The 227,391-nt window shown below is 63.0% G+C and carries 199 protein-coding genes and 1 tRNA gene (2 of these 200 only partly in view); 100 read left to right on the plus strand and 100 right to left on the minus strand.

Annotation, left to right across the window (positions count from 1 at the left end; translation table 11 throughout):
• The 6 genes from ACFELO_RS00285 to sdhC all read right to left on the minus strand — a co-directional run.
• Positions 1–90: the 5' portion of a lysostaphin resistance A-like protein gene (locus ACFELO_RS00285; protein ID WP_440958579.1), read on the minus strand. 747 nt of this gene lie to the left of the window's left edge; 90 of the gene's 837 nt are visible here — the first part of the coding sequence; the start codon lies at positions 88–90; the stop codon falls past the left edge of the window.
• Positions 90–566 carry a MarR family winged helix-turn-helix transcriptional regulator gene (locus tag ACFELO_RS00290; RefSeq protein ID WP_440958580.1) on the minus strand — a complete coding sequence of 159 codons (477 nt, stop codon included), beginning with the start codon at positions 564–566 and terminating at the stop codon, positions 90–92. Before ACFELO_RS00290 ends, ACFELO_RS00285 begins: the two co-directional genes overlap by 1 nt.
• Positions 567–706: 140 nt before the next feature.
• Positions 707–1,492, minus strand: coding sequence for a succinate dehydrogenase iron-sulfur subunit (locus tag ACFELO_RS00295; protein ID WP_440958581.1), 786 nt, complete (start codon positions 1,490–1,492; stop codon positions 707–709).
• Between the two features lie 45 nt (positions 1,493–1,537).
• Positions 1,538–3,325 (minus strand): succinate dehydrogenase flavoprotein subunit, encoded by a 1,788-nt coding sequence (gene sdhA, locus ACFELO_RS00300; protein WP_440958582.1) that lies wholly within the window; start codon positions 3,323–3,325, stop codon positions 1,538–1,540.
• A 14-nt stretch (positions 3,326–3,339) separates the two neighbouring features.
• Positions 3,340–3,717, minus strand: a complete 378-nt coding sequence (gene sdhD, locus ACFELO_RS00305) for a succinate dehydrogenase, hydrophobic membrane anchor protein (protein WP_440958583.1) — start codon at positions 3,715–3,717, stop codon at positions 3,340–3,342.
• Complete coding sequence (gene sdhC, locus ACFELO_RS00310) at positions 3,717–4,121, minus strand: succinate dehydrogenase, cytochrome b556 subunit (protein ID WP_440958584.1); 405 nt, start codon at positions 4,119–4,121, stop codon at positions 3,717–3,719. Before sdhC ends, sdhD begins: the two co-directional genes overlap by 1 nt.
• Positions 4,122–4,311: 190 nt before the next feature.
• On the opposite strand from sdhC, the gene ACFELO_RS00315 reads away from it, so the two are divergent.
• The 4 genes from ACFELO_RS00315 to ACFELO_RS00330 all read left to right on the plus strand — a co-directional run bounded on the left by ACFELO_RS00315 (position 4,312) and on the right by ACFELO_RS00330 (position 9,982).
• Positions 4,312–5,169 (plus strand): SDR family oxidoreductase, encoded by an 858-nt coding sequence (locus tag ACFELO_RS00315; RefSeq protein ID WP_440958585.1) that lies wholly within the window; start codon positions 4,312–4,314, stop codon positions 5,167–5,169.
• 74 nt (positions 5,170–5,243) lie between these two features.
• The gene (locus ACFELO_RS00320; RefSeq protein WP_440958586.1) at positions 5,244–6,908 is read left to right on the plus strand and encodes a M61 family metallopeptidase; all 1,665 of its coding nucleotides are present in this window, start codon (positions 5,244–5,246) and stop codon (positions 6,906–6,908) included.
• A 50-nt stretch (positions 6,909–6,958) separates the two neighbouring features.
• Positions 6,959–8,704, plus strand: a complete 1,746-nt coding sequence (locus tag ACFELO_RS00325; RefSeq protein ID WP_440958587.1) for a DUF885 domain-containing protein — start codon at positions 6,959–6,961, stop codon at positions 8,702–8,704.
• Between the two features lie 93 nt (positions 8,705–8,797).
• On the plus strand, positions 8,798–9,982 hold the full coding sequence (locus tag ACFELO_RS00330) for a hypothetical protein (RefSeq protein ID WP_440958588.1): 1,185 nt from the start codon (positions 8,798–8,800) through the stop codon (positions 9,980–9,982).
• A 9-nt stretch (positions 9,983–9,991) separates the two neighbouring features.
• Here ACFELO_RS00330 and ACFELO_RS00335 read toward each other — a convergent pair whose 3' ends face one another.
• From ACFELO_RS00335 to ACFELO_RS00350, 4 genes are all read right to left on the minus strand, one after another.
• Entirely contained in the window at positions 9,992–10,417 is a 426-nt protein-coding gene (locus tag ACFELO_RS00335; RefSeq protein ID WP_440958589.1) for a hypothetical protein, read from the minus strand.
• 146 nt (positions 10,418–10,563) lie between these two features.
• Positions 10,564–10,998: a hypothetical protein gene (locus tag ACFELO_RS00340; RefSeq protein WP_440958590.1), complete on the minus strand. Its 435-nt coding sequence runs from the start codon at positions 10,996–10,998 to the stop codon at positions 10,564–10,566.
• Between the two features lie 145 nt (positions 10,999–11,143).
• The gene (acnA, locus tag ACFELO_RS00345; protein WP_440958591.1) at positions 11,144–13,822 is read right to left on the minus strand and encodes an aconitate hydratase AcnA; all 2,679 of its coding nucleotides are present in this window, start codon (positions 13,820–13,822) and stop codon (positions 11,144–11,146) included.
• A 237-nt stretch (positions 13,823–14,059) separates the two neighbouring features.
• Complete coding sequence (locus ACFELO_RS00350) at positions 14,060–14,767, minus strand: hypothetical protein (RefSeq protein ID WP_440958592.1); 708 nt, start codon at positions 14,765–14,767, stop codon at positions 14,060–14,062.
• A gap of 181 nt (positions 14,768–14,948) precedes the next feature.
• On the opposite strand from ACFELO_RS00350, the gene ccmA reads away from it, so the two are divergent.
• The 5 genes from ccmA to ACFELO_RS00375 all read left to right on the plus strand — a co-directional run bounded on the left by ccmA (position 14,949) and on the right by ACFELO_RS00375 (position 17,816).
• Positions 14,949–15,578 carry a heme ABC exporter ATP-binding protein CcmA gene (ccmA, locus tag ACFELO_RS00355; RefSeq protein ID WP_440958593.1) on the plus strand — a complete coding sequence of 210 codons (630 nt, stop codon included), beginning with the start codon at positions 14,949–14,951 and terminating at the stop codon, positions 15,576–15,578.
• Complete coding sequence (locus tag ACFELO_RS00360) at positions 15,575–16,243, plus strand: heme exporter protein CcmB (protein ID WP_440958594.1); 669 nt, start codon at positions 15,575–15,577, stop codon at positions 16,241–16,243. Before ccmA ends, ACFELO_RS00360 begins: the two co-directional genes overlap by 4 nt.
• 66 nt (positions 16,244–16,309) lie before the next feature.
• A complete protein-coding gene (locus ACFELO_RS00365) occupies positions 16,310–17,053 on the plus strand; it encodes a heme ABC transporter permease (RefSeq protein WP_440958595.1) in 744 nt (247 codons plus the stop codon).
• Positions 17,050–17,262: a heme exporter protein CcmD gene (gene ccmD / locus ACFELO_RS00370; RefSeq protein WP_440958596.1), complete on the plus strand. Its 213-nt coding sequence runs from the start codon at positions 17,050–17,052 to the stop codon at positions 17,260–17,262. The genes ACFELO_RS00365 and ccmD overlap by 4 nt, the downstream gene beginning before the upstream one ends.
• An 8-nt stretch (positions 17,263–17,270) precedes the next feature.
• Positions 17,271–17,816: a DsbE family thiol:disulfide interchange protein gene (locus ACFELO_RS00375; RefSeq protein WP_440958597.1), complete on the plus strand. Its 546-nt coding sequence runs from the start codon at positions 17,271–17,273 to the stop codon at positions 17,814–17,816.
• A gap of 15 nt (positions 17,817–17,831) precedes the next feature.
• Here the strand turns inward: ACFELO_RS00375 and ACFELO_RS00380 are convergent, their stop codons facing one another.
• Complete coding sequence (locus tag ACFELO_RS00380; RefSeq protein WP_440958598.1) at positions 17,832–18,401, minus strand: MarR family winged helix-turn-helix transcriptional regulator; 570 nt, start codon at positions 18,399–18,401, stop codon at positions 17,832–17,834.
• Positions 18,402–18,520: 119 nt separating this feature from the next.
• Between ACFELO_RS00380 and ACFELO_RS00385 the strand changes: the two genes are divergently transcribed.
• Positions 18,521–19,057, plus strand: a complete 537-nt coding sequence (locus ACFELO_RS00385; protein WP_440958599.1) for an NUDIX domain-containing protein — start codon at positions 18,521–18,523, stop codon at positions 19,055–19,057.
• Between the two features lie 5 nt (positions 19,058–19,062).
• Here ACFELO_RS00385 and ACFELO_RS00390 read toward each other — a convergent pair whose 3' ends face one another.
• The 3 genes from ACFELO_RS00390 to ACFELO_RS00400 all read right to left on the minus strand — a co-directional run bounded on the left by ACFELO_RS00390 (position 19,063) and on the right by ACFELO_RS00400 (position 22,116).
• On the minus strand, positions 19,063–20,733 hold the full coding sequence (locus ACFELO_RS00390; protein ID WP_440958600.1) for an ATP-binding protein: 1,671 nt from the start codon (positions 20,731–20,733) through the stop codon (positions 19,063–19,065).
• Positions 20,734–20,883: 150 nt separating this feature from the next.
• On the minus strand, positions 20,884–21,225 hold the full coding sequence (arsC, locus tag ACFELO_RS00395; protein WP_440958601.1) for an arsenate reductase (glutaredoxin): 342 nt from the start codon (positions 21,223–21,225) through the stop codon (positions 20,884–20,886).
• 3 nt (positions 21,226–21,228) lie between these two features.
• Positions 21,229–22,116 carry an HpcH/HpaI aldolase/citrate lyase family protein gene (locus ACFELO_RS00400; RefSeq protein ID WP_440958602.1) on the minus strand — a complete coding sequence of 296 codons (888 nt, stop codon included), beginning with the start codon at positions 22,114–22,116 and terminating at the stop codon, positions 21,229–21,231.
• A gap of 24 nt (positions 22,117–22,140) precedes the next feature.
• Here ACFELO_RS00400 and ACFELO_RS00405 point away from each other — a divergent pair, with 24 nt between their 5' ends.
• Both ACFELO_RS00405 and ACFELO_RS00410 read left to right on the plus strand, forming a co-directional pair.
• The gene (locus ACFELO_RS00405; protein ID WP_440958603.1) at positions 22,141–23,715 is read left to right on the plus strand and encodes a PfkB family carbohydrate kinase; all 1,575 of its coding nucleotides are present in this window, start codon (positions 22,141–22,143) and stop codon (positions 23,713–23,715) included.
• 50 nt (positions 23,716–23,765) lie between these two features.
• Entirely contained in the window at positions 23,766–24,899 is a 1,134-nt protein-coding gene (locus ACFELO_RS00410) for a serine hydrolase domain-containing protein (protein WP_440958604.1), read from the plus strand.
• A 75-nt stretch (positions 24,900–24,974) separates the two neighbouring features.
• On the opposite strand, the gene ACFELO_RS00415 is transcribed toward ACFELO_RS00410, so the two are convergent.
• Positions 24,975–25,187, minus strand: coding sequence for a cold-shock protein (locus ACFELO_RS00415; RefSeq protein WP_009802223.1), 213 nt, complete (start codon positions 25,185–25,187; stop codon positions 24,975–24,977).
• Positions 25,188–25,509: 322 nt separating this feature from the next.
• Between ACFELO_RS00415 and ACFELO_RS00420 the strand changes: the two genes are divergently transcribed.
• Positions 25,510–25,731: a hypothetical protein gene (locus ACFELO_RS00420; protein WP_440958605.1), complete on the plus strand. Its 222-nt coding sequence runs from the start codon at positions 25,510–25,512 to the stop codon at positions 25,729–25,731.
• Here the strand turns inward: ACFELO_RS00420 and ACFELO_RS00425 are convergent.
• Complete coding sequence (locus ACFELO_RS00425) at positions 25,721–26,221, minus strand: TspO/MBR family protein (RefSeq protein WP_440958606.1); 501 nt, start codon at positions 26,219–26,221, stop codon at positions 25,721–25,723. The two genes, ACFELO_RS00420 and ACFELO_RS00425, sit on opposite strands and share 11 nt — an antisense overlap.
• Positions 26,222–26,431: 210 nt before the next feature.
• Here ACFELO_RS00425 and ACFELO_RS00430 point away from each other — a divergent pair, with 210 nt between their 5' ends.
• Both ACFELO_RS00430 and ACFELO_RS00435 read left to right on the plus strand, forming a co-directional pair.
• Positions 26,432–27,043, plus strand: coding sequence for a peroxiredoxin family protein (locus tag ACFELO_RS00430; protein WP_440958607.1), 612 nt, complete (start codon positions 26,432–26,434; stop codon positions 27,041–27,043).
• Positions 27,044–27,098: 55 nt separating this feature from the next.
• Positions 27,099–27,647, plus strand: a complete 549-nt coding sequence (locus tag ACFELO_RS00435; RefSeq protein ID WP_440958608.1) for a GNAT family N-acetyltransferase — start codon at positions 27,099–27,101, stop codon at positions 27,645–27,647.
• On the opposite strand, the gene ACFELO_RS00440 is transcribed toward ACFELO_RS00435, so the two are convergent.
• Positions 27,644–28,402, minus strand: coding sequence for a LytTR family DNA-binding domain-containing protein (locus ACFELO_RS00440; protein ID WP_440958609.1), 759 nt, complete (start codon positions 28,400–28,402; stop codon positions 27,644–27,646). The genes ACFELO_RS00435 and ACFELO_RS00440 overlap by 4 nt on opposite strands.
• A gap of 169 nt (positions 28,403–28,571) precedes the next feature.
• On the opposite strand from ACFELO_RS00440, the gene ACFELO_RS00445 reads away from it, so the two are divergent.
• The 13 genes from ACFELO_RS00445 to ACFELO_RS00505 all read left to right on the plus strand — a co-directional run bounded on the left by ACFELO_RS00445 (position 28,572) and on the right by ACFELO_RS00505 (position 42,902).
• Complete coding sequence (locus tag ACFELO_RS00445) at positions 28,572–29,054, plus strand: DUF2141 domain-containing protein (protein ID WP_440958610.1); 483 nt, start codon at positions 28,572–28,574, stop codon at positions 29,052–29,054.
• Complete coding sequence (locus ACFELO_RS00450; RefSeq protein WP_440958611.1) at positions 29,051–29,443, plus strand: DUF2306 domain-containing protein; 393 nt, start codon at positions 29,051–29,053, stop codon at positions 29,441–29,443. Before ACFELO_RS00445 ends, ACFELO_RS00450 begins: the two co-directional genes overlap by 4 nt.
• A gap of 95 nt (positions 29,444–29,538) precedes the next feature.
• Entirely contained in the window at positions 29,539–30,738 is a 1,200-nt protein-coding gene (locus ACFELO_RS00455) for an alkaline phosphatase D family protein (RefSeq protein WP_440958612.1), read from the plus strand.
• A gap of 105 nt (positions 30,739–30,843) precedes the next feature.
• On the plus strand, positions 30,844–31,386 hold the full coding sequence (locus ACFELO_RS00460) for a hypothetical protein (RefSeq protein ID WP_440958613.1): 543 nt from the start codon (positions 30,844–30,846) through the stop codon (positions 31,384–31,386).
• A gap of 77 nt (positions 31,387–31,463) precedes the next feature.
• Positions 31,464–32,708, plus strand: coding sequence for an MFS transporter (locus ACFELO_RS00465; protein WP_440958614.1), 1,245 nt, complete (start codon positions 31,464–31,466; stop codon positions 32,706–32,708).
• Entirely contained in the window at positions 32,705–33,040 is a 336-nt protein-coding gene (locus ACFELO_RS00470) for a hypothetical protein (protein WP_440958615.1), read from the plus strand. Before ACFELO_RS00465 ends, ACFELO_RS00470 begins: the two co-directional genes overlap by 4 nt.
• Positions 33,041–33,164: 124 nt before the next feature.
• Positions 33,165–34,361, plus strand: a complete 1,197-nt coding sequence (gene sucC / locus ACFELO_RS00475; protein ID WP_440958616.1) for an ADP-forming succinate--CoA ligase subunit beta — start codon at positions 33,165–33,167, stop codon at positions 34,359–34,361.
• Between the two features lie 3 nt (positions 34,362–34,364).
• On the plus strand, positions 34,365–35,273 hold the full coding sequence (gene sucD / locus ACFELO_RS00480; RefSeq protein ID WP_009802210.1) for a succinate--CoA ligase subunit alpha: 909 nt from the start codon (positions 34,365–34,367) through the stop codon (positions 35,271–35,273).
• Between the two features lie 279 nt (positions 35,274–35,552).
• Positions 35,553–38,543 carry a 2-oxoglutarate dehydrogenase E1 component gene (locus ACFELO_RS00485; RefSeq protein ID WP_440958617.1) on the plus strand — a complete coding sequence of 997 codons (2,991 nt, stop codon included), beginning with the start codon at positions 35,553–35,555 and terminating at the stop codon, positions 38,541–38,543.
• Between the two features lie 41 nt (positions 38,544–38,584).
• Positions 38,585–40,087, plus strand: coding sequence for a 2-oxoglutarate dehydrogenase complex dihydrolipoyllysine-residue succinyltransferase (gene odhB, locus ACFELO_RS00490; RefSeq protein ID WP_440958618.1), 1,503 nt, complete (start codon positions 38,585–38,587; stop codon positions 40,085–40,087).
• A 120-nt stretch (positions 40,088–40,207) separates the two neighbouring features.
• On the plus strand, positions 40,208–40,663 hold the full coding sequence (locus ACFELO_RS00495; protein WP_440958619.1) for a hypothetical protein: 456 nt from the start codon (positions 40,208–40,210) through the stop codon (positions 40,661–40,663).
• Positions 40,664–40,817: 154 nt separating this feature from the next.
• Positions 40,818–42,221: a dihydrolipoyl dehydrogenase gene (gene lpdA, locus ACFELO_RS00500; RefSeq protein WP_440958620.1), complete on the plus strand. Its 1,404-nt coding sequence runs from the start codon at positions 40,818–40,820 to the stop codon at positions 42,219–42,221.
• Positions 42,222–42,332: 111 nt separating this feature from the next.
• Positions 42,333–42,902 carry a GNAT family N-acetyltransferase gene (locus ACFELO_RS00505; protein WP_440958621.1) on the plus strand — a complete coding sequence of 190 codons (570 nt, stop codon included), beginning with the start codon at positions 42,333–42,335 and terminating at the stop codon, positions 42,900–42,902.
• On the opposite strand, the gene ACFELO_RS00510 is transcribed toward ACFELO_RS00505, so the two are convergent.
• Both ACFELO_RS00510 and ACFELO_RS00515 read right to left on the minus strand, forming a co-directional pair.
• Positions 42,899–43,840, minus strand: a complete 942-nt coding sequence (locus tag ACFELO_RS00510) for a tyrosine recombinase XerC (protein ID WP_440958622.1) — start codon at positions 43,838–43,840, stop codon at positions 42,899–42,901. The two genes, ACFELO_RS00505 and ACFELO_RS00510, sit on opposite strands and share 4 nt — an antisense overlap.
• A complete protein-coding gene (locus ACFELO_RS00515) occupies positions 43,825–44,490 on the minus strand; it encodes a DUF484 family protein (protein WP_440958623.1) in 666 nt (221 codons plus the stop codon). Before ACFELO_RS00515 ends, ACFELO_RS00510 begins: the two co-directional genes overlap by 16 nt.
• Positions 44,491–44,605: 115 nt before the next feature.
• Between ACFELO_RS00515 and ACFELO_RS00520 the strand changes: the two genes are divergently transcribed.
• Positions 44,606–46,798, plus strand: a complete 2,193-nt coding sequence (locus tag ACFELO_RS00520; RefSeq protein ID WP_440958624.1) for a primosomal protein N' — start codon at positions 44,606–44,608, stop codon at positions 46,796–46,798.
• Here the strand turns inward: ACFELO_RS00520 and ACFELO_RS00525 are convergent.
• The gene (locus ACFELO_RS00525) at positions 46,795–48,006 is read right to left on the minus strand and encodes an aspartyl protease family protein (protein ID WP_440958625.1); all 1,212 of its coding nucleotides are present in this window, start codon (positions 48,004–48,006) and stop codon (positions 46,795–46,797) included. The two genes, ACFELO_RS00520 and ACFELO_RS00525, sit on opposite strands and share 4 nt — an antisense overlap.
• A gap of 370 nt (positions 48,007–48,376) precedes the next feature.
• Here ACFELO_RS00525 and ACFELO_RS00530 point away from each other — a divergent pair, with 370 nt between their 5' ends.
• The 6 genes from ACFELO_RS00530 to ACFELO_RS00555 all read left to right on the plus strand — a co-directional run bounded on the left by ACFELO_RS00530 (position 48,377) and on the right by ACFELO_RS00555 (position 54,004).
• The gene (locus ACFELO_RS00530; protein WP_440958626.1) at positions 48,377–48,937 is read left to right on the plus strand and encodes a F0F1 ATP synthase subunit delta; all 561 of its coding nucleotides are present in this window, start codon (positions 48,377–48,379) and stop codon (positions 48,935–48,937) included.
• Between the two features lie 3 nt (positions 48,938–48,940).
• The gene (gene atpA, locus ACFELO_RS00535; protein ID WP_440958627.1) at positions 48,941–50,470 is read left to right on the plus strand and encodes a F0F1 ATP synthase subunit alpha; all 1,530 of its coding nucleotides are present in this window, start codon (positions 48,941–48,943) and stop codon (positions 50,468–50,470) included.
• 86 nt (positions 50,471–50,556) lie between these two features.
• Positions 50,557–51,441, plus strand: a complete 885-nt coding sequence (locus ACFELO_RS00540; protein WP_440958628.1) for a F0F1 ATP synthase subunit gamma — start codon at positions 50,557–50,559, stop codon at positions 51,439–51,441.
• Between the two features lie 69 nt (positions 51,442–51,510).
• Positions 51,511–52,950 (plus strand): F0F1 ATP synthase subunit beta, encoded by a 1,440-nt coding sequence (gene atpD / locus ACFELO_RS00545; RefSeq protein ID WP_440958629.1) that lies wholly within the window; start codon positions 51,511–51,513, stop codon positions 52,948–52,950.
• Between the two features lie 108 nt (positions 52,951–53,058).
• Positions 53,059–53,460, plus strand: coding sequence for a F0F1 ATP synthase subunit epsilon (locus ACFELO_RS00550; RefSeq protein ID WP_440958630.1), 402 nt, complete (start codon positions 53,059–53,061; stop codon positions 53,458–53,460).
• Positions 53,461–53,539: 79 nt separating this feature from the next.
• Complete coding sequence (locus tag ACFELO_RS00555; protein WP_440958631.1) at positions 53,540–54,004, plus strand: hypothetical protein; 465 nt, start codon at positions 53,540–53,542, stop codon at positions 54,002–54,004.
• On the opposite strand, the gene ACFELO_RS00560 is transcribed toward ACFELO_RS00555, so the two are convergent.
• From ACFELO_RS00560 to ACFELO_RS00625, 14 genes are all read right to left on the minus strand, one after another.
• Positions 54,001–54,483: an RNA pyrophosphohydrolase gene (locus ACFELO_RS00560; RefSeq protein ID WP_440958632.1), complete on the minus strand. Its 483-nt coding sequence runs from the start codon at positions 54,481–54,483 to the stop codon at positions 54,001–54,003. The two genes, ACFELO_RS00555 and ACFELO_RS00560, sit on opposite strands and share 4 nt — an antisense overlap.
• Positions 54,484–54,485: 2 nt before the next feature.
• Positions 54,486–55,712, minus strand: a complete 1,227-nt coding sequence (locus ACFELO_RS00565; RefSeq protein ID WP_440958633.1) for a divergent polysaccharide deacetylase family protein — start codon at positions 55,710–55,712, stop codon at positions 54,486–54,488.
• A 109-nt stretch (positions 55,713–55,821) separates the two neighbouring features.
• Positions 55,822–57,144 carry a S41 family peptidase gene (locus tag ACFELO_RS00570; protein WP_440958634.1) on the minus strand — a complete coding sequence of 441 codons (1,323 nt, stop codon included), beginning with the start codon at positions 57,142–57,144 and terminating at the stop codon, positions 55,822–55,824.
• A 33-nt stretch (positions 57,145–57,177) separates the two neighbouring features.
• On the minus strand, positions 57,178–58,434 hold the full coding sequence (locus ACFELO_RS00575) for a murein hydrolase activator EnvC family protein (RefSeq protein ID WP_440958635.1): 1,257 nt from the start codon (positions 58,432–58,434) through the stop codon (positions 57,178–57,180).
• Entirely contained in the window at positions 58,434–58,907 is a 474-nt protein-coding gene (gene rlmH / locus ACFELO_RS00580) for a 23S rRNA (pseudouridine(1915)-N(3))-methyltransferase RlmH (protein WP_440958636.1), read from the minus strand. Before rlmH ends, ACFELO_RS00575 begins: the two co-directional genes overlap by 1 nt.
• 36 nt (positions 58,908–58,943) lie before the next feature.
• Positions 58,944–59,333 carry a ribosome silencing factor gene (gene rsfS, locus ACFELO_RS00585; protein ID WP_440958637.1) on the minus strand — a complete coding sequence of 130 codons (390 nt, stop codon included), beginning with the start codon at positions 59,331–59,333 and terminating at the stop codon, positions 58,944–58,946.
• A 45-nt stretch (positions 59,334–59,378) separates the two neighbouring features.
• Positions 59,379–60,347 carry an L-histidine N(alpha)-methyltransferase gene (gene egtD / locus ACFELO_RS00590; RefSeq protein ID WP_440958638.1) on the minus strand — a complete coding sequence of 323 codons (969 nt, stop codon included), beginning with the start codon at positions 60,345–60,347 and terminating at the stop codon, positions 59,379–59,381.
• Positions 60,348–60,403: 56 nt separating this feature from the next.
• Positions 60,404–61,006, minus strand: a complete 603-nt coding sequence (locus tag ACFELO_RS00595) for a nicotinate-nucleotide adenylyltransferase (protein WP_440958639.1) — start codon at positions 61,004–61,006, stop codon at positions 60,404–60,406.
• Positions 61,003–62,127: a glutamate 5-kinase gene (gene proB / locus ACFELO_RS00600; protein ID WP_440958640.1), complete on the minus strand. Its 1,125-nt coding sequence runs from the start codon at positions 62,125–62,127 to the stop codon at positions 61,003–61,005. The genes ACFELO_RS00595 and proB overlap by 4 nt, the downstream gene beginning before the upstream one ends.
• A gap of 14 nt (positions 62,128–62,141) precedes the next feature.
• Positions 62,142–63,209: a GTPase ObgE gene (gene obgE / locus ACFELO_RS00605; RefSeq protein WP_440958641.1), complete on the minus strand. Its 1,068-nt coding sequence runs from the start codon at positions 63,207–63,209 to the stop codon at positions 62,142–62,144.
• Positions 63,210–63,241: 32 nt separating this feature from the next.
• Positions 63,242–63,829, minus strand: coding sequence for a GNAT family N-acetyltransferase (locus ACFELO_RS00610; RefSeq protein ID WP_440958642.1), 588 nt, complete (start codon positions 63,827–63,829; stop codon positions 63,242–63,244).
• 141 nt (positions 63,830–63,970) lie between these two features.
• Positions 63,971–64,240 (minus strand): 50S ribosomal protein L27, encoded by a 270-nt coding sequence (gene rpmA, locus ACFELO_RS00615; RefSeq protein WP_009802182.1) that lies wholly within the window; start codon positions 64,238–64,240, stop codon positions 63,971–63,973.
• 36 nt (positions 64,241–64,276) lie between these two features.
• A complete protein-coding gene (locus tag ACFELO_RS00620; protein ID WP_440958643.1) occupies positions 64,277–64,906 on the minus strand; it encodes a 50S ribosomal protein L21 in 630 nt (209 codons plus the stop codon).
• Positions 64,907–65,125: 219 nt separating this feature from the next.
• Positions 65,126–65,422, minus strand: a complete 297-nt coding sequence (locus ACFELO_RS00625) for a hypothetical protein (RefSeq protein WP_440958644.1) — start codon at positions 65,420–65,422, stop codon at positions 65,126–65,128.
• Positions 65,423–65,559: 137 nt separating this feature from the next.
• Here ACFELO_RS00625 and ACFELO_RS00630 point away from each other — a divergent pair.
• Both ACFELO_RS00630 and ACFELO_RS00635 read left to right on the plus strand, forming a co-directional pair.
• Positions 65,560–65,649, plus strand: a tRNA-Ser gene (locus ACFELO_RS00630).
• A 97-nt stretch (positions 65,650–65,746) separates the two neighbouring features.
• Positions 65,747–67,468, plus strand: coding sequence for a DUF6538 domain-containing protein (locus tag ACFELO_RS00635; protein WP_440958645.1), 1,722 nt, complete (start codon positions 65,747–65,749; stop codon positions 67,466–67,468).
• 42 nt (positions 67,469–67,510) lie between these two features.
• Here ACFELO_RS00635 and ACFELO_RS00640 read toward each other — a convergent pair whose 3' ends face one another.
• Complete coding sequence (locus tag ACFELO_RS00640) at positions 67,511–67,756, minus strand: helix-turn-helix domain-containing protein (RefSeq protein ID WP_440958646.1); 246 nt, start codon at positions 67,754–67,756, stop codon at positions 67,511–67,513.
• 80 nt (positions 67,757–67,836) lie between these two features.
• Here ACFELO_RS00640 and ACFELO_RS00645 point away from each other — a divergent pair, with 80 nt between their 5' ends.
• On the plus strand, positions 67,837–68,310 hold the full coding sequence (locus ACFELO_RS00645) for a hypothetical protein (protein WP_440958647.1): 474 nt from the start codon (positions 67,837–67,839) through the stop codon (positions 68,308–68,310).
• Positions 68,311–69,197: 887 nt separating this feature from the next.
• On the opposite strand, the gene ACFELO_RS00650 is transcribed toward ACFELO_RS00645, so the two are convergent.
• The gene (locus ACFELO_RS00650; protein ID WP_440958648.1) at positions 69,198–70,280 is read right to left on the minus strand and encodes a hypothetical protein; all 1,083 of its coding nucleotides are present in this window, start codon (positions 70,278–70,280) and stop codon (positions 69,198–69,200) included.
• 255 nt (positions 70,281–70,535) lie between these two features.
• Between ACFELO_RS00650 and ACFELO_RS00655 the strand changes: the two genes are divergently transcribed.
• The gene (locus ACFELO_RS00655) at positions 70,536–71,102 is read left to right on the plus strand and encodes a recombinase family protein (protein WP_440958649.1); all 567 of its coding nucleotides are present in this window, start codon (positions 70,536–70,538) and stop codon (positions 71,100–71,102) included.
• A 1,509-nt stretch (positions 71,103–72,611) separates the two neighbouring features.
• Here ACFELO_RS00655 and ACFELO_RS00660 read toward each other — a convergent pair.
• From ACFELO_RS00660 to ACFELO_RS00685, 6 genes are all read right to left on the minus strand, one after another.
• Positions 72,612–73,691 carry a hypothetical protein gene (locus tag ACFELO_RS00660; protein WP_440958650.1) on the minus strand — a complete coding sequence of 360 codons (1,080 nt, stop codon included), beginning with the start codon at positions 73,689–73,691 and terminating at the stop codon, positions 72,612–72,614.
• Positions 73,692–73,694: 3 nt separating this feature from the next.
• Positions 73,695–75,263, minus strand: coding sequence for a restriction system-associated AAA family ATPase (locus ACFELO_RS00665; RefSeq protein WP_440958651.1), 1,569 nt, complete (start codon positions 75,261–75,263; stop codon positions 73,695–73,697).
• A gap of 2 nt (positions 75,264–75,265) precedes the next feature.
• Positions 75,266–76,816 carry a restriction endonuclease subunit S gene (locus ACFELO_RS00670; protein WP_440958652.1) on the minus strand — a complete coding sequence of 517 codons (1,551 nt, stop codon included), beginning with the start codon at positions 76,814–76,816 and terminating at the stop codon, positions 75,266–75,268.
• Positions 76,813–78,408 carry an N-6 DNA methylase gene (locus ACFELO_RS00675; RefSeq protein ID WP_440958653.1) on the minus strand — a complete coding sequence of 532 codons (1,596 nt, stop codon included), beginning with the start codon at positions 78,406–78,408 and terminating at the stop codon, positions 76,813–76,815. Before ACFELO_RS00675 ends, ACFELO_RS00670 begins: the two co-directional genes overlap by 4 nt.
• Positions 78,409–78,441: 33 nt before the next feature.
• The gene (gene hsdR / locus ACFELO_RS00680; RefSeq protein WP_440958654.1) at positions 78,442–81,840 is read right to left on the minus strand and encodes a type I restriction-modification system endonuclease; all 3,399 of its coding nucleotides are present in this window, start codon (positions 81,838–81,840) and stop codon (positions 78,442–78,444) included.
• Positions 81,841–82,211: 371 nt separating this feature from the next.
• A complete protein-coding gene (locus ACFELO_RS00685; RefSeq protein WP_440958655.1) occupies positions 82,212–83,117 on the minus strand; it encodes a LysR substrate-binding domain-containing protein in 906 nt (301 codons plus the stop codon).
• A gap of 114 nt (positions 83,118–83,231) precedes the next feature.
• Here ACFELO_RS00685 and ACFELO_RS00690 point away from each other — a divergent pair, with 114 nt between their 5' ends.
• The 3 genes from ACFELO_RS00690 (at position 83,232) to ACFELO_RS00700 (ending at position 86,535) form a co-directional block, all read left to right on the plus strand.
• Positions 83,232–84,152: an alpha/beta hydrolase gene (locus ACFELO_RS00690; RefSeq protein ID WP_440958656.1), complete on the plus strand. Its 921-nt coding sequence runs from the start codon at positions 83,232–83,234 to the stop codon at positions 84,150–84,152.
• Between the two features lie 78 nt (positions 84,153–84,230).
• Entirely contained in the window at positions 84,231–85,163 is a 933-nt protein-coding gene (locus ACFELO_RS00695) for an alpha/beta hydrolase (protein ID WP_440958657.1), read from the plus strand.
• Between the two features lie 157 nt (positions 85,164–85,320).
• Positions 85,321–86,535 carry a glutathione S-transferase family protein gene (locus tag ACFELO_RS00700; protein WP_440958658.1) on the plus strand — a complete coding sequence of 405 codons (1,215 nt, stop codon included), beginning with the start codon at positions 85,321–85,323 and terminating at the stop codon, positions 86,533–86,535.
• Positions 86,536–86,549: 14 nt separating this feature from the next.
• Here ACFELO_RS00700 and ACFELO_RS00705 read toward each other — a convergent pair whose 3' ends face one another.
• Positions 86,550–87,482 carry a glutaminase gene (locus tag ACFELO_RS00705; protein WP_440958659.1) on the minus strand — a complete coding sequence of 311 codons (933 nt, stop codon included), beginning with the start codon at positions 87,480–87,482 and terminating at the stop codon, positions 86,550–86,552.
• Between the two features lie 203 nt (positions 87,483–87,685).
• Between ACFELO_RS00705 and ACFELO_RS00710 the strand changes: the two genes are divergently transcribed.
• On the plus strand, positions 87,686–89,011 hold the full coding sequence (locus tag ACFELO_RS00710) for a M20/M25/M40 family metallo-hydrolase (RefSeq protein WP_440959929.1): 1,326 nt from the start codon (positions 87,686–87,688) through the stop codon (positions 89,009–89,011).
• 229 nt (positions 89,012–89,240) lie between these two features.
• On the opposite strand, the gene ACFELO_RS00715 is transcribed toward ACFELO_RS00710, so the two are convergent.
• The gene (locus ACFELO_RS00715) at positions 89,241–89,420 is read right to left on the minus strand and encodes a hypothetical protein (protein WP_440958660.1); all 180 of its coding nucleotides are present in this window, start codon (positions 89,418–89,420) and stop codon (positions 89,241–89,243) included.
• A gap of 178 nt (positions 89,421–89,598) precedes the next feature.
• On the opposite strand from ACFELO_RS00715, the gene ACFELO_RS00720 reads away from it, so the two are divergent.
• Both ACFELO_RS00720 and ACFELO_RS00725 read left to right on the plus strand, forming a co-directional pair.
• Positions 89,599–91,194, plus strand: coding sequence for an ABC-F family ATP-binding cassette domain-containing protein (locus tag ACFELO_RS00720; protein ID WP_440958661.1), 1,596 nt, complete (start codon positions 89,599–89,601; stop codon positions 91,192–91,194).
• Positions 91,195–91,533: 339 nt separating this feature from the next.
• The gene (locus tag ACFELO_RS00725; RefSeq protein ID WP_440958662.1) at positions 91,534–93,849 is read left to right on the plus strand and encodes a TonB-dependent receptor; all 2,316 of its coding nucleotides are present in this window, start codon (positions 91,534–91,536) and stop codon (positions 93,847–93,849) included.
• Positions 93,850–93,942: 93 nt separating this feature from the next.
• Here the strand turns inward: ACFELO_RS00725 and ACFELO_RS00730 are convergent, their stop codons facing one another.
• From ACFELO_RS00730 to ACFELO_RS00770, 9 genes are all read right to left on the minus strand, one after another.
• On the minus strand, positions 93,943–94,683 hold the full coding sequence (locus ACFELO_RS00730) for an SDR family oxidoreductase (RefSeq protein WP_440958663.1): 741 nt from the start codon (positions 94,681–94,683) through the stop codon (positions 93,943–93,945).
• On the minus strand, positions 94,680–95,240 hold the full coding sequence (locus ACFELO_RS00735) for a nuclear transport factor 2 family protein (RefSeq protein ID WP_440958664.1): 561 nt from the start codon (positions 95,238–95,240) through the stop codon (positions 94,680–94,682). The genes ACFELO_RS00730 and ACFELO_RS00735 overlap by 4 nt, the downstream gene beginning before the upstream one ends.
• 2 nt (positions 95,241–95,242) lie before the next feature.
• Positions 95,243–95,689: a nuclear transport factor 2 family protein gene (locus ACFELO_RS00740; RefSeq protein WP_440958665.1), complete on the minus strand. Its 447-nt coding sequence runs from the start codon at positions 95,687–95,689 to the stop codon at positions 95,243–95,245.
• A 57-nt stretch (positions 95,690–95,746) separates the two neighbouring features.
• Positions 95,747–96,790 (minus strand): NAD(P)H-dependent amine dehydrogenase family protein, encoded by a 1,044-nt coding sequence (locus ACFELO_RS00745; protein WP_440958666.1) that lies wholly within the window; start codon positions 96,788–96,790, stop codon positions 95,747–95,749.
• Positions 96,787–97,707, minus strand: a complete 921-nt coding sequence (locus ACFELO_RS00750) for an SDR family NAD(P)-dependent oxidoreductase (protein WP_440958667.1) — start codon at positions 97,705–97,707, stop codon at positions 96,787–96,789. The genes ACFELO_RS00745 and ACFELO_RS00750 overlap by 4 nt, the downstream gene beginning before the upstream one ends.
• A gap of 68 nt (positions 97,708–97,775) precedes the next feature.
• Entirely contained in the window at positions 97,776–98,732 is a 957-nt protein-coding gene (locus ACFELO_RS00755) for a winged helix-turn-helix transcriptional regulator (RefSeq protein ID WP_440958668.1), read from the minus strand.
• 125 nt (positions 98,733–98,857) lie between these two features.
• Positions 98,858–100,204, minus strand: a complete 1,347-nt coding sequence (locus ACFELO_RS00760; RefSeq protein WP_440958669.1) for an MFS transporter — start codon at positions 100,202–100,204, stop codon at positions 98,858–98,860.
• Positions 100,201–100,686: an SgcJ/EcaC family oxidoreductase gene (locus ACFELO_RS00765; protein ID WP_440958670.1), complete on the minus strand. Its 486-nt coding sequence runs from the start codon at positions 100,684–100,686 to the stop codon at positions 100,201–100,203. The genes ACFELO_RS00760 and ACFELO_RS00765 overlap by 4 nt, the downstream gene beginning before the upstream one ends.
• 55 nt (positions 100,687–100,741) lie before the next feature.
• Positions 100,742–101,185, minus strand: coding sequence for a nuclear transport factor 2 family protein (locus tag ACFELO_RS00770; protein ID WP_440958671.1), 444 nt, complete (start codon positions 101,183–101,185; stop codon positions 100,742–100,744).
• Between the two features lie 116 nt (positions 101,186–101,301).
• Here ACFELO_RS00770 and ACFELO_RS00775 point away from each other — a divergent pair, with 116 nt between their 5' ends.
• From ACFELO_RS00775 to ACFELO_RS00790, 4 genes are read left to right on the plus strand one after another with little or no spacing between them, the layout of a single operon-like run.
• Positions 101,302–103,167, plus strand: coding sequence for an AMP-binding protein (locus ACFELO_RS00775; RefSeq protein WP_440958672.1), 1,866 nt, complete (start codon positions 101,302–101,304; stop codon positions 103,165–103,167).
• 11 nt (positions 103,168–103,178) lie between these two features.
• Entirely contained in the window at positions 103,179–103,994 is an 816-nt protein-coding gene (locus ACFELO_RS00780; protein ID WP_440958673.1) for a DUF1295 domain-containing protein, read from the plus strand.
• A 17-nt stretch (positions 103,995–104,011) separates the two neighbouring features.
• Entirely contained in the window at positions 104,012–105,499 is a 1,488-nt protein-coding gene (locus ACFELO_RS00785) for a carotenoid oxygenase family protein (RefSeq protein ID WP_440958674.1), read from the plus strand.
• Between the two features lie 14 nt (positions 105,500–105,513).
• Positions 105,514–106,044 (plus strand): nuclear transport factor 2 family protein, encoded by a 531-nt coding sequence (locus ACFELO_RS00790; protein WP_440958675.1) that lies wholly within the window; start codon positions 105,514–105,516, stop codon positions 106,042–106,044.
• Between the two features lie 32 nt (positions 106,045–106,076).
• On the opposite strand, the gene ACFELO_RS00795 is transcribed toward ACFELO_RS00790, so the two are convergent.
• From ACFELO_RS00795 to ACFELO_RS00825, 7 genes are all read right to left on the minus strand, one after another.
• The gene (locus tag ACFELO_RS00795) at positions 106,077–107,282 is read right to left on the minus strand and encodes an acetyl-CoA C-acyltransferase (RefSeq protein WP_440958676.1); all 1,206 of its coding nucleotides are present in this window, start codon (positions 107,280–107,282) and stop codon (positions 106,077–106,079) included.
• 6 nt (positions 107,283–107,288) lie between these two features.
• Positions 107,289–108,536 (minus strand): acetyl-CoA acetyltransferase, encoded by a 1,248-nt coding sequence (locus ACFELO_RS00800; protein ID WP_440958677.1) that lies wholly within the window; start codon positions 108,534–108,536, stop codon positions 107,289–107,291.
• Positions 108,533–110,242 (minus strand): class I adenylate-forming enzyme family protein, encoded by a 1,710-nt coding sequence (locus tag ACFELO_RS00805; protein ID WP_440958678.1) that lies wholly within the window; start codon positions 110,240–110,242, stop codon positions 108,533–108,535. Before ACFELO_RS00805 ends, ACFELO_RS00800 begins: the two co-directional genes overlap by 4 nt.
• Before the next feature lie 65 nt (positions 110,243–110,307).
• Complete coding sequence (locus ACFELO_RS00810; protein WP_440958679.1) at positions 110,308–111,294, minus strand: NAD(P)H-dependent flavin oxidoreductase; 987 nt, start codon at positions 111,292–111,294, stop codon at positions 110,308–110,310.
• 182 nt (positions 111,295–111,476) lie between these two features.
• On the minus strand, positions 111,477–112,679 hold the full coding sequence (locus tag ACFELO_RS00815) for a M14 family metallopeptidase (protein ID WP_440958680.1): 1,203 nt from the start codon (positions 112,677–112,679) through the stop codon (positions 111,477–111,479).
• Entirely contained in the window at positions 112,676–114,184 is a 1,509-nt protein-coding gene (locus ACFELO_RS00820; protein WP_440958681.1) for a lyase family protein, read from the minus strand. Before ACFELO_RS00820 ends, ACFELO_RS00815 begins: the two co-directional genes overlap by 4 nt.
• Entirely contained in the window at positions 114,181–115,485 is a 1,305-nt protein-coding gene (locus tag ACFELO_RS00825; RefSeq protein WP_440958682.1) for a TetR/AcrR family transcriptional regulator, read from the minus strand. Before ACFELO_RS00825 ends, ACFELO_RS00820 begins: the two co-directional genes overlap by 4 nt.
• A gap of 172 nt (positions 115,486–115,657) precedes the next feature.
• Here ACFELO_RS00825 and ACFELO_RS00830 point away from each other — a divergent pair, with 172 nt between their 5' ends.
• The 3 genes from ACFELO_RS00830 to ACFELO_RS00840 all read left to right on the plus strand — a co-directional run bounded on the left by ACFELO_RS00830 (position 115,658) and on the right by ACFELO_RS00840 (position 121,268).
• Positions 115,658–118,762: a TonB-dependent receptor domain-containing protein gene (locus ACFELO_RS00830; RefSeq protein WP_440958683.1), complete on the plus strand. Its 3,105-nt coding sequence runs from the start codon at positions 115,658–115,660 to the stop codon at positions 118,760–118,762.
• A gap of 48 nt (positions 118,763–118,810) precedes the next feature.
• Complete coding sequence (locus ACFELO_RS00835) at positions 118,811–119,662, plus strand: alpha/beta hydrolase (protein WP_440958684.1); 852 nt, start codon at positions 118,811–118,813, stop codon at positions 119,660–119,662.
• 145 nt (positions 119,663–119,807) lie between these two features.
• Positions 119,808–121,268 (plus strand): SLC13 family permease, encoded by a 1,461-nt coding sequence (locus ACFELO_RS00840; RefSeq protein ID WP_440958685.1) that lies wholly within the window; start codon positions 119,808–119,810, stop codon positions 121,266–121,268.
• Here the strand turns inward: ACFELO_RS00840 and ACFELO_RS00845 are convergent.
• The 11 genes from ACFELO_RS00845 to ACFELO_RS00895 all read right to left on the minus strand — a co-directional run bounded on the left by ACFELO_RS00845 (position 121,265) and on the right by ACFELO_RS00895 (position 136,881).
• Complete coding sequence (locus ACFELO_RS00845; RefSeq protein ID WP_440958686.1) at positions 121,265–124,258, minus strand: TAXI family TRAP transporter solute-binding subunit; 2,994 nt, start codon at positions 124,256–124,258, stop codon at positions 121,265–121,267. The two genes, ACFELO_RS00840 and ACFELO_RS00845, sit on opposite strands and share 4 nt — an antisense overlap.
• A 137-nt stretch (positions 124,259–124,395) precedes the next feature.
• Positions 124,396–125,691 (minus strand): MFS transporter, encoded by a 1,296-nt coding sequence (locus tag ACFELO_RS00850; protein WP_440958687.1) that lies wholly within the window; start codon positions 125,689–125,691, stop codon positions 124,396–124,398.
• 71 nt (positions 125,692–125,762) lie between these two features.
• A complete protein-coding gene (locus ACFELO_RS00855) occupies positions 125,763–126,065 on the minus strand; it encodes a hypothetical protein (protein WP_440958688.1) in 303 nt (100 codons plus the stop codon).
• 78 nt (positions 126,066–126,143) lie between these two features.
• Positions 126,144–126,572: an acyl-CoA thioesterase gene (locus ACFELO_RS00860; RefSeq protein ID WP_440958689.1), complete on the minus strand. Its 429-nt coding sequence runs from the start codon at positions 126,570–126,572 to the stop codon at positions 126,144–126,146.
• Positions 126,569–127,510 carry a 3-keto-5-aminohexanoate cleavage protein gene (locus tag ACFELO_RS00865; protein WP_440958690.1) on the minus strand — a complete coding sequence of 314 codons (942 nt, stop codon included), beginning with the start codon at positions 127,508–127,510 and terminating at the stop codon, positions 126,569–126,571. The genes ACFELO_RS00860 and ACFELO_RS00865 overlap by 4 nt, the downstream gene beginning before the upstream one ends.
• A gap of 4 nt (positions 127,511–127,514) precedes the next feature.
• Positions 127,515–129,098, minus strand: a complete 1,584-nt coding sequence (locus tag ACFELO_RS00870) for a BCCT family transporter (protein WP_440958691.1) — start codon at positions 129,096–129,098, stop codon at positions 127,515–127,517.
• On the minus strand, positions 129,065–130,600 hold the full coding sequence (locus ACFELO_RS00875) for a carboxylesterase/lipase family protein (RefSeq protein ID WP_440958692.1): 1,536 nt from the start codon (positions 130,598–130,600) through the stop codon (positions 129,065–129,067). Before ACFELO_RS00875 ends, ACFELO_RS00870 begins: the two co-directional genes overlap by 34 nt.
• A 4-nt stretch (positions 130,601–130,604) precedes the next feature.
• Entirely contained in the window at positions 130,605–131,603 is a 999-nt protein-coding gene (locus ACFELO_RS00880) for an NADPH:quinone reductase (RefSeq protein ID WP_440958693.1), read from the minus strand.
• A gap of 7 nt (positions 131,604–131,610) precedes the next feature.
• Positions 131,611–132,414 carry an SDR family oxidoreductase gene (locus tag ACFELO_RS00885; RefSeq protein ID WP_440958694.1) on the minus strand — a complete coding sequence of 268 codons (804 nt, stop codon included), beginning with the start codon at positions 132,412–132,414 and terminating at the stop codon, positions 131,611–131,613.
• A 27-nt stretch (positions 132,415–132,441) separates the two neighbouring features.
• On the minus strand, positions 132,442–134,745 hold the full coding sequence (locus tag ACFELO_RS00890; protein ID WP_440958695.1) for a TonB-dependent receptor: 2,304 nt from the start codon (positions 134,743–134,745) through the stop codon (positions 132,442–132,444).
• A gap of 117 nt (positions 134,746–134,862) precedes the next feature.
• Positions 134,863–136,881, minus strand: a complete 2,019-nt coding sequence (locus tag ACFELO_RS00895; RefSeq protein ID WP_440958696.1) for a tetratricopeptide repeat-containing sulfotransferase family protein — start codon at positions 136,879–136,881, stop codon at positions 134,863–134,865.
• An 83-nt stretch (positions 136,882–136,964) separates the two neighbouring features.
• On the opposite strand from ACFELO_RS00895, the gene ACFELO_RS00900 reads away from it, so the two are divergent.
• Positions 136,965–137,885, plus strand: a complete 921-nt coding sequence (locus ACFELO_RS00900) for a LysR substrate-binding domain-containing protein (RefSeq protein WP_440958697.1) — start codon at positions 136,965–136,967, stop codon at positions 137,883–137,885.
• Here the strand turns inward: ACFELO_RS00900 and ACFELO_RS00905 are convergent, their stop codons facing one another.
• Entirely contained in the window at positions 137,886–140,375 is a 2,490-nt protein-coding gene (locus ACFELO_RS00905; protein ID WP_440958698.1) for a zinc-dependent metalloprotease, read from the minus strand.
• A 180-nt stretch (positions 140,376–140,555) separates the two neighbouring features.
• On the opposite strand from ACFELO_RS00905, the gene ACFELO_RS00910 reads away from it, so the two are divergent.
• A complete protein-coding gene (locus ACFELO_RS00910; RefSeq protein WP_440958699.1) occupies positions 140,556–141,671 on the plus strand; it encodes a phosphatidylinositol-specific phospholipase C1-like protein in 1,116 nt (371 codons plus the stop codon).
• 92 nt (positions 141,672–141,763) lie between these two features.
• On the opposite strand, the gene ACFELO_RS00915 is transcribed toward ACFELO_RS00910, so the two are convergent.
• Both ACFELO_RS00915 and ACFELO_RS00920 read right to left on the minus strand, forming a co-directional pair.
• Positions 141,764–142,249 carry a YHS domain-containing (seleno)protein gene (locus ACFELO_RS00915; protein ID WP_440958700.1) on the minus strand — a complete coding sequence of 162 codons (486 nt, stop codon included), beginning with the start codon at positions 142,247–142,249 and terminating at the stop codon, positions 141,764–141,766.
• A gap of 155 nt (positions 142,250–142,404) precedes the next feature.
• The gene (locus ACFELO_RS00920) at positions 142,405–143,826 is read right to left on the minus strand and encodes an NAD(P)/FAD-dependent oxidoreductase (RefSeq protein WP_440958701.1); all 1,422 of its coding nucleotides are present in this window, start codon (positions 143,824–143,826) and stop codon (positions 142,405–142,407) included.
• A 111-nt stretch (positions 143,827–143,937) separates the two neighbouring features.
• Between ACFELO_RS00920 and ACFELO_RS00925 the strand changes: the two genes are divergently transcribed.
• Positions 143,938–144,519, plus strand: a complete 582-nt coding sequence (locus ACFELO_RS00925) for a TetR/AcrR family transcriptional regulator (protein ID WP_440958702.1) — start codon at positions 143,938–143,940, stop codon at positions 144,517–144,519.
• A 17-nt stretch (positions 144,520–144,536) separates the two neighbouring features.
• On the opposite strand, the gene ilvD is transcribed toward ACFELO_RS00925, so the two are convergent.
• From ilvD to ACFELO_RS00950, 5 genes are all read right to left on the minus strand, one after another.
• Positions 144,537–146,219, minus strand: a complete 1,683-nt coding sequence (gene ilvD / locus ACFELO_RS00930) for a dihydroxy-acid dehydratase (protein WP_440958703.1) — start codon at positions 146,217–146,219, stop codon at positions 144,537–144,539.
• 5 nt (positions 146,220–146,224) lie between these two features.
• The gene (gene thrC, locus ACFELO_RS00935; protein ID WP_440958704.1) at positions 146,225–147,526 is read right to left on the minus strand and encodes a threonine synthase; all 1,302 of its coding nucleotides are present in this window, start codon (positions 147,524–147,526) and stop codon (positions 146,225–146,227) included.
• Positions 147,517–148,470 carry a homoserine kinase gene (locus tag ACFELO_RS00940; protein WP_440958705.1) on the minus strand — a complete coding sequence of 318 codons (954 nt, stop codon included), beginning with the start codon at positions 148,468–148,470 and terminating at the stop codon, positions 147,517–147,519. The genes thrC and ACFELO_RS00940 overlap by 10 nt, the downstream gene beginning before the upstream one ends.
• 23 nt (positions 148,471–148,493) lie before the next feature.
• Positions 148,494–150,278, minus strand: a complete 1,785-nt coding sequence (locus tag ACFELO_RS00945) for a homoserine dehydrogenase (RefSeq protein ID WP_440958706.1) — start codon at positions 150,276–150,278, stop codon at positions 148,494–148,496.
• A 122-nt stretch (positions 150,279–150,400) separates the two neighbouring features.
• Positions 150,401–150,730 (minus strand): hypothetical protein, encoded by a 330-nt coding sequence (locus tag ACFELO_RS00950; RefSeq protein WP_440958707.1) that lies wholly within the window; start codon positions 150,728–150,730, stop codon positions 150,401–150,403.
• 148 nt (positions 150,731–150,878) lie between these two features.
• On the opposite strand from ACFELO_RS00950, the gene ACFELO_RS00955 reads away from it, so the two are divergent.
• From ACFELO_RS00955 to leuB, 9 genes are all read left to right on the plus strand, one after another.
• Positions 150,879–151,007, plus strand: coding sequence for a hypothetical protein (locus ACFELO_RS00955; protein ID WP_440958708.1), 129 nt, complete (start codon positions 150,879–150,881; stop codon positions 151,005–151,007).
• 120 nt (positions 151,008–151,127) lie between these two features.
• Entirely contained in the window at positions 151,128–152,141 is a 1,014-nt protein-coding gene (ilvC, locus tag ACFELO_RS00960) for a ketol-acid reductoisomerase (RefSeq protein WP_440958709.1), read from the plus strand.
• Between the two features lie 21 nt (positions 152,142–152,162).
• A complete protein-coding gene (gene ilvG, locus ACFELO_RS00965; RefSeq protein ID WP_440958710.1) occupies positions 152,163–153,857 on the plus strand; it encodes an acetolactate synthase 2 catalytic subunit in 1,695 nt (564 codons plus the stop codon).
• A 3-nt stretch (positions 153,858–153,860) separates the two neighbouring features.
• Entirely contained in the window at positions 153,861–154,127 is a 267-nt protein-coding gene (locus ACFELO_RS00970) for an ACT domain-containing protein (RefSeq protein WP_440958711.1), read from the plus strand.
• Entirely contained in the window at positions 154,124–155,710 is a 1,587-nt protein-coding gene (locus ACFELO_RS00975) for a 2-isopropylmalate synthase (RefSeq protein ID WP_440958712.1), read from the plus strand. The genes ACFELO_RS00970 and ACFELO_RS00975 overlap by 4 nt, the downstream gene beginning before the upstream one ends.
• A gap of 13 nt (positions 155,711–155,723) precedes the next feature.
• Complete coding sequence (locus ACFELO_RS00980) at positions 155,724–156,692, plus strand: branched-chain amino acid transaminase (protein ID WP_440958713.1); 969 nt, start codon at positions 155,724–155,726, stop codon at positions 156,690–156,692.
• Positions 156,670–158,109 carry a 3-isopropylmalate dehydratase large subunit gene (leuC, locus tag ACFELO_RS00985; protein ID WP_440958714.1) on the plus strand — a complete coding sequence of 480 codons (1,440 nt, stop codon included), beginning with the start codon at positions 156,670–156,672 and terminating at the stop codon, positions 158,107–158,109. The genes ACFELO_RS00980 and leuC overlap by 23 nt, the downstream gene beginning before the upstream one ends.
• Entirely contained in the window at positions 158,099–158,677 is a 579-nt protein-coding gene (gene leuD, locus ACFELO_RS00990) for a 3-isopropylmalate dehydratase small subunit (RefSeq protein WP_440958715.1), read from the plus strand. The genes leuC and leuD overlap by 11 nt, the downstream gene beginning before the upstream one ends.
• Positions 158,674–159,741 (plus strand): 3-isopropylmalate dehydrogenase, encoded by a 1,068-nt coding sequence (gene leuB / locus ACFELO_RS00995; RefSeq protein WP_440958716.1) that lies wholly within the window; start codon positions 158,674–158,676, stop codon positions 159,739–159,741. The genes leuD and leuB overlap by 4 nt, the downstream gene beginning before the upstream one ends.
• An 11-nt stretch (positions 159,742–159,752) precedes the next feature.
• Here the strand turns inward: leuB and ACFELO_RS01000 are convergent, their stop codons facing one another.
• Entirely contained in the window at positions 159,753–160,586 is an 834-nt protein-coding gene (locus tag ACFELO_RS01000; protein WP_440958717.1) for an SDR family NAD(P)-dependent oxidoreductase, read from the minus strand.
• Positions 160,587–160,777: 191 nt separating this feature from the next.
• Between ACFELO_RS01000 and ACFELO_RS01005 the strand changes: the two genes are divergently transcribed.
• The gene (locus ACFELO_RS01005; protein ID WP_440958718.1) at positions 160,778–161,575 is read left to right on the plus strand and encodes a DUF2189 domain-containing protein; all 798 of its coding nucleotides are present in this window, start codon (positions 160,778–160,780) and stop codon (positions 161,573–161,575) included.
• Between the two features lie 116 nt (positions 161,576–161,691).
• On the opposite strand, the gene ccoS is transcribed toward ACFELO_RS01005, so the two are convergent.
• From ccoS to ccoN, 8 genes are all read right to left on the minus strand, one after another.
• Positions 161,692–161,862 (minus strand): cbb3-type cytochrome oxidase assembly protein CcoS, encoded by a 171-nt coding sequence (ccoS, locus tag ACFELO_RS01010; RefSeq protein ID WP_273020226.1) that lies wholly within the window; start codon positions 161,860–161,862, stop codon positions 161,692–161,694.
• Complete coding sequence (locus tag ACFELO_RS01015) at positions 161,859–164,081, minus strand: heavy metal translocating P-type ATPase (RefSeq protein WP_440958719.1); 2,223 nt, start codon at positions 164,079–164,081, stop codon at positions 161,859–161,861. Before ACFELO_RS01015 ends, ccoS begins: the two co-directional genes overlap by 4 nt.
• The gene (locus tag ACFELO_RS01020) at positions 164,069–164,563 is read right to left on the minus strand and encodes a FixH family protein (protein ID WP_440958720.1); all 495 of its coding nucleotides are present in this window, start codon (positions 164,561–164,563) and stop codon (positions 164,069–164,071) included. Before ACFELO_RS01020 ends, ACFELO_RS01015 begins: the two co-directional genes overlap by 13 nt.
• Entirely contained in the window at positions 164,560–166,053 is a 1,494-nt protein-coding gene (ccoG, locus tag ACFELO_RS01025) for a cytochrome c oxidase accessory protein CcoG (protein ID WP_440958721.1), read from the minus strand. Before ccoG ends, ACFELO_RS01020 begins: the two co-directional genes overlap by 4 nt.
• Before the next feature lie 104 nt (positions 166,054–166,157).
• The gene (gene ccoP / locus ACFELO_RS01030) at positions 166,158–167,120 is read right to left on the minus strand and encodes a cytochrome-c oxidase, cbb3-type subunit III (protein ID WP_440958722.1); all 963 of its coding nucleotides are present in this window, start codon (positions 167,118–167,120) and stop codon (positions 166,158–166,160) included.
• The gene (locus ACFELO_RS01035) at positions 167,113–167,301 is read right to left on the minus strand and encodes a cbb3-type cytochrome c oxidase subunit 3 (protein ID WP_440958723.1); all 189 of its coding nucleotides are present in this window, start codon (positions 167,299–167,301) and stop codon (positions 167,113–167,115) included. The genes ccoP and ACFELO_RS01035 overlap by 8 nt, the downstream gene beginning before the upstream one ends.
• 6 nt (positions 167,302–167,307) lie before the next feature.
• The gene (gene ccoO / locus ACFELO_RS01040; protein WP_440958724.1) at positions 167,308–168,066 is read right to left on the minus strand and encodes a cytochrome-c oxidase, cbb3-type subunit II; all 759 of its coding nucleotides are present in this window, start codon (positions 168,064–168,066) and stop codon (positions 167,308–167,310) included.
• A 10-nt stretch (positions 168,067–168,076) separates the two neighbouring features.
• Positions 168,077–169,735, minus strand: a complete 1,659-nt coding sequence (gene ccoN, locus ACFELO_RS01045; RefSeq protein ID WP_440958725.1) for a cytochrome-c oxidase, cbb3-type subunit I — start codon at positions 169,733–169,735, stop codon at positions 168,077–168,079.
• 198 nt (positions 169,736–169,933) lie between these two features.
• Here ccoN and ACFELO_RS01050 point away from each other — a divergent pair, with 198 nt between their 5' ends.
• From ACFELO_RS01050 to leuS, 6 genes are all read left to right on the plus strand, one after another.
• Entirely contained in the window at positions 169,934–170,650 is a 717-nt protein-coding gene (locus ACFELO_RS01050; RefSeq protein WP_440958726.1) for a sulfite exporter TauE/SafE family protein, read from the plus strand.
• Positions 170,651–170,869: 219 nt separating this feature from the next.
• Positions 170,870–171,844 carry a homoserine dehydrogenase gene (locus ACFELO_RS01055; protein WP_440958727.1) on the plus strand — a complete coding sequence of 325 codons (975 nt, stop codon included), beginning with the start codon at positions 170,870–170,872 and terminating at the stop codon, positions 171,842–171,844.
• Positions 171,844–172,794 carry an alpha/beta fold hydrolase gene (locus ACFELO_RS01060; RefSeq protein WP_440958728.1) on the plus strand — a complete coding sequence of 317 codons (951 nt, stop codon included), beginning with the start codon at positions 171,844–171,846 and terminating at the stop codon, positions 172,792–172,794. The genes ACFELO_RS01055 and ACFELO_RS01060 overlap by 1 nt, the downstream gene beginning before the upstream one ends.
• The gene (locus ACFELO_RS01065) at positions 172,787–173,932 is read left to right on the plus strand and encodes a trans-sulfuration enzyme family protein (protein WP_440958729.1); all 1,146 of its coding nucleotides are present in this window, start codon (positions 172,787–172,789) and stop codon (positions 173,930–173,932) included. Before ACFELO_RS01060 ends, ACFELO_RS01065 begins: the two co-directional genes overlap by 8 nt.
• Before the next feature lie 156 nt (positions 173,933–174,088).
• Positions 174,089–177,256 (plus strand): isoleucine--tRNA ligase, encoded by a 3,168-nt coding sequence (gene ileS, locus ACFELO_RS01070; protein WP_440958730.1) that lies wholly within the window; start codon positions 174,089–174,091, stop codon positions 177,254–177,256.
• Positions 177,257–177,267: 11 nt separating this feature from the next.
• Positions 177,268–179,964: a leucine--tRNA ligase gene (gene leuS, locus ACFELO_RS01075; protein WP_440958731.1), complete on the plus strand. Its 2,697-nt coding sequence runs from the start codon at positions 177,268–177,270 to the stop codon at positions 179,962–179,964.
• 76 nt (positions 179,965–180,040) lie between these two features.
• Here the strand turns inward: leuS and ACFELO_RS01080 are convergent, their stop codons facing one another.
• A complete protein-coding gene (locus tag ACFELO_RS01080) occupies positions 180,041–181,078 on the minus strand; it encodes a DUF6607 family protein (protein ID WP_440958732.1) in 1,038 nt (345 codons plus the stop codon).
• Between the two features lie 171 nt (positions 181,079–181,249).
• Between ACFELO_RS01080 and ACFELO_RS01085 the strand changes: the two genes are divergently transcribed.
• The 3 genes from ACFELO_RS01085 to ACFELO_RS01095 all read left to right on the plus strand — a co-directional run bounded on the left by ACFELO_RS01085 (position 181,250) and on the right by ACFELO_RS01095 (position 186,767).
• Positions 181,250–183,358 (plus strand): TonB-dependent receptor domain-containing protein, encoded by a 2,109-nt coding sequence (locus ACFELO_RS01085; protein WP_440958733.1) that lies wholly within the window; start codon positions 181,250–181,252, stop codon positions 183,356–183,358.
• 128 nt (positions 183,359–183,486) lie between these two features.
• Complete coding sequence (locus ACFELO_RS01090) at positions 183,487–185,157, plus strand: carboxylesterase/lipase family protein (RefSeq protein ID WP_440958734.1); 1,671 nt, start codon at positions 183,487–183,489, stop codon at positions 185,155–185,157.
• 86 nt (positions 185,158–185,243) lie between these two features.
• Positions 185,244–186,767 carry a flavin-containing monooxygenase gene (locus tag ACFELO_RS01095; RefSeq protein WP_440958735.1) on the plus strand — a complete coding sequence of 508 codons (1,524 nt, stop codon included), beginning with the start codon at positions 185,244–185,246 and terminating at the stop codon, positions 186,765–186,767.
• A 3-nt stretch (positions 186,768–186,770) separates the two neighbouring features.
• Here the strand turns inward: ACFELO_RS01095 and ACFELO_RS01100 are convergent, their stop codons facing one another.
• A complete protein-coding gene (locus tag ACFELO_RS01100; RefSeq protein WP_440958736.1) occupies positions 186,771–188,123 on the minus strand; it encodes a DUF1254 domain-containing protein in 1,353 nt (450 codons plus the stop codon).
• 150 nt (positions 188,124–188,273) lie between these two features.
• On the opposite strand from ACFELO_RS01100, the gene ACFELO_RS01105 reads away from it, so the two are divergent.
• The gene (locus ACFELO_RS01105; protein ID WP_440958737.1) at positions 188,274–189,353 is read left to right on the plus strand and encodes a DUF2855 family protein; all 1,080 of its coding nucleotides are present in this window, start codon (positions 188,274–188,276) and stop codon (positions 189,351–189,353) included.
• 122 nt (positions 189,354–189,475) lie between these two features.
• Here ACFELO_RS01105 and ACFELO_RS01110 read toward each other — a convergent pair whose 3' ends face one another.
• Positions 189,476–191,287 (minus strand): ABC-F family ATP-binding cassette domain-containing protein, encoded by a 1,812-nt coding sequence (locus ACFELO_RS01110; RefSeq protein ID WP_440958738.1) that lies wholly within the window; start codon positions 191,285–191,287, stop codon positions 189,476–189,478.
• 220 nt (positions 191,288–191,507) lie between these two features.
• On the opposite strand from ACFELO_RS01110, the gene ACFELO_RS01115 reads away from it, so the two are divergent.
• Entirely contained in the window at positions 191,508–192,125 is a 618-nt protein-coding gene (locus ACFELO_RS01115; RefSeq protein WP_440958739.1) for a class I SAM-dependent DNA methyltransferase, read from the plus strand.
• Between the two features lie 3 nt (positions 192,126–192,128).
• Here the strand turns inward: ACFELO_RS01115 and ACFELO_RS01120 are convergent, their stop codons facing one another.
• Positions 192,129–192,584: an Lrp/AsnC family transcriptional regulator gene (locus tag ACFELO_RS01120; RefSeq protein WP_440958740.1), complete on the minus strand. Its 456-nt coding sequence runs from the start codon at positions 192,582–192,584 to the stop codon at positions 192,129–192,131.
• Positions 192,585–192,696: 112 nt separating this feature from the next.
• On the opposite strand from ACFELO_RS01120, the gene ACFELO_RS01125 reads away from it, so the two are divergent.
• A complete protein-coding gene (locus ACFELO_RS01125) occupies positions 192,697–193,896 on the plus strand; it encodes a methionine gamma-lyase (protein WP_440958741.1) in 1,200 nt (399 codons plus the stop codon).
• A 228-nt stretch (positions 193,897–194,124) separates the two neighbouring features.
• Here ACFELO_RS01125 and ACFELO_RS01130 read toward each other — a convergent pair whose 3' ends face one another.
• On the minus strand, positions 194,125–194,892 hold the full coding sequence (locus tag ACFELO_RS01130; RefSeq protein ID WP_440958742.1) for an enoyl-CoA hydratase/isomerase family protein: 768 nt from the start codon (positions 194,890–194,892) through the stop codon (positions 194,125–194,127).
• Positions 194,893–194,916: 24 nt separating this feature from the next.
• A complete protein-coding gene (locus ACFELO_RS01135; protein WP_440958743.1) occupies positions 194,917–196,128 on the minus strand; it encodes a hydroxymethylglutaryl-CoA reductase in 1,212 nt (403 codons plus the stop codon).
• Between the two features lie 96 nt (positions 196,129–196,224).
• On the opposite strand from ACFELO_RS01135, the gene ACFELO_RS01140 reads away from it, so the two are divergent.
• A complete protein-coding gene (locus ACFELO_RS01140) occupies positions 196,225–198,828 on the plus strand; it encodes a valine--tRNA ligase (RefSeq protein ID WP_440958744.1) in 2,604 nt (867 codons plus the stop codon).
• A 9-nt stretch (positions 198,829–198,837) separates the two neighbouring features.
• On the opposite strand, the gene ACFELO_RS01145 is transcribed toward ACFELO_RS01140, so the two are convergent.
• Positions 198,838–199,812 (minus strand): sensor histidine kinase, encoded by a 975-nt coding sequence (locus tag ACFELO_RS01145; protein ID WP_440958745.1) that lies wholly within the window; start codon positions 199,810–199,812, stop codon positions 198,838–198,840.
• A 117-nt stretch (positions 199,813–199,929) separates the two neighbouring features.
• Between ACFELO_RS01145 and ACFELO_RS01150 the strand changes: the two genes are divergently transcribed.
• The 4 genes from ACFELO_RS01150 (at position 199,930) to argE (ending at position 206,782) form a co-directional block, all read left to right on the plus strand.
• Positions 199,930–201,759 (plus strand): ABC transporter ATP-binding protein, encoded by a 1,830-nt coding sequence (locus tag ACFELO_RS01150; protein ID WP_440958746.1) that lies wholly within the window; start codon positions 199,930–199,932, stop codon positions 201,757–201,759.
• A gap of 105 nt (positions 201,760–201,864) precedes the next feature.
• Positions 201,865–204,810 carry a M16 family metallopeptidase gene (locus ACFELO_RS01155; protein ID WP_440958747.1) on the plus strand — a complete coding sequence of 982 codons (2,946 nt, stop codon included), beginning with the start codon at positions 201,865–201,867 and terminating at the stop codon, positions 204,808–204,810.
• Between the two features lie 126 nt (positions 204,811–204,936).
• Entirely contained in the window at positions 204,937–205,629 is a 693-nt protein-coding gene (locus ACFELO_RS01160) for an FKBP-type peptidyl-prolyl cis-trans isomerase (protein WP_440958748.1), read from the plus strand.
• Positions 205,630–205,633: 4 nt separating this feature from the next.
• On the plus strand, positions 205,634–206,782 hold the full coding sequence (argE, locus tag ACFELO_RS01165; RefSeq protein ID WP_440958749.1) for an acetylornithine deacetylase: 1,149 nt from the start codon (positions 205,634–205,636) through the stop codon (positions 206,780–206,782).
• A gap of 3 nt (positions 206,783–206,785) precedes the next feature.
• Here the strand turns inward: argE and ACFELO_RS01170 are convergent, their stop codons facing one another.
• Positions 206,786–207,535, minus strand: a complete 750-nt coding sequence (locus tag ACFELO_RS01170) for a phosphoadenylyl-sulfate reductase (protein WP_440958750.1) — start codon at positions 207,533–207,535, stop codon at positions 206,786–206,788.
• Between the two features lie 131 nt (positions 207,536–207,666).
• Positions 207,667–208,857 carry an NAD-dependent epimerase/dehydratase family protein gene (locus ACFELO_RS01175; protein WP_440958751.1) on the minus strand — a complete coding sequence of 397 codons (1,191 nt, stop codon included), beginning with the start codon at positions 208,855–208,857 and terminating at the stop codon, positions 207,667–207,669.
• Positions 208,858–209,061: 204 nt separating this feature from the next.
• Between ACFELO_RS01175 and gap the strand changes: the two genes are divergently transcribed.
• The 11 genes from gap (at position 209,062) to ACFELO_RS01230 (ending at position 218,592) form a co-directional block, all read left to right on the plus strand.
• On the plus strand, positions 209,062–210,072 hold the full coding sequence (gap, locus tag ACFELO_RS01180) for a type I glyceraldehyde-3-phosphate dehydrogenase (protein ID WP_440958752.1): 1,011 nt from the start codon (positions 209,062–209,064) through the stop codon (positions 210,070–210,072).
• A gap of 27 nt (positions 210,073–210,099) precedes the next feature.
• Positions 210,100–211,287, plus strand: coding sequence for a phosphoglycerate kinase (locus ACFELO_RS01185; protein WP_440958753.1), 1,188 nt, complete (start codon positions 210,100–210,102; stop codon positions 211,285–211,287).
• 86 nt (positions 211,288–211,373) lie between these two features.
• A complete protein-coding gene (locus tag ACFELO_RS01190; protein ID WP_440958754.1) occupies positions 211,374–212,393 on the plus strand; it encodes a class I fructose-bisphosphate aldolase in 1,020 nt (339 codons plus the stop codon).
• A gap of 9 nt (positions 212,394–212,402) precedes the next feature.
• Complete coding sequence (gene pnuC, locus ACFELO_RS01195; RefSeq protein WP_440958755.1) at positions 212,403–212,993, plus strand: nicotinamide riboside transporter PnuC; 591 nt, start codon at positions 212,403–212,405, stop codon at positions 212,991–212,993.
• Entirely contained in the window at positions 212,990–213,979 is a 990-nt protein-coding gene (locus tag ACFELO_RS01200) for an AAA family ATPase (RefSeq protein WP_440958756.1), read from the plus strand. The genes pnuC and ACFELO_RS01200 overlap by 4 nt, the downstream gene beginning before the upstream one ends.
• Positions 213,980–214,038: 59 nt before the next feature.
• Complete coding sequence (locus ACFELO_RS01205) at positions 214,039–214,788, plus strand: class I SAM-dependent methyltransferase (RefSeq protein ID WP_440958757.1); 750 nt, start codon at positions 214,039–214,041, stop codon at positions 214,786–214,788.
• Between the two features lie 57 nt (positions 214,789–214,845).
• A complete protein-coding gene (locus tag ACFELO_RS01210; RefSeq protein ID WP_440958758.1) occupies positions 214,846–215,271 on the plus strand; it encodes a CHAP domain-containing protein in 426 nt (141 codons plus the stop codon).
• Positions 215,272–215,340: 69 nt separating this feature from the next.
• Entirely contained in the window at positions 215,341–215,952 is a 612-nt protein-coding gene (gene thiE / locus ACFELO_RS01215; protein ID WP_440958759.1) for a thiamine phosphate synthase, read from the plus strand.
• Complete coding sequence (locus ACFELO_RS01220) at positions 215,922–217,094, plus strand: tetratricopeptide repeat protein (RefSeq protein WP_440958760.1); 1,173 nt, start codon at positions 215,922–215,924, stop codon at positions 217,092–217,094. Before thiE ends, ACFELO_RS01220 begins: the two co-directional genes overlap by 31 nt.
• A 130-nt stretch (positions 217,095–217,224) precedes the next feature.
• Positions 217,225–217,791, plus strand: a complete 567-nt coding sequence (efp, locus tag ACFELO_RS01225) for an elongation factor P (RefSeq protein WP_440958761.1) — start codon at positions 217,225–217,227, stop codon at positions 217,789–217,791.
• 24 nt (positions 217,792–217,815) lie between these two features.
• Positions 217,816–218,592 (plus strand): inositol monophosphatase family protein, encoded by a 777-nt coding sequence (locus ACFELO_RS01230; RefSeq protein WP_440959930.1) that lies wholly within the window; start codon positions 217,816–217,818, stop codon positions 218,590–218,592.
• Here ACFELO_RS01230 and ACFELO_RS01235 read toward each other — a convergent pair.
• The gene (locus ACFELO_RS01235) at positions 218,589–218,948 is read right to left on the minus strand and encodes a hypothetical protein (RefSeq protein WP_440958762.1); all 360 of its coding nucleotides are present in this window, start codon (positions 218,946–218,948) and stop codon (positions 218,589–218,591) included. The genes ACFELO_RS01230 and ACFELO_RS01235 overlap by 4 nt on opposite strands.
• A gap of 235 nt (positions 218,949–219,183) precedes the next feature.
• On the opposite strand from ACFELO_RS01235, the gene ACFELO_RS01240 reads away from it, so the two are divergent.
• The 4 genes from ACFELO_RS01240 to rpmE all read left to right on the plus strand — a co-directional run bounded on the left by ACFELO_RS01240 (position 219,184) and on the right by rpmE (position 222,807).
• Positions 219,184–220,257, plus strand: a complete 1,074-nt coding sequence (locus ACFELO_RS01240; RefSeq protein ID WP_440958763.1) for a serine hydrolase domain-containing protein — start codon at positions 219,184–219,186, stop codon at positions 220,255–220,257.
• 101 nt (positions 220,258–220,358) lie between these two features.
• A complete protein-coding gene (locus ACFELO_RS01245) occupies positions 220,359–221,372 on the plus strand; it encodes a hypothetical protein (RefSeq protein WP_440958764.1) in 1,014 nt (337 codons plus the stop codon).
• Between the two features lie 3 nt (positions 221,373–221,375).
• On the plus strand, positions 221,376–222,392 hold the full coding sequence (locus ACFELO_RS01250) for a peptidoglycan -binding protein (RefSeq protein ID WP_440958765.1): 1,017 nt from the start codon (positions 221,376–221,378) through the stop codon (positions 222,390–222,392).
• Positions 222,393–222,585: 193 nt separating this feature from the next.
• The gene (gene rpmE, locus ACFELO_RS01255; RefSeq protein ID WP_440958766.1) at positions 222,586–222,807 is read left to right on the plus strand and encodes a 50S ribosomal protein L31; all 222 of its coding nucleotides are present in this window, start codon (positions 222,586–222,588) and stop codon (positions 222,805–222,807) included.
• A gap of 190 nt (positions 222,808–222,997) precedes the next feature.
• Here rpmE and rcdA read toward each other — a convergent pair whose 3' ends face one another.
• Positions 222,998–223,510: a protease adaptor protein RcdA gene (gene rcdA, locus ACFELO_RS01260; RefSeq protein WP_440958767.1), complete on the minus strand. Its 513-nt coding sequence runs from the start codon at positions 223,508–223,510 to the stop codon at positions 222,998–223,000.
• Between the two features lie 80 nt (positions 223,511–223,590).
• Positions 223,591–223,791, minus strand: coding sequence for a DUF1192 domain-containing protein (locus ACFELO_RS01265; protein ID WP_440958768.1), 201 nt, complete (start codon positions 223,789–223,791; stop codon positions 223,591–223,593).
• Positions 223,792–223,859: 68 nt separating this feature from the next.
• Here ACFELO_RS01265 and ACFELO_RS01270 point away from each other — a divergent pair, with 68 nt between their 5' ends.
• The 3 genes from ACFELO_RS01270 to ACFELO_RS01280 all read left to right on the plus strand — a co-directional run.
• Positions 223,860–224,843 (plus strand): NAD(P)H-quinone oxidoreductase, encoded by a 984-nt coding sequence (locus ACFELO_RS01270; RefSeq protein ID WP_440958769.1) that lies wholly within the window; start codon positions 223,860–223,862, stop codon positions 224,841–224,843.
• 151 nt (positions 224,844–224,994) lie between these two features.
• On the plus strand, positions 224,995–225,654 hold the full coding sequence (locus ACFELO_RS01275; RefSeq protein ID WP_440958770.1) for a DUF1013 domain-containing protein: 660 nt from the start codon (positions 224,995–224,997) through the stop codon (positions 225,652–225,654).
• 148 nt (positions 225,655–225,802) lie between these two features.
• A protein-coding gene (locus tag ACFELO_RS01280; RefSeq protein WP_440958771.1) for a TonB-dependent receptor crosses the window boundary here: on the plus strand, positions 225,803–227,391 show its 5' portion. Its footprint extends 568 nt past the window's final position; the window shows 1,589 of its 2,157 coding nt (coding positions 1–1,589); the start codon lies at positions 225,803–225,805; its stop codon lies off the right edge, out of view.

Consider the following 227,391-nt stretch of genomic DNA (forward strand, 5'->3'; position numbering starts at 1 on the left):
CGCCAGTCGGACCAGAGCCATGCCCAGGCCGATCAGAAGGGCGCCCGCCAGTATGCGACCCGCCATCAGAAGAAGGGGTTTCCAGCGCATCAGACGGTCTCCGCCATACGCTGGCTCAGGGCGCGGCGTGTGAGGGCCGCCTGAGCCCGAGAAACCAGAGCATCAAGATCCACGCCCAGTTCTTCAAAGAGATCGAGATAGGCCTGATCGAGCTGGTCGAGGAAGGCCTGCAGGGCTTCAGCCTGAAGCGCGCCGGCCCGGGTCAGGCTGACCTGTTTGCGGCGGCCATCCTCGGGATCAGGTTTCAGCTCGACCAGACCCGCCTTCAGCAAGGGGGTCAGGCGCTGGGAGACCAGCTGGTGGGAGACGCCCATGGCCTCAGACAGGGCGGTGATGGGGGCCGGCCCGCCATGATGCAGCAGGTTGAGAACACCCGTTGTCTGCGTCTTGAGGTCGTGACCGGCCGCGCCGAGCGCTGCCTGCAGCTGATCAGAGAGCAAATCTTCAAGCCGGCTCAGGCGTAACAGGAATGCGGCGGGACGCTGGAACAGGGCGGCTTCGGTCATGGGACATCCATTTATGCAAGCAATTGCGCAATTAGTTGTATAAATGGCGTCGTCTGTCAATTCCCTCCGGGCGAGCCCGCATGAAAAACGCCCCGGCCTGATGACCGGGGCGTTTTGCGTTCGACGGTTGAGCGCGGGTGCTAGACCTGACGTTCGACCATCAGATCCTTGATCTTGCCGATGGCCTTGGCCGGGTTCAGACCCTTGGGGCAGACATTGGCGCAGTTCATGATGGTGTGGCAGCGATAGAGCTTGAAGGGATCTTCAAGGTCATCGAGGCGCTCGCCGGTGGCTTCATCGCGGCTGTCCGCGATCCAGCGATAGGCCTGCAGCAGCGCCGCCGGGCCAAGATACTTGTCCGAATTCCACCAATAGGACGGGCAGGAGGTCGAGCACGAGGCGCACAGGATGCACTCGTACAGGCCGTCCAGTTCCTCGCGGTCTTCCTGGCTCTGCTTCCACTCTTTCTCGGGCTCCGGCGTATCGGTTTGCAGATACGGTTTGATGGAGGCGAGCTGGGCGTAGAAGTTCGTCAGGTCCGGAATGAGGTCGCGGACCACCGGCTGGTGCGGCAGCGGGGCGATGGTGATTGTCCCGTTATGCTCATCAATGCCGTTGGTGCAGGCGATTGTGTTCCGCCCGCCGATATTCATCGAGCAGGACCCGCAAATGCCTTCGCGGCAGGAGCGGCGGAAAGCCAGCGTGGTGTCGATCTCGTTCTTGATGAAGAACAAGGCGTCCAGGATCATCGGGCCGCACTTGGAGGTGTCGACATAATAGGTGTCCCAGGACGGGTTCTCGCCGGATTCAGGATCGTAGCGATAGACCTTGAAGGTGCGCAGATTCTTCGCATCCGCGCCTTCGGGCTTAGGCCACACCTTGCCCTTTTTGACCTGGGAGTTTTTCGGCAGCGTCAGTTGGACCATGGGGTCGTCCCCGCTTTCTAATAGCCAGTGAGCGTGGGCGGGGTCTTAATAGACCCGCGCCTTGGGCTCGATATAGGCGATGTCATTGGACAGGGTGTATTCATGAACCGGGCGGTCATCGAGTTTGACCGAACCGTCTTCATTGATCCACGCTAGGGTGTGCTTCATCCAGTTCGCGTCATCGCGATCAGGATAATCCTCACGCGCGTGCGCGCCGCGGCTTTCCGGGCGGGCGGCGGCGGAGTTCACCGTCACGGCGGCCTGGGCGATGAGGTTTTCAAACTCCAGCGCTTCGACAAGGTCGGTGTTCCAGACCATGGAACGGTCGTTCACACGGATGTCGGAGGACTGCTTGTAGACCTCGGCGATGCGTTTGACGCCCTCGTCCAGAACGTCCTGGGTGCGGAACACCGCGCAGTTTTCCTGCATGGCCCGCTGCATGGACAGACGCAGGGTCGCGGTCTTGGTGCCGCCCTCGGCGTGACGCATCTTGTCAAAGCGCGACAGGGTGTCCGCGCCCGCCTTGTCAGACAGCTCGGGCTGATTGGCGCCCGCTTCCACGGTCTCGCCGCAACGCAGGCCGGCCGCGCGGCCGAACACCACGAGGTCGATCAGCGAGTTCGAGCCCAGACGGTTCGCGCCGTGCACGGACACGCAGGCCGCTTCGCCCACCGCCATCAGGCCAGGCACGACCTGATCAGGGTTGCCGCCGACCTTGGTCAGCACTTCGCCGTGATAGTTCGTCGGGATGCCGCCCATATTGTAGTGGACGGTCGGGATCACCGGGATCGGTTCCTTGGTCACATCCACGCCTGCGAAGATCTTCGCGCTTTCCGAAATGCCCGGCAGACGCTGGGCCAGAATGGCCGGATCAAGGTGATCCAGGTGCAGGTGGATGTGGTCGCCATGTTCGCCCACGCCGCGGCCTTCGCGGATCTCCATGGTCATGGAGCGCGACACCACGTCACGGGAGGCGAGGTCCTTGGCGTTCGGAGCATAGCGCTCCATGAAGCGCTCGCCCTTGGAGTTGGTCAGATACCCGCCCTCGCCGCGTGCGCCTTCGGTGATCAGGCAGCCCGCGCCGTAAATGCCGGTGGGGTGGAACTGAACAAATTCCATGTCCTGCAGCGGCAGACCCGCGCGTAGAACCATGGCGTTGCCGTCGCCCGTGCAGGTGTGCGCGGAGGTGGCGGAGAAATAGGCGCGGCCATAACCGCCGGTGGCCAGAATGGTCTTCTGGGCGCGGAAGCGGTGCAGGGTGCCGTCGTCGAGTTTCCAGGCGGTGACGCCGCGGCAGGCGCCGTCATCATCCATGATCAGGTCGAGCACGAAATACTCGATGAAGAACTCGGTCGCGTGGCGCAGGGACTGGCCATACAGCGTGTGCAGGATGGCGTGACCGGTGCGGTCGGCGGCGGCGCAGGTGCGCTGCACCGGGCCTTCGCCGAAATTGCGGGTCATGCCGCCAAAGGCGCGCTGATAGATCTTGCCATCCTCGGTGCGCGAGAAGGGCACGCCCCAGTGCTCAAGCTCGTACACGGCTTTCGGCGCGTGGCGGCACAGATATTCGATGGAATCCTGGTCGCCCAGCCAGTCCGACCCCTTGACGGTGTCGTACATGTGCCAGCGCCAGTCATCCTCACCCATATTGCCCAGCGAAGCGGAAATGCCGCCCTGGGCTGCAACGGTGTGCGAACGCGTGGGGAAAACCTTGGAGATACAGGCCGTCTTCAGGCCTTCCTGAGCGGCGCCAAGCGCGGCGCGCAGACCCGATCCACCTGCGCCGACAACGACGACGTCATAGGTATGATCGATCCATTCATATGCGGACATTGATCAGGTCCTTCCTAGCTTGCGATCGCCAGCACGGCGTACAGGGCGGCGATCCAGAGACCTGCGGTGATCAGCGTGTTCGCGCTCAGCAGCAGGGCCCGGCTTACCGGTTTGCGGATATAGTCCTCAATGACGACCTGAAGACCCAAACGCATGTGATAGAGCGTCGCGGTCAGGGTCAGCAGCGTCAGGATCGCGCCATAGGGCGAGGCCACGAATGCATAGGCGCTGGCGTAATCGGCGCCCGGCAGGCTGGCGATGGACCAGACGAATAGCGGCACCAGGATCACGAGCGCCAGGGCGGAGACGCGCTGGGCGATGAAATGGTTCACGCCGGTCTTGGCCGAGCCCAGGCCGCGGGCCTTGGCGAGGGGGGTGCGGAAATCAGCCATCAGATCAGTCCTCCGGACAGGAACCAGATCGCCACGGTGACAAGGATCGAGGCGACAATGATCGCCATGGAGGCGGTGTTGGCGAATTTGGGATCAAAGCCCTTGCCCGCATCCCACACCAGATGGCGCACGCCATTGATGAGGTGATAGATCAGGGCGAGGGTGAACAGGAACAGCACCAGCTTGACCAGCAGGCCGATCGGACCGGCCATCAGCGATTCAAAGACGCCATACGTGTCCGGGCCGGCGGCCAGAAGAACCAGCCAGAGGGTCAGGAAAATTGCGCCGATATAGCTGCCGACGCCGGTGGCGCGGTGAAAAATGGACGACGCCATGGTCGCGTGCCAGCGCCAGATTTCAAGGTGCGGAGAAATCGGTCGGGGATCGACAGATTGTTTGGCCATGGATGGGCCCCCACTAAATTAAATCATTAGCCCCGTCAGCTCGGAACTCGGGCGTGACAATAATCCGCACCGGGTTAACGTCAACGCACACCAAAGTGTGGATTGCTGCTGTGTTTGCAAACGGTTCTCAGTTGCGCGAATGGCCGCGCCACTGGACTTGCGCTGTCATGGCGGCGTCAGGGGAGAGACAATGTCTGAAATGAAGAACGCCATGATCACGGGCGCGTCGACCGGGATCGGCTACGCCAGCGCTAAGTATCTGTCTGAAAAGGGGTGGCGCGTCTTCGCAGGCGTTCGCAAGACTGAGGACGCCGATCGTCTGAGCGCCGAGCTGGGCGAGGCCGTGCGTCCGGTGATCTGCGATGTTACCGATGCAGGCATAATAAAATCAGCCGCTGAGCAGGTGCAAAATGAACTGCAAGGGCAGACCCTGCATGGCCTTGTGAACAATGCCGGCATCGCCGTTGCGGGTCCGCTCCTGCATTTGCCGCCTGAAGAGATGACCCGTCAGCTCGATGTGAACGTGACCGGCCAGCTGCGCGCAACTCAGGCGTTTGCGCCGTTGATGGGCGCGAAGAAGGACTTCACCGGAACGCCGGGCCGCATCGTCAACATCTCTTCTGTGGCGGGTTTTCACGCCATGCCGATCCTGACGCCCTATGCCTGCTCGAAATTTGCGCTGGAAGCCTTCACCGAGGGTCTGCGTCGCGAACTGATGCTCTATGGCATTGATGTGGTGGCGATCAATCCGGGCCCGATCAAGACGCCGATCTGGGACAAGGCGCAGGAGCTCGATCCTGAACAATACGGTCAGACCGATTTCATCAAGGCGATCCACCGGCTCCTGAAATTCACCCAGAAGAGCGCCGAGAACGGTTTGCCGCCCGAACGGGTCGCGCAAGCGGTATTCGCCGCCCTGACCGACAGCAAGCCCAGACTCAACACCATTGTCACGCCCACGCCCCTGCAGGGTCTGATGCTCAAGCTCATGCCGACGCGCATGGCGGACCGGATGATCACGAAACAATTGGGTCTGAGCCGGAGCTGATCCTGTCAAAACGGTAACTGGCGCCCGCACGTCAGCTCCTCATTATTTGAACGGACAGCAAGGGGGAGGGCTCAATGGCCTTGGGACTTATTGCGGCGGCGGCGTTACAGGCCGCCAGTCCGGAACTGAACTATACGCTGACCATTCAGGAGACGGCTCAGGGCCCGGATGTTCACATGCATGTGGACTTTCTGGGCGATGAGGATGGCGAAACGATTCTTGTTCTGCCCAGCTTCTGGGGCGGCGAGGATGAGCTGTGGACCGGCATCACCGGCCTGAGCGCCAGCGGGGAGGACGCAGTCCTGACGCCCGGCGACAGCCCGGAAAGCTGGACCCTCAACCACGCGCCGGGCGCTGCGATTTCGCTCGACTATCAGATCATTCAGGACCGTGACGGCGCGCCAAGCGCGGCGGCGGATGATTCCTACCGGCCTTTTGTACAGCCCGACTTCGTGCATCTGATCGGCAATACGATCTTCATCCTGCCCGATAACAGCCGGATGGATGAGCGTCTGTCTGTGACGCTGGAAGCCCCCGACGGCTGGGCGCTGGCGTCTGATCTGCAGCATGGCGCGCTGGATGTGGACGCGCTGATGGCGAGCGTCATCGTGGCGGGCGATTTCCGGGTGATGACGCAAGAGATCGGCGGCGCGCCGGTGCGGGTCGCGGTTCGCGGCGCGCTGGAGATTGATGACCAGACGCTGATGGACAATCTCGCCCATGTGATCGAGGCCAATCTTGAGTATTGGGGCGCGACGGGCGAACCGTATCTTGTGACCGTGCTGCCGCTTGAGGCCGAGCCGGACTGGATCAGCATTGGCGGCACCAATCTGGCCGACAGCTTCGCCATGTTCATCACCACCAATGCCCAGATCGACACCGTCAAACGCATTCTCGCCCATGAACACACCCATACCTGGAATGTGAAACGTCTGGGCGGACCGCTTGGGGGCGAGCAGGAAGAACCGGCAGGCTATTGGTTCTCTGAAGGCTTTACCGATTATCTGACCACTCGCGCCGGAGTGCGTGGCGGCAGCTTCACGGCGGAACAGGGCGTGGCGCAATGGAATGAGTTCTTGCGCGACTATGCCAGCTCGCCGGTCAATACCGCGTCCAATCAGGCCATTCTTGAAGGCTTCTGGTCAGACCCGAATATCCAGCGCCTGCCCTATCTGCGCGGACAGGTGTTCGCGGCCCTCGCGGATGCCCGCATCCTGTCCGAGACGCACGGCGCTCAGGATCTTGATGATGTCATTCACGCCATGCTCGAGCGCTCTGATGAAGGCCCGGCCCCGTCTCGCTTCATTCCGCTGGTCCGGGAGGTGACGGGTGTCGATCTGACCGCACTCTATGACCAATATATTCTGCAGGGCGAGATGATCTGGCTCCCCGAAGACGCGTTTGGCGCGTGCGGGCCGGTCCAGACGCTGGACGAGCCGGTTTTTGTCTATGGCTTCACCCTGGGCGAGAATGAAAACGGCGAACGGATCATCACTGAGGTCGAGCCGGGCTCGAACGCAGAAGCGGCGGGTTTCGAGCCGGGCATGTTCATGATCCAGCGCGTGGGCGGCGCCTATGGAGACGCCAGCGTTCAAAGCGTCATGCGCATCCGCACCGTTGAGGGCGAGGAGCGCGAGATCGCCTACTGGCCCACGAATGGCGAGGTGCTGCGGGTCCAGCAGATCGCCTATTCGGGCGAGGAAGCGGCGTGCCGCGCCGCGCTCGCAGGCTTGAACTGAACCGCGATGAGCGACAGTCTCTCCCCCACATAACGGGGAGAGACTTGCTCATGCGTATTGCCTTGGCGTCCATCACTGCATTGGCTCTGGCTGCGCCGGCCTTTGCCACGCCGGTCGAGGATTTCCGTGATCTGATCGCGGACTATGAGGCGTTCAGTGCAGAGCGCAATCTGGGCGCCCGGGCGCGCGCTGGCGATCTTGAGGCCGCCGCCTCCTGGCCGGATATGAGTGTCGGGGCGATCGAGAGCTGGGATGAGGGCATGGCCGGGTTTGACACCCGCATCGACGCCATCGATCCGAGCGCTCTGCCCGCCAGCGAGCAGGCCAATTACGCCGTCCTCGCCTATGAGCTCGATAGCGCGGTCGCCGTTCCGTCCATGACCACGGCGATGATCCCTTTCACCAATGATAGCGGGTTTCACACGACCGCCAGCTTTGCTGCTTTGACGACACGGGTTCGTACGGTTGAGGAAGCGGAAGCCTGGATCGCCAAACTCAATGCCCTGCCCGAGTATTTCGCCCAGCAGCAAGCCTGGCTGGAGCGCGGTATCGAGGCTGGTTTCACCCAGCCGCGCGCCATCCTCTCTGGCGTTGCTGACCAGATCGAGGCGCAGATCACCCCGGCGGATGAGAGCGAGCTTCTGACCCCGATCCGCAACCTGCCCGAGACGATCGCGGCGTCAGAGCGCGAGCGCCTGATGGCGCAAGCCGTGCAAGCGGTTGAGACCGAGGCGCTTCCGGCGTTGCGCGATCTGCACGCCTTCTTCACCGAGACCTATATGCCCGCTGCCCGCGAGACGCTGGGCGCGCGTGATCTGCCGGGTGGCGATGACTTCTACCGAGCGCTGGTGCGCCAGCACACCACGCTCGATATGACCCCTGAACAGGTCCATCAGCGCGGGCAGGCGGAAGTGGCCCGCATCCGTGCGGACATGGAAGCGGTTATCGCGGAAACCGGGTTTGAGGGCAGCTTTGAAGACTTCCTCGTCTTCCTGCGCACCGATCCGCAGTTTTATGCGTCCAGCGAGATGGAGCTGATGATGACAGCGTCCTATTTCGCCAAGCAGATCGACGACCAGATGCCGCATTTCTTCCATCACCTGCCGCGGCTGAGCTATGGCGTGCGGCCCGTGCCCGCCGCCATCGCGCCCAATTACACCACCGCGCGCTACTGGCCGGGCGATCCGGAACAGGGGATTGCGGGGGGCTATATGGTCAACACCTATCGGCTCGACCAGCGTCCGCTCTACGAGCTGCCTGCGCTGACCGCACACGAAGCCGTGCCGGGCCATCACCACCAGATCGCCATCGCGCAAGAGCTTGAAAACGTGCCGGACTTCCGCACCCAGGGCTATATCACCGCCTTTGGCGAGGGCTGGGCGCTCTATACCGAGTTTCTCGGTCAGGACATGGGCCTGTATGAGACGCCCTACCAGCAGTTCGGCCGCCTGACCTATGAGATGTGGCGCGCCTGCCGCCTCGTCGCGGATACCGGCCTTCACTGGTATGGCTGGAGCCGGGAAGAGGCCGAGGCCTGCTTCCTGGAAAACTCTGCGCTGAGCCCGCTCAACATCACCAATGAGGTCAGCCGCTATATCAGCTGGCCCGGTCAGGCGCTGGCCTACAAGACCGGCGAACTTCTGATCCGCGAACTGCGTTCTGACGCGGAAGACGCGCTGGGCGAAAGCTTCGACCTCGCCGCCTTCCACGACCATGTCCTTGATGAAGGCGCCGTGCCGCTCGGTTATCTTGAAACCAAGATGCGCGCCTGGATCGAGGCGCAGGCGGCCGAGTAGGGCTTTGTAAGGCTTGGGCGACACTGTCGCTCAAGCCTTCGCGTCGCGTCGCCCCGATACTCGCCTCATCCGGCATGGGCGAAGGCGGAAGCGATGCGGCGACCCTCAAAAGAACCTTCTGATCTGCCCCATCGCGTCCGGGACGGGATCATCACGATCCGCAATGAAGTCGAGTACACCGAGGCGATCGAGCTTGTGAATTCCGGGCTCGCCTTCGTGATTGATGTGATCGAGCCGTTCAAGCTGACCAAGGCGGCGAGCTGGTTCCTGCGCTCGGCCTGGCTGACCTCGTCCAATGGCAGCTATATCGAGGATCAGGGCCTGTCGAGCGTTCAGCTCAAAGGGTTGAGCACGACGCTCGCCCTGTCCTTGCGGGTGTTGGGTCGGGGTCTCAATCAGGTCTTCGAGGGCCGGCTGGTTGCGGAGCCGGGCGCGGAATTGCCCACAATCTTGCTGGTCCAGAAAGGCGGGCTGTCGGTGCCCGCGGGAACCGATTTCACGCTCAGCCAGGGGCTCGACGCCACGCCCAGGGGCGGGCTGTTGATCGGCGGCGTCCTGCGCGTTTCCCAGCCCGTCGGCGTGCGCGAGGCGCGGCTGATCCTGTGCCCGGATGGTTTCCATCCCTGCGCCATCCATCAGGCGGTGATCGCCGAGCAGGGATCGGTTGTGGCGCTGACGCCCGGCGCCCGCGCCTATGTGGAGAGCCTGACGCTGAAGGATGACAGCGTTCTGGAATGCCGCGAAGGGCGAGCCCGGCTTGAGAGCGACAGCGCCATTATTGTGGAATCCGGCCAACCTGACCTGCCCGCCCGCATGCGCGGGGTGGACGCCGCCGAGGTGCGGCTGAAGCCCGGCGGGATCTATGAATGCCGCGGACACGGGGGCTGGGCGGGGGAGCCTGCGCGGGTTGATACGCTCCACAATGAAGGCGGGGTGGTGGAGCTTGAAGGCGATGCGCGCCTGATCTGTGAACGGTACGAGCAGAGCGCAGGCGAGATCCGGTTCGAGCTGAGCGATCCGCACGCGCCGCCGCCGCGTTTGATGCTGGATGGCCATTGCGTGGTGACGGGCGGACGGCTGGTCGTGGCGGGGCCGGGCGTGCTGTCAGAACCGCCGCGCGAGCGGGTCTTCCTGCCCCTGGTGGAGGTGAGGCGCGATGCGCCCGTGCTGACGCGCCTGATGGAGCACGCCTGGATCACCGGCTTCCCCGAAGGCGTGCTGACCGGGTTCGAGCTGGTGGGAAATCGCACGCTGGGGCTGGTGATCGCACCGGGCTAACCCGCACGGTTACAGGGAAAATGTCTCAAGCGCGGCTTCATCGAAGGGCGCGCGCCCCAGCCAGTCCAGCGCCTCGTCCAGCGTGTCGAACATCCTTATGGACAGGCTCTGCTCGGAGTCCGGGAAGAAGAGCGGCCAGATTTCCACGATGGATTTAAGAGGGGCGGGCACGTCCACGAAGGCGGACCGCAGCTGATGGGTGACGCCGCGTTCCTGCAAGGTGCGTTGACGCTCGATGGCGTGGCCGACCACGACCGTATGATCGATCTCGATCCGGATCCGGGGATCAAATGTATGGATGAGGTCGTAATGAGCGGGAAAATCGGGTGCTCTGAACACCTCCAGATTTCGGCTCAGATCATCCTGTGTGAGCGCGGTCTCCCAGTACAGGATCACAAGGCGTTGGCCATGGTCGAGGCGAGTTGTGAAGGTCATGCGCTCTGGGTCATGAGGGGCAGTTCAGCCCGACTGTCAGGATGATGGGAGATACGCCTCGTTCGCGATCTTACAAGGACAGGGCGGAAGAAAAACCCCCGGTTCATGGGACCATCGATCACGCTGCCTTCTGTATCAAGGTCGATCTAAAGCGGCTGGATCGAAACGTCCTCAAGCGCATCAAGGTCGATCGGGTCGCGTCCCAACCAGGCCAGAGCCTCTTCCTGCGTGTCAAAGAACCGGATTTGCAGACCGTTCTCAGCTTCGGGAAAGAAGAGCGGCCAGTATTCCAGAAGGGATTTCAGCGAAGCCGGCACGGCGACGAAGGCTGAACGGATCTGCTGGTCTGGCGCGCGCTCGAGCAAGGTGCGCTGGCGCTCGATGGCGTGCGTGACCATGGCGTTGTGATCAAGCTGAAGGCGGATATCCGGGTCGAACAGGTTCAGCAGATCGTAATCCGCAGGGAAGTCGGGGTTCCTGAATAATTTCAATGCATGCGCCAGGTCTTTCTGCGACAGCGTATCCTGGCCGTAAAACACGGCGAGGCGCTGAGCGTGATCAAGGCGGGTTGTAAAGGTCATGCAGATTTCGTCGTTAAGGCAAGTTCGGCGACATTGTCGAGAATAAGGAAATTACTACGCGCGGCACGAAAAGAAAGAAAAGCACTAAAGAAAAACCCCGGCGGATCGCTCCGCCGGGGTTTCTATGTTTGCAGTGCTTGCGCGTTTACGCGGTGGCGCGCTGACGCAGAACGTAGTGCAGGATGCCGCCATTGTTGACGTAATCGAGCTCGTTCTCGGTATCGATCCGGGCCAGAAGCTCGGTCGTTTTGGTCGAACCATCCTCGAAGGTGATCTCGAGGGTCACCGTGCTGCGCGGCTTGACGCCTTCAATGCCCTTCAGCGAGACGGTTTCCTTGCCGGTCAGACCCAGCGAGGCCCAGCTTTCGCCGTTCTGGAACTGCAGCGGAACCACGCCCATGCCCACGAGGTTGGAGCGGTGGATACGCTCGAAGCTTTCGCAGATCACGGCTTTGACGCCCAGAAGACGGGTGCCCTTGGCCGCCCAGTCGCGCGACGAGCCGGTGCCGTATTCCTTGCCGCCGAAGACGACGAGCGGGGTGTCCGCATCGGCGTACTTCATGGCCGCGTCATAGATCGGCATTTCCTCGCCGGACGGCTGCAGCTTGGTGACGCCGCCTTCCACGCCCGGAACCATCTGGTTCTTGATGCGGATGTTGGCGAAGGTGCCGCGCATCATCACTTCATGATTGCCGCGACGTGCGCCGTAGGAGTTGAACTCGCGCGGCTCGACGCCTTTTTCCTGCAGGTACAGACCTGCCGGGCTGTCCGCCTTGATCGAACCGGCCGGGGAAATGTGGTCGGTGGTGATCGAGTCGCCGAACAGGCCCAGGATGCGAGCGCCGGAAATGTCTTTCGGTGGGGTCACATCGGTGGTCATGCCGGTGAAGAAGGGCGGGTTGGCCACATAGGTGGATTCCGGCCAGTCATAGGTCAGACCGCCAGAGGTCTCGATGCCTTGCCACATGGCGTCGCCCTTGAAGACGTCGGCATAGCGCTTGGCGAACATTTCCGGCGTCACAGCCGTGCGGACCGCTTCAGCGATCTCGGCGGAGGTCGGCCAGATGTCTTTCAGGTAGACCGGGTTGCCGTCGGCGTCTTCGCCAATCGGATCCTCGGCGACATTGATGTTCATGGTGCCGGCGATGGCGTAGGCGACCACGAGCGGCGGGCTGGCGAGATAGTTCGCGCGCACATCCGGGCTCACGCGGCCTTCGAAGTTGCGGTTGCCCGACAGCACGGAGGTGGCGACGAGGTCACCGTCCTTGATGGCTTTGGAGATCGGCGCCGGCAGCGGGCCGGAGTTGCCGATACAGGTGGTGCAGCCATAGCCGACAAGGTTGAAGCCGAGCGCGTCGAGATCGTCCTGCAGGCCGGCTTTTTCCAGATAGTCGGTCACGACCTGGGAGCCCGGCGCGAGGGAGGTTTTCACCCACGGCTTGACCTTCAGGCCTTTCTTGAGCGCGTTGCGCGCCACAAGACCGGCGCCCAGCATCACGGACGGGTTGGAGGTGTTGGTGCACGAGGTGATCGCGGCGATCACCACATCACCGTGGCCGATGGAGAAGTCTTCGCCATCCACGGTGACGCGCTTGCCGGCTTCGTCGGCTTTCTTGAACTCGTCCTTGAGGACGTTGGCGAAAGCGTCGGCGGCGGTGTTCAGCGCCACGCGGTCCTGCGGGCGTTTCGGGCCAGCCAGCGACGGCACGACGGTGGACAGGTCCAGTTCCAGCGTGTCGGTGTAGACCGGGTCGTCCTTGCGCTCGGGGCGGAACATGCCCTGGGCTTTGGAGTATTCCTCGACCAGCTTGACGCGGCCCTCTTCACGGCCGGTGGCGCGCAGATATTCCAGCGCTTCATTGTCGACCGGGAAGAAGCCACAGGTCGCGCCGTATTCGGGCGCCATGTTGGCGATGGTCGCGGCGTCTTCCAGCGACAGATTGTCGATGCCGGCGCCGAAGAATTCCACGAACTTGCCGACCACGCCTTTTTTGCGGAGCATTTCCACGACGGTCAGCACGAGGTCGGTGGCGGTCGCGCCTTCCGGCAGCTTACCGGTCAGCTTGAAGCCCACGACTTCGGGGATCAGCATGGAGACCGGCTGGCCCAGCATGGCGGCTTCGGCTTCGATGCCGCCCACGCCCCAGCCCAGAACGGCCAGGCCGTTGACCATGGTGGTGTGGGAGTCCGTGCCGACGAGGGTGTCCGGATAGGCGTAGGTGACGCCGTCTTCATCCTTGGTCCACACGGTCTGGGCCAGGTTCTCAAGGTTCACCTGGTGGCAGATGCCGGTGCCCGGCGGGACAACGCGGAAATTGTCAAACGCGCTCGAACCCCATTTGAGGAATTTGTAGCGCTCGCCATTGCGCTCGTATTCGCGCTCGACGTTTTTCTCGAAGCTGTCGCCCTTGCCGAAATAGTCCACCATCACCGAGTGGTCGATGACGAGGTCGACGGGGACCAGCGGGTTCACCGATTTGGGATCACCGCCCAGCGAGGTGGTGGCGTCGCGCATGGCGGCGAGGTCCACAACAGCCGGAACGCCGGTGAAGTCCTGCATCAGCACGCGGGCCGGACGATAGGCGATCTCGTGATCGGACTTGCCGGTCTTGGTCCATTCCGCGATGGCTTCGATGTCCGCCTTGGTGACGGTGCGGCCGTCTTCAAAGCGCAGCAGGTTCTCCAGAAGAACCTTCAGCGTGTAGGGCAGCTTGGAGACGCCATCGAGGCCGTTCTTTTCCGCCTCTTTCAGGTCGAAATAGGTGTAGGTCTTGCCCGCGACCGTCATTTCGCGACGGCACTTGAAGCTGTCCAATGAAGCCATGTTTGGTCCTCGTTGTCGGGCCGGGCCGCCGCATGAGAGAGGGTGCAGGCGGAACCGGGCGGAGTATCGTGCGCGATCACACGACGGAAAGGTTTCGCGCGGGTTTTAATACTGTCTGCGCTGCACCGCAATGCAGCCGAAGGCCGTAGGTGCGCCAAACGCATTTATCGCAACGCATTTGCAGGCGATGCGGCGGCGAGCGGCCCGGGCCGGATACAGTCTGAAGATGTGAGGCGCTCAGGCTTTCGAGGCTTGCTCGACCTCGACGATGACGCTGGCGAGATCGTCAATGATCTCCTCGAAATCGAGTAGCAGGGTAACGAAATTGACCTTGATGCCGTTCTGGTCGGTCATGAAGGAGCGCCGGAGCTTGTGGTTGAAGAACGTGCCGATATTGTTCTTCAGAATGGCGAAATCGCTATAGAAACACTCCACAATACGCAGATGCTTGGGGTCCAGATTCCGGTCGTGCAGCATGTGGCGTTTCTGCTCGTATGTCTCGAGCTCCATGGCGTTCTGACGGTCCATATAGGACAGGATCAGGTTCTCGAGCTGACGCAGGAATTCACGCTGGAAGATCGCGATCCGGTTGGCCGGGTTCTGCCCGTCGCGGCTCATTTCGATGATGGCCAGGATGCTGTCGCGGGTGAACAGGGAGAAGCGATGAAACTCGACGGTCGTCTTCTTGAGAATTTTGATCTTGTTTTCCATGTCGATCAGGATTTCTGACGAACAGGCCGCGACCTTTTTCTCGAACCCCTTGGACAGTTTCACATTGGTGCGATCGACCAGATTGCTGATGTCGGAGTAAATTTTCTCCACGATCTGAAATGCGGATGAAAAATCGGGGCCTACGAAATAATAGATGTGCCCGCCATGGCTGCTCTCGAAGCCGAAAGCGCCTGTGGTGCGCAGCGTAATGGAATAGATCTCGTTCGTGTTCATACCATCCCCCCGGATATGGTAATTCATGGCGCGGTCAGACCGCGTTAAGTATTCCTTAACGGTAGCAATCGGGTCTTGCGCGAACAAGAATGGATTTGAAAAGTCCTGAGACGCCGGGATGACTGGGGCTGCGACATCTCAGCCTTGGACCCTTGCCCGAACTGCGGCTAAGTCTCTGCTCATGAGTTCCACCGCCTTTTCTCCGTCTCCGATCAAGGTCTCCGGCCTGCGCCTTGAGCGCGGGGGCAAGACCTTGCTGAGCGGGTTTTCGCTGGATGTGAAACCGGGAGAGGCGCTGGTGCTGCTGGGGCCGAACGGCTCGGGCAAGACCACGCTGTTACGCGCGCTGGGCGGTCTGGTGCGGCCTGCAGCAGGCGAGATTTCGCTGGATCCGCAGGCGGTCGCCTTTCTGGGTCATGCCGACGCGCTCAAACCGTCTGAAACCGTCGAGCAATCGCTCCGCTTCTGGGCCGGGCTCTATGGCGGCGATCTCAAGACGCTCGATCCGGTGATGGTCGATCTGGCGCTGGCGCATCTGGCGCGGCGCTCTTGCGGCACGCTGTCAGCGGGGCAGAAACGGCGCACGGCGCTGGCCCGGATAGCGCTGTCGAACCGTTCGGTCTGGCTGCTCGATGAACCGGCTGCACCACTGGATGCACGGTCGCGGGAGCGTCTGGCCTTGCTCGTTAGCCAGCATTGCGCGGCAGGCGGCATTGTCATCGCCGCCACCCATGTGGATCTGGGGTGGGCGGGCGCGAGGGTCGAGGATTTGCGCCCCGCCCCCACCAAAACCGCGGCGGGTGTGGGATGAGCGCGATGGGAGCGATCTTCACCCGCGAGTTACGGCTGGCCTTTGCCGGCGGCGGCGGTCCGGCGGGACCGGCGGCGTTCAATCTGGCCGCGCTGGCGCTGGCGCCGCTCGCCATTGGTCCGGACGCGGACACCCTTCAGGCCGCCGGTCCGGGCGTGATCGCCTTCGCTGCGCTACTGGCGACGCTGCAGCCCGCCGAGCGCATCTTCAGCGAGGACGCCAGCGACGGCACGCTGGAGCTTTACGCATTGTCTCCGGTCGGGCTGGCGCTCTCGGTGTTCATGAAGACGCTGGCCTTCATTCTGGCGGTGTTCTGGACGACGCCCTTGCTCGCCTTCATTGGCGGGCTGGCCTATGGCATGGATGTCAGCTCGGCCTTTGTGCTCGCGCTGGGGCTGGCCTTCGCTGCGCCAGGACTGGCGTTTATCGCAGCCTTTGCGGGCGCGTTGGCGGCGGGGCTGAAACGGGCGGGGCTTCTGATCGCCCTGATCGCCGCGCCCTTGCAGGTGCCGCTTCTCGTGTTCGCCGCCGGCGCAGGCCGCGCCGCGATGGATGGAACAGGGCTCGAAGGCCCCAATCTGATGATGGCGCTGGCGGGTTCGCTGGCGGCGTTGGCCCTTGCGCCCTTCGGGGCGGCCGCAGCGCTCAAGGCGCGTCTGGAATAGAATTGATTGCGGCCCAGCGCCGCATCGGCTTGCCCGTTGGGGCCGGCCCGGCTAGGTGATCGGTTTATGTGGAGCTATTTCGCCAATCCTGAACGGTTCGACCGCCTTGCGCGCGCGCTGATCCCTTGGTGCTGGGGCGTCACGGCCGTGCTGTTCGCCATCGGTCTGCCCTGGGCGCTGTATTTCTCGCCCGGCGACTATCAGCAGTCGGACACCGTGCGGATCATGTATGTGCACGTGCCCGCGGCCTGGCTCGCCATGTTCGCCTATGCGGGCCTCGGCGGAGCCAGCTTTGTCTACTTCATCTGGCGGCATAACCTGGCTGACCTTGCCGCACGCGCCATCGCGCCTGCGGGTGCGGTCTTTGCGTTTGTGTGTCTGGCGACCGGCTCGCTCTGGGGTCGTCCCATGTGGGGCGCCTGGTGGGTCTGGGATGCGCGCCTGACCTCCATGCTGGTGCTGTTTCTCCTGTATCTTGGGTATATGGCCCTGCGCGGCGCCATCGAGGACGAGAAGCTCTCCGCACGCGCAGGCGCAATCCTCGCCATGGCGGGGCTGATCAACCTGCCGGTGATCAAGTTCTCGGTGGACTGGTGGAACACCCTGCATCAGGGCGCCAGCGTCTTCCGCTTTGACGGGCCGACGATTGATGCCTCCCAGCTCTGGCCGCTGGCGATCATGGCGCTCGGCTTCACCGTGCTCTATCTCGCCCTCGTGCTGACCCAGATGCGCGCCATGCTCATGGAGCGCCGGGCTGAAGCGCTGGAGCGCCGCCGGGAACGGCGTCTGGAACTGGAGGCCGAGTTGTGAGCGCGATCACCGATTTCTTCGCCATGGACGGCTATGCCGTCTATGTCTGGGTGTCCTACGGGCTCAGCTTTCTGGGCAGCGCCGGGCTTGTCCTGATGGCGGTCAGCCGTCGTCAAAAGGCCAGCGCCCGTCTGGCGCGCCTTGAAGCGCAGGAAGCGGCCCTGAAGCCGGGCGCCTCAGCCTCCGTCGCGGACGAGGATGCGGCATGAAAAACATCATGACCTGGTTTCCGGTGATGGCGGTGGGCCTGTTGCTCGCCATTTTCGCCATTGCCCTGTTGCGTCCGAGCGAAGGCGGGGGCGACCCGATCCTCGGCCAGCGTGTCAGCGATCTCGGCCTGCCGCTTGAGGCGGTCAGCTTCCGCGACGAGGGGTTTGATCCGGATACGGTTGAAGGCCCTTATCTTCTGAATGTCTGGGCGAGCTGGTGTCCGCCTTGCCGGATCGAACATCCCTATCTTGAGGCGATGTCGGACCAGGGCGTGCCGATCTATGGCATCGTCTACAAGGATGACGAGGCGGATACGGCGCAATTTCTCAACCAGCTGGGCGATCCGTTTACAGGGCTCGCCGCTGACCCGGAAGGTCGCGCCGGGTTCGAGCTTGGGGTCACCGGGCCGCCGGAAACCTTCATCGTGGATAGCGACGGCATCATCCGCGCGCGCTGGCGCGGGGCTGTGACCGATATTGTCTGGATACAGCGTCTGGCCGGGCCCTGGGCGGAAGCGGGCGGCCAGCCGATCGACTGGAGCGCTGTGCAATAAGCCCGAGCAGCCCGCCTATTCGGCGGCGGCTGCTGCGGCCTTTTTCTTCTTCTTCTTTTTCTTCTTGTCGCCGCCCTTGGCTTTCGCCTTGGCTTCCTTCTCGGCGATCTTGGCCTTCTTGGCTTCTTCCTTGGCCGCTTCCGCGCCGAGCTCGGAGGCGCGGGCGATACGGTTGAGGGCCTCGACGAAGCTGGCGCGCTTGTTCTTGGGCAGAGCCGTCAGGATGGCGTCGTCAGCCGCTTTCGCCCCGGCGATGACGGTGGCGTGCAGCTTGCGGCCTTCCTCGGTGAAGCGCACGGCGTTGGCGCGGGCGTCGCCCGGCGCTTTTTCCCGAACCAGCAACCCCTTGGCGGCCATGCGCGAGACCAGCTCTGCCAGCGTCGAACGGTCAATCCCCGTCGAGGCCACCAGCTGGGTCTGGGTCAGGCCTTCCTGATCATGGACCGCGCAGAGCACGGCGAACTGGCGTTGGGTGATCTGAACGCCGCCCGTCGCTTCGGAGAATTGTTCCGCAGCGAATTGCTGGGCGCGGTGCATCAGATGCCCCGGCGAAGCGTTGAGGTCGAAATCGAGTGCGTCAGCCATATTTCACCCTCCGGCGACGGAACAAAACAACCATAGCCGGGTTTGACGACGTTTCAATAACAAGGTCCTCCTGATACGGAACAGGATAAGCAAACGACTAATGCAGCAAGGGGTTCGCGATGACTGATACATATCCCGATTTTCATCACGTGACGCCTGAAGGGGAGGATCGGGAGCGTAGGGTCTGTCGAACCTGCGGCTTCATTGATTACGTCAATCCCAAGATCGTCGCCGGGGTGGTGGCGATATCCGATGATGGCCGCGTTCTGATGTGTCGCCGGGCGATCGAGCCGCGGTCAGGCTTCTGGACCTTGCCGGCAGGCTATATGGAGCAGGGGGAGAGTGTGGAGGAGGCCGCCTTGCGCGAGGCGCGCGAGGAAGCCTGCGCCACGCTGGAGCTTGAGGGCGTTCTGGCGATTTACTCCATCCCGCGCCTGTCCCAGGTGCAAATCTTCTTTCGCGCCCGGATGAGCGATCCGCATTTCGCCGCCGGACCGGAAAGCCGGGAGGTGGCGCTCTATGACTGGGACGCCTTGCCGCTGCCCGATCTCGCCTTTCCCAGCGTGAAATGGGCGCTTGATGATTATCGTGCCGGGCATGGTCGGGATCTCGGTCCGGCTATGCGCACGCAAGGGCCGGACTTCAAACCCCTCTAGCGCAATCAGGCCGAGGCTTTCAGGGTGAGCTGGTTGAGCCGGGCGCCGAGATGATCGAGATTGAGGGGCTTTGACAAGCAGTCCGCCGCTCCGCGATCACGCAGGCGCTGGGCGGTGCCGGAGGTCACATCGGCGGTGACGATGACCACGGGCATGTCCGGATAGACGCTGCGCAAATGCACCAGAAGGTCTTCGCCCGACAGGCCGGGCATGTGCAGGTCCAGCAGGACGGCGTCGGGATCGGTCCTGGTCTTGTCCATCAGGGCGAGGGCGTGCGCACTGCTTTCCGCCTGCAGGACGCTCCAGCCGGTGTTCTCCAGATAGACCGTCAGCAGATTGCGGTTTGTGGCGTTATCTTCCACGACGAGGGCCGTACGTGCAGGCCGCGCTTCAGACGCCGGCTGCCGGACCGGGGAGGGCAGGTCGGTTGGGATCGGGTCGCTTTGCGTCTTCGCCGCCAGTCGATAGGGCAGGCGGACCCAGAACCGGCTGCCTGCGCCGAGTTCACTTTCAACGCCGATTTCACCCCCTGCCAGATGGGCGATTTCCTGGGCGATGGTCAGGCCCAGGCCTGCCCCCTCATGATGACGGCCCACGCTGTCATCTATCTGGCTGAAGCGCTCGAAGATGGAGTCGACCTGATCGGGCGCGATGCCGGGTCCGGTGTCGGACACGCTCAGCTCCATCTGCGTGGAGTCCAGAAGGCGGCCGCTGATCGCGATGGCGCCGGCATCGGTGAACTTGACGGCATTGCCGGCGAAATTGGTCAGGATTTGCAGGATGCGGGTGGCGTCGCCCATCACCGGTTGCTCAAGCTCTGACCAGATATCGAGCTCGACCCGCAGTTTCTTGCTCGCAGCCATGCTGGCGATGGTGTCGGACGCCTTGCGCAGCAGATCGGCCGGTATGTAAGGCGCGTCATCGAGCTCAAGCTCGCCCGCCTCGATGCGGGAAATGTCCAGCACGTCGTCGATCAGCCCCCGCAGCGCGCTGCCCGAGGAGTTGAGCATGCGCACATAGTCGCGCTGACGGTTATCAAGTTCGGTCTGTCCCAGAAGCTGGGCCATGCCCATGACGCCATTGAGCGGGGTCCGGATCTCGTGGCTCATATTGGCGAGGAAGCGTGATTTGGCCACGTTCGCCCGCTCAGCCTGGCGATAGGCGTCCTTGATGCGGCGGCTGGCGGCGCCAAAGCGGCGTGCAGCGACAAAGAAGTGCAACAAGAAGAGTGCTGCGGCGATGAGCGCCAGCACGTATTCCACATTCATCTCGCCATCGCGGAACAGGGCGCTGGCCGGCAGCGCCAGCAGATAGGCCGCAGCAGGACCGCCGCCGCTCAGGGTGAGCGGCAAATCCTCGTTGGAATGCACTGCGATGTGAAACAGTGATCCGCACAGCAGCAGAAGGGCGATGGACTCTCCTGTCTCGCCCCAGGCGTTCCAGAGCCCGATGCTGAGTGAAGAATAGATCGTGGAGGCGACCATCATGGAGACGTTCGCCCGGAACTTTTCGGCGCGCGTCACCGGGGCGTTGCGCGTTTCATCCCGGAATCTGGACGCCAGCCAGTGATCCAGAACTTGAGAGCCCACCGCCAGAAGAGCGTAGGCGATGGCGAAGAGCCGTAGACCCGCCAGATACATGACAACCGCGCCGAAGAGCGCGGTGCCGATTCGCATAGGCAATTCGCGCGCCCTCTTTCTCGCGATGCTTTGATAAGCATCGAGCGTGATTAGGTTGTCCATGCAAAGGCCCCAGGATGACGCATTCTTCGAGCTTCATCCTAAAGTCTTGAAACTTGGTGACACTCCGCCAAAGGTCTTATGTAATTATAACGCATCCAGGATTTGCTCGACCGGACGGCCCAGGGCGGCGCGTGCGCCATGGATCAGGATCGGGCGCTCGATCAGCTTGGGATTGTCCGCCATGGCCTGGATCAGCGCGTCCTCATCCTCGACCGATTTGAGATCGAGCTCCTTGTAGAGATCTTCCTTGGTGCGCATCAGCTCGCGCGCGCTGGAGAGCCTCAGCTTGGAGATCACCGAACGGATTTCATCGGCGCTGGGCGGTTCCTTGAGATATTCGCGGATTGTCGGGCGCATGCCGTGCTGCTCCAGCAGGGCCAGCGCCTCGCGCGATTTCGAACAGCGCGGATTGTGCCAGTATTCCATTCTTCACTCCCGGGTTTGCGCGGCGGCAAGCACGGCTCGCGCGGCGCGTAGATGCATGTGTTCGACCATCCGGCCTTCGACCGGAACGGCGCCCTTGCCCGCATGGGCCGGGTCCGCAAAGGCGTCCACGACCTTTTGCGCCCAGTCGCATTCGCGGGCGCTGGGGGCGTAGGCGCGGTGTACAGGTTGGATCTGGGAGGGGTGGATCAAGGTCTTGCCGTCAAATCCCAGCGCACGGCCCTGGCGCGCTTCAGCCTCAAACCCCGGCTCGTCCTTGTAGGCATTGAAAACCGAATCCAGCACCAGAAGCTTCATGGCGCGCGCCGCCAGCACCAGCCGCGACAGATGCGGGGTAAGAACCTCGCGTCGCTGGTCGGTGTCGGGCAGGTGCAGGCCCACCGCAAGGTCATTGGCGCCCGCGACAAGCGCTTCCAGACGCGAGAACTGCGCCTGCCGGGCAATGGCGTCCACATTCAGAACGCCCAGCGGAGTTTCGATCATCGCCCAGACCGGGCCGTCATAACCGGCCTGATCCAGTCGCTGGCGAATGCTCGCCAGCTGATCGGGGGTCTCGACCTTGGCGATCAGGACCGCATCGGGGCGGGCGGCGCTCGCTACAGGCAGATCGGCCGCCAGATCCGGTGATCCGGGCTCGGCGATGCGCAACACCGTATAAAGACCCTGCGCCCGGAACCGGGGGATCGTCTCGCGCGCCTGGGCCCGGGCTTCGGATTTACGTTCGGGGGCGACGGCGTCTTCCAGATCCAGGATGATCGCGTCCGCGCCCAGTCCCGGCGCCTTGTCCAGCGCGCGGGGCTTGTCGCCCGGCACGAACAGGACCGATCGCATAAGTCTTGCGTTCAGAAGTGTGTGAGAGGAATCGTCCATCATGAGGCAAAGGCTTACATAAGGCGCATGGCTGACACCACTCCCCAAACGTCTGTTCTCGTCATCAGTTCACTGGTCGCTACGAGCGAAGTGGGCGGCGGCGTGACGGCGCAGGTGCTGAACGCCCGGTCGATCCGGCCCTTTTTCGTGCCTACCGTGATGCTGGGGCGGCACCCTGCACTGGGGGCGCCCGGGGGCGGACCCGTCTCCACCGAGCATCTGGCGTCGGCGCTTGAAGGGGTGAAAGCCAATGGCGCGCTGGGTCGTGTGGACGCGATTTTCACGGGCTATTTTCACAATCCCGACCAGATCCGGCAAGCCGCAGCCCTGATCGCTGAGGCGCGCGCCCGGCGTCCGGATCTTCTGGTGATGGTGGACCCGATCCTGGGAGACGGGCAGGCCGATGGCAGGGATGACGGGCTGTATATCAGCGCGGACGCGGCGCGGGCGATACGCGACGACTTGCTGCCTCTGGCCAGCGTCATCACGCCCAACCGGTTCGAGCTGGCCTGGCTGAGTGGGGGGGCGATCACCACGCCCGCTGACGCGGTGAGGGCCGCGCGGGGACTGGCGCCGGTGGTGCTGTGCACGTCCGCGCCCGCTGATCGCAATGAGGTCTCGGTCATCACCGTTACGGCGGAGGATGCGTTCAGCGCCCGGATGCCGCGGATTGATCCCGCGCCGTTCGGGACCGGGGACGTGTTCGCCGCCAGTGCTCTGGTCGAACGTCTGTCGGGCGCACGCTGGCGTGATGCGGCGGCGAGGGCCATGGCGCGCATTTCCCATGTTCTGGAAGAGACGCGCCTTGCGGGCGAGACCCGGGATTTGCGCCTGACGCGCGAGACGCTGCAGACGCCCTTGCGCGCGCCCGCCCTGCGACGGGTCGGCGCCCAACGCCCGGCCTGGGTGATGGGGCTGGATGGCTGCAAGGCGGGCTGGGCCGGGGTGATGGTGGACCTCAATGGCATCGAAGCGCCGCGCCGGGCCGTGTTTGAGAGCTTCAAAAGCGCGTTTGACTGGGGCGCTCAGGTCATCGCGGTGGATATGCCCATCGGCTTTCAGGACCAGCCGACCAGCCCGCCCGGGCGGGCGTGCGAGCGCGAGGCGCGCGCCCTGCTGGGCCCAAGGCGCAGCTCGGTCTTCCCCTCCCCGATGCGCATGGCGTTGACGGCGTCAGACTATGCGCAGGCCAATCAGCTCAATCGCGCAGCGGGCGGGAAGGGTCTGTCAAAGCAGGCGTTCCACCTCTTTGCCAAGATCCGCGAAATAGACGCGCTGATGACGCCGGATGTGTCGCGCGGCGTGGTGTTCGAGACCCATCCCGAAGTGAGTTTCACGGTGCTGTCCGGCGCCCCGGCCCGGCATCGCAAGAAGACAAGGGAAGGGCGGCGGGAACGCATGGAGCTTCTGGTCCGCGAAGGCCTGCCCGAGGTGTTGTTCGAGCCGCATCCGTTCAAGTCCGCCCTGTGTGCGCCCGATGATCTGATTGATGCGGGCCTGTGCGTGCTGACCGCCCAGCGCATTGCGGCGGGAGAGGCGCGGCGCATGCCTGAAGACCCGCCCGAGGACGGGCGCGGTCTGATCATGGCCATTCACGCCTGATGGCCTCATCCCGCTTGAAACCGGGCCTGCGGGCCTATACCTGATCGCTCATGAGCATTGAAATTCACGGACATCTCGCGTCGGGCTTCGAGCTGGTCGCCGAGGCTTTCAAAGAGAACTTCTCCGAACGCGGCGAGCTGGGCGCAGGCTTTACGCTGATCCGCGACGGTGAAATTCTCGTCGACATCCATGCAGGCCATGCCGACCGGAAGGGCGAGCAGCCCTGGACGGCTGAAACGATTGTTCCGGTCTTCTCCACCGGCAAGGCGATCACGGCGCTGGTCGTGGCCTGGCTCGTGGATCAGGGTCGTCTCGACTATGACGCCCCGGTCGCCGATGTCTGGCCGGACTTCGCCCAGGCGGGCAAGGGCGAGGTGACCCTGGCCCAGGCCCTGTCCCATCAGGCGGGTCTGCCCGGTTATCCGGACGAGATGGAGCCGGCGGACTGGTTTGATCGCGAGCTGATGGAAAGCCGCTTCGCCGCCATGACGCCCATGTGGCCGCTGGGGCAGGGTTCGGGCTATCACCCGATCAGCTATGGCGTGATCGCCGACGCCATCGTGCGCCGGGCGGACGCCGGCAAGCGCACGGTCGGGGCGATCCTGCGCGAGGAGATTTGCGGGCCGCGCGACATCGATTTCCATATCGGCGTGCCCGAAAGCGAGCATGCGCGCGCAGCCGAACATGTTCTGCCCCCGCGCCCGCCGCATCTGGGCTCTATGACGCCTGAGAAGGCGGCGGCCTTCCTCAAACCCTGGTCCTCGCCCGGACGGCGGGGCACGGCGGCCTGGCGCTCGGCGGAACTGCCCGCCGCCAATGGTCATGGCACCGCGAACGCGATTGCGCGCCTGATGTCGCCCTTCGCCACGCAAGGCCGACTGGATGACGAGGCGTTTGTCTCTGACGCGGTGATCGAGGCGGCCTTGCGCGAACGCGTCAGCGGGCCGGACAAGGTTCTTCCCTTTGATCTGGCCTTTGCGGCCGGGGTGATGATCAACCGCGCGTCCGAGGCGTTCGGGCCTGAGCCCCGGGCGGTCGGCCATTACGGCTTTGGCGGTTCGTGCGGGTTTGCAGATCCGGTGCGCGGCCTGTCCGGCGCCTATGTGATGAACCGGCAGATGGATGTGCTGGTCGGCGACGCCCGGGCCAAGGCGCTGATCGAGGCGGCGTACCGCTGTCTTTAAGGCTCATAGTCCAGAGCAAGAAAAACGCCGCGCGAGGGCTCTCGCGCGGCGTCTTTATTCAGGCAGGCAAGGCGATTAATCCATCGCCTTCAGATTGACCGCTTTCGGACCCTTGCCGCGACGGTCCGGTTCGGTTTCAAATTCAATGCGTTGGCCGTCGCGCAGATCGTTCAGGCCGGCATCTTTCACAGCGGTGATGTGCACGAACACATCCTTGTCGCCTTCATCCGGAGTGATGAAGCCGAAGCCCTTCTCGGTGTTGAAGAATTTAACGGTACCCGTAGTCATGGGTAGGAGTCCTTTCCCGTCCGTCCGCGCAGCGTCCCGCGCCAGTAGTGTGTGCACACGGCGTCCCGCGCACAGCCTGCGGATTGCGGTCGGGGAAGGCAAAGTCAGAGGCGTTCGGCACTCGGGTCTTCCATACTCTTCACCGGGCCTTGTTCAAGCCGCTCGTGCACGGAATACTATGCCTGAAAATTCACCCTCTCACAAGCAAAGCCTAAGCGTGCGTTCGCTCTGGACTAGGGCCTGATACGTGAGCCGAAGAACCCGAAGATTCATAAGCGCTAAGTCCCGCGCGCCCCGTTCGGGAAACTCCGATCCGGGGGCGATGATCCGATTGTCGGGCTTTGGCGCGGCCTTTCTGGTGCTTGTCGCCGTCGCCGCCGGATTTCACGGCGAACGCTTTGCGCTGGCCGCCGCCGGGTTGATGAGCCGGCTGGGACCCTTGGTGGAGCCGGTGATCTGGGGCGTGAGCCCGGCGGAGCTGGGCGCGGGCGTGCTGGTGGTGTCGATTTTCGCCTGGGCGGTCTGGCGCGGCTTCAGAGGTTGAGCCGCCAGGTGCTCCACGACAGCACCAGCGCAAAGCCCAGCCACAGGACCAGCGGGATCATCAGGGCGCCCGCCAGCCTGGACGCCCGGAACGCGGCCAGCGTGACCGGGATCGAGAGCACCAGCGCCAGCACCGTGACGTAAAAGCCGTTGGCGACGTTCTGAAGCCCGAAATAGCCCAGCGTCCAGCCCATGCACACCAGATACTGGGCGATGATCGCCAGACGGGCGAAGCCCTTGTTCGCTTCATCCCCGTACCGGTCAACGGTGAAGGCGGCCAGGGCCATCAGGGTGAACAGACCCACCCAGACGGTTCCGATCACGCCGCCCGAGGGCGACCAGTCGGGGTTTTCGAGCGTGCGCGACCATTGAATGGCGGGGCCTGTGAAGATCCAGGCATTCAGGGCCAGGGCGGCGCCTACAAATACAAGAAGATACAGGCCCAGTCGGCCAAGTGCAGGACGGTTCTTGCGGAAGATATTCGTCGCCACTGATCGCCTCCTCTGCACGGTCCTGCCGGGCTCGGAGACGAACTTTAGCATGGTTTACGCCGTCGACCAGCGCTCAGCTCCAAGCGCCCCTGAACGGTCACAATCGCTTGAGAACGCCCCGATCGCCCGATCCGCCGCTTTTCTCGCCCGGGCGTGCGGGTCATGATTGCGACAGCGCCCGTCATTCGGGCCCGGTTTCAAGGATTGCCCATGTTGCGTTTCGTTCTCGCCCTCTCTGTATCGCTTGCCTGCACCCTGCCCGTGTCCGGCGCCTGGGCGCAAAGCCCGACCCAGGCGGCGGCCGAGGCGGCATCAAGCTTCGGGCCTGCAATTGGCGCACCGGCGCCCGAGCTTCATGTTGTGGACGCGCAAGGCGCCCCGCGCACGCTTTCAAGCCTGATGGGTGAGCAGGGTCTGGTTCTGTACTTCAACCGCTCGCTTGACTGGTGCCCGATCTGCCTGCGCCAGACGCTGGAGCTTGAGGGCTATGTGGACGCTTTTGCCGACGCGGGCTGGCCCGTGGCGGTGTTAACCTATGATCCGGAGCCGGTTCTGGCGCAGGTGGCGGAGCGGCGTGATCTGAGCATGGCCCTGTTGTCGGACGCGGGCAGCGCCACCATTGACGCGTTTGGTGTGCGCGATCCGATCTACGCAGATCCCGATCATCTGGCCCATGGCGTGCCCTATCCCATCACCTTCGTGATTGATCGGGACGGTGTGGTGGTCGCCAAGTTCTGGCATGAGGCGGGACTGGGTCAGCAGCGTGGCTATGCGACCCGGATCTCGGCCGAAGACGTGCTGGCTGCGGTGCAATCGCGCTAGCTCTTGTCTCGCGCTGTCGAATGAAGACACTCAGGCTTTGACCTGGGAGCCTCCGATGCTTGACGGACCTGTGCTTGAAACCGAACGCTTGCGCCTTCGTCTGCCCGAAGAGCGCGATCTGGATGGCTTTGTGGGCCTGATGAGTGACGAAGTCGCTGCCCGCCATATTGGCGGCGTCATGGAAGCGCCTTTGGTCTGGCGACAGTTGTGCACGATCATCGGGCACTGGGCCGTGCGCGGCTATGGCTTCTTCTCGGTAGAGGAAAAGGCGACGGGGGACTGGGTTGGCCGGGTCGGCCCCTGGGCGCCCCATGGCTGGCCCCAGCCGGAAGTGGGTTGGTCGATCACCCGGGCGCACTGGGGCAAGGGCTTCGGGCCCGAGGCGGCCGCCGCCACGATGGATTTCGCCTTCGACGAGCTGGGCTGGGACAGCGTCATTCATCTGATCGCGCCGGAGAATGACAACTCAAAGGCTGTGGCGCGCAAGTTGGGCTCGGTGGATCAGGGCCGTACCGCGGAGGTGCCGGGCTTCGGCATACAGGCGCAGGTCTGGGGGCAGTCCCGGGCAGACTGGGCCGCGAACCGGGAGCGGATCCGGCGCTAGAACCAGCCCGCCTCCCGTAGCGCGGGGTAATAGGTGCGGCTGACCGGAGCCTCTACGCCGTCCTTGAGGATCAGGACGCCCCGGCCATCACCCTTGCGTATTTCGGCGACCGCGCTTTTCGCCACCCACCAGGACCGATGGGTGCGCGCGCCTTCCAACGCGTCACAGGCCGCGACCGCATCAGACAGGCGCATCAGGATCAGGGCCTCGCCGCGTTCGGTGCGCACGCGCAGATAATGATCCTCGGCGCTCATCGACCAGAGCTCCGCGGTCCGCAGCCCGACGGGCAGTTTCTCGAGCAGAGCCGAGCTCGGCTGCGCATTGAGGCCGTTCTCTTCGGTTCCGGCGCGCGCGCCGCTCAGCTTGTCCACCACATAGACGACGGCGGTGGCGAAGCTTGAGATGAACAGCACCAGAAAATAGGTCAGGGCCAGATCACCGGCGCTGATCTTCAGGGAGAACCCGGCGTTCACAAAGGCGACGCCGAAGGTGACGGGGATGGAGACGCCGGCCGCTGTGAGTGCGTAGATGCTCCATTCCGGCGCCTGGGGCAGCAAGCGCGGCAGATTATGGCCCAGCGAGAAGCCGACGGCTCCGCCCAGGGCGATAAAGCCGGTCCAGTAAACCCACACCCAGGGCCAGCCCAGGGCATCCGAACCGAACGGGCTCATGATGGCCAGGAAGGTTCCAAGTCCCAGCACCATCAGCGCCGGTTGCACAAGGGCGCGCAGGGTTGTCCTGACCCGGTCTTGCATGACTGATGCGCTTACCCCCGTTCGCGAAGCGTGAACGGCAGGTTGGCTTCAACTCGCGAAGAGGTCCAGTCCGCTCGCGCAGAACCGTTTCCCGTTCCCGTTCGCCGCAGGCAGCACTGTGGGGCGACCCGCAGCGCCGTGCTGCGGTCAGATCGTGAAAGGACGGGACATGAACCACAAGACGATGAAAACCGCGGCCCTTGCGAGCGCAGCCTTGTTTGCGCTCCACTTCGCACCCTCAGCCCATGCGCAAGCGATGCCCGAAACCGCGCCGGACCTTGCGACGCTCTCCTTGGTGATTGACGGTCTGACGTCGCAAACCGGCCGGGTCTGGGTGGGCGTCTATGACAGCGCGGACGCCTGGAACGGGCAGGACGAGCTCCGCTCCGCCTGGGTCGAGATTGCCGAAGGTCAGGCCCGGCTCCAGCTTGAGGAGCTGCCAGCCGGTCCGGTCGGGATTCAGGTGTTTCATGACGCTAACGGCAATAACGACTTCGACACCAATTTTGTTGGCATCCCGCGCGAGCGCTATGGCTTCTCCAACAATCCCCGCCCGCGCTTCCGGGGCGCGAACTGGGAGGAAGCGGCGTTCACTCTGGCCCCGGGCGAGACCCGTGACATGGCCATCACCCTGCAAGGAGCCCGGGGATGAATATCGACGCCTTCCTGACCGCGCCGCTGCACATCCAGATCCATGCGCTCGCCGCCATGGGGGCGCTGGGGCTCGGCGTGGTCCAGTTCTCCGCGCCCAAGGGCACGATCCCGCACCGCGCGCTCGGCTATGTCTGGGTGGGTTTGATGCTGACGGTGGCGGGCACCGCCTATTTCATTCGCGAGACCAATAGCGGTTTCAGCCTGCTGCACCTTCTGATCCCGGTAACCGTGATCGGGGTGGTCTTTCTGACCCTTCATGCGCGTCGGGGAAATGTGGCGCGTCACCGAACGACTGCGCTGGTGCTGATGATCGCCGCTCTGGGCATTCCGGGCGCGGCGACCTTGATCCCCGGCCGGCTCATGCATGTGGTGGTGTTTGGCGGCTAGGTCGGGCGGCGTGTCATTGACCTGACGCAGGTCCGCGCTACACCTGCCCTGACCGCACGCGCTGGGCCGCGGATTGCACCGGACAGGGGATAGAGATGACGTCAACCTGGATGAAACTCACGCTGGGCGCTGGCCTGTTCGCGCTTGCCGCCTGCTCCGAGCCGGTGCCTGCTGACGCCACCGAGCCGGTGATCGCGCCCAGCCTCGTGGCTTCAGGTGCGCCGCGGACCCCGGTCGAGGCGCTGGCGCCGTATTACGCCCAGCTTGAGTATGTCGCCCCGGTCGCTCCAGAAGGTCCGGCCCTGCCGGGAACGGATGCGGTGCTCACCTCGATCGCGTTCGGATCGTGCAACACCGCGCAGCGCGAAATCCCCATTCTCGCGACCATCGCGGCGGAATCCCATGACCTGTTCATGTATGTGGGCGACAATGTCTATGGCGATGCGCGCTCCTATAACGCCGACCTGCCCGAGCTGCGCGAGAATTACGCGGCGCTCGCCGCACGTCCCGAATTTCGCCTGCTGCGGTCGGCCCTGCCCATGCTGGCGACCTGGGATGACCATGATTACGGCATGAATGATCTGGGGCGGGATTTCCCGTTCAAAGGCTTTTCCGAGCAGCTCTTTCTCGATTTCTGGCGCGCGCCCGAGGATGATGCGCGTCGCCAGCGTGAAGGCATTTACGACGCGCAGGTCTTTGGCCCCGAGGGGCGGCGCGTGCAGATCATCATGCTCGACACCCGCTATTTCCGCTCTGACCTGACCCCCACGGACGAGCAGGGTGCAGCCGGACGCGAGCGCTACATCCCCAGCACCAATCCCGATCAGGACATGCTGGGCGCGGCGCAATGGGCCTGGCTGGCCGATCAGCTGGCGGAGCCGGCCGATCTGCGTCTGATCGTGTCTTCCATTCAGGTGCTGGCGGATGGCCATGGCTGGGAAGCCTGGCGGACCATGCCGCTGGAGCGTGACCGCCTGTTCCGCCTGATCAATGAGGCGGGTGCAGAAGGCGTGGTGTTCGTTTCCGGCGATCGTCACTCTGCAGGCCTTTATCGCCGTGATGATGTGGCGAGCTATCCGCTCTACGAGATCACCTCTTCGGCGCTGAACATGGCGAGCAACCGGGAGAACACCGAGGCCGGACCGAACCGTCTGGGGTCCATGTACAGCCCGGAGAATTACGGCGTTATCGGCATCGACTGGGATCAGGGCCGTCTGAATCTCGAGATCCGGGACATGGAGGGCGATGCGGTGCGTCGCGAAAGCATCAGCCTGTCCGCCATTGGCGCGCTCTGACGCCGTGTCTCGCAGGTCACGCCTCGCAGGCGTCGTGCGCGCCGTTTCGTGCGCGTGATTGCCTGAAGGGGCAGCCTGCGGGCAGGATGGTTGCGGGGGGACGCCATGAAGGACGCGAGTCAGTTTGAACGCCTGTTTCTGGGCGCGGGAGACGCCGCAGGGCCCGGCGCTGGCGCTGCGCCGCCGGTTCCGGTCGAAGCGTCATCGGCGGGGCCGCGCGCCAACCTGTTTGATGCGGTGCTGGGGCTTGCGGTTCGCGCCGTGCTGATCGTGCAGATGTGGAGCTGGTCGCGGGCGAACGCCGCGCTGGTGGATGATCCGCTCAGCTGGCGCTCCTGGGTGACGCCGACGGACGGCCTTGAGACGGCGGCCCGGATCTGGACCATGGGGCAGGTGGATGCGGGTTTCGCCGCTGTGCTGCTCCTGACTGCGGCTACGCTCGCCAGCCTCAGCCTGGCGGCGGGCGTCCTGACCCGCCTGACCGGCATCGCCATTCTTCTGGGCGCACTCTGGCATATTCTGTTCATTCTGCCGGAAGCCTTCACCTCGACGGTGGCGTATCTGGCGCTGGGGTTGTATCTCATCCTGCGCGGCGCCGGGCCGTTATCGCTGGACTGGGCGCTTGCACGTCTGGCGCGCCTGGCCTGACCGTACGGCTTGCCTTGCGCACGCCCACATGATGACCTTGACGCCTCTCGCGCCGACCCAGACTGCAAAGGCCGCCCATGCTGATTTATCGCAATGTCGCCATGGTGATGGTCGCAACCCTGTTTCTGCAGGCCGCGATGGGCGCGCTCGGCGTGGCTCTGCCGCTGGCGATGAGCGGCGCGGGCTGGGGCCGTCCGGCCATCGGCGCCGTCATCGCCGCCTTTGGCGCCGGTTTCGCGCTCGGGGCCTGGCTGTCGCCGGGCATGATCCGCTCGGTGGGTCATATCCGGGCTTATGCGGGCTATGCGGGCGGTGCTGCGGCCCTGACCCTGATGTTGTCGCTGGGCGATCACTTCCTGTGGTGGCTGATCACCCGGTTCGGGTTTGGCATGTGCGCCGCCGGCCTGTTCGCGGTGGCGGAAAGCTGGATTGCGGACGCCACCCCCAGCGAGCGCCGGGGCGCCGTCATCTCGGTCTATCAGATCATCGGGCGCGCCGGCCTGATTGCAGGCCCCTTCCTGATTGCGCTGCCCGGTTTTGATGCGCGCGACGGCTTCATCATGGCGGGCGCCGCCATGGCGCTGGCGCTGACCCCGATCGTTTTCACCCGCCGCGCCCAGCCCAGCCTGCCCACCGGTGAGACTGTGCCGATCACGCGCCTGTTCTCAATCGCGCCCGCAGCGGCGGCGGCGGCGTTCACCGCCGGTCTGCTCAATTCAGGCGTGCTCGGCTTCATGCCGATCTGGGCAGGATCGCTGGATCCGCTGAACGCGGCGGGCGGCGCGGCGCTTCTGATGGCGGTGATCTATCTGGGCTCGATGGTGACCCAATGGCCCGCCGGGATGATCTCTGACCGCATGGACCGGCGTCTGGTGATCGCCGCCCTGTCGATCATGAGCGGCTGTTTTGCGCTGATCCTCGTGGTGATGCCGAACCCGGACCTGTTCATGGCGGCGGTGCTTGTTGGCTTCTGGGGCGCTGCCAGCCTGGCGTATTATTCCGTCGCTGTGGCGCATGCCGCAGACCGCTCGCGGGTGGAAGAACTGCCCGCCATCGCTTCGGGCATGCTTCTGGTCTGGGCCGCAGGCTCAACGCTGGGCCCGATCGTGGCCGGCGTCGCCTATTCGGGACCTCTGGGCCCGCGCGGCCTGTTTTTATTCGCAGCGATCGTGAGCTGCGTTCTGGCCGCGGGCATGCTGTGGCGTCGCCGCGCCCGCAAGCCGGTCAGCGAGGGTGAGCGCCAGCCCTTCGTCAACCTGCAGGCCACCTCCGCCGAGCTCGCCGAGATCGAAGCGCCCGAAGAGGAGCTCGACCGGGCATGATGATGGCGCTGGTCATCGCTTTGCCTGCGCTGGCCGGAGCGCTGGCGGCCTTCGCCCTGCGTCGCAAGCTGGCCTCGCTGGGCTTCATGACCTGGCTGGGCTGGATGATGATCGGCATGGGCGCCCCGGTGCTGCTGGGCCAGATCGTCGCGCTGGGGCTGACAGAGACGGCGGCGTCCCTTGCGGAAGGCTGTGAGCTGAACGGTCCGGACGCCTGCAGAAACGCCGGTCTTTTCCTCGTCTTGCCTCTGGCGGCGGGCCTTTGCGCGGGCCTGGGATGGGCCGCAGGTGCGTTGAGTGCGCGCTTCGCTAAGGCAAAAGACACGATCTAGGTCTAAAGATAGGGGAATGCCGCGTTGCGCCTGACCGCTCGGGTGCTATAACGCCGCCTGTCCGCCTAGGTGCGGGTGTTTCTCGCCCGCATCCCCCTCAGCTCTGTGCGAGAGATATTGCTCCATGAACATTCACGAGCACCAGGCGAAAGCCCTGTTGAAATCCTACGGCGCTCCGGTCGCCGAAGGCATCGCCGTGTTTTCCGTCGAAGAGGCTTCCAAAGCCGCTGACCAGCTTCCCGGCCCGCTCTGGGTTGTGAAGTCCCAGATCCATGCCGGCGGCCGCGGCAAGGGCAAGTTCAAGGAACTGCCCGCTGACGCCAAGGGCGGCGTGCGCCTCGCTTTCACCAAGGAAGACGTTGCGAAAAACGCCAAGGAAATGCTCGGCAACACGCTGGTCACCCACCAGACCGGCCCTGATGGCAAACAGGTCAACCGCCTGTACATCGAAGACGGCGCGGATATCGAATCCGAGCTGTATCTCTCCCTGCTGGTGAACCGCGAAACCGGCCAGGTGGCCTTCGTGGTCTCCACCGAAGGCGGCATGGATATCGAACAGGTGGCCGAAGAGACCCCTGAGAAGATCCTGACCGTGAACATCGACCCGACCACGGGCGTGACCGGGGACGATGCGTCCAAGATCGCTGCAGCGCTGGAGCTTGAAGGTCAGGCGCGCGACGACATGCTGTCGCTGGCGCCGATCCTGTACAAGGCGTTCACCGAGAAGGATATGAGCCTTCTGGAGATCAACCCGCTGATCGTGATGGAAAACGGTCGTCTGCGCGTTCTGGACGCCAAGGTGTCCTTTGACGGCAACGCCCTGTTCCGCCACGACGACATCCGCGAGCTGCGCGACCTCACCGAAGAAGACGAGAAAGAGATCGAGGCGTCCAAATACGACCTCGCCTATATCGCGCTCGACGGTGACATTGGTTGCATGGTGAACGGTGCGGGCCTGGCCATGGCGACCATGGACATCATCAAGCTGTACGGCGCCGAACCGGCCAACTTCCTCGATGTGGGCGGCGGCGCTTCGAAAGAGAAAGTGACCGCAGCGTTCAAGATCATCACGGCCGATCCGAACGTCAAAGGCATCCTCGTGAACATCTTCGGCGGCATCATGCGCTGCGACGTCATCGCCGAAGGCGTGGTTGCGGCAGTGAAGGAAGTCGGCCTGAAGGTTCCGCTGGTGGTGCGCCTTGAAGGCACCAATGTGGACCTGGGCAAGAAGATCCTCAACGAAAGTGGTCTCGACATCACCTCCGCTGACGATCTCGATGACGCCGCGAAGAAAATCACCGCTGCTGTGAAGAAGGCCTAAGCCATGTCAGTTCTCGTCAACAAAGACACCAAAGTCATCGTTCAGGGCTTGACCGGCAAGACCGGCACCTTCCACACCGAACAGGCGCTGAACTATTACGGCACCAAGATGGTCGCCGGCGTGCACCCCAAAAAGGGCGGCGAAAGCTGGACCTCGGGTCTGGACGGCTCCGCGACCCTGCCGATCTACGCCACTGTGGGCGACGCCAAGGAAGCCACCGGCGCCACCGCGTCCGTGATCTATGTGCCGCCGGCCGGCGCTGGCGCGGCCATCATCGAAGCCATTGATGCGGGCATCGAGCTGATCACCTGCATCACCGAAGGCATTCCGGTGATGGACATGGTCAAGGTGAAAGCCCGCCTCGAGAAGTCCAACTCGCGCCTTCTGGGCCCGAACTGCCCCGGCGTTCTGACGCCTGAAGAATGCAAGATCGGCATCATGCCGGGCTCCATCTTCAAGAAGGGCTCTGTCGGCGTCGTGTCGCGCTCTGGCACCCTGACCTATGAAGCGGTGTTCCAGACCTCCAATGCGGGCCTGGGCCAGACCACGGCTGTCGGCATCGGCGGCGACCCGGTCAAGGGCACCGAGTTCATCGACGTGCTGGAGATGTTCCTGGCGGACGACGAAACCAAGTCGATCATCATGATCGGCGAGATCGGCGGCTCTGCTGAAGAAGACGCGGCCCAGTTCCTCAAGGACGAAGCCAAGAAAGGCCGCAAGAAGCCGATGGTCGGCTTCATCGCGGGCCGCACCGCGCCTCCGGGCCGCACCATGGGCCATGCCGGCGCCATCGTGTCCGGCGGCAAGGGCGGTGCTGAAGACAAGATCGAGGCCATGAAGGCGGCGGGCATCGTCGTCTCCGACAGCCCGGCGCGTCTGGGCGACACCCTGGTCGAGGTCCTCAAGGGCTAGGACTTCGGTCGCTTGAAAAGACAGACCCCCGCCTGGTGATCCGGGCGGGGGTTTTTCTTGGCCCCTAGCCGAAAGTCGCATCCATGCACCCGATTGACGGGTGTATGGGGACGTCTGAACCCCGTAGAAGTCCGGATTGCAGTAAAATCGGCGCGCTTTTACCGATTTGCGGCGCTTCGGTCTTCTATTTCTTAACTAACAGGCATAAATGTCGGGTCAAACCATATGCGCGCGTCCGAGAGGGTGCGTGTTCCCCTTAGATGCCGATTGAATGGCGCCATGGCTGACGAACGCTCCCCCCAAAATCAGACTTTCCTGGACACTTCGTTCCTGTTTGGCGGCAACGCCGTCTATCTTGAGCAAATGGCGGCGAACTACGCTGCGGATCCGGCCTCGGTTCCCGCAAGCTGGCGCGCCTTCTTTGAAGAGGTGGGGGACGCCCCTGCCGAGGCCAGCCAATCCGCCAAGGGCCCCTCGTGGAAACGCAAGGACTGGCCGCGTCCGGCGAATGGCGAGCTGGTGCGCGCGCTTGGTGATATCGAAAGCGCGACCATGGCGCTGCCCGATGCAGTTGCCCAGCACAAGGGAAAGGCCGCCTCGGCGGAAGACGTGCACAAGGCGGTCAAGGATTCCATCGCCGCGATCATGCTGATCCGCGCCTACCGCATGCGCGGGCACCTGGCGGCCGATCTTGATCCGCTCAAGCTCACCAGCTTCGGCGAGCAGCCCGAGCTTGCCCCGTCAAGCTACGGCTTCGGGGCCGAGGATCTGGATCGCGAGATTTTCATCAACGGCTATCTGGGTCTTGAGACGGCGACTGTTCGCCAGATGCTCGACATCCTCAAGCGCACCTATTGCTCCACCTTCGGCGTGGAATTCCAGCACATCTCCAACCCCGAAGAGAAAGCCTGGCTGCAAGAGCGCATCGAGGGTCCGGACAAGGAAATCGCCTTCTCCAAGGAAGGCAAGATCGCCATCCTCAAGAAGATCATCGAGACCCAGGCGTTCGAGAACTTCCTGCACAAGCGCTATCCGGGCACCAAGCGCTTCGGCATTGATGGCGGCGAGAGCCTGATCCCGGCGCTGGAACAGATCATCAAGCGCGGCGGCGCGCTGGGGGTGAAGGACATCATCCTGGGCATGCCGCACCGCGGTCGTCTGAACGTGCTCGCGGCGGTGATGGGCAAGCCCTATCACGTGATTTTCCATGAATTCCAGGGCGGCGACACGATCGGTCAGATCGATTACGCCTCGGGTGACGTGAAATACCACCTTGGCTCCTCGTCCGACCGCGAGTTTGACGGTAACAGCGTGCACCTGTCGCTGACCGCCAACCCCTCCCACCTTGAGGCCGTGAACCCGGTGGTGCTGGGCAAGGCCCGCGCCAAGCAGACCCAGTTCCGTCGTCAGGACGGCGATGAGTCCGATTATGTGGGCAAGGTCCTGCCGCTGCTGCTGCACGGTGATGCGGCCTTCGCCGGTCAGGGCGTTGTGGCCGAGTGCTTTGGCCTGTCCGGCCTGCGCGGTCACCGAACCGGCGGCGCCATCCACTTTGTGGTCAACAACCAGATCGGCTTCACCACCGATCCCAAGGACAGCCGCTCATCGCCCTATCCGTCCGACGTGGCGCTGATGGTGCAGGCGCCGATCTTCCACGTGAATGGGGATGATCCCGAAGCCGTGACCTTCGCCACGAAAGTCGCTGCGGAATACCGCCAGCGCTTTGGCAAGGACGTGGTCGTGGACATGTTCTGCTACCGTCGTTACGGCCACAATGAAGGCGATGATCCGAGCTTCACCCAGCCGATCATGTACAAGACGATCGCCGACCATCCCACGACGCTGGACCAGTATGGCCAGCGCCTGATCAAGGAAGGCGTCACCACCCAGAAAGAGATCGACGGCTGGGTCGAAGGCTTTGCGCAGTTCCTCGATGACGAGTTCGAAAAGGCCAAATCCTACAGCCCGAACCGCTCTGACTGGCTTGATGGCGTCTGGCAGGGTCTGGGCCTGCCCGAAGAGGATGATCGCCGCGGCCAGACGGCTGTCGAAACGAGCGTCCTGAAAGACATCGCCGACAAGATGACGACGATTCCCGAGGGTATCGCCGTCCACAAGACCCTGAACCGCGTCATCTCAAACCGCCGCAAGGCCGTGCTGGACGACGAGAACGGCATTGACTGGGCGACGGCGGAGCATCTGGCGTTCGGCTCGTTGCTCAAAGAGGGCTTCCCGGTGCGCCTGTCCGGTCAGGACTGCGGCCGCGGCACCTTCTCCCAGCGACATTCGCATGTGATCGATCAGAACACGGAAGACCGCTACACCCCGCTGAACCATCTGGGCGGTGATCAGGCGCGCTATGAAGTCATCGACTCCATGCTGTCTGAGGAAGCGGTGCTGGGCTATGAGTACGGCTACACGTTGTCTGCGCCCAACACGCTGGTGATGTGGGAAGCCCAGTTCGGTGACTTCACCAACGGCGCCCAGGTCATCATCGACCAGTTCATTTCCTCGTCCGAGCGCAAATGGCTGCGGATGTCGGGCCTGGTGATGCTGCTGCCGCACGGCTATGAAGGTCAGGGCCCGGAGCACTCCTCCGCCCGCCTCGAGCGCTATCTGCAGCAATGCGCCGAAGACAATATGCAGGTCGCCAACTGCTCGACCCCGGCGAACTATTTCCACATCCTGCGTCGCCAGATCCATCGCGGCTTCCGCAAGCCGCTGATCCTGATGACGCCGAAATCCCTGCTGCGTCACAAGCGTTGCATCAGCCCGCTGGCGGAGTTCTCCGAAGGCTCCAGCTTCCACCGCGTGCTGTGGGATGATGCGGACATGAAGGTGCGCGAGGGTCGCTCTGACGTGGCCACCGGCCGCGCCGAAATTCCGCTGACCTCTGACGACAAGATCCGCCGCGTCGTCCTGTGCTCGGGTAAGGTCTATTACGATCTGCTCGAAGCCCGTGAAGAGCGTAAGATCGACGACGTCTATCTGCTGCGCGTGGAGCAGTTCTATCCGTTCCCGGCCAAATCGGTGATTGACGAGCTCAAGCGCTTCAAGAACGCCGATGTGGTCTGGTGTCAGGAAGAGCCCAAGAATATGGGCGCCTGGAGCTTTGTGGAGCCGTATCTGGAATTCTGTCTCGAGAAATCCGATACCAGGAGCGCCCGCGCCCGCTATGCCGGTCGCGCAGCCTCGGCCTCCACGGCGACGGGCCTTCTGTCCAAGCACCAGGCCCAGCAGGCCGCCCTCATTGACGAAGCCCTCTCGTAAGCCTTCGCCCGCACGAAGACCTTTCTAGGAAAGAGCCTAATATGACCGAGATCACCGTCCCCACCCTCGGCGAATCCGTTTCCGAAGCCACTGTCGGCGAATGGCAGGTTTCCGAAGGCGACGCCGTGAAGAAAGACGACATCCTGGTGGAGCTGGAAACCGACAAGGTGTCGGTGGAAGTGCGCGCCGAGGAAGATGGCGTCATCTCCAAGATCGTCGCCCAGGAAGGCGACACCGTGGAAATCGGCGCGACCCTGGCGCAAATGGGTGAAGGCGGCGGCGCGTCCGCACCGGCCAAATCCGAAGCCAAGTCCGAGCCGAAAGCCGAAGCCAAGTCTTCCGGCGGCGGCGAGCTGATCGACGCCAAGGTCCCGGTGATGGGCGAAAGCGTTGCTGAAGGCCAGGTCGGCCAGTGGCTGGTCAAGCCCGGCGAAGCGGTCGAGCAGGATCAGGCGATCCTCGAGATCGAGACCGACAAGGTGGCCGTGGAAGTGCCGTCCCCGGCGGCGGGCGTTCTGGAAGAACAGCTTGTGGCCGAGGGCGACACCGTCACCCCCGATCAGGTGATCGCGAAAATCCGCGCGGGCGCGTCTGCGGCTGCTGCGCCCAAATCTGATGACGCGCCGAAAGCGGCGGCCTCCTCGTCCTCGTCTTCGGGCGACATGAAAGCCATGCCGTCCGCCAACCGCGTCGCGGCAGAAAACAATCTCGACCTCTCCAAGGTCGAAGGCACTGGCAAGGATGGCCGCGTCACCAAGGGTGATGCGCTGAAAGCCGTCCAGTCCGGCGGAACCGCTCCGGCGTCGTCTGCGTCCGCGTCGTCTTCCAAGCCGCGTGAAACCGGCCCGCGCGAAGAGCGCGTGAAGATGACCCGCCTGCGTCAGACCATCGCCCGCCGTCTGAAAGACGCGCAGAACACCGCAGCGATGCTGACCACCTATAACGAAGCGGACATGAGCGCGATCATGGCCCTTCGCAAGGAAATCCAGGACGATTTCGTCGCCAAGCACGGCGTGAAGCTGGGCTTCATGAGCTTCTTCGTGAAAGCCTGCGTCGCGGCGCTGAAAGACGTTCCGGCGGTCAACGCCGAGATCGACGGCACCGACATCATCTACAAGAACTATTACGATATGGGCGTGGCGGTCGGCACCGATCGCGGCCTCGTCGTGCCGGTTGTCCGCGATGCGGACGATCTGTCCCTGGCCGGCGTCGAGAAGTCCATCATGGACCTTGGCAAACGCGCCCGTGACGGCAAGCTCGGCATCGAGGACATGCAGGGCGCGAGCTTCACCATCTCCAATGGCGGCGTCTACGGCTCGCTTCTGTCTTCGCCGATCCTGAACGCGCCGCAATCGGGCATTCTGGGGATGCACAAGATCCAGGAGCGCCCGGTCGCCATCAATGGCGAAGTGAAGATCCGCCCGATGATGTATCTGGCGCTGTCCTACGATCACCGCATCGTGGATGGCAAAGAGGCCGTGACCTTCCTCGTCCGCGTCAAGGAAAGCCTTGAGAACCCGCAGCGCCTGCTGCTCGACATCTAGTCGATCTCAAAGCGTCAAACGATCAACCCCGGCCCGAAACGGCCGGGGTTTTTCTTTGGGCTGGGCGCAGGTCGGGTTTGGGGGCTAGAATGCGACTATAACCTTGGGGGAGGCAGTCTGATGACAGACGAGATTGAAGCGCCGAGCGAACGGCCGAAAACGCCGGTCTGGTTCTGGATTGTGGGCGTTGTCGCGCTGATCTGGAACAGCTTCGGGGCCATGGATTACACGCTTACCCAGATGGGCAATGAGGCGTATCTGGCCGCTTTCACCGAAGAGCAGCTGGCCTTCTATCTGGGATTTCCGCTCTGGTATGAAGCGGTCTGGGCCATCGCGGTCTGGAGCGCGGTGTTGGGCAGCGTCGCCTTGCTGATCCGGACGAAATACGCCGCGCCACTCTTTCTGGTATCCATCGCCTCATACATCATAAGCGCCGCCTACCTTTACGGTCTGACCTCAGCCTATGAGCTGATGAACGGGATCGGCGGGGTAATTTTCTCGGTCGTGATCTTCCTGAGCCTCGTTGCGTTCTGGTGGGTGGCGGACCGGGGTGTGAAGACGGGGATCCTGCGGTAACGGGCTTGAAAGCCTTCGCAACTACACCGACCTGTAAATGCATGGCCGCTCTGCGTCCTTAGCCGCATTGACGCGGGCAAGGGCGGGTATAGGGTGCGGCTAACCCCTCCTTGGCGCGCCGGTGCGGCGCGCGTTTACCGATGACGGTGTACCCATGGCAGATCAATATGATGTGGTGATTATCGGCGGCGGCCCCGGCGGCTATAACTGCGCCATTCGCGCAGGCCAGCTTGGGCTGAAGACGGCGTGTATCGAAACGCGCAAGACGCTGGGCGGCACCTGCCTGAATGTGGGCTGCATCCCGTCCAAGGCGATGCTGCACGCCTCCGAGCTTTATGAGGAAGCGCGCAAGAACTTCTCCAGCCTGGGCATCGAGGTCGGCAAGCTGTCGCTCAATCTCGACAAGATGCTGGGCCAGAAGGACGAGGCCGTGGACGGCCTGACCAAGGGCATCGAATTCCTGTTCAAGAAGAACAAGGTCGACCATATCCGCGGCAAGGGCCGCATCGCCGGCAAGGGCAAGGTGATCGTCACCGACGCGGACGGCAAGGAAACCGAGCTTTCCGCCAAGAACATCGTCATCGCGACCGGGTCCGAAGTCACCCCGCTGCCGGGCGTGGAGATCGATGAGGACCGCGTGGTCTCTTCCACGGGCGCTCTGGAGCTCAAGGAAGTTCCGAAAAAGCTGACCGTGATCGGCGCGGGCGTCATTGGTCTGGAGCTGGGTTCGGTCTGGCGTCGTCTGGGCGCTGAGGTGACCGTTGTGGAATTCCTCGACCGCGCCCTTCCGGGCATGGATGGCGAGGTCTCGAAACAGGCCAAGCGTCTGTTTGAGAAGCAGGGTATCAAGTTCAAGCTCTCCACCAAGGTGACGGGCGTTGAAAAGCTCAAGACCAAGCTGAAAGTCACCACCGAAGCCGCCAAGGGCGGTGATGAAGAGGTGCTGGACGCCGATATCGTTCTGGTCTGCATCGGCCGCCGTCCGTACACAGATGGTTTGGGCCTCGAGACGGTCGGGATTGAGGCCGACAAGCGCGGCATGATCGCCAATGACCACTTCAAGACGTCCGCTGAGGGCGTGTGGGTGGTCGGCGATGTGACCTCGGGTCCGATGCTGGCGCACAAGGCCGAGGATGAAGGCACGGCAGTCGCCGAGCTGATCGCGGGCAAGGCCGGTCACGTCAATTACGATGTGATCCCGAACGTCGTGTATACTTACCCTGAGATCGCCTCGGTCGGTCAGACTGAAGAGCAGCTCAAGGATCAGGGCCGCAAGTACAAGTCCGGCGCCTTCCCGTTCATGGCGAACTCGCGCGGGCGCACCAACCACACCACGGACGGTTTCGTGAAAATCCTCGCGGACGCCGAGACCGACGAAATCCTGGGCGCCCATATCGTGGGCCCGAATGCGGGCGAGCTGATCGCCGAGCTGGCGGTGGCCATGGAATTCCGTGCGGCGTCTGAAGACATCGCCCGCACCTGTCACGCCCACCCGACCCTGTCCGAAGCTGTCCGTCAGGCGGCCATGGGGGTCGAGGGCTGGACCATGCAAATGTAAGCCGTCCCAGACTTTATCCGGGTGCGTTTGGGACTATGTCACGAAAATGTCTGACGACATTTGTGTGGCGGTGCGCCATAACGCGCCCGGACAGTCTCGGGAGGCTTGTCGATGAATACATCAGCGCAGACAGATGACCGCACGCCCCTTGAGGTTCAGGGAGCGCGCCTGCGGCTTGTCGCCATTACGTCCGAGCTGGCCCGGCTGCAGGTCGAGGACCGGCCCGCCTTCTTCAAGGCGCTCGGGGCCGAACGCGAATCAGCCTGGCCGCCCGTGGCCGATGACGAACCCAAACTTGCTGAAAAACTCGAAATCCTCAACCGCGCCCCCGAAGAAGCGGGCTGGCGCGGCTGGGTGTTCCTGATGGGCTGGACGCCGGATGGGCTCGATCGCGCCGTGGGCGTGGGCGGCTTTCACGGACCGGCTGATCCGGACGGCGTGGTCGAGATCGGCTACGCCATGCAACCCAGCTTCCGCGAACAGGGTCTCGCCACCGAAGCGGTGGAAGGCCTGGTCGGCTGGGCGTTCAGCCATGTGGAGGTGCGCAAGGTCTGCGCGCGCACCCTGCCGCATCTGACGGCCTCGATCCGGGTGCTGGAAAAGACCGGTTTCACCTTCATTCGCGAAGAGACAGACGAGAGCGGGGAAACCGTCCGTCTGTATGAACGCAAACGCGCCTAGCGCTTGCGTGCGCGCGGATGGGTGGCGGCGTGGATCGCCATCAACCGGCTCTGCTCGATATCGGCATAGATCTGGGTGGTGCTGAGCGAGGCATGGCCCAGCAAGTCCTGGATCGCCCGCAAATCCCCGCCATGGGCCAGAAGATGGGTCGCAAAGGCATGGCGCAAGGCGTGCGGCGTGGCGGTCGAGGGCAGGCCCAGCCGGCTTCTGAGAGTTTGCATCGCGCTTTGCATGGCGCGCGCCTGTAACGGCCCGCCACGGCTGGCGCGGAACAAGGGCTCATCGCGTTCGATCTGATAGGGGCAGGCGTCCACATAGGCGCTCACAGCCTGACGCACGGCGGGCAGAACCGGCACGATCCGGGTCTTGCCGCCCTTGCCGGTCACACGCAGCACGTCGGGCAGGGGATGGTCGCGCCCTGTCAGGGCCAGCGCTTCTGATATCCGCAAACCGCAGCCATAAAGAAGGCTCAGCACCGCCGCATCCCGTGCGCCGATCCAGGGCTCCTTCGCGCCGGATTGAGCTTCTTTCAGCAAGGACTTCGCCGCGCTCTCGCTGACTGGGCGCGGCTGGCGGCGTTGGGCCTTGGGCGATTCCACAAGGCCGAGTGCAGGATTGTCGAGCCCCCACCGCCTGCGGCCATAGCTGAAGAAGGTGCGCGCGGCCGACAGGCCCCGCTGCAGGGTGCGCGGTCCCACGCCATCGCGGCGGCGATCGGCCAGCCAGGCGCGCCAGTCCGCGCTGGACAGGTTTGAGAGCGATTTCAGCGACAGCCGCCCGCCCAGATGCCCGGTCAGGAATTCAAACAGGCCCGACAGATCCCGGTCATAAGCCTCGACCGTGCGCGGGCTCAGCCGCCGCTCACCCTCAAGATGGCTCAGGAAAGCCGACAGCGCCTGTTCAGCGCTCAGGGACGGCTCGGCTAGCTGCGCAGCCATGGCGCGATCCGGCGTTCAAGCGCCCGGGCGAGGAAGTGAATGAGGTCCGCGCCCTGATCGGCGGTGAAGGCGCGGGCGTCGCGGCTGGCCAAGCATAGCATGCCCGGATGCCCGCCAATTTCCATGCGCGCAATGGCTTCAGAGCGCAGATTGGGGCCGAGCGGGCCATAGAGCGCATCCGCGAAGCGACCGTTCACAAGGCCAAGGCGCTCACTGTCATCATCCAGCAGCGCATTGGTCAGCTCGGGCGAACAACCCAGAATGGCGCTGGCGTCTTTCAACGGGGAATGACCCTCAAGGAACACCCGCACGGCGTCCACGCTCAGCGCCCCGGCGACGCGGCTGGCGAGCTTGTGGTCGAGCGCGGCGAGGTCTTCGGCTTCCAGAATGGCGAGCACGGCGGCATGGGTCTGCGCCTGGGCGGCCATATTGGCCTTGGCCAGCGCGATCAGCGCATCATTGGTGGCGCGGACCTTGCGCAGGTCCTTTTCGAGCTTTTTCTGTCGGCGTTGGGCGAGGTCCACCACGCTGCCGCCGCTATCCGCATCGCGCACCAGCGCCATCAGGTCCGGATCCTCGGTGATCACTTCAGGGCGCTCGCGCAACACGGCGCGCAGGGATTCAAGGTCCAGCGTTTCCAGGGCGGTCATTGATCGAACTCCATGCCAACCTGATCTACCTGCCAGACCCGGCTTGTGAATGCGTTAACCCTGAGTCGTTCGTCCTGCCCTTTGTTACACTGACGCAGAATCAAACCGCTTCAGGATGTCCTTTGTCGTGAGCGAACCCGCTTCAACTCCGCAACGCGCTTCGGTCCTGTTTCCGATGCCCTTGCCCGAACCGTTTGACTATGCGGTTCCTGAAGGCGTGCGCGTGAAGCCGGGCGATCATGTGCTCGCGCCGCTGGGCAAGCGCAGCGCGCCGGGCGTGGTCTGGGCGGTGGGGCCGGATGATGGCTCTCGCAAACTCAAGACGCTGGATGATGTGCGGGGTGGCCCGCCTTTGAGCGAGCCCATGCGCGAGTTTGTGGACTGGGCGGCGCGCTATCTGGTGGAGCCGCCGGGCGTGGTGCTGCGGGCGGTGCTTCGAAGCCCCGGCGCGCTCAAACCCTCGCCCACTGAAACGCTCTACCACCCCTCCGGGAAGATCCTTGCGCGGCTCACCCCGGCGCGTCGGGCTGTGCTTGAGGCCGCTCAGCAAGGTCCGGCCAGCGCCGCCGAACTGGCGCGGCGGGCGGGCGTGTCGGCTTCGGTCGTGAAGGGGTTGGCGGATGCCGGCGGTCTGCGCGCCGAGGAGGCGCCGGTCGATCCGCCGTTCGAGACGCCCGACCCGTATCGTGAGGGCGTTGAGCTGAACGCCGTGCAGACCGAGGCCGCCGCGACCTTGCGGCGTCTTGTGGCGGCGGGCGGATTTCAGGCGGCGCTGCTGGATGGCGTCACCGGCTCGGGCAAGACGGAAGTCTATTTCGAAGCCATCGCCGAGCTGATGCGGCGCGAGCCCGAAGCGCAGATCCTGGTGCTCTTGCCCGAGATCGCGCTGACGCAGGCCGTAACCAGGCGCTTCAGGGACCGGTTCGGCGTGGAGCCCGCGCTGTGGCATTCCGGGCTTGCGGACAAGGATCGCCGCCGCACCTGGCGCGAGGTCGCGTCAGGCCGGGCGAAGATCGTGGCGGGGGCGCGCTCCTCGATCTTCCTGCCCTTCACCAATCTGCGCGGCATCGTGGTCGATGAAGAGCATGACCCGACCTACAAGCAGGATGAAAACCTCACCTATAACGCCCGAGATCTGGCTGTGGCGCGCGCCAAGCTTCAGGGCGCAGTGTGCATTCTCGCCAGCGCCACGCCATCGCTTGAAAGCCTCGTGAACGCCGAGGCCGGGCGCTATGTGCATGTGGTGCTGCCCAGCCGCGCGGGCGGGGCGGTGCTGCCCGATATCGAGCTTCTGGACTTGCGCGACAGCCCGCCCGAGAAGGGCGAATGGTTGTCCCCGCCCTTGCACAGGGCGGTGGCGGAGACGTTGGCGCGCGGTGAGCAAGCCATGCTCTATCTCAACCGGCGCGGCTTTGCGCCGCTGGTGCTGTGCAAGGCCTGCGGGCACAAGATGAAAAGCCCTGAAGCCGACCGCTGGCTGGTCGAGCATCGCTATACCGGGCGGCTCGTGTGCCATGTGACCGGCTTTTCCATGCCCAAACCCAAACACTGCCCTGAATGCGGCGAGGCTGATTCGCTGATCGGGGTGGGGCCGGGCGTCGAGCGAGTCGCCGAAGAGGCCCGCCAGCGTTTTCCGGACGCGCGGGTGGAGGTGTTCTCGTCGGACACCGCCCAGACCGGCGAGGATGTGCGCTCCATCGTCCAGCGCATGGAAGACGGCGAGATCGATATTCTGGTGGGCACACAGATCGCCGCCAAGGGCCACAACTTCCCCCATCTGACGCTGGTGGGCGTGGTGGACGCCGATCTCGGCCTTGCGGGCGGGGATCTGCGCGCGGGTGAGCGCACCTATCAGACCCTGGTGCAGGCGGCGGGGCGGGCCGGACGGGCGGATCGGCCGGGCCGGGCGATCCTTCAGACCTGGAACCCTGAACACGAAGCCCTGCAGGCGCTGGCGAACGGGGATCGGGACGCCTTTCTGGCCGCTGAACGCAGCATGCGAGAGATTCTTGGCCTGCCGCCCTTTGGCCGCCTGGCCGCGCTGATCGTGTCTGGTCCGGATCCGGCGCAGCTCGATGAGGCTTGCCTTGCCATCGCCCGCGCCGCGCCCGTGTCAGAAGGCGTGCAGGTCTTTGGTCCCGCCGAAGCGCCTTTGGGCGTGGTGCGCGGGCGCTGGCGGCGGCGCTTTCTGGTTCAGGCGCCGCGCAATGTGGATGTGTCGGCGTTCATGCGCGCCTGGATGGGCCGCATCAAACCGCCCTCAGCGGTCCGGGTGGTGCTTGATATCGAGCCCTATTCCTTCCTCTAGCGCTCCGGGCTGATCGTGACCGTATGGGTTTCGCCATCACGCCAGATCGTCAGGGTCCGAACAGAGTGCGCGTCCAGCTCATCCGCCAGCCAGTGCGCGGTCTCGCATCGCGCGTCGAGCGGCTGGGTCGGCAGCTGGCGTCCATCCACATACAAGACCGCATCGCCAACCTGCAGACCGGCCCGCGCCGCCGGAGTATCCTCATAAAGCCGGACCAGCTCGGCATGGTCGCCGACAAGGCCGATGGAGAAATCAGGCGGCGGGCTGGCGGCGAGCGGCGTGGCCAGCGGGCTCAGCGCGATCCGGCCGCCCGGATAATCAAGCGTCACCACATGGGTGTTCAGAAGACCGGCGCCGAACAGGGTCGGGGGGATGGGGCGCAGATCGCTGTACAGGCGGGGCAGAGCAGTCTCGCCCAGCGTGACCGCATCGAGCCGGGCGCGGGTCAGCGGTTGAGGTTCAGACCAGCCGCCCGCTGATTCCCCCGCGCGACCTGTGCCGGTTTGCACGCTGCCGCGAACGATCCGTCTTTGAACTGTCGGCATGTCAGCGGCGCGCTCGAACAGGGCCAGGTCGCCGCCAAAGCCTGTGTCAAAGAGCGCCTTGTCGCTCATCTCGCCAATGGCGTAGTCGATGATGGGCATGTGCGGATAGCCGAAATCATGAAGCGCGCTCTCGGGGCCCTCGGGCAGGGCGGAAAGCGCGTCGGCGTTAGCGGCGATGGTCAGGGTTTGGCGAGACAGGTCCAGGCGCCAGGCGCTGCCCGTGAGAATCTCCGAGCCGATCACCCCGCCCCGCATGAAACAGGCGCCCTGGTCCAGGGTTGAGAAGTCAAAGACCATCACCGGCACATCGTGGAACACCACATCACCGAGCCGGATCGTCTCGACGACCGCGATGTCCATCACCAGCTCCGCGCCATGGGCGTCCCGTCCTGTATTCTGGCCGATAATGTCCAGCTCAAGCGTCTCGGCGAGGGCGCGCGACAGGATGGTGGGCGAACCCGTGTCGAAAATGAAATCGCCGCTTTGACCGTTCACGTGCGCTGGGATGAAGATCTTCCGCAGCCGCCAGTCGAACGCCAGCGTACTGACAGGCGCATCCCGTTCGATGCGAATCTCCTGCTGGAACACCGATTGAGGCGCAGGGGCCTGATCGAGGCTGGCGATCAGTGTGAGCGCGAGAGCGCTGAGCGGAAAAGCGGGCATGGCGTCTGTCCTTGAAACACCCGGTTGCAGAGTGTGCGTGACGCTAGCGGAGGGTTTGAGCCAGGTCCCATGAATTCGAGTTCATAAAGTTTTACTTTAATTTTCGAAGTCGGTTCAGGAGCCGCCAAACAGGGCGTTGACTGAAGAAACCGGACCGCGGGAGAGGATCGGGACGCAGAAGGAGGTTATTTCGCGCACTCCCCGGTGTTGCCGGGGGCGCACCCCTGTGCTAGTTCGGCGCCGGGCTGTGAGACACACGCGGCGGTAACCCTAGTGTGTCTTGCAAGAAGCCAAGTTCCTTCAAGCGTTTGGGCAATGCCGCACAGGTGGGGTCTGAACGCGCATCACGAGAAGAAAGCGGCGCAGAACGGTGACCACCGTCGATAATGCGATCATGAGCGAGGCCGGCGAGCGCTATGCGCGCGCCTTGTTCGACCTGGCCGAAGAGGCGGGCGCGGCAGAGGCTGTCGAGAAGGACGTGGACGCGCTGGGCGCGGTGCTCGCGGACTCCGGCGATCTGCGCGAGGCGCTGACCAGCCCGCTGTACGGCGCGGCTGAGAAATCAGCTGTGCTCTCTGCTCTGGCTGAAAAGCTGGGCGCCCAGGACCTGACCAAGAAATTCATCGCTGTTGCGGCCCATAACGGCCGCTCGGGCGATATCAAAGACATGCTGCGCGCCTTCAAGGTGCTGGCGGCGCTCAAGCGCGGGGCGACTTCGGCTGAAGTCACCACGGCGGACGAGCTCACCGCAACGCAGCTGAAAGAGCTGACCGCGGCATTGAAAACCGCATTGGGCCAGGATGTGGATATCCGTACGCAAGTGCGGCCCGACATCCTCGGCGGACTGATCGTGAAGGTCGGTTCGCGCATGTTTGACTCCTCCCTCCGCACAAAGCTGGAGGGGCTGCGCAACACGATGAAAGAGGCGTAGGCCATGGATATCCGGGCGGCGGAAATCTCCGCGATCCTGAAAGAGCAGATCAAGAACTTTGGCGCAGAGGCTGACGTTTCCGACGTTGGTCAGGTGCTGAGCGTGGGCGACGGCATCGCTCGTGTTTACGGTCTTGACGAAGTGCAAGCCGGCGAACTCGTGGAGTTCCCGGGCGGCGTGAAGGGCATGGCCCTGAACCTCGAGCGCGACAATGTCGGCTGCGTGATCTTCGGCGACGACCGGGGCATCAAGGAAGGCGACACCGTCAAGCGTCTGGGCTCCATCGTGGACGCCCCGGTCGGCAAAGGCCTTCTGGGCCGCGTCGTGAACGCGCTGGGCGAGCCGATTGACGGCAAGGGCCCGATCGACGCCGCCGAGCGTCGCGTCGTGGACGTGAAAGCGCCGGGCATCCTGCCGCGTAAATCCGTGCACGAGCCGATGGCGACCGGCATCAAGGCGATCGACTCCATGATCCCTGTCGGCCGTGGCCAGCGTGAGCTGATCATCGGTGACCGCCAGACCGGCAAGACCGCCATCGCCATCGACACCATCCTCAACCAGAAACAACTGAACGAGGGTGATGACGAGAGCCAGAAGCTGTACTGCGTCTACGTCGTGGTCGGCCAGAAGCGCTCCACCGTGGCCCAGGTCGTCAAGACGCTCGAGGAAAACGGCGCGATGGAATACTCCATCGTTGTGGCCGCGACCGCGTCTGACCCCGCTCCGATGCAATTCCTGGCGCCCTTCACCGGCTGCGCCATGGGCGAATACTTCCGCGACAACGGCATGCACGGCCTGATCATCTATGATGACCTGTCCAAGCAAGCCGTGGCTTACCGCCAGATGTCGCTTCTGCTGCGCCGCCCGCCGGGACGTGAAGCCTATCCGGGCGACGTGTTCTACCTGCACTCCCGCCTGCTGGAACGCGCTGCAAAACTGAACGAGACCCATGGTTCGGGCTCGCTGACGGCTCTGCCGATCATCGAAACCCAGGCCAACGACGTGTCGGCCTACATTCCGACCAACGTGATCTCGATCACCGACGGCCAGATCTTCCTGGAAACCGACCTGTTCTACCAGGGCATCCGCCCGGCTGTGAACGTGGGTCTGTCGGTGTCCCGCGTGGGTTCTGCGGCTCAGACCAAGGCGACCAAGACCGCCGCTGGCAAGATCAAGGGCGAACTGGCCCAGTATCGCGAAATGGCGGCCTTCGCCCAGTTCGGTTCCGATCTGGACGCGGCCACCCAGAAGCTGCTGTCGCGTGGCGCGCGCCTGACCGAGCTGCTCAAGCAGCCGCAGTTCAGCCCGCTCTCCATGGAAGAGCAGGTCTGCGTGATGTACGCCGGTACGCGCGGTTATCTGGACAAGATCGAAGTGGCTGCGATCGGTCGCTATGAAGAAGAGCTTCTGCGTCACCTGCACGCCGAGAAAGCCGATCTTCTGGCCGCGATCCGCGACACCAAGAAACTGTCTGATGAGTCCGAAGCGGCGCTGAAAGCGACGCTGGAGACCTTCACGGCGAACTTCGCATAAGGACGGGCGCGCGAAAGCGCGCCCAACCTCCTCGTTCTGGAGGGGCTTGCCCCGACAGGATCAAGCGGTTGGGCTGAGGACGACAAATGGCCAGCCTTAAAGAGCTGAAAAACCGGATCAACTCGGTCGAATCGACCAAGAAGATCACCAAGGCGATGCAAATGGTCGCCGCGGCCAAGCTGCGCAAGGCGCAGGAGGCTGCTGAAGCCGCACGCCCGTACGCTGAGCGTATGGCGGCGGTGATGGCCAATCTGTCATCGGCCATGGAAGGCCCGGACGCGCCGCGTCTGCTGGTCGGCACGGGCAAGGACGATGTCCACCTGCTCGTGGTCGCCACCGCAGACCGCGGCCTGTGCGGCGGCTTCAACACCAATATCGCGCGCCTGGCGCGCGAGCGCGTCGCTGCTCTGGTCAGCGCAGGCAAGACCGTCAAGATCCTGACGGTCGGCAAGAAGGGCTATGAAGCCCTCAAGCGCCTGCACAAGGACAAGATCGTGGACACGGTCGAGCTCAAGGACGTCAAGTCCATCGACGGCTCGGTCGCGGCGATGATCGGCGACAAGGTGCGCACCCTGTTCGAGGCGGGCGAGTTTGATGTCTGTGAAGTCATCAGCTCGGAATTCGTCTCGGTGATCAGCCAGAAGCCCCGCGCTCAGGTGCTGATCCCGGCGCGTGACGCCATCGACGAGACCGTCGAGCGTCCCGACCTCAAAGGCGCGATCTACAGCTATGAACCCGATGAGGAGAGCATCCTCGAGGTTCTGCTGCCGCGTTATGTGGATACGGTCATTCTCTCGGCCCTGCTGGAGAACGCTGCCGGTGAAATGGGCGCCAAGATGGCGGCCATGGACTCAGCGACCCGCAATGCCGGCGAGCTGATCGACAAGCTGAATCTGGAATACAACCGCTCCCGCCAGGCGAAAATCACCAAGGAGCTGATCGAGATCATCTCCGGTGCCGAGGCGGTGTAAGCGTAACAAGTTTGAACGACAGGCGACCGGGCGCGGCGCCTTGCAAGGTTTGGAAAAGAGGCTGAGACGATGAGCAAGCTCAAAGGCCGTATTGCGCAGGTGACCGGCGCCGTCGTGGACGTGGAGTTCGAGGGCGGTCTTCCGGACATCCTCAACGCTCTGGAGACCAAGAACGGCGACCAGAAACTGGTTCTGGAAGTGGCGTCGCACCTGGGCGAGAACATGGTGCGTACGATCGCCATGGACGCGACCGAGGGTCTGAAGCGCGGTTCTGAAGTGACCGACACCGGGTCTCCGATCATGGTTCCGGTGGGTCCGGGCACGCTGGGCCGCATCATGAGCGTGACCGGTGAGCCGATCGACGAAGCGGGCGCCGTGGACGCCGCCATGCTGGCTCCGATCCACCGTCCGGCTCCGGCGTTCGAAGAACAATCCACCGAGGCGGAAATCCTGCCGACCGGCATCAAGGTCGTTGACCTACTGTGCCCCTACGCCAAAGGCGGTAAAATCGGCCTGTTCGGCGGCGCTGGCGTGGGCAAGACGGTTCTGATCCAGGAACTGATCAACAACATCGCCAAGCTGTTTGGCGGCTATTCCGTGTTCGCCGGCGTTGGCGAGCGGACCCGCGAAGGCAACGATCTGTACTACGAAATGATCGAATCCGGCGTGAACAAGGACCCCAAGGAAAATGGCGGTTCTGCTGAAGGTTCGCGTTGCGCCCTCGTGTTCGGTCAGATGAACGAACCGCCGGGCGCCCGTGCTCGCGTGGCTCTGTCCGGTCTCGCTCAAGCGGAATATTTCCGCGATGAGGAAGGCAAGGACGTGCTGTTCTTCGTGGACAACATCTTCCGCTTCACCCAGGCCGGCGCCGAAGTGTCCGCTCTGCTGGGCCGGATCCCGTCCGCCGTGGGCTATCAGCCGACCCTGTCCACCGACATGGGCGCGCTGCAAGAGCGCATCACCTCGACCAAAAAAGGTTCGATCACGTCCGTGCAGGCCGTTTACGTGCCGGCCGACGACCTGACCGACCCGGCTCCGGCCACCACCTTCGCCCACCTCGACGCAACGACGGTTCTGAACCGCTCGATCGCGGAAAAAGGCATCTACCCGGCTGTGGACCCGCTGGACTCCACCTCCCGGATCCTCGAGCCGCGCATCGTGGGTGAAGAGCACTATCAGACCGCCCGTCGCGTGCAGGAAATCCTGCAGCGCTACAAGGCTCTGCAAGACATCATCGCCATCTTGGGCATGGACGAACTGTCCGAAGAGGACAAGCTGGTCGTGGCGCGTGCGCGTAAGATCGAGCGCTTCCTGTCCCAGCCGTTCGACGTGGCCGAAGTCTTCACCGGTTCTCCGGGCATCCAGGTGCCGATCGAAGAAACCGTCAAAGGCTTCAAAGGTCTGTGCGATGGCGATTACGACCACCTGCCGGAACCGGCTTTCTACATGGTCGGCACCATCGAGGATGCAGTGAAAAAAGCCGAGAAACTGGCTGCTGACGCTGCGTAAGCCTGATCAGCCGGCGCGCCCCGGGCGCGCCGGCGACCAGCCCGCCCGGCGGGCTTGATTGAGCAAGGCCTGCCCGCTTGTCGGGCGTAACTGAGCAAGGATCGGCCCATGGCTGACAAGCTGCACTTTGACCTCGTTTCGCCTGAGCGCCGCGTCTTCGCGGGCGAGGTGGACATGGTCGTGGTCCCCGGTTCCGAGGGCGATTTCGGCGTGCTGGCCAACCACGCGCCCTTCATGTCGACCATTCGCACCGGCGCGATCTCGGTTCATTCCGGTTCGGACGTCACCCGCACCTTCATCCGTGGCGGCTTTGCGGAAGTCACCGCGAACGGCCTGACCATTCTGGCTGAAGAAGCGATCGACCTCGCCGACGTGAACGCTGAAGACGTCTCCAAGTCCCTCGCCGAAGCCCGTGAAGATCTGGGCCAGGCGCGCAATGACGAAGAACGTCATGACGCCGAAGCCCGCATCGAGAAGTTCCAGGCTCTGCTGGCGGAACTGTCTCACTAAAGATTGAAGCCTTTTCATTTGAGGCTTGCTGGAACCCTGCGCACTCTTGCGCAGGGTTTTTTGCATTCAAGGACTGAGGATGATGCGTGTTTCCGTGATCTGTGCCGCAGCTGTGTCGTTGACCGCTCTGAGCGCGCCTGCGCTGGCGTCCGATGACGCGCAGACCGAAGCACTTGCCGACCAGATGATCAGCCTGTGCGATGCTGCTCTCGGTCCGCAGGGCCTGGAGGGAGCAGCGCAGGAGATCGGCGCGACGCTGAAGGCGTTCGACTTCCCCGTAGCGGATCGCGATATCACGGCGTCAGATCGGGCGCTGGTCTTGCCGCAAGCCGAGGGTCTTTCGATCTGGACGGGCATGCGCGATGGCGAGACGGTCTGCGTGATGGGCGCTCAGGACGACAATCTGCGCGTGGTGCGTGAGGTCGAGGCGAAACTGCGGGCCGAGGATCGCAACATCGCCCACAACACCGTCAATCTGGCATTCGGCTTCTTCAGCCGCGGCACGGCGTCTGTAAGGGTGGTGGAGTTGGCGGCGTCGCGCTAGGCGCTGTAGGGCGCGAAAGCCTCGGCGACGCGCTCATAGATGTCGCGCTTCCACGGGATGATGAGCTGGGGCGTGGTTTCCAGCGAGACCCAGCGGAATTCGGAGAATTCCTGCGGCGGAACAGCCTCAAGGTCAAAGTCGGCGTCTGTACCCAGATAGCGAAAGGCGAACCAGCGTTGCTTCTGGCCCCGCCAGCGATTGCGGGAGCGCTGCGCCAGCACTTCGGGCGGGAAGTCATAGGCCAGCCAGTCCTCGATGCTCCCGAGCGGCTCTATGAGATCCTGGGTGACGCCCGTCTCTTCATGGAGCTCGCGCAGGCCCGCCTCTTCTGGCGTCTCGCCCTCATCCATGCCGCCTTGGGGGAATTGCCAGCACCAGGGTTCATCCGCGCCATAGCGCTTGCCCAGCCAGACCTTGCCTTCAGCATTGAACAGAACGACGCCCACATTGGGGCGGTGTTGGGGAAAGGCGTCCGACATGATTAGTGGGTGTCTCCATGGCCATCGCCATGACTGTCGCCATGGTCATCGGCCGGAGCGGGATCATTCCCATGGCCGGCGCCGTGGTCATTGGCGACGGCGTGGGAGGCGCCCACAGGGCTGCGGATCTGCATGGTGAAGCTCGCAGGCGCCAGCTGATAGCCGCGGCCGTCCAGACCTTCCGCCCAGGCCGCGATCGTGTCTACGGTGGCGGGATAGGCGAAGCCGGACCCAAGCGCCGTGCCGTTTTGCAGGGCCAGCGCCTCAAGCTCCAGAAGACGGCCATCAATGGCGCGCGGGCTTGGGTCTGAATCCACCACACGATCTGCAATGGTCATGCGGGCATGGGCGTGGCGGCCAGCCTGTTCCAGAACTGCGCGTCGACCCGCTCCGTCATGGAAGATGCTCAGGCCCCGCGCTTCAAGCTCGGAGAAAATCTCGGTCATCGGGCCTTCCGCAGCGCCCAGACGCGCCCCGAGATAGTTGGCGACGCCGGTATAGCCCGCAGCGCGTGACAGCAGCCAGACGAGGCGGCGATTGTTTTCCTGCGTGCTGGCGTCCACCAGCAGGGTGTGCGGACCGGGATCATTATTGGGATAGTCGAACGGCTCCATGGGCAGTTCGAGCAGAACTTCATGCCCGTCAGCGCGCGCGCGATTGATCCAGTCCTGTAGATTGTCGGCATAGGGCGCGAAGCTGAGGGTCACCTCGGCGGGCAGCACCTCGATGGCGCGCTCGGTCAGGCTTTGCGACAGGCCGAGACCGCCAACGATCACTGAAACCGTGGGGACGTTCTCTACGCCGTGAAACGCGTGGGCATAGGCCTGATCCGGACGCTCGCCGCTGGCGCTGATAACGGGCAGCGGACCGCCGGGACCGTTCTCGTAAAGACCGGGTAGCGGTGCGGGGGGCGCCTGGGGCGTTGCGGGCTGCGGGCTGTGATGGCCCGTGTCATGGGCGTTGAGCGCATCGGCGGTGTCACGCACGCCGGGCAGGCTCACATCATCCGTGTGGGGATCGCTGAATGGCGCGCCATGGTCGCCTGTGATTTCGGCGGAAGCCAGCACGGCGGGTTGGCCGGCGATATCGGCGCTGGCGCTGATCGTGGGCGCAGGACCGCCCGCCAGCCAGGTCAGGGCGGCGACGCCGATCACAAGCGCAGCCGCAACTCCGAGACCCGCCAGAAGCGGGGCTTTCAAGGGAAAGCGATCAGAGTCCAGTCGGGCCATGGTGCGCGTGCCGCTTCTTCAACGCCGGGGCAGGGGTGATTCGAACCCTGACCCTGCGTGAAGACGGGGTAAAGAAGCGTTAACGAACCCGCTCGAAAAGCCGTATCGCCTACTGAAGGCGCGCCTGATCCTGGCCCATCATGGTGTTGAGGATCTCGAGGGCGCGGTGCAGCTGATAGTCTTCGCTCGCATCCCAGTCCTCGGGCGGCATTTCGGTGTGAGACAGCTCGTTCTGCAGCTCTTCACGCTCGGCGCCGTTCTCGTTCTCCAGCGCATTGCGCAGGCTGGCTTCGGCATAGGTGTTCACGCCCTCGACCTCTTCCTCGGCCACGCGGCGCGGGGCGATGGCGATGTCAGGCGCAATGCCGGTAGCCTGGATGGTGCGGCCGGCCGGGGTGTAATAGCGCGCCGTGGTCAGGCGCAGGGCGCCGTCACGACCGCCGCGCAGCGGCACCACGGTCTGCATGGAGCCCTTGCCGAAGCTGGTCATGCCCACAATCGTTGCGCGCTCGCGGTCCTGCAGGGCGCCGGTGACGATTTCAGACGCCGAGGCGGAGCCGGAATTGATCAGCACCACGATGGGCGCGCCGTTCAGAATGTCGCCCGGCTCGGCGTTATAGCGGCGGGTGTCGCGCGGATCGCGACCGCGGGTGGAGACCACCTCGCCGCCATCCAGAAACAGCGAGGACACCGACACCGACTGGTCCAGAAGACCGCCCGGGTTCGAGCGCAGGTCGAGAATAAGCCCCGGCAGCGGGCCGCCATAGGCTTCGGTCAGGTCCTCGATGCCGGCGACGGCGTTGGCCGTGGTGTTCTCGTTGAAAGTGGTGATGCGCAGATAGGGGGTGTCGCCCTCTTCCATGCGCCAGTACGCGGCGCGCACCTCGATGAGGTCGCGCACGACGGTGACGTCAAACGGGTCTTCCACGCCCTCGCGCAGAATGGTCAGCACGACCGGATCGCCGGCCGGGCCACGCATGCGCTCGACGGCGTCATCCATGCTGGCGCCGATCATGCTCTCGCCATCGACCGCGATGATCTGGTCATTGGGCTCAAGGCCGGCGCGCTCGCCCGGGGTCTCGGCGATGGGGGAGATGATGGTAATCAGGTCATCACGGATGGTGACCTCGATGCCCACGCCGCCATATTCGCCGCTGGTGGTGACCTGCATGTCCTGGAAATCGTCCGGCGACAGATAGCTCGAATGCGGGTCCAGCGCCTGCATCATGCCGTCGATCGCGCTTTCGATCAGCTCGGCCTTGTCGGGCTCGGTCACATAGTCGGCCTCGATCCGGCTGAGCACATCGCCAAACAGCTCCAGCTGACGGAAGGTCGCTTCCCGGCTGTTGGTGTCCTCTCCCTCGGCGGAGACGGCCAGGGTGGCGGCGCCAATTCCGAACAGGACAGCTGAAGCGATAATGTGCAGACGCATGATGGTCTTCCTCAAAGCGCGGCGGTCGAGGCTCTAGCCTCTGCGAAATTCGGGCCGAAGCCAATCCTCGGGGTCAGCAGCTTCGTCAGTGCTGCGTCTTATCTCCAGATAGAGCATTGGCGGCGGGTTTGCACGGTCTGACATGGAGCCCACGGGCTCTCCGGCCAATAATGTTTGTCCCTCTACGGCGTAAATAAGGCCCAAACCCCCTAAAATCAGTGTGTACCCATCGGGGGTGTTGAGCATCAAAACTCCGTCAAAGCCCTGAAAAGGCCCGGCATAAACCACGACGCCATCAAAGGGGGCGGTCACTTGCGCACGCTGGGCGGTTTCAAACCATACACCCTCGCGCCGCACGCCGTCCGGACCGCGTTCACCGGCGCTGATGGTCAGATCACCGCGCACGGGCGGGCTGAGATGACCTCTTGTGTCGCTGAACCGCAAGGTCTCGACCGGCCCTTCCACCGGGCGCGCATCCACCAGCGCCGCCATGGCCACAGGGGAGGCCTGTTCCGGTCTGAGACGGGGCACGGGAACGCCGGGTTCCGGCTCGGGCGCCGGTTCGGGACGCGGCGCCAGACGCGGTTCGGCGGCGGCGAAACGACGAATATCCGCCAGAAGCTGACGCAGGGATCCCGCTTCGCGGGCGATACGGGCGGCGCGTTGGGACAGGTCATCGGCCTGGGCGCGCAGGGCGGCCTCGGCGGCGCGACGCTCCTCGATCAGGGCGGTGACCTCCTCGCGCGTCACGCCCAGAGCCTCGCGGGCCTGCACCAGCGCCTGGGTCTGGGCGGCGAGCTCCTCGCGCAGGGCGGCGAGTTCTTCAAGACGGGCCTGCACGGCTTCCACGCGGGCATCCAGCTGCGGCGCGATCTGGGCCAGAAGGCCGGCGGCGCGCGCGGCGGACGCCGCATCATCCGGCGTCACAGCCAATGCAGGCGGGTCGGACATCTCGATGCGTTGCAGCGCCGCCAGCACGCGCGCCAGATCGGACCGTTCCGCCCGCAATCGCGCCAGCAGATCAGATTCCTCGCGCTCCAGCGCCCGCAGGCGTTCGGTCGCGGCTTCCACTTCGGCCTCGCGGACCTCGACGCGGCCCGCCGCTTCCACAAGGCGCTGTTGCAGGCGGGCGATGGCGATGCGGGCGGCTTCGGCCTCGGCTGCACGGGCTTCGGCCTCATCGCGAAGCTCGGCGGCCTCGCGCTCCATGGTATCCACCTCGTCCGGCTCCGGCGTGGGTTGCGCCTGCAGGGCAAGGCTCAGCGCCAGTATGGACAGCAGGGACGCCATCAGCCTTCCCGGTGATAAGGCGCGCCCGCCAGAACGGACGCCGCGCGATAGATCTGCTCGGCCAGCATGACGCGCACCAGCTTGTGCGGCCAGGTGGCCTTGCCAAAGCTGAGCATGCGGGCGCCAGCTGGCAAGGCGGGACGGTCATGACCGTCCGCGCCGCCAATGAGAAAGACCAGATCGCGTGCGCCATCATCACGCGCGGTTTCGATCGTCCGCGCAAACTCAAGCGAGCTCATGGGCTTGCCGGTTTCGTCCAGCGCAAACACCAGCGCGCCTGCGGGCATGTCCACAATCAGCGCCTGGGTTTCGGCCGATTTGTCCTTGAGGGTCCGGGGGTCAAGCTCGCGCTCGACGACCGGGCCGAGCCCGATCCCGCGTCCCACGCCATTGGCGCGGTCCATATACTGGTCCACAAGCTCGCGCTCGGGCCCGGCCTTGATCCGGCCGATCGCACGAATCTCAACGCGCATGGGACGCCCCGGTTCGGGATAAGGATTGGGTGAGGGTCAGGCGGCGCCGTCGGGCGAGACGGACCACATCTTTTCCAGATCGTAGAAGCTGCGCACTTCGGGGCGGAACAGGTGAACGATCACGTCGCCTGCATCGATCAGGACCCAGTCACACGTTTTCAGGCCCTCAATCGCGACCTTGCCGTGCCCAGCGTCCTTGAGCTTGCGCACCAGATGGTCGGCCATGGCGCCCACATGCCGGTTGGACCGGCCAGAGGCGATGACCATCACATCGGTGACGGATGATTTGCCCGTAAGATCGATGGCGACGACATCTTCTGCCTTGTCATCGTCCAGCGCGTTCAGAACCAGCGCTTCGAGATCCTGCGTGCTCTGGGCGAGTTCGCCAGAGTCGCTGTCAGCCTCGCCATTGGGGCGGCTGTGCAATTCGGTGGACAGAGTCCTTGCTCCCTTAATTGACCAATCCGCACTCTAGCACGTTTTCTCGCCACGTTCGAGCCAGTGAATGGAGAAGGCGCAGGCGCCGTCCTGCGTCCAGACATGAGCGGGAACCAGCCCGGCCTGACGCGCGAGGTCCTGGAAGGTCGAGACGGTGAATTTATGGGAGTTTTCGGTGTGGATGGTCTCGTGCTCGCGTAGCACGAAGTCTTCGCCAGCCACCGTGAACGCCATGTCCCGCAGGGCCTGCAGATACATTTCCACCCGCGAGCGGTACGGGTTCCAGAAGGCGCGATAGACCAGCGCGCTCGGATCAAGATCCCCATCCAGCTCGGTATTGATGCGCCGGACCAGGTTGTAGTTGAAATCCGCCGTGGCGCCGCCGGCATCATCATAGGCCGCTTCCAGAATGGCGGGGTCCTTGCGCAGATCGACCCCGATCAGAAGCGCATCGCCAGGACGCAGCCAGTCACGCAGGGTCTTGAGCAGTTTGAGCGCATCGATCAGCTCGAAATTGCCGATGGTCGATCCGGGGAAGAAGACGATGCGCCTGCCCTCGGGCAGGTTGAGAGCGTCCACATCCAGCGCCTGGGTGAAGTCATGGCAGACCGCCCCGACCGTCAGATCCGGATGGTCTGCGGCGATGTCGGAACAGGCGGCTTTGACGTGATCGCCGGAAATATCCATGCCCACGAAACCGGCAGGGTGGTCGAGGGCATCCAGAAGCCGGCGGATCTTCACGCTGGACCCGGCGCCCGGTTCCAGCACCACCGCGCCGGACCCGGCCAGCGCTTTGAGCTCCGGACCGATCCGGTCCAGAAGCGCCAGCTCGGTGCGGGTGGGATAGTATTCCGGTGCTTGCGTGATGCGGTCAAAGATCGCCGAGCCTGCCGCATCATAAAAGTATTTCGGCGAAATCGCCTTCTGGGGTTTGCGCAAACCGGACAGCACATCCGCGCGGAAATCGCTGGCGGAGGGCTGCAAGTCTTTGAAAAACGCCAAGGCGCCAGCCTCGACTAGGGTCTCGTTCGACATGGTCTCAAGGCGATGGCTGCGGGTCAGGATGCGGCGTTTGCACGCAACAGGCGTGAGGCCTCAGCATGTAGGGGCTCTGTGAGGTAAGTCCACCCCGGAGGATTACCTAGAGGGAGAGATTTCGCGCGACTGTCATGTTTGCGCGCCCGGGCCAGATACCGCGCGGCGGGCGACAAACGCGCCTTCATCGCCGAGCCGGGCCGGGCGATGACGCAAATTGAAATGCGCCGGGCGATCGCCTGCCAGTCCTTCCAGCGATGGAAATTCGCCAGCCCGTCCGCTCCCATGATCCAGACGAAGCTGACGCGCGGATAACGGCTCTGAAGGTGACCGATGAGATCGATGGTGGCGCGTGTGTGGAGCCGGTCTTCCAGCGTGGAGACCACATGGCCGGGCTCGGGCATGAGCGCCCGAATGGCGTTGGCGCGGCTTTCAAGACTGGCGGGGGCGTGGGCTTTCAGAGGATTGCCGGGGCTGACCATCCACCACACCCGGTCGAGATCAAGCCGCTTGAGGGCGGTTTGCGCGACGTGGCGGTGAGCGCGGTGAACGGGGTCAAAGCTGCCGCCATAAATCCCTACCAGCATGCCATCATGCAGGAGTTCGGATTTGGCGGCCCGGCTCATGCGCTGCCGCTTTCAGGGTCCAGCACCAGATCACCGGCATGGATCAGGGCGACTCCGCGTCGATAGCCCAGCACGTCAGCGATGCTCTCGGACTTCAAACCCAGGATCTGGCGCGCTTCATGATCATCATAGCCCGCAACGCCCACGCCCAGCCGTCCACCGGTTGCGGTCAGAAGGCGCACGGTCGCGCCGCGCTCGAACCGGCCCTGCACATCCACGACGCCTGCAGGCAGGAGGCTTCGCCCCTTGCGCACCGCCTCTGCGGCGCCGGGATCGAGCACCAGCGCGCCGTCACGGGCGAGCGAGCCGAGGATCCAGGCGCGGCGGGCGCTCTCGGGATTGCCGTGGGGGGCGAACCAGCTGTGCCGGGCGCCGTCGCGAAGGGCGGCGACGGGATGGTCATGATCGCCGCGGCAGATGATCATCGCGCAGCCTGCCGCATTGGCGATCCGGGCCGCCGCGATCTTGCTGGCCATGCCGCCCGTACCTGCGCCGCCTGAACGCGCGGGACCCGCCAGCGCTTCGATCTCGGCGGTGATGGCGGGGATTTCGGGAATGTGCAGGGCGCCCGGCTCTCGCGGGTCGCGGTCATACAGCCCGTCCACATCCGACAGGATGATCAGAAGCTGCGCGCCGACTAGCTGGGCCGTGCGCGCGGCCAGCCGGTCATTGTCGCCAAAGCGCAATTCCTCGGTCGCGACGGTGTCGTTCTCGTTGATCACCGGCACGGCGCCGAGCTTGAGAAGCGTTTCAAGCGTGGTGTGGGCGTTGAGCCAGCGCGGACGCGATTCAATGTCGGCGGGCGAGACCAGCGCCTGGGCGGCGGGAAAGCCATGACGGGCGAAGGCCTGATCCCAGTGCTGGATCAGGAGCGCCTGCCCGGCGGCGGCCGCAGCCTGTTTCTCTTCCAGCGTCAGGGTCTTGCCGGGCTTCAGCCCGAGCCGCGGGCGACCTAGGGCCACCGCGGCCGAGCTGACCAGAACCACCTCCCGGCCTTCGGTGCGCAGCTGTGCGATGTCGTCCGCGAGGGCTTCAAACCGGTCCTGACGGGGCGCAAGGCTGTCCGGGTCGATCAGCTGGGCCGATCCGACCTTGATGACGACCCGCCGGGCCGTCGCCATGCGCGCCGCAGGCGTCACTGGTCCGGCGTCCAGCCGGTTTCCCCGCGCTCCTCGCGCTCGGCTTCTTCTTTCAGGCGCTTTTCCTCAAGGCGACGGGTGTGGACCGCCTCCCAGATGACTTTCAGAAGGTCCTTCAGGCCCTCCTGCGTCGCGCCGGACAAATGAAGCGGGGTTGCGCCAAGCCGGGCCTTGAACTCTTCGTCGAGCATCTCGACGATTTCAGGGTCTGCGGCGTCCAGCTTGTTCAGAACGACGATCTCGCGCTTGTCGGTGATGCCGCCGCCATAGGCTTCAAGCTCGTTGCGCACGGTGTCATAGGCGCCCATCGGATCATCGCCCGTAGCGTCTATGAGGTGCACCAGCAGGGCGCAGCGCTCGATATGTCCCAGGAAACGGTCGCCAATGCCGGCGCCTTCATGCGCGCCCTCGATAAGGCCGGGAATATCGGCCAGCACAAAGCGGTTGCCCGTGCCCATTTCCACAACGCCCAGATTGGGATGAAGCGTGGTGAAGGGGTAGGCGGCGATCTTGGGGTGGGCCTTGCTGGCCACAGACAGAAGCGTGGACTTGCCCGCGTTTGGCAAACCCACAAGACCCGCATCCGCGATCAGTTTCAGACGCAGCCAGATGGCGCGCTCCTCGCCCGCTTCACCGGGTTGGGAAATGCGCGGCGCCTGATTGCGGCTCGACTTGAAGTGGGCGTTGCCCTTGCCGCCAATGCCGCCCTTGGCCAGAAGCGCCTTCTGTCCCACCTCGGTGAGGTCAGCGAGCAGCGTCTCCTTGTCCTCGTCAAACACCTGGGTGCCGACCGGAACGCGCAGGATCACGTCCTCGCCGCCGCGCCCGGTGCGGTTGCGACCCGCGCCGTTATGGCCGCGCTCGGCCTTGAAGTGCTGCTGGTAGCGGTAGTCGATCAGGGTGTTCAGGCCTTCGACAGCCTCCACCCACACATCGCCGCCATCCCCGCCGTCACCCCCGTCGGGGCCGCCGAACTCGACATAGGCCTCGCGCCGGAATGACACGCATCCCGGGCCGCCCCAGCCGGACTTCACATACACTTTGGCTTGATCAAGGAACTTCATGGCTCGGTTTTATCTATGTCTGTTGAGCTGGGCTAGCCCGCCATCGTCATCTGACGGATGGGCGCAGAGGCCATGCGTCCGATGGAGAAGGCGGTCCCGGTTTCGCCGGTATGGGCAAAGCCGGCCTTTTCCAGCACCCGGCCGGATGCCGGATTGTCATCAAAAAAGCTTGCGGTGAACGGGGTCATCGCATGCTGGCGCGCCCAGTCGCACAGGCCTTGCGCGGCTTCGCTCGCATAACCCTGCCCCCAGGCGGCGGGCATGATCCAGTAGCCCAGCTCCCAGCCTGCCTCATGCGGGTGCAGGCCGATCACACCCACCGCGCTGCCGGTCTCGGCTTCGCAGATGGCGCGGACCACATCACCCCTGACCTGTTCGCGCGCACGCATGATCATGATGAAGCCTTCGGCGAACAAAGGCGGGTTCTTGGCGGGCACCCGGCTCGTCATCCGGCAAATCTCCGGACGGGCGCTTTCAGGGCCAACCCAGGCGGCGTCGTCAATCTCGAGCGGACGCAGAACCAGACGCGGGGTGCGGATCTCCGCAAACACGGCCGGCTTCAGGACTGCGCCCGCTTCGAACTCGGGCGTCTCTTCGGGTTCAGACTGCATGTCTCTCATATCGGCCTCCTCGGGCGCGAACTGGGCGGGGAGAGACTTTCAAACGCAAAAGGGGAGACGGCGATCCGTCTCCCCTGAAACTTGGCCCTCTGGCCCGGATCGCCCCTCATCGGGATGGGCGATCACGAGGTCAGTGTCGCCCTATTCAGCCGCGTCCGCGAGCGGAGCGACGGACACGAAGGTCCGGTTAAGCTTCTTCTTGGCGAAGGTCACACGACCTTCGGTCAGCGCGAACAGGGTGTGGTCCTTGCCCATGCCAACGTTTTCGCCGGCGTAGTACTTGGTGCCGCGCTGACGAATGATGATGTTGCCCGGAATCACGTGCTGACCGCCGGACTTCTTGACGCCGAGGCGCCGGCCTTCACTGTCGCGGCCGTTGCGCGACGAACCGCCTGCCTTTTTGTGAGCCATGGTGCTCTCCTTCTCAGGTTCTGTTGCCGCGTGGCCTTATTTGCCAGCGAGTTTCTTGGCTTCGGCGACCCAGTCGCCTTTTTCCGCTTTGGCCTTCAGGCCGGAGATCTCGCCGTCGAGGCGCTCGATGTCCGCGTCGGTCCAGGCGGCGATCTGTGCAAAGCTGGTCACGCCGGCTTCGTTCAGCTTGGTGGCGAAGGCCGGGCCGACGCCGGTCAGCTCGGTCAGGGCGTCAGAGCCCGCTGCTTCGGTCTTGGCGGCCGCTTTCGGAGCGGCTTTCTTGGCCGGAGCGGCAGCCGGTTTCTCATCAGCTGCGATCTTGGCGGGTTTCGCGTCCAGCTTGGATTTGGAGCCCGGCTTCAGGATTTCAGCGACAGAGATCACGGCGATCCACTGACGGTGGCCTTTGGTGCGGCGATAGTTCTGACGGCGGCGCTTCTTGAAGACCTTGATCTTCTTGTCCTTGCGGATGTCCAGCACGTTGGCGGTGACAGAGGCGCCGTCCACGGCCGGAGCACCGACCAGAGAGTCGCCTTCGCCGCCGATCATCAGCACTTCGTCAAACGCGACCACATCGCCGGTTTCCGCGCTGAGCTTTTCAACGCGCAGGATGTCGCCTTCAGAGACGCGGTATTGCTTACCGCCGGTCTTGATCACTGCATACATGATCGTTTTCCTTTTTTCGGAGCCGTATCTGCGGATTTCCGCGAGACCGGAGCCCTTTTTCTTCGCCGGTTCTTGATCCGAGCCAGCGTTGTTTCACAAGCACAATCCCCGCATCGGACGGATCCGTGCGGGAACAGAGCGCGCGATATAGGCGAAATGAAGCATCAGAGTCAATGCTGGTGCGGGTCGCAGCACAGCATTGACTCCATACTGTATGGCCTAGCTGGGGCCGCTCGGTCCGGGCAGAACGACCTGACCCTGGGCATTGCGATCCTCGACCCAGCGCTGGCTGCCGTCCTCGATCTCGTCCCATTCGCGCTGGGTCAGGCAGACCCGCTGGCTCATCCGGGTGCCCGTTTCACGGACATTCTCGCAACGCACGCGATCCCCGTCGCTGGTCTCGCCGCGCAGTTCGCCCGCGTCAACGAGCTCCTGACGCTCCGGCGTGTCGGTGGTGGCGCAGGCGGTCAGAGCCAGTCCTGCCGCTGCAATGATAAAGAGAGAGTGTGCTCGCATGTCGTTTCCCCTGTGGCGTGTTTGCCCCGTGTTATAGACAGGACAATAAGCGAAGAACCGGAGGGGCGTCGAGCGTCCGGCGCCCAAAAGGCTTGATTTTGGGTCTGGCCTTTGCGACACCGCGCTTCCCTGAGTTCGGAGAGATGCCGGAGTGGTCGAACGGGGCGGTCTCGAAAACCGTTGAGCGCGCAAGCGTTCCGAGGGTTCGAATCCCTCTCTCTCCGCCAGATTTCCTTCAAATCACTGTTTCTACGGGTTTTCGGCATGAGCGCAGCCGGTTAGTCTTGGCTTTGCACCCGTATTTGGTACAAACTTTGGTACAAAATGGCGCTGAAGGCAGTCGAGCAACACCTCTACCTTGTAGCAGGAACCTTTTGGTTCCGTCGCGGCGTCCCAAAGGATGCTCGTCAAGCCTTCGGCTGCACAGAAATCAAACGATCACTACACACCGGCGATCGTCGGGAAGCGCGCATCCGCCTCGCGCAATGGCAACGTTGGTTCGACATGAAGCTGTCAGAAGCACGACGTGGTGCTGAGGGGACCAAGCCTTGGTCACGGCCCCAAAATTGGGGAGGGCCGCCTAGATTAGTCTCAGACAGCGAGACCGACAGCGTAATCCGGGCCTGGGTAAAAGACTATTTGGACCGAACCACTGTCGAAACAGCTACGGGGTTAAGACCGGACTTCGCACAAGACCGCTCAGAAGGAAGGATAACCGCTCAGAACTTACTAGCTGACGTCGCGCGAATGCGAGAGACCGATGAGCCGCCCTTGCGTGTCATGTGGATAGCAGAGCGGCTCGTCGAGGAGGCAAATCTGGATGCGCCAAAGGGCAGCCCGGGCTTTTCACGCGTATGTCGCAAAATAATCGATGGCCTGACTGAAATCGCAGCTCAGCAAGAAGCGGCGTTAAAGACAGGGCAGTTTGTAGCGGCAAATCAAGAGATGTTCGGGGCGCAGGCTTATTCAAATGACGCTAAAATCGCCTCTGGATTTACGATGCGCGAAGCAGCAGAGGGTTACCTCGCTGAACCAGCGAAACAAAATCCCAAGACACAAGGCCTCTATCGCGCCCGAGCCGAGGTTGTACTCGAGGCTTTGGGCGAGAACACCCTCGTTCGAGATGTAACTCGCCAAGCATGCAGAGCATTCGCGAACGAAACCCTTTTACGATACCCTGCAAGACCTTCGTCTAGCCTAAAGGAACTACCGCTTGAAGAGCGTATTATTGAAGCCCAGCGCCTAGGACTCCGCCCGCTAAGCGATAGTTCCAGAAATCTCTACATCGAGATCATGGCTGGAATGCTGTCCTGGGCAAAAAACGAAGGCCACCGGTTAGATAATCCCTCTGAAGGCCTCCGCCTGAAAAAGCGGAGCACAAGGAAACGGCTCCCGTTCTCGGAGGCAGAGCTTCAGCGCATCTTCACTGCCCCGATCTACACAGGCTGCCAGAACGATGAGAGCGGCTATGCGAAACCAGGCAGTTCCATCATTCGGCGGCACAGGTTCTGGGCTCCCCTCATTTCGCTCTACTCAGGCCTACGGATCAATGAAATCTGCCAGCTCGATGTACAAGATGTTTTGCAAAAGAAGGGCATATGGGTCATTCGCCTTTGGGCAGACGAGGACCGGGGCCGTACTCTAAAAACTCCTGGAAGCGAACGTCTTGTACCAATCCACTCAAAACTACTGGAAGTCGGACTTCTGGATTACCGTGCCTCACTTCTGTCGAGCGGTCGGCTGTTTCCCGACCTTGTTGGCAATCCGGATGGGTATGGCTCAGGTCCTCTCAGCAAGTGGTTCTCGCACTTTCTTGGCAAAACTGGCGTGAAAACCGAGCAGAATTGTTTTCATTCGCTCCGCCATACATTTAGGGACGCGCTGCGGAACTCAGAGACCCGGATTGATGTACAACGCGCTCTGGGAGGATGGAGTGACGGAAGCGTTTCGGAACGCTACGGTGCCGGCCATAGCGTTACGGTCTTGCGCGATGGTATTGAACGGGTCGCGTATGAAAGCTTAGATCTTTCACACCTTTCAAAATGAACTAACTTCATAATCTCGAAATTTTGCACCCAGTTGCAATTTTTAGGGTGTCGTAAGCCGTTCGAGATCATCAGCGAGGTCGCGTGCGTCACCCCCGAGCGCCACGTAAATATCCAGCGCGTCTAGAACGCCGACCCGCCTTTCCGCAGTTTCTATTTTGGCAATGAACGATTGCGGCTTTCCAAGGCGGGCCGAAAGCTCAGCCTGAGTGAGACCAGCTTCGATTCTACGCTCTTTGAGGATGCTCCTGAGCTGCTCGTGTCGCTCAGACCTTATCGACTCTGACAAATTTCAAACCTGCGCTCGACTCAAACTGACAGGCTTGGTAATCCTAACCTAGGATTATCCCATTTCAGGATATTGAGCTTATGAAGACTCTCATCACTAGCGCGTCCCTTACAGTACTCGTCGCCGCCCAGGCCAATGCTGAATGGGCTCATGGAATTGGCACCGACCCGATGACCGACCAGGTCGTCGCCGTCGCGACCGTCCGGTATACGGATGGCAGTTATATCCGGTATCGTTGCGCAGCGGACGGCTCTCAAAGCATCGGCTATTCTGGTGGCGAGTTCTTGCCGGGAGTGGCTATGAGCAGCGGCGACTTACGAGCCGCTATCGTTTACCGCGTGGATGATCACGAGCCACAGCGCCGGGTTTGGCACGTGCGGAACGGCTCAGATGGCGCGTATGTGGATCGGGTAAGCCTCGAGTCGACAATCGCCGACTTCCTCTCGGCGCGTGAGCGAATCCTAGTCCAAGACGCGCTCGAAACGAACGAGTTCGACGCCTCAAACGCGGCTGAGGAGATTACTGCGGCGCGGACCGCATGCGGGCTCGACTGACACACTCGATACGGGCCTGCCAGCCCCATAAATGCTGACAGGCTTTAAAATCAGACCTGACTCACCTGACTCGATATGGGGCAAAATTTTGCAACCGGTTTCACATTTTTGGGTAATAAGGCTTGCTCTTTGATGGAATGGGCCACGGCGGAGGAACACGATCATGCCTGTGAATTACTGTTCGAAATGTGCGAACGGTGGGCAGCACGGTATCGCCCTAAAGAAGCAATAAACCTCCAGGGCGTACACCTCCCGCCGCCTAGCTACCGTGGAAACAATCCATACAATGGATTCACGGCTGAAGAACGTATCCATACGGATCGCGTTATAATCTGGTTGAGAAAGCAAGGGCTATTACCGAAGCCTTCTCAGTGTGAAATTTGCGGGGCCTCAAAGCGTATCGGCTACCATGGCGAGAACTACTACGACCCATTTTCACTTATTCAGGTCTGCTTCCCTTGCCATATGGCGATCCATCGAAGGAGCATTTTCAGCGGACGTTGGACTACCTGGGTAAACAACCAGAAGCTACAGGGACTATGCCAATTATTGAGCACAATTCCGCGTTATCAGCCCGACCTCAAACGGTGGCTGATATCTACTAAAGGGGATTTCGTAGGAAGCTCGCTCAGCATGGTACTGAGAGGTATATAGCCAGATCAGTCAGGCTATATCAGCCGCTAGCCCCAATTATTTTGGGGCGCACTTCAACTCGAACTGGGTAACCCAAAAAAGATTCTGGCACCTGTGAGCTTAAATAAGAAAAGTCCTGATTTAACCACACAAGAATCTCATCATTATTTTCGGACCAGCACATTATTGTTGCCGCGGCTGGCGAAAAGCCGAGCCGGTCAACAAGGCGACGTGCTGCTTCCTGTACGTTCAACCTAGACTCCTAATTCTCCCGCCAACGTTACGTCAAAATAGCTCAAAATTTTGTTTATAGGGATTATGAAGCTAAGAGATTGGTCATTGGTGCCGGCGAATACTAGGCCAACTGCTTCATGCTCTCCGCTCGGGAGTTCCGTTACCACAAGCGAGCCGGAATCTCCTGGGGCACTGAATGGTACGCCTCCGAAACCGCGAACAATCCAGATATCTTCGAAGTATATTGCACCCTTAAACTCCGGTACCTGATAAGCAACCGGCAGCGGGCTTTGTGTCCACCCAATTACTTTACCATTTGTGAGCCCAGTTGTCCTTCCCACTTTCTTCACAGGCAGATTGTCGGACGGATCGCTAGCGCGAATAGGTGTATCAAAAAAGTTCCTTTGCATCGAAGACACACGAGAAGTGTCTTCGACCTCAAACAGAGCGGCGTCGAAATTCCCGCTTATGTCAACATTTGATGGCGAACCTGAAATCCAAGGCGAAACACGTGTATGCCTACCCAAGGTAAAAGGTGAAATGCCGTCGTGCCGAATATCAGCCAACCCAGGCGCAAGTATAGGAAATTCGGGCTCAAGATAACTGCACCCACCAGTCACATGGTTGTTCGATAAGCCGAAGATCTTGCCGTCGGCCCCATTAACTAGACAGCCGAGAGTCCCTGCGGCTAGTTCGTTAGCTGCCGATATCGACCCGCCACAGGTAAACTTCGAATTGGGATCGATAAGGTAGTGGCCATTCGGGCTAGGGGTGGATGAAGGCGACTTTACGCTTGGCGGCATCGCTTTGATATAACTGATCGGGAAGCCCTCTTCGGTCTCCCTGGGAAGTGCTTCAAGAGCTGCTTTTGTCAGTTTTCGATGCGTGCAGACCACAATCTTGCTATCTGCGCGGTTCACAAAAACCATATTTATACGGCTTTTCACCAAAGCATCTGATGCGGCCCGCGCTCGGTCATTGTCGAATAGCTCTTCAAGATCAGCTGGATCGTTGTCCAGCTCATCTTCAGGCAATGTATAGGTTAATACACCTGTCTTGGCAGCCCAAATCCGGAAACGCTCCGCAGCTTCAATAAGTTCCATATAATTCTCCAAAAAATGAAGCCCACACGTTAGGTGAGCATTTATCGTTTCTTTTGGCAACTTATGGAGTCCGCATACTCGCTCGTTAGGCGCAATAGCCCTCATTAGTGTTTATTGAAATCGGTCGTTTTTGAGAGCCTATGCGGCGCGCGATAAGTCTGTCGTAAACCGCTGCAGTTATATCTCAAAACTGTTTCTCGAATCATGCTCTCTCGTTTATCCTGATTGCAGGGTTTTTGAGAAGGCGAGAGAGCAATGATGGTTGGGTACGCAAGGGTTTCGACGCAGGAGCAGGACGCCGAGTTGCAACGCGTTGCACTGCGGGAGGCTGGGTGCGGGAAAATTTTCGAGGAGACTGCTTCCGGCGCGCAGCGAGACCGGCCTCAGCTCGCCGCTGCCCTCAACTACATGCGCGAAGGCGATACTCTTGTGGTTTGGAAGCTGGATAGGCTCGCAAGATCGCTAAAGCAGCTAATCGAGACCGTCGAGCGGCTGGATGACTGCCAGGTTGGTTTCCGTAGTCTGACGGAGAGTATAGATACGACAACCCCCGGGGGGAGGTTGATATTCCATATCTTCGGCGCACTCGCCGAGTTTGAACGCTCAATGATCAGAGAGCGGACGATGGCTGGTCTTGCCGTTGCGAAAGCCAATGGGCGTGTAGGTGGTAGACCGAAGGCGCTCAGTGATGCGGATGTTCGAGCCGCGTCAGCATTGCTATCCGATCCCTCAATCACAGTAGCCGATGTCGCGAAGCGCCTAGGTGTCGCGCCGGCTACGCTCTATCGGTATCTACCTGGTGGGCGCTCCGCGGCCTCCTAGACTTGAGGCCTTCAATTGACACTCTCTAACTCATCATCATCTGGTCCAGTCAGTGTACGAGAACGAAACCGTGAAGGCATCCGTCATGTCTTCAGTGAAAGGGCCCCTTCTGCGCAGGAGGCCAGGGTTGATAGGCTTGAGATCCAAGTAGTTGCGCGTCTGACGGGTTCTAGGGAGGCGATTAATCAGTACGTCGAGTTCTTAAATGATGAGGCCGAGGCAGACGCTATTGGCGGAATGCAAGAAAAGCTACTGACGCAATTTGGGAGGCAACCTAGCAAGAGGAGCGCACGAATTCGGAATGGATGCTGGAGTATCAACGATAGCGTCCATTTAACGGTCACAACTCGAGGGGGCTGGCTTATCCTGCGCCTACAACTCAATCCCACTCGTACTGCGCAGCACGCGCTGGCCGCAACTGGGTACGAAGATCTCCATGAACTTGACGTTCGTGAGTTCTTCCGCATCCGCCCTGAGGTGCTTGAAGAAACGAGCAGGCAAACCCTTACACGAACTGACAATGCTCTGACTTCCACGGATAGGCTCGGGGGTATTGTGTCGAATGTCCGCTTTGAGCGCTGGCAGAGGTATCTCGAAGTTTATGAGAGCAAGCTGATCGAGTTTCTTCACGCGACCTTCCTCCCTTCCGAGTTGGGATTTGCGCCTGGTGACCGTAGCGGAACTGGAATTGTTGAAGCCGGTCCGGTTGGTGTCTCCTTTAACTGGGCTGAGCTTACCGTCAATCAGGCGGAGATATATTGGGAGCGTGTTGAGTCTTCCGCGCTCGGTTTCGTACGCCAGCTTGGCGGGCGCCTGTTTGATGCGACTCCGGCTTCGCAGGTTCGAAGATACCCGAATTCAGAGCCCGACAGGATGGCCAGGGAAGGCGATAGTATCGTTGTCACAGTCCCTCAGAGAACCGGGCTTGATCTCGTAATTTACGCCAAAATGCACGATCGCATCCGATTTGAAATGCGGTATCAGAAAAACATTAGCCAGACTCTGAGGCGCCGACCGAGTACGACGAGTGAGAGTCCACTGTTACCTTGGCTCGAGCAACTTCAAGCCCATGCCAGCCAAGCGCTACAGTGGGACGGTATTCGAGCCTTGATGCCTCACGGACAATCCAGCGACCCTGTCGTCTTGCTTGTGTCGTTGGCAGACAAAGTGCGCGTAGCTTGCCAGGAAGTTGGCAGAAGTCAGGATTACGCGACGGTTCTCAATTATCTTTTAGAGTCCGCAGGCATGTCGGAAGGTGGGGAAATTGACCCCGAGGGAAGTCTAATTAGAGCTTTGGCGTCGAGAAATGTGCTTTTCCGGGCGAGAGTTCGAAATCGTAGCCGCGGCCAGCCTAAGAGATGGATGTTGCATCCAATGTTCACGCTTTTGCGTGAGCGGTTGAGCGGGGAGTCTGGCTGAGTGGTGCGCGGCTGACAGCGAGTGGATCGATTCGCTAGGCAGACAAGCCAAGTCAAAATATTGCAACTGGGTTGCAAAATTCGACGTGCTTCAGTGCGCAAGCGCGCTATCGAAAAGCCCTAAAAGAAACAGCTCGAAATCTTGCTCGGGGCCGTCTGTATTGAGCTGCTCCAACAAGAACTCCCAGAACGCCACCTTAGCAGCTCCATAAACCTCGTGTTGATCGTCTTGCGCAGCTTCAAGGCTCCGTTCGAGCCACTGGATCAATTCCGCTTTGTTTCTCGGCCTAACCCCGAGCCTATTGGAAACCTTTGCTGCGTTTTCTAGCCACCGATTGGCCTTTGGCGAGATTACGTCCTCGCGTAACCGACGTTTGATATCCCATACGGCGTCCCAGGTGTTGGCTTGGTCTCCGCCACTAAGTGTGATTTGCCAGTCTGGTGCTGCTGCATCCACGGCCGCCGGAAATCGCGAGCCTGCAAGTGAAATCTCGCTGGCTACCGGCCCAAAGGGATCGAACGCCGGTCGAAGCCTGCCGTCAGCTTTTCGAATTATGTCCTGCGCCTTCTTGAAGCGTGAGTTGCAGGTGCTGCCCATCGGCACGAGATTGTGAAGGTTGGAACCAGCGAGCGGGTAGAGCGAAATTGGAATGTAGTGATCCAGGTCCTGATTGGGGGCGTTCTCGTCCTCTGAAAGTATCCGCGGGATAGTCATGATCTCCGTTCCGCAGAACGGACAAACAGGAACAGGCATCGAGTCAAAAATTGCCTGATAGTGGCTCTGCCTGACGTCGAGAGAACCAATGAGGTTGAACCCTGCCTTAAAATATTCGATGAACGGTTTTCTAACCGCCTCCGGAAATTCTGAGACAAGCGGGCAAGCAGTCATTCCATTCAATACGGCAGGGATGTTGTTTTGGGCAACAATAGCGTCTCGAAGCGTTGAGCGTTCAGCTTCCGAGATCTCGCTCAGAGGTCTGATTAGGTCAGCACGCGTATCCCTTATGCTCAGCCGACGAACAAGGTTCGGCCTTCCAACTGGGACACAGTCTTTCCACTCTGCTGGTTCATTTCCCGCATCTATTGCATCCAGCAGCTCGGTTAGCATGTCGACCAGCCACTCATGAACCCAGTTCTCGGGTATCGCTGCGCCTTGATATGTGTACAGCATCGGTTAGCCCGGAACGTCTTTGATCATGCGGCGCAGGCGGTCCGCTAGCAAAGATTTTTCGACCGAAGGCCCGAGGTTCTTGAGCTCGTTCCGTATCAGCTCAATGTCATCTGTCTTCATGAGCTCATCGATGGTCGACATCGCAAGCTTCGAGATGGGCGGCTCGACGCCGAAGCAGCTCTCCAGAATTGTATCATAGGTGGCGCCGAAGGTCTGAACATCCGGGTTTTTGACCTCGATCTTGCCATCCTCATCTTTCCTGAAGATCAGCACCTGTTCGCGATCCATGTCCGACGGCACGAAGGGGGCGTGCGAGGTGATCAGAACTTCCTGGTCTTTCCGGTCTGGGAGGAGGTCGAGCACGCTGCTCACAAACTTCACTCGCCAGCGGGGGTTAAGATGGCTCTCTGGTTCATCGAGCAGGAACAGGGCGGATTGACTGCGCACGATGCCGAGGATCCCGAATATCTGAGCTTGCTGATGCTCACCGTCTGAGAGGGAGACGTAGTCGACTTCGAGCTTCTGATCAGCTTTGGCGGCCTGAAACCGAACACGCTCGAATTGGAAGACCTTCTGCTCGTCCTGGGGTTCCGGAAGCCGTGTCGCGTAACGCCGCTCCTTGGCGCTCTTTTTGATCCGTGTCCTAGCGGCTTTCGGGATTGCAAGATCATTGAGCATGCCGAGCGCTCGGATTGCGATATAGAGGGTCAAAGCATCAACGAAGAAATGAGAGGCGGCTGTTCGCGTCGCCTCGGAGACAAAAAAGTCAAATGTGTATGTGTCAGTGGACGCGACGTAGTCCCAACACGTCGCCGTCCGTTTCAGCCCGAGAATATGTCGCTCGAGCTCATCGGTTAGCTTAATCCGCGTTGTTGCCGGTCCATTAAGACGGACCGTGCATCGAAATGAGGTGATCTGGTCCAGGCAAGCGTGCTCAATCGTTTTGCGGCGTATTTCAGGTTCGCCAAGCAGCTGCGTCGCGACCAGGACTTCCAGATGGCTGGCATAGTCCACCATCAGAAGCTTGTTAAGCAACACCGTGTCGATCAGGCTGTCCGGGTATAACGCCGCTGTCGCGACATCTGCCGCATAGCCGGACCGGCTGATCAGGAAGGGCAGGCTGAGCGTTTCGTTGTCCCCAGAGGAATAGCCCACAATGAATGAAGGTAGGAGACGGGACGTCGCGGAGGCCGACCAGTCGAGCATTTCATATTCATCGCCGGTCCAACGGGCGACGGTGAAATCAAATTTCTTCCCCTTTTTGCCGCGTGAGAGCCGAACCTTTTCCCAATCGGCCTCCCCAGGAGGCCGAATAAAATAGTCGAGCCGGAAGAGCGTGTCTTCGTTCGCGGCGTCTCGTTCAATTTTTGGATTATGTTCATGCCAGGCGAGCTGGAAGATTTCGGCGATCAGCTGAATTAGTTGCGATTTGCCTGACCCATTTGGCCCAATCAGGCATAAAGGCGCTATAGGAGAGTTGCTGTCGCGCCGGTCCCCAAAGTCAATCTTCAGCCCATCCAGCAGTCCGCCGCAGCTTCTTGCTTCGATGATATTTAAATAGCTGAGCCGCACGATCAGGCCTTCTTCAACTTTATGATTTGATCGTCTTCATCAAATTCTTGCCGGAGCCTCGGAGGGTCCGACGTCAGCAGCTCAAAGATCGCGTCTTTTTGAGCTTCGTATGTGCCGGGAAAGACCTCCCTAATATCTTCAAAAGTCCGCCCTGACTCAGGCCAGGTTTCCAACGCGTCAGCTATTTTTTGGATGGGGCTCACCTTGGTCTTGCCTCCCTGGCGCCGCTGGCGGGGCTTCTTCGGAGCGCTCTTGCGAGCTGCTTTGATGCGGGCGAGGAGCTCCGCTGCGGGTTCGTCGGCAGGGTCTTGCGGAACTAGGGCTCCGCTGAATGCTTTCGACAAAATTTGCTGGTCGATGCGGTCGAGTGCTGTTGCTGAACCACGGACCTCTTGGACAACTTGATCGATATGGCGGAGTGCGGCTTCAATCCGCGCTATTGCGACGTTCTGGGTGGAAATTGGAGCCAAAGGAATGGCATAGCTCTTCAATTGCTTGAGATTGATACGGGGCCTGGTCGCGCCATGGACCGAGCCGCTTAGCGCGTCGTAAGCCTTGGTGCTCCCAAGTGCGAACATGATGTATCTAGGAAGGGCGATTGCGCGATTTAACCTGATTGCGAAACAGTCGGCTTTGTTAAGTGCTTGCCCGTCGAGGTCAGCCGGCAGTCGACACACGCGGATATTGTCTGAAATGAACGAGGAAAAAAGAATGTCATCCGCCTTTAAGTGGTGTCGCTCGAGACTGAGAAACTTCTCTTTTGAGATAAACGTTTCCTTCGAGCCTATGAACGCGAAGTGCCCGATGTTCTCTAGCCTGATTACCCGCTTTCCGGCTTCGACATAGTCCGCAGATTTGAGGTTGGACCCGAAAGGGCCGTCGAACGTGGATGCAGCAATTTCCTCGATAGAATGCTCGCTCTGAGCCGCCTTTTCAGCTCTACTAATCTCCGTGTCGATAACCGCCGCCTTATACCGCTCTACCAGGGCTTCGATTTTGGTGAGTTCGGTGCGGGCGCGAGCGGATTTGGCGGTCAGGCTGTCGATCTTCGCGACGATGCGTTTTTGTTCTGGAGCTGGGGGTAGAGGGATCACAGTTTCCTGGATCGCGCCTTTACCAAGTTCAACTTGATTGGTGCTTCCGGACTGCATTTCCTCGATGCGGGACTGTACCGCAGGCGAGCGAATATAGTTGAACACATAGCCTGGTTCAATCTCACCAGCGGATCGCACAACGGTGACATGACTATCTACCACCGCCCGGTTTGAGGTCTCCAATCCGGTGTAGAGACAAGCTCGTCCAATTGTTCCTGTGCCGGTCGAGTTCCAAAGAATGTCACCCTCAACGAGGAAGCGTTCTTCGCCCCACTTGTCCCATTGATCTGGATGCACGAATTTGAGCGCGGCTTCATCAATGCCCCACCACCTAACAGCCTTTTGGTTGATGACCGGAAGGTCACTCTTATCGGTGTACTTGGGGGACTTGCCGCGCTGAATGTAGCTCGAAATCGCGTTAAGGGTGGTCTCTGCCCACCCCTCTGGAAGATCACTCATCCTGCCACCTCATCGGCGGCGAGCTCGTCCTGTAGCGCTTCAATCTCCATCATGGCCGCCCGCAGGTGGCCCATGATCGCATCAGCGATCTCATCGGGTTCGGTCAGCCCATCTTCTGGCGTATCGCTGTCTTCACGCAGCCAGGTGATGTCCAGGCTGTCGCCTCGGGCGGTAATGTCTTCGCGAGAGAATTTGCGGAAGCGACCCTCTTCCCCTTCGTCGGGGCCATGCTGGCGACCGTTCGGGTCGGCTCCGTAGGCTTTCTCGAAGTCCTTCAGATGCTGACGGGTGATCGGGTTGGTCTTGCCGAATTGCGGCATGTTGGTGCGCATGTCGTAGACCGCCACTTCGGTCGTCGCATCGACCTTGCGGCTGGCGTCGTCATCGCTGGCGCGTTCCAGGAAGATCACATTCGTCTTCACGCCCTGGGCGTAAAAGATGCCGGTCGGCAGGCGCAGGATGGTGTGGACGCGGCACCAATTCATCATGCGCTTACGAAGGGCGAGGCCGCGGCCACCCTCGAACAGGACATTGTCCGGAATGACGATGGCTGCGCGTCCGCCTGGGTTAAGCGAGCGGATGCAATGCTCGACGAAGGGCAGCTGGTAGGATGACATGCCGGCCGTATCCACCAGGTCTTCCCGGGTCGGTGCGCCGCCAGACGGACCGAAAGGCGGATTGGTGAGGATCAAATCGGTTTTGGGAAGCGATTGCCCCCTCGGGCTCAACGTGTCCGCCAAGTTCACATGCTCGGGCTCCAGTCCGTGCAGGAAGAGGTTCATGAGAAGAAGGCGGAAAGTGTCCGGGACGTTTTCCAGCCCGTGAAAGGCCTTTTCGCGTTGGAATTTCTGGTTCGTCTCGGACAGGTCAAAATACTCGTCAGTCTTGGCTTTCATGTAGCGGTCGGCGGCGATCAGAAAGCCGCCGGTTCCAGTCGCCGGGTCTTGGATGATTTCGCCCGGTTGGGGCTGCATCAGATCGACGAGGCATTCAATTAAGACTCGTGGCGTGAAGTACTGACCGGCCCCGCGTTTGGTCTCCTCGGCGTTCTTCTGGAGGAGGCCCTCGTAGAGATCCCCGAACTGGTCGCGCTCTTCGGAGAACCAGTGGAGCTTGTCGATGGCGTCGACGAGTTCTTTCAGATTCGCGGGCTCACGTAGGAAGGTGGAGGCGTTGGCGAAGATCAGCTGGACGATGCGTGGCAGAGGTTCTGCAGCGGCGTAAGCTTCCACTTTTAACTTGCGCGCCTTGGCCTGATCTTCAGATTCTTCGCCTTCAGGCGTGGCCGGAAGCGGGACAATGACGCCCTTGGCGTCGATCCGCACTTCAGGGTTGCCAAGCGTTGTCAGTGTGTCCCGGTAGCGCTGGAGGCGTTGAACGCCCTCTAGCTGCTTTAGGACCGACCACTGATAATCAGCCGGGAGCATCGGTCCTTTGCGCGTCTTGTCGAGAAGGGTAGCTCCGCGCTCCTCGACCATTTTCAGGAACAGAAGATACGTCAGCTCAGTGACGTACTGCTGATATGTGATCCCATCTTTTCGGAGGATCGTGCAAAGCCGCCAAAGCTTCTGAACGATATTGTTTGCGTTCATGTCTTTTCTCCCCGATGCGTCCAGAAACCAGTCTTAAGCTGCAGGCGTCTCCCATATCGCAGCGTTCAATTCCTGGAGCAATCCAGGCAGTTCACCGGCAAAGTCCATCGAGATGCGACGGTAACCGCCCTGTTGAGCGAAAGCCCCGGCCTCCAGCGCAGTTGGGTCTGCGACAGGCATCTCTTTGAGCACGCGCCCTATGCGCTTGAGCCAGCGCTTCTGGACGCTGTTCCAAGGGCGTGAGGCCGCGATTTTTGCAATGGCGTTATCGACCCGAGTCTCATAAGGCACTAGTGGGTCACCCAGCGCCGCCTGACGGACATACCCAATGATATGTGCGGCTATGTCTGCATTCCGGACTCGGCCATAAGCAGCTCTAAGGTTCGCCTCCGAGAAGCCTTCATCGTCTAGAAGTTTTGCGAGGTTTGTGAGCTCTTTACGGGTCAAGTCGCGAGGCTTTTGAGTGGCGGCGATTAGCGCCGGGACGGTGTTCATGTTCTCGCGAATGAATCGTTCAAAGCCTTCGATATAGTCTTCTGGGCTGGCGTTCGGCCCGTAGTAGTCCTCAATGCCCAAGAACTCGTCGGGGTGCTCGGACACATAAATGCCGCCGCTGCCGCCTCCCTCTGGCCGCCGGTCAAGGATTTCGCTCGCCCTGGGGAAGCGCTCGAACCACTCCATAAGCTCACCGGGGGTCAGCTCATGGAGTATTTCGGCAAGGTCGTCCGAAGAGGTCTCAAGATGGGTCTCCAGCTGTCGGCGCTGATCTTCGTCCAGGCGCCGAACAAGCTGGCGCGTCTTTACGACGATCTGCCCGGCGACCCAGTCCTGGTCCTCCTCGGTCAGGGCGAAGCGCAGATCGCTTACCAGCTGCATCAGGTTGATGTCCGGCCTCACGACGACCGGACGCATGTCCGACAGTTCCTGAAGATGAGAATACAGATCGACTGCGTCGAAAATCCTGAAATGCTCTTTGCCGATTTCCTTGCAGAGCCGGGTCGCCCGCCCGAGCATTTGGTCATAAAGGATGCGGCTGTTGACCCTGCGCAGGAACACCAGGTTCGTGATCGAAGGGATATCGACGCCGGTCGTCAAGAGATCGACGGTAACGACGAATTTGGGCAACGGGTCGCTCCGGAAGCGATGGATTTGTTTCTCCGGCTTGTCGACGGCACCCGTGATCTTCATCACTAGATCATCAGGGATGTCGCCCCATTCCTCGCGCAGCGCTTCCTTGAGCAACCGGACCACTCGGTCTGCATGATCATCGCGCGCGGCGAAGATCAGGGTCTTTCCCGGTGCGCTTGGATCAATCTCAGCTGCGAGGGCCTCACAGACGACCTTGTTGAAGCTCTCCGTGTAGACCTTCTTGTTGAACTTTTCGACTTCCAGCTCGACCGTATCTTCCAGGGTGGAGAGTTCGACCTTCCCAGAGCGCGGATCAATGATCTCAACTTCTTCGCCGCCTTCAAACTTGATCCCAGCTTCGGCCAAGGCCGTGAGGATGCGTTTAGGCGGCAGGTGGTCGGTCAGGTAACCGTCGATGACGGCCTGGCGGTAGGAGTAGTTGAACACCGGCCGGCCAAATATCTCGCTCGTGTGGAGGGCTGGCGTGGCCGTCAGCGCGACCTTGGTTGCGTCAAAATAGTCCAGTACCTGGCGATACTTTGAAAGGTAGTCATCGATATCGCGGAACGCGACATCACCCTCACGGAGTTCAGCATCCAGAGTGTATCCCCGGTGGGCTTCGTCAACGATTATGCAGTCATACATGCCTGGTGTGACGCGCTGGTCCGGATCACCCTCAGCCATGATCCGAGTGACGAGCGATTGGACAGTCGCTACATGCACCTGATCCGATGGCTCTGGAGTTTTCTTCTCTAGATCCGCGACATTGTAAATCTGCGCGAACTTCAGAAGACCTTCGAGTTCGGTGTTTTCCAGCGCATCAAGGGTTTGGTTGCCCAGCGCTTTTCTGTCGACAAGAAATAAGATGCGCCGAAACCGTTTGTGCTTGAGGAGCCGGTACATAAGCGCAATACAGGTCCGGGTTTTCCCGGTTCCTGTCGCCATCGCAATCAGGGCCTCGCGCTGACCACGACCGATAGCCGCCTCAATCGCGGTTATCGCTTCCTGCTGATACGGGCGTAGCCCGGCGTATTCGAAGGTTTCCTGTGAAAGCTTTATAGCCGATCCTTCGACGTCCTGCTCTAGCTTAGTCAGCAAGTCGGCTGGTGAGAACCATTCCGGCAGTGCTGCCGGGTGATTTGAGGCCTTCCGGACGTCTAGAAACCAAATGCCCGACTTCTCTATGAATTGGCGGACAAATGGGCGGCCATTCGTCGCGAAGAGAAATGGCACGCGGTAGCTGGTGGTTTCATCATGCACCCAGGGTGCATCTGCGAGCAGCTCGCCCCCATCCATGGTGATCGACTTGCCATAGCGTTTCGACTGGCTGTTGAGGATGCCAGGGACGTCCTTGCTCTCTCGCTTGGCCTCGATAACGCCCACACATTTCTTGCCCACGAAAAGGGCATAGTCGACGGGCCCGGTTTCAGTCGGCCACTCTGCGATGGCGAGGTTGCGGCCCTCTTTTGGGCGAGCGCCGTTTCCGTAACGCAGTGATTTGGTGTCAGCCTCCCAACCCATATCCAACAGCTGGACATCGATCAGCGTGCGGGTGTCGGCTTCGTCCAGCTCCAGGCTCTCAGCGGCCTTTAGGCCTGAAGAGACCGCCTTCTTACGCTCTTGCTCTGGGCCCTGCTCTACCTGCGCATTTAACGCCGCTAGCTCCCGCTCAAGGCGGGCGCGCTCGGTGTCATATTCTTGGGCGAGCGTTTCCCAGCTTGCCTGGTCTTCGTGGGCCTGCTGAGCAAGCTCCTCTGCGGCTTCCCTCGCTTGCTGTTGCTCTGCGAGGGACGCTTGATTGGATTGAGCAGCCTCCTCGGCTTCGCGCACCCGTCGCCTAAGTTCAGAAAGCGCCGCAAGAAGGTCTTCGCTCTCCTCGGCGGGATTAGGGGGAGGCACAAAGGGGCCCGGCTTGAAATCAGGCTCACTGCCGAAGCTCTGATGAAACCAAACCCCCAGCGCGCGGGCAAGTTTCAACGCGGAGAGGGCTTCGGAGTGCGAGCCGCTGAATTCATGGGCGGCTTTGTTGCCCTTAATCCGGATCGCGTGGACGATGTCCAGCACAGCCTTCGACATGATCCGGTCGCGCTTCAGCGCAAAGAGCAGGTCGTTGAACTTCTCGCGGACCTTGGGGTCATAGGCCCCGGCCCTGGCCGCGACTTCCTTAGTCAGAAGCTCCGCGAACTGCCGCGACTTAATGAGCGAGGTGTTGGGGTCTTCCGCAAAAAAACGCTCAGCCAGATAGCCGAGACGAAAGAGCTGCTCGTTGTGAGTAAGCAGGTGGTGGAAGTTGACTGACTTCATGTCTCAATTGGTGCGCCAGATAACCGTAGAGGTTGCCTGTAGGCTAGCGTATCCCAACGAATTGATTTTGCAATTGATTGCAGAGGTGCCGAGTAGGTTGCCATGCTTCTTACATGCGGCCCAATCGAAGTGGCCGTTCAGACTCAACTTTTTCGTTTATCCTGGAATCGCTGAGGCTGAGATGGGCCAGAGTCGCGCTAAAATTTGCAACTGGTTGCAAACTCCAGCCAAAATTGGCACAGCCTTGTGGTACAAAATTTAGTACATCGGAGATCAATCAATGGCATATAAAGCACTGATATAATTCACATGTGCGAGAGTTGCCTCGTTTCCCTCTCTCTCCGCCAGGGTTTCAGCAAGCTGATATGGATTTACCCTGGCTCCTTAAGTCGGTAGCGTAATGCGTCGGCGACGAGCTTGAAGGCGGGCAGATTTTGTCTGCGATTGGGATAAAACAGATGATATCCGGGCAAAGGTGTCGTCCAGCGGCTCAAAACCAGCTCCAGGCTACCGGATGAAACCAGGGGTTCAACCTGGTCCAGAGGCAAATAGGCCAGGCCCATTCCATTCAGCGCAGCGTCCTGAATAAGGTCGATGGAATTCAAGATCAGTTGCCCGTCGATCTTCACGCGCGTTTCGCGTTTGGTGCTCTGCAAGCGCCACGTGTTCACGGTATTGCTTGTCGGCAAACGCAGATTGATCCCTCTGTGTCGGGAAAGCTCTTCTGGAACAGTTGGTCGGCCATTGGCGTCGAGGTAACGGGGTGAGCCGACAATCGCCATTGGAATGTCCGGACTGATCCGCAAAGCGATCATGTCCTGTTCGACGTGTTCGCCCAGTCGAACCCCGGCATCAAATCGGTCAGACACGACATCAGACAGGTTATAGTCGACGATCACCTCAACGGAGATGTCGGGATATTCCGCAAGCAACTGGCTGAGCTTCGGCAATATAATTGTCTTGGCGGCATGCTCCACCGCCGTCAGCCTGATATGGCCAGCGGGTTTGTCGCGGTATTCTCCGAGTTCGGCGATGCCGCTCTCCAGCTCCTGCAGTAGGGGCAGGAACCGGGACATGAGGCGTTCGCCAGCCAGAGTTGGCGCAACACTGCGCGTGGTCCGCGCCAGAAGCCGGACACCCAGCCTGTCTTCCAGGCGCCGTACAATCTGGCTCAGCGCGGATTGGGTGATGCCTATTTTGCTGGCCGCCTTTGTGAAGCTGCCTTCCTGAGCGACGATCGCAAAAGAGGTGATGTCGGAAATATCTTCGCGTCTCATTCAGTGCCTGACTTATAAGTCCATGTAGATTTTCCCATCTAATCAATGAAAGGGTCAAGGTGCATATTCCCTCTCATCAGAAGCGGCCCCATCGGGCCTACCCTGGAGATGAATATGACGAAGATCACATTCCCCAACACCAACAATGAAGCCATCATGATGTCTGCGGTGATCAATTTGCCGCCGGCCTTTGATGAGGCGCGGACCTACCCGGCGATTGTCGTGTCCCATCCGGGCGGGGGCGTGAAGGAGCAGACGGCAGGCGCCTATGCTGCCCGGTTGGCGCAATTCGGCTACGTTACGATCGCGTATGATGCCTCCTATCAGGGTGAAAGCGGCGGCTCTCCCCGGCAACTGGAAAATCCTTACATCCGGACAGAGGACATCAGCGCTGTCATCGATTATCTGACCACCTTGTCCTATGTGGACAACGAACGGATCGCCGCCATGGGCGTCTGTGCAGGCGCCGGCTACACGGCAAACGCGGCGATCAATGACCGCCGCATCAAGGCGGTCGGCACGGTCAGTATGGTCAATATTGGTCAGATGTTCCGCAATGGTTGGGACAATGACGTCAAAGACGCTGATGCGGTGGCATACATCGCCGCCGGATCCGAGGCGCGAACCTCAGACGCATCTGGCCATGAGATCGCAACCATTCCGATGGCGCCTCTGCGTGAAGAGGATGCTCCGAATGAAGAGCTGCGTCAGGCCTGGGAATACTATCACACGCCACGAGCGCAATGCGCGACTGCGCCAGGGTATGCCACGGCCAGAAGCCTGACCCAGCTGACGACCTATGACGCTTTTCATAAGGCGGAGGCGTTTCTGACCCAACCGCTCCTCATGGTCGCCGGCAGTGATGCAGGCAGCCGCTGGATGAGCGAAGACCTGTTGAGCCGCGCCGCAAGCTCGGACAAGCAGCTTCATATCGTAAACGGCGCCAATCACATGGATCTGTATGACGGTGAACGGGAGATGTCAGAAGCACTCTCCGTGCTCGTTCCCTTCTTCCAGACCCATCTGGGCGACTAGAAGCGACCCCTCACTTCCTTGCGAACTCAGTCTGGCCCGACGTGTCGTCACGTCGGGCCTCCGCCCCCGGTGACATTCATGAAAACGACTCGTTTCAAGAACCCTGACATGGCGTGGGAAATTGCCGCCACGCTATACTTTCCGCCTGACTTTGATGAAACTCGCTCCTACCCCGCTGTGATCAGTATCCACCCGTTCGGAAGCTGCAAGGAGCAGACATCCGGAGCGGTTTATGGGCAACGGCTGGCCAAGCTCGGCTATGTCGTCTTCGCCTATGACGCCACTTTTCAGGGTGAGTCTGGCGGTCAGCCCAGATGGATCGAAAGCCCGACCCAGAGGGTCGAAGACGTGAGCCATGTCATTGACTATGCAGTGACGCTTGATTTTGTCGATGACCAGAGGATCGCAGTCCTGGGTGTATGCGGCGGCGGCGGCTATGCTGTGAGCGCCGCGTCCACAGAAAAGCGTATCAAGGCCGTAATCGCGATCACGCCCGTTAATCTGGGGCGGTTGTTTCGCGAGAGTTTCAGCCGCCATAATCCTCTTGGCGCTCTGGAGGCCATGGCGCAGCAAAGGACCCATGAGGCTCGTGGCGAGGTTCTGGAAGTCAATGAACTTCTTCCCTCAAGTCCTGACGCCGCCCGAGATGCAGGGCTGGCGGACAGGGATGTTCTAGAAGCCACCGAGTATTACAAGACAGAGCGGGGGCGATCCGAGGGCGGCGCAACGCGTATGCTGTTCAGTCATGCCCAGCAAATCCTGTCATGGGATGCATTCGCCTTCGCCGAGACGCTGCTGACCCAGCCTGTACTGGTCGTCGTGGGAGAAAAAGTAGGCGGTTTCGGCGCATATAGGGATGGAACCTCCATCCATGGGCGCGCACTGGCCTCAACTGACCGTCGGATCGTGTCCCTGCCAGACTGGTCTCACTATGATCTCTATGATCAGGACGAACCGGTTGAGATGGCGATGGACGCCATTCGCCCGTTTCTAGGCGATCACCTTTCCTGAGACGTCGACAATTTGTGAGGTTGTCTCCCTGAAGGCGGTCTGGCTGTAAGCTGATCGAGCATTTCGACGGCTCGATCAGCTTCGCCAAACGCGTGAGGCGGAACGGATTCAGGCCACCCGTCGTTATATCTCCAGTCAAGGCTGGAAGGGTTACGATATGGGTTTGACGTACACGCTGATCGGAACGCCGTTCTCCGCCGCCAGCATCAAGGCGCGCCTGTGCCTGCGCTGGGCGAACCTGCCGATGACGGAAAAGCCGGCGACGGTGGATGTCGTTCAGACCTATATCAAGCCGCGCCTGAAGACGGTGGCGACGCCGCTGATCGTCAGCTCTGATCAGACCGCCTTCACCGATACGCGCCTGTTGTTTGATGCGCTTCATGGCTCTCATCCCGCGCGCACTCTCTATCCTGATACGCCGGCGCAGCGTTTCGCGAGCGACCTTCTGGAAGCGTGGTCGGATTCCCGGTTCTCCCGGCAGGCCGAATACGTCTTCTGGGTGTGTGAGCGCGAGCGGGCCGAAGCGCGATTGGCGCGGTTTCTGGAGGCGGACAGCCCCGCTGATCTGGCTGCGCGCCGGGCGCGACTGGTGGCGGGTCAGATCGGCAAGCAATTTGCCAGGATGGGGCTGGATCAACAGGCGGAAACCGCGGTTCTGGCCCGGTTGAACGCCATGCTGGCCCGGCTCGACAAGGCGCTGGGCGCGAGCCCGTTCCTGTTTGGCGAGCGCCCCGCCATGGCGGAGTTCAGCCTTGCGGGCGCCCTGCACGTTCTGGCGGGCACGCAGGCGGGCTCGGACATGCTCGATCTGTTCCCGCGTCTGGGCGCCTGGCGGATGCGGCTGACGGCAGTGGATGGTCTGGCGCAAGGCGATCATCGCAAGGCCAGCTCCAGCCCTTCAGCCTTCATGCAGCTGATGCGCGATGTGGCGCAGGACTTCGCGCCGCGCGCCCTTGAAAGCGCCTCGGCTGTGGCGGACTGGGCGGAAGCGCATCCGGGCGCGCGCGCCCTCCCGGACCGGATTTCGCTGGGCCGGGGTCGCAAGCGCGCGTCCCGCGTCAAGGGGCAGGCCGCCCCGGTCTGGTCGCCGCGTGACGCCTACTGGCTGTCGCGTCTGGGCGCTCAGGCGCGCCCCCATTACGGGGTCGAAAACGCGGAGCTCTATCGCCTGCTCAAGACGATCGGCCTTCTGCCCTTACGGGATTACACGTCGCCGCGGGAGATCGTGGCCCTCAACCATCGTCTGGAGCTGAGCCTGCGCGATGTGCAGTCTGACGCCAGCCATGACTCCCTGCACAAGGTGGAGAGCGCGTTGATGGCGGCGCGGGAGGCGACGGCGGACATTGCCGAACTGACCGCGATCCACGTCTAGACCGGCCTGCAGGACTAGAACACCGACAGATTGGTTTCCTGCGCGAAGATTTCGAGGGCGCGGGTGCCGGCGAGCGAATTGCCCAGCTCATCAAGCTCGGGCGACCAGACGCAGATGGCGAAATGGCCCGGTATGACCGCCGCAATGCCGCCGCCCACCCCTGATTTCGCCGGGATGCCGACGCGGAAGGCGAAATTGCCAACCCCGTCATAGAGCCCGCAGGTCAGAAGCAGCGAGTTGATGCGTTTGGCGCGCAGGGCGGGCATCAGGGTTTCGCCGGTCAGCGGATGGCGTCCGCCCGCCGCCAGCGGCAGGAAAGCGCGGGCGACGTCGCGGCAGGTCATGGCGATGGAGCATTGGCGGTAATAGGCGGCCAGAACATCATCCACGTCCGCGACAAGATTGCCCTGGCTTTTGAGAAGATGGGCGATGGCGGCGTTGCGATGCCCGCTTTCCTCTTCGGACCGGGCGACTTCTTCATCAATGTAGATGTCCTCGCAGTCCGCATAGCGGCGCACAAGGCCCAGAATCTGCAACACGGGGCTGACAAAGTGCGTGGTGATCACATCAGTGATGACAATGGCGCCGGCATTGATGAAGGGATTGCGCGGCAGGCCCTGCTCGGATTCCAGCTGGACCAGGGAGTTGAAGGCGTTGCCGGACGGTTCGCGGCCCACGCGATCCCAGACCCCGGAAGCGCCCGGTGACTGCAGGGCGAGGGCCAGGGTGAACACCTTGGAGATGCTCTGGATCGAAAACGAGCTGTCGCTGTCGCCCACAACCCATTCGCGCCCGTCCACCCCGCAGACCGCCATGCCGAACTGGTCAGGATTGATCCGGGCGAGGGCGGGGATGTAGTCGGCCACATGGCCCTTGCCGATTTCCTTGCGGGCTTCGCGGGCGCAGTCGTCGAGGATTGTCGAGAGGTCGCGGTCGGTCAGGGGCATGGCGGGAAGACTTGTGCGGCTGGGTTAGTCTGAGCGGTAGTCGATCTTGCGCCGTCAAACAACACACCTGGCTTGCGGCTTGTCTTGGCGCATGGCGCATGCCGGTCTAGCGTGCGCGTCAATTCCGCCCGAAGGGCGTGGCAAGGGGAGCAATCAGCATGCGGATTTTCATGGGTCTGGTCGCGGCTGCAGGTCTGACCGGCATGGCGGGCGCGCAGGTCGCGCCGCCGTCAGAAGTGCTGGACGTGCATGATCATGTGGCGGCGGTGTCCGCCGAGCGCATCGAGGCCGATATTACGACATTGGTCAGCTTCGGCACGCGGCACACGGCGTCTGAAACCGAGAGCGACACGCGCGGCATTGGCGCGGCCCGGCGCTGGATCCATGACGAGTTTGAACGCATTTCGGCCGAGTGCGGCGGCTGTCTGGAGGTGATGTATGTCTCCGAGACGATCAGCGGTGAGCGGCGCATTCCCGATCCGGTGGATGTGGTCTCCGTGATCGCCATCCAGCGCGGGACCTCTGATCCCGATCGCATGGTGGTGATGGCGGGCGATATCGACAGCCGCGCCTCTGACGTGATGGACGCCGAAATTGACGCGCCGGGCGCCAATGACAATGCGTCTGGCGTGGCCGGCGTTCTGGAAGCGGCGCGGGTGCTGAGCCAGGACGAGTTTGCAGGGTCCATCATGTACGCCGCGCTGGCCGGTGAGGAGCAGGGCCTGTTCGGCGGCCGCATCGTGGCCGATTACGCGCTCCAACAGGGCTGGCGGATCAAGGCGGTGCTCAACAATGACATGATCGGCAATAGCGCCGGGATTGATGGCATTGTCGACAATTCAACGGCGCGGGTCTTCTCCGAAGGCACGCGAGCAGTGGAAACGCCGGAAGAAGCGCGCATTCGCCGCTTTACGGGCGGTGAGGTGGATTCCCCCTCGCGCAATCTGGCGCGCTTCATTGACCGCACCGCGGACCAGTATCTGCCCAATCTGGATGTCATGATGGTCTATCGTCTCGACCGGTTCGGGCGCGGCGGGCACCATCGCCCCTTCAACGAGGCGGGCATGCCGGGCGTGCGCATCATGGAAACCCATGAGCATTATGACCGCCAGCATCAGGACATCCGGGTCGAGAACGGCATCGCCTATGGCGATGTGCTGGAAGCGGTGGATTTTGACTACGCCGCCAAGCTGACCGCGCTCAATATTGCAACGCTGGCTCAGCTCGCCGGTGCGCCGCCCTTCCCGGCAGAGGTGGTGATTGAAGGCGCGGTTCAGCCCTCCACCACCCTGACCTGGGCTCGCCCTCAAGGCCGGCAGGCGGAGAACCTGATGGGGTATCGCGTTTACTGGCGTCTCACTGACGCACCGCAATGGACCCATAGTCGCTATGTGGGCGATGTGACGACCTTCACGCTCGAGAATGTGGTGATCGACAATTATTATTTTGGCGTGTCGTCCGTCGCGCCGGACGGGTCTGAAAGCCCGGTCGTGTTCCCCGGACCTGCAGGATCGTTTGGCGGCTATTAGGCCCTGATAGACGGATCACATGGAAAAGCCCGCCGGTTTCCGGCGGGCTTTTCAATCGTGTCAGGCCAGAAGCGTTAAGCGGCTTTCTTGAGCGCTTTTTTCGCTTTTTTCAGTTTGGATTCCTGATTTTCGATCTTCTTCTTGCGAACCTTGATCTCTTTTTTCAGGTCTTTGACTTTCTTCGACGCCATGTCGTGTCTCCTTTTTAGGTGAGGCGCGTCTTTTGGGGTCAGGCACTGTCTTCAGGCGTATGCCGGGCGATAAAGCCCTTGATGAAGAGGCGCAGCTCCCGGGCGGCGCTGGTATCCAACTCATCGCAGAGCTGAACGAACTGATCGCGCTGATCCTTGTTCAGGCGAATGACAAGCTGGCTGTCTTTCTTCTTTTTAGCCTTCTTCTCGTCCGCCATAGGCACAATCCGGTCTCGATCTGCAATGCAACGGCTATGCAATGTATATACATTTTGAAGCGAGTCCATACTTTGCGACATATTTGTGAAGGCGCGCAGGTCGGGTGTTCGCGCTCAGAATGCTGCGGGTGCGGTGTGTTTTGATTGCGTCTGGCGCTGTGAGGGTTACACCGCCCCCATGCTTACGATCTCAAATCTCGACTACCGTATCGGCGCCCGCTCGCTGTTTGAAAACGCCTCGGCGCAAATCTCCAGCGGCTGGAAGGTCGGACTGGTGGGGCGCAATGGCACCGGCAAGTCCACGCTTCTGCGGCTGATCCGGGAAGAGATCGACCAGCCGTCGCCGGATTCTCCCATCCGCCTCATCAAGGGCGCGCGCATGGGCTGGGTGGCCCAGGAGGTGGAAGCCTCTGACGACACCATTCTGGATGTGGTGCTGGCGACGGACGCCGAACGTCACGCCCTGATGCAGGAGGCGGAAACCGCCACCGATCCCGAGCGTATTGGCGAGATCCATATGCGCCTGGCGGACATTGACGCCTGGAGCGCGGAATCGCGCGCGGCTGAAGTCCTGATGGGTCTGGGGTTTTCTGACGCCGATCTTTACCGGCCGACGCGGGAGTTCTCGGGCGGCTGGCGCATGCGCGCCGCCATCGCCGGGGTGTTGTTCTCCGAGCCGGATCTGTTGCTGCTCGATGAGCCGACCAACTATCTCGACCTTGAGGGCGCGGCCTGGCTTGAGGCTTATCTCAAGAAATACCCCCACACCGTGCTGATCGTCAGTCACGACCGGGAAATGCTCAATCGCTGCGTCACCCATACGCTGGCGCTCGAACACCAGCAGCTGTCGATCTCGCCGGGCGGGTATGACGCCTGGCTGAAGCTGCGCGCCGCCAAGACGGCTTTGCTCGAAAGTCAGCGCGCCAAGCAGGAAGCCGATCGCGCGCACCTTCAGGCCTTCATCGACCGCTTTGGCGCCAAGGCCTCAAAAGCGAGCCAGGCCCAGTCGCGGGTCAAGCGGCTTGAGAAGATGCAGGAAATCACCATCCCCATCGCCGAGCGCACGACGCCCTTCTCCTTCCCGAGCTCCGCTGACACCCTGTCGCCGCCGCTCCTGCAATTGCGCGATGCGAAGGTGGGCTATGGCGAGGATGCGGTGATCCTGAAGGGTGTTGATCTGCGCCTTGATCCGGAAGACCGGATCGCCATTGTCGGCGCGAACGGCCAGGGCAAGACCACGCTCGTCAAATCCATCGCCGAGCGCCTGCCGCTGATTGCGGGCGATCGCACCGCGCCGCGCTCGCTACGGATCGGATATTTCTCGCAAGATCAGATGGACGAGCTGCATGAGGGCGAAACCGTCCTGCAGCACGTGCAGGCCGCTCTGCCGGAAGGCTCTCCCGAATCCAAACAGCGCGCCGCCGCGGCCGCCATGGGTTTCCCGCATGAAAAGGTCGGCACCAATATCGAGAAGCTGTCAGGGGGCGAGAAGGTGCGCCTGCTGCTCGGGCTGATGGCCATGGAAAAGCCCCATGTGCTGATCCTCGACGAACCGACCTCCCACCTTGATATCGACAGCCGAGAAGCGCTGATCTATGCGCTGAACGACTATAAGGGCGCGGTGATCCTGATCACCCACGATGTCTATCTCGCCGAAGGGACGGCCGATCAGCTCTGGCTGGTCAATAACGGCCGGGCGACCCGCTATGACGGCGACCTCAATGACTATCGCAAGCTGATCCTGCAAGCCGACAAGGGCACCATCAAGGTCTAGGCCGGACGGCGTCCGGTCTGGCTTGAGCGCGCTCTGAAGCGGCGCATCAGCGGAGCTGCGTCTGTCGGTCGGCAGCGGTCGCCGCCTCTGGCGGCCCGCCCTGGAAAGGTGCGCAACTTTTAGCTGTGTGTTGCTATAAAAGTGTCGTGGATCGATTATGGACTCATAATCACAATTTATAACCTATTATAATAATGAGATTAATAGGTTTCTTCGCGCCTGCAATAACTAACTTGCATTGACGAACCTACTTTCTTGAGCCTAGGCTTCTCCCAACGTGACCGCACTGGAATGACCCCGATCAGAGGGTCTTGGCGCGTACCTCTGGGGAGAAAAACCGTGACTATTCTGAAATATGGAACTGCGTTGGCTCTGGTGCTGGGCGCCGCAAGCCTCTCGTCAGCACTGGCTCAGGACGAGCAGCAATCAAGTGCGGCTCAGGGCCCGACGCTGGATGTGATCCAGGTGACCGCCCAACGGCGTGAAGCCAGCATTCAGGACTCGTCGCTGGCCGTGTCGGCCATGACGGGCGAAACCATCGAGGAAGACCGCATCCTCAGCTTTGAGGACCTCGCATCCTCGATGACCTCCCTGTCCTTCACGGCGCTGTCGCCGCTGGATCAGGAATTCAACATTCGCGGCATCACCAATACGCGCCTGGACTCGCCCTCGGCTGACCAGTCGGTCGGCATCTTCGTGGACGAGGTCTATATTGGCCGCTCCGGCCTGTTCAATTCGGACATGTACGACATTGACCGGGTCGAGGTCGTGCGCGGTCCGCAAGGCGTGCTTCTGGGCCGGAACGTGGTGGGCGGCGCCATCAGCATCTACACCGCGACCCCGACTTTCGAGCCGAGCGGCAACATGACCGCCTCTTTCGGCAATTACAGCGAGACCCTGGTGCGCGGCTATCTCAACGGCCCGCTGACGGAATCCCTGGCTGGCCGGCTCTCCTTCCAGACCCGCAACCGGGATGGGTTCAACACCGACATCCTGCACAATCGCGATCTGGATGATGTCCAGTCCTTGCAGGCGCGCGGCCAGCTGCTGTATGCGCCGGATGATCGCGACGTCACCGCCCGTCTGGTCTTTGACTATATGGAAGACGAGATGAACGGCTTCCACTCGGTGGCCATCAACGGGCCGGATCCGGCGACACAGGGGCCGTGGAGCGCCGCACGTGAGGCGGTGTCCGCCGCGCTGGGGCGTGAGCTGGATATCCGTGAAAGCCTGCCAGAGCACCCGCAATACAAGGGCGACGCGGCACCCTCGCCTCAAGGGCTTAACCGGGAAGCCTGGGGCGTTGCGCTGGATGTGGATTACGGCATTGGCGATTTCGCAACGCTGACCAGCGTGACCGGCTATCGTCAGGGTCAGGCCTATAACCTCTATGACCAGACCGGCATTGGCCCGGATAACGGCTATGGCGTGTTGACGCCGCTGCTGTTCAGCTTCCCGGTCAGCGAGACCGAGGATATCAGCCAGTTCACCCAGGAGTTCCGTCTGGTCTCCGAGCCGGGCGACAGCCGTTTCGACTGGATTGTCGGCGCGTACTACCAGCACGATGAAGTGGAGAAGTATGACCGCTTCTGGGCCGAGGTCCCGTTCACCGCGCTGACGACGCTGTCCGGGGAATCCCATTGGGATAACAGCGCGGAAACTGAATCCATGGCGGTGTTCGCGCAGCTGGGCTTCCAGATGACTGATACGATCCGTCTGGTGGGCGGTCTGCGCTACACCCGGGATGAAAAGTCCGGCGTCGTGACTGCGGTTGCGGTTGAGGGCGGGGACCAGTTCAACCCCAATGACACCGTGCCGGTTTCACCGCTGGCGCCGAACTTCACCGAGGGCAGCACCTTCACGACGAGCTATGGCCAGAGCTGGGAAGAGCTGACGCCCCAGTTCACGGCGGAATATGCGCCGACCGAGGACCTGTTCTTCTACGCCACCTGGTCGCGCGGCTATAAGGGCGGCGGCTTTGAGGATGATCCGGCCAACCCGGTTGCGGCCATGTCCGGCTATGATCCTGAAACCGTCGAGAATATCGAGCTGGGCGCCAAGATCGACTTCCTTGACCGTCGGGCGCGCCTGAACATGGCTGTGTTCTCGATGGATTATCAGGACCTTCAGGTCACCCAGACCGATGATGGTTGCCTGTGCAATATCACCGACAACGCCGCCGACGCCGAGATCACGGGCGCCGAGCTGGAAATGACCTTTGCTGTCACCAACCGCCTGACGGTCTGGGGCGGGGCGACCTTCCTTGAGACCGAGTATATCGACTTCATCGATGGCACGGGTCTGGATGCGTCCGGCAACAAGCTGCAACGCACGCCGGAGAGCCAGTTCAATGTGGGCGCCGAGCTGGTGCTGGATGTCGGCCAGTTCACCGATGCCCTCTCGATCCGCGCCAATTACAGCCATCAGGGCGACATGTACTGGTCGCCGGAAAACGCGCAGGTGGAAGAGGCGTTCGGTCTTCTGAACGGTCGTATCGCCTTCGCACCGCAAGACGCCAACTGGAGCGTCTCGCTGTGGGGCCGCAACATCACGGATGAGCTGTACCGGACCAATGTCATCGCCTTCTTCGGCGATGAGGTGTCCCGCCTGGGTGCGCCGCGCACCTATGGCGTCGAGTTCTCGATGGACTTCTAGACAACGAAAAGCCCGGATCTCATCAGATCCGGGCCTCCTTCCTGAAAACTGGCCGGCCCTGCGTTCAGCAAGGCCGGCCTTTTTTGTCGGGCGTCAGGACTGGACCCGCTTGGCCATGGCGGCGGCGAGCCCGGCCGGGTCCCGCGCCAGATGCGCCCGGACGCCGATGGAGTGTGCATCCGTGTCATGCTCGGGCACGCCCCGCGCGGCGGCCCACAGACCGGCCTTGCCGATATCGCGCGGCTGGGATTTCTGCACATGGGTCACATGGGACGCCATGCGCGTGTCCACCGAGCCCACGATCAGGGCGGTGACCGTGATGTTCAGGGGCGCGAGCTCGGCCCGCAGGCAGTCCGAGGCCGCACGGGCGGCGAACTTGGACGGGCTGTAACCGCCCATGTCCGGGACCGCGACAATGCCGCCGGCAGAGAGCACGTTGACGACGGCGCCGCCGCCATTGGCTTCCATGATCGGCCCGAAGGCGCGGACCATGTTGAGAACGCCAAAGAAATTGACCTCCATCTCCTGACGTACGGCGTCGGGCCTGTCGGTCTTGTAAAGGCGCTCCATCAGGAACATGCCGGCATTGTTGACCAGCAGCGTGACGTCCGGGCAGTCCACGGCGGCTTTCTCGATCTGCTCGGGACGGGTCACATCCAGCTCGATTGCGACCAAGCGATCCGGCGCGCGCGCCGCGATTTCCTGGGCATCAGCCAGTTTGCGCGAGGCGATATAGACCTTGGCCGCGCCCTGATCGAGCAACTCCTCGACAAAGCCCAGCCCGATCCCGCGATTGCCGCCGGTTACGAGGGCGACGCAGTTTTCGATTTTCATGATTGGGTCCAGTCCCAGTTGTAAAGAAGGTCATCGGGTTTCTTGCCGCCACGCACAAGCTTGTCCGGATCTGGCGCGATTGCGCCGCGGCCCCAGCTCTCCTTGAGCGGCATCTCATGGTTCCATTCCCAGGCGAGGCGACGATGGGCGATGGCCCAGCGACTTTCCCGCCGCTCGAACCGGTCAACGACCCGCGCCATGGTCAGGCTGTCGAACGGGTCTTCAATCCCGTCACGACGAGAGAAGGTCATGATGTAGCTTTCCGCCCGCGCCCGGTCGCCATCGAGCTCGATCAGCACATTGGTGGTGGCGTGGGTCATGCGCGGCGCGGAGGGCAGCACCTTGCGCAGCATCTCGATATAGTCGGACGCCTTGCCCTTGAAGGTGCCGCCATGATCCTCGATGGCGTCGTCATGATAGGCAGCGGCGATCAGGTCGGCATCGCCCCGGTCTGCGCCGCGGCAATAGCGGATCAGCACCTCATGGATCGCCTGTTTGTCAATCAGCGCCTGAAGCGCGCTGATATCCAGCTGGCTCTCATCCAGTGTCTGCGTCATCGTCAGCTCCCTTGCATCAGTCTTGGGCCCAGAACCACCGGGCGTTGGGTCAGGTCGCGGGCATGGTCGGGCAGTGCGCCGCCATCGGCGGAGGCGCGGTCGAAATAGTCTCGCCAGGCGCAGATCAGATCGCCCTCAAACTCGAGAATGCCCATGTAAGGCACCTCGACGCGGCGACCGTCTGCGGTTTCAAAGACATCCGCGCCTTCCACGAACAGGGCGTCCTCGCTCTCGGCGAGGCGGAAGATGCGCCAGGCCGGATTGCGGACCTTCTCCTTGAAAGCGGTCAGGAATTCGCGTGCGCCCGCCTTGCCGGTCTTGGGCGGCTGGCTGATAGCGGAGTAGTGCCAGACAATATCATCGGTCATGTGGGCCAGGACCGCGTCGATGTCCTGGCGCTCGCACCAGGCGTCGATGACGGCCTGGAGCACGGCTTGCTTCGAGCTCATGAATCTCCTCCCTTCAGCGGTCTTTTCGACCTTGTCATGTGGGGTGCGCCCGGTCGCTCAGCTGGCGCGCCAGGGGGCGTAACCCGGCGTTTCCATCAGTCCGGGCTCAGCGGCGACCACCAGTGGGATGGCGTTCAGCACGGCGCCGGAGACGCCCAGCATTTCGGGCGAGACCCGCTCGGTCCAGCCTTCAGGCTCGGTCAGCTCAAGGGTCAGATTGACCCCCGGCTCGCCTTCGACATTGATGCGCCACAGGCCCGGCGCGTCTGCATCCGGCGCGGGCGGCTCCATCGTCCAGGCGATGTTGAGGTCCACGCGCGGCGCACCGTCCGCATGGGCGATCCAGCGCCAGTCAATGCGCGCGGCCTTGCCCGGTTCGATCCGGCCGGCGGCGATCTCGAGCGCGGACTGTGCGGGGACAAGGGCGTGCGCGGTTTCCACCCGGTCCAGCGTCCAGCCCAGACGGACCGCCATGGCGGCGACCACTTCTTCAAACAGGGCGTTCATGGTCTGGGCGGGAACCCAGTCCGGCGCATTCGGATCGATCGTGGACACATCCGCGCCAAAGCCGATGATGTCGAACACGTATTCAGGGCTGCGCACCGGGCGGCAATCCACCAGCTCGCTGATGGTGATCCGGTCCACCCGGCGGCAAATGCCTGTGGCGATCACGCCCAGCTTCTCCACCGCAAAGCCCGGATTGAGGCCCGCGCCCACGAAGGTCGCACCGCCTTCCTCGCCCGCTTGCCGGTAGCGTTCCTGCCGCTCGGCGGGCCAGTAGGGCGGATAGGTGCCGCCATTGATGGAGATGACATTCTTGCCCGAGCGCAGAAGACGCAGAATGTCCGCGTCATGGCGCTCGACCGGGGGCGCCAGTCGCGCGGCATGGATCACCACATCCGCTTCAAGGGCGAGAATCTCCTCGATGTCGCGCGTGGCGATGACGCCGGTCGCGTCACGCTTGGCGATCTCGCCAGCGTCCTTACCGGCCTTGCGGTCGCCGTAGACAAAAAGGCCCACAAGCTCATGCACGTCGCTGTCGATCACGGCCTGAAGGCAGGTGCGGCCCATGGCGCCGGTCGCCCATTGAATGACTTTCACGATGAACGCTCCGGCTTGGCTTTGACGAGGGTCTTGAAGAAATCGGTGAAGGCGGCTTCCGCGCCGGTGAAGCCGCGCAGGGTTTCCAGTCCGGACTGGGTGTCGGCGAAAGCCTCAAAGTCCGGAATCTCTTCGGGGAAGGGTGCGCCTTCGGTCTCCTGTATCCGCACGCGCCGCAACCAGCCGCCGCCGCCGAGCCAGACTTCACCTGTGCGGTCACACTGGGGGGCGGTCAGCCAGACGGCCGGGGCGGCGATATGCTCTGACGCCATCGGGTCATCAGAGGGATCGGTTTGCGGGTCCTGGCCGGTCATGCGGGTCGAAGCATAGGGGCACAGCACATTCACCCCCACGCGGCCGCGCCATTCATCCGCCAGGGAAAAGGCGAGGGCGTTCAGCGCGCCCTTGGAGGCGGCATAGGCCGGTCGGCCCTTGAGCCCGTAGAGCCCGGCGGAGGAGGCGATCATGAGAACGCGGCCCGAGCCGGAGGCTTCAAGATGGGGTTTGCATGCTTCCATCAGGGCGCAGATGGAGAAGAAGTTCGTCTCCATGATCGCGCGGATCACTTCGGTCGAGCCGTCACCGAAACGCCCGACAGGCCCGGAAGCGCCAGCATTGCACACCACGCTGTCCAGGCGTCCGAAATGATCAAGCGCGGCGGCGACCAGGTTTTGCGGCGTATCCGGCGCGGTGACGTCGCTGTGTTCTGCGACCGCTTGTCCGCCCGCATCGCGGATGGATTGCGCGACGGCGGAGGCTTCGTCGGGGGCGCCGTCCCGGATCCGGTTATTGACGACGACACAGGCGCCTGCGCGACCGAGCGCGCGGGCGAAAGCAGCGCCCAGGCCCTTGCCGGCGCCTGTGACGATGACGGAGCGACCTTCAAGCGGCCGGTCTGAGGCATGGGTAACTTGCATACCGAAACTGTAAATCGGTAGGTTTCGCAGTGCAAGTCATTAAGCGATAAAGTGACGCCTGCGTGTCGCTATTCCGCTGCGCTGGTTGCCGATTTGTGCTCGAGAACCTCGAACTCCACATCCTCGGGAGTCAGCGGCGCTTGGCATTCCGAGCAGATCACCTGAGGCTCCAGCTGGTTGCCGCAAGGCTGGTGGGTCAGCAAGAGCGGCGGTCCTTCGGGCGAGACATAATACTTGTCGCCCCATTGCAGAAGCATCAGCAGGATCGGGTAGTAATCGATCGCCTTGGGCGTCAGCCGGTATTCAAACCGCGGCGGGCGCTCGGAATACTGGTGCAGCTCGAGCATGTTGATCTCGGTCAGCCAGTTCAGGCGCTCGGACAGGATATTGGTGGCGATGGCAGTGTCTTCGCAGATCTCGTCAAAGCGGCGCAGGCCGGTGAAGATCGACCGCAGCACCAGGCTCGCCCAGCGATCGCCCGTGATCTGGGCCACATGGTCGAGCAGGATGGAGTGCTCTTCACGGTTCGCCGCCGTGTCGCGATGGCGGCGGCGACGCGAATAGGTCGGCGTCATCCAGCCCAGGCCCGGGCCTTCGCTCCAGCTCATGTCGCGGGCATGGATCTCGCCATGACAGGCGCCGCAGGCGGGGAGCGGGTCAAAGATCTTGCCGCAGCCGCGATGGCGCAGGCGGATCTGGATCTTGCCATCCTGTGGCCCCCAGAGCCGCTCCCAGCGCAGCATCATCAGGGCGGTCCAGTACAGGTCCCGACCTTTCTGGGTGAGATGGTACTCAAAGCGTTTGGGAGAGTCCGAATAGGGGCGCTTTTCAAACACGCCCGACGCCTGAAGGCGTTTGAGGCGGTCGCTGAGCAGCGGCTTGAGCAGGCCTGTCCGGTTGCGGAAGTCCTCGAACCGGCGCGCGCCCAGCCATGACGCCTCAAGGATCAGCAGGATGGAGGTATCCCCGACCACTTCCAGCGCTCGCCAGATCGAGCATGTTCGAATGAATTTGTGTTCGGACATTCAGGCCCCGCCCCGTCGATCCTCCCCATGTCGCGGCCCGGTTGGCTCCGGACCGCTTGCATGGGCATACCAACTAGGCTGCAGCGTCTCCTTTATCAAGCGGCAGAAAGTCGCGCCGCTGCGGCTCAGGCGCTCTCATGGCGTTTTGTGTAACGCGCTGAGAGGAAAAACAGACCCGCTGCAATCAGGCTGGAGATCGGCGACACGATCGCAATCGCGTAGCGGATTCCGTCCGGGGTGGGGAAGAAGGTGTCCCCCACCAGCGCCGCCGCCGTCGGGCCCAGACCCAGGCCGATCAGGTTGACGATGAAGAGATACACCGCCGACAGGGTGGCCCGCATCCGGTTGGGCACGAGCTGCTGGAGCGCGCTGGCGCCTGCGCCGATGGGCACGGCCGAGGAGGCGAAGAAGATCGTGAAGCCGATCCCGGTCAGCACCGGATGGCCCACCAGCGGGAAGATCAGGGCGAACACGGTTCCGATCGAGCTGGTGACGGCACAGAAGGCGAGACGACCCGAGGCCGATCCCCCGCTCAGACGGTCCGACAGCCAGCCGCCGCCGATCAGGCCGATCAGACCGCCGAGGATCAGAGTGCCCCCGGCAAAATGCCCGGCGGTGGTGAGCGGAAACTCGTGCACGCGGATCAGGAAGGCTGGCAGCCAGGAGACAGCCGCGAAGACCGCGAGGTTCACCATGGCGACTGCGAAGCACAGATTGATGATTGCGCCGGCCCGCGTGAGCGTGAACCGCCAGACCTCGGAGATCGGAATGACCGCCTGGGTTTCCGGCGTGGCGGTGGCGGCGCCATGACGCGGCGGCTCGGGCAGGATCAGGAACAGGCCGGCGATCAGGATGCCGGGCAGGCCGACGATGACAAAGGTCGCTTGCCAGGCGCGCAGCTCTCCAAAGAGCGGCAGGGTCAGGCTGCCTGCCGTGGAGATCAGCTCGATGACGACCGCGCCGATCAGGAAGGCCAGGCCTGCGCCGACCGCGGAGCCCAGACCATAAACGCCCATGGCCAGACCCAGGCGACGCTGGGGGAAGGAGTCGGAAATGATGGAATAGGCGGCCGGCGACAGGGTCGCTTCACCCACCCCGACGCCCATACGGGCGAGGAAAAGCTGCCAGTACTGGGTGGCGAGGCCGCAGCTGGCGGTCATCACGCTCCAGAACGCGACGCCGGCGGCGACGATGCGCATGCGCGAGGCCCGGTCGATGAGGCGGCCCAGCGGCAGACCCACAATGGTGTAAAAGATGGCGAAGGCGAAGCCCTGAAGCAGGCTGACCTGCGTATCGGTCAGGCCCAGATCGGCCTTGAGCGGCTCGATCAGCAGGCCAATGATCATCCGGTCGATGAACGAGAAGATGTAGGCGATGAACAGCACCGCCACCATGGCCCAGGCGAGCGCCGGGGACGGATAGCCGTCCCCCGCCGGTGCGGCGGGGGCGGCGGTCGCATCAGTCGGACTCATTGCGCGCTGTCGTCGAAGTCTTCGTTCAGTCCCATGGCGCCCAGCAGCTGGTCGCGATCATAGTATTCGCGCCATTCGGTGATCAGCCCGTCCTCGCCGATCTCGATGACGCCGACCACGGGGACGGAGCCTTCATGACCGTTATAGGTGAAGTCATCCGTGCGCTCGATGAACACCACATCATCGATGACGCCGATATGGCGGACATTCAGGGTGATTTCGGAAATGCCCTCGCCCAGATGGGCGATGCGCGCGCCGATGACGTCGCGACCGACTACCGGGTCGACCATCATGGAATGCAGAACGCCGTCTTCGGCGAACAGGTTGGCGACCCGGTCCCAGTCATGGGTATTCCAGGCGTCGACCATGTCCATGACGACCGCAACGCGGTCCTCATCTGACGCCACATGGTCGTCCAGAACCACCGCATGAGCGGCGGACGTCGCAAGCGCCAGGCTGGCGGCGGCGAGAAGTGAGCGCATGTTTTCCTCCATAGTATTATTGTGCAAGCTATAAGACAGGCTCGCTGCAAGACGGTCAAGCGGAACCGTCGAGCGGGATGGAGGAGGGGGCGTCCAGCAGGGGGCGTAGCCAGTCCGCCGGGGCCTCGCCGCGTTTGGCCGACGCGATCAGGCCGGTGTCCACATAGTCGCGCCAGCGCCAGACCAGACCGTCTTTGAATTCGAACACGCCGGCATAGGGCGTGCAGATATGAACGCCGTCCGGGTCCACATAATCATCAACGCCTTCGAGGAAGAGCCGGTCCGCGTCCTCGATGTGATTTGTGATTTTCCACGCAATCTCGGTCTGACCCGCGCCGAACTTCTCAAGGAACCAGCGCACTTTTTCTCGCCCTTCCAGCGGGCGCTGCCCGACAGCGTAGTGATAGACCACATCCTCGTGCAGCAGCTCGATCACGCCCTCCAGCGCGCCGGTTTTCCAGTTTTCGATGATGCGATGGATCGTTTGGATATGGGCCATGGGCTTGAAGTCCTTGCTCTGGAGGCGCGCCGGGGGCGGGCGCGTGAATTGACAGCGGCGATCGTGCGGGCATAGTGTCTCATATAAATTGCATAATAAAACCTATCGGGGGAAGTATGAGCCTGCTCTATCGTGAGGTGGAGTTTCCGCCCGTCGATCTTGCGATCGACAGACGGCCGGACGGCGTCATCACCATGACGCCGCGGGAGCCGCTGAAGGTGGATTGTCCCACAGTGCCCGCCGGGCTGGCCCGGCAGGCGGCTCTTGTCGCTGACAAGCTTCATCTGGCCGAACGTCCCCGGCCGGGCGCGGACTGGGTCGGGCTGAACTTCGCCCAAATGAAGGCCGCCGCCGATGCCGTCTCCCAGTATCTGATCGACCAGGCGGTCGAGACAGGGCGTCCGGTGATGATCGTGTCGGGCAACTCCATTGCTCACGCCGTCATCCGGTATGGCGCAATGGGGGCGGGCGTGCCAGTCTGCCCGGTGAGTGCGAACTACGCCCTGATGGGCGCGAAAGGCGGCTTTGAGCGCCTGCGCCATGTCATGGAGATGACCCGTCCGGCTCTCGTGTTTGCTGAAAGTGCGGCCTGCGCTGAAGCGGTGAACGCCACCGCGCCGTCTGATGCGGTGGTGATTTCGCGCCAGCCCGACGCCTATCGCGCGCCCAGCATGGCCTATGACGCGGTCCTTGAGACAATGGCCGGGCCGCAGGTTGCGCGCAGCATCGAGACGCTCGATCCGCATGCGCCCGCCGCCTACATGCTGACTTCAGGCTCGACCGGAAAACCCAAGGCGGTCATCCACACCCACCACATGATCGTCTCCAATCTGCATCAGGGCTGGCAGGTTCTGGGCAAGGCGGCGGGCTGGGATGACACCTTGCTGGAATGGCTGCCCTGGAGCCACGCCTCGGGCGCGTTCTCCTCCATGGCGGCGGCCATTTTCGGCGGCTCGTTCTATATCGATGGCGGCAAGCCTTTGCCGGGTCTGTTTGACGAGACGATCCGCAATCTGCGCGAAATCCCGCTCAAATACTTCACCAATGTCCCGGCAGGTTACGCCATGCTGGTGGAGGCGCTGGAGCAGGATGAAGCGCTTCGCCGCGTCTTCTTCAAGAAGCTCCGGCTCATGCTCTATGGCGGCGCGGGCTTGCCCCAGCCGCTGTTTGATCGCTTGCAGGCGCTGGCGGTGAAAGAGACCGGGCGCGGCGTCTTCATGACCACCGGCTATGGCGCGACCGAGACCACATCGGGCTGCATGTCGATCTATTTCATGTCTGAAAAGGTCGGCATCGGCCTGCCCATGCCCGGCCTCTCTCTAAAGATGGTTCCGATTGACGGGACCCGCTACGAGCTGCGGATGAAGGGCGACATGGTCACGCCCGGCTATCTGGGCCGTCCCGAGCTGGAAGCCGAGATCCGGGACGAGGAGGGTTATTACAAGATCGGCGACACCGCCACCTTCCACGATCCCCAAGACCCCGATCAGGGCCTCGCCTTTGCGGGCCGGATGGCCGAGGAGTTCAAGCTCAATACCGGCACCTTCGTGTCGGGCGGCGCCTTGCGCGCCGAGCTGGTGCGCATTGGCTCGCCCCTCATTCAGGACCTCGTTCTGTGTGGCGAGAACCGCGCCTGGCTGGGCGTGCTGATCTGGCCGAACCTTAATGCTCTGGCCGAAGCGGCGGGCCTGCCCGGCGCAGACGCCGCAATGCTGGCCCGGTCCGGGCGCGCGCTTGATCTGATTGCAGAAAAGCTGGCGGCGCACAATGCCGCCTGTCGCGGCTCGTCCGAACGCATCAAGCGCTTTGCGCTACTGACAACGCCCCCGGATGCGGAATCCCATGAGGTCTCTGACAAGGGCACCATCAACCAGAACGCTGCGCGCCTGAACCGCGCGGCCGATGTCGAGCGTCTCTATGCCGACCCGCCTGCCGAGGGCGTGGTGGACCTGACCGCGCCGGCGCTGAAAACCGACGCCTGAAGGAGCGAAGGATGACGGAAATTCTCTATGGGCTTGGCGTGAACTTCGCCGTTCTGATGGGCGCGATGATTGTGCTCTGGCTGATCTCGATCCCGCTCAAGGATGTGAGCTTCATCGACTCTTTCTGGGCGCTGGGCTTCGTGCTGGTCGCCGGGGTGACCTTCCTGATGACGCCGGGCGGAGATCCCGAACGCCGCCTCTTGCTGCTGGCGATCACCACGATCTGGGGTTTGCGTCTGGGCGGATACATCTTCCTGCGCTGGCGCAAGGAAGGCCCGGACAAGCGCTATGTCGCACTTCTGGGCAAGGCCAAGGGCAATGTGCACCTGTTCAGCCTGACCCAGGTCTTTCTGATGCAGGGCGTGCTGTTGTGGGTGGTCTCGCTGCCGGTGCAGCTGGGGCAGATGCCCGCAACGCCGGTTGGCGTGGGCGCGCTGGCCTGGATTGGCGCGGGGCTGGCGGTGATCGGCGTCTTCTTTGAAAGCGTCGGTGATTTCCAGATGGCGCAGTTCAAGAACGACCCCGCCAATGCCGGCAAGGTCATGGACCGGGGTCTGTGGCGCTATACTCGCCACCCCAATTATTTCGGCGACGCCTGTGTGTGGTGGGGGCTGTTCCTCATTGCGGCCGAAACCGGCCCCGGACGGCTCAGCTTTGTCGGCCCGCTTCTTTTGACCTTCCTGCTGGTGAAGTGGAGCGGAGCGGCGCTTCTGGAGCGTCGCCTCAAGCGCTCTCGCCCCGAATATGAAGACTATATCCGCCGCACCAGCTCGTTCATTCCCATGCCCCCGCGCCGCGGCAAGCCCGCCGAAGCCGGCACGCTCTGATTTACGGAGACAGTGATATGTCAGCGATCAAGGTAAACACCGTTCCTCATCTCGATCCCGATCCGAACCATCCCTACACCTCGGGCGCCTGGACGCCGGTGTTTGACGAGTATGATGCGGACGGCATGGAGGTGATCGGCGAGATCCCGTCCGATATCGACGGCATCTATGTGCGCAACAGCGAGAACCCGGCCTTTGGTTCGATCGGCCTGTACCACCCCTTTGATGGCGACGGCATGATCCATTCCATCGCCTTCCGTGACGGCAAGGCCAGCTACAAGAACCGCTTCGTGCGCACCAAGGGGCTGATGGCCGAGATCGAGGCGGGTCGTCCGCTCTGGGCCGGCATCGCCGAGGACCCGCGCCTGTCCACCCGTCCGGGATGGGGCGCGCATGGCATGATCAAGGACTCCTCCTCAACGGATGTCGTCGTTCATGCCGGCCAAATTCTCTCCACCTTCTACCAGTGCGGCGAGGGCTACCGGCTCGACCCCTACACCATGGAGCAGTTCGGCACGGAAAGCTGGACGCCGATCGACGGCATCTCGGCCCACCCCAAGCTGGATGAAGCGACGGGCGAGCTGTTGTTCTTCAACTATTCCACCCATGCGCCCTACATGCATTACGGCGTGGTCGGACCGGACAACAAGCTCAAGCACTATATCCCGGTGGAAACGCCCGGTCCGCGCCTGCCGCACGACATGGCCTTCACCAAGAACTATTCCATCATCGCCGACCTGCCCCTGTTCTGGGATCCGGAGATCCTGAAGAAGGGCCGCCATGCCGCGCGGTTCTACCCGGAGATCCCGACGCGCTTCGCCATCATCCCGCGCTATGGCTCTCCGGATGAAATTCGCTGGTTCGAGGCGGCGCCGACCTATGTGTTGCACTGGATGAACGCCTGGGAGGAAGGCGACGAGATCGTGCTCGAAGGCTATTTCCAGGAAGACCCGATGCCGGGGCCGCTCACCGCCAATGCGCCTGATCCGCGCATGGGCCAGATGATGGCCTATCTCGACGAGCATTCCTTCAAGCCCAAATTCCACCGCTGGCGCTTCAACCTCGTCACCGGGCAGACCAAGGAAGAGCGGCTGGATGATCGGTTGCTGGAGTTTGGCAGCTTCAATCAGGCCTATGCCGGTCAGAAGACCCGCTACGCCTATTCCACCTTCACCGAGCCGGGACGCTTCGTGTTTGACGGCGTGGTCAAGCACGACATGCAAACCGGGTCGTCCCAGACCCTGCGCTTTGGCGAGGGGCGGTATGGCTCTGAAGCGCCGTTCGTGCCGCGCATCAACGCCCAGGATGAGGATGACGGTTATCTGGTCAGCTTCATCACCGACATGAAGGAGAACCGGTCCGAGTGCGTTCTGATCGACGCCAAGGATTTTGACGCCGGACCAGTGTGCCGTGTGATCCTGCCCCATCGCATTTCCAGCGGCACCCATGCCTGCTGGGCGGATGGTCCCACCGTACGCGCCGCCCAGGCCGGGCGTGTGGCCTGAACCGGAGCCCTGAGATGACCAATACTGTCGAGACGATGCTGGCCAAACAGGACATCCGCGATGTCCTGTCCCGCTATGCGCGCGGCGTGGACCGGGCGGACGGCGCGCTCCTGAAGTCCTGCTATCATGCGGACGCCATCGAGGAGCATGGCAATACCTATAACGGTCCTGCCCACGCCTATGTGGACGGCGCCATTCCGCGCATGATGAAGATGACACAGCCCATGGCGCACTATGTCTGCAACTCGCATTTCGAGTTCGACGAGACGGGCGATGTGGCGTGGGTGGAAACCTATGTGCTGACCTTCGCCCGTTTTGAGGACAAGGAGGGCGCGGCGAACGATACCCTCACTGGCGGTCGCCTGTTTGACCGCTTCGAGCGTCGTGACGGCGTCTGGAAGATCGCGCATCGCAAGATGACGCTCGACTGGAACCGGGACATGACCACGCAGGAGGGCTGGTGTCTGGGCCTGTTCGACCCGGCCTCTCCCGATCTGCACATGGGAACGCGCGGGGAAAAAGACCTCACCTATTCGCGGTTCTGATCAAAAGGCCGGCTCGCAGGAGCCGGCCTTTTTCACACACGTTCGACGATCATGGCCGAGCCGACGCCGGACCCGCCATGGGTGACGATCAGTCCAAACTGCCCGTTATCGCGCTCAAGGCCCGAAACCATCGTGGCGGTCAGGATGGCGCCCGTGGCGCCCATGGGGTGACCCATCGCCAGATGCCCGCCATCCGGGTTCACCCGATCAAGGTCCGGGGCATAGTCACGCTCGAACTTCACCGGCGTGGCGGCGAAGGCTTCCATGAACTCGATCCGGTCAAAGTCAGACAGTGTCATGCCCGCTTTGACGAGCACTTGCTCCATGGCGGCGAAACCGGCGGTGAGCTGCAAGGTGGGATCGGCGCTGGCCTCGGCCATCGCCTTGATGCGGGCGCGGGGTTTGAGCCCCATTCGCTCACCGGCCGCACGTGAGCCGATGAGGCTCAGCCCGGCGCCGTCACAGGTGGGCGGGCAATTGGCGACCGAATGAACATGCCGGATGGCGTCCACGCCGGGCGCATTGTCCACCATGATCTTGTCAAAGCCCTGTGCGCCCATCTCTACAAAGGCGGGTTCCATGCGGGCGAGACTGTCTTCTGTGGTGGAACTGCGCACGCATTCGTCATGGGCGAGGGCGATCTCGCCCTCCGCATCGCGCATCGCGATGACCTCGGTCAGCCCGCCTCGCTCCCAGGCCGCCGCCGCGCGCTGGTGAGAGCGGGCGGTGACGCGATCGAGATCGGCTTTCTCAAAGCCTTCCATGGTCGCCAACAGGTCAGCTGACAGGACCACGGGCACATAATTGAGCCGACGGGCGGTTTCAGGGTCGTCATAATAGAAGGCGCCATCGCCCATGAAGGGCACGCGCGACATCATCTCGACCCCGCCAGCCAGCCTCAACCGGTCATCGCCAGAGACCAAGCCGTCCTGTGCGGCCAGTCCGATGGCGGTCAGTCCAGAGACGCAGAAATTGTTGATGGTGAGCGCTCTCACGCTGGGCGGCAGCTCGGCATGAATCCGGCTGACCAAGGCCAGATGACCGCCTTGCGCGCCGATCTGGCCGACACAGCCCAGCGTCAGGGAGGCGGCCTCCGTAGCGACTTGGTCGCCATTGCGCTCGGCCAGAGCGGCGATCAGCTGGCGCACCAGCTCATGCGGGGTCAGGGCCGCAAGACCGCCATTGGGCTTGGACTTGCCGCGCGGGCTACGCACGGCGTCATAGATATACATGTCCATGCGAAATCAGACTCCGATGACCATGCAGGCGCTGGCGGTGGTGGAGCCTCCGACATTGTAGGTCGCAGCGGTTTTCGCGCCGCCCACCTGCATGTCGCCAGCGATGCCGCGGGTCTGACGCGCCGCGTCGAGCGCCATGCGCACCCCGGTGGCGCCCACGGGATGGCCCAGTCCGATCAGCCCGCCGGACGGGTTGAAGGGCAAGGCGCCCGACATGCCGATCATGCCCGCTTCGATCGGTTTCCAGGCTTCACCGGGACGGGCGAGGCCGAAATGCTCGATCGCCATGTATTCGGTGATGGAGAAGCAATCATGGGTCTCCACCAGATCAAGCCCGCCCGGATCACCTTCAGAGGGCGCTTTCACGCCGGCCCGCTTGCACGCATCGGTGACAGCCTTGTGCACCCAGGGGAAGATGTAGCCGTCGCGGCCTTCGCTTTCGGCCAGCTTGGCGTCCAGCAGCAGCGGCGCGGTCGTATGCCCCCAGCCCTTGATGCGGGGAATGTCCTCAAGCTTCAGGCCGTGACGATCCGCATAGGCGCGGGCATAGTCCTCGGACGCCAGGAAGATCACGGCGGCGCCGTCGGTCACCTGTCCGCAATCGCTCTTGCGCATCCAGCCTTCAATGACCGGATTGGCCTCATCATCGGCTTCAAAACTGTTGTCGCCAAACTGCCAATGGCGGGTCTGGGCGTTGGGATTGCGCTTGCCGTTGGCGAAATTGGTGCGCGAGATTTCGGTCAGATGCTCGCGCTTCAGCCCGTAGCGGCGGTCATATTCTTCAGACAGGGTCGAGAACATGGCGGGCCACAGATAGCGCGCGCCCAAAGCTTCCTTGCCGGCCCATGCGGCGGCGCCCAGATGTTCCGCGGCGGTCTGGCCGGGCACATTGCGCATCATCTCAACGCCGATGACGGCGGCGAGGCCATAGCGTCCGGCCTCGATATCGGCCATGGCGGCGAAGATCGCCATTGAGCCTGACGCGCAGGCGGCTTCATGACGCGAAGTGGGCAGGCCGGAGAAGGCCGGATGGGCCATCACGGCCATGCCGCCCAGAAGACCCTGTCCGCAGAACAGCTCGCCCGCGAAATTGCCGATATGGAGGGTTTCGACATCCCTGGCGTCGACGCGGGCGTCCTCCAGCGCCGCCTCGGTGGTCTCCGAGATCATCTCGAACAGACCCTTGCCCTCGCGGGCCCAGTTGCGGGCGAAGTCGCTCTGCGCGCCGCCCAGAATGAAGACAGATTTGCTCATGCCGGTTCCGCCTCAGCCAGTTCCTTGAGTTTCCAGCGCAGCACCTTGTTCATCGGATTGCGCGGCAGCGCCTCCATCAGGACCAGGCGTTCGGGAAGTTTGAATTTCGCCACTTCCTGCTCCAGCAGGAAAGCGATGATCTCGTCGAGTGTGATCGTTTCACCGGCCTCAGGCACGGCGGCGACCCAGATGCGTTCGCCCATGACCTCGTCGGGAATCCCGAAGACGGCGGCTTCCGCGAGCTTGGGGTGGGCTTCCAGCAGGGTATCCAGCTCGGTCGCGGAAATGTTCACGCCGCCGCGAATGATGATGTCCTTGGCCCGGCCCTTGAAGACCAGAAAGCGCGGGTCGTCCCCGTCGATCTCGAACAGATCGCCGGAGTGGAAGAAGTCATCCGCATCAAAGACCTCGGAGCGTTCCTCGGCCGTTGAGCCCCAATAGCCCTCAAACACCACCGGCCCCTTGATCAGGAGCTCGCCCTCGCGGCCGGGCGTCTCGATGACTTCCCCGGTCTCCACACATACGAGCTTGGTCTTCACACAGGCATGCATGGGGTTGGAGAAGTCTGCGCCCTCAAAGCCGAAGCGCGGAAAACGTGTCGCGCGCAGGGCGGGATCAGGCGCTTCACGCGGGCCCGTGACCAGCGCCACGCCCTCGTTGGAGCCGAAAATGTTGACGATCTCGACGCCGCGTTCCTTCCAGCCTGCGACCATGAACTCTGACAGCGGGGCGGAGCCGGAGCCCACGACCCGCAGGCTGGACAGGTCCACGCTGTCGAGCATTTCAGGGTGCTTGAGCAGCATGGTGAGGACCGCCGGAGGGGCGATCGTCGCGGTGACCTTTTCCTCAACGATCTGACGCAGGAAGAGCTGCAGATCGAACGGGTGATGCAGGACCAGAACGCCGCGGGTGAGGAGCCAGTTGCCCAGCATCCCGGCGATAGAGGCGGTGTTGGTCAACGGGAACGGATTGAGCAGGATTTCGCCCGCCTGCAGCTCCATCCCGTCGCCGCTGCCGGGTATGATGGAGATCCAGTGATTGTGTGACCGCGGCACGCCCTTGGGCATGCCAGTGGTCCCCGACGTCCAGGCGATCGTAAAGCAGTCATCCGCCTTGCCGGTCTGCGGCGCGGTTTCGCCAAACAGACCCATGGGCCCCGATTTGAGGCGCGCATCTTTCATGATCGCGGCCAGATCCTCGATCCCGTCAGCCCGGGCGTCCGGGCCGACGGCGTAGACCTTCACATTGGCGGGCGCGAGTTTGCGCAGCCCCTGTGCGAGGGCGCGCTCCTTGAACCGGCTGGCGGCGACAATGGCGCGCGGTTTGACCGCTTCGATGACGTGGCGCAGCTCAAAGCCGGAATACTGGACAGGCACCGGGCTGACGATGACGCCGATCTTGGCGCAGGCGAGATAGAGGGCGATCGCCTCGACCACATTGGGCATCTGCATGACGATGATGTCATCCGCCTTCAGCCCGTCCCCGATCAGGGCGGCGGCGAGCCGTTCGACGTCTGCGCTCAGTTCGGTCCAGCTGACCCGGCGTCCGGCATCGCCCAGAAAGTCGGGCCGGTCGATCGGGTCGACGATGGCGAGGGCGTCGCCACGGGCTTTCACACCGGCCTGGAACAGGTCGTAATAGGTGTCATCGCCCCACCAGCCGGCTTTGCGGTATGCGGCGATCTTCTTGTCGGCGGCTAATTTCATCAGCCTTCCCTTTCGCTCCCCCGAACGGCCCGCTTGGCGGGGCCTGTCCGTCGTGTGTCGGTCGGTCAGTCCGTCCCGGTCGCCTGTGCGGATGCGCCGTCGATGGCGTGTGCGGGCGTGGCCTGAACAGGTTGAGACCCCTGATATTGCTGGATCAGTCGGTCGATGATGCGGGCCGCCGGTTCGATGGCCTGAACCCCGCCGACTCCCTGACCGGCCGACCAGATGTCCTTCCAGCCTTTCAGCGATTGCTCGGGGTCGCTGAAATTGGTGGGGCGGGCCTGGGGCAGGTTGTCAGGATCAAGCCCGGCTTTCTCGAGGCTGGGGCGCAGCCAGCTTGCCGGCACCCCGGTCACGCAGGCGCTGACCACGAGGTCCGTGGATTGCGCGTCCACGACCATCGCCTTGTACTCGGCATGAGCGAGGCTTTCCTCAGCCGCGATGAAGGCCGTGCCCAGATAGGCGAGATCCGCGCCCATGGCTTCCACGGCAGCGACGCCTGAACCGGTGCAAATGCCGCCCCCGACCGCGATAGGCCCGTCAAAGAAGCTGCGAACCGCCTCGATGAAGGCGACATTGGACATCCAGCCTGTGTGTCCGCCCGCCCCGGCGCACACCAGCGCCAGACCATCTGCGCCCGCGGCGGCGGCCTTGCGAGCGAAGGGCACGGAGTTCACATCAGCGAAAACGACGCCGCCATAGCCGTGGACCACGTCAATGACGCGTTGCGGGCCGCCCAGAGCGGTGATCACCAGCGGCGGCTTGTGCGTGCGCACCAGTTCCAGCTCGGCCTCAAAGCGGGGATAGCTGGAATGGGTCACCATGTTAAACGCCCAGGCCGCATCCTGCGGACCCAGCGCCTCGGTGATCGTGCGCATCCAGCTGTCCAGATCCTCGATGGTGCGGCAGTTCGGAGCCGGGAAGGAGCCGATCATGCCAACCTTGCACGCCGCAATAACCAGATCAGGGCCCGAAACGAGGAACATCGGAGCGCAGACGGCCGGCAGGCGAAGATTGCGGGTCAGGGCCTGAGGCAAACGGGTGGAAGGCACGCGCGGCTCCGTACAGTTCTGAAAGTAACTTTCGTATTGAAACCCACTATAGGGGCAGGCCGCAGGCAGGGCAATAGGAGTTGACGCTGGAGAGAAAAGCCTTGGATGACAGACTGTTAACCCCGCACGCAAAGACGCCGCGCACTGGGTGCACGGCGTCTGGAGCTGAGTTGTTTAACGGGTTAAGGGCGGGAGTTCGCGGTCTGGCTGTCCAGATAGCGCGTCAGAGCCCGCGCCGCGGTTTGCGACAGGGCGATGATGCGATCCCGGTCGGTATTGTCGCCATACTCCACGGTCACGCCCGGCGCGGCATAGGTATCCGCAAACCAGGTCTTGGAGGTGGGCATGCCCACATTATGGCTGGGGCCGCGGTCAAAGGCGGGGTCGTCGCCCGTCCACTCGCTCTCGATCAGGCTGATCCAGTCCTCACTGAAAGCGAACGGGGTAAGAGCTGCGCCATCGGGCGGAGTGTAAAGCACGTCGCGGCGGGTCGAGTGGAAATCCAGTAGCAGGAAGGGCGCATGGCCGTTCATGATCTGCTGTTCGATGGCGGCGAACGCAGCGGCGGTTTCAGGCTGGGTGAACGGTCCCCAGTCCCGGTTCAGATCCAGTCCGCCGGTATTGTGTCGCCAGTGCCCGTGCTCGACGCCATCAGGGTTGAGATCGGGGATGATCAGCCATTGATAGGCGTCAAGAACAGTCGCATCGGCGTGCGGGCCGAACATCGTGTCCAGAAAGGCGCGCAGGCCCAGAACGCCCGTAACTTCAGGTGGGTGCTGACCGCCCAGAATGATGATCAGCGGGGCGTTCGACGTTGAAGCCTGACGGGTCAGCGCCTCGATGGGGCGCCCTTCCCGGCTGTCCCCGATCACGGCCCGGCTCATGCCGTTCCGGTCGGCGAAAGCCGCACGCCAGTCCGCGCGCGCCTCGATCGGGATGACTTCCTGAGCGCCGATCCGGGTCACGCCAGCGGGAATGTCGAGGGCAAGCATCGCCTGATGGCCGTCCTCGGATACCGTCACCACATCTGCGGGCAGGGCCGCCCAGTGCCCATCCTCAAGCTCGATGCGCGGCTGATAGCGGTGGCGGTAATCGGCGTAATCAAGCGCGACTTCAGCGTCGGTCGCTTCATCGGCGTGAAGGTCGAACGCGTACCAGGGGCTGGGATTGATCTCCGGGTCCTCGGGCAAAACGCTCAGTTCAAACGCCGCTTCGCCCTCGCGCTGGCAGGCATAGCCGGGCGCGGTGGAGAAATCCTGGGTCAGGCGGACCGCGCCGGTCTCGCACCCTGCGAGACGCGACGGTTCAGGGGAGGTCGTGGCGCAGCCCGGTGCGGCCAGAACCGCGCCCAGAGTCAGAAGGCTGATGGCAAGCTGTGGTCTCATGGGGTCTCCGTGCGGACCGGATCGGTCTCTCTGGCGGCGCGGGCCTGGGCGATGACGCTTTCTGTCAGCTCGACATCAAGCCCCAGATAGGTGCGGGGATCGAGCAGCGCATCAAGCTCGCCCGGTTCAAACAGAGCCAGCAGTGCAGGATCGCTTTCGATGGCCTCGCGCAGGCTGGCCCCGGTTTCGCTGGCCTCAGAGGCCAGATCGCGCAGGCGGTGCTCGGCGCCTTCCCGGCCCAGATCATCCTGAATGGCGAAGACAATGCGCTGGGTCAGGATCCAGCCCTGGCTCAGCTCCAGCGATTGCGCCATGCGCGCTTCATTGACCCGCAAGCGCGAGATCAGACGGCTGGCGTCGCCCAGCATGTCCTCGGTCGCCAGCGCAATATCCGCGACAGCATCATTGGGGCGCGAGGTGTTGTCGCGTTCAAAGAAGTTGACCATGTCGTCCTGCACGATCTCGGCAAGGCGCGGAATGGTGCGACCATGCTGGATCAGCGCTTCAGACAGCGAAGGGTTCACCTTGTGCGGCATGGTGCTGGACCCCACCGCGCCGCCGGGCCGTTCTTCCACCACTGCGCCGATATCGGTCATCTGAAGCAGGAAGACCTCCTGCCCCAGTCGCGCGTATGTGTGCGCCATCATGGACTGGACGAGGGCGAATTCGGCGAACACATCCCGGCTGGCGTGCCAGTCATCGGGATAGGGGGCGGGCAGACCCAGCTCCTGCGCCATGCGCGCCTCCACGCGCTGGCCTTCCGGTCCCAGCCCCAGATAGCTGCCCACCGCGCCCTTCATGATGATGGAGCGGTCGATGCGATCAAGCAGGTCTGAGAGCCGGTCGATATGGCGGCGGTTCTCGCCGATATAGCCGCTGACAGACTTGCCATAGGTCAGCGGCAGGGCGTGCTGGCCCAGAGTGCGGCCAATCATGGGCGTGGCCTTGTAGTGATCGGCCAGCTCGATCAGCTGAAGCTCGATCACCCGCAAATCCTCGATCAGCGCGAAGACGGCGTCGCGCATCTGGAGCATGGCGGCGCTGTCATAGAGGTCCACCGTGGTCGCGCCGTAATGGAGATAATCCGCGCTCTCCTCATCAAGTGAGTGGCGCAGCACATTCAGGAGCGCGACCATGCGATGGCGCACGACGGCGTATTCGGCGTCGATGGCGTCCTGCGGTGTGTTCTCGGGAATGGCGGCGCGGGTGATCGCATCCGCAGCCGATTGCGGGATCACGCCTTCATGAGCCTGGGCGCGGGCAAGCGCGGCTTCAAGACGCAAGACCTGAGCGTTCAGTGCAGCATTGGAGAAGATCGCCTCGATCTCGCGATTGGGCGACAACACCGGACTTTGCGGCGTGAAGGCGGGCGCCGGGGCGTGTGCGCTTTCTGCAGGAAGGGCGGCGGCCTGGTCGGCGGGTTCAGGCGTGGGAGCGGGGTCCGCTTCCGGTCCGGAACAGGCGATCAGGATGAGCGGCAGCAGGAGAGAGGCTGGCGTTTTCATGAGCGTGCCGACAGACCGTAGAGGAGCACGTACAGGAAGTCGTTGGTTGCAGACTGGGGCTTCTTGGACATGCGCCAGTCATTCATCGTGTTGCTGGCGGCGAGCGTGTAGCCGCTATTGATGAACATGACCCCGGACAGAAGGGATTCCACGATCGAGGCGTCATGCGGGCGCGCCTCGCCTGTGCTGACAGCAGCCTCATAATTGTCGCCGAGACGGCGGGTAATGTTGCGCAAGCGCGCCTGATGCCGGTTGCGCCGGGTGGCGGGCAGGGCGGACATCAGTTCCAGCCGGATGATCGGCGCCATGCCGCTGGCCTGCATGTAGATGAGGTCAAACACCGCGCGCCGGATGAAGGCGAGCCCGTCGCCGCTCTCGGCGGCCGCATCCAGCGTTGTCTCGACGTTCTGAAGCGAGTGCTCCAGACACTGGTCCAGGAAGCTCTCCTTGTCGGGAATATGGTAGTAAAACGCCCCGCGCGTCACACCCAGAGAGGCTGCAACCTCGGCCAGAGACACGCCTTCAAAGCCGTAGAGATTGAAAAAGCGGATGCCGGTCTTCAGGAAGGCTTCCCGCTTCATCCGGTTGCGGGCCTTGCGGTCGAAAATCTGGGGCAGCTCCTCGGCGGACACAAACTGCGGCGCGATCTCGTTCATGGCGGGGCCGCCCAATGTCAGGCCCTCTCGAAGAATGTCGCGAATCAGGCTCGCCGTGTCGGCGAAGGCGGGCGCCGCCTCTTCACCAGCCCGGACCGTCAACCAGTCCAGAAGGCCGAACAGGCAATAGGTCACGGGTTCGGCCCGCCGAGAGGTCAGGCCCGCCTGCTCCAGCCAGTCGCCCACCATGGCTGTGACGCGGCTTACGACTGTATCAAGAGCCGTGGTGATCCGCCCCTGCACCTCCGGGGACAGGGCGTCGAGCTCTTGCAGGCGCGCCGGGAAGGGGCGGACATCCTCGATCGCTTCGCTCAATTGCTCGGAATAGGCCTGGAACAGGCCCAGCAGCTTGAGCGCCGGGGCGTCATTGGCCGCCTCGGTGCGTTTGACGGCGTCGTCAAGGAACGCCACCGAACGCAGAAAGACGTCCTCGGCGAGCTCTTCCTTGGACGCGAAATAGTACGAGATGCTGGTCTTGGTCAGGCCGAGATCGGCGGCGATATCTTCGAGCCGCGCCCCCAGAACCCCTTGCGCATTGAACCGGCGTGACGCGGCTGAACAGATCGCGGTGATCTTGCGCTCCCGCTCCTGACTTCGGGAGAAGGGGGAGCCGTGATCGGGGAACTCCGGTCTGACTACGTTCATCCTCGTCTTTCCCCCTCAGGCTCCGTCGATCCTGCTCATAGTAGCTTCGGCGCCACGTCTGACAAATTACAGACGGCAGTCCGTACGGAATTTGAACCGAGTGTATAATTTTCGTTGACAGTGTCCAGAAGCGTTGCTCTCGTTTGCAAAACAACACGCATGGGAGGGACACATGACACTCAAAATGATTCTCCGTTCCGGAATCGCTCTTGGCGCGCTGGCGCTGGGTGAAGCCGCGTACGCACAAGCCGTCGAGACCACGCAGCAAGAGCAAGAGGCGTCTGCGCCGCCCGCTACGCAGGACGTGATCATCGTCACCGGCACCAACATTCAGGGCGCCCGCATCAATCAGGCGCTGCCGGTCACCATCGTCACGCAAGAAGATCTCGCCACAATCGGCGGCGTGGATGGCGAAGACCTTATCCGCTCGCTGCCGTCGCAAGGCGGGGTCCAGTTCCGGACCGACAACAACACCACCAACAACAATGCCCGCGGCGACGTCGCCTCGATCAACCTGCGTTCGATCGGCTCCAGCGGCACGCTGGTGCTTCTGAATGGCCGCCGCGTGGTCAACCATCCCTCGACCCAGGCCGAGCTGTCGACCCCGGTGACCACCACCAACGTGAACTCACTTCCCGTGGCGGGCATTGCGCGCGTTGAAGTGCTCAATGACGGCGCGTCTGCAATCTACGGCACCGACGCTGTCGCGGGTGTGTTCAACACCATTCTTGATGATGACTTTGTCGGCTTTGATGTGCGTGCGCGCCATCTGTACGCCACCGGCAATGGTCTGAATGAGCAGACCCTCACCATCAAAGCCGGTCAGGACTTCAATGAAGGCCGGACCAATGCCTCGCTGGCTGTTGAATATTCACGCCGGGACGGCCTGTTCGCCAACGAGATCGACCGCGCCTCCAGCGAGGACCTGCGTCGCTTCCTGGTGGGCACCAGCTTTGAGGGCGACACCTCGTTCGATAACCGCGCCACCCAGACGCCCTGGGGCCAGTGGACGCTGAACACCACGTCTTCGACCCGTGTACGCCAGAACGGCAATACGCTGACCTCGACGGCGGGCGTGTTCCACTTCCAGCCTGACAGCTTCCCGGGCTGCCGCGCCGACAGCCTGTCCACGCCGGGCCTGTGCATTGATGACGGCAGCCAGGATCGGGATCTGCGCTATGATGGCGCGACCGAGCGCTCCATCATTTCAGACCGTGACCGCTTCAACGCCTTTGGTTTCTTCAACCATGATCTCGACAACGGCGTTCACCTGTATGGCGAGCTGGGCATCTATTACGCCGAAACGCGCTCCACGAACGAGCCGCGTAACGGCATTTCCGCGACCGAAATCTCTGTTCCGGCCAGCTATTACTACAACCCGTTCGGCCCGGTGACCTTCTCGGATGGTTCGATCAACCCCAACCGTCTGCCGGGCCTGACCAATGTGCCGGTTGAAGGTCTGCCGGTCTTTACCGATGCCGGTCGCTACCGCTTCGTGGATGTGGGCTATCGCGATATCGAGGTTGTGAATACCCAGTATCGCTTCCTGGGCGGCGCCCGGGGCGAGTTTGGCGATTCCGGCTGGGATTGGGACAGCGCAGCGCTGTACAACCGCGGCTATGCCGAGGACACGGCCAACAACTCCATCTCGCGCACCCTGTTCCAGCAGGAGCTCTTCAAGGAAGGGCCGGATGTCTACAATCTGTTCAATGGCGGCGATCCCAACAATCCTTCAGTTGGCGACGCCACGGCCAATCCGCGCAATCTGATCGAGCCTTTCCTGATCGACGTGGTGCGTGAGAGCACGTCCGAGCTGGCGCTGATCGACTTCAAGGTCAGCAATGGCGCCGTGTTCAACCTGCCAGGCGGCCCGATCGGTCTCGCTGCGGGTGTCGAGGCGCGCTACGAGGCCTATGACGAAAACCGGGACGACCGTCTGGACGGCACCATCACCTTCACCGACATGGTGACGGGCGAGGTGAGCGAAACCGATGTCTACGGCACCAGCCCGACCCCGGATTCCAGCGGTTCGCGTGAAGTTCTGGGCGCATTCGCCGAGGCTTCTGTGCCTCTGGTCAGCCCGGAAATGAACATCCCGCTCATCCAGACGCTCGATCTGCAAATTGCAGCGCGCTACGAGGATTATTCCGACTTTGGCGGCTCTGGCGTGAAGCCGCGTGTGGCGGCGGCCTGGGTTCCGTTTGAAGGGCTGAAACTGCGGGGCGCCTATTCAGAAGGCTTCCGCGCGCCGAACCTGGTCGTCATCAACGAAGGCGTGGATCGGTCCAACTCTCGCGAGGACAGCTATTTCTGTGAAGCCGGCGTGCGTAACGGCACTTTCGCCACCTTTGCAGACTGTACGGGCTATTCTGAAGGCCGGACCGAGCGTCGTTCCGTGTCTGATGATATCGGACCGGAAGATGACACCAACATCACCTATGGCTTCGTATTCGAGCCGCGGGGGCTGGACGGTGCTCTGAGCTTCCTGAACGGGCTGACGATCACCGTCGACCGCTGGGAAATCGAACGCACCGACGTGGTCGGCGTGTTCGGCGCAGAGAACCATATCAGCCTGGACTACCTGTTGCGTCTGCAGGGCTCGTCCAACCCGAACGTGGTGCGCGCAGACCCCGATCAGGATGACATCAACTTCTTCACCGCGGCCGGCCTGACCCCGGTCGGGGACATCCTGTTTGTCCGCGACACCTATGACAACAACGAGAACATTGACGTCGATGGCATCGATTACGGGGTGTACTACTCGCTTGATGACACGCCGATCGGTGATTTCGACCTCAAGGTCAACGCGTCCTATCTCGACACCTACTTCATCGCTCTGTCGCCGGGCGCGCAGCAGATCGCCGATGCGGTGGAAAGCGGCCTGATTTCCGATGAGATCACCGTGTCCCAGGAAGGCGATATCATCTTCCAGGATGGTCAGCCGGAATGGCGTGTCTCGGCATCGCTGAGCTGGCGTCACCATAGCGGCTGGGGCGCAGGCGTCCGGGCCGACTATACCAGCGAGTTCATCGATACCGGCGCTGGCCTCGACCCGAACGGGGACCCGTTCATCGTCAGCGAGTGGACCCAGACCAACGCCTATGTCCAGTACGACATTGACGCCAATGGCTTCCTGGATGGCATGCGGGTCCGTGTCGGCGCGAACAACATCTTCGATGAAGAGCCGCCCCTCGCCGACGAGACCAATGGCTATGACGCCGCGTATCACAGCATTCGCGGTCGCCAGGTCTATTTCGACGTCCGCAAACGCTTCTAGAGCCAGCAAGGTCGGGCGCTCTCCTCGCGAGGGCGCCCGGACGCTTTCATGATGCGCTTTCTCATCTCCCTTCTCGTCCTCGTGACGACACAGATCAGTGCGGCCTGGGCCGGGGACTGGCAAACAGGCCAGTTCACGGTTTCAGACTGGGTCGGACCAGCCTTGCGCGTGTTCTATGTCGAACCGCCCGAGGGCCGTCTGCCGGATGCCCCGGTGGTCATCGTCATGCATGGCGTCAATCGCAATGCGGACGAGTATCGCGACAACTGGATCGGCCTGGCCGAGCAGTATGGCCTGCGGATCTATGCCCCGGAGTTCACATCCGCCGACTTCCCCGGCGCCGCCTTTTACAATCTGGGCGGGGTCGGGACGGATGCGCCGTCTTCCTATGCCGCCATCGAGCCCCTGTTCGCGGCGATCCGGGCGCGTGGCTCAACCGCATCGGGCTACACCCTCTTCGGTCATTCCGCCGGGGCGCAGTTTGTCCATCGGGCGGTTCTGTTTGAAGACATGCCGCACCTGATCAAGGCGTATTCGGCCAATGCAGGCTGGTATACCTTGCCCGATCAGAACACGGACTGGCCCTACGGGCTGGCGGGTGTTTCCGTGACAGAGAGCCAGCTCGCCGCATGGCTTCAGCGGCCCATGACCTTGCTCCTGGGCGAAGCGGACACCGATCGTCGGGACCGTAATCTGCGGCGCACGCCTGAAGCTCTGGCCCAGGGGCCGCACCGTTTTGCGCGCGGCATGTTCTTTTTCGAGGCGGCGCGGTCTGAAGCGGACCGTCTGCAACTTCCCATCGGTTGGCGGGTCGTCACGGTTCCGGGCGTGGCCCATGACAATGCAGGCATGGCGCACGCCGCAGCCTATCTGATCGCGGAGGATGCTCGTGATGAGTAAGCCCGCCGCTTGCCCAACCGACACACGCCGACGCTGATCCTGACGCGCTCCACCCGCGTCCCGCTGCGCCGCATGCCTGATCCTTCGCCTTAAGGTTTTCTGCGGCCAGATTGTCCACCACAGATACACAAGGCCCACCGAACCCATGACTGCACAAGACGACGCCGGACACGCGCTTTACCAGCGCATCGGACTGATTGCGGGCCCGATCGCCGCATTGATCCTCGCCCTGACATTCGAGCCTGAAGGCTTGTCACGGGCGGGCGTGATCGTGGCGGCCCTCGGGCTGTGGATGGCGATCTGGTGGGCGACCGAAGCCATCCCGGTGGCGGTCACCGCCTTTTTGCCGCTGGTCGTGCTGCCGCTGCTGGATGTCGTGCCGATGCGCGACATCGCGGCGCCCTATGCCCACCCGATCATCTATCTGTTCTTCGGGGGATTTGTGGTGGCGCTGGCGATTGAACGCTGCGGACTTCACCGGCGTATCGCGCTGGGCGTGTTTTCCTTTGCGGGCGCAGACGCCCGGGCGCTGGTGGCGGGCTTCATGGCCTCGGCCGCCTTTGTCAGCATGTGGATTTCCAACACGTCGACCACGCTGATGCTGCTGCCCATCGCGGTGTCGGTCTACACCGTGATCAGCGAGACCATGCCCGGCCTTGCGCCCAAACAGCGCGAGAATTTCGGCGTCTCGCTGCTGCTCGGTCTCGCCTATGGCGCCACGCTGGGCGGTCTGGCGACGCTTGTGGGCACGCCGCCCAACGCGTTCATGGTCGGCTTCATGGCGGACAATTATGATGTCCAGATGGATTTTGCGCGCTGGATGCTGGTGGGGTTGCCGGTCTCGCTGGTCATGCTGCCGCTCGCCTGGCTGGTCCTGACCCGCTTCATCTATCCGATCAACTTCAAGGCCTCGGACGAGGCCATGCAGCATATCAACGCCATGCGCGAAGGGTTGGGCCCGATGAGCAAGGCGGAAGTGCGGACCGCGCTCCTGTTCGCCTTTCTCGTCGTGGGCTGGCTGTCGCGCGGCTGGCTGAGCAGCCTGTCGATTTTTGGCGAACTGACCGATACGGGCGTCGCCATGGCTGCTGCGATTGCGGCGTTCCTGATCCCCTCAGGGCGCAAGGGGCAGGCGCTGATGACCTGGGACGCCATGGGCAAGCTGCCCTGGGGCGTGCTGGCGCTGTTTGGCGGCGGTCTGGCGCTGGCGGCGGCCGTGACCAGCTCCGGGCTGGCGCTCTGGATCGGTCAGCAGCTGGTGGGCATCGGGGCGCTCAACGCCATTCTCCTGGTGGTCGCCGCGACGGCGCTCGTCATTTTCATCACCGAACTGACCAGCAATCTCGCCACCACCGCCACCTTCCTGCCGGTGATCGCCGCGATTGGGGTCGAGACCGGACAGGACCCGCTGGTCTATGTGATCCCGGTCACGCTGGCGGCAAGCTGCGCCTTCATGCTGCCGGTGGCGACGCCGCCCAATGCGGTGGTGTTCAGCTCAGGTTTGGTGTCGATCCCGGCCATGGCCCGGGCGGGCCTGATGCTCAACATCATCGCCGTCGCCGTGCTCAGCCTTGTGGCGCTTCTGCTGGCTCCGATGGTGTTCTAGGCGTCTTCCAGCGGGTCGGCATGCCCGTCCCAGATACGCAGGCAGGCCGTGAAGACCAGAAGGTCGCCGGCCTGCAGCGTCTTCTGTTCGATGCGCTCGTCATAGGCGGTGCGGAAGTGGAAGGCGAAGTCGCCGGCCCGATTGCGCAACTCCTCGCGCTTGGTCACGGGCAGCCAGCCCACCAGGTGCAGACCCGCATGCCGGGTGCGGATCAGGCTGGCATAGCTGTGTCCGATGAGCGGGTCGCCGGGTTCTAGCGTGTGCATGTACAGATGCGTGCCGTCGCGCATGTTCATGACCGCGATCAGGAAATCGAGCATCGCATTGCCGTCGAACACGTCTTTCACCAGGAAGCGTTCGACCAGCGTCGTGCTGGGGATCACCACATGGGCGCCTGCGCCGTCAGTCATGAAGGCGTCCCGGTCTTCCCGGTCCAGCACTTCTGCGATGACCTTGCACGGCCAGTCACGCCGGGCCGCATGCTCGGCGATCAGCTTGGTCGCCAGGAGCGTGGAGGCGTCCACGGCTCGCACCTCGGCGGAGCTGGCGGCGTCGCGTTTCTTGCTGGCGTCCGCCAGGATGATCACATGGTCAAACGCCAGGCTGGCGGGCAGCTGCGCTTCCAGAATCTCCGTGGTCAGGAAAGGCGTGTCCTCGATCGTGATCGCATGGATGGTCGGGTTCTGGTGGAAGATCCGCAAATTGGCTTCAAGGCGTTCCAGATGCGCGCGCGAGGCATAGAGCAGGATCCGCGCGCCTTCGCTGCGCTGGAGCTGGAACTGGTCCCGGGGGATCGGCTCGGCGTCACGCACTTCATTGAAGCCGCGCGTGTGCGCCACGCTCTTTCGACGTCCGGCGGCATAAATGATCCGGTCGTCGGGTTTGGGGGTGTAGGCATAGCCTTCTGGCCGGGTCAGCGAGATGATGGGGCCGCCATCCACGACTTCCGCGTCAAACACAGCCTCGCGCCGTAACTCGCTGCAGACCAGCCCCACAAGGTTCACCCCGCACGACCACAGTGCGGTCTCCAGCTCGCTATTGGTCATGCCCTGGGCAATGTCCGGGTTCTGCGCGCACAAGTCCGTGAACCGGATCGAATAAAGCTCGTCAAAGGCGTCATAGGTCAGCACTTCGAGCAGGTAGTCGATCATATTGGGGTGGATGGTGCTCAGCGCGGCCGCCTTGGCGACGAAGATGTCGGGTGTGATCAGGGTTGAACAGCCGAACGCCGCGAAATGGTCCGCGTTCTGGGAGAAGGCGAGCTCGGCGGAGATGTGGATCTCGGGATTGAGCCGCTTGAGGTTCATTGCGGTCAGGATCGCGCCAATATTCTGGCTCGAGCGCCGGTCGTAATCAGCCAGGATGATGGCGTGGCCCGCCTCGCGCGCGCCCGCCTTTTCCAGCGTGTCCCGGTTCGCGCTGTCCCCGCGCCGGAAGCTCACCTTGCTCTGATCGAAATGGTGGGTGGCGAGGGGCGAGGCGTCTCCGGATTCCGCCACGATGCAGACCTTCTTGGCGTGCTCGGCGTCATTGCCGGTCAGGGCGTAGACCACCCCGTCCAGATGCTCGTTCCAGCCGCAGACCAGAACGTGATTGCTGAACTTGGCGGGCATCAGTCCGGCAATGCGTTCCGACCGCCGTCGCCCCCACATATTGACGATGATGATGATCGCGGCGATTGGGCCGCCCACGCCGACAAAGGCGAGGATCGCCACCAGAATGCGTCCGATCGTACTGAGCGGATAGGCGTTGTTCTCGGTAAAGCCGCTGGCCACAAAGGTCAGCATCCAGATGAAGCCTTCCGACAAGGTGAGATCGGCGAACGGATTGTCCAGCTGGTAGGCTTGGGCGTGGGCGGTTTCCGCCGAGCGCAGGGTCAGAAGCGCGGTCAGCAAGAGCAAGGCGAACAGGCTCAGCCCGATAATCCACGGGCTGGGGCGCGCCCACCAGTCGAGCGCCACCTGAATGAAGGCGAACCGGCCCCGTCGCTCACGCTTGGCTCCGGTTCGGTCATAGGTGGTCTCAAAGGTCACGGCGATAAAGCTGACCGCCAGCAGCGCCGCCCAGATCAGGATCCACATCCAGTATTGCGGCTGCGGATTGGCGTGACCGGCGTCCACCAGACTGCTTCGCGCACTCCGGTGAACGGGCAGGGAAGCGCGCAACAGGAACTGGTCCGGCGCCAGAAGGCCGTCAAATTCGGATGATAGCGTATCCCAGTTCTCGATCAGCGCTGCGCTTGTTTGCGCCACACGGCCCGCGGGTGCGGCAGCGCGCGTGAACAGATAGGCGCGAACGGCGAGGGCCGAGGCGGGCGCGCCGTTTATCTCCAGAAATCCGGTTTCGTAATAGGGGCGACCGGCGGACAGCTCGGACACCACCATGGGCGGCAGGGCCAGACGCCGCACGCGCTGGTCGTCATGCTCAAGATTGGCGGCGGCGGTGACGAACAGGGCGTCGATCTCGCCGGTCTCCAGCGCTGAGAAGGCCTCGCCCAGTCCCAGATTGCGGGCGCGATAGTCGATCCCCTCGCGCAGACCTGCCGCATCCATCACCTCGCGGGCGTTGTAATAGCTGCCCGATCCGGTCTGTCCCAGATTGACGGACAGGCCCCTGAGATCGCCCAGAAGGTTCGGGGCGTCCGCTGCATTGCGCACAAAGACCTGAACATATTCGGGAAATAGGGGAGCGACGGCGGAAAACTCCCGCCAGCGCGGGAAGCCGTGATTGCCGTAGAAATGGTGATAGGCGAGATCGTTCTGGGCCAGGGCGAACTCGAAGCGGCCCGTGCGCAGGCCTTCAAGGTTTTCCACGCTGCCGGCGGTGTCGGTAACGCACAGCCCGCTCTCGCCCGTCAGCTCCGCCATGCGTTCGGCGAAGGCGTGATACCGGCCACCGCTCTCACCGGCGCCAAGGCATTGTGTGTCCTGCCCCCGGGCGGTCGTGCTCATCAAACAGAGCGCGACCAGACAGAGTATCGCCCGCATCATGTTCGGCCTCCCCCAAGGCGTGTCCCGGCGCAGTGAAAGGCGAGGGTTGACGGTGTCCGTTTCAACCCGGAAGCCCTGCGCATCCCGGACCAGTTATATCGGATACGACCAGAAGATGAACCCGTTGGGGAGGCGGGCTAGGCGCTGGACGCCTCATCTTCGGACTCACCGGCTTCCTCGACAGCGGTCTCGGCCCAGTATTCGCCGGCGGAGATGGCGGCGGGGGCCAGCAGGTAATCCTCGGTGCTGTCGGGCGCCTGACGACGGGTGATGCGGTAGATTGCGTAGGCGCTGAGCAAGAGACACAGGCTCACAAGATACCAGGCGAAACCGTTCGGGCCGAATGCCCCCATCAGGACGCCCGTGCCCAGCGGACCCAGCATGGCGCCGCCGCCATAGACCATGACCAGCGCGCTCGAAGCGGGGGTCATCTGATCGACCTCCAGCCAGTCATGAGTGTGCGCCATGGACAGCGGATAGAGGGTCATTGTCAGCCCGCCCGCGAAGAAGCCAGCGAGGGTCAGGGTCATCAAGCCGTGCTGCGCGGCCATCGGCATCAGGGCCGCGATCACCGCGGCCGCCGCCGCGACGCCGGCGATGACCAGTCGTCGGTCGATGGCGTCAGACAGACGCCCGATAGGCCATTGCAGCGCCGCTCCGCCCACTAGGCAGGCGGCCATGAAGATGGAGACCCCGCCCACTTCAAACCCCAGGCGACGGGCATAGACCGCGCCCATGCCCAGAATGATCCCGTTCGCCACTCCGGCGCAGAAGCTGCCTGTCAGGCCGAGCGGGGAAATGGAGAACAGCTTGCGCAAGGTCAGGCGCTCGACCTCCAGCACGAAATGCGGTTGGGGCGTCGAGCTCAGAAGGATCGGCACGAGCGCGCCGGAAATGATGATCGAGGAGAGGGCGTAGAGCGCCAGGCCGCTGGTGGGCGCGGTGTTCAGAAGCCCTTGCCCGATCGCGAGACTGCCATGGGTGATGATCATGTAGATGGCCAGAAGCGCCCCGCGATAAGCGTTCGAGCTTTCCCGGTTGAGCCAGCTTTCGGCGACCACATAAAGCCCCGCAAAGCTGAACCCGGTCAGAAAGCGCATGCCGGCCCAGACCCAGGGATCAATGATCAGGCCGTGCACCAGAATGGCGATGGAGCCTAGCGAGGCGAGGGCGGCGAAGGTGCGCACATGCCCCACTCGGCCGATCAGGCGTTCAGCGCTGGCCGACCCGGCGAAGAAGCCCGCGAAATAGGCGGTCATGACAAGACCGGTCAGGGCCGAGGAGAAGCCGGAATCTTCCGCCACCACGCCCAGAAGCGTGGCCTGCAAACCATTGCCCGCCAGAAGGAGCGCAATGCCCAGAAACAGCGCCCAGAGTTGCAGGACGGCCTGTAGCAGGCTGCGTTCAGCCAGGGTCTCGGTCTGCTGGCTCATGGCTGCACTCCTTCGCCTCAGGACCGCGCGTGTGCCGCAGCCCGGGTCAGGGTGTCAATTGCGCCGAAGGGCTAAGGCCGCTCATAGGGAACGGAGACGAACCAGACCCCGTCCACCTGATCCACAATCCGCCCGCCCAGCGCTTCGGCCGAGGCGCGGTCCGGGCAACCGGCGAGATCAGCGCTGTCATCAAGATAATTGCCGGTGACAGCGGTTTCCCCGAGCCGTCGGCACGGGGCGCCAGACACGGGATACCCGTCTCCAAATGCGCCGACCGAGGCCGGGAAAACGAACGGGGCGGGCTCTGCAGTCGTGGCGCAGGCGCCCAGCATCACAAGGAGGGCGCCGGACAGGGCGAGAGGCTTGAGTGGCATGGCGAACCCTTTTCTGTCTGCCCTGGCGAGCATCTCAACACTGTGCCTGCAGTTTGTCTGCAGGAGCAAGGGCGGGACCTAGTCCGTCTCCGCGCCCAGGCTCTCGAACTTCACCGCACGGGCGCGCCATTCATCGGGCAGGGCCGACGCCTTGCGCGCCTTTGTATCAAAGCAGACTGAAACTGCCGTCAGCCGCGCGGCCCGCTCCTCTCGGCCCAGTATGATCATGTCATAGACCAGGGTGACGGACTTGCCGCCCAGACGACCAAGACGGGGGCGGATTTCCAGCAGATCACCCGCCCGCACCTCGGCCACATAATCGATCTCGTGACGCACATCCACAAAGCCGATCCCGGTGGCTTCGGCGTCCGTGCCGGACCAGCCGAAGACCGCGTTCAACGCGTGATACGAGGCGTCATCAAACATCGCCATGTAATGGCGGGTGGTCAGATGCCCCATCACATCGCACAGCCAGGGATGAGCGACGGCGCGGAACGGGGCGATCATGCCGCCGCTCGCAGTTTCTTCATCTCTTCGAGCTTGCGCAGGCCCAGCGTCTTGCGCGCCTCCTCGGGCGTCTGGATGCGGGCGCCCATCATCTCGACAATGGAGCGGGCGCGCTCGACCAGCTGGGCGTTCGTCGCAGGCTGACCCTTGGCGAGATAAAGATTGTCCTCCAGCCCGACGCGCACATGACCGCCCATCAGCGCGGCTTGCGCGGCCATCGGCATTTCATTGGCTCCCAGACCAAAGGCGGCCCAGTTTGCGCCGTCTGGCAGATTGTCGACCATCGCCTGCATGTTCCGGGTCAGGCCTTCAGCGCCCCATTTGACGCCCATGCACAGCTGGAAGAGCGGCGGCTCCTCGAGAAGGCCTTCCGCCATCAATTGCTTGGCGAACCAGATATGACCGAGATCAAAGACCTCAAGCTCGGGTTTGACGCCGATCTTCTGAAGCCGTTCCGCGCCGATGCGCAGCATGCCGATGGAGGACACATAGACATAGTTGGGGACGTTGTAGTTGAACGAGCCGCAATCGAGCGAGCAGATCTCCGGCAGCAGCATCTCCACATGTTGCATGCGCTCCACCTGACCCACGCAATCGGTGTCCTTGCGATCAAAATCGGTGGGGTTGTCATCAGGCCCCAGGAACAGATCGCCGCCCATGCCGGTGGTCAGATTGATGATGATATCGGTGTCGTGTTCGCGGATCCGGTCCACCACTTCCTTGAACAGTTCGGGATCGCGACTGGGCGCGCCGGTGTGCGGATCGCGCACATGGATATGGGCGATGGCCGCGCCGGCCTTGGCCGCCTCGATTGAGGCCTTGGCGATCTCGGCGGGAGTGACCGGGACATGGGGCGTCTTGCCGGCGGAATCGCCCGAGCCGGTCACGGCGCAGGTCAGGATCACATTGCGGTTGAGCCTTTGATCTTGGGCGTTCACGTCGTCACTCCATCTTTTGCGGATCAGGATCGCCGCCAGAGGCGCTCCCGGGGGAAGAAAGGTCTTCGGAAAGCTGGCTCATCAAGGAGCGCGCCATCACCAGTCCGATCAGCACGACCGGGGCGGAGGCGATCAGGGCGGCGGTCTGGACCACGCGCAAACCGCCGACGAACAGCAAGGTGACGGGCAGAGCGCCCAGCATGGCGGCCCAGAACAGGCGTTGCCACAGTGCCGGGTCCTGCCCGGCGGGCAGCGACCGGGTGGCGCTCGACGCCAGAATATAGGAGGCGCTGTCATAGGTGGTGGCCGAGAACACCACGGCGGCGACCGCAAACAGGCCCATGGCCCAGACATCGAGCGGCAGGGCGTCCATGATCGCGACAATAGCCTGTGCGCCGCCATCGGCGTTGAGGTGTTCGACCACATCAACCGCGCCGGTCAGCTGCAGATTCAGGCCGTAATTGCCCAGAATGACAAAGAACAGGCCCGCGCCCAGCGTGCCGTATCCGATCATGCCGAAGATCACTTGCCGGATGGTGCGACCGCGTGAAATGCGCGCCACGAACAGGCCTACCACCGGGCCATAGGCGATCCACCAGGCCCAGTAGAAGATCGTCCAGTCGATGACGAACCGGGTGTCGCCGAAAGGTTCCGCCCAGGTGTTCAGCCGGATGAAGTTTTGCGCCACAAGGCCATAGCCGGTAATGCCCGCCTCAATGAAGAGACCTGTGGGGCCTGCGATAAAGACCAGCGCCAGAAAGGTGAAGATCAGCCCCACATTCAGATCGCTGAGACGCTGGATGCCCTTGCGAAGCCCTGCCGCCGCGCTCAGCGCGAACAGCACCATGGTGATCACCAGCGTCGCCACTTCCAGCCCGAAACTGGGCTCAACGCCCATGATGCGCGCGGCGAGCGCGGCGATCATCGGGGTGGAGAAGCCCAGCGAGGTGCCTGCCCCGCCCAGAAGACTGACCATGAAAATGGTGTCCACAATCCGGCCCAGCGGCTGGTGTGCGCCAAAGCCCGGCACGCCCGCACACCCTGTGCTCAGGCGCAGGAAGGGCACGCCGCGATTGTGATAGGCGTAACCGATGGCCAGCGTCGGCAGGCAATAGAAGGCCCAGGCGGACGGTCCCCAGTGAAACAGGCCATAGGCCGACGCCCATTCAATCGCTTCGGGCGTGCCCTGGGGCAGGCCGAAGGGCGGGGTCTGGAAATAATAGGCCCATTCGATCGCCGCCCAGTACATCAGGCCCGCGCCAATCCCGGCGCAGAACAGCATGGCCGCCCAGCCCAGCGTATTGAAGTCCTCGACGGCGTCCTCGCCGCCCAGCCGCACCCGGCCATAACGGCTGAGCGCCAGCCAGACCAGAAACACGATCAGGACGACGCCAAGGGCAAGATAGAGCGGGCCGATCTTTTCAGCGACAAAGTCATAGATCTGCGGCAGCAGGACTGCCCCGGCATCGGGGTTGATGACAAGCCCCAGGCACACCAGTCCAACAAGGCCGGCGCTGACGGTGAAGGCGATCCAGTCTGTATGGGCGGGCAGGGTCAAGGCGTCGTCTCCCAGCCCAGAAGCGGGCATAGATCTTCATCCATCGGCGCGTCGGTCGAAATTGGTTGATTCCAGACCCGAAGCGCGCCGGTCGCGCCAAACTCCGGCCAGTCGGGTTCGGCCCCGACCGGATTCGGATCACCTGTCCGGGCGAACCGGGACCAGCTGTCGTGCATGGCGCGGGTCAAAGCCCGGTCGGCCTCGGAGACAGGCAACCAGTCATTATGGGTATCAAAGACATAGGGGAGCTCTGCGCCATGATAGACCCGCAACAGGTCGGGTGCGTTGTCGCGCGCGCGCTCAAACCGGTAGAGAAAAACGGGCGCGCCCTGAGCCGAAACCCCGCGCGCCAGCGCCTGCCCCGGACAGCGCATCCAGCGGGCGGTTTCCAGACGGTCGAGCGCGCCCAGCGCAGAGCCTTCTTCGGCAAGCAGGCGGTCAACGCTTGCGTCGCCGAGTTCCGTGCGCCAGCCTTCAAGGCTCTCTTCCAACGCAGCGGCGTCCACATACATGCGCCACTCATCGCGATTGGTCCCGATCATCAGCGGCACAGCGTTCAGATCGCCCGCATCCAGGGCGTCGCGTGGCGAGACGGGCAGCTCAGCGGGGCCATAAACCGGGCCATACTCATAACCGGACAGGGTCTCGGCGGCGGTCGCAAGGATCAGGTCAGCGGATGCGGTGTAGGGATCATCCTCCAAAGCGCTTGCAAGCTGCGCAAACGCCTCATGCGCGGTGTGTTCGGGACGGTTCGCGTCAAATTCAAACCCGCCGCTCTGACTGATCGCCCGATGAAACAGGCCTTCGGCCGCCGGAGACGCCATTAGCGCGCCGACCGCTGCGGCTCCCGCGCTTTCACCGAAGATCGTCACCTGATCGGGGTCGCCGCCAAACCGGCCAATATTGTCCTGAACCCACTCAAGCGCCGCGATCTGGTCCAGAAGCCCGGCATTGGCCGTCGCAGTGTCCGTATCCGGACCCAGATAGCCGAACGCGCCCAGACGATAGGCGATCGAGACGAGAACCACGCCTTCTTCGGCGAAGCTGTCGCCATGATAATCGGGCTCGTAGGACCAGCCGCCCGTATAGCTGCCGCCATGGATATAGACCATGACGGGCGCGGCCTCGTCCGGGTGGAGATCCGGGGTCCAGACATTGAGATAGAGGCAGTCCTCGCTCACGCTTTCAGGCTCTGGCGCGACCGTGCGGGCCTGTCCGAAGGCTTCGGCGATATCGCCGTACCAGTCCACATTGGAGGATGTCTGCATGCAGGCCGGGGCGAAGGAGCGGGCCAGGCGCTCCACGCTCCACGCCTCGACGGGGTGAGGCGCATGCCAGCGAAGAGCGCCCACAGGCGGAGTGGCGAAGGGCACGCCCCTGAACACGCCGCCATCGGGATGATCGGATAAGGTCAGCCCGAGAACCGGGCCGTACATCGTCTCCACACGCGGCGGCTCCGGCGTCTCGCTGTCGCAAGCGCTCAGGGCCAGAAGGGCGCAAATCGCCCCCGTGATGAGACTTCGGACCTTCAACCGATCAAACCTCCTGAACCTTCACGATCACCGCGCCGCGACGATTTCCGGCTTCCACAGCCGCGTGGGCGGCGGCGCATTCGGCCAGCTCATGGGTTTCCGCGATCCGGTGGATCAGTCCGCCCTCGGGCTCGGCCTCGACCCGGGCGATGTCGGCGATGGCCTGCGCCTTCGCGTCCTCGGGCATTTCGTAGACGATCACCATACGCACGGTGAGGTCCATGAACATCATGCGATAAAAGGGCAGGGTGGGGTTCATGTCCTGGGCGGAGGAATAGGTGCAGATCGCCCCGCCGATGCGGATGCAGTCGAGGACTTCGGCGAGGTTGGCGCCAAACTCCACTTCGACGACCTGATCGACTTTCTCCCCGCCCGTGGCCTTGAGCACGTCCGTACTCCAGCCCGGCTTGCGGTGATTGACCACATGGGCCGCGCCCGCTTCGAGACAGGCCGTTTCGTCCTCGGGATTGCTGGCGGTGGCGATGACCCGGGCGCCGGCGCGGCTGGCCCATTGAATGGCGTAATGGCCGACCCGCCCGGCCCCGCCCGTGACAAGGATGGTCTTGCCGAACGGAGCGCCTTCCGCGAACACGCAGCGATGGGCGGTCATGACCGGAATGCCGTAGATCGCACCGGTCTCAAAGCTGGCGCCGTCCGGCAGGGCGGGCGCGCGACTCTCGTCAATCACCACTGACTGGGCGGCGGTGCCGAAGCGGCGTCCGTGCTGGGCCTGATAGACCCAGACCTTCTGACCGATGCGCGCCGGATCAACACCCTCACCCACCGCCTCGATCACGCCAGCCCCGTCTGAATGCGGAATGACATAGCCGTTGTCGAGCAGGTGCGGGAAAGAGCCCATGCGCTTCTTGACGTCGGACGGGTTCACCCCGCTGGTGGCGATCTTCACGCGCACCTCGCCCTTGCCGGGGTCGGCGACGGGCTCGTCGCCCAGGATCAGCGTGTCTTCAGCCTTGCCGAAGCGCTCAAAATAGATGGCTTTCATGGCCGCCTCACTTGACCGGGAAGGACAGGGATTCCGTATGTCCATCAATGGCGATGGACTGGCCGGAGATGCGCTCGCCGCCTTTGGAGCTGAGATAGACGCACATATTGCCGACATCCTCGGCGCGGATGAATGTCTGCATCGAGGACTGGCTTTCATAGGTGCGGCGCACCTCTTCGGGGCTGACCCCGCGGCTCGCCGCCTCGCGTGCGATCACGCCTTCAATGCGCGGACCTTCGACCGAGCCCGGGCAGATCGCGTTCACGCGCACGCCATAGGGTCCCAGCTCCATGGCGAGGGTCTTGGTCAGGCCGATCAGCCCCCATTTCGCCGCCGCATAAGGCGCACGATAGGGAAAGCCGAACAGCGCCGCGTTCGAGGCGATATTGATGATCGCGCCCTTGCCAGCCGCCTTCATTGCCCGTGCGGCATGCCGGGTGAAGTTGAAAGCGCCGATCAGGTTCACATCCAGGCACTGGCGGAACCCGTCTGCATCCAGATCCTCCACCGGACCGGTAGGGCCTGCGATACCGGCATTGTTCACCAGCGCATCCAGTCGCCCGTGCGCATCCAGCACTTCACTGACGACCCGTTCGGCGGCGGCGGCGTCAGACACGTCCGCCCGCGTGGCCCCGCAGCTGGGATGGGCGTCCAGGAAGGTCGCCAACGCCTTCTCGTCCACATCGCAGACATGCACGGCCCAGCCGGCTTCGTGATAGGCTTTGGCGATGCCACGCCCAACGCCTGCAGCGCCAGCCGTGACCAGGACGACAGGAGCGGCGTCATTCGCCGCCTGAGACACTGTGCTCATATTCGATCCTCAAACCCTGCGTCGTCTCTAGAAACGCTGGGACAGGCTGACGCCGAAGGTGCGCGGCTGGTTGGTCGTGATCCGGCTGTCAAAGTCGGTGGCGTTGCGATAGAGCTCGGCCCGCTCGTCCGTGACGTTCCGGACAAAGGCGGTGACGGTCCAGTTGTCCCGACCCAGCCCGGCCGATAGCCCCAGCAGGGCATAGGCTTCCTGCTCGGACCGGTTGGCGACGAAGAGGTCGTTATAGGACCGGCCCACATATGATCCGCGCACATTCCAGAAGGCGTCAAAATCACGCCAGGCGAACTCATAGCGCGCGTTCAGATAGCCTTTGACCGACGGGATGTAGGGCAGCTCCGTCCCGTCCGGCGCATCGGGCGTGGTCGCATTGATGTTCTGGCTGAAGTCCTCGCTCAACTCGGCCTGCAGCAGGGTCATCGCGCCTGTCAGGGTCAGATTGTCGGTGGCGAGCCAGCTGATATCCGCCTCAAGGCCCAGAACCTGCGCTTCCCCGGCGTTCTGGGTCAGACCCAGCGGGGATTCCGACGGGTCAAAGCGGGTGAATTGCACGTCGTCCCACTGCATCAGGAAGGCGGCGCCGTTAAAGCGTAGCACGCCATCCGCCAGCATGGTCTTCCAGCCAAACTCGTAATTGGTGATCAGGTCGGAATCATACGTGCCCGGAATATTGGAGGTGGAGGACCGGTTCACCCCGCCCGGTCGGAAGCCTTCTGACACCGTGGCGTAGAACAGGCGTCCGGAATTGGGCTGCCAGGTCAGATTGAACTTGTAGAGGCTGCCTGATTCTGACTGCTCGACATCCACATCCGGACTGCCTGTGAACACGGTGCCCACAAAGCCCTCAATGGAGCTGTCGGTGTCGAACACGCGCGCGCCGACCGTGGCGGTCAGAGTGTCAGTGAGATCATAGGACAGCTCGCCGAAGATTGCGGCTTCCGTGTCCTCGCGCACCTGGTTGGTGGTGAAATAGGCCAGCTCTCCATCCACCGCCATGCCCGGCTTGATGGTCGGAATGTTCCAGTCGAAATCGAAATCGTGCTCGGCGCGTTGATAGAAGACGCCGGCGATCAGGCGCAGGCGATTTTCCTGCGGCGTCGCCAGTCGGAATTCATGGCTGTCGCGGGTGTACTGGCTGCGGTCCTGATACTGGATGCGCGGATCCTCACAGGCGTAGAAATCATACGCGCCCGCAGCGGAATCGTAAGCGTAGTAACAGGTGTAATAGTCGATATAGGACGAGTATTCAGCGTATTCGGAGTAATCATTGTCATACTCCACCTCACGGTCGAGGAAGGAGCCTGAATAGGTCACGTCCATGCCGGCGATGCGGCCCTCTACGGTCGCGCCCAGCTGGGTGAAAGTGTCTTCGGAGCGGTCGTTGAAGAAGCGCTCCACTTCCAGATCGCCCACATCTTCAGGGTCATGATCCCAGACGCCTTCGGTTTCCTGGGTCTGATGCAGGGCGCGAGCGGTCAGCGTCCAGTTGTCATCAAGATCAATCTGAAGGGCTGCGCGGGCGCCCGTGGTGGTTTCCTCGTTGAAGTCCTCTTCAACATAGGGCGCGTTATCCACGGTGATGCCCGAGCGCGAGAAGGTCTTCGTCGCTGCGACATTGTCGATATAGCCCGCCGACTGGTCGTGCCAGCCGACAATGCGAAGCGCAGCGCGATCGCCCAGCGGCAGGTTCACGAAGCCCTCAGCGGTGTAGCCGACGCCGCCTTCGCTCACCGTCTCAGTGGACAGGTCATAACCCGCTTCAAAGCCACTGGCGTCGGGCGCGTTGGTGATGATGCGCAGCGTGCCAGCCTGCGAGTTCGCGCCATAGAGCGTGCCTTGCGGGCCGCCGAGCACCTCGATTCGCGAGACGTCGTAGATGTGGACATCGAGATTGCGGCCGATGGCGGTCACCGGCTGGTCATCGAGATAGAGGCCGACGCTGGGCTGTGACCCGGAGGCATTGCCGTCGCCGCCGTCTGAAATGCCTCGGATATAGATTTGCGCCGAGCCAGGGCCGACGGAGTTGAAGGAGACGCTGGGCAGAAGCTGCGCGTATTCCTCAAAATCGGTGACGCGTTGCTGATCAAGGAAGGTGTTGTCCAGCACCTGAACGCTCAGTGCGACGTCCTGCAGGCTCTCTTCGCGCTTTTGCGCGGTGACGGTGATCGTCTCGATTTGCCGGGGCGCGGCGCTCGCATTCTGCGCCAGGGCGACGCCCGGCAGGCAGAGCGCGGCTGCGCACGTGGTCGTCATCAAAAAGGCGGCGCGAGATGTCGTGTTGCGTCGGCCTGACATGTCCTTGGATCTAGCCATGAAGCGTCCCTCCCTCGATCTGAGCGTGCGTCATGAAACGCGCACATTGGGGCGGACCATAAGGGAGTGCGTGGCGGGTCGCCGACCCGAAAATATTCGTCGATAGTTGAGTTATACTCACCTATCCCAATGGCGACCTTCACCAAGCTCCGCTTCAAGCACGGCTTTCAGCGGGGTGAGCTGGTCCTCAAAATTAAGCCATTGCGTTGTTCCGCTTTGATAAATGGGTTGGCGAACCTGTTCGGAGCTGGCGGTGCGGACGGCACGGTCTGTTGAGTGAAAGTTCACGCAATCGGGGTGAAATTCCACCCCGACATAGTCCAGAAGCCGGCGCACTTGCGGCTCGAAATCAGAGACCATGTCCTCATAGATCACGCGCAAGGCGGCGCCCGGTTGCGCCTCGTCAAAAGCACGCATCACACGCAGATAATCGCTGTAATAGCGGCCGATCTCGACAAGATCGTAGCTGAAGTTCTGGCCCCGCGCGAAGAGCTGCTTGAAGTTAGAGAAGCCGCAAGCCAGCGGATGGCGCCGCGCATCGATGATCTTCGCGTTCGGCAGGATCAGACGGATCAGCCCCACATGCATGCAGTTGTTGGGCATTTTGTCGATGAAATAGGGCGCATCGCCGCGATGAACCCGCGTGCGCTCCAGATACTCCGCACCCAGAGCGTTCACGGCGTCCCGGTCGAGATCGGCCAGCATTTCCGGATAGGACGAGGCGTCCGTGCGCCGCTTCTTGCCGGACAGGCGACGGGCGATGGAGATGATGTCGGGCAGTTCGAATGTCCCGTCGATCCGGGGATGGCTGGCGAGAATCTGCTCCAGCAGGGTCGAGCCCGAGCGCGGCAAACCCAGAATGAAGATCGGATCGGGCGACGGATCGCCCCAGCCCTGACGCGCCTCAAAGAAGCTGCGGCTGAAGAAGGCGGTCACCTGATCGGTTTCGGCGCTGGTTCGGTCAGCGTCATAAAGCACGGTCTTGCGGCGTAGGGCGTTGCCGGTCTCATAGGCGCTGAACGCCTCCTCAAAGGTTTTGCTGTCTTCCAGCGCCTTGCCGAGCGCGAACTGCAGATGGAAGCGGTCCTGCACACTGATCCCGTCAGTCTGCAACGCCTCTTTCATCCGCGCGATATCAGTGGCGTCAAACCGGACGGTCTTGAGATTGGCGAGGCTCCAATAGGCCTCCCCCAATCTGGGTTCGGCAGTGATGGCGTTGCGATAGGCGGTGACCGCGTCCTCGCGCTGGCCAATGGTTTTCAGGGCGTGGCCATAGCTGAGCTGTATGCGCGCCTGATCGGGATTGTCCTTGAGGATGCGGGCATAGATCTCGCACGCCTCCTTGTGATGGCCGGTCCGGACCCGCAACAGCGCCTTGAGGATGGCGTGGCTGGGATGGTCGGGTTCGGCGCGGTCCAGCAGGGCGAGCTGAGCCTCCGCCTCCTCAAAGTGTTGGAGCTTGATCAGGCAGTTGGCGTAATCGTGCCGGGCCATGTGAAAGTCCGGCGCCAGTTCCAGCGCGCGCTCCAGCAGCTTGCGGCAATCCTCGAAAACACCCAGCCGGAGCGCGACATCGGCCAGAAGCCGGATGCCGGACACATCGGTGGGATGGGCTTTCACAAAGCGACGCAGGAGCGCTTCGGCGCGGCCGAGTTTGCCATCCTGGATCAGACGCGCGGCTTCCAGCAGCTCGGGGGACTGCGCGCTGCTGGCGGCCTGTTGCTTGGCCGCTTCCAGCGCGCCGTCCGCATCGCCGGCGCGTTCACGCAATTCCGCCAGCAGACGCCAGGCCGGCGGGAAGTCAGGGTCCGCCCGGGTCAGGGCTTCAAGCCGGGCAATGGCGGACGTCAGCTGCCCCAGAGCGGCTTCAGCCCGCGCCGCTTCCAGCGTCAGGCCGGGATGCGCCGGAAACTGCCTCAGCGCTTTCTGTGCGAGTTTGAGGGCGTCTTCGGGGCGCCCAAGCCGTCGGGTCGCCTCGGCTTCCACATGGAGCGGCAGCGGATGAACCGTGCCTTTCGCGCGGGCGTCACGGGCCGCAGTCAGGGCCGCTTCGGGCTCGTATTCGACCCAGATCGCCAGATCCCGACCTCTGCGCCCGGCGAGGGACGGGGCGGGGCGTGAGCGCGGATGGGTCATGGCGGCTCCGATGTTTGTGTTTGACGCAAGCCCTCATCAAGCCTGACTATCGCCCCGTAATTCAAGTCAAAGTGCTGCGCTTCATGCAAAGACGTCTGCCGCCTCTCGCCTCGCTCCGCGCTTTTGAAGCCGTAGTGCGTCTGCGCAGTTTCAAGGCTGCGGCGGCTGAGCTGAACGTGTCCGCCTCCGCCATCAGCCACCAGATCCGGCGTCTGGAAACCGAGTTGAACTGCCGCCTCATGCAGCGCAATCGCACCGGCGTCACCCTGACCGCTCAGGGCGAGCGCTACGCCTTTGGCGTGACCCGGGGCATGGAACGCCTGCTGGAGGCGACGGAGGAGTTGTTGTCAGATACAGGCAAGTGCCTGACGCTTCAGACCTATTCAACCTTCGCTATTCGCTGGCTTGTGCCCCGGCTTGCGAAGTACGCCCGCGCGACCGGGCAGAAGCCGATCCGGCTCGTCACGTCCCAGAGTGATGTGGATTTCAGCGTGGATGCGGTGGACGCCTGCATCATGATCGGTCACCCGCAAGACCCTCAGGTCGCCTATCAGCCGCTGTTCAACTCGCATGTCTTCCCGGTGGCGAGCCCTGACTATGTCGAGCGCTATGGCCCGATCAGCCAGCCTTCGGACCTGCGCGATCATCCGCTTTTGCAGGTTTATCCGTCTGCGGACGATTGGTCGACCTGGCTGACCGCGACGGGCCTGACCGGCATCAGCCCGGCAGGCGAGGGTCTGTTTGACAGTTATGATCTGGCGCTCAACGCAGCGGTTGGCGGCATGGGGGTGGCGCTGGCGATTGAGCCCTTCGCCCAGACCGAACTTGAGTCCGGCGCCCTGGTGGAGCTTTTCCCCGAACGCCGCACCGCCTTGCCCGGTAACTGGTATTTCGCCACGCCCTATTCAAAGCGCGGGCTCGACAAGGTCGCTGCGTTCGAACGCTGGCTGATGGATGAGCTGGCGCAGGATTCCAACCTGCACTCGCTCACCCGGTCCGCCTGATCAGTTCAGGCCCAGCCGCACGCCGCTATCACAATGGAAACACCCGTCCGCGCCGATGGGGCTGCCTGGCGGAATGTCGGTGTTCGGCGTGGAGACCGTGCGGCCCTCGTCAATGGCGGCGAGACCGGCGCTGATCATGGCGGACAGGGCCGAGGCCTGATCAGCACTGACCGGGGCGCGGCGACCGCTCAGACCCGATTGCAGCGTGTTCAGCCGATGACGCGCCAGACGCGCCGCGCTGGGCGTGGAGCTGGCGGCATTGGACAGAAGCTGGCCCACATACTCCGCTTGAAGGGCCTGGCGGATGGGTTGCAGGCGGGCGGCCTCGTCACGCGGGGCGTCAAACAGAACCGCCTCGATGCCGTCAAAGACGCTCACGGGCGACAGCCCGTTCTCATGACGCGCGCTCTGTTCCTCCATGCGCGCCAGACGCGCCGGGTTCAGCATGGCGTCAAGCGTGATCCGACCTGCGGCGGCGGCGGCGTTGGCGCGGCTGAAGGCGGGATACTGGTCGCTCTCGAACTGCTCACGACGGGCGATGGCGTCATAATCGGTGAAGGGCGAGGGGGTCAGGAGACGCAGCGTCTCATCGGAAATGTCGAGCAAAGCCGGGTCGAGCGTGGCGGCCAGCGCGTCCAGCGCCTGACGCTGACGGGCGGGATCAAAGTCGCTGACGCCGCTGACGCCGGGGCCGTTGACCTCATAAGCGAAGACCACCCCGCCAAGCGCCTTGGCCGCGGCTTCCACCTGATAGCGGTGATAGAGATAGATGGGCGGGAAGACATTGCGGATTTCACTGAGCGGCAGGCCCTGCGCCATTACATCCGTGCCGAAGCGTGCAAGCGCGGCCTCGCGCACCACCAGCGTATCATTGAGCGCTTCAACCGGGTCCGCGCCATTGTCCCACAGATTGGCGAAGGGGTGGCCGGCGGCGTTGCCGCGGGCATGGCGGTCGGAAATGTAGAGCAATCCATCCTCTCGGGCGTCCGCCAGGATCGCAGCGAGGCCCGCCTGTTCGGACGCTTCGTCCGGATACTGGGAATAGAGCCAGGAAATGCTGGCCACATCCCATGCGCCAATGCCCACATCATAGGCGTCTGACGCATCAAAGCCGGTGTCCTGGTCAAAGCGGATCAGAGGCGCGGGATAGTCCATCACTGAGGCGCGATCATTGGTGCTGGCTGCGAAATTGTGCATCAGGCCAAGCGTATGGCCGATCTCGTGCGCGGAAAGCTGACGCACGCGCGCCAGCGCCAGTTCAAGCGGATCATCCTGCGCGCCGGTGCCGGTGTGCTCCACCCCCATCAGGCCTTCAAATATCCGCCGGTCCTGACGCACGCGCTGGCTGCCGAGGATCACATGACCTTTGAGGATTTCGCCCGTGCGCGGATCGACGACCGAAGCGCCATAGGACCAGCCGCGGGTCTGGCGGTGCACCCATTGGATGACATTGTAGCGTGAATCGAGCGGGTGCACGCCTTCGGGCAGAAGCTCGACGCGATAGGCGTTTTCAAAGCCCGCCGCTTCAAAGGCGTCCGCCCACCAGTTGCCGCCCTCGATCAGGGCTTGCTGGATCAGCTCGGGCGCGCCGCGATCCACATAATAGACGATGGGTTCAACCACCGGGCCGGAGGCGGCGTTGGGATCAACCCGCTCCAGACGATGACGCTGGGCGAAACCGCGCTCGAGTGGAGCGTCCAGCGGCGTCGCCATGTCATAGCGGGTCATCTCGAACGCGCCGCCGCGCGGGTCAGAGGCGCGGGTCTCATACCCCGCTTCAGGCAGGGCGATGAAAGAGTGGTGCACGGTCAGGGTCACCGCCTCGGCAAAGGGCGCGGTGGCGCGCACTTCAGAGCCGGGATTGTTTGCGGTGAGGGTCAGCAGTGCGTCGACCTCAATGTTCTCCGGAAAGCTCAGAACGCTGTCGGCCAGGGGCGCGCTGCGGTCAGCGCTGACCGAGAAGGAGCCTTGCCCGGCATTCTCAAGATAGCCGGCCGCATCAATCGGGTCGCGCGTAAGGAAGCCTGACAGGTCGATCAGCACTTCGCCATTTGCGCGCTCAGACACGATGTCGGTGCGCCAGATCACGGAGCGGGCGAAGGATTGCGCGGTCGCCGCCTGTTCATCCGCGCCTGTGCCGAGAGCCGCGTAGCGGGTGTTTTCAAACTCAGCGAAGACCGCATCGCCCACACGGGAAAAACGCAGGATCCAGGTGTCGGTCCCCAGACCCCGGTCCAGCCCCACAGGGTTGGAGCCGAGCCCTGAGGTCAAACGCGCCGTATAGATCATCCGGCCCAGCGTGCCGTCTTCAGCCGGGGTCAGGGCGGCCAGAACCCGGCCTTTCGCCGGATCGGGATAAAGAGCGATCAACCCGTCCTGACGGTTCAGCCCCTCAACGCTTTCAGAAAAGCTGGCGGCGGTCTGGGCCAGCGCCTCTGCGCCGGACAGGCTCAGGCACAGCGCCACAGCGCCGGTGATCACTCGCATCATGGTCAAACTCCCCTTGGCGCTGAACGCGCTCTGGTCTGAAAGCTAGCCAGCCCGGCCGGGTTTGAACAGGTCCGTCCCGGCAAAGGTCTGGTTTTATGACGCTTCAGCGACCTCATAGAATTTGCGTTGAGCCCTGGTCGCGCTCGTGGCTATCTGATCAGGACAGATGTGGGGGTTCACATGATCGGTCTTGTCGTTTCGCTGGCCATCGCCATGCAAGTCTCTGAAACCGCGTGTCCGGTGGGCGTGGAGCTGGATGGTCCTGAGGGGCGCGCCTGGGACAGCCTGCCGCTCACCGCACTTCAGACCGTGGGCACCCATAACAGCTACAAGCAGGCGATCCCTCCCGCAGAGCTGGCGGCGCTGATTGCCCGGAACCCGGACGCGGCCGGGCTCGATTACAGCCATCCGCCCCTGTCAGATCAGCTCGACATGGGCATGCGCAATCTCGAGATCGACTTTGTCTATGATCCCGAAGGCGGGCGTTTCGCCAACCCGTTGATGCCCGCCATGATGGCGGGGCAGGAGGGCTCAACGCCCTATGACGCTTCGGGCATGGACGCGCCGGGTTTCAAGGTGCTGCACATTCCCGACATTGATGTGCGCACAAGCTGCTCCACCCTGATCGCCTGCATGAGCGAGATCCGCGACTGGTCGCTGGCTCATCCCGATCACGCGCCCATCATGGTGATGTTCAACGCCAAGACCGGCGGCCTTGATGCGCCGGGCGCGACGCAGGCGCTGGACTTTGACCGTGAGGCGTTTGCGGCGCTCGACGCCGAGTTTGCGCAGGTGTTCGCGCCGGGCCATCTGATTGTGCCCGACGAGGTGCGCGGGGATCACGCCACCTTGCGCGAGGGTGTTCTGGCGGGCGGTTGGCCAACGCTGGGCGATGCGCGCGGGCGCATTCTTCTGGTGCTTGATGAGCGGGGCGAGAAGGCGGACGCCTATCGCGGCGAGGCGGTGTCGCTGGAAGGGCGGATGATGTTCACCCTGTCAGAGACTATCGACGCGGATCACGCCGCGATCTTCATCCTCAATGACCCGTTCGAGGATTTTCAGATCATCCCGCACGCGGCCCTGAGCGGTTTTCTGGTGCGGACGCGGGCGGATGCGAACACGATGGAGGCGCGCACCAATGATGGGAGCCGTCGTGACGCCGCCTTTGATCTGGGCGCGCACTGGATCAGCACCGATTACCCCCAGCCTCGGGCTGAGTGGAGTGACTATCAGGTCAGCCTGCCCGATGGCCTGATCGTGCGCTGTAATCCGATGACGACAGTCCCTGCGCCATAACAGAAACCGGGCGGCCGCTTGGCGACCGCCCGGTCTGGCGTCCTGGCAAGGGGAGGGGGGAGCCCTTGCTCTGTCAGGGGAGGGGGAGACCCTTACAGTTCGGACGCTGCGGTGTGTTCGATCTCGGTCCAGTTGCGCTCGGCGCGGGCCAGGGTGCCGGCCTCATCGCCCAGGAAGTTGCGCAGGATTTCTTCGTTCACGAAGACATAGAGCTGGCCGTCGCGCACAGCCGAGAAGCGCGGATCACCGTCCAGCTTCTTGCCCAGCGCCACGCCCAGGGCGCAGAAGCCGCCATAGGCCGGGATGTATTGCTCGGGGTTGCGACGGAAGGTGCGAAGATTGGCCTGGCTGGCGAAGTAATAGGCAACGCCGTCGTGGACAGCAGCGAACTCGGCCGAGCCATCAAGGCGGATGCCGGTCTGGATCAGGGCCACCGGATCAGAGCCATGAAGGCCCAGCGGCGCGCCGGCCAGGGTGTAGCCCGAAGAGACGTTGTTTTCGTCTTCGGCCAGAGCGACAGGAGCGGTGGAAGCGACCAGCGCGAGGCCGATCAGAGCGGTGGAAACGAGGGTCTTCATGGTCTCTCTCCGAGATGCGCGCCGGGGGGGACAGCGAGCGGGATGTGAAGGTCGCGACGCCTTCGGTCAGCCCGGAGAAGAAAGACGAAAAAAGAGCCCGCCTGTAGACGGAATTCTCCCTAATGGATTGTACGATCCGGAGTGTTCCCTATGGCTCAGCCGGTCGCCGCTGCGCCTTCATCGAGCGTTTTTATATACGCGAACAGCTTGCCGACGGCGGCGGGGGCGGTCTTGCGCATGGACTGAAGAAGCTCGGTCTTTTCAGCGTCTTCCGGGCCGATATCGCTCAACAACTTGCTGAAGCCATCCAGCCGGTTCTCCCGCAGCCAGGCGCGCAATTCGGGGATCTGGCTCCAATTGTACTGGTTCATCATGTAGGCGGCGGTGAAGCGCAGGAAATCGGTGTCGTGATTGGGCAGGGGCACCACGCCGCAGAGCCGGTTCTGCTCGGCCTCCTCTTCATAGGCCGCCTCGATATGGGCGATGAAGGCGGCGCTGAAGACCGGCTGGTAGGAGCGCACCATTTGCAGCACCAGCGTATCGCCCTGAAAGACCGGGACGATGGCGTCATTGTCCACGGCCCGCGCCGAACAATCGACCAGCACCGTATCGGGCGTGATGGTGATCTCGCCCTCATCAAGCGTGACAGTATCAGACGTGATGGTCTTCACGCGGCCCTTGCGGACGATATTGCGGACCTGTCGCAGCGCATCGACTTCATCGCGCGAGACGGTGGCGCCATGGAACATGGAGGGGCGCACTTCTGGATCGATACGCAGGAAATAGCCGCATGCTTCGAGCCGGTCGAACATGTCCTCGATGGAAGTGGACTCCGCGATCTCCTCGAACTGACGCGCCTGCGCGCCAATGGTGTCAAAGAAGAAGTCAGGTCCGGTCTGGGTGTTGCGCCGGTCCAGCAGCCAGCCATCGCGCGGCATGATCCAGGTGATGAGGTCGGGGGTCACCTGATGCTCCAGCAACCACAATACCGTGTCGATGGCGGTCTTGCCCGCGCCGATGATCACAAAGCCGTCCGGCTTGCGGTCGATCTTTGGCAGGTCGTTGGGCGGCATGAACCAGACGTCCGGGGAGACGGTGAATTTGGGCGTATGGGTGGAGGGGACGGAGGTTTTCAGATGCGTGGCGTCAACGGTCTTGCGTCGCGCGTTGACCTCGAACACCTCTCCGCTCAGCATATGTTCGAACCGGCCTTCGCCCAGATACCGGCACATGGGGAAGAAGCGCACCCGGCCTGAAGGCAGGAAGGTGTGGTTCATCACCTGCTGGTAATAGGCCAAGACTTCATCACCGCTGGCCAGATCCCCCATCCCCTTGTTCAAACCCACCTTGTCGATTTCGCCCCGGCTGAGCTCTCTGGAGGAGACGCCGTAAAAGCTTGAAGGCTGGTGCAGGGTGACGAAGGGATAGGCGTGGTTCCAGTGACCGCCCGGCTTGGCGTTCTGATCCACGATGATGATATCGGCGTCGGTTTCGGACAGGATGACATCGGTGAAGGCCATGCCCATGGCGCCGCCGCCAATGACCAGATAATCAGTCTCAAGATGTGTGATCGCCATGAGTCGCCTCCCCGCGACGGCCCGCCCGTATTGTCTGTGTCGGGTTGAGCCTGATCATAACAGTGTTATACATTTGTCGGGGCCAAATCCCGTCCCGTCAAGGCTGAAGAGATGAGCGACGCGAAATCCACGATCATGCAGGCGGCGTCAAAGCTGTTTCTGGAAGGCGGCTACAAGGCGCTTTCGGTGCGGGCCATCGCACGGGAGGCGGGCGTCTCAACCATCGGGATTTACAGCCATTTTGACGGCAAGCAGGGCATTCTCGACGCGCTCTATATTGAAGGGTTCGCGCAAGTGGAGGCGACCTGCGCCCTGCCTGAGGGCGTGACGGGTCGGGATGAAGCGATCGAGATGGTGGTGCGTCAGTATCTGCGCAGCGTGCAGGCGCATGAAGCCCATTACCGGCTGATCTTTGGCGAGCAATCGCCCGATTTCAGCCCGTCCGAAGATGCCCGGAAGGCGGGGTCACAGGCGTTCGCACGCCTGTTGGAGCGGTCCGCGGAATTCCTGCCGGATCATTCCGCCAACGAAGTGCGTAATGCGGCGCTGGAGATCTGGGCGCTGATCCACGGCTTTGTCAGCCTGCGCCAGCATGTGACGGCCCTGAAAACCGAAGGAACGGATTGGGAGGACCAGGTCGTCCGGGCGGTGCGCATTCACGTCGCCGCCCTGGACCAGACCCGGCCCTCCTGATCGTCTGCCGAAAAGCACTAGTCGAACGGGAAGCTCGTCACCGCGCCATCAGAGGCGGAGTGAACGAGTTTGGCGTATTTGGCGAAGGCGCCCGTGCGGTATTTGGGCTCGGGCGGGGTGAAGCCCTTCGCCATGCGGGCCTTGAGATCAGCCTTCACATCAATGCGGCGGTTCTCGATGTCGATGGTGATGACATCGCCGGTCTGAATAAACGCGATCGGCCCGCCATGAGCGGCTTCGGGCGCGACGTGACCGACCATGAAGCCATAGGTCGCGCCCGAAAAGCGCCCATCGGTCATCAGCGCCACATCATCTCCGAGGCCTGCGCCCTGAATGGCGGCGGTGACGGCCAGCATTTCACGCATGCCGGGACCGCCCGCAGGGCCTTCATTGCGGATGACGACCACATCGCCTTTCTCGATTCCGCCGGTATTGACGGCGGCGAAGCAGTCTTCCTCGCAATCAAACACCTTGGCAGGGCCTTCAAAGAACAGCCGGTCATGACCGGCGAGCTTGGCGACACAGCCTTCGGGGGCGAGATCACCATAGAGCACGCCAAACCCGCCGCGCTTCTTCAAGGGCTTGTCTGCTGACAGGATCACATCCTGCCCCGGCGTTTCAGAAGCGAGATCGGCTTCTTCAAACAAGGATTTGCCGGTGACGGTCGGGGCGTCTTCGATCATCTCCGCCGCCTTCAGGCGTTGCAGGAGCAGACGGGCGCCGCCCGCCGCCGCCATGTCCGGCGCCATATAGCGCCCGCCGGGCTTGAGGTCGGCAATGACCGGCGTCTTGCGGCTCACCTCGTCAAACACATCAATATCAAACTGATCGCGGGTCACCCCGGCCTCGCGCGCGATGGCAAGAAGGTGAAGGACGGCGTTTGTGGACCCGGCCGTGGCGGTCACCGCCGCCGCTGCGTTCCTCAGAGAGGTTGGGGTGATGATGTCGCGCGGCTTTCGATCCGCCTTCAGCGCCTCGACCACGGCCTGACCGGCCTTGCGGGCGGCTTCGGGCTTGTCGGGATGGACGGCGGGAATGTCATTGAGCCCCATGGGCGACAGGCCGAGCGCGGTCAGCGCCAGCGCCATGGTGTTTGCGGTGAACTGGCCTCCACAGGCGCCCGCGCCGGGGCAGGCGGCCTTTTCCACTTCCACCAGCTCGTCTTCTGAGATCTTGCCTGCTGCGCACGCGCCCACGGCTTCGAACACGTCCTGAATGGTGACCGCCTTGTCGCCCAGCTTGCCGGGCATGATCGAGCCGCCATAGAGCACGACGCTGGGCAGATTCAATCGCGCCGCGGCCATCGCGGCCCCGGGCAGCGTCTTGTCGCAACCCACCAGGAACAGCACCGCGTCCAGACAATGGCCGCGCACGGCGAGCTCGGCGGAATCAGCCACGCAATCACGGCTCATCAGGCTGGCGCGCATGCCTTCGGTACCCATGGAGATGCCGTCGGTGACGACAATGGTGTTGAAATCCACCGCCGTGCCGCCCGCTGCTTCGATGCCGGCGCGAGCATGATCAGCCAGGCCCTGAAGGTGCATGTTGCACGGGGTGACGCTGGTCCAGGTGTTGACGATGGCGATCATGGGCTTGGCCATGCGTTCATCGTCATATCCGGCGGCGCGCAGCATGGCGCGAGCCGGGGCGCGGGCAGGCCCCTGTATCAGTGTATGCGAGGGGCGTTTCTTGTCGGTCATTTCGGTCAGGCCGTTTCGTTCAGGGCGTTCAGATGCGTGGTGAGGGCGTCGAGATTGGCCGCGCAGGGCTCAAACCGGGTGGAGCGATTCAGCACCTCCGCAAGGGCGGGTGAGGGATCAAGGCTACGCCCGATCAGCGGCTCGACAATATCGGCGAATTTATAGGGGTGGGCGGTGGCCGCGATCACCCAGGGGCGTGCGTGAAGGTCAAACTCGCGCATCCGCGCCAGCGCTTCAGCGGCGACAGCGGAGTGCGGACACCAGACATAGCCCGAGCGGGCATAGTCGGCCTTGATCCGGGCGCGGATGGCGCGGTCTTCCACCAGCTCCACCGACAGGCGCGCGGCGTCATCAGGCAGGGCGTCGAGACGCTCGAAATTGCTCGGCGCGCCCACATCCATGGCGTTGGCGAGGGTGGCGATGGAGGCGCGGGGTTCATACCGGCCCGAGATCGACCAGTCCGCCAGCGTGCGGTTGGCGTTGGTGGCCAGAACGATCGGCCCCCAGGGCGCGCCCATATGGCGGGCCCAGATGGCCGCAACGCCATGGCCCAGATTGCCGGTGGGGATGATCAGGCCCGGTTTGACGCCGTTCTTTTCGTATGCCTGCCGCGCCGCCCAGGCCATATAAGCCGCTTGCGGCAGGAGCCGGGCGATGTTGATGGAATTGGCGCTGGTCAGATTGTGTTTGTCGCTCAGGGCCCGGTCGGCGAAGGCGGCCTTGACCATGCGCTGACAGGCGTCGAAATCACCCTCGACTTCCAGCGCAGTCACAGGCGCGTTCCAGCAGGTCAGCTGGCGTTTCTGAAAACCCGAGATCCGGCCCTTGGCGTACAGGATCACCGCCCGCACGCCCTTGCGGCCCTCGGCGGCGCAGCCCACCGCCCCGCCGGTGTCGCCCGAGGTGGCGGCGAGCACGGTGAAGGGCTTGTCCGGATCGCCCATCTTATCAAGGCAACGTAGCAAAAAGCGCGCGCCCACATCCTTGAAGGCGCCCGTGGGCCCGTGAAACAGTTCGAGGGCGAAGACGCCGGGCCGTCCCGGGAAGGGGTTCACCAGCGGCACGTCGAAATCATAGGTCTCATCAACCAGTTCAGGCAGAACGCCTTCCAGTTCATCGCCCTTGAAGAAGGGCTCGAACAAGGTGAGCGCGGTCTCTTTCAGACTGGTCTGGGCCGTCAGGCCGCTCAGCTGGCCTTCGGGAAACGCGTCGGGGATGAACAGGCCGCCATCGCCAGCAAGGCCCACGCGGATAGCTTCCGAGATGGAGTTGGCGCTGGCGCCGTGTCGGGTCGAGATCAGGCGCATGCTTCTTGCTCCTCGGCAGGCTCAAGCCGCACCCCGGCGCTGTCGAGCGGCGCGCGATAGGCGCGAGCGTTGCGTCCGGCCCGGGCGAAGGCGTCGGCCATGGCCGCTTGCACGGCGTCGGCATCAAGATCCGCCGCCCATGCGAAGATGGACGGGCCGGAGCCGGAGAAGGAACAGCCCAGAGCGCCAGCCTTGTGGGCGGCGGCCTTCACATCGCGCATTTCAGGCAGCAGGAAGGCCCGCTGGGGTTCGATCAGCACGTCATCGAGCCCGGCGCGGATAAGTTCGAGATCCGATGTTGCGCACCCCAGCGTGAACGCGCCCAGACGCCGTGCATGTTCAACGGCGATGTTGAGCGGCACGTCCGGCTGCAGCACGTCGCGGGCGGCCTGGGTCTCGGTCTTGGCGTCGGGGTGAAACAGGACGGCGCTCACCCCTTTTGGGACTGGCATGGGTTTGACGACCGCGGGGTCCAGCTGGGCGGCGATCACCAGCCCGCCCAGAAGCGAGGCCATGACATTGTCCCAGGGCGGCGGATCGGCGCTGGCGCGTTCGCCTTCCAGCGCGAAAGGCAGAAGTTCTGCCGTCGAGAAAGGCTTGTCCAGCAGGGCATTGACCGCGGCGGCGGCGGCCACGGCGCTGGCGGCGGACCCGCCCATGCCGGCGCTGATCGGCACGCCCTTCTTCACATCCAGACGGACGCCGAAGGGCGCTTTCACCGCTTGCAGAACCGCCTGGGCGGCCCGCAGCGCGGTATTGCGCATCGGGTCGTCGGGCAGCCTGGTCATCAGACCCGACACCTGGCCCAGACGAACGCCGGGCTGGCTCTCGCGATGGGCGGTCACTTCATCCCGGCATGCGTCAAACGCCTGTCCCAGAACATCAAATCCAACCCCGACATTGCCAATGCTGGCCGGGGCGCTGGCGCGCGCTTGCACACTCATGAGACCTACTCGTCCTCTTTCCGTCAGGCGCTGCGCAACGCATCGTCCGCCCGCAAGGGGGATCGGACGGACGATGCGTGCGCGGGCGCGGCGCCATCACACGCCCAAGCCCGACGGATGTCCATCATGTCGCCGAAAACAGCCGCAGCCGTGGGCCAGCGGCCCGCGCCCTTGCCTTGCAGGGCATGCACCTCGCCATTGGAGAGGGTGAGCAGGAAGCGGTTCTCCTCGTTCCGTGCGCCGGCCAGCGCATGGCTTTGCGGCACGGCGCGGACCTGAACTTCCGCGTCCACCTTGCCGCCGGCGGTCAGCTTGCAGCGCCCGATCTGCTTGTAGATCTTGCCGTTCATCAGGGCGTCCTGGGCATCCTTGGCGGAGACCTCGCTGAGCGATTGTTTGGCGATCTTCTCCGGCGGCAGCTCCACGCCAAAGGCTTCCCGGATCAGGATGGAGAGCTTGTCCGCCGCGTCATGGCCGTCCACATCGGCGCTGGGATCAGCCTCGGCAAACCCCATGCGCTGGGCTTCGGAGACCGCGTCCTCGAACGGACGTCCCTTGCCCAGCTGGTCGAGGATGAAATTGCCGGTGCCATTCATCACACCCTCGACGGCGACAACGCCCTGATCCTTCAGCTCTGACAGGCGCTCGAGCACCACAACGCCCCCGCCGACGGAGGCGGAGTACATCAGATGCGCGCCGCCCTTTTTCGCGGCCTCATGCAGGGCTTCGTAATGCTTGGCGACGGCGGCCTTGTTGGCGGTGACCACATGCTGGCCATTGCGCAGCACCGGCATCATCACCGAGGCCGGGCCATCCGCGCCGCCCATCATCTCGACCACGAGATCGGGTTCGCCCGCTAGTGCGGCATGGGGATCAGAGGTGAAGACCGCGCGGCGATCGTCAGCGCGGGAGCCCACATTACGCACCAGAACGGGGTTCAACTCAAAGAGTTCGGGATGGCTCAGCACATGATCGAGTACGCCCGATCCCACAGCGCCGCAGCCCAGAAGCGCGACCTTCATCGGACCGCGATGACGCGGGCGACCGATGACGGCCGGACCCGAGGCGATGCGGGTGGCTTCACTGGCGCCCATGGCGGCGACTTCCACCACCAGATCAGCGGCCTTGGCAGCCTCGATGGCCTTGGGCTGGATCAGGCCGCGGCTGGCGTCCATCGCCTGATCATAATCAAGCGCGTCATAGCGTTGGGCGTGCGGATCCTTGGCCGGATCGTCGGTGTAGACCCCGTCCACATCCTTGATCAGGCGCACCCGGTTCGCGCCCGCCTTGACCGCAAAGAACACCGCCGTCAGATCCGTGCCGCCCCGCCCCAGCGTCGCTGCGCCATGATCGGCGTGACAGGCGGTAAAGCCGGGCAACACCACGGCGTCCGCCTGTTCGAGCGCGCCAGCCAGGGCGTCCGCATCCAGCTCGCTGAGATTGGCGTCCATGGGATCGCCCTCGGCCATCAGGCCGATTTCATGCGGGTCTAGCACTTTCGCCTTAAGGCCGAGGCGAGACAGGGCGAGGCCCATCAGGGCTGCGGAGCGAAATTCGCCAAGCCGGGCCAGACGGGCGGTGATGTCGGGGAAGGGCGCGCCGCCATTGGCGTCGGCCTGGGCCAGAAGCTGATCGGTCTCGCCCTTGAGGGCGGAGACGATGACGATGGTTTTCTCCCCCGCCCGGACATGACGGTAGATTTCTGCGCCAGCAGCGGCGTAGTCGGCTTCCGAAGTCAGCACCGAACCGCCGAACTTGAGGACGCAGAGGCCTTTCGGGGCGGAGGAGACGTTAAGCTGGGGATCCATCGGATCAGTCCTTTTTGGTTCGTTTGGGGGCGAGCCGGGTGAGTTTGAAGCATGAAAAAACCCGCTCGCCGGTGTCGGGGAGCGGGTTGGTGTTGGGTTGAATGTTTGCGCCTGTTTTGCGCTCAGCCCGTACCGACCCGCCCTCGAGTAAGGGTGGTGGTAATGGTGGTAATGGTGGTGGTGAGCGCGGTGGAGACGACGCATACGCCATCGGTCACGGGGAATGCCGTGAGCGTTTGGGCGCCATGCTGGACCTGCGGGAAGCGGGTCATGTTCATCTCCTGGACGTGCTGCAAGTGCGCAGCGTCGAGCGCAACGTGACCGGCTTTTCCGCACCCCGTCAACCGGGGTTGTGTGGCCTGAAAACCACAAAAACCTGTCCGGACAACAAAAAACACCTCATAAATCACTGATATTATAAAGAAAATATTTTTATCGAGTTGTTCGGACATTTTGGTGTTGCGCGATGCAGCATTTCCGCCTTACGGTTTTTGCACAGCCCGGCGAGACGTTACCCGTCACATCGCCGGTCATTTTTCGCGCGTTGAAACGGCCCGGTTCCGGGTTTTCGACGCAGTGTTGAAACCGGGAGACAGCGCCATGCGCGACGCAAAGACCCAGACCCTGACCCAGGACGCACAGCGTATCGCTGCGCTGACCGGCTCGGTCGTACTTCTTGTCGTCGTACTCCTTATTACCACCTACGGTGGAGCGGCGGCGCCTGTCTGACGGAACGACACACCTCAGACCCAAGCAAACCCCCGCTCCACACCGGAGCGGGGGTTTTTCTTTGCCTCAACCCCAGACCCAACCCGAGCCAGCCTCGAACGCCACGAAAGACCAAGACCCATGACCCGGATTTACACCGACGACGACGCCAGCGCAGACGCCATCAAGCCCGGCCCGATCGCCATTATCGGCTATGGCAGCCAGGGCCGCGCTCATGCCCGCAACCTGCGTGACTCCGGTCATGAGGTGATTGTCGGCGCCCGTCCCGGCGGCGGGGCTGAAGCCAAAGCCAAGTCTGACGGCTTTGAGGTCTTCACCCCTGCCGAAGCCGCCAAGAAAGCCAGTTTCATCGCGCTCCTCACGCCCGATATGAGCCACAAGGATGTCTATGAGTGTGATATCGCCCCGCAAATGTCGCCGGGCGATACGCTGATGGTGGCCCATGGGTTCTCGATCCATTACGGCCAGATCCGTCCGCGCACCGATGTCGACGTGATCCTGGTGGCCCCCAAGGGTCCGGGCGATCTCGTGCGCCGTGAATACGAGATCGGTCGCGGCGTGCCCTCGCTGTTCGCGATCTATCAGGACGCGTCGGGCAAGGCGCGCGACAAGGCGCTGGCCTATTGCAAGGGCAATGGCGGCACCGCTGGCGGCGCGATCGAGACCACGTTCGCCGAAGAGACCGAAACCGATCTGTTCGGTGAACAGGCGGTTCTGTGCGGCGGCGCGTCCGAGCTGGTCGCAGCTGGGTATCAGACCCTGGTGGATGCGGGCTATCAGCCTGAAATCGCTTACTTTGAATGCCTGCACGAGCTGAAGCTGATCGTGGATCTGCTGTACGAAGGCGGCATCGCCCGCATGCATGATTTCATCTCCGAGACCGCCAAATACGGCGATCTGGTTTCGGGGCCGCGGGTCATCAACGACGAGACCAAGGCGCGCATGCGCGAGGTTCTGACCGACATCCAGTCAGGCAAGTTCGCCCGGGACTGGATCCTGGAGAACCAGGCCGGCAAGCCGCAATACGACGCCTTGCTGCGCGCGGATCTGGAGCAGGACATCGAGAAGACCGGCGCCCGTTTGCGCGCCCGCATGGCCTGGCTGCAACCCGGCGCCAACGCTGGCCAAGCCTAGCGCGCACCAAGGAGCCTGATCATGACCGCCCAGCCCAAAGCCGCACCTGCCGCCACCGTGAACCGCACCGGCGCCCATCTGGTCGTCGAAGCTCTGCGGGCTCAGGGGGTAACCAAGGTGTTCGGCTATCCCGGCGGGGCGATCATGCCCGTCTATGACGCGCTGCCGGGCTCGGGTCTCGAGCACATTCTGGTGCGCCATGAACAGGCTGCGGCGCTGGCGGCGGACGCCTATGCGCGGGTGTCGGGCGAGGTGGGCGTGTGCCTGGCCACGTCCGGCCCCGGCGCCACCAATCTGGTGACCGGCATCGCGAACGCCTTTCTGGATTCAGTGCCCATGGTGGCGATCACCGGTCAGGTGGCGACGCCCCTGATGGGTACGGACGCCTTTCAGGAGATCGACGTGTTCGGCGTCACCCTGCCGATCGTCAAACACTCCTTCCTGGTCAGGGATGCCAAGGACATCCCCGAAATCTTCGCCGAGGCTTTCGAGCTGGCGAAGCACGGACGACCCGGACCTGTTCTGATCGACCTGCCCAAAGACGTCACTCAGGCGTCCGGGGCGTTCCCCTCAGTTGATCGAACGGTCCGGGCGTCCGTCAGTAAGACGCCCTCCGAGCCCGCCGAGATCGCCCAGGCCGAAGCCTTGATGGCGCAGGCCGAGCGGCCGGTTCTGTATATTGGCGGCGGCGTCACTCTGGCCAAGGCCGAGGATGCGCTGCGCCGGTTCTTCAGCCGCACCCGCATTCCGGCGGTGGCGACCCTGAAAGGGCTGGGCGCGCTGCCCACCGATACGCCGGGTTTTCTGGGCATGCTGGGCATGCATGGCACCAAGGCCGCCAATCTGGCGGTCGATGAAAGCGATCTGTTGATCTGTATCGGCGCCCGGTTTGATGACCGCGCGACCGGCAAGCTCGACACGTTCGCGCCAAACGCCCGCATCATCCACTTTGATGTGGACGCGTCGGAAATCTCCAAGCTGCGTGCAGCCGATGTGGGTTTGACCGGTGATCTGGCCGAAACGCTGGATCGTCTGGAGCCGGGCGTTCTGAGCATCGATCCCTGGCGTCAGCGCTGCGCCGAGGCGGCCGAGCGCTGGGCCATGCGCTATGACGCGCCGGGTTCGGGCATTTACGCGCCCAAGCTGTTGAAAGACCTGTCTGAACAAGCGGGCGACAACGCCATCATCACCTGTGATGTGGGCCAGCACCAGATGTGGGTGGCCCAGCATTGCCGCTTCTCGCGCCCGCAAGCGCATCTGACGAGCGCGGGTCTGGGCACGATGGGCTACGGCCTGCCGGCCGGCGTCGGCGCCCTGATGGCCGAGCCGGATGCGACCGTCATCACCGTGTCCGGTGATGGCTCGATCATGATGAATATTCACGAGCTGGCGACCCTGCGCCGCTACCGCCTGCCGCTCAAGATCGTGCTGCTGGACAATTCCCAGCTGGGCATGGTCCGCCAGTGGCAGCAGTTGTTCTACGACGAGAATTTCTCCGAGGTGGACCTGTTCGACAATCCCGATTTCGCCGCCGTGGCGCGCGCGTTCGGGATCGAGGCGTTCACTCTGGACCGGCGCGAGGATGCGCCCGCCGCCATCGAGCGGTTGCTGAACACGAACGGGCCGATCCTGTGCCATGTGCGCATCGACCCACGCGAGAATGTCTGGCCGCTGGTGCCGCCGGGCAAATCCAATGCTGACATGATGGAGGCCTGATCCATGACAGACCGGATCGAGATCGAATTCCGCCCCAGTGAAGGCGCGATCCTGCGTCTGATCGGGCTCGTAGAACGTCGCGGCTTTGAAGTGCGCGGCGTAGACCTGCCTCAGATGAGCGCCCAGTCTGATGCGCGCATGGGCCTGACCGTCCAGCCGCGTGATGCGGGCCGCAAGATGAGCACGCTGTGCGCCCAGATCGCCAAGGTCTACGGGGTCAACGCGGTGCGTTCGGCTTCGATGGCTCCGGCCTATGAGGCGGCGTCATGAGCAAGCCCGCACAGATCAGGATTTTCGACACCACCTTGCGTGATGGCGAGCAGGCGCCGGGCTTTTCCATGTCCGAAGCCGGCAAGCTGAGCGTTGCGCGCGCCCTGCAGGCGTTGAAGGTGGACGTGATCGAAGCCGGTTTCGCCGCCGCCAGCCCGGGCGATTTCCGGGCCGTGGAGCGCATTGCACAAGAGATCGAAGGCCCCGCCATCTGCTCGCTGGCGCGCACCACGCCGGGCGATATCGACGCTGCTGCGCGCGCCCTGAAGGACGCGCCCAACAAGCGCCTGCACATCTTTCTGGGGACGAGCCCGCTGCATCGCGAGTTCAAGCTGAAAATGACCCCGGACGAGGTGCTGACCCGCATCAAGGAGATGACCGAGCTGGCGCGCGAGCATTTCGACGATGTGGAGTTCTCCGCCGAGGACGCCATCCGCACCGAGCGGGGCTTCCTGGTCGAAGCGCTCTCCATCGCGGCTGAATCAGGTGCGAAGACGCTGAACGTGCCCGACACAGTCGGCTATTCGACGCCGGACGAGATCTATCAGCTGTTCAAGCATCTCAGCGACAAGGTCTCCAGGGCTGAAGACGTGGTCTTTTCCGCGCATTGCCATGACGATCTGGGCATGGCGGTCGCCAACTCCCTGGCCGCCGTGCGCGGCGGGGCGCGTCAGATCGAATGCACGGTCAACGGCATTGGCGAACGGGCGGGCAATTGCGCGCTGGAGGACGCTGTCATGGCGATCCGCACCCGCCGCGACGTGTTCAACCTGACGACCAATATCGACACCCGTCAGATCATGGCGGCCAGCCGTGCGCTGAGCAAAGCGACCAACACCCACCCGCCGCGCAACAAGGCGATCGTGGGGGCGAACGCTTTCGCCCACGAATCCGGCATTCACCAGCATGGCGTGCTGGCGAACCGGGAGACCTACGAGATCATGAAGCCCGAGGATGTGGGGCTGAGCTCCAACCAGATCATTCTGGGCAAACACTCGGGCAAGCACGCCCTGGCCGCCCGCGCCAAGCAGCTGGGCTGGACGCTGGAAGGCGAGCGCATGCAGGCCGCCTTCGAGGCGTTCAAGACGCTCGCGGACGAAATCGGACTGGTGGATTCAGGGCAATTGTCAGCCCTGCTGGAGCGCCTTGAAAGCGGCGCACAAGGAGAGGCTGAATTGTGGACCCTCAAGCGCATTGATATTCGCGCGCCCCTCTCGCCCAAGGATCATCCGGTCGCCCGGATCGAGATGGAACATGGCCATCGCGGCCAGGTGACCGATATCGCCACCGCGCCCGGCGCGCTGGATGCGGCCTATCGCGCCGTCAGCCAGATCATGGAAACCCCCGCCCGGGTCGAGGACATCGACATGCAGTATGTCGCCGCTGATCCCAACGATACGGGCGATGACGGCCAGGGCGCAGACGTTCTGGTCGACCTGAAAGCCAGCGTGGACGGAGAGGTCTTCTCTGGCCGCGCCCGCGCCCGCGACATCATTCCCGCATGCGTCTCCGCCTATATCGACGCGCTCAACAATGCCTGCGCCGTCCGACGACGCCGCAAGGCCGACGCCCACGCCGCCTAGAGGACGAACACCAATGGCTATCAATCAAGTCGAATACATCTGGCGCAATGGCGCGCTTATTCCGTGGGCGGATGCGCAGGTTCACGTGCTGTCGCACGCGCTGCACTACGGCACGTCCTTCTTTGAAGGCATCCGAAGCTATGACACGCCGGCGGGGCCGGCCGTTTTCCGTCTGACCGATCACGTCAAGCGCCTGATCGATTCCGCACGGATCTATTCGGTCGAGCTGCCCTATTCCGCCGCCGAGCTGGCGGAGGCGTGCAAGCAGGTCCTGCGCGAGAACAAGCTGGGGTCGGCCTATCTGCGTCCGGTCAGCTTCATTGGCTATGGCTCCATCGGCGTTGTTCCCGCCAAGGAAACCCCGATCGAGACCTATATCGCGGCCTTCCCCTGGGGCGCCTATCTGGGCGAGGATGCCCGGACCAAGGGCGTGGATGTGTGCGTGTCGAGCTGGAACCGCATGGCGCCGAACACCGCGCCGACCGCGGCCAAGGCCGGCGGCAATTATCTGTCGAGCTATCTGATCAGCCGGGAAGCCAAGTCCCGCGGCTATGCCGAAGGCATTGGTCTCGATGTGGATGGCCGCCTGTCCGAAGGCGCGGGCGAGAACCTGTTCGTGGTCAAGGACGGCAAGCTGATGACGCCGCCCGCCAGTTCCTCGATCCTGCAGGGCATCACCCGCGACAGCGTGATCCGTCTGGCCAAGCGCGAAGGTCTGGAAGTGATCGAACAGACCCTGCCGCGCGAGATGCTCTATCTGTGCGACGAGGCCTTCTTCACCGGCACCGCCGCTGAAGTCACCCCGATCCGCTCCATCGATGACAAGACCACCCGCGCCGCCGGCGCCGGGCCGGTCACGCGTCTGATCATGGATCGCTTCTTTGGTCTGTTTGAAGGCCGCACCCAGGATGACTGGGGCTGGCTGGAGCCCGTAAACCCCCAAGCCCAGGAGACAGGACATGACAACGCCGTCGCCGTCTGAGACGACCCCCAAAACCCTGTTTGAAAAGGTCTGGGACACCCATCTCATTCAGCCTGAGACCGAAGCGGCTCCGGCGCTGATCTATATCGACCTGCACCTCATCCACGAGGTGACGAGCCCGCAGGCCTTCACCGCGCTCGAAGCGCGCGGTCTGAAGGTCCGCAGGCCCGATCGCGTTTATGGCACGCTGGATCATTCCACGCCCACCACGCCGCGTGCGCCGGGGTCCAAACCGATCTACATCAATGCGGCGGCGAAAAAGCAGGTCGAGACGCTGGAAGACAATTGCCGCCGTCATGGCATCCGTCTGGCGGGATGGGACAGCCCCGACCGCGGCATTGTCCATGTCATCGGGCCGGAGCTGGGCCTGACCCAGCCGGGCATGACCATTGTCTGCGGCGACAGCCATACCTCGACCCATGGCGCGTTTGGCGCTCTGGCCTTCGGCATCGGCACCACCGAAGTCGGCCATGTGCTGGCGACGCAATCTCTGCTGCAATCCAAACCCAAGACCATGCGCGTCACCGTGGATGGTCGTCTGCCCCATGGCGTGGGCGGCAAGGACCTGATCCTCGCCATCATCGCCGAGCTGGGCGCAGGCGGCGCTTCCGGCCATGTGATCGAATATGCGGGCGAAGCGATTGAAGCCCTGTCGATGGAAGAGCGGATGACCGTCTGCAACATGTCCATCGAGGCGGGCGCCCGGGCGGGCATGATCGCTCCCGACGCCACGACCTTTGCGTGGCTGGATGGTCGCAAGCACGCACCCAAGGGCGCGGCCTGGGAAGCGGCGAAAGCGCGCTGGTCGAAACTCAAGACCGATCCGGACGCCAGGTTCGATGCGGAAGTGCGTCTGGATGGCTCGAAACTGGCGCCCATGGTCACCTGGGGCGACAGCCCGGATATGGCCGCCCCGATTGACGCCTCCGTGCCGCGCGCGCCCGAAGGCCCCGCCGCTGATGCGCTCAATTACATGGGCTTCAAGGCGGGCGAGGCGCTCATGGGTGAAACCATCGACGCGGTGTTTGTAGGCTCGTGCACCAATGCGCGCCTGTCCGACCTGCGCGAAGCCGCTGCCGTGATCGCCGGACGCCACGTCAAACCGGGCGTGCGCATGCTGGTCGTGCCGGGCTCTGAAGAGGTGAAACGTCAGGCCGAGGCTGAAGGACTGGACGCCATCTTCCGCACCGCGGGTGCGGAATGGCGCGAGCCGGGCTGTTCCATGTGCATCGCCATGAACGGCGATAGCGGACGCACCGGCGAACGCATCGTCTCGACATCCAATCGCAATTTCGCCGGTCGTCAGGGCCGGGGCGTGCGCACCATTCTGGCGAGCCCGGCGACCGCTGCGGCATCCGCCATTGCGGGCGCCATTGCGGATCCGCGTCGCATTCTGGAGGCGTCCCATGCTCAATGAGCCCATCAAGACCGTCACCGCGCGCAGCTTCGTGATCCGCGACGCCAATGTGGACACCGACCAGATTATCCCGGCGCGCTTTCTGACCACAACCGAGCGCGGCGCGCTGGCGGACGCCTGTTTTCATGACTGGCGCTTCACCCCGGAGGGCGAGCCGACCGATCACCCGCTCAATCAGGTGAACCGGGATGAGCAACGCATCCTGATCGCGGGCGATAATTTCGGCTGTGGCTCCTCGCGTGAGCATGCCCCCTGGGCGCTGCGCGATTTTGGCGTTGAAGCTGTCATCACCTCGCGTGCGGCGGACATCTTCAAGTCCAATGCGCTCAAGAACGGTCTCGTGGTGTGTGAGATCGACGAGGCGGCTCATGCGGCCTTGCTCGACCGCGAGGACCTCGATGTGACCGTGGACGTGGTGAGCCAGACCGTGACGGCGGGCAATATCACCGCGAGTTTCAAGCTCGACCCCTTCGCCCGCACCTGCCTGATCGAGGGCGTGGACCCGCTGGGCTATATCCTCAACCAGTCTGACGCGATTGCTCAATTCGAGCAGGAGAATGCCGCATGAGCCAGTCCATCCTGATCCTGCCCGGAGACGGCATCGGCCCGGAAGTCGCCAAAGCGGCGAAGGCCTGTCTTGAGGCGGTGGCGGCGCTGGAAGGGTTGGAGTTCACGTTTTCCGAAGCCCCGTTCGGCGGAGCGGGGATTGATGCGTGCGGCGAGCCTTTGCCGGAAGAGACCCTGAAAGCGGCGCAGGCGGCTGATGCGATCTTTCTGGGCGCCGTGGGCGGGCCGCAATGGGATGGCGGCGCGAAGCGGCCCGAGCAGGGGCTTCTGGGCCTGCGCAAGGCGCTGGGGCTTTACGCCAATCTGCGCCCGGTCAAGGTCTTCAAGGGGCTTGAGCATCTCTCGCCGCTCAAGGAAGACCGGGTTGCGGGCGCGGATGTGCTGATCGTGCGCGAGCTGACGGGCGGGATGTATTTCGGCGAGAAGCGCGAGGGCGATGACGAGGCCTTTGACGGCTGTTCCTATTCGCGCGCCGAAGTCAGCCGCATCGCCGAGATCGGTTTCAAGGCCGCTCAGGGCCGCAAGGGCAAGCTGACGAGCGTGGACAAGGCCAATGTGCTCGCCACCTCACGCCTCTGGCGCAAGACGGTGAATGCCTTGGCGTCGGACTATCCTGATGTGGCGGTGGATCATCTTTATGTGGACGCGGCCGCCATGGCGCTGGTCACCGGGCCGACCCGGTTTGACGTCATCGTCACCGAGAATCTGTTTGGCGACATCCTGTCTGACGAGGCCGCTGTGGTGGCGGGCTCGATCGGGCTTCTGGGCTCCGCCAGCCTCGGCGCGTCCGGACCAGGTCTGTTTGAACCCATCCATGGCAGCGCGCCCGATATTGCGGGGCAGGACAAGGCCAACCCCTCCGGCGGCATCGCCAGCGCGGCCATGCTGCTGCGCTATGGGCTGAACCAGCCCAAGGCGGCGGATCGTCTGGAAGCGGCGCTGGAAGCCGCGCTGCTGCATGAGAACCGCACGGCGGATCTCGGCGGCACGGCCAGCGGGTCGCAGTTTGCAGACGCCGTGCTGCGGCAGATCGGGAAGACGGCGGCCTCAGCCGCCGCCGAATAGAGGCGCGAGGGTCAGTCGGCCTTGCGCCGGCTGGCCCGCTTCTTGATGAAATCCCAGTACCGGATCGGGAATATCCGCTCCAGAATGGCGAGCGTGTGGGCGTCCTTGCCCACGAGTACGCGCGGCAGGCGACGTTCTACGCCGCGAAGGATGATCTCGGCCGCTTCAGGCGGCGGCATCACCAGGCCTTCCTTGGCCATTTTCTTCACCGCCTTGAGCTCGGCCTCGGTCATGTCGGCGGGCTTTTTCGCGTCCTCGGCGATCTTGGTGTTCACCCCGCCGGGATGGATGGTCGTTACCCCGATGGACGTGCCTTCAAGCTCGTGCATCAGGGCGTTCGAGAAGCCGCGCACCGCGAACTTGGCCGAGGAATAGGCCGTCTGGCCCGCCGGGGCGACAATGCCGAAGATCGAGGAGACATTGACCAGCTGGGCGGTGTCGGCCTGTTTGAGAAGCGGCATGAAAGCGCGCGTCATGCGCACCACGCCATAGAAGTTGATATTGATCAGCCACTCGAAATCATCGTCGGTGACCCGGTCAAAGGTCCCGCCGAGCGCGACGCCGGCATTGTTGAACAGGCCATGCACAGCGCCATGCTCTTTCTCGACCGCCTGAGCGAACGCCTCGATCTGGCTCTTGTCGGCGACATCGACCTTATGGGTCGTCACCTTGATTTCATTGCTTTTGAGAGCGTTGGCGACCTCTTCAAGTCGCGCTTCATTGATGTCGGCGAGCGCCAGGTTCGCGCCTCGCGCCGCCAGGGCCGCCGCGAGCGCTGCGCCAATGCCGCTGCCTGCGCCAGTGATGACGGCGGTACGGCCCTTGAATTCGAGATGACGGGTCATGCTCTCCCCCTGAGATTATTGCCGGTTTTGATGTGAACGCTGTTCACTCCGGCTTTTGCGGCAGACTTCCAGAGTTTTCAGCCTCTGTCCATCTGGCTGCGGGGGCGGATACGACTTGCGGCTGTCTTGTCAGGGGCTGGAAATAGGATCACAGTCAGGAATACACATAAAAAATATAGGGAGGAGTTCGCATGGTTACGCTGGAAAAAGTCCGTCGCGATGCACCCTGGACCTGGATCAAGGGCGCGATTGACGACATGCGCGCCGCGCCCTTGCTGTCCATCGGTTACGGCGTCGTGTTCACCGTGATCGGTCTCATGATCACCGTGGGCCTGTGGATGCTCGGTCAGGGCGCGATCGTGCCGGTGATGATGGGCGGGTTTGCGCTTGTGGCGCCGGCCTCGGCGATCGGCATCTACCGGATCAGCCAGATGCGCGATCACGGCAAAGCGCCGGGACTTTGGGATTTCTGGTCCATTCCGGCGGGCCGTTTCACCCAGCTCGCTCTTCTCAGCGTTCTGATGCTGGTCTTCTTCCTGACCTGGGCCCGGCTCGCGCAGATGATGTTTGCGCTCTTCACCAATGACGCCGACTTCCGCCTCGGCAGCTTCCTGCCTTTCCTGTTCACCGATGTGCAGGGCGTGATGCTGATGATGATCGGTACTCTGGTGGGCGCGGCGCTGGCGCTGGTGGCGTTCATGGTCTCCGCGCTCTCCTTCCCCATGATGGTGGATCAGGATGTGGACGCGGTGACCGCTGTTGTCGCCTCCATCAAGGCGGTGAAAGACCAACCCGAAGTGATGCTCGTCTGGGCCTGGCTGATCGCCTTTGCGACCGGGGCGGGCCTGGCGCTGTTCGGGATCGGCATCGCCATCACCTTCCCGCTGATCGCTCATGCCAGCTGGCGCGCCTACAAGGATTTCAACCCGCGCCCGAAACCGAGCGCCAAGGAAGTCGAAGCCGCACTGGCGGACAAGAACCACGCCTGATCCAGAGCTGAAATTCCGGGCGAGCGAGAGCGAAAACCCGGGATCTCGTTCAGAATACTGCGCCTTTCCCTGATAGAGGCCCCGGCTCCCCGGCCGGGGCTTCAGTGTTTTATGAACTAGCGCTCGTCCTCATCATCCACGATGGGGCCGTCATCATCAATGAGGATGCGCTCGGCGGCGCCGTCGAGATCGTCATACTGACCCGACTTCATCGCCCAGAAGAAGCCCAGAAGGCCCATGGCGCCGAGCACTAGGGCGGCGGGGATCAGCCAGAGAAGAGCGGTCATGCGCGCCAGAGCCTCAATGCGTTGGCCATCACCACAAGCGAGCTGGCGGACATGGCGATGGCGGCCACGAGCGGCGTGACCAGACCAAACACCGCCAGCGGCACGGCGATGACGTTATAGAGATTGGCGAGGGCGAAATTCTCCATCATCCGCGCCTTCGCGGCCCGGGCGATTTCGACCGCGCGCGGCAAGGCCGCCAGCCGGTCGCCCTGGATAACAAGATCGGCTGCAGACCGCGAAATGTCCGCCGCCGAGCCCATGGAGATGGACACATGGGCGGAGGCGAGGGCCGGGGCGTCATTGATGCCGTCGCCCACCATGATCGGGGCCTCGCCCGCCGCGTTCATCGCGTTGATGCGCGCGATCTTGTCCTGGGGTTTCAGGCCGGACTGGTAGCGATCAAGGCCTAGCGCATGCGCTGAAGCGGCGACGGGCGCTTCGCGGTCGCCCGACAGAAGCTCGACGGGCAGGCCCTGCGCCTTGAGCCCGGTGACGGCCTCGGGCGCATCCGCGCGCAATCCATCTGAAAAGACAAAGCGCACGGGCGTTTCGCCCTCAACCAGCAGCCAAGCCTCCAGAACCGAAGGGTCAGGGTCTTGGCCCTGTTTTTCAAGGCCAAGCCAGCTCGCCGAACCAAACTGGATCACGGCGCCCTCGGCGGTGCCGGTCAGGCCGCCGCCTGCGATTTCCTGAAGGTCATCGGCCAGCGGGCCGGGGCCCGCAGCGTCTGCGATGGCGCGCGAGATCGGATGGCGCGAGCCGCGCGCCAGACGGGCGGCGAAATTGAGCGTCCGGGGAGAGATGTCATCGCGGTTGATCAGGGTCGGACGGCCCAGCGTCAGCGTGCCGGTCTTGTCAAAGACCACAGATTTGGCTTCAGCGAGCCGTTCCAGCGCGTCACCCGATTTCACCAGCACGCCCTCGCCATAGAGCCGGCCGGACGCCACCACCTGAACGGCGGGCACCACCAGCGCCAGCGCGCAGGGGCAAGTGATGATCAGCACCGCGATGGCGTTCATCACAGCGTCGTGGACATTGCCGGTAAAGGCGAGCCAGCCGATCAGCGTGACAAACGCCATGATGAAGACGCCTGGCACATAGGCGCGGGCGGCCTTGTCGGCATAGCGCACATAGCGCGAGCGGCCCTGTTCGCCCGCTTCCACAAGACGCGCGATTTCCGCCAGCAGGGAATCGTCGCGCGCGGCGGTGGCCTTCACGGTCAAAGGCGCGTTGAGATTGATCATGCCCGAATAGACCGTACCGCCCGGCTCCAGCATTTGCGGCTGGGTTTCGCCGGTGACCAGAGCCGCGTCGAGCTCGCCGCGGCCTTCGGTGATCACGCCATCTACGGGCATGCGGTCGCCCGGTGCGATGCGTAGCAGATCGCCCGGTTTCACATCGCGGGCCGGGATCGCCCTGATTGCGCCGTCGGGCTCGATCCGGTGAGCGATGCGCGCTTGCAGCGCGGCAAGATCGCGGGCCGCCTGACCGGCGCGGGCGCGCAGACGTACATCCAGAAAGCGTCCGATCAGAAGGAAGAAGAGGAGCATGATCGCGGCATCGAAATACGCCGCGCCATGACCCAGAGCCGTTTCATAGATCGACAGGCCGCACGCCAGGAGCACCGCCAGCGAGATCGGCAGATCCATGTTCACATTGCGGGTGCGCACGCCGGTGATCGCATTCTTGAAGAAGGGCCAACCGGCATAGGCGACGGCGGGCAGGGCGATCAGCCCGGAAATCCAGTGCATCAGGGTGATGGTGGCGAGACTCATCTCGCCTTCGCCAGCCCAGACCGAGATCGACAGCAGCATCACATTGGCGGACGCAAAACCCGCCACGCCCAGAGCGCGCAACAGGCGCTTTTCTTCATCCGATTTTGGATCGTCTGCGGTTTCAGGCTGATAGGGCCGGGCGCGATAACCCAGATGTTCCAGCCGCCCGACAATCTCTTCGGCCCGCGCATCAGGTCCGGTGAACTTTACCGCCAGTCGCCCGGTGGACAGGTTCAGGCGTGCGCGTTTGACGCCGTCGAGCTTTTGCAGCCCATCCTCGATCTTGACGATACAGGCGGCGCAATGAGCGCCTTCGACGGCAAGGTCGATCGCCTTGCTGTCTTCGGTCTCGCGCACAAAGGCGGTGATTTCGTCCCCGGTCGCGCGGGCGGGCGAACCCGCCTGCGCTGTTTCAGGGCCGAAAGCGGGCTCTACTGACGCCACAACTCGCGCTCCAGCACGAACGGAGCGTCCGCGTCCACAGCTTCGGCATGCAGGGTCCAGCCGCCTTCGGTGACGTTCTCGACCGGGGCGGAGTACACGCCCGGACGCGCTTCATTGAAGGTCAGGGCGTGATCGAGATCGGTATTGGCCGGATGACGCAGGGCGCCGGTCAGTTCAAGGCCCATCACCGGCTGGTCGTCCGCATCGGTGACGCGGATCAGAACCCGGTCATCGGCCAGATTGACCGCCGCACTCCAGCCGAGCGCCGCCTGGGCGCGCCGCTGGGCTATGACGTCATTGTATTCCAGCCCCTGCACATAGGAGCGGCGCTGATCCTCTCCGGGGAAGGATTTCACCGCCAGCGAGATGAAAACCGCGTTCACCGCGATGATCGTGGCGAAGAACATGATCATCCCGGCCAGCACGTGCCAGCCCTTGATGCGGAAACCGGAAGAGCCCTCGGGCGCGGTATAGTCGGTCATCGGATCTCTCCGGTCTGGAAGGCGGAGCGGGTCTGCGCGGTCTCGCCGGTTTCAGCATCAGTGATGATGAAGCTCAGCGGTTCGGACGGCGCATCCACCGCCTCACGCGGCAAGGTGACAAACACCCGGAAATCCTGCGTCTGGTCGGCGTCGACTGCAAGCTGACGAGATGTCTCATCTGCGCCCAGCACGCGGACTTCCATGGCGGGATCGCCCTCGATCGTCAGTTCATAGGTGCGTGGCTCGCCGGTCTTGTTCAGGACGGTGAGCGTATAGCCATTGCGCACGGACCCGTCAGACAGCCGCACATAGTTGGGGCTGCGATCCCGATAGGCGTTCACATCGAGCACCGATCGGTTCGCGAGGCTGAACAGCATCAGCCCGCCGACCGCAACGATCAGCACGGCGTAAAGAATGGTGCGCGGACGCAGGAAACGGTAGCGAGGTTTGAGGTCTTTCGCCCGGCGCTCGACATTGTCCTGGCTGTCATAGGCGATCAGCCCTTTGGGGCGACCGATCTTGGCCATGATGTCGTCGCAGGCGTCGATGCACAGCGCGCAGTTGATGCATTCGAGCTGGTCGCCATCGCGGATGTCGATGCCCATCGGGCAGGCGGCGACGCAGGCCTTGCAGTCGATGCAGTCGCCGCGGCCTTCCCAGCTTTCACCTTTCTTGTGACGGCCGCGCGGCTCGCCGCGATCGACCTTGTAGGTCACGCTCAGCGCTTCCTTGTCGATCAGCGCGCCCTGAATGCGCGGCCAGGGGCACATATAGGTGCAGACCTGCTCGCGCATGGTGCCGGCCAGCGTGTAGGTGGTGAAGGTCAGAACGCCAAAGAAGATGTAGCTCGTCAGCGCGGCCTGGCCGGTGACGAAATTATTCACGACCTGAAAGGCGTCGTGGAAATACAGGATCCAGGCGCCGCCCGTGGCTGCTGCGATCAACAGCCAGACGGCGTGCTTGCCGATCTTGCGCCACGCCTTGTCCAGGCTCCAGGGCGCGCGGTCGAGCATGATGCGCTTGTTGCGGTCGCCTTCGAACATGCGCTCGACGGCGATGAAAAGATCGGTCCAGACCGTTTGCGGGCAGGCATAGCCGCACCAGACCCGGCCGAAGAGCGAGGTCACAAGGAACAGCGCCAGCGCGGATACGATCAAAAGTCCGGTGATGTAATAGACTTCCTGAGGCCAGATCTCGATGAAGAAGAAGTAGAAGCGGGCATTGGCGAAATCCACGAGCACCGCCTGGTCCGGCGCGCCCGGACCGCGGTCCCAGCGCAGGAAGGGCAGGATGTAGTAGACGCCCAGCGCCAGGGCCATGAAGACCCATTTGCCCAGACGGAATTTACCGTGGACCAGCTTGGGATGGATGGGTTCGCGTTTTTTATAGAGCTCGCGCGAGTGGGCGGCGTTCACCGCGACTGCATCATGGCGTTCAACGCCGTCGGCAGCCTGTTCCCGAGCTTCGGGACGATTTTTGATCAGATTCATAGTCTTCTCCGGCCTCCGGCCGTGGTGTCAGACAAATGCGCCATCTGGCTCGCCCCAGAGAACCAGATGGCGCTTGATAGTCAGGGCCCTTGCGGGCGGGGCTCCTAGCGCCCCGCCTCCTGGGCGTTGATCACGTCGGCCGCACTGGCTTCGGTAATCGTTGCGCTCTCACCGCCGCCCAGCAGGTAGACGTAAGCAGCGAGTGCGGTGATCACTTCCTCATCAAGACGCCCTTCCCAGGCCGGCATCATGCCGTAGGGGCCACGCCAGATGGTGTTGTAGATCTGGTCGCGCGTGCCGCCATAGAGCCATTCCTGATCGGTCAGGTTCGGCGCGCCTTGCGTGCGGTCGCCCCGACCGTCAACGCCATGGCAGGCCGAGCACTGGAATTCGAAGATTTCAGCGCCCGTGGTCTGACCGGCCTCGGTCGGCTCGATCATCTCAGACAGCGTCATGACATAATCGGTGACCGCCGAGATCTCTTCACGGCTCAGAAGCTCATCGCGGCCGTAGGACGGCATTTGCGAGAAGCGGGTGTCGGCATTGGATTCCCAGCGAACGCCCACGTGCAGGGTGTGACGGATCTCGTCGAACGAACCGCCCCACAGCCACACATCGTCGTTGAGGTTGGGATAGCCCAGAGCGCCCTGACCGCCTGCACCGTGGCAGGTGGCGCAGTTGTCGCCGAAGGCCGAGGACCCCGCCGCGAGGGCGAAGTTGAGAAGGTCCGCATCCGCCTCGATGGCGCTGATGCCGCCCGTATTCGCCGCCTCGGTGAGACGGGTGAACATGGGCGCGCGGCTGGCTTCGAGCTCGGCCACCGCCGCGGCCACATTGGCCCGTTCGGAGTGGTCGCGCAGGCCGCGGGTGTGGCCGTCCATGCCGGGCAAAGCGGGCCAGGCCGGCATGAAGACCCAGTAGATCACCGACCAGACGATGGAGGCGTAGAACACCCACACCCACCAGCGCGGCAGCGGGTTGTCGAGTTCCTTGATGCCATCCCATTCATGGCCCGTGGTGTCCACGCCGCTATAGGCGTCGACGTCTTTCTTGTGCTCGTCAGCCATGATTGTCCTCCGTGGCCGAAGCGGCGGCCGGACGTGCGTCGTTTTCGAGCGGCACGCGGGCGGCGTCGTCAAACTTGTCCTGGTTCTTGGGCCAGAGGGCGTAGACCAGAACGCCAGCGAAGATCGCGACGAACATGATCAGCCCCCAGGTCTGTGCGAAGCTTGAAAGCATCTCGTACATGGCGGCCTACCTCAGGTTCTCGTCGGCGTCGGCTTCATAGGTGGAGAAGTCCACCATGGTGCCGAGCACCTGCAGATACGCGATCAGGGCATCGAGTTCGGAGATCATCTCCGGATTGCCGTCAAACTCGCGGATCGGTGCGCCCGGATAGCGGGCGATGAAGGCGTCATAGCTGGCCGAATACGGATCGAGCTGGGCTTCAAGGTCAGAAGTCGCGTTCTCGATCATCTCGTCGGTATAGGGCACGCCCAGCCGGCGCAGGGCCCGCAGGCGGCCTTCAACCACTTCGGTCTCAAGCGCCGTGGTCTCCAGGAACGCATAGGGAGGCATGATGGATTCAGGCACCACAGAGCGCGGATCACGCATGTGGTCGCGGTGCCACTCGTCCGAGTACTTGTTGCCCACCCGGGCCAGATCCGGCCCGGTGCGTTTGGAGCCCCACTGGAAGGGGTGGTCGTACATGCTCTCGGCCGCCAGCGAGTAGTGGCCATAGCGCTCCACCTCGTCACGCAGCGGGCGGACCATCTGGGAGTGGCAGTTATAGCAGCCTTCCCGGATGTAGATGTCACGGCCCATCAGCGCGAGCGGGGAGTAGGGCCGCACGCCTTCCACTTCCTCGATGGTTTCATCGAGATAGAAGAGCGGTGCGATCTCCACCAGGCCGCCGATGGAGACGACAGCCAGCACGCCCACGGTCAGCACCAGCGAGTTCTGCTCGAGAACCTTCTTGTGCCAGCCCCAGATCGGATTTTGTTTTTTCGCCATATCCGCCTCCCTATTCGGCCGGTTGGATAGCGGCGGACTGCGGGTTCACCGCGTCCTCGGTATCGGCGACGTCGCCCTTGATGGTCCGGTAGACGTTATAGGCCATCAGAAGCGCGCCAGTGAGGTACATCAGGCCGCCCAGAGCGCGGATGATGTAAGAGGGATGCATGGCCTCGACCGTCTGGACGAAGGAGTATTCCAGGAAGCCCAGCGAGTCGTAGGACCGCCACATCAGACCTTGCATGATGCCCGACACCCACATGGAGGTGATGTAGAGCAGGATGCCCAGGGTCGCGATCCAGAAGTGCCATTCGATCAGGGCGCGGGAGAACATGCCCTTGCGCTTCCACAGCCAGGGAACCAGGCAGTAGATCGCGCCGAAGGAGATGAAGCCCACCCAGCCCAGAGCGCCGGAGTGCACGTGGCCAATGGTCCAGTCGGTGTAGTGCGACAGCGAGTTCACGGCGCGGACCGACATGACCGGGCCTTCAAAGGTCGACATGCCGTAGAAGGCGACCGAGACGACCAGCATGCGGATCACCGGGTCGGTGCGCAGCTTGTCCCAGGCCCCGGACAGGGTCATCAGGCCGTTGATCATCCCGCCCCAGGACGGCATCCACAGCATGATCGAGAAGGTCATGCCCAGCGTCTGCGCCCATTCCGGCAGAGCCGTGTAGTGCAGGTGGTGGGGACCGGCCCAGATGTAGATGAAGATCAGCGCCCAGAAGTGGATGATCGACAAGCGGTAGGAATAGACCGGCCGCTCAGCCCGTTTGGGGATGAAGTAGTACATGATCGCCAGGAAGCCGGCGGTCAGGAAGAAGCCTACGGCGTTGTGCCCGTACCACCACTGGGTCAGGGCGTCTTGCACGCCCGAGAAGGCGGCGTAGGAGCGAGACCCCAGGAAGGAGACCGGCATGGCCAGGTTGTTGACCACGTGCAGCAGCGCGATGGTCACGATGAAGGCCAGGTAGAACCAGTTCGCCACATAGATGTGCGGCTCTTTGCGCTTGGCCAGCGTGCCCAGGAAGACCAGCAGATACGCCACCCAGACAATGGTCAGCCACAGGTCGGCATACCATTCCGGCTCGGCGTATTCTTTCGACTGGGTGATGCCCAGCAGATAGCCCGTGGCCGCGACCACGATGAACAGCTGATAGCCCCAGAACACGAACCAGGGCCATACGCCGCCGGCGAGGCGGGCGCGGGTGGTGCGCTGGACCACATAGAAGCTGGTGGCGATCAGCACGTTGCCGCCGAACGCGAAGATCACGGCGCTGGTGTGCACCGGGCGCAGGCGACCGAAGTTCAGCTGCGGCAGCGCATCCCAGGACAGAAGTGCAGGCCAGGCCAGCTGGCAGGCGATGATCACGCCGACCAGAAGACCCGCAATCGCCCAGAACATGGACGCGATCACGCCGTACTTGACGATGGTCTCGTTATACTGGGCCGGGTCGCGTTCGACCCCGCCCCCTGAATACACGCCGATCATGCCGAACAGGCCCAGCACGAAGCCGAGCCCGATCACCCAGGCGTGAATCCTCATATTGGCGTCTGCGCCATTGGCCGCTGCAAACAGCGACCAGAGCGCGCCCAGCAGCAGAATGCCGCCGACAATCATAGCATTGGCGTCTAAGCCGGTTTTGGGTCGTCCCGCGAGCGCGGTCATTTCGCCCCTCCCTAATGAAGGCAATGTCCATGCGTGTCTTCGCTGGGAATGAGCCAACATGAAAGTATGGCAATATGCCTCAGCGCGATTTCCAGCGAGCGCGCAGTATGGTCAGTGCCGTTGATCTTGCCTTGTTTTCCTTGGAATTTCATAGGGCTTCGGGGAAATTTCCTTACAAAAAATGTGGAAGGCGACACGTTGACACACCCGGGAATGGATGTGGGCCCGCTTCTGGGCGGCCGAGTGGAGATTGATTTCCTCGCAGGCCTGATTGCGGGCCTGTCCACGAGCGCGCATTGCCTGGCCATGTGCGGGGGCATCGCCGCGGTCATTGCGCTGGGCGCAGGCGGCAAGCAGGCGGGCGTTGGTTTGCGCGGGTCGCGCCTGTTGATGGCGCAGCTCGCGCGGATTTCGCTCTATCTGCTTTTGGGGGTGATCGCCGGGGCGATCGGCTGGGGTTTGCAGGATTCCAGACCGCCCGCCGCCTTTCAGGATGTGGCGCGCTATCTTTCGGCGCTGGTGCTGGTGGCCGCGGGCTTCTCGGTGATGGAGATCCCGATCTTTGGCGGCGAGGTGGGGCGGCTGGGCGCGCGACTGGCCGCGCCGATCACGAAACGGCTGCACCATCTGCATCGGTTCGGGCCCATCGGGCTGGGGCTCGTCTGGGGGCTGATGCCCTGCGCGATGATCTATCTGATGACCTTCTATGCCGGGCTCACCGGCTCACCGGTGCAGGGCGGTCTTGTCATGCTGGGCTTCGGGCTGGGGACCGTGCCGGCCCTGATGGCGGTGGGGCTGGGCGCGGGCGCCCTGCAAAGCCTCGCCCGCTCGCTCTGGCTGCGTCTTCTGGCGGGCGGAACGCTGATCGCACTGGCGATCTGGACCGTGCTGGACCATGGCCTGCACGCCATGTGAGAAAGCGCTTGACCACATATAAAGATATCCTTATATCTCTCTACGCGCCGATTTGAGCTTCAGCTTGCGGGCGCGGAATAAATGCGGCTAAAGCGAAGCGTCGAGTATGTTTGGTCCTGACATCCCCCCGTCGCCTCAGGCATTCTCGACGCACCGCTCTCTTCATTGTTCCGCCCGGAGTGCTCACTTCGGCGCCCTATAGAACCGATGGAGAGCATCATGACCTATCCGGCCCTGCTGGATCGCCCCGCCTTTTCCCCTGCCGCCTCGCCGATCCGCCCCATGCGCGCGATCATGCTGGGTTGCGGCGTGGTGGGCGGCGGCGTGATCGAGCGTCTGCCGGACGGGATTGAGCTTGTCGGCATCCTGACCCGCACCCCGCGCCCCGAAGGCGTGTCCGGTTTTCCGGTCTTCACCGATCCGGACGCAGTCTTCGCGCTCAAGCCCGAGCTGGTGATCGAAGCCCTGCCCGGCGGCGCGGCGGCCGAAGCGCTGGTCGAGCGCGCCGTGCGTGAAGGATGTCATGTGGTCACCGCCAACAAGGATGTGGCCGCCCGTCGTCCCGACCTTGTCAAAGAGACTCAGGACGCAGGCCGCACCTTCGCTTGCTCGTCTGCTGTGGGCGGCGGCGCGCCGGTGCTGGAAACCGTGGCGCGCCTGCGCGATAGCGGCGTCAAGGTGGGCCGGGTGCGCGGCGTTCTGAACGGCACCTCCAATTTTGTGCTCGATCGTCTGGCGTCTGGCCGAGGTCTGGATGCCTCTGTGGCCGAAGCGCAGGATGCGGGCTTTGCCGAAGCTGATCCCAGCGCGGACCTGGATGGTCTGGACGCGGCGAACAAGCTGGCGCTGATTGCGCGGGAAGCTTGGGGCGTTGATCTTGATCCGGCCTCCATCCCCACCGCCTCGATCCGCGATCTGCCCGCCCATGTGCTGGACGCCGCGCGTCTGGATGGCCGTCGCATCCGTCAGGTGGGCTGCCTGTCCCGCTCGGTGTCGGGCGTGCGCGCTGAAGTGCGTCTGGAAGCCTTGCCGCTCACCGATCCGCTGTCGCGGGCGCGGGCGGAAGGCAATGTGGTCGTGCTGCTGCCCGAGCGTGGCGCAGAAGTGATCGTGGCGGGCAAGGGCGCGGGGCGTCTGCCGACCGCAGGCAGCCTGATCGGCGATCTCAACCGGCTTCTGAAGGCCAAGCGCTGATGTCTGCCCTAGCCTCTTCCACCCCGGATCGATGTCGAACCGCCCAATGGCGCGTTCAGGAATACTCCTGCGGCTTTGAGCGCCCCCATGGCGGGGGCTGGTCGGATGTGCGCGGACGTGTGGTCGGCCCCGATGACGGGGCCGTCACCATTGTACTGGGCGGCATCTCGGCGGACCGGCGTCTTGTCGAGGATGAAGAGGGTCCGGGCTGGTGGCCGGGCGTGGCTGAAGCGGGCGGAGCGCTGGACCCGACCCGTCGGCGTCTCGTGTCCATGGATTTTCTCGATGACGCCGCCGAGCCGTTTCCGACCGTGGATGATCAGGCCGCAGCCGTCCTGATGCTGGCCGATACGGCGGGCATCGAGCAGTTTGCACTGGTCGGCGCCAGCTATGGCGGATCGGTCGGGCTCAGCCTTGCGGCCATGGCGCCCGATCGCGTCAGCCGGCTTGATCTTCTGTGCGCCAGTGCGGGCGTGCATCCCATGACGCAGGCCCTGCGATCCATCCAGCGTGAAATTCTCAAGCTCGCCATCGAGGCCGGGCAGGGCGCGCGCGGCGTCGACATCGCCCGCCGTCTCGCCATGACGACCTATCGCACACCTGAAGAATTCGCCCGGCGCTTTGGCCCGGATGGCGAACCGGGCGGGGTCGAGGCCTATCTCTGCGCGCGCGGCGCGGATTACGCCCGCACGGTGACGCCGGAACGGTTTCTGTCCCGGCTCGCGTCCATGGACGCGGCGGCGCCGGACCTGTCGGCCATCACCTGTCCGGTGAACCTTCTGGCGTTCAGCTCTGACAGTCTGGTGCCGCTTGACCAGGTTGAAGCCACGCGTGCGGCATTGACCGGGTGTGAGACCCGGCTTGTCGTTCATGACAGCCAGTACGGTCATGACGCTTTCCTTAAAGAGACTGCGCTCGTGAACGCCTTCCTGGAGGGCCGTCATGACTGAGTTTCGTACGCGTGCAGTCCGCGCCGGGATCAATTGCGACCCCGGTCATGGCGCAGTGGTGGCGCCCATCCAGATTTCGAGCGCCTATCGGCGGGCCGATCCGGCCCAGCCGGGCGCGTTTGACTATGCCCGCACTGGCCAACCCGGTCGGGCTGAACTGGCCGCCGCCCTTGCAGCGCTGGAAGGGGCCTCCGGCGCGGTGGTGGCCAGTTCGGGTATGGCGGCGATTGATCTGGTGCTCAATCTTCTGCCCAACGGCGCGCGGATCATCTGCGCTCATGATTGTTATGGCGGGACGCGGCGTCTGATGGATGCGCGCAGCCAGCAGCGTGGCTTCAAGCTGAGCTATACAGATTGCACGGATGCGGCTGCGCTCGATGAAGCGCTCTGGAACGGGGCTGATCTGGTCTTCTTCGAAACGCCATCCAATCCACGCCTGCGCCTGACCGATCTCAGGGCGGCCTGCGCGAAGGCGAAGGCGGCGGGTGCGATTTCGGTCGTGGACAACACCGTGCTGTCGCCCGCGCTCCAGCGCCCGATTGCGCTGGGCGCGGACATCGTCGTCAGCTCGCTCACCAAGATCATCAATGGCCATTCGGACATGGTGGGCGGCGTCGTCTGCGCGGCGGACCCTGATCATGTGGAGCAGCTGGGCTGGTGGGCGAATGCAGCGGGCGCCGTGGGCGGGGCGTTTGACGCCTTTCTCGCCATGCGCGGTCTCAGAACCCTGCCGGTCCGGGCGAAGGCGCAGTCAGAGAGCGCGCTTGAAATCGCCCAACGTCTCAAGGCCCATCCCAAAGTGGTCCGGGTGGATTATCCCGGCCTTGAGGATCATCCCGGCCACGCCATCGCCAAGAGCCAGCAGGACGGCTTCGGTCCGCTGATGAGCCTTGAATTGACCGGCGGCGCCGAGGCGGCGCGCCAGTTCGTCCTTGCGCTTGAGCTGTTCATCCTCGCCCAGTCGCTGGGCGGGGTGGAGAGCCTGTGCGCCATTCCCGCCACCATGACCCACGCCGCCATGACGCCTGACGCTCGCCAAGAGGCGGGCGTCAGTGACGGTCTGGTGCGTCTGTCGGTCGGTCTTGAGGCGGCGGATGATCTCTGGGCTGACCTCGAACAGGCGCTCGCCGCGCTTTAGCGTGCCTGCGCCTTGACCCTTGGCCGCGCAAGGGGTACCGCCGCATGTTGACTGCACTTGTCTGGTGCAGGGTTTCCTCAGTCAGTGGCATTGTCGCAAGACGCGCCAGTTTCAGGCGTGGGGAAGCCGTCAGAAACATGTGAGACGAGGATCGATATGGCCGACGCGACCAAGAGCGACGCCCAGAAGGCTGAAGGCGCGAACGAGCGCCGTTTTCCAGCTGTCCCCGGACCGTCGGAGCTGCCCAAGATCGATGCCGAGATTCTCCAGTTCTGGAAGGCGGATGGCACCTTCCAGGCCTCGATCGACGAGCGCCCTGAAGACGATCAGTTCGTCTTCTATGATGGCCCGCCCTTCGCCAACGGCCTGCCGCACTACGGGCACCTTCTGACCGGCTTCGCCAAGGACGTGATCCCGCGCTTCCAGACCATGAAGGGCAAGCGCGTCGAGCGCCGCTTTGGCTGGGATACGCACGGCCTGCCGGCTGAACTGTCCGCCGAGAAGGATCTGGGCATTTCCGGGCGCAAGGCCGTTCTGGAAATGGGCATCGACAAGTTCAACGCCGCCGCGCGCGCGGGCGTGATGAAATATGCCGGCGAGTGGGAAGACTATGTCACCCGCTCGGCGCGCTGGGTTGATTTCGAGAACGACTACAAGACGCTCGATATCGGTTTCATGGAAAGCGCGCTGTGGGCGTTCAAACAGCTTTGGGACAAGGGCCTTGTCTACAAGGATTACCGCGTCGTGCCCTATTCCTGGGCTGTGGAATCCCCGCTGTCGAACTTCGAGACCCGTCTCGATAACTCCTACCGCAACCGGACTGACCCCGCCGTCACGATCGGCTTTGAGCTGAAAGAGGGCCAGGGCGAGCTGTCGGGCGCGAAAATCCTGATCTGGACCACGACGCCCTGGACGCTACCGTCCAACCTTGCCGCCGCCGCGGGCGCGGACATTACCTACGCCATCATGAAGAAGGGCGATGAGCGCTTCATCCTGTCAGTGAACGGGCTTGAGAAATACAAGAAGCAGCTTGAGGGCGCCGAGCAGGTCGGCACGGTCAAGGGCGCTGATCTCGCGGGCCTGAAATACCACCCGCCGTTCGACTATTTCGTCGGCTGGGAAAACGCCCACCAAATCCTTCTGGAAGACTTCGTCGTCGATGAAGACGGCACCGGCATCGTGCACATGGCGCCGGGCTTTGGCGAGGACGACCTCAATGCCTGCCGCAAGGCGGGCATCGCCGTCGTTGTGCCGGTGGATCAGGCGGGCCGCTACACCGCGCAAGTGCCGGACTATGAAGGCATGCTGGTGTTTGACGCCAACAAGCCGATCATCCAGCGCATGAAGGAAGAGGGCAAACTCTTCCGCCACGACACCTATGACCACAATTATCCGCACTGCTGGCGGACCGACGAGCCGCTGATCTACAAGGCGGTGGACAGCTGGTATCTGAAGGTGTCGGACTTCCGCGAGCGGATGGTCGAGCTGAACCAGGACATCAACTGGTCCCCGGCCCACGTCAAGGACGGCATTTTCGGCAACTGGCTGGCCGGTGCGCAGGACTGGAACATCTCCCGCTCGCGCTTCTGGGGCACGCCGATCCCGGTCTGGGTGTCTGATGATCCGAACTATCCGCGCATGGATGTCTATGGCTCCATCGAGGAGCTGGAGGCGGAGTTCGGCGTCAAGGTCACCGATTTGCACCGTCCCTATATCGACGAGCTGACCCGCCCGAACCCGGATGATCCCACCGGCAAGTCCACCATGCGCCGCGTCGAGGACGTGTTCGACGTGTGGTTTGATTCCGGCTCCATGCCCTATTCCCAGGTCCATTACCCGTTCGAGAACAAGGACTGGTTCGAAGCGAACTTCCCGGCGGACTTCATTGTGGAATATGTCGCCCAGACGCGCGGCTGGTTCTACACGCTGATGGTGCTGTCGACGATGCTGTTCGACCGGCCGCCCTTCAAGAACGCGATCTGTCACGGCGTGGTGCTCGACGAGAACCGCCAGAAGCTGTCCAAGCGCCTGCGCAACTATCCTGATCCGATGGAGTTCTTTGACCAGTACGGCTCGGACGTGATGCGCTGGTTCCTGATCTCCTCTCCGGTGCTCACCGGGGGCGATCTGCTGGTGCCCAAGGAAGGTCGCGAGATTGCGAGCGTGCAGCGTGAAGCCATTGCGCCGCTTTTGAACGCCTATTCCTTCTTCTCGCTCTACGCCAATCTTGAAGCGCGCCAGCCGCAGATCATCACGTCTGCGACCGATCCGCTGGACCGCTATATCCTGACCAAGACCGGCGAGCTGGCCAATGCCGTCAACGCGGCGCTTGAAGGCTATGACGTGCCGCGCGCCTGCAAGGAGGCGACGGCCTATTTCGACGCGCTGACCAACTGGTATATCCGCCGTTCCCGCGCCCGTTTCTGGGGCTCCGAAGACGAGGCGGCCAAGAACGCGGCGTTCGATACGCTCTACACGGTGCTGGTGAAGGTGAGCCGCATCCTCGCCCCGCTGCTGCCGATCACGACCGAGAAGGTCTACAAGGCGCTGACCGGCGACCGTTCGGTGCATCTCACCGAGTGGCCCAAGGCGGATGAATTCCCGCAGGACCACGATCTCGTTCACGCGATGGACCTGGTGCGCGACGCCTGCTCGGCGGCGCTTGCGGTGCGCGAGCGCGCGCGACTGCGCGTGCGCCTGCCGCTCAAGACCCTGACCATCGTGCATGCGGACTCTGCAGCGCTGGAGCCCTTCGCGGACCTGATCCGCGATGAGGTGAATGTGCGCAATGTGGCGACCTCCACCGATCTTGACGCCTATGGCAAGGTCGAGCTCAAGCCCGATCCGCGTATCGGCAAGCGGCTGGGCAAGGCCATGAAAGACGTCATGGCGGCGTCTCGTTCGGGCGAGTTCACGCTCAATGAGGACGGCACGGCGACTGTGGCGGGTGAAACCCTCGCCGCCGAAGAGTTCACCATGCGCGTCGTCACCGATGAGGGCTCGGACGCCGAACCCTTTGCGGGCACCGGCGCCATCGTGCTCGACACCTCCGTGGACGCCGATCAGGAATGCGAAGGCCTCGCCCGCGACCTCGTCCGCGCCATCCAGACCGCCCGTAAAGAGGCCGGGCTGGAAGTGTCGGACCGCATTGCGCTCGGCATTGCTGGCGGCGAGGCGGTAAATGCGGCGCTCGACGCCCATGGCGACTTCATCAAGGACGAAACCCTCGCTGTCAGCCTTGCGGCTGAAGCGGGTGAGGGCTTTGTCAGCGAGACTGAAATTCAGGGCGATGCCGTGCGCATCTCCGTGGCGAAAGCCGGCTAGGACGATATTCGATGACCGAACAGACCGCATACGAGTTCAACGCGCTTGAGAAGAAATGGCGCGCCTACTGGCAGCAGAACCACACCATGAAGACGCCGGACCCCAAGCCCGGCGACAAGACCTTCTACGTGCTCGACATGTTCCCTTACCCGTCGGGGGCCGGTCTGCATGTGGGTCACCCGGTTGGTTATCTGTCCACGGACATTGTCGCGCGCTACAAGCGCATGGCGGGCTACAAGGTGCTGCACCCGATGGGCTGGGACAGCTTCGGCTTGCCGGCGGAACGCTATGCCATGAAGACCGGGGTGCACCCGCAGGTCTCCACTGAAGCCAATATCGCCAACTACAAGCGCCAGATGGACCTTCTGGGTCTCGGCTATGACTGGGATCGCGAGATCCAGACCTCCAGCCCGGACTATTATCACTGGACCCAGTTCATCTTCTCCCGGCTCTATAACGCCTGGTACGATCATGACGCCCAGAAGGCCCGTCCCATGGACGAGCTGCCGATCCCGGCCGAGGTCGAGGCCGAGGGCAAGCTGGCGGTTCAGGACTATCAGGACGAGCGTCGGCTTGTGTACTACGAGACCGCGCCGGTGAACTGGTGCGCCGAGCTGGGGACCATTCTGGCCAATGAAGAGGTCTTCGACGGCAAGTCCGAGCAGGGCTATGAGGTGATCCGCGTCCCGCTCAAGCAGGTGAAGATGCGCATCACCGCCTATGCCGAGCGCCTCATCGCCGATCTCGACGGTCTCGACTGGCCTGAGGGCATCAAGGACTCCCAACGCAACTGGATTGGCCGCTCCGAAGGCGTGCAATTGCGCTTCAAGGTGCAAGGCTCTGATCTTGAGGTCGAAACCTTCACCACCCGCGTGGACACGCTGGGCGGGGTGACCTTCCTCGCCGTCGCGCCCGAGCATGAGCTGCTGGATGCGCTGACCGCGCCGGAGCAGAAAGCGGCGGTTGAGGCTTATCGTGACGAGGCCGCGCGCAAGTCTGATCTTGATCGCACCAAGGACGCCGAAAAGACTGGCGCGCCGACGGGCAGCTTCGCCATCAACCCGGTGACGGGCCGCGCCGTGCCGATCTTCGTCGCCGACTATGTGCTGCCGGACTATGGCACGGGCGCGGTGATGGGCGTTCCGGCCCATGATGAACGCGACTTCGCCTTCGCCAGCAAGTACGGCCTCGACATCGTGCCGGTGATTGACCCGGGCGCGGATGCGCCGGAGCGCGAGGCCGTGCTGGCGGGCCAGAAATGCTGGACCGAAGACGGCGTCATGCTGGCCGCCCCGGACCAAAGCGAACTCTATCAGGCGGGCGTGCGCTGGCGCGAGGCGCGTGAAGCGGTGGCGGACCATCTGGAAGCCCAGGGCGTCGGCAAGCGCGTCATCAGCTATAATCTGCGCGACTGGATCTTCGCCCGTCAGCGCTATTGGGGTGAGCCGATCCCGATCATCCATTGGGAGGACGGCACCCGCACCACCGTGCCTGAGGACCAGCTGCCGCTGACCTTGCCGCATATCGATACCTACAAGCCGACCGGCCACGGGGAATCCCCGCTGGCGCGCGCCGAGGACTGGGTCGAGGTCACCGATCCCGTCACCGGGATGAAGGGCCGTCGCGACACCAACACCATGCCGCAATGGGCGGGGTCGTGCTGGTATTATCTGCGCTTCAAGGACCCGCGCAACACCGCCGCCATGGTCGATCCCGAGCTCGAAAAAGCCTGGGGCATGGTCGACCTCTATGTGGGCGGCGCCGAGCATGCCACGCTGCACCTTCTCTATGCGCGCTTCTGGCACAAGATCCTGTTTGATCTGGGTCTGGTCTCCACCAAAGAGCCGTTCCAGAAGCTGGTGAACCAGGGCCTCCTGACCAGCCACGCCTTCAAGAATGACCGCGGTATCATCCTGCCGGTTGACGAGGTGGTTGAGCGCGAAGACGGCACGTTCGTGCATGAACCCTCCGGCGATGTGGTTGAACGCGTCGGCGCGAAGATGTCGAAATCGCTCCACAACGTTGTCACCCCGGACGATGTGGTCGAGCGCTTCGGCGCCGATGCCTTCCGCGTCCATATGATGTTCATGGGCCCGGTCGAGGCGATGCGCGAATGGGAGACCGAGAAGGTCGCCAGCGCACTCAAATTCCTCCGCCGCGTCTGGCGTTTCGCCACCGAAGGCCTCGCCAGTCCGGCCGCCGAAGAGAGTAAGCCGGTGAGCCTGGCGCTGACCAAGCTCGTGCTTGCAGTCACCGAGGATCTCGACAATCTGCGCCTCAATACCGGCATCGCCGAGCTGATGAAGTTCCTCAATGCGGTGGAAGGCCAGCCGGTTTCCAGGTCGGTGCTCGATCAGTTCATCACCGTGCTTGCGCCGTTTGCGCCCTTCATGGCCGAAGAGCTGTGGGAGAAGGCTGGTCACACCCCGTCCGTGTTTGATGCGCAATGGCCGACCGCGAACGAAGCCGATCTGGACGCTGCGATCGAGGAGATCGATGTGGTGATCCAGGAAGGCGGCAAACGTCGCGACACCATCAAGCTGGCTCCCGATGCGGATGACCAGACCGTGCGTGACGCGTCTCTGGCGCGCCTTGCCGAGATGGGCAAATCCATCGAAGGCGTGGACATGAAGCGGGTGATCGTGGTGCGTGACAAGAAGTCGGGCCGCGTCAAACTCGTGAACGTGCCCAAGCTCGATCAGGCTTAAGCACGGTCTTTTGAACAAGACAAAGCCCCGGCGGAAACGCCGGGGCTTTTTTGATGGGGGGCCATGTGCGCCGGAGCTACTCCACCTCAAGCGGTTCGCCATCCACCGTGATCTGCGCTTCCATCACCTCAGCGGCGTTGGAGAAGGCGGTCGCGCTATCCTGCTCGCCATCCAGAACGGCCTGGCCTTCATTCAGAACCGGCATGTAGAGCATGGAGCCTTCCGGATCATCCTCGGCGGTGAAGCGGTCTGCGGTTTCCAGGATCTCGTCCCAGACCTCGCGGACATCCGCCCAGTATCCTTCCGTGCCGGCCCAATAGCTTTCGGCGGCGTGTACGCCTTCAAGCTCGGTGCGCCGATAGGTGTTGATGCCGTGTTCGCGCACCAGCTCGCGTTCCTCGCCATCGCGCAGGACGAGCTTTGAATTGTCCTGTTCATGGGTCCAGCCCCATTCCAGGATCGAGTGCCGGTTCACGGCGTCGATCACATCGTAATCATCGCGCGTGGTGGCGTCGCGGCGCGGCAGGGGGCGCCAGCTGCGGGCCGGCTCCCAGGTGGATACGCCGGCGGCATGCTCCCAGCGGGCGAGGCCGGCATAACGCGGGCTGTCATCGACTTGATAGACGGTCTGCGACCAGGCGCCGAGAGACTGCTCTGCGGACACCTCCTGCATCTCCCATTCGCCAAAACCGCGATAGGCCATCAGACGGTCCGGCTCATAGGCCCAATCCTGGCGCCAGTGCTTGACCACGAACGGGTTATCACGATCTCCGACTAGCAGCAGATGCTGAAGCGAGATGAAGCCCGGTTCGTCTGCGATGACATAGACCACTTCGCGGGCCGGGGTGACTTTGGGGTCGGCCAGCTCATAGTCCGCGCTGATTGGCAGGAACTCGTTGAAGTCAAACGTGACTTCGTATTCGCCAGCCATTGCGAGGATCGCCTGGCGGTCAGTTTCGACCTGGGCGGCGAACTCGGCGGCGGCGTGCGGGTTGGGGATTTGCGAGCCGTCCGCCATCGCCACGCCCTGTTGCCCGCCTGTGCTGGCGCAGGCGCCCAGCGATATGGCGGCGAGGCTGGCGGTGGCGAGCGTCATGAAGCGAAGTTTGGTCATTGGCACTTTCCTGTCTGAGCAGCGTCACGGACATCGGCGCGCCCGGACGACCGATCGCACCGCTTGAAGAACATATCGACTGCATAGTGCGAAAGATTCTTACTTGCAATCGCAAAGCTCCTGCGCCATTCAGGTCTCAATTGAGAACTATTCGCAATCTGGGGCGAGGATATGATGACCAAGACTGAGAGACTGAACGCACGCATGGTGCTGACGGCTGGCGTTTCCGCGCTGGCACTGGCGGCGCCCGCCATGGCGGAAACGGAGGTCGCGCTGGACGAGGAAGCCAGCGATGTGATCGTGGTCACCGCCACGCGCACCCAGCTGACCAATTTTGATTATCCGGGCCTGACCAGCGTCATCTCGCTGGAGGCGTTGGATCAGAACCGCCCCTCTGACCTGATCGAGCTTCTGGAAGACATTCCGGCGCTGGAAGTCTCTGGCGGGCCGCGTCGCACCGGGCAGACCCTCAGCCTGCGTGGTCTGGGGCGAGAGAATGTCACCCTGCTAATTGATGGCGCGCGGCAGAACTTTAACAGCGCCCATGACGGCGTGCTGTTCCTGGACCCGTCTCTGCTGGGCCGTGTGGAAAGCGTGCGCGGCTCGGCCTCATCGCTCTATGGCTCAGGGGCGGCTGGTGGCGTCGTCGCCTTTGAAACGCTGGAAGCGGACGACATTCTGCAAGACGGTCAGCGGTATGGCGTGCGCGCTTCGGCGGGCTATCGCTCGGTCAATGAGGAAACCCGCGGCGCTGTGGCGCTGGTTGGCGACTGGGGCGCCTTCCGGGGTGTCGCCGCGGTCAGTGCGCGCCAGTCTGGCGATATCGCGTTGGGCTCCGGTGATGATCTCTCCGCCAGTGACGACATCGTCTCTACGCTTCTGGGGGGCGAATGGGATATGGCCGAGGGCGTCGAGCTGGAGCTGGGCTGGCTGAGCTTCCGCAATGACAGCGTTGAGCCCAATAACGGCCAGGGTGTTGCGGGCGTGGATAGTCTCAACCCGCTGATGAACAAGGATGTGGCGTCAGACAGCCTGCGCGCGACCTTGCGTTTTGATGCGCCCAGCCCGCTGATCAATCTTGAAACCACCGTCTATCACAATATCGGCGCTGTGGATGAGGTGGATGCGAGCATCAACCGCCTTGTGGAGCGGGATCTGACCACGACTGGCATTCGGGCTGAGAACCGCGCCGAGTTTGCACTGGGCGGGCTCGACATGGCGCTGGTTGCCGGCGCGGAATGGTATGAAGACGAGCAGGAAGGCTTTGATTCCGCCACCACCGATGGGGTGCGCGGCGGCGTGCCGTCCGGCTCCACCCGTTTCACCGGCGTCTGGGCCCAGCTTGAAAGCACGCTGGACCTTGGCGCTGCAGGCAAGCTGATCGTGCTGCCGGGCGTGCGCTTTGATCAGTTTGAAAGCGAATCCAGCGCCGCCGATGACAACACCGACGAAGCCGTCTCACCCCGCATCGCGGCGACCTGGGCGCCCAATGACAGTGTGCGGGTGTTCGGTAGCTGGTCGGAAGCCTTCCGCGCCCCGTCGCTGAACGAGCTCTATCTCAGCGACACGCACTTCTCGCTGCCGCACCCGATCCTCGGCGCCCCGGTCTTCATCACCAACAGCTTCATCGCCAATCCGAACCTGAAGCCTGAAGAGACCGAGACGATTGAGATCGGCGCCGCCTTCAGCCATCAGGGGCTGTTCACCGCCAATGACCGGCTGGAGATCAAGGGCGCCTGGTTCCAGACCGAAGCGGAAGACCTGATCAATCTGAATGTGGACTTCGCGTTCAACCCGACCTGTTTTGCGCCGCCCTTCATGCCGTGTTCGGCGGGGACGACCTATTCCGAAAACCTGTCTGAAGCCGAGCTTGAAGGGTTCGAGATTGCAGCGGCCTATTCGGTCGGCGCGTTCGAGCTGTCCGGGTCCGTGTTTGAAGTGGATGGCGAGGACAAGGCGACGGGTGATCCGCTGGGCGCGCTGCAGCCGGTCATGGGCTTTGTGAATGCGCGCTACACCTTTGAGCCCCAACGCCTGACCCTGGGCGGCCGCGTGGCCTTCGCCTCTGATTTCGACAAGGCCGCGAGCGCTGCCGAAGTGCGCGACGGCTATGCGGTGCTCGATCTGTATGCCGGCTGGACCCCGATGGCGGACCAGCCTCTGCGCATCAATCTCGGCGTCGATAACGTGTTTGACGAAGATTATGAGCGCGTCTTTGCAGGCGTGTCCGAAGCCGGACGCAGCGTGCGCATTGACCTGACCTGGACGGGCGCCTGGTAGAGAGGGCCGACGCCTGTCCCACAAGGGGCGTGTCCGGACGCGGGCGCGCCCCTTTTTCTTTGCGGTTTTCCTTGTTGTGCGCTTGCACAATCGACAAGCTCTCCCGAACGGGGAAGGGGAGAGCCTCCATGAACGTCAAAATCGTATCGCGTTTGAGCCTGTTGGGATTGCTGGCTGTTCTGGGCGCGTGCTCGCCTTCTGAGTTGCCGCCAGAGACCAGCGAGGCGACGCTGCGCCAGCTCACAGGCGGGGCTGTCATCGGGTTCGAGAACGAGGCGGGTGCTCAATCCTGGCTGGGCCTGTCCTATGCCGCCTCCACCGCTGGAGAAAACCGCTGGCGCGCGCCGCAAGCCGTTACGTCCTGGGAGGGCCGGTTTGAAGCGCTGGAGCATTCCGCGCCGTGTCCGCAGATCATCAACACGCTCAGCAGTGAAGCAACGGGCCGCCCGGTGGGAGAGCTTTATGGCTCCGAGGATTGCCTCAAGCTAGATGTCTACGCCCCGGCGGGCGCAGGTCCGGATACGCCCGATCGCCCGGTGATGATGTGGATCCATGGCGGCTCGAACACCTGGGGCTATGCCAGCCATTATGACGGCGCCCAGCTGGCGCAGGACCGCAATGTGGTCGTGGTGGTGATCCAGTATCGTCTGGGCCCTCTGGGCTTTTTCGCGCATCCCACCCTTGATGACAGCGTCGGCGCCAACTTCGCCTTGCTCGACCATGTAGCGGCGTTGAACTGGATCGAGCGCGAGATCGCCCAGTTCGGCGGAGATGCGTCCAGCGTCACGATCTTCGGGGAAAGCGCGGGCGGTCAGAATGTGGCGGCGCTGATGGCCTCGCCGCTGTCTGAGGGCCTGTTTCACCGCGCTATCATCCAGTCGGGCCTGTTTGACAGCGTGCCTCTGGAGGAGGCGCAAAGCGGCGGCGAGCAGAGCGCCATCCCGGCCGCCGGGCGCATGGTGGAGGGCGGGGTCAATGCCGACGCCCTGCGCGCCGTGAGCCTTGATCAGGTGTTTGGCGCGTATGATCTGGGCGCCTCGCGAGGCAGCCTGCCGCGTGTCATTGCAGACGGGGTCACCCTGCCGTCGAGCGGTCTCGCCGGCGCCTTTCAGAGCGGTGAGTACCAGGCGGTTCCTGTGATCACGGGCACGAACCGGGACGAGATGAAGCTTTTCAACGCCTTTGATCCGGCGCTTACGACGCGGCGGTTCAGCGTTCTGATCTCACCGCGTGATCCGGGGTTCTATGACCGGCTGAGCCGGTACCAGTCACGGCTCTGGCGCATCCAGTCGGTGGATCAGCCCGTGGGATGGATGAGTGAGGCGGGGCAGGACACGGTCTGGGCCTACCGGTTTGACTGGGATGAGGCGGGCAGCCTTTTGACAACCGACTTCGCTGATATCTTCGGCGCGGCCCATGCCATGGAGATCCCGTTCGTCTTCAATAATTTCGACTTTTTCGGGAAGATTGATCCCTTCCTGTTTCACGGTCGCAATGAGGAGGGACGCGAAGCGCTGGCCCAATCCATGGGCGCGTACTGGGCGGCGTTCGCCCATACGGGTGATCCTGGGGCCGCAGGCGGGCCGGACTGGCCGTCCGCCAGCGCGCAGCCCGTGCTGATGCGCTTTGATGCGGGCGGGGCGGAGTTGATGGAAGGCCGGGACACCATCGAGGCCTTGCTGTCTGACCTTGCAAGCGATGAGTCCCTGACGCCCGAGCAGACCTGCGCGATTGGCGCGGCGCTTGTGGACTGGTCACCGGGGCTGGCGGATGAGGTTGCAGGCGCGCTTGCGTGTTAGGCCTTGCGGGTTTCCGCTTGCAGCCTTGAAGTGAACAGTGTTCACTTGTTCCCAGAACGAGCGGCGAAGCCGCCGGGGAGGAAGACATGTCTGCAAACGTTTCAACGCCTGTCGAGGCGGATCTTGATGTGCTGATCGTCGGGGCCGGCCTGTCCGGCGTCGGCGCCGCCTGGCACTTGCAGCACCGCTGCCCGGACCAGTCCTATCTGATCCTTGAATCGCGCGAGAGCCTTGGGGGGACGTGGGATCTGTTCCGCTATCCCGGCATCCGCTCGGACAGCGACATGTACACGTTTGGCTATGCGTTCCGGCCCTGGACGGATGGCAAGGTGTTCGCCGACGGCCCGTCCATCCGTGACTATGTCAACGATACCGCCGAGGAGGCGGGGATCGCGCAGAACATCCGCTATCAGCACAAGGTGGTGGGCGCACACTGGAGCACCGAGGACGCCCGCTGGACCATTGAAGCTGCGGTGGGCGAGAGCGGCGCCATCAAACGCTATACCGCGAAGTTCGTGTTCCTGTGTTCGGGCTATTATCGCTATGACCGTGGCTACATGCCCGATTTTCCCGGCATGGCGGACTTCAAGGGCGATGTGATCCATCCCCAGCTCTGGCCTGAAGGCTATGACTATTCCGGCAAGCGGGTGGTGGTGATCGGCTCGGGCGCGACGGCGGTGACGCTGGTGCCCGCCATGTCGGACAAGGCGAGCCATGTCACCATGCTGCAGCGCTCGCCCACTTATATCGCGGCGCGGCCGTCCGTGGACAAGACAGCGGATTTCCTGCGCAAGGTCCTGCCCGCCAAGAGCGCCTATGGCCTGACGCGGATCAAGAATGTGCTGCAGGCGATCCTGATCTTCCAGATGTCACGCCGCTGGCCAGACTTTGTGAAGAAGGGCGTGCTCAAGGCCATACAGGACCACCTGGGCGAGGACTTTGACGTCGAGAAGCATTTCTCGCCCAGCTACCGGCCCTGGGACCAACGCTTCTGCCTGGCGCCGGAGGGCGATTTCTTCGACGTTCTGAAATCGGGTGAGGCCTCGATCGTCACCGACCAGATCGAGCGCTTTACCGAAAACGGCATCCTTCTGAAATCGGGTGAGACGCTGGAGGCTGATCTCATCATCCCCGCCACCGGGCTTGAAATGCAGGTGGGCGGCGGCATGGATATCAGCGTGGATGGCCAGCCTTTCGTCGCGCCCGACCATGTCACCTATCGCGGCATGATGTTGTCGGACGTGCCCAATCTGGCGCTGGCCTTCGGCTACACCAATGCCTCCTGGACGCTGAAGGTGGATCTGACCGCCGAGCGGGTCTGCCGTCTGATCAATCACATGAAGACGCGCAATCTTGATTATGTCGTGCCGACCCCGCCGGCTGATCTTGAAACCCTGCCGCTGCTCGACTTCTCCTCAGGCTATGTCCAGCGCGCCCTGCCGACCCTGCCGCGACAGGGGGCGACGCCGCCCTGGCGGACCTATCAGAACTATCTGCAGGACATGTTCGCTATCCGCTATGGCAAGCTTGAGGACGGTCATGTGCGCTTCGGCACAGCGGGCGATCAGGTCTTCAACCAGAACGCCCCGCTGACAGAGGCGGCGGAGTAGGCGCTAGTCCAAGCGCCTCACAGGCGGCATCTCCCACGCGCCGGACAGGGCTGAGGACTGGGGCGAATAGAGCCGTGCTGTGATCGCGAAGGGCTCGCCCTGGGGAATGGGCAGCCAGTTTCTTGTGTCGCCTTCTGGCGGGTGCGCGCTGAATGTCAGTGTCAATCCGCCATCAGGGTCATAGGCCAGATCGGACTGGCCATGGATCATGCGGCGTTCGTCCGGCGCATCCATAATCAGATAGCCTTCGGCGTCATAAACGGTGACGGACCAGAATGCGTCCACGGGTGGAAGCTGGTCAGGCTCGAACCGAATCTCATAGCGGTTGTCGCCGTTCAGGGGCGCGCCCTCACTGTCGATATCGGTATTGGGATAGATGGCGTCCTCGGCCCTGTTGGCGCCCAGCCCGATCACCGCGACACCCGCGCGCAAGGCGTAGTCCTCGCCATAAACGCCAATGCCTTCGCGCAGGGTGCGCCAGTTGGTGGGGCCGTAGGGGCGGTTGCGCAGCCCGTCCTGAAGTCGCTGTCTTGCGATCTCCACACCCTTGTTGATGGCCCATTGCGCCAGCGGTCCGGTCTCGGCGTCCTCCGCGCCATATCCCAGAGGTCGAAGCGTGTCGCGGGCTTCGGGGTCCGAAGATGTGGCTTCCAAAATCGCCGCCATGCGCGTGAAGAAGGTCTCCGCGCTCATCTCCGCCACATGATGCGGCGGCAGGTCCGGGATCGATTCCTGGGGCGCGATCGCTCGTCCGCCTGACAGGCGGACGCCATCCTGCAGGGCATGGATAGGAGCCAGCGGTTCATCCGGCGCGAGGGCGATGCGTCCGATCAGCCACGCTGTCCGGGTTGGAACCCGCATCGTTCGACTGTCGGAGCCTGCGTCATCCACAGGGGTGTCCGGACCTGCAATCCGCACCTCCAGCGGGCCAGACCCGTCAACGCGCTGGCTGGGAGCGCCCGCCACGACGGTCCAGGCGTCGAGCACCTGAAACATCCAGTCGCGTTCGCCGAAATCCGGCAGGCTGAGGACGACGGGGCCCTCGGAGAGGTCGAGAAAGGCGAGGGTGTAAAGCGTGTCCAGATTGGGCCGCACCACCAGCCGGTCTTCGGGGGCCGGACGCTCGCGCCGATGATACAGCGTATTGACCGCCGGCGCTTCGCTGCGCGCCAGAAGCGCCTGCCGGGTCACATCGGTGAGCACGAGCGGGTAGCCATAGACGTAGGTCTGGCCTGATCGCTCGGCGAGGGCGCGAAGGCCCAGATCGTCCGGATTGCGGGTGAGCGCTGGCCAGAGCGCGGCCAGCATCAGTCCTATGACGCAGATCAATGCTGCAAGGATCGCCAGTGGTTTCATGCTCTCCCCCGTCTTTGGTCCGGGCAGCCTTGCCCGGATATTCTCAGCGGGCAAGAGCAAGACGGGGTGACAGGGCCGGTCAAAAGCTGGAACATTAGGGCTTAACTAAGCGAGCGCTGACTGAGAGGCGCCGATCAGAGGGAGGCCGTCATGGGTTGGGCGCTGTCCATCAACAAAGCCGATATTTCCGACGCAAAGCTGGTGAAGGCCGAGCCGCAGCCGCTCGCTGACGGGCAGGCGCGGTTTGCGATCCGGCGCTTTGCGCTGACGGCGAACAACATCACTTACGCCGCCTTTGGCGCGGCCATGCGCTATTGGGATTTCTACCCGGCTGAGGATGGCTCGGGCCGGCTTCCGGTCTGGGGTTTTGCGGACGTGGTCGAGACCAGGGCGGCCGGTCTTGAGGTGGGCGAGCGGGTTTATGGCTATTGGCCGGCCGCCGATGAGGTCGTGCTCAGCGTGGACGCGGTCAAGCCGGGCTCCTTCTTGGAAGTCTCGCCCCATCGCGCCGAGCTGGCGGGCGCCTATAACCGCTATGTGCGCTGCAAGTCCGATCCGGGCTATGCGCCCGAGCGCGAAGCCGCCCAGATGGTGCTGCAGCCGCTGTTCATCACGTCCTTCCTGATCGATCTGCATCTCCGCGATCATGATTTTATGGGCGCGGGGCAAGTCACGCTCACCAGCGCCTCGTCCAAGACCGCGCTGGCGCTGGCGCATCTGCTGCACGCCAATCCGCCTGAAGGGGTGAAGATCGAGGCGCTCACATCCGAACGCAACACCGGGTTCGTGAAGGCCACGGGCTATTATGATGTCATCAGCACCTATGACGAGATCACCGGTTTCAAACCCGAACCGCGTCGACTGGTCGTGGATTTCGCTGGTGATTCCAAGGTGAACACCGCGATCCATGAGACGCTGGCCGATAATCTCATCGGCAATATCCGTGTGGGCGGCGCCCATTGGGAAAACTCCGCCCCGCCTGGCGCCATGCCGGGACCCAAGCCGGTCTTCTTCTTTGCGCCTGATCATGTGCGCGACCGGATGAAAGCCTGGGGCGGCGAGGAATTCGGTCGCCGTTATGGCGCAGCCTGGATGGGCTTCGTCGAAGCGGGCCAGAAACTCTTCACCGAAGAGGAATTTGACGGCGGCGACGGCGCGCTCAAGGCCTATGACGCCCTGATTGCGGGCAATTTTGATGCGTCAGCAGCAATGACGGTCAAGGCGGGGTGAAAGCCTGAAGTCCCGGGCGAGCGTAGCGAAGACCCGGGGCCTCCTCCGTTTAGGGCGCCTCATGCTGACATAGGCCCCGGCTCAGTGCTGCGCTTGGCCGGGGTTTCAATACTTGAAGAGGCCTAGCCCCCCTCGATCTCCTCGCGGAGCATTTCAAGTTCCAGCCAGCGTTCTTCCTTGGCGGCCTTGTCGTCTGTCAGGCGGGCATGCTCTTTCGTCGCCGCGTTGAAGCGCTCGGGGTTTTTCGTAAAGAGCGTCGGGTCGGCCAGCTCGGTTTCGAGCTTGGCCAGCGTCGCCTCGATCTTCTCGATCTCGCCGGGCAGGGTTTCCAGCGCGTGCTTGTCCTTGAAGCTGAGCTTGCCTGAGGATTTGTTCTTCGGCTTCTCGCCCTTGGGCTTGCTGGCGGCTTTTTCGGCCTTCTCGGCGGCCTTGCGCGCTTTTACGCCTTCCCCGCGCTGGGCGACCATGTCCGAATACCCACCCGCATAGACGCGCCAGACCCCGTCCTCTTCCCAGGCGATGGTGGCGGTGGCGGTGCGATCGATGAAGTCCCGGTCATGGCTCACCAGAAGCGCGGTGCCATTATAGTCCGCGATCAGCTCTTCCAGCAGATCCAGCGTCTCAAGATCGAGATCGTTGGTCGGTTCGTCGAGCACCAGAAGGTTGGACGGCAGGGCCAGCGCCCGCGCCAGCATCAGACGGGCGCGTTCCCCGCCAGACAGGGCGTGAACGGGCGTGCGGGCCTGTTCGGGGCTGAACAGGAAGTCCTTCATATAGGCCTGAACATGCTTGACGATCCCGGCGACCTCGACCCGCTCGCCGCCGCCCGGCGCGATGGCCTCGGTGACGGTCCAGTCGGGTTTTAACGCGGCGCGGCGCTGATCCAGGCTCGCAATCTCCAGATTGGTGCCCAGCTTCACCGTGCCGGCATCGGGTTCGATCTGGCCGGTCAGAACCTTGATCATCGTGGTCTTGCCCGCGCCATTGGGGCCCACCAGCGCGATGCGGTCACCGCGTCCGATCTTGATGGAGAGGTCAGAGAAGATCGGGCGGCCGTCATAGCTCTTGCTGACGTTCTCCGCCTCGATAACGCTCTTGCCGGAGCGGTCCGCTTCGCTGACGGACAGGCTGGCCGCGCCTTGCGGTCCGCGCCAGTTCTTCAGGTCCGACTTCATCGCCTGAAGCTCGCCCACCCGGCGCACATTGCGCTTGCGGCGGGCGGTGACGCCATAGCGCATCCAGTCCTCTTCGCGCGCAATCTGGCGTTCGAGCTTGTGGCGCTCCTGCGCCTCGGCCTCGAACACTTCATCGCGCCAGGCCTCGAAATGGGCAAAGCCGCGATCGAGCCGGCGGGTCTGGCCGCGATCAATCCAGATCGTCTGACGCGTCAGGTTTTCCAGAAACCGCCGGTCGTGGCTGATCAGCACCAGCGCGCCGCGATGGCTGTTGAGCTCGCTTTCCAGCCACTCAATCGCGGGCAGGTCGAGGTGGTTGGTCGGCTCATCGAGCAGCAGGATGTCGGGCTGCGGCGCGAGGGTCCGCGCGAGCGCCGCTCTTCGGGCTTCACCGCCAGAGAGAGTCGCCGGGTCCGCATCGGGATCAAGGCCCAGATGTTCGGCGAGATAATCGGCGCGATAGGCGTCGTCGCCCGGCGCCAGCCCGTCGCGGATATAGGCGATGACGCTGTCATAGCCGGTCAGGTCCGGTTCTTGGGGCAGATAGCGCAGGGTCGAGCCGGGATGGACGAAACGCTCGCCGCTATCGGCCTCGATGATCCCGGCGGCGATTTTCAGGAAGGAGGATTTGCCTGATCCGTTCCGGCCCACAAGGCCAATGCGTTCATTCTCGCGCACGATCAGATCGGCGCCGGTGAGCAGCGGGGTCGCGCCAAAAGTCAGGCGCGTATCGGTCAGGGTCAGAAGCGGTGCAGACATGGATTAGCCGTTAGCCGAGCGCCGGGGCGCTGTCACCCTTGCTGATCACGCTGGGCAGTCTCTGGCGCAAGGAAGTCGCAAAAATAATGAAAAGAAAAATTCATATAAAAATTCTAGATTTGTAAAAACCTATAAGAAAATAACGGCAAAACGGGTTCATTGGATTCGGTTTAGATAATCCGGTATAAGTATTCAAAATGGAAGCTGGGTGAGAGAGCTCATGAAATCAGAAAATGAGATTCTAGATCGAATTTACAATTTGAGTGGCGATCCTGAAGAAACGCGGGATGCTTACAAGGACTGGGCCGAAAGGTACGATGACGATACGGTTGAGGGTATGGGCTATGTGGCTCCGGCTGTCGCCAGCGACAAGCTGAGCGCGCTCTTGCCTGATACCTCCATTCGCATACTGGATGCCGGTTGCGGCACCGGCCTTGCGGGGGTGGAGCTCAACAAGCGCGGTTATCAGAATGTGGACGGAATGGATCTGTCACCTGACATGCTGGCAATGGCGCGCCGGAAAGAGGTCTATGACGATCTGCGCGAAGCGGACATGACCGAAACGCTCGACTATCCTGACAACGCCTATGACGCGATCATCTGCGTCGGCGCGTTCACCCATGCCCATGTGGGCCCGAAAGGCTTTGACGAGCTGGTGCGCATCACCCGCCCGGGCGGCGCCATTGTCGCCACCGTGCATGAAGATGTCTGGGACGCGGACAAGTACGCCGACTATCTCAGGAAACTTGAGGCGTCGGGCAAGGCGAAGATCCGCGAAGCGGACGAGGCGGATTATCACATCAACAAGTGCCGGCTTGTGGTGCTGGAGCCGGTCTAGACTCTATTCGAGTGGCAATGCTGGTGTGCGTTTGACCGTGCCGAAAGCAAAGCTGGTCTCGATGCCGGCGATGCCGGGCACGGGATGCAGGCGCTCGCGCATGAAACGCTCATAGCCCGACTGGCTGTCCACCACGACCTGCAACAGATAATCCTCGGCGCCCGAAGTGAGGTGGCATTCCAGCACTTCATCCAGACGGAGGATCGCTTTTTCGAAGGCCGCCACAGTCGCTGGCGCGTGATTGGCGAGCTTGATCCTGAGAAAGGCCGTGATCGGCAAGCCCGCCTTGTCGCGATCCAGGATCGCCGCATAGCCGGTGATCAGCCCGCTGTCTTCAAGCGTGCGGACGCGCCGTAAACAGGGCGAGGGCGACAGGCCGATCCGGTCCGCCAGGGCCTGATTGGTGATGCGCCCGTCTTGCTGAAGGGCGGTGAGAAGGCGTCGATCCGTGCTGTCCATGCGCCAATATTAGCAGATTCTGCTAATCCGGCTACAGTCGGGGCTGAAATGGCAAGCCTCTGCTCCGACTTCGCGCGTATTCTGTCCTCCGTCAGTCAGGGAGGACGACGACGTGGACGGATCAGCGCCAATCACTCGCAAATCCGGTTTCTCCACCCGCGCCATTCATGCGGGTTATGAACCGGCCAAAGAAGGGGGTGCGCTGGTCCCTCCGCTCCATCTGTCCTCGACCTTCGCCTTTGAAACGGTCGAGGATGCGGGCGCGGCCTTTGCTGGCGAGCAGCCCGCCCATTTCTACACCCGCATCTCCAACCCCACGCTTGATCTTCTGGAGCGCCGCATCGCTGACCTTGAGGGCGCGGAAGCGGGCGTCAGCTTCGGCTCCGGCATGGGCGCGATCACGTCCGTGCTGTGGAGCTTGCTGGAGCCGGGCGACGAGATTCTCGCCGACAAGACGCTGTATGGCTGCACTTTCGCCTTCCTCAATCACGGGCTGTCGCGCTTCGGGATCAAGGTGCGCCATGTGGATATGAGCGATATTGACGCCGTGATCTCAGCGCTCAGCGCGAAGACCCGCGTTGTGTATTTCGAGACGCCGGCGAACCCGACCATGAAGCTGGTGGACATCGCCGCCGTCGCGGCCGTGGCGCGGGCGCATGGCGCGCTGTGTGTGGTCGACAACACCTACGCCACGCCGCTGATCACGCGCCCGATTGAGCGCGGCGCGGACGTGGTGGTGCATTCGGCGACGAAATATCTCGGTGGTCATGGCGACCTTGTCGCCGGGATCGCGGTGGGTTCGGCCGAGGTGATGGAGCGGGTCCGGCTGTACGGGCTCAAGGACATGACCGGCGCGGCGCTGTCGCCCTTTAACGCCATGCTGATCCTGCGCGGTCTCAAGACCCTGTCCTTGCGTATGGAGCGTCACAGCCAGACCGGCGGCGCTGTGGCGCGCTGGCTTCGGGATCACCTGCAAGTGCGTGAGGTGGCGTATCCGGGACTGGAAGACGGGCCGCAATACGCGCTCGCCCGCTCCCAGATGCAGCATTTCGGCGGCATGATCGCGTTTGAACTTGAGGGCGGGTTCGAGGCGGGCGTGCGCATGATGAACGCCATGAAGCTGGCGCTGCGGGCTGTCAGCCTTGGCGATGCTGAAACCCTGGTCCAGCACCCGGCCTCCATGACCCATTCCGCCTACAGTGCAGACGAACGCGCGCTCTATGGCATTTCGGACGGGTTGGTGCGCCTGTCGGTCGGGCTGGAAGACGCTGACGATATTCTGGGCGATCTTGAGCAGGCCTTGATGGCCTAGGGTTTCACCTAACCCCTCACTCTCTTTCCCCGCGAAGGCGGGGACCCAGAGCGCCCTGTGATCCCCCGGATCCTGACGTGCGTCAGAATGACGATTGCTATCGCCTCAAACTGTCATCCCCCGGCTTGTCCGGGGGACCCATGCCGGTGGGTTTGATCATAGGGCACGGCATGGATTCACCGGATAAACCGGTGAATGACATTGAAAAGTGAGTGAACTCCCGGCCCCTTACTTCACCACGCGCAAAAACCCGCCAATGCGGTTGAGCGTATCGGTGATCTCGGGAAATTCCTTGGCGCCTTCGGCGGCGATGCCGGCGGGCACGTCATGGGTTTCGGCGATGGCGTGCAGCGTCTTGTAAGCGGCGACAGTCGCAGGATCGTTCGCCGCAATGTCCTGCGCCAGAGACGCCACTGCGTCGTCGAGCGCGTCCTTGCTGTCATAGCAGGCATTGGCGAGGCCCCAGTCCAGAGCCTCCTGGCCTGAGAAGGTGCGCGCGGAGTAGGAGATTTCCTTGGCGCGGCGCAGGCCCACTGCATCCACCAGCGTCTGGCTCATCCCCCAGGTGGGGCGAATGGCGAATTTGGCATGGGTGTCGCCGAACTTGGTGTCGGTGGTGGTGTGGATGAAGTCGCAATGCAGCGCAAATTCCAGCGCCCCGGTGAAGCAGGCGCCATGCACCTTGGCGATGACAGGTTTGGAGCTGGCGCGCACGGCCTGCATCAGCCGGCTCGCCGGTTCGTCAAACACCGAGCCCACCCGGCCCGCTTTCGGTTTGGCGCCCGACAGCACTTTGAGGTCGACGCCGGAGCTGAAGGCCCGGCCCGAACCCTCGATGATGATGACGGAGGGGCCGTTCTCGTTCTCGGCGCGATGCAGCGCCTCGATCAGCTCTTCCAGCATGGGCGGGATCAGCGCGTTCAGCGCATCGGGCCGGTTCATGCGGATGGTCAGGACCGCGTCGTCACGCCGGGTCTCGATGTATTCGTATGCCATGGTCGTCTCTATGATTGAGGGGGCTCAGTTGCGATTGCGCCCCAGCTTTTCATGACTGTCCACCCAGTCGCCAGCGACGACGGCGGCGCCCAGGGAAATCTCGCCTGCAAGCACGGTCGCCGCGCAGATCTCGATGAAGCGACCGACCTTGCCGGCGCCCTTGCATCCAAGGATATCCAGGCATTCGCCCTGGGTCGGCAAGCCCGTACCGCCGCCAAAGGTCGCCACGATCAAAGCGGGCAGGGTGATCGACCAGTAATAAGTCTCCCCGTCATCCTCGAGCCGCACATAGGTCATTGCCGCATGGCTCTCGGCTACATTGGCCGCATCCTGTCCGGTGGCGATGAAGAGGGCCGCCAGGGCGTTCGCGGCATGCATGCCGTTATTGGCTGACCCCGCCATCACCGAACCGGCATAGGAGTTTAGCCGCGCGCGAAACATCTCGGCTGCACTGGTCCCCAAACGTTCGCGGATCAGCGCGTCTGGAATGCGCGCCTCAGCGACGACACGGGCGCCGCGTGAGTGCAAGACATTGATCTGGGAGTGTTTCTTGTCGGTGTCCATGGCGCCGGACAGGGTGAAACGCGCCCCGCCGGGATGGTTCGCTGCGATCCACTGACACGCCGCCAGCGCCGCCTTGCCGGACATGTTCTGTCCCGCCGCGTCGCCGGTCTCGAAATTGAAGCGAAGATGCAGCATCGGGCCGAGGGCGTAATGCTCGATATGACTGAGCCTGACCACTGACGAGCTGGCTTCAGCGGCTTTGCGGATCTCGCTCATATGCAGCTCGACCCAACCGGAGAAGTCCCGCGCGCCGCGCGCATCATCAAAGTGGAAGACCGGCGCACGCTGCATATAGCGCTCGACGATGGTGGTCTTCACCCCGCCCGCCTCGCTGAGGATGCGCATGCCGCGGCTATAGCTCGCCACCAGCGTGCCTTCGGTGGTCGCCAGCGGCACGCAGACATCTTCGCCCTGCACATGCTCGCCATTGATGCGCACAGGACCCGCCAGGCCAATCGGCACCTGAGCGACGCCAATATAATTCTCGATATTGCCCTGGGTGACCGCCGGGTCGAACGAGGCTTGCGCCACATGGCTCAGCTCAACGCCTGTGCGCGCCTTGAGGAAGTCGCGGCGCTCTTTGGCGGCGGCTTCAGTGTGGTCTTTGTCGGGGTGACGAGGAATGCGCACCCGCCCGCCCGGCTGGCTGTCGTGTCCGGTCTTGTCAGTCATGGCGCCACGCTAGCTGTGCTCGCCTTTTGCGTCAGCAAAAAATCGTCTAAGACCAGCGTCCCTTCCGCCTCTCATCCAACATATCGGTCCGCCTCAATGAAACCGTTTCCGAACAAGTACGACGCCAAAGCTTCCGAAGCCGCCCTTCAGGCCCGCTGGGCCAAGGACGACGCTTTCGTCTGGGATCCGAACGCGCCGGCGGACACCGACTATGTGATCGACACCCCGCCCCCGACCGTGTCGGGCGCGCTGCATGTGGGGCACGTCTATTCCTACACCCAGGCCGACATCATGGCCCGCTATATGCGGATGAGCGGGCGCAATGTGCTCTATCCGATCGGCTGGGACGATAACGGCCTGCCGACCGAGCGTCTGGTGGAGAAGGTCAAGAAGGTGCGCGGCGGCACCATGTCGCGTGAGGAATTCGTCGCGCTCTGCAAGGAGGTGATCCCGCCTTACGAGCAGCAATTCCGCGACCTGTTTGGCCGTCTCGCGCTGTCTGTGGACTGGAGCCGGGAATACCAGACCATTTCTGATGAGAGCCGCTCTGTCAGCCAGATGTCCTTCCTCGACCTCTTCCACAAGGGGCTGCTGGAGCGCCGTCTGGAGCCGACCCTGTGGGACCCGGCGGACCGCACCGCCATCGCCCAGGCCGAGGTTGAAGAGACCGAGCGCGAAGGCAAGCTCAACTATATCCCCTTCGCCATCGAGGGCGGGGATATCGAGCCGGCCATCATCGCCACCACGCGCCCTGAGCTGATCGGCGCCTGCGGCGGCTTGATGATCCACCCTGATCACCCGCGTGCGGGCGAACTGATCGGCAAGCGCGCCATCAGCCCGCTCTACAATGTGCCGGTCGAGATCTACGCCGAGGACACGGTTGATCCCGAGAAAGGCACCGGCATCGTGATGTGCTGTACCTTCGGCGACGTCACCGATATCCAATGGTACCGCACCCACAAGCTGCCGCTGCGCCTTGTCATCGATCAGGCGGGCAAGATGATCGACGAGCTGCCGATCGGCACGGATGACTGGCCGAGCCTGGATCTGGACAGCGCGAAGGCGACCATGGCGGCCCTGGCGGGCCTCAAAGCCGCCAAGGCCAAGGAGACCATCCTTGAGATGCTCAAGGAGCGCGATCTCGTCATCAAACAGGAAACCACCCATCAGGTGATCCCGATCGCCGAGCGCTCCGGCGCGCCGCTTGAGATCATCGTGACCCCGCAATGGTTCATCCGCACCCTCGATTTCAAGGAGCAGATTCTTGAGAAGGGTCGCGAGATCACCTGGCGTCCGGCCTATATGCGCCAGCGCTTTGAAAGCTGGGTCGAGGGTCTGAAATGGGATTGGTCGATCTCGCGCCAGCGCCATTTCGGCGTGCCGCTGCCGGTCTGGTATTCCAAGCGTCCGGGCGAGGAAGGCAAGATCATCGTCCCCACGAAAGACCAGCTGCCGGTCGATCCGACCTCTGACCTGCCCGCAGGTTATGAAGCCCATGAGGTTGAGGGCGAGCGCGATGTGATGGACACTTGGGCGACCTCGTCTGTCAGCCCGCAGCTCAACACCCGCTCGATCAATGAAGACTATGCGCTCGATATCGAGGCGCACCGTCGTCAGTTCCCGATGGCGCTGCGTCCGCAGGCGCACGAGATCATCCGCACCTGGGCGTTCTACACCATCGTCAAGGCGCTGCATCACGAGAACAAGCTGCCCTGGTCCAACATCGCGATTTCGGGCTGGTGCCTGGCGTCCGACGGTTCGAAAATGTCCAAGTCCAAGGGCAATGTGATCGACCCGATCAAGATGCTGGACGAGTACGGCACCGACCCGGTGCGCTACTGGACCGGCACCTCGCGCCTCGGTCAGGACACGGCGCTGTCGCCGAACACCCTCAAACAGGGCAAGCGTCTGGTCACCAAGCTGTGGAACGCCGCCAAGCTCGCCGCGATGAGCCTTGAGGGCGCCGAGAGCCACGGCGTGCTCAATCCGACGACGCCGAAGGGCGACATTGAAAGCGGGGTGATTTCCCATCCGCTCGATCAATGGCTGCTGGGCGAGCTGAGCCAGACCATCGCCAAGGCGACCGAGGCGTTCGAGAACTACGAATACGCCGCCGCCCAGCGTGAAGTGGAAGACTTCTTCTGGCGCACCTATTGCGACAACTATCTTGAGATCGTCAAACGCCGCACCCGCTTTGAGGGCAAGCCCGAAGGCGAGGAGCTGTCAGCGGTCTATACGCTTTGGCACGCCACCGATGCGCTGATCCGCCTGTTCGCGCCCTTCATCCCCTATGTCACGGACGCTCTTTATGAGGTGATGATTGGCGACCGGGAAGGCATGCCCACCACCGTCCACGCCCGTGGCATGTGGCCGAAAGCGGCTGATCAGGCGCCCGCCGGTGCGTTCGAGAAAGAGGGCGAGGCCTTCGTCCAGATTCTCGCCGCCGCCCGCAAGGTGAAGTCTGAAGCCCAGGTGTCGATGAAGACTGCCGCCAACACGCTGACCATTTCGGGGCAGGGCGCTGGTGAGGTGGCCGAGCTGATTGGTGAAACCGCCGAGGATCTGATGGCGGTAACGAGTGCGGGCGCAATCGTCCGGGCTGAAACCGCACCTGAAGGCGTGGCCTCGGTCGTGTCGCCGGACGAGCGTTTCACGGTCTCCATGGACCTGGTCATCGAGGAGAAGAAGGCGGAAGGCTGAGCCTTTCCCTTACTCTGAAACCGGCAGGGTGAAGACGAAGCACGCGCCTTCACCCGAGCCGGGCTCCAGCCAGATCGCGCCGCCATGGCGCTCCAGGATCAAATGGGTCTGCGCCAGCCCAAGTGCGGCGCCGGGATAGCTCTCACGCGGATGAAGCCGTCCGAAGGGCGTGAAGAGTTTTCCTGCAAGCGCCGGGTCAACGCCAATCCCGTCATCACGCACTTCGATCCGGTGATGGGCGTCGTCGCGTGAAGCGGTGACGGAGATCTGCACGCCCGGCCCGCGCCTGAATTTCAGGGCGTTGTCCAGGAGCGCTTCAAGAGCCTGCTTGAGAAGGACGCGGTCGCCCTCCACATCCGGCAGCGGGGTCTGTCTGATTTCCGCCCTGTTCGCCTCGATCCGGTCTGCGCGTGAAGCGACGACTTCAGTCCACAGCGCATCAAGGCTCACCGGCCCCGGGTTCAGGCGACGCGCCGCGACATCGATATAGGCCAGAAGGTCATTGACCAGAGTGCGCATGCGCTGGGCGGCGTCACCGATGAATTCAAGGCTCTGCAGCCCGTCTGCATCAAGGTTTGCGCCATAGCGCTTGGACAGAAGGCTTGAGAAGGCGAGCATCTTGCGCACCGGCTCTTGCAGATCATGGCCCGCGCTGGCTCCGAAGCGTCGCAGGGCTTCAAGCTGGCGTTCGCTGGGGTCTGCAGGGCGCAAGCGCATGAGCTGATCGCCACGATCCGACAGAACGCCGAGCCTGGCGTAATAGGTCCGCCCGCTGTCCGTCCTGACCGTCAGGCGGGCTTCGGCCTTTTGCATCATCGCGGTTTCGCATCGTTCAATCAGGTCGGGGCAGAGCCTCATTTCATGCTCGAAGGCCGTATTCCACCCCAGCGTTTCACCGGATGCATTCAGCAGAATGGAAGGGTCGGGCAGCGCCTGAAAAAGCGTTTTTGCGGAGAGATCTGCGGGGAAACTTCTAAGCGGCATGAAAGGCTCCCGGATGTACGGCTCTGACAAGACGGCGCCGAGCACGCTGGCGTTGAAGCGCACAGTAGCTATTGTGCATGACTTTCCACCGAAGTCTCTGCCTCTGGAGCCATAGTCTTGTCCGCCACCACTGCGCCGATCTTTCAGGTATCCGACCTCAATGTGCGTTTTGATACGCCGGATGGAGAAGTTCACGCCGTTCGCGGGGTCAATCTGGAGATATCGCCCGGCGAATGTCTTGCTGTGGTGGGTGAATCCGGTTCAGGCAAAAGCCAGACCTTCCTGGCGGCGATGGGGCTGCTCGCCTCCAACGGCAAGGCGGAAGGATCAATCAAATACGCTGGTCAGGAAATCCTGAACCTGCCGCCTTCCAAGCTCAATGCGGTGCGCGGCAAGTCCATGACCATGATCTTCCAGGATCCGCTCACCTCGCTGACCCCGCACATGAAAGTGGGCGCCCAGCTTGAGGAAGTGCTGAAGATCCACACCGACCTTCGGGGGCAGGCGGCGACCAAACGCTGTCTGGACTGGCTGGAGCGCGTGCGCATCCCCGAGGCGGCGCGTCGCCTCAAGCAGTACCCGCACGAGCTGTCAGGCGGCATGCGCCAGCGGGTGATGATCGCCATGGCGATGCTGTGCGAGCCTGACCTGCTGATCGCGGACGAGCCGACCACCGCGCTTGATGTGACGGTTCAGGCTCAGGTGCTCGACATCATGGATGAGCTGAAAGCGGAAACCGGGGCCGCGATTGCGCTGATCACCCATGATATGGGCGTGGTGGCCCGTATGGCCGACCGCGTTCAGGTCATGAAGCACGGAGAGTACGTGGAAGGCGGCGATGTCTACGATATCTTCAAGGCGCCCAAGCACCCCTATACCCAGATGCTGCTGGATGCGATGCCGCGCATCGACCAGCCTGACAAGCCCGGTCACGAGGCCCTGCCGCCGCGTGAAGCGATCGGCGAGGACAAGCCGCTTCTGGTTGCCGATGACGTGAAGGTTCACTTCCCCGTGGTCGTGGGCGGCGGGCTGTTTCCCAAGACCAAGCCCTTGAAAGCCGTTGATGGCGTGAGCTTCGAGCTCAAAGAAGGCGAGACCCTCGGCATTGTGGGCGAGTCCGGTTGCGGCAAGTCCACTCTGGCGCGCGCCGTTCTGCGTCTGGTGCCGGCGAGCGCCGGCTCTGTGAGCTGGATCGGCAAGGACCTTCTGTCCATGAAGTCGAAGGCTCTGGAGCAAGCACGTGAAGACCTGCAGATCGTGTTCCAGGACCCGCTGGCGTCGCTGAACCCGCGCATGACCATTGGCGCTTCGATCGCCGAACCCATGCTGACCTTCCGCAAGACCATGTCGTCGAAAGAGCGCGAAGCGGAAGTGAAGGCGATGATGGAGCGGGTCGGTCTCGATCCGAACATGATCAACCGCTATCCGCACGAACTGTCTGGCGGTCAGAACCAGCGCGTGGGCATCGCCCGCGCCATGATCCTCAAGCCCAAACTGGTGATCTGCGACGAGGCGGTGTCCGCGCTCGACGTGTCGATCCAGGCTCAGATTATCGAGCTTCTGATCGGGCTGCAGAAGGATTTCGGCCTGTCCATGCTGTTCATCTCCCACGACCTGTCCGTGGTGCGCGAGATTTCCCACCGCGTGATGGTGCTCTATCTGGGCCGGATCGTGGAGCTGGCCGATCGCGAGGCGATCTATACCGACGCCCGTCACCCCTACACCCGGGCGCTGATCAGCGCGGTGCCGATCCCCGATCCGGAGATCGAGAAGACGCGAGAACGTCTGAAGCTGACCGGGGATCTTCCCAGCCCGCTCGACAGCCGCGCCCAGCTTCGCTTCATGAAATCCAAACTGGTCGATGACGAAGACGCCGAACAATACCGGCCGGAGCTGATCGAGGTGACCCCGGGCCATTGGGTCGCCGAACACGATCCGATCGACTAGGACTGCAATTTTCCGAGCGGTATCCTGTTATAAATTGGAATTCATTTGCCTCTCGGGATCGCGTCCTTATTTTCGCCATAGTTGGAGAAATCCCAAACGAGGAAAATGATCATGGTAAAGCGCTATTCCCGCATCGCTGCTTGGTGTCTGACGCCTGTTGCTGTGATGTCGCTCTGGGCTTGCAATGATCATGATGCGACGCCGGATGCAGCAGGCGACGATCTCGCCGCTGCGTTCGAAGCCGCCGATTTCCCGCATGAAGCCAGTGATATCTCCGTTGATCCGGCAGTGCGGTATGGCGTTCTGGAGAACGGCCTGCGCTACGCCATTCTGGAGAATGACACGCCCAGCGGCACCGCCGCCCTGCGCATGGTGTTCGATGCCGGTTCTCTGGCTGAAGACGATGACCAGCGCGGTCTGGCGCACTTCATCGAGCATATGGCGTTCAACGGCACCACCCATGTGCCGGAAGGCGAAATGGTCGCGCTTCTCGAACGCTATGGTCTGGCCTTCGGCGCCGACACGAACGCGTTCACCGGTCGCGAGGTGGTGGGCTATCAGCTCGACCTGCCCAGCAATTCCGAGCAGATGCTGAATGTCGGGCTGTTCCTGATGCGCGAGACCGCCTCCGAACTGATTTTTGACAGCGAGGCGATTGATCGCGAACGCGGCGTGATTCTGGGCGAGGAGCGCTATCGCAACACGCCGATCCGCCGCTTCTTCAACGCGTATTACACCTTCCTGTATCCGGACACGATCATCACCGAGCGCGACGCCATCGGCACTGTCGAGGTGATCGAGACCGCGCCGGCCGAGCGCCTGGAAGCCTATTACAATGATTATTACACGCCCGAGCGCGGCATGCTGGTCGTCGTGGGCGATGTGGACGCTGACCTGATCGAAGCGAAGATCCGCGACGGTTTCGACATCAGTCTTGAGGGTCTGGATGTCGAGCATGTGGCGAGCTTCGCCAGCTGGGAGCAGCCCAGCCCTGCGGCGCCCGATCCCGATATCGGTACGGTTGAGGATCCGCAGGAGCCTGAATTCGGTTTCTTCTATGACCCGGACGTCTTCACCCTGATCACCGTGGACGTGATGGAGCCGGGCCTCGCTGCCTATGACACCCAGGACGCGCGCTTTGAAGATCTGCTGCGCCAGCTGGGCAACAGCATCGTGCAGCGTCGTCTGCAAAGCGCCATCAATCGCGGCGCCTCGCCGCTGGTTCAAGCCAGCCTGTCTTATGGTAACGAGTTTGATCTGGTGAACAAGGCTGGCCTGTTCGCCGTTTCCAGCCCGGATCGCTGGCGCGAAGGCGTGGCGACGCTGGAGCAGGAATTGCGGCGCGCACAGGAGCATGGCTTCACTCAGGCCGAGCTGAACGAGCAGCTGGCCAATGTGCGCACCAGTCTGCGCAATGCCGTTGATCAGGCCGATACGCGTCAGAGCGGTGATCTGGCGGACGGCGTGTGGTCAAGCTGGATCGAGGGTCAGGTCTTCTCTGCGCCGAGCGACGTGATGGCGCGCTTTGAGGCGCTGGAGGATCGCATCACCCTGGAAGCGGTTGAAGACGCCTTCAACCGGATCTGGACGGCCTCTCCGCCCAAGGTGATGGTGGCGCTCAATCAGGATGTCACCGATGGCGCCGCCGCGGTGCGCGAGGCCTGGCTGGCGTCGTCGGCGGAGCCGGTCGAGGCGGTCGAAGAGGCTGGCGTCACCGAATTCGCCTATACCGATTTCGGCACGCCGGGCGAGGTGGTCAGCACCAGCCGGATCGAGGATCTGGGCGTGGATCAGGTCGTGTTCGACAACGGCGTGATGCTCAACGTCAAGACCACCGATTTCGAGGACAATGTCATCCGCGTGCGCGTTGATTTCGGCGCGGGCGACCTCACCCCGCAGCCTACGGCGGCGGCGGGCACCATTCTTGGCGCGGCGTTTGGCGGCGGTGGTCTTGAAGCCCATGACCGTGACGAGCTGCAGCGCCTGCTGGCGGGCCGATCGGTGGGATACGGGCTGAATGTGGGACCGGATTATTTCGCCTTCGCCAACGCCACGACGCCGACCGATTTCGAGCTGCAAATGCAGGTCCTGGCCGCCTTCATGAGCGCGCCGGGCTGGCGTGAGGACGGGCTGAACCAGTTCCGCACCATCGCCGAGGAAATCCGTCGCGGCCAGAACGCGCAGGCGGTTCAGGTCGCCGTGAACCGGGTGGGCCGGATGCTACGCTCGGGGGATCCGCGCTGGGGCTTCCCGACCGCGGAAGAGGTCAACGCTTTCACCATGGAGCATGCCCGCACCATGCTGGAGCCGGCGCTGCAGAGCGCGCCGATCGAGATCACCATCGCGGGGGACGTCACCACGGAACGCGCCATCGAGGTCGTCGCCAGCACGTTTGGCGCGCTTGAGGATCGTGACGAGAGCTGGCCGTCCTATGCCGAAAACGCCGAGATCGCATTCCCGGCGCCGACCGAGGAGCCGGTGGTCGTGACCTTCAACGGTCAGGACTATCAGGGCATGGCGAATGTCTACTACCCCACGACGGACGGCATCAACGCCCGCGAACGTCGCGCCTATGACCTGCTGCGCGCGGTCTATAACCTCAAGGCGATCGACCGTTTCCGCGAGCAGGAAGGCGCGACCTATTCCGCCATCGTTTCCAGCCAGCAATCGCGGGTTTCCGAAGGCTATGGCTTTTTCTGGGTCGGTCTGGATGTGGCCGTGGACGACATCGAGCGCATGTATGACATCGCTGACGAGATCGCTCTGGCCATGGCCAATGGCGACATCTCCGAGGATGAGCTGCAGCGGGCGCGCAATCCGGTTCTGGAAAGCATTGAAGAGAACTTCGAGCGCAATCCGTTCTGGGTGAACGCCCTGTCGCGTTCGCAGACCCAGCCTGAGGATCTCGACCAGATCCGCTCGGTGGAGGCGGATTATCGTGAGGTCACTGTCGAGGAGCTGGTCGAGCTGGCGTCCCGTTCGCTGCGCCCTGACGCCGCATACCGGGTGACCATCCTTCCCCAGAGCGCGGTCCAGCAAGACGCCGAATAGGACATCCGGACGCGGCCCGCTCATGCGACGGGCCGCGTCTGACCTCTCGACGTTCGGACAAGTCCTGATACTCTCCTGCGCACCGCGCCCGGATGTTCGGGCGTTCATGCTCGAGGGAGAGAACGCATGAACCGTTTCGCGCTTTTGACCACCGCCGCTTTCGTCAGCCTGGGCCTTACCGCCTGTGGCGCTCCTCAGGCTGACGAACCCGAAGCTCAGACGTCGGGCGAGGAAGAGCTTAGCGAGACCGAAGCCCAGGTGAATGACATCCTGGAAGCCATGGCGGAGACCGCCGAGGCGTCCGAGGAAGAGCAGATCGTCGCCGAGGCGCGTCGCTGTACGGCTGAAGGCGATGACGCCGAGTTCACCGCCCCCGAACAGGGCGCCGATCAGGCCCGCGCCGACTATAACGCTGTGGTTGGTGAAGCCTTCCTGGCGCAAAACGCCGAGAATGCTTGCGTCTTCACCCTGCCCTCCGGTCTTCAGTTCCGCGTGGATCGCGCACGCGACGGCGCGTCACCGGACCCGCGTGGCGAGCTGGTTGAAGTCAATTACGAAGGCACGCTGATCAATGGCGAGGTCTTTGACAGCTCTTACGAGCGCGATGAATCCGCCGTGTTCCCGTCCAACCGTCTGATCCGGGGCTGGGTCGAGGCGCTGCCCCTGATGAATGTGGGCGAGGAATGGACCCTCTTCATCCCGTCCGATCTCGCCTATGGCCCCACTGGCACACAGGGTGGCCCGATCGGTCCGAACGAGACGCTGATCTTCCGTCTGGAGCTGATCAGCCTGCCCAACCGCCCGATCGACGAGCAGTAAATCCATGCGCACCGCCTCTGACTGGCTGGCCGAGCTGGTGTCCTTTGACACCACCTCGCGCAATTCCAATCTCGCCCTGATCGACCGGGTCGAGTCCTATCTTGCCGGGTTGGGGGCGGAGTGCCATCGGATCGAAAGCCCGGACGGCAAGAAAGCCAATCTGCATGCGGTCCTCGGGCCGCATGTGGATGGCGGCGTTGTCCTGTCCGGGCATACTGATGTGGTGCCGGTGGATGGTCAGGACTGGAAGACCGACCCGTTCACCCTCACCGAACGTGACGGCAAGCTCTATGGTCGCGGATCGTGCGACATGAAGGGCTTCATTGCCTGCGCTCTGGCCAAGGCGCCCGGTTTCGCCAAGGCGGAGCTGAAGCGTCCGGTTCATTTCGCCTTTTCCTATGACGAGGAGATCGGCTGTCTGGGCGCGCCGGACATGATCCGCCAGATGGCGGGCCACTCCCCGCGCCCTTCTTGCGTGATTGTGGGCGAACCCACCGAAATGGCGGTCGTGACCGGCCATAAGGGGCTCTATTCGGTGCGCGTCGAGGTAACGGGCAAGGAAGCGCATTCTTCCCTGGTGGAAGACGGCGCCTGCGCCACGACCTATGCCGTGCGCCTGATGCACTGGCTGGTGCAGGAATCAGACAAGCTCAAGGCGGCCGCTCCCGATGACAGCCCCTTCACCCCGCCCTATGGCACCCTGACCATTGGTCAGATGGGTGGCGGCACGGCGACGAACATTCTCGCCAAATCCGCCTGGTTTGAATCTCTCATGCGTCCCGCGCCCTGGGATGACGGTCCGGGTCTGGGGCGTCGTCTTGTCGAAGAGGCGGCGCGTATCGAGGCCGAGATGCAGCGCTATGCGCCTGAAGCAAAGATCACGGTGACCACGCGCTCCAATGTGCCGCCGCTTCGGCCTGAAGACATGGGCGAGGCCGAAACTCTGGCGCGCGCCCTGACGGGGGATAACAGCCCGCGCGTCGTCGCCTATGGCACCGAGGGCGGTCAGTTTCAGGAAGCGGGATTCTCCACGGTCATTTGCGGACCGGGCTCGATTACCCAGGCGCACCAGGCGGACGAGTTTGTCGCCATCAGCGAGCTCGACGCCTGCATGCGGTTCTTGGACAAGCTTGAACAGCGCTTGAGCGCCTAGCGCCTAGCGTCCGCCCGTGCGGGTGATCGTGCCGTCCTCGGCGATATGGATGCCGCACTCGGTCTTGTCCTGACCGGCCCAGCGTCCGGCGCGCGGGTCGGCGCCGGGGTCTTTCACCTGACTTGTGCAGGGCAGGCAGCCGATCGAGGGATAGCCGTCGGCCACCATGGGGTGGGGCGGCAGGTCATGCGCCTCGAAATAGGCGTTGATCTCATCGCGCGACCAGTCAAACAGCGGATTGAGTTTGAGCTTTCCGTCCTGAATTTCGACCCGGGGCAGGGCGGCGCGATCGCCGCCATGATGACGTTTGCGGCCCGAAATCCAGACCTTGAACGGGCGCAGGGCGCTGATCAGCGGCAGAGTCTTGCGGATATGGCAGCACAGATCGGGATTGGTCTGGTGCAGCACCCCGTCCGGATCGTCGGCTTTCAGGTGATCAGGGTTGGGCGTCAGCGTCTGGATATCGGTCAGGCCCAACCGGTCAGCCAGCGCATCACGATACGCCAACGTCTCGTCAAACAGCTGTCCGGTATCCATGAACAGCACCGGCGTGTCCGGTTTCGCCTGCGCCACCAGATGCAGGATCACCGCGCTCTCCGCCCCGAAGGAGGACACCACGCAGGACTCGCCGGGATAGATGTCCGCCAGCACCCGTCGCACGGCGCCGGCGGCATCAAGGCCATCAAGCGCAGCGTCCAGCGCCTGTGCGCCCGCTTCCAGCGCCAGCCGGTATTCTGATTTCAGCGGAGCCATGGATCACCTGTAGTCGCTGTTTCCAGACTGGGCGCTTGTGTGCAGCGCATCAAGAGCGGGGTGCGACAAGGGCTGAGAAAAAAGGCCGGATGCGAGGATCCGGCCTTTGATCATCTGGGTGCAAACGCGGACTAGCGGGTCGCGTTCTGGGCCGCTTCGCGGTCCTTGTTCCAGTAGGAGACGGACTTCACCTTGGAGCGGTCGCAACGATCAGAGTATTTACGTGCGATCTCGGTGACTTCCTCCATCAGGCCCTCGGCGAGGGTGATGGGCTTCAGACCCATCGACAGGAAGGTGTCGTTCTCCACGTGAAGTTCGTTCTCGTCGGCTTCGTTGCGCGGGTTCGGTAGATAGGCGACCTCGGTCTTGGTCATGCCGGCGATCATTTCAGCCAGTTCGCGCACCCGGTGGGTCTCGGTCATCTGGTTCATGATGCGCGTGCGTTCGCCGTGCTCGGGCGGATTCTCGACCGCCAGCTGGATGCAACGCACCGTATCCTGAATGTGGATGAAGGCGCGGGTCTGGCCGCCGGTGCCGTGCACCGTCATCGGGAATTCAATCGCGGCCTGCATCAGGAAGCGGTTCAGAACGGTGCCATAGTCACCATCATAGTCGAACCGGTTGATCAGGCGCTCGTCCTTCTTGGTCTCTTCAGTCTGGGTGCCCCAGACAATGCCCTGGTGAAGGTCGGTGATCTTCACCTTGTCGTTCTTGTTGTAGAAGTGGAAGAACAACTGATCCTGGGTCTTGGTCATGTGGTAGATTGAGCCCGGATTGGCCGGATAGAGGATCTCCTGATCCTTCAGGCCTTCCTGGGTCTCCACCTTCACCTTCAGATAGCCCTCGGGGATTTTCATGCCCGCGGTGCCATAGCCGTACACGCCCATGGTGCCCAGGTGGACGAGGTGGATGTCGAGCCCGGTCTCAACGATTGCGGCCAGCACGTCATTGGTGGCGTTGAGGTTGTTGTCGACCGTGTAGCGCTTGTGGCGCGCAGACTTCATCGAATAGGGCGCGGCGCGCTGTTCGGCGAAGTGAATGATCGCATCGGGTTTTTCTTCAAGGATCAGGTCCACGAGTTCCTGATAGTCCTTGCCGATGGTCAGGTCCTTGAAGCGAATCTCCTTGCCGGAGACCTCTTTCCAGGCCGCCAGACGCTCGCCCATCGGGCGGATCGGCGTCAGGGAGTCCACTTCCAGCTCGATATCAATCTTGCGACGAGACAGATTGTCCACGATTACAACATCATGGCCGCGCGCAGAGAGGTGGAGCGCAGACGGCCAGCCGCAGAAACCGTCACCGCCGAGCACGAGTACTTTCATCTCAATCCCCAAAAGACTGTCCTGACCCTGTCAGAATTTTGAACAGGTTTCTTGCAGGTCATGCGTTTGGATGCAAGGCCGGTTCGCGGTCCCGGCGCCCCGGATATGGACGGATGGGCGGGAAGGGGCTAAACCGCGCGCGACATGTCTCAAGGCCGAAAACGCGAGAACGCGTCCGGCCCAGCAAGATCAAAGGAGCAGATCATGGCGCTGCGTGTGGCGATCAACGGGTTTGGCCGGATCGGCCGTCTGGCTCTGCGTGCCCTTATGGAGCACGAGCGGACGGGCGAATTCGAGGTTGTGGCGATCAACAATTCCGGTTCCGCCGAAGCCATTGCCCACCTGTTCGCTTTTGACAGCGTGCATGGTCGTTATCGGGGCGAGGTGACCACCGGTGAAGACTGGATGGATCTGGGCTTTGGCAAGATCACCAAGGTCAATGAGCGCGACCCGTCCAAGCTGCCCTGGGCCGCCATGGGCATCGACATCGTTCTCGAATGCACCGGCGCCTTCAATGACAAGGCAAAGGCGATGGCCCATATCGAGGCGGGCGCCAAACGCGTGCTGTGCTCGGCGCCGGCCAAGAACGCCGACAAGACCATCGTCTATGGCGTCAACCATGACCAGCTGACGGCCGAAGACCTCGTGGTCTCCAACGCTTCGTGCACCACGAACGGTCTCGCGCCGGTCGCCAAGGTGCTCAATGATGCGGTCGGCATCGAGCGCGGTCACATGACCACCATCCACGCCTATACCGGCGACCAGCCGACGCTGGACCGGAACCACAAGGACCTGCACCGCGCCCGCGCGGCCGCCATGTCCATGATCCCGACCTCCACCGGCGCGGCCAAGGCTGTCGGCCTCGTGCTGCCCGAACTTGCAGGCAAGCTTGATGGCTCCGCCGTGCGCGTGCCGACCCCGAACGTGTCGGTGATCGACCTGGTGTTCACCCCGTCCAAGCCGACCAGCGCCGAAGAGATCGCGACCGCCATCAAGGCCGCCGCCGACGGCCCGCTGAAAGGCGTTCTGGGCTATGACACCGCGCCGCTGGTCTCGATTGACTATAACCATGACAGTCGCTCGTCCGTGGTTGCGCTCGACAAGATCACCGTGATCGACGAGCGCCTGGTTCGCGTCATGACCTGGTATGACAATGAATGGGGCTTCGCCTGCCGGATGCTGGACACCGCCAGCGCGATGGGCCGCTTCCTCTAAGCCGACTGACCTTCAAGGGACGCCGACATGATCCGTCGTATCGAAGACGCCGACATCGCTGGAAAACGCGTGCTTGTGCGCGTGGACTTCAATGTGCCCATGCAAAACGGGAGCGTCAGCGACGACACTCGCCTGCGTGCGGCCCTGCCCACCATCGAGCATGTGCGCGAGGCGGGGGCGAAAGTGATCCTGATGGCGCATTTCGGTCGTCCCAAGGGCCAGCGCGATCCGCAGATGAGCCTCGCTCCTGTGGCGACGCCGCTCTCTGAGCTGATCGGTCATCCGGTGAAGTTCGTCTCCGATTGTGTGGGCGCGGACCCCAAAGGCGCGATCTCGCGGATGAAGGCGGGTGACGTGCTTTTGCTGGAAAACACCCGCTTTCATGCGGGCGAGGAAAAGAATGATCCCGAGTTCTCCGCCCAGCTGGCCGAGCTCGGCGATGTCTATGTGAACGACGCGTTCTCCGCGGCTCACCGGGCGCATGCCTCCACCGAAGGCGTGGCGCGTTTGCTGCCGGCCTATGCCGGTCTGGCGCTTCAGCGTGAGATCGACCATGTGACCGCTGCGCTCGAAAACCCCAACCGTCCGGTTCTGGCGGTTGTGGGCGGGGCGAAGGTCTCCACCAAGATCGAGCTTTTGAAAAACCTCGTCAAAAAGGTGGACCGTCTGTTCGTGGGCGGCGCCATGGCGAACACCTTCCTGGCCGCGCGCGGTCATGATGTGGGCGGCAGCCTGTATGAGCGCGACCTGATTGATACCGCCAAGGCCATCGAGGATGCGGCCGGTGAGGCGCAATGCCAGATCCTGCTGCCGACCGATGCGGTTGTGGCGAAAGAGTTCAAGGCGCACGCCGATCGCCGCGTGGCGGAGGTGGATGACATCCAGCCCACCGAAATGATCCTCGACTGCGGTCCGGAGACCGTGGACCAACTCGCGGACGCCATTGCAGCTTCGCGCACGCTGGTGTGGAACGGCCCGCTGGGCGCGTTCGAGACGCCGCCGTTTGACACCGCCACCGTGGAAGCGGCCCGCTATGCGGCCACCCGGTGCAAGGAACATGGCCTGACGGCTGTGGCTGGCGGCGGCGATACGGTCGCGGCGCTCAATCAGGCGGGCGTGTCGGACGATTTCACTTTCGTCTCCACCGCAGGCGGGGCGTTTCTGGAATGGCTTGAGGGCAAGGCCCTGCCGGGCGTGGAAGCGCTCAAGGACTAAAGCTTGACCCTTCGCCCGCTCGGGGCGAAACACACACTCAATCCGGCGACGACCGCCGCACACCATCTGACGGGGGACCGACGATCATGGACATCGATCAGCTTAACGAAATTGCGATCCGCATGACGGCGCCGGGCAAGGGTATTCTGGCCGCCGACGAATCCACGCGCACCATCGGCAAGCGCTTTGATGGCATCGGTCTTGAAAACACCGAACAGAACCGCCGCAACTGGCGCGAGATGCTGTTCCGCACCAATCCTGCGATGACCGACCACATCTCCGGCGTCATCCTGTTTGACGAGACCCTGCGCCAGAAGGCGGCCGACGGCACGCCGCTGGTCAAGCTGATTTCCGATGCGGGCGCCGTGCCGGGCATCAAGGTGGACGCAGGCGCGAAAGCGCTGGCGGGTGCTGAAGGCGAGACCATCACCGAGGGTCTGGATGGCCTGCGCGAGCGTCTGGCCGAGTATTACGAGCTGGGCGCGCGTTTCGCGAAGTGGCGCGCCGTCATCGACATCAATGGCGAAGACATCCCGTCCCAGTACGCGGTGGATGTGAACGTGCATGCGCTGGCCCGCTACGCCGCGCTCTGCCAGGAAGCCAACATCGTTCCGATCGTGGAGCCCGAAGTCCTGATGGACGGCGATCACTCCATCGAGCGCTGCTATGAAGTGACCGAGTTCACGCTCAAGCGCCTGTATGCCGAGCTGTTTGATCAGGGCGTCATCCTGGAAGGCACGGTGCTCAAGCCCAACATGGTCATCGCCGGCAAGAAATGCGCCGATCAGGCCAGCCGCGAGGAAGTGGCCGAGATGACGGTCCAGTGCCTTCTGAACACTGTTCCGGCGGCGGTTCCGGGCATCGCCTTCCTGTCGGGCGGCCAGTCTGATGAAGACGCTACGGCGCACCTGAACATCATGAACGAGGGCTTTGACCTGCCCTGGCCGATGACCTTCTCCTATGGTCGCGCGCTGCAGGCGGCTCCGCTGAAAGCCTGGGGCGGCTCCAATGTTGAAGCTGGCCAGAAAGCCTTCAACCACCGCGCCCGCATGAACGGCCTCGCCGCGCTGGGCGAGTGGAATGAAGGTCTGGAAAGCGAAGGCTAAGCCTCGCTGATGTCATGGCTTGAACCGACTGCCGCCGGGCTCGGCGTGCTTTGCCTGTTCTTTCTGATCCGGCAGAGCATGTGGGCCTGGCCGGTCGGCATCGCCATGACCAGCCTTTACGCCATCATCTTCTTTGATGTGCGCTTGTATTCCGATTTCGGCCTGCAGCTGATCTTCTGCGTGCTGCAGGCTTATGGCTGGTGGTTCTGGCTGAGCCATCGCGACAGGGCCGAGGCGGACAGCCAGGCGCCGGTGATCTGGCTGGGTGTCTCAAAGCTCATGCCCTGGCTGGCGGTCGGCGCTGTGGGCGCGGTTGCGCTCGGGCTGGTCATGGACCGCTTCACTGATGCGGACCTGCCCTATTGGGACGCGATGACCACGAGCTTCAGCCTGGTCGCCCAGTTCATGCTGGCGCGCAAATATCTGGAAAACTGGCTGGTCTGGATCGGCGTCGATGTCGTCGCCATCGGGGTCTACGCCTATAAGGGGCTGATGCTCACCAGCGGGCTTTACGGCCTCTTCCTTCTGATGTGCGTGTGGGGCTATTGGCAATGGCGCCGGGAGTCTGCGGCGGCCCAGGAAGCCGCGCCGGCGCAATGACCGCGCCCATCCATGGCTTTGTGCTGGGCAAGTTCATGCCGCCCCATGCCGGGCACATGTATCTGTGTGATTTCGCTGCCGGGCTGTGTGATCAGCTGACCATTCTGGTCTGCTCGCTCGACCGCGAACCCATCCCCGGCAAGCTGCGTCATGAGTGGATGAGCGCGCTCTATCCGAACGCGCGGGTGCTTCACTATGATCGCGATATCCCCCAGGACCCCTCCGAGCATCCCCGGTTCTGGGACATCTGGCGTGAGCTGATCCGCAGCATTCACCCCGAGCCGATCCATCGCGTCTTCGCCTCTGATGAGTACGGGTTGCGGCTGGGCCAGGAGCTGGGCGCCGAATTCTGGCCCGCTGACCCCGAGCGCGTCTGCCGTCCGGTCAGCGGCACGCAAATCCGGCAAAACCCGATCGCGCACTGGTCGATGATCGCCCCGCCGGCCCGGCCGTATTTCACGCGAACCATTGTCCTTCACGGCCCTGAAAGCACGGGCAAGTCCGTGCTGGGCCAGACGCTCGCGGACAAGCTGGGCGGGGCCTATGTGCCTGAATTCGGGCGCACCTGGTGCGAGCTTTATGGCACAGAGTGCAGTGCGCAGGATCTGCGCAATATCGCAGCGGGTCAGGCGGCAGGGGTCGAAGCGGCCCGACGCACGGCGGAGGGGCTTGTCTTTTCGGATACGGACGGGCTGATCACGGAGGTCTGGTCGCAAATGATGCTGGGGCGCTCGGTCTTTGAGCCTGCGCCAGAGCCGGAAGGCGACCTGTATCTTCTGACTGATATTGACCAGCCCTGGATTGATGACGGCACCCGGGTCTATGGCGATGACGCCGACCGCCGCCGGTTCATGGAGTTGTCCATCGAGGCGCTGGAGCGGCGCGGCGTTGATTATGTCCGCCTGTCCGGCGACTGGGATGTCAGGGAGCGGACAGCCCTCGCCGCGATCCGGGATCGCTTCCCGCAACTTTGCCGGGAGAGGTGACCGCGGCCCCAATCAGGGTATTCTGGCCAACCGATGACTTTGGCGCGAAGGAGACGGCCATGAGCCCGAACCCGTTTGAGCAAGGCGGCGCGCGCTATGCGGCCGGACGCCCGGTTTATCCCGCCAAACTCGCCTTCACCCTGGCAGGGCTTGTCAGCAATCATACGCTCGCGGTTGATGTGGGATGCGGGACGGGGCAGTTGTCCGTGCTGCTGGCTGAGTACTTCACGCAGGTGCGCGCCTTTGACCCCAGCGAGAGCCAGCTCGCCCACGCCCGGCCTCACCCGAAGGTGAGCTACGCAAAAGCACCGGCCGAGGCTTTGCCGCTGGCGGGCGGCAGTGCGAACCTCATTACCGCAGCCCAGGCGGCGCACTGGTTTGACCGACCTCACTTCTACGAAGAGGTCCGCCGGATCGCGGCGCCCGGCGCAGTTCTGGCGCTGATCACCTACAACAACGCCGAAGCTGACACCGAGGCGATGAAGCCCATTGGCCAGCTCTATCAGGCGCTGGATCCCTGGTGGCGACCCGAGCGCGAGGATGTCGAGACCGCCTATGCGCGCTTTGATTTCCCGTTCGACGAAATTCCGGCCAAGGGCGGGGCGATCGTCCATGACTGGACGTTTGATGAGATGCGCGCCTATCTCGAAAGCTGGTCGGCCCTGCGCGCGGCGCGGGCCGATGGCGAGGATAAGATGATCGAAGGCTATCTCGACAAGGCCCGCATGGCCTGGGGCGAGGGTGAGGTTCGGGTGCGCTGGCCCATCACCATCCGGGCGGGGTTCGTCCACAAGCCTGCCCGCCGCTAATCCGCCCCCGGTCCGGGCGCCCTGATACTGACGCTTCAGTCAGCAGGAGGGCCTCTCATGACCGGCGACAATCTTGTCCAGTGCGCATCCCGGCATATCGGGGAAGTCTATCAGCTCGGCGCGGCGGCGGAGCTCGAAAACCCCGACTATGCCGGGCCGTGGGATTGCGCAGACTTCGTCAGCTGGTGCGTTTATCAGACCTTTGGCGTGAAACTGGGCCTGACAGCGGCCGGGCATCCTTATACCGGCGCCTGGATCAAATGGGCGGAGGACCCGGACCATGCCCTGCCGCTTGAAGACGCCTATCAGACGCCCGGCGCGATCCTGGTGCGTCGCGCGCATCATTACGGGGCCGGGCATGTGGCGATCTCGGACGGGCGGGACGGCACGATCGAGGCGCGTGGCCAGCGCTATGGCGTTGTCAGGGCCAAGGGGCGGGGACGGGTTTGGGACCTTGCGGGCCTGCCTGCGGCTGAGCCGTGACCGCTTGCGTTCTGCAGGGTGCGGATTCTGGCCGTTCCTTTTCCATCGGCGCCGGGTTAGGAGAGAGCCATGGCAGACCTTTACCTTCTGACCCCGCCCCGGATTGATGCTGACTTCGCCGATGTGCTGGCGCGGACCCTTGATGCCGGGCGCGTCTCGGCGCTTCAGCTGCGTCTCAAAGAGCATTCCGAAGCCGAGATCGAGGCGCTGGCGCCCAAGCTGATCGAGATCGCGCATCAACGCGGCGTTTCGGTCATCATGAATGATGATCCGGCGCTGGCCGCAAAGCTGGGCTGTGATGGCGTGCATATCGGTCAGGAAGACGGGTCGATCAAACAGGCGCGCGCCGCGCTGGGTCCGAAAGCGATTGTCGGCGTGACCTGTCATGACAGCCGTCATCTGGCGATGCTGGCGGGCGAGCAAGGCGCGGATTACGTCGCTTTTGGCGCTTTTTTCGAGACCGCCACGAAATCGCCCAAGACCCGCGCTGATCTGGACATCCTGGTCTGGTGGACCGAGCTTTTCGAGTTGCCCTGTGTCGCGATCGGGGGAATTACCCTGGAGAACGCCTCCGAGGTGATCGCGGCCGGGGCCGATTATATTGCAGTGTGCGGCGGGGTCTGGTCGCACCCCGAAGGACCGGAGGCCGCATGCGCCGGCTTGTCTCAACTCTTGGATTGATCCTTTGCCTGGGCGGGTCCGCCTGGGCGCAGGAAGACACGCCCACTGTTCCGACTGCGGAAGAGGTTGAAGGCGTTGATGCGCCTGTCGCGGATCTGCCGCCCTTGCCCGAAGGTCTGGCCGAGGATTTCGCGCGGGACGCCAGCGGCGATGCGGTCGAGGGTCGCTCCCTGACCAATTCGGCGATGGCGAGCGCGTCAGCCGCTTACATGGTCGGTGATTTTCAGGGCGCGCTCATTCACGCCCAGCGCGCGGCGGCCGGCGGCGAAGCCCGTGGCGCGACGCTGGCCGGGCATATCCGCTTGCATGGCCTGTCCGGAGAAGCCAGCGATGAAGACGCGGTGCGCTGGTTCCGTCGCGCGGCCGAGCTGGGCGAACCGGACGCCCTGATCATCCTGTCTCGACTGGCCGGTGAAGGCCGGGGCGGTCTGCAGACCTGGCAATCGCGTGAGTTTCTGGCGCAGGCGGCTGAAGCCGGGGATGCCCGCGCCGCCCATGAATATGGCCTCTACCTGATGGAGCGCGGGGATCCGGGTGCGGCGAGTGACGCCCTGAACTGGTTGCAGCTGGCCGCGGAAAGCGGGCGCTTTGAGGCCTATGGCGATTATGCCTACGCGCTGGCGGACTGGGATCATGGCCCCCATGATCTGAGCACGGCGCGGGAATGGTATCAGCGTGCAGGAGAGGCGGGGGATCCGAGCTCGGCCCTGATCGCCGGTCTGATGCTGATGAATGGTGAGGGCGGCGACGCCGATGAAGCGGCAGGCGCGCGCATGATCCGCATGGCGGCGGAATATGGTTTGCCAGCCGCCATGGGGCAGCATGCCTTGCTCCTCTATCAGGGCGCAGCCGGTCGCGCGCCCAATCCGTCTGAAGCGGTGGACTGGGCCCGTCAGGGCGCGGACGCCAATGACCCGGACAGCCAGTTCCTGCTCGCCTATGCGCTGGCGACAGGGGATGGCGCGCCGCGTGATCTTGAGCGGGCCTATTACTGGGTGTTGCGCGCGGCAGCTCCGCGCGGCGGACGCACGCCGGAGGACTTTGACCGGGACCGTCTTGAGGCGAGCCTCGAGAACGCCCTGCCCGAGCCTGTGCTTGAGCGAATCCGTGTCGAGGCGGCGGTGGGATCAAGCCCCTTCTAGAGGGGCTGAGAGGCCGGAGTCTGACGCACAGCTTGCCCGTGCGGGGTCTGCCTGTTAAACGAGCGCGGCTGAATTACAGGGCGGCGCTGGTGGTTTGTGCGGCGCGCCCGTTCCAGGAACGGACCTTCCGATGAAAATCAACGGCAATGAAATCAAGCCCGGCAACGTGATCAAGCACCAGGATACCCTGTGGGTGGCGGTGAAAGCGGATCACGTGAAACCGGGCAAGGGCGGCGCGTTCGCCCAGGTCGAACTGAAGAACCTGCTCGACGGTCGCAAGCTCAATGAACGCTTCCGCTCTGCGGACAAGGTCGAGCGCGTGCGCCTTGAGCAGAAAGACCACCAGTTCCTCTATCCCGAGGGCGAGATGCTGGTCTTCATGGACACCGAGACCTATGAGCAGACCAACCTGCCCATCGATTTCGTGGGTGAAGACCGCGCCGCGTATCTGACCGACGGCATGATGGTCGTTCTGGAAATCTACGAAGAGAAGCCGATCGGCATCGAGCTGCCCAAACATGTGGAGCTGGAAGTGATCGAGACCGAGCCGGTGGTCAAAGGCCAGACGGCGGCGAACTCGTTCAAGCCCGCCATCCTGGCCGGCAATGTCCGCACCGCCGTGCCGCCTTTCGTGGGCGTGGGCGAGCGTATCGTGGTGGCTACCGAGGACGGCTCTTACGTCCGTCGTGCGGAGTAGATCTTGGCTCAAGTATCCGCACTGATGCAGGTCATGACCGATGCGGTCCGCAAAGCGGGCCGCCGTCTGGCGCGTGACTTTGGTGAAATCGAGAACCTTCAGGTCTCCAAGAAGGGCCCGGCGGACTTTGTCACCGCGGCCGACATGAAGTCTGAAGAGATCCTGTTCGACATCCTGTCCAAGGCGCGTCCGGGCTATGGCTTCCTTCTGGAAGAGCGCGGCGTGGTCGAGGGTACGGACCGCTCCCATCGCTGGATCATCGATCCGCTGGACGGCACGCTGAACTTCATGCACGCCCAGCCGCACTTCGCCATTTCGGTGGCGCTGGAGCGCGAGGGCGAGATCGTGGCGGGCGTGATCTACAATCCCGCCACCGACGAGCTGTTCCATGCCGAAAAGGGCCGGGGCGCGTTCATGAATGACCGCCGTCTGCGCGTGGCTGAACGTCGCGACCTGCATGACTGCGTCATCGCCACCGGCATGCCGTTCTTTGGCAAGAAGGGCCACGCCCAGTTCCTCAAGGAACTGCACCAGATCATGCCGATGACCGCCGGCGTGCGCCGCTATGGCGCGGCGTCGCTTGATCTCGCCTGGACGGCTGCGGGCCGGTTTGACGGCTTCTGGGAACGCAATCTCAAGCCCTGGGATATCGCCGCCGGCCTGGTGCTGGTGCGTGAGGCGGGCGGTTTCGCCGGCGCCATCGATCCGGGCACCGATGTGCTGGAAACCGGCCATATCGCGGCGGGCAACGAGATGGTGATCAAGGAACTGCGCGAGATGCTGGCGAAAGCCGCCAGCTAGATTTGCGACGAAGACACGCCTGACGCGGCGCCGGCCGGTTCTGGCCAGGCACCGCGTTGCGTTTTGAGCTGACCCTTATAGGCCCGGTCTGGCGGAGGCAGGGGCGCGCCATGCGCCCACAGCACGCAATGCACGGTCAGAAGATCCGGGCGCACCACCGCTTGCAGCGGCATGGGCGGGCTGGCCTGCTCTAGAAGCGTGTCCAGCCGGATGGGGAAGAAACGCAGGCCCTGAGCCTGACTGAGCGTTTTCCCGTCCACGAGCAGGCGGACCTGCGCCCAGCCCCATAGCGTATAGCCGCACTCGACAGTGATCTCGTGGGTGTTGAGCCGGTAAACCCATCGTTTGAGTTGCATGATCACCTCTATGCTGCGGCGCAACACATCATGAATATGGTTAATACCGCTTAAGGTTTCAGGCAAGGATTTCTCGAAGCTTAACTTGTGAAATTTGATCCATCCGGGCACGCTGCTCTGAGTAGGGGGCGGCATGTCGGGTGTCAAAGAGTTGCGGAAATTGAAGATTTGTACTCTGGCGCTGTTCGGCGCGATGCTTGGAGCTGTGGGCGCTCAAGCACAAGATTGTGCGGACATGTCAGCGCTTGAGGCGCAGGTCAGCACGCTTCTGTCGCCTTCGGAGGCGCTGGATCAGCCTGGATATGTGGTCTCTGTCACCCGGGCCGATGGTTGTCAGGCGATTGTGAGCTCCGGGGCGTCTGATCTGGAGCAGGCGCGCGCAAACTCAGGCGACACCGTTTTCCACCTCGCCTCCCTGTCCAAACAGATCACGGCGGCGGCCGTCGCTATCGCCATCGAAGACGGGCTTGTGAGTCTGGATGACCGGCTCGTCTCCTATCTGCCCGAGGCGGAGCGGATCGGTTCAGAGCTGACTCTCGCCCATCTCATGTACATGACCAGTGGTCTGCCCGAATACACCAGCCTGGGCCGGGCGAATGGCGAGCCCTGGGCGACTTTTCATTATTTTGACGTGGATGAAGCCATCGCCCTGGTGCTTGAAACAGGCGAGCTGCAGTTCGAGCCGGGCGCTCAATGGTCCTATTCCAACATCAACTTCATGCTGCTCGCCGAAGTCGTCGAGCGGGTCTACGGGACGGATTTCTCCGAAACGGTCAGGACGCGGCTTTTCGAGCCGCTGGGAATGCAGGCCTCTCTTGTCCATGATGATGTCACCACGCTGATCCCGAACAGGGCGACCGGGTATACCGCGCGCAGTGAAGAGGTGGTCACGACCCTGAACGAGCAAGGCGGCATTCAGGTCGCGCCCGGACCGGGCTGGGTGGTGTTGCGACGGAATGCGCCACACTATGGCGGCAGCGGCGTGTTCTCCTCGGCGCGTGACTGGGGGCTGTGGCAGGTCGAAATGATGACCCATCAGCGGCTCGGCGAGGATTTCTGGTCCCTGATGACCTCAACGCGCGCCTTTGACCATTCCAAGGTCAATGACGGCTTCGGTCTGGTGGTCGACGACTGGGAGGGGCGCCCGGTCCTGTGGTATTCCGGCGGTGATATCGACACCTCGACCTATGGGGCGGTGTTTCCCGAGGCAGGGTATGGAGTGGCCTGCTTCGCCAATGATCCGTTCGGCGGGTGCGAGGCCAAAGCCAGGGCTGTCATCGAAGCGCTGATTGAAGCGGAGCGCCTTTAGGCCTCACCCTTGCCTCATTCCCGCCAAGACCCTTGCGTTTGATGGCGGTGTAGGCCAAGCCTGCATGAGTGCTGATGCGCCAGATGAGGGAGCTGCGCTGAATGGCTGATCCGAAAGCTTCGCGCCGCAAGGCCCGGTTCACCGGACCGGGAAATTATATTCTGTGGATGATGATCTTCCTGTCGGCGGTCGTCATTCTGGCGGCCTTGCTCCACCAGCCCCTGATCCTGGCGTTCGAGGCGAACCCTGCGATCAATGGTCTGATCCTGGGCGTCTTGTTCATCGGCATCCTGTATACCTTCCAGCAGGCGCTGGCGATCGGACCGAGCGCGCGCTGGCTGGTGCGTCTGAACGAAGCCGATCACCCCGACCAGTTGCCCAGCCCGCCCGCGATGATCGCGCCCATGGCGGCGCTGATCACGGACGCGGCGGACGGTCGCTCGCGCCTGTCGGCGGCGTCGGCCCGCGTGGTGCTGGATTCCGTCGCTGCGCGCATGGCCGAGAGCGGCGCCTTCACACGCTATTTCGGCCGGCTTCTGATCTTCCTGGGGCTTCTGGGCACCTTCTGGGGCCTGTTGCAGGTGGTGGGCAATGTGGGCGACGCCGTGCGCGCCGTGTCCGCCAGCTCCACAGGCGCGGGTGAAACCGACGCCATGGCGCTGATGAGCGCGATTGAAGAACCGATTGCGGGCATGGGCACGGCCTTCGCCTCCTCGCTCTTTGGTCTGGCGGGCTCGCTGATCATCGGTTTCCTCGAACTGCAGGCGAGCCGGGCGCAGAACCGTTTCTACAATGAGGTTGAGGAATGGCTGTCCTCGATCTCCCGCCTCGCCAATGCAGGTCCGCAAGGCGCCAGCCCTGATGAAGCGGGCGGTTCGGGCGCCTATGTGGGCGCGTTGCTGGAGCAGAGTGCGGATGCGCTGGACCGGTTGACCCACACGCTGGAGCGCCACACCCGCCAGCTTGAAACCATCATGGCCCGCTTTGCCGATGACGCAGCGGAAAGCCAGCGCGAGAGCGCGCGTTTGTTGCGTGACGAGATCAAGGTTCTGGTGCGCGCGCTGGAGGCGCAGGCGCGTCTGAACCGGGATCGCGGCTCGGATCGGAACGAATAGACCATGGCGCTTCCCCGGCACCTCCAGTCTGGACAGGCCGATTCCGGTGATTACTGGCCAGGTTTCGTCGATGCGCTGGCGACTCTGTTGCTGGTCATCGTCTTTCTTCTGGCGGTGTTCACGGCAGGTCAGTTCGCACTGTCCCAGGCGCTGACGGGTCGAGATGAGCAGCTTGCCGAGCTCAATGGTCGCCTCGCCACCCTTGCTGAAGAGCTGAACCTCGCCCAAAGCGAGAATGAGCGCTTGAGTTTGCGGGTTAGCATCCTGACCCAGGAGAATGGCGCGCTCGCTGAAACCAATGCCGGGCTGTCGAGCCAGATTGCGGGTCTGCAGGAAGGCCTCGCCGCCGCGCGTTCGAGCCTGGCTGAGGAAGAGGCGCTCAATGAAGAGGCGCAGGCGACAGTCGCGCTTCTGAACAACCAGATGGCGGCCCTGCGCGAGGAACTGGCACGGCTCAACGAGGCGCTGAACGCCTCTGAAGCGCGCGAAGCAGAGCTTGAGGCCGAAGTGGTCAATCTGGGCCGACGCCTGAATGCGGCGCTCGCCAGCGAAGTGGCGCGTCTGGCGCGGTATCGCTCCGAGTTTTTCGGCCGACTGATCGAGGTGCTGGGAGACCGTTCCGGCGTGCGGGTCGTGGGTGACCGGTTCGTCTTTGAAACGGATGTCTTGTTCGCCTCGGGTTCAGCTGAGCTGAGCCCGGAAGGCCGTCAGTCGCTGGCGCCCATTGCGGACGCCATTATCCAGCTCACCGATGAGATCCCCGATGATCTTGACTGGGTGTTGCGGGTGGACGGGCATACAGACCGCGTGCCGCTGGGCCCGAACGCGCCGTTTGAATCCAACTGGGAGCTGTCCACCGCGCGCTCATTGTCGGTGATTTCCTACTTTGAGAGCCGCGGCGTGCCGCCCCGCAGACTGCTTGCGGCTGGCTTTGGCGAGCATTATCCCATTGCTGAAGGGCGCACCCAGGACGCCTATGCGCGCAACCGCCGGATCGAGCTGAAGCTGACCTCGCGTTAGCGAAGTGTTTACCATAACTGTAAGTCTGGCGGGCTTAATCTTTCGGTAAGTCCTTGTATTTTCGCTATCTGACTCAGGGTGCTTGATACAGGGCAAAACGGGGTGTATACACCGCGCCTCAATTCATGCAGATTTCCACTTGCGGGCGGCTTTAACGGCCGCCCGTGAGCGTAAAGAGGGCCGGAGCGGCACGATGAAACAGGACATTCACCCCGACTATCACTTCATCGAAGTGGTGCTCCCGAACGGTTCACGCTTTAAGACCCGTTCTACCTATGGTAAAGAAGGCGCAGTGCTGCAACTGGACATTGATCCGTCCTCGCACCCGGCCTGGACTGGTGGCAACCAGACCCTGCTGGATCGTGCAGGTCGCGTGTCCAAGTTCAAAGACAAGTTCAAAGGCTTCGGCGTCTAAGGCCCAATCCCCCCTCGATCGGGCAGAGCTTGGCTCCGTTGAAGTCTTTCGAGGAACGCCCGCAGTCTCCCCTCGGCTGCGGGCGTTTTTCTCACCTGCTTTGACGTCCCGTTCGAGGGGGTTCAGTCTTCTGAACAAGAAAAAGGCCGCCCGGATGGGGCGGCCTTTTTCTTGTGCCATGTAGCGGGATCTAGAGCTCGCCGAACGCCGCGCTGAGCTGTGACAGCTGGCTCGCCACCGGGTTGGCGACGGGCTTGAGTTCGGCTTCGAACAGGGAATCGTCCAGACGCATCAGGCGCTCGTGCAATTCGCGGGCGCGCAGCGCCAGATCGCCCAGACGCGGCGGGCACGGGTCATCCCCGGCCGGCCAGGTCGGCGGGCTGAACTTGTTCGGCGACAGGCGATAGCGCTCTTCCGCCGCTTCCCTGGGGCTCATATCGCCTTCGGCGACGGCGCGTTGGGTCAGAAGCCAGGAGGCGCACTGCATGAGCTGGGTGGTCAGGCCCATGGATTCAGAGGCGTAGGCGAGCGCGCCCGAACGGCCCAGCCGCTTGGCGTCGTCCCGGCCGGGACCATCCAGATAGGACGCAGTTTCTTCCACCAGATCCATGCCGTCCCGGAACAGGCGTCGGAACATTTCAGAATCCGCAAAATCGGAAACCCGAGCGGCGGTGCTGGCGGCGTGAGGCGTGACCGGGGTCATGGCAGTATCCGTTCTGTCTCGTTACGCATCATCTCAAGAGTGTGTACGGACTCTTAAGCAAGGCCGGGGCCAGACGCCCCTCACTCTCCGCCGGGTGTCTTGAAAAAGGCTTCCGCAGCTGAGAGCCCGGCTTTCTTCTGCTTGATCGCCGCCTCGGTCCGTCCCATTTCCTGACGCAAGACTTCAAGCCGCTCGGTGAGCTGTTCAACACCCAGATCGCTCAGATCCTCACCGGGGACCAGAGCCTCGGTGCGGGAGGTCAGCGGTTCATCGTGAAACATGGCGTCGCTCTCCTTGGTGGCGGACAGGACAACAGATACTAGTGCATTAACCCTCAGGAGTCCCGCTCATGAATCCGATTTCATCACGCATCGTCACGGTTCCCGAGCCCGGCGGACCTGAAAAGCTGGTGGTCAAACAGGTCGATCTGGCGCCCGCCGCCGCGGGCGAGGTGCTGATTGATGTCGCCGCAAGCGGGATCAACCGGCCTGATGTCTTCGAGCGTCTGGGCTTTTACCCCGCGCCTGAGGGCGCGCCGGAAGGGTTGGGTCTTGAAGTGTCCGGTACGGTGCGGGCGGTTGGCGCGGGCGTTGCGGCGTTCAAGGTCGGCGATCCTGTGGTCGCGCTGGTGTCCGGCGGCGGCTATGCCGATGTGGCGCGGGCCAAGGCGGGCAGCGTTCTGCCTGCGCCAGACGGGGTGGACCTTGTTCAGGCGGCGGGCCTGCCTGAAACAGTGTTTACGGTCTGGACCAATGTGTTCGACGCAGGCGCCCTCAAGCCGGGTGAGCGGTTTCTGGTTCATGGCGGGGTGAGCGGCATTGGCTCGACGGCGATCCAGATGGCCAAGGCCCATGGCGCCTATGTCATCGCGACGGCTGGCGGTGCGGACCGGTCGCAAGCCTGTCTCGATCTGGGTGCGGACCGGGCGTTCGACTATCACACCGAGGACTGGTCCGCTGCGATCCGGTCCGAAGGCGGCGCGGATGTGATCCTCGACATGGTGGGCGGCGATTATGTGCAGAAGAACCTCAACTGCCTGAACCGGCATGGGCGCGTGGTGATGATCGCCTTTCTCAAGGGCAGCCGCGTCGAGGTGGATCTGATGGGGTTGATGCTCAAGCGCCAGACCCTGACGGGATCAACGCTCCGCTCCCGCTCGGATGAAGAGAAAGCCGTGATCGCACAAGCGGTTCAAACCTATGTCTGGCCCTGGATCGAAGCTGGCAAGCTGCGTCCCATGATCGATTCCACCTTTGCGCTTGATGATGTCTCCAAGGCGCATGCGCGTATGGATGCGGGCGGGCATGCGGGCAAGATTCTCCTCATCCCCTAGCGTGACAGGGGTGTTTCCAGCGCGTGACAAGCGCGCTATAAGACGGGTCACACTCTCCCTCTTCATCGTGAGTACGAGATGAGGGGCGGTCGACGGAAACAACCCGGCGGTCCGCGCCGGGTTTTCTTTTGTTTCGTGTACGAGGACTGACATGGCCGAGATTCTCATGCCCAAGGCGACGGCGGTCTGGCTGGTGGACAACACCGCGCTGAGCTTTGAACAGATCGCTGACTTCACCGGGCTGCACCATCTTGAGATCAAGGGCATTGCAGACGGTGATGTGGCCGCCGGCGTGCGTGGCGCCGACCCGATCGCTTCTGGTCAGCTTGATCGTGAAGAGCTCGACAAGGCTGAAGCCGATGCCTCCTATCGCATGACGGCCTCCAAGCCGAAATACGCCGAGCTTCAGGAACGCAAGAAAGGCCCGCGCTACACGCCGCTGTCGCGTCGCCAGAACCGTCCGGACGCCATCGCCTGGCTGGTGCGTAATCACCCCGAGCTGACCGATGCGCAGATCTCCAAGCTGATCGGCACCACCAAGACCACCATTGAGGCTGTGCGTGAGCGCACCCACTGGAACTCGCCCAACATCAAGCCGACCGACCCGGTGACCCTGGGCCTGTGCACCCAGATCGATCTGGACGCCCAGGTCTCCAAGGCCTCCGCCCGTCGCAAGCAGATGGAAGAGGACGGTCAGGTGTTCATCGAGGAAGATACGCTCAAGCCCGCCGATGATCAGGATATGGAATCCGCCAATGCGCCGACCACGCTTGATGAGCTGTTCGGCAAGCCCAAGGGCGACGATAACTAGGTCTGGACCCCAGGTCTGATTGAAAGCCCGGCTCTGTGAGCCGGGCTTTCTTTTTGCCGCATGAGGGAACAGCCACGCAGAATTGACCGGCATTGCTTTGATTGATAATCACTCTCAAAATCAAGGCATCTGGCTGGAAGGCTCCCCAATGACTCACCATGCTCGTTTGATGGGCGGCGCAGCGCTGTGCGCGCTGGCGCTCACGGTTCCCGCTTTCGCTCAGGACGCAGACGCGACCGAGGACGTCATCATCGTGACGGGCTCGCAAGTGGAGCTCAATGGCGCGTTTGAAGGCGGCCAGGTGGCCCGCGGCGCGCGCAATGGTCTGCTGGGCAATGTCGACTTTCTGGACTCCCCCTTCACCACCACGGCCTATACCGCCGAGCTGATCGAGAACCAGCAGGCGCGCGGCATTGGCGATGTGCTCGCCAACAACCCGCAAGTGCGTCTGGCCAAGGGCTTCGGGAACTTCCAGGAGCTCTATGTCGTGCGCGGCTTCCCGGTCTATTCCGACGATATGACGCTGAATGGCGTCTATGGCATCCTGCCGCGTCAGTATGTGGCGGCCGAGCTAGTCGAACGCGTTGAAGTGTTCTCCGGCGCCAATGCCTTCCTCAACGGCGCTGCGCCGGGCGGCTCGGGCGTCGGCGGCGCGTTCAACCTGGTGCCCAAGCGCGCAGGTGAAGACGATCTCACCCGCGTCACGCTGGGCTTTGAGGGGCGTTCGCATGGCTACGCCGCGCTCGATCTGAGCCGGCGGTTCGGGACCGAAGACCAGCTGGGCGTGCGCTTTAACGGCGCCCTGCGCGACGGCGAGACCGCCATCGAGGATCAGGACCGCTCCCTGAACCTCTTCACGCTGGGTCTCAACTATGAAACCGACCGCATTCGCCTGTCCGCGGATCTGGGCTGGCAGGACCATCATATCGACGCCCCGCGCCCGCAGGTCTCCCCGATGGGCGCGATCCCGGCCGTGCCGGAAGCGGATGTGAACTACGCCCAGCCCTGGACCTATACTGACGAGCAGCAGTTGTTCGGCGTGGTGCGTGCAGAAGTGGATTTCAGTGATGTGGTCACCGGCTGGCTGGCCGTAGGCGCCCGGGACGGGGAAGAGGACAATATCCTCGCCAATCCCAGTGCAGGCGCGAACGGCGTCACCTCCGCCTATCGCTTTGACAATGTGCGCTCTGATCAGGTGATCAGCGCGGATGCCGGCCTGCGCGCCGATGTCTGGACCGGCCCGATCGGTCACCGGCTGGTGGCGTCTGTCTCCGGCATTCAGAGCGATTCCAATAACGCCTACGCCTTCTCGAACTTTGCGGGCTTTGCGGGGGATCTCAATGATCCCTTCGAAGCGCCGATCCCGGCGGCGAATTTCTTCATTGGCGGGGATCTGAACGATCCGGGCAAGACCGAGGAAGTGACAAATACCAGCGTCGCCATCGCCGACACGCTGAGCCTTTTTGACGGCCGCATGCTCGCGACCCTCGGCCTGCGCTGGCAGAACATCGACACCACGACCTATGACTATAATACGGGCGACGTGCTCAGCAGCTATGAGGATGATGCGATCACCCCGGCGCTGGGCGTTGTCTATCGCGCGTCCGATGCGCTCTCGCTCTACGCCAACTATGCTGAAAGCCTGCAGCCGGGGCGCGTGGCGCCGGCCAGCTCGGGCGGCGTGGTGATCGTCAATGCCGGCGAAGTGCTGTCCCCGTTCCGCGGTGACCAGTTCGA

This window comes from Oceanicaulis sp. LC35, from assembly GCF_052055585.1.
Lineage (GTDB): Bacteria > Pseudomonadota > Alphaproteobacteria > Caulobacterales > Maricaulaceae > Oceanicaulis.

What these genes read in the sequence shown, in the direction of transcription:
- ileS (WP_440958730.1), top strand. Translation starts at nt 174,089, where the DNA reads ATGGCCGACGCGACCAAGAGCGACGCCCAGAAGGCTGAAGGCGCGAAC.
- ACFELO_RS00750 (WP_440958667.1), bottom strand. Translation starts at nt 97,707, where the DNA reads ATGCAAGTTACCCATGCCTCAGACCGGCCGCTTGAAGGTCGCTCCGTC.
- ACFELO_RS00660 (WP_440958650.1), bottom strand. Translation starts at nt 73,691, where the DNA reads ATGCTGTACACATATCAAGGCGCAGCGATACCCGAGAACTGGGTTCAT.
- sdhA (WP_440958582.1), bottom strand. Translation starts at nt 3,325, where the DNA reads ATGTCCGCATATGAATGGATCGATCATACCTATGACGTCGTCGTTGTC.
- ACFELO_RS00465 (WP_440958614.1), top strand. Translation starts at nt 31,464, where the DNA reads ATGCTGATTTATCGCAATGTCGCCATGGTGATGGTCGCAACCCTGTTT.
- ACFELO_RS00610 (WP_440958642.1), bottom strand. Translation starts at nt 63,829, where the DNA reads ATGAGAGACATGCAGTCTGAACCCGAAGAGACGCCCGAGTTCGAAGCG.
- ACFELO_RS00780 (WP_440958673.1), top strand. Translation starts at nt 103,179, where the DNA reads ATGACGGAAATTCTCTATGGGCTTGGCGTGAACTTCGCCGTTCTGATG.
- ACFELO_RS00595 (WP_440958639.1), bottom strand. Translation starts at nt 61,006, where the DNA reads ATGAGCCGGGCCGCCAAATCCGAACTCCTGCATGATGGCATGCTGGTA.
- ACFELO_RS00755 (WP_440958668.1), bottom strand. Translation starts at nt 98,732, where the DNA reads ATGTCCGAACACAAATTCATTCGAACATGCTCGATCTGGCGAGCGCTG.
- ACFELO_RS00390 (WP_440958600.1), bottom strand. Translation starts at nt 20,733, where the DNA reads ATGCGAATCGGCACCGCGCTCTTCGGCGCGGTTGTCATGTATCTGGCG.
- ACFELO_RS01140 (WP_440958744.1), top strand. Translation starts at nt 196,225, where the DNA reads ATGAAACCGTTTCCGAACAAGTACGACGCCAAAGCTTCCGAAGCCGCC.
- ACFELO_RS00735 (WP_440958664.1), bottom strand. Translation starts at nt 95,240, where the DNA reads ATGACGCAGACACTGGATGAGAGCCAGCTGGATATCAGCGCGCTTCAG.
- pnuC (WP_440958755.1), top strand. Translation starts at nt 212,403, where the DNA reads ATGTCATGGCTTGAACCGACTGCCGCCGGGCTCGGCGTGCTTTGCCTG.
- ACFELO_RS01175 (WP_440958751.1), bottom strand. Translation starts at nt 208,857, where the DNA reads ATGAAAGTACTCGTGCTCGGCGGTGACGGTTTCTGCGGCTGGCCGTCT.
- ACFELO_RS01270 (WP_440958769.1), top strand. Translation starts at nt 223,860, where the DNA reads ATGAATCCGATTTCATCACGCATCGTCACGGTTCCCGAGCCCGGCGGA.
- ACFELO_RS00705 (WP_440958659.1), bottom strand. Translation starts at nt 87,482, where the DNA reads ATGCCCCTGACCGACCGCGACCTCTCGACAATCCTCGACGACTGCGCC.
- ACFELO_RS00950 (WP_440958707.1), bottom strand. Translation starts at nt 150,730, where the DNA reads ATGTCCGAACAACTCGATAAAAATATTTTCTTTATAATATCAGTGATT.
- ACFELO_RS00940 (WP_440958705.1), bottom strand. Translation starts at nt 148,470, where the DNA reads ATGAGTGTGCAAGCGCGCGCCAGCGCCCCGGCCAGCATTGGCAATGTC.
- ACFELO_RS01000 (WP_440958717.1), bottom strand. Translation starts at nt 160,586, where the DNA reads ATGACCCGTCATCTCGAATTCAAGGGCCGTACCGCCGTCATCACTGGC.
- ACFELO_RS00430 (WP_440958607.1), top strand. Translation starts at nt 26,432, where the DNA reads ATGTTGCGTTTCGTTCTCGCCCTCTCTGTATCGCTTGCCTGCACCCTG.
- ACFELO_RS01085 (WP_440958733.1), top strand. Translation starts at nt 181,250, where the DNA reads ATGATGACCAAGACTGAGAGACTGAACGCACGCATGGTGCTGACGGCT.
- ACFELO_RS00925 (WP_440958702.1), top strand. Translation starts at nt 143,938, where the DNA reads ATGAGCGACGCGAAATCCACGATCATGCAGGCGGCGTCAAAGCTGTTT.
- ACFELO_RS00485 (WP_440958617.1), top strand. Translation starts at nt 35,553, where the DNA reads ATGGCTGACGAACGCTCCCCCCAAAATCAGACTTTCCTGGACACTTCG.
- ACFELO_RS00375 (WP_440958597.1), top strand. Translation starts at nt 17,271, where the DNA reads ATGACCTGGTTTCCGGTGATGGCGGTGGGCCTGTTGCTCGCCATTTTC.
- ACFELO_RS00895 (WP_440958696.1), bottom strand. Translation starts at nt 136,881, where the DNA reads ATGACCCATCCGCGCTCACGCCCCGCCCCGTCCCTCGCCGGGCGCAGA.
- ACFELO_RS01090 (WP_440958734.1), top strand. Translation starts at nt 183,487, where the DNA reads ATGAACGTCAAAATCGTATCGCGTTTGAGCCTGTTGGGATTGCTGGCT.
- ACFELO_RS00295 (WP_440958581.1), bottom strand. Translation starts at nt 1,492, where the DNA reads ATGGTCCAACTGACGCTGCCGAAAAACTCCCAGGTCAAAAAGGGCAAG.
- ACFELO_RS01080 (WP_440958732.1), bottom strand. Translation starts at nt 181,078, where the DNA reads ATGACCAAACTTCGCTTCATGACGCTCGCCACCGCCAGCCTCGCCGCC.
- ACFELO_RS01155 (WP_440958747.1), top strand. Translation starts at nt 201,865, where the DNA reads ATGATCATGGTAAAGCGCTATTCCCGCATCGCTGCTTGGTGTCTGACG.
- ACFELO_RS00420 (WP_440958605.1), top strand. Translation starts at nt 25,510, where the DNA reads ATGATCCGATTGTCGGGCTTTGGCGCGGCCTTTCTGGTGCTTGTCGCC.
- ACFELO_RS00550 (WP_440958630.1), top strand. Translation starts at nt 53,059, where the DNA reads ATGGCTGACAAGCTGCACTTTGACCTCGTTTCGCCTGAGCGCCGCGTC.
- ACFELO_RS00775 (WP_440958672.1), top strand. Translation starts at nt 101,302, where the DNA reads ATGAGCCTGCTCTATCGTGAGGTGGAGTTTCCGCCCGTCGATCTTGCG.
- ccoN (WP_440958725.1), bottom strand. Translation starts at nt 169,735, where the DNA reads ATGACCGCGCTCGCGGGACGACCCAAAACCGGCTTAGACGCCAATGCT.
- ccoP (WP_440958722.1), bottom strand. Translation starts at nt 167,120, where the DNA reads ATGGCTGACGAGCACAAGAAAGACGTCGACGCCTATAGCGGCGTGGAC.
- ACFELO_RS00970 (WP_440958711.1), top strand. Translation starts at nt 153,861, where the DNA reads ATGACAGACCGGATCGAGATCGAATTCCGCCCCAGTGAAGGCGCGATC.
- argE (WP_440958749.1), top strand. Translation starts at nt 205,634, where the DNA reads ATGCGCACCGCCTCTGACTGGCTGGCCGAGCTGGTGTCCTTTGACACC.
- ACFELO_RS00645 (WP_440958647.1), top strand. Translation starts at nt 67,837, where the DNA reads ATGAAGACTCTCATCACTAGCGCGTCCCTTACAGTACTCGTCGCCGCC.
- ACFELO_RS01200 (WP_440958756.1), top strand. Translation starts at nt 212,990, where the DNA reads ATGACCGCGCCCATCCATGGCTTTGTGCTGGGCAAGTTCATGCCGCCC.
- ACFELO_RS00415 (WP_009802223.1), bottom strand. Translation starts at nt 25,187, where the DNA reads ATGACTACGGGTACCGTTAAATTCTTCAACACCGAGAAGGGCTTCGGC.
- ACFELO_RS00765 (WP_440958670.1), bottom strand. Translation starts at nt 100,686, where the DNA reads ATGCGCTCACTTCTCGCCGCCGCCAGCCTGGCGCTTGCGACGTCCGCC.
- acnA (WP_440958591.1), bottom strand. Translation starts at nt 13,822, where the DNA reads ATGGCTTCATTGGACAGCTTCAAGTGCCGTCGCGAAATGACGGTCGCG.
- ACFELO_RS00980 (WP_440958713.1), top strand. Translation starts at nt 155,724, where the DNA reads ATGGCTATCAATCAAGTCGAATACATCTGGCGCAATGGCGCGCTTATT.
- thrC (WP_440958704.1), bottom strand. Translation starts at nt 147,526, where the DNA reads ATGCGCCTGATCTCGACCCGACACGGCGCCAGCGCCAACTCCATCTCG.
- ACFELO_RS00360 (WP_440958594.1), top strand. Translation starts at nt 15,575, where the DNA reads ATGAGCGCGATGGGAGCGATCTTCACCCGCGAGTTACGGCTGGCCTTT.
- ACFELO_RS00565 (WP_440958633.1), bottom strand. Translation starts at nt 55,712, where the DNA reads ATGGCCCGACTGGACTCTGATCGCTTTCCCTTGAAAGCCCCGCTTCTG.
- ACFELO_RS00870 (WP_440958691.1), bottom strand. Translation starts at nt 129,098, where the DNA reads ATGCCCGCTTCTGGGCTGGGAGACGACGCCTTGACCCTGCCCGCCCAT.
- ACFELO_RS00330 (WP_440958588.1), top strand. Translation starts at nt 8,798, where the DNA reads ATGCGGCGACCCTCAAAAGAACCTTCTGATCTGCCCCATCGCGTCCGG.
- ACFELO_RS01130 (WP_440958742.1), bottom strand. Translation starts at nt 194,892, where the DNA reads ATGGCATACGAATACATCGAGACCCGGCGTGACGACGCGGTCCTGACC.
- ACFELO_RS00695 (WP_440958657.1), top strand. Translation starts at nt 84,231, where the DNA reads ATGAAAACGACTCGTTTCAAGAACCCTGACATGGCGTGGGAAATTGCC.
- ACFELO_RS00770 (WP_440958671.1), bottom strand. Translation starts at nt 101,185, where the DNA reads ATGGCCCATATCCAAACGATCCATCGCATCATCGAAAACTGGAAAACC.
- ACFELO_RS01135 (WP_440958743.1), bottom strand. Translation starts at nt 196,128, where the DNA reads ATGACTGACAAGACCGGACACGACAGCCAGCCGGGCGGGCGGGTGCGC.
- sucD (WP_009802210.1), top strand. Translation starts at nt 34,365, where the DNA reads ATGTCAGTTCTCGTCAACAAAGACACCAAAGTCATCGTTCAGGGCTTG.
- ACFELO_RS00860 (WP_440958689.1), bottom strand. Translation starts at nt 126,572, where the DNA reads ATGATCGCCCCGTTCCGCGCCGTCGCTCATCCCTGGCTGTGCGATGTG.
- ACFELO_RS00890 (WP_440958695.1), bottom strand. Translation starts at nt 134,745, where the DNA reads ATGGCTAGATCCAAGGACATGTCAGGCCGACGCAACACGACATCTCGC.
- ACFELO_RS00335 (WP_440958589.1), bottom strand. Translation starts at nt 10,417, where the DNA reads ATGACCTTCACAACTCGCCTCGACCATGGCCAACGCCTTGTGATCCTG.
- leuD (WP_440958715.1), top strand. Translation starts at nt 158,099, where the DNA reads ATGCTCAATGAGCCCATCAAGACCGTCACCGCGCGCAGCTTCGTGATC.
- ACFELO_RS00805 (WP_440958678.1), bottom strand. Translation starts at nt 110,242, where the DNA reads ATGAAATTAGCCGCCGACAAGAAGATCGCCGCATACCGCAAAGCCGGC.
- ACFELO_RS00855 (WP_440958688.1), bottom strand. Translation starts at nt 126,065, where the DNA reads ATGCCACTCAAGCCTCTCGCCCTGTCCGGCGCCCTCCTTGTGATGCTG.
- ACFELO_RS01020 (WP_440958720.1), bottom strand. Translation starts at nt 164,563, where the DNA reads ATGACCGACTATACCGCGCCCGAGGGCTCTTCCGGTTTCCGCATCAAG.
- ACFELO_RS00845 (WP_440958686.1), bottom strand. Translation starts at nt 124,258, where the DNA reads ATGATGCGGGCGATACTCTGTCTGGTCGCGCTCTGTTTGATGAGCACG.
- thiE (WP_440958759.1), top strand. Translation starts at nt 215,341, where the DNA reads ATGGCAGACCTTTACCTTCTGACCCCGCCCCGGATTGATGCTGACTTC.
- leuS (WP_440958731.1), top strand. Translation starts at nt 177,268, where the DNA reads ATGACCGAACAGACCGCATACGAGTTCAACGCGCTTGAGAAGAAATGG.
- ACFELO_RS01170 (WP_440958750.1), bottom strand. Translation starts at nt 207,535, where the DNA reads ATGGCTCCGCTGAAATCAGAATACCGGCTGGCGCTGGAAGCGGGCGCA.
- ACFELO_RS00525 (WP_440958625.1), bottom strand. Translation starts at nt 48,006, where the DNA reads ATGCCCGCTTTTCCGCTCAGCGCTCTCGCGCTCACACTGATCGCCAGC.
- ACFELO_RS00635 (WP_440958645.1), top strand. Translation starts at nt 65,747, where the DNA reads ATGGCGCTGAAGGCAGTCGAGCAACACCTCTACCTTGTAGCAGGAACC.
- ACFELO_RS00410 (WP_440958604.1), top strand. Translation starts at nt 23,766, where the DNA reads ATGAGCATTGAAATTCACGGACATCTCGCGTCGGGCTTCGAGCTGGTC.
- ACFELO_RS00400 (WP_440958602.1), bottom strand. Translation starts at nt 22,116, where the DNA reads ATGATGGACGATTCCTCTCACACACTTCTGAACGCAAGACTTATGCGA.
- ACFELO_RS00975 (WP_440958712.1), top strand. Translation starts at nt 154,124, where the DNA reads ATGAGCAAGCCCGCACAGATCAGGATTTTCGACACCACCTTGCGTGAT.
- hsdR (WP_440958654.1), bottom strand. Translation starts at nt 81,840, where the DNA reads ATGAAGTCAGTCAACTTCCACCACCTGCTTACTCACAACGAGCAGCTC.
- ilvC (WP_440958709.1), top strand. Translation starts at nt 151,128, where the DNA reads ATGACCCGGATTTACACCGACGACGACGCCAGCGCAGACGCCATCAAG.
- atpD (WP_440958629.1), top strand. Translation starts at nt 51,511, where the DNA reads ATGAGCAAGCTCAAAGGCCGTATTGCGCAGGTGACCGGCGCCGTCGTG.
- ACFELO_RS01210 (WP_440958758.1), top strand. Translation starts at nt 214,846, where the DNA reads ATGACCGGCGACAATCTTGTCCAGTGCGCATCCCGGCATATCGGGGAA.
- rcdA (WP_440958767.1), bottom strand. Translation starts at nt 223,510, where the DNA reads ATGACCCCGGTCACGCCTCACGCCGCCAGCACCGCCGCTCGGGTTTCC.
- ACFELO_RS00470 (WP_440958615.1), top strand. Translation starts at nt 32,705, where the DNA reads ATGATGATGGCGCTGGTCATCGCTTTGCCTGCGCTGGCCGGAGCGCTG.
- ACFELO_RS01240 (WP_440958763.1), top strand. Translation starts at nt 219,184, where the DNA reads ATGTCAGCGCTTGAGGCGCAGGTCAGCACGCTTCTGTCGCCTTCGGAG.
- ACFELO_RS00575 (WP_440958635.1), bottom strand. Translation starts at nt 58,434, where the DNA reads ATGGCGTCCCTGCTGTCCATACTGGCGCTGAGCCTTGCCCTGCAGGCG.
- ACFELO_RS00440 (WP_440958609.1), bottom strand. Translation starts at nt 28,402, where the DNA reads ATGCAAGACCGGGTCAGGACAACCCTGCGCGCCCTTGTGCAACCGGCG.
- proB (WP_440958640.1), bottom strand. Translation starts at nt 62,127, where the DNA reads ATGGCGACGGCCCGGCGGGTCGTCATCAAGGTCGGATCGGCCCAGCTG.
- leuC (WP_440958714.1), top strand. Translation starts at nt 156,670, where the DNA reads ATGACAACGCCGTCGCCGTCTGAGACGACCCCCAAAACCCTGTTTGAA.
- sdhD (WP_440958583.1), bottom strand. Translation starts at nt 3,717, where the DNA reads ATGGCTGATTTCCGCACCCCCCTCGCCAAGGCCCGCGGCCTGGGCTCG.
- ACFELO_RS00710 (WP_440959929.1), top strand. Translation starts at nt 87,686, where the DNA reads ATGGCGGGCGCGCAGGTCGCGCCGCCGTCAGAAGTGCTGGACGTGCAT.
- ACFELO_RS01100 (WP_440958736.1), bottom strand. Translation starts at nt 188,123, where the DNA reads ATGAAACCACTGGCGATCCTTGCAGCATTGATCTGCGTCATAGGACTG.
- ACFELO_RS01220 (WP_440958760.1), top strand. Translation starts at nt 215,922, where the DNA reads ATGCGCCGGCTTGTCTCAACTCTTGGATTGATCCTTTGCCTGGGCGGG.
- ACFELO_RS00325 (WP_440958587.1), top strand. Translation starts at nt 6,959, where the DNA reads ATGCGTATTGCCTTGGCGTCCATCACTGCATTGGCTCTGGCTGCGCCG.
- ACFELO_RS01035 (WP_440958723.1), bottom strand. Translation starts at nt 167,301, where the DNA reads ATGTACGAGATGCTTTCAAGCTTCGCACAGACCTGGGGGCTGATCATG.
- sucC (WP_440958616.1), top strand. Translation starts at nt 33,165, where the DNA reads ATGAACATTCACGAGCACCAGGCGAAAGCCCTGTTGAAATCCTACGGC.
- ACFELO_RS01190 (WP_440958754.1), top strand. Translation starts at nt 211,374, where the DNA reads ATGGACATCGATCAGCTTAACGAAATTGCGATCCGCATGACGGCGCCG.
- ACFELO_RS01115 (WP_440958739.1), top strand. Translation starts at nt 191,508, where the DNA reads ATGAAATCAGAAAATGAGATTCTAGATCGAATTTACAATTTGAGTGGC.
- arsC (WP_440958601.1), bottom strand. Translation starts at nt 21,225, where the DNA reads ATGGAATACTGGCACAATCCGCGCTGTTCGAAATCGCGCGAGGCGCTG.
- ACFELO_RS00405 (WP_440958603.1), top strand. Translation starts at nt 22,141, where the DNA reads ATGGCTGACACCACTCCCCAAACGTCTGTTCTCGTCATCAGTTCACTG.
- ACFELO_RS01205 (WP_440958757.1), top strand. Translation starts at nt 214,039, where the DNA reads ATGAGCCCGAACCCGTTTGAGCAAGGCGGCGCGCGCTATGCGGCCGGA.
- ACFELO_RS00510 (WP_440958622.1), bottom strand. Translation starts at nt 43,840, where the DNA reads ATGGCTGCGCAGCTAGCCGAGCCGTCCCTGAGCGCTGAACAGGCGCTG.
- ACFELO_RS01145 (WP_440958745.1), bottom strand. Translation starts at nt 199,812, where the DNA reads ATGCCGCTTAGAAGTTTCCCCGCAGATCTCTCCGCAAAAACGCTTTTT.
- ACFELO_RS00515 (WP_440958623.1), bottom strand. Translation starts at nt 44,490, where the DNA reads ATGACCGCCCTGGAAACGCTGGACCTTGAATCCCTGCGCGCCGTGTTG.
- ACFELO_RS00675 (WP_440958653.1), bottom strand. Translation starts at nt 78,408, where the DNA reads ATGAACGCAAACAATATCGTTCAGAAGCTTTGGCGGCTTTGCACGATC.
- ACFELO_RS00365 (WP_440958595.1), top strand. Translation starts at nt 16,310, where the DNA reads ATGTGGAGCTATTTCGCCAATCCTGAACGGTTCGACCGCCTTGCGCGC.
- ccmA (WP_440958593.1), top strand. Translation starts at nt 14,949, where the DNA reads ATGAGTTCCACCGCCTTTTCTCCGTCTCCGATCAAGGTCTCCGGCCTG.
- ACFELO_RS00455 (WP_440958612.1), top strand. Translation starts at nt 29,539, where the DNA reads ATGACGTCAACCTGGATGAAACTCACGCTGGGCGCTGGCCTGTTCGCG.
- ACFELO_RS00830 (WP_440958683.1), top strand. Translation starts at nt 115,658, where the DNA reads ATGACACTCAAAATGATTCTCCGTTCCGGAATCGCTCTTGGCGCGCTG.
- ACFELO_RS00625 (WP_440958644.1), bottom strand. Translation starts at nt 65,422, where the DNA reads ATGCGAGCACACTCTCTCTTTATCATTGCAGCGGCAGGACTGGCTCTG.
- ACFELO_RS00910 (WP_440958699.1), top strand. Translation starts at nt 140,556, where the DNA reads ATGATCGGTCTTGTCGTTTCGCTGGCCATCGCCATGCAAGTCTCTGAA.
- ACFELO_RS00540 (WP_440958628.1), top strand. Translation starts at nt 50,557, where the DNA reads ATGGCCAGCCTTAAAGAGCTGAAAAACCGGATCAACTCGGTCGAATCG.
- ACFELO_RS00685 (WP_440958655.1), bottom strand. Translation starts at nt 83,117, where the DNA reads ATGAGACGCGAAGATATTTCCGACATCACCTCTTTTGCGATCGTCGCT.
- ACFELO_RS00570 (WP_440958634.1), bottom strand. Translation starts at nt 57,144, where the DNA reads ATGCGTCTGCACATTATCGCTTCAGCTGTCCTGTTCGGAATTGGCGCC.
- ACFELO_RS00730 (WP_440958663.1), bottom strand. Translation starts at nt 94,683, where the DNA reads ATGAAAATCGAAAACTGCGTCGCCCTCGTAACCGGCGGCAATCGCGGG.
- ACFELO_RS00815 (WP_440958680.1), bottom strand. Translation starts at nt 112,679, where the DNA reads ATGAGACCACAGCTTGCCATCAGCCTTCTGACTCTGGGCGCGGTTCTG.
- odhB (WP_440958618.1), top strand. Translation starts at nt 38,585, where the DNA reads ATGACCGAGATCACCGTCCCCACCCTCGGCGAATCCGTTTCCGAAGCC.
- ACFELO_RS00760 (WP_440958669.1), bottom strand. Translation starts at nt 100,204, where the DNA reads ATGAGTCCGACTGATGCGACCGCCGCCCCCGCCGCACCGGCGGGGGAC.
- ACFELO_RS00820 (WP_440958681.1), bottom strand. Translation starts at nt 114,184, where the DNA reads ATGAAAACGCCAGCCTCTCTCCTGCTGCCGCTCATCCTGATCGCCTGT.
- ACFELO_RS00915 (WP_440958700.1), bottom strand. Translation starts at nt 142,249, where the DNA reads ATGAAGACCCTCGTTTCCACCGCTCTGATCGGCCTCGCGCTGGTCGCT.
- ACFELO_RS01185 (WP_440958753.1), top strand. Translation starts at nt 210,100, where the DNA reads ATGATCCGTCGTATCGAAGACGCCGACATCGCTGGAAAACGCGTGCTT.
- ACFELO_RS00785 (WP_440958674.1), top strand. Translation starts at nt 104,012, where the DNA reads ATGTCAGCGATCAAGGTAAACACCGTTCCTCATCTCGATCCCGATCCG.
- ACFELO_RS00835 (WP_440958684.1), top strand. Translation starts at nt 118,811, where the DNA reads ATGATGCGCTTTCTCATCTCCCTTCTCGTCCTCGTGACGACACAGATC.
- ACFELO_RS00920 (WP_440958701.1), bottom strand. Translation starts at nt 143,826, where the DNA reads ATGGCGATCACACATCTTGAGACTGATTATCTGGTCATTGGCGGCGGC.
- ACFELO_RS00505 (WP_440958621.1), top strand. Translation starts at nt 42,333, where the DNA reads ATGAATACATCAGCGCAGACAGATGACCGCACGCCCCTTGAGGTTCAG.
- ilvG (WP_440958710.1), top strand. Translation starts at nt 152,163, where the DNA reads ATGACCGCCCAGCCCAAAGCCGCACCTGCCGCCACCGTGAACCGCACC.
- ACFELO_RS00520 (WP_440958624.1), top strand. Translation starts at nt 44,606, where the DNA reads ATGTCCTTTGTCGTGAGCGAACCCGCTTCAACTCCGCAACGCGCTTCG.
- ccoG (WP_440958721.1), bottom strand. Translation starts at nt 166,053, where the DNA reads ATGAATCTGATCAAAAATCGTCCCGAAGCTCGGGAACAGGCTGCCGAC.
- ccoS (WP_273020226.1), bottom strand. Translation starts at nt 161,862, where the DNA reads ATGACCGCTCTTCTCTGGCTGATCCCCGCCGCCCTAGTGCTCGGCGCC.
- ACFELO_RS00880 (WP_440958693.1), bottom strand. Translation starts at nt 131,603, where the DNA reads ATGAAAGCCATCTATTTTGAGCGCTTCGGCAAGGCTGAAGACACGCTG.
- ACFELO_RS01250 (WP_440958765.1), top strand. Translation starts at nt 221,376, where the DNA reads ATGGCGCTTCCCCGGCACCTCCAGTCTGGACAGGCCGATTCCGGTGAT.
- ACFELO_RS01055 (WP_440958727.1), top strand. Translation starts at nt 170,870, where the DNA reads ATGACCTATCCGGCCCTGCTGGATCGCCCCGCCTTTTCCCCTGCCGCC.
- ACFELO_RS00825 (WP_440958682.1), bottom strand. Translation starts at nt 115,485, where the DNA reads ATGAACGTAGTCAGACCGGAGTTCCCCGATCACGGCTCCCCCTTCTCC.
- ACFELO_RS00445 (WP_440958610.1), top strand. Translation starts at nt 28,572, where the DNA reads ATGAACCACAAGACGATGAAAACCGCGGCCCTTGCGAGCGCAGCCTTG.
- ACFELO_RS00655 (WP_440958649.1), top strand. Translation starts at nt 70,536, where the DNA reads ATGATGGTTGGGTACGCAAGGGTTTCGACGCAGGAGCAGGACGCCGAG.
- ACFELO_RS00905 (WP_440958698.1), bottom strand. Translation starts at nt 140,375, where the DNA reads ATGATGCGAGTGATCACCGGCGCTGTGGCGCTGTGCCTGAGCCTGTCC.
- ACFELO_RS01120 (WP_440958740.1), bottom strand. Translation starts at nt 192,584, where the DNA reads ATGGACAGCACGGATCGACGCCTTCTCACCGCCCTTCAGCAAGACGGG.
- ACFELO_RS00790 (WP_440958675.1), top strand. Translation starts at nt 105,514, where the DNA reads ATGACCAATACTGTCGAGACGATGCTGGCCAAACAGGACATCCGCGAT.
- ACFELO_RS00380 (WP_440958598.1), bottom strand. Translation starts at nt 18,401, where the DNA reads ATGGCTGACGCACTCGATTTCGACCTCAACGCTTCGCCGGGGCATCTG.
- ACFELO_RS00955 (WP_440958708.1), top strand. Translation starts at nt 150,879, where the DNA reads ATGCGCGACGCAAAGACCCAGACCCTGACCCAGGACGCACAGCGTATC.
- ACFELO_RS01060 (WP_440958728.1), top strand. Translation starts at nt 171,844, where the DNA reads ATGTCTGCCCTAGCCTCTTCCACCCCGGATCGATGTCGAACCGCCCAA.
- lpdA (WP_440958620.1), top strand. Translation starts at nt 40,818, where the DNA reads ATGGCAGATCAATATGATGTGGTGATTATCGGCGGCGGCCCCGGCGGC.
- ACFELO_RS00700 (WP_440958658.1), top strand. Translation starts at nt 85,321, where the DNA reads ATGGGTTTGACGTACACGCTGATCGGAACGCCGTTCTCCGCCGCCAGC.
- ACFELO_RS00715 (WP_440958660.1), bottom strand. Translation starts at nt 89,420, where the DNA reads ATGGCGGACGAGAAGAAGGCTAAAAAGAAGAAAGACAGCCAGCTTGTC.
- ACFELO_RS00460 (WP_440958613.1), top strand. Translation starts at nt 30,844, where the DNA reads ATGAAGGACGCGAGTCAGTTTGAACGCCTGTTTCTGGGCGCGGGAGAC.
- atpA (WP_440958627.1), top strand. Translation starts at nt 48,941, where the DNA reads ATGGATATCCGGGCGGCGGAAATCTCCGCGATCCTGAAAGAGCAGATC.
- efp (WP_440958761.1), top strand. Translation starts at nt 217,225, where the DNA reads ATGAAAATCAACGGCAATGAAATCAAGCCCGGCAACGTGATCAAGCAC.
- ACFELO_RS00620 (WP_440958643.1), bottom strand. Translation starts at nt 64,906, where the DNA reads ATGTATGCAGTGATCAAGACCGGCGGTAAGCAATACCGCGTCTCTGAA.
- ACFELO_RS01005 (WP_440958718.1), top strand. Translation starts at nt 160,778, where the DNA reads ATGGTTACGCTGGAAAAAGTCCGTCGCGATGCACCCTGGACCTGGATC.
- ACFELO_RS00885 (WP_440958694.1), bottom strand. Translation starts at nt 132,414, where the DNA reads ATGAGCACAGTGTCTCAGGCGGCGAATGACGCCGCTCCTGTCGTCCTG.
- ACFELO_RS00840 (WP_440958685.1), top strand. Translation starts at nt 119,808, where the DNA reads ATGACTGCACAAGACGACGCCGGACACGCGCTTTACCAGCGCATCGGA.
- ACFELO_RS00670 (WP_440958652.1), bottom strand. Translation starts at nt 76,816, where the DNA reads ATGAGTGATCTTCCAGAGGGGTGGGCAGAGACCACCCTTAACGCGATT.
- ACFELO_RS00740 (WP_440958665.1), bottom strand. Translation starts at nt 95,689, where the DNA reads ATGAGCTCGAAGCAAGCCGTGCTCCAGGCCGTCATCGACGCCTGGTGC.
- ACFELO_RS00350 (WP_440958592.1), bottom strand. Translation starts at nt 14,767, where the DNA reads ATGAACACGAACGAGATCTATTCCATTACGCTGCGCACCACAGGCGCT.
- ilvD (WP_440958703.1), bottom strand. Translation starts at nt 146,219, where the DNA reads ATGACCGACAAGAAACGCCCCTCGCATACACTGATACAGGGGCCTGCC.
- ACFELO_RS01230 (WP_440959930.1), top strand. Translation starts at nt 217,816, where the DNA reads ATGCAGGTCATGACCGATGCGGTCCGCAAAGCGGGCCGCCGTCTGGCG.
- ACFELO_RS00690 (WP_440958656.1), top strand. Translation starts at nt 83,232, where the DNA reads ATGACGAAGATCACATTCCCCAACACCAACAATGAAGCCATCATGATG.
- ACFELO_RS00320 (WP_440958586.1), top strand. Translation starts at nt 5,244, where the DNA reads ATGGCCTTGGGACTTATTGCGGCGGCGGCGTTACAGGCCGCCAGTCCG.
- ACFELO_RS01245 (WP_440958764.1), top strand. Translation starts at nt 220,359, where the DNA reads ATGGCTGATCCGAAAGCTTCGCGCCGCAAGGCCCGGTTCACCGGACCG.
- obgE (WP_440958641.1), bottom strand. Translation starts at nt 63,209, where the DNA reads ATGAAGTTCCTTGATCAAGCCAAAGTGTATGTGAAGTCCGGCTGGGGC.
- ACFELO_RS00795 (WP_440958676.1), bottom strand. Translation starts at nt 107,282, where the DNA reads ATGGACATGTATATCTATGACGCCGTGCGTAGCCCGCGCGGCAAGTCC.
- gap (WP_440958752.1), top strand. Translation starts at nt 209,062, where the DNA reads ATGGCGCTGCGTGTGGCGATCAACGGGTTTGGCCGGATCGGCCGTCTG.
- ACFELO_RS01105 (WP_440958737.1), top strand. Translation starts at nt 188,274, where the DNA reads ATGGGTTGGGCGCTGTCCATCAACAAAGCCGATATTTCCGACGCAAAG.
- ACFELO_RS00650 (WP_440958648.1), bottom strand. Translation starts at nt 70,280, where the DNA reads ATGGAACTTATTGAAGCTGCGGAGCGTTTCCGGATTTGGGCTGCCAAG.
- ACFELO_RS00900 (WP_440958697.1), top strand. Translation starts at nt 136,965, where the DNA reads ATGCAAAGACGTCTGCCGCCTCTCGCCTCGCTCCGCGCTTTTGAAGCC.
- ACFELO_RS00560 (WP_440958632.1), bottom strand. Translation starts at nt 54,483, where the DNA reads ATGTCGGACGCCTTTCCCCAACACCGCCCCAATGTGGGCGTCGTTCTG.
- ACFELO_RS00850 (WP_440958687.1), bottom strand. Translation starts at nt 125,691, where the DNA reads ATGAGCCAGCAGACCGAGACCCTGGCTGAACGCAGCCTGCTACAGGCC.
- ACFELO_RS00495 (WP_440958619.1), top strand. Translation starts at nt 40,208, where the DNA reads ATGACAGACGAGATTGAAGCGCCGAGCGAACGGCCGAAAACGCCGGTC.
- ACFELO_RS00450 (WP_440958611.1), top strand. Translation starts at nt 29,051, where the DNA reads ATGAATATCGACGCCTTCCTGACCGCGCCGCTGCACATCCAGATCCAT.
- sdhC (WP_440958584.1), bottom strand. Translation starts at nt 4,121, where the DNA reads ATGGCCAAACAATCTGTCGATCCCCGACCGATTTCTCCGCACCTTGAA.
- ACFELO_RS01275 (WP_440958770.1), top strand. Translation starts at nt 224,995, where the DNA reads ATGGCCGAGATTCTCATGCCCAAGGCGACGGCGGTCTGGCTGGTGGAC.
- ACFELO_RS01160 (WP_440958748.1), top strand. Translation starts at nt 204,937, where the DNA reads ATGAACCGTTTCGCGCTTTTGACCACCGCCGCTTTCGTCAGCCTGGGC.
- ACFELO_RS01235 (WP_440958762.1), bottom strand. Translation starts at nt 218,948, where the DNA reads ATGCAACTCAAACGATGGGTTTACCGGCTCAACACCCACGAGATCACT.
- rlmH (WP_440958636.1), bottom strand. Translation starts at nt 58,907, where the DNA reads ATGCGCGTTGAGATTCGTGCGATCGGCCGGATCAAGGCCGGGCCCGAG.
- ACFELO_RS01095 (WP_440958735.1), top strand. Translation starts at nt 185,244, where the DNA reads ATGTCTGCAAACGTTTCAACGCCTGTCGAGGCGGATCTTGATGTGCTG.
- ccoO (WP_440958724.1), bottom strand. Translation starts at nt 168,066, where the DNA reads ATGGCGAAAAAACAAAATCCGATCTGGGGCTGGCACAAGAAGGTTCTC.
- ACFELO_RS01110 (WP_440958738.1), bottom strand. Translation starts at nt 191,287, where the DNA reads ATGTCTGCACCGCTTCTGACCCTGACCGATACGCGCCTGACTTTTGGC.
- ACFELO_RS00340 (WP_440958590.1), bottom strand. Translation starts at nt 10,998, where the DNA reads ATGACCTTTACAACCCGCCTTGATCACGCTCAGCGCCTCGCCGTGTTT.
- ACFELO_RS00290 (WP_440958580.1), bottom strand. Translation starts at nt 566, where the DNA reads ATGACCGAAGCCGCCCTGTTCCAGCGTCCCGCCGCATTCCTGTTACGC.
- ACFELO_RS00385 (WP_440958599.1), top strand. Translation starts at nt 18,521, where the DNA reads ATGACTGATACATATCCCGATTTTCATCACGTGACGCCTGAAGGGGAG.
- ACFELO_RS00800 (WP_440958677.1), bottom strand. Translation starts at nt 108,536, where the DNA reads ATGAGCAAATCTGTCTTCATTCTGGGCGGCGCGCAGAGCGACTTCGCC.
- rpmA (WP_009802182.1), bottom strand. Translation starts at nt 64,240, where the DNA reads ATGGCTCACAAAAAGGCAGGCGGTTCGTCGCGCAACGGCCGCGACAGT.
- ACFELO_RS01065 (WP_440958729.1), top strand. Translation starts at nt 172,787, where the DNA reads ATGACTGAGTTTCGTACGCGTGCAGTCCGCGCCGGGATCAATTGCGAC.
- leuB (WP_440958716.1), top strand. Translation starts at nt 158,674, where the DNA reads ATGAGCCAGTCCATCCTGATCCTGCCCGGAGACGGCATCGGCCCGGAA.
- ACFELO_RS00720 (WP_440958661.1), top strand. Translation starts at nt 89,599, where the DNA reads ATGCTTACGATCTCAAATCTCGACTACCGTATCGGCGCCCGCTCGCTG.
- ACFELO_RS00555 (WP_440958631.1), top strand. Translation starts at nt 53,540, where the DNA reads ATGATGCGTGTTTCCGTGATCTGTGCCGCAGCTGTGTCGTTGACCGCT.
- ACFELO_RS00315 (WP_440958585.1), top strand. Translation starts at nt 4,312, where the DNA reads ATGTCTGAAATGAAGAACGCCATGATCACGGGCGCGTCGACCGGGATC.
- rpmE (WP_440958766.1), top strand. Translation starts at nt 222,586, where the DNA reads ATGAAACAGGACATTCACCCCGACTATCACTTCATCGAAGTGGTGCTC.
- ACFELO_RS00435 (WP_440958608.1), top strand. Translation starts at nt 27,099, where the DNA reads ATGCTTGACGGACCTGTGCTTGAAACCGAACGCTTGCGCCTTCGTCTG.
- ACFELO_RS00945 (WP_440958706.1), bottom strand. Translation starts at nt 150,278, where the DNA reads ATGGATCCCCAGCTTAACGTCTCCTCCGCCCCGAAAGGCCTCTGCGTC.
- ACFELO_RS01265 (WP_440958768.1), bottom strand. Translation starts at nt 223,791, where the DNA reads ATGTTTCACGATGAACCGCTGACCTCCCGCACCGAGGCTCTGGTCCCC.